Genomic DNA, 225644 nt, shown 5'->3' on the forward strand with positions numbered 1-225644 from the left:
GCTACGCGCTCTGCATCGTCGTCGGGCTAGAGTTCAAGCGTGACGCCGACCCACGAATCCACGCCCTGGGCAATGGGTTTGACCGTCGCCGGATTCGTCGCCGCGGCTACCTCGGTCGCGGTCGTGGTGCTGAGCCTGGGCTTGATCCGGGTGCACCCGCTGTTGGCAGTCGGGCTGAATGTCGTTGCGGCCGGCGGTCTTGCGCCGACGCTGTGGGGCTGGCGGCGAACAGCGGTGATTCGCTGGCTGGTACTCGGCGGCGGCGTCGGTGTGACGATCGCCTGGTTGGCCCTGGTCGCGATGGCCCTCTGAGGTAGCGGTCAGCGCTGCCCGCTGGAGCGAACCCCCAGCAGCACGTCTTCCCATGCCGGTACGGCGGGCTTGCCTTTGCCGCGGCGAGCACGAGGCTGCTCGACGACGGGCTCCGGCTCCGGGCTGTCGGTGACCACCACCGGCGCTGGCGCGGGAGTCGGCTCGGCGTCATCGAAGTCCAGCTGAGCCAGCGGAGCGACCGGACGCAGCAGCGGACGGTCGAAGTCGGGGTCGATCAGCTCACTGGCGGCGTCGTCCACCGCGGTGACGGTCCCACCGTGCGCACCCGGGCAGAACCGGAAATGCGCGAGGTTGTCCGAGCGGCCGGCCTTCCAGCCCAGCTGCACGGTCCAGCGACCGTCTTCGTTACGCCACGCGTCCCAGGAGGTGTGGTCGGGGTTCAGGCCGCGCGCGACCAAAGACGTGGTGACCGTCTCCAGCAGCGTCAACACTGCGGGGCCGTCGGCGAGTACAGGGTGGGCGGCGGTTGCCAGCTCGGCAGCGCGGGCCCGCTCCAACAGCACCGGGTGGGCGAACCGCTCGACCCGCGAGATCTCCACCCCGGCGGACTCGGCAAGTTGCTCGACCGACGCACCCGCGCGGATGCGGGCCTGAATGTCCTTGGGACGCAACATGCTGCTCGCCTCGATCTCGATATGGGTCTGGTTCACCCGGGCTCCGTCACCGCGGACCGCCGCGCGCAATCGGTCGTCGACGCGGACCCTGAACTTGTCGGCGGGGTCGTCGCCCTCGCAGATGAGGTGTTTGCCGTCGACGTCGAGTCCGACGATCTTGAGTTCCCGCATGGTGTCTCCTCGCAGGTTCCTCGCAGACCATCGCATGAGGTCCGCCCACGCGCACTGTAACTCAGCGAGCGATTCAAGCCAGGGTGGACACGCGGTGACACCTGGGCTTTTTCCATGTGAACGCTAGATGCGCTCGACCACCCAGTCGATGCACTCGGTGAGCGCACTGACGTCGTCCGGCTCGACCGCCGGGAACATCGCGACGCGCAACTGGTTGCGGCCGAGTTTGCGGTACGGCTCCACGTCGACGATGCCGTTGGCGCGTAGCACTTTGGCCACCGCGCCGGCGTCGACGTCGTCGTTGAAGTCGATGGTGCCGACCACCTGAGAGCGCAGCTTGGGGTCCGCAACGAACGGGGTGGTGAACGCGCGGTCCTGCGCCCAGCTGTACAGCCGTCCCGACGAGTCAGCCGTCCGCTTGACCGCCCAGTCCAGCCCGCCGTTGCCGTTCAGCCAGTCGACCTGCTCGGCCAGCAGCACCAGCGTCGCGATGGCCGGGGTGTTGTAGGTCTGGTTCTTGAGGCTGTTGTCCACCGCGATCGGCAGCGACAGGAAATCGGGCACCCACCGGTTGGACGCCGCGATCGACTCGATCCGGCTCAGTGCGGCCGGGCTCAGGATCGCCAGCCACAGCCCGCCGTCGGCGGCGAAGTTCTTCTGGGGTGCGAAGTAATAGGCGTCGGTGTCGGCGATGTCGACCGGTAGTCCGCCGGCACCCGAGGTGGCGTCGATGACGATCAGCGCGTCGCCGGCGTCACGCGGGCGGGCGATCGGCACCGCCACACCCGTCGAGGTCTCGTTGTGCGCCCAGGCGATCACGTCGACCGACGGGTCGCCCTGCGGGTCCGGGGCGCTACCGGCGTCGGCCTTGATGATGATCGGGTCGCCGACGAAGGGGTTCTTGGCGACCGAGGATGCGAACTTCGAGCTGAACTCGCCGTAGCTGAGATGCAGTGAACGCTTGTCGATCAGCCCGAATGCCGCGGCATCCCAGAAAGCAGTCGCGCCGCCGTTGCCGAGCGCCACCTCGTAGCCGTCGGGCACCGAGAAGAATTCGCGCAGCCCGGTGCGCACCCGGCCGACCAGATCCTTGACCGGGGCCTGCCGGTGCGACGTGCCGAAAATGGAGGCGGCGCTGGTGGATAGGGCCTGCAGCTGTTCGGGCCGCACCTTTGACGGGCCGGATCCGAAGCGTCCATCGCTGGGTTTGATGTTGTCGGGGATCGTGAGCTGGTCAGCCATGATCACCAGGTTAGTGACCCGGCAGCGACCGGCCTTCAGGCGGTCGGTTGTCGACTCGCGGTGTGACCAGGGTCACAGTGCACAAATGTTCACGGCTGCGGCACAAAGGGCATTTCGGGTCTAGTAAGTTCCCGATACCTTGAGTACTGTGCTGGACATAGCACGTCCAAATGTAAACCTCATTGAGGAGGCCTCAGGATGGCTCAGACAGCAACTGCGCAGAAGCAGCCGCGCACCAAGTTCATGCGGCGCTGGCGTCGCAACATGGACGTTCAGGACGACATCAAGTACGTGGAGATGCTGAACACCCTGTCCGAGGGCTCGGTGCGGCGCAACTTCAACCCGTACACCGACATCGACTGGGATTCGCCCGAGTTCGCGGTGATTCCTGACGACCCGCGCTGGATCCTCCCGAAGACCGATCCGCTCGGTAAGCACTCCTGGTACCAGTCCCAGTCGCAGGACCGTCAGATCGCGATCGGTATGTGGCGCCAGGCCAACGTGGCCAAGGTCGGCCTGCACTTCGAGTCGATCCTGATCCGCGGCCTCATGGAGTACGCGTTCTGGGTGCCTAACGGCTCACCGGAGTACCGCTACTGCCTGCACGAAGCGGTCGAAGAGTGCAACCACACCATGATGTTCCAAGAGATGGTGAACCACATCGGCGTGGACGTTCCCGGCATGCCGCGCCTGCTCAAGTGGATCCAGCCCTACATCCCGCTGGTCGCCGGCCCGCTGCCGATCCCGTTCTGGTTCGGCATCCTCGCCGGTGAGGAGCCGATTGACCACACTCAGAAGAACGTGCTGCGTGAGGGCAAGGAACTGCACCCGATCATGGAGCGGGTGATGGCGATCCACGTGGCCGAGGAGGCCCGCCACATCTCGTTCGCCCACGAGTACCTGCGCAAGCGGGTGCCGAACTTGCCACGTCGCAAGCGTTTCTGGCTCTCGTTGTTCGTGCCGCTGACCATGCGGATCCTGTGCTCGGCGATTGTGGTGCCGCCCAAGGCTTTCTGGCAGGAGTTCGACATCCCGCGTGAAGTCCGCAAGGACGTGTTCTTCAAATCGCCGGAGTCACGTCAGATGCTGCGCGACATGTTCGGTGACGTGCGGATGCTGTGCAAGGACACGGGTTTGATGAACCCGCTGGCCAAGCTGATCTGGCGAATCTGCAAGATCGATGGCAAGCCGTCGCGCTACCGCAGCGAGCCGCAGCGTCAGCACCTCACGGTCGCCGCCTAGGAACTCATGCCGCACGTAATCACCCAGTCGTGTTGCAGCGACGGGTCCTGTGTCTACGCCTGCCCGGTGAACTGTATCCACCCGTCGCCGGACGAGCCGGAATTCGCTTCTGCGGAGATGCTTTACATCGATCCCGTGGCGTGTGTCGACTGCGGCGCGTGTGTCAGTGCGTGCCCGGTGGGCGCCATCGCTCCCAACTCACGGTTGACCACGGAGCAGTTGCCGTTCATCGAACTCAACGCCAGCTTCTACGAAGAGTTCCACGCCTCCCGGCCCGCGGACGAGAAACTGCCGCCGACATCGAAACTGGCACCGGTCATTCCGGCGCCGGAGGTCCGCGGGAAGCACAGCGGCCCGTTGACGGTGGCGATCGTGGGATCCGGTCCGGCCGCGATGTACGCCGCAGACGAACTGCTCACCCAGCAGGGCGTCCGGGTCAATGTCTTCGAAAAGCTGCCCACCCCTTACGGATTGGTGCGGGCCGGGGTTGCGCCCGACCACCAGACCACCAAGCGGGTCACCCAGCTGTTCGACCGGATCGCCCGTCGCCGGGAATTCCGGTTCTTCCTCAACGTCGAGGTCGGCAACCAGCTGAGCCACGACGACCTGCTGGCCCACCACCACGCCGTCATCTATGCGTCGGGTGCGCCCAACGACCGCCGGCTGGACATCGACGGAATGGGCCTGCCCGGCACCGGCACCGCGACCGAGTTCGTGGCCTGGATCAACGGGCATCCTGATTTCGTCGATCTGCCCGTGGATCTCAGCCACGAGCGGGTGATCGTCGTCGGCAACGGCAACGTCGCACTGGACGTGGCTCGCGTGCTGACCGCCGACCCGGACGAGCTGGCCCACACCGACATCTCCGATCACGCGCTGGCGGCCCTGCGCGAATCGCGAGTGCGCGAGGTCGTGATCGCCGCCCGTCGCGGACCCGAGCACTCGGCATTCACGCTGCCGGAGCTGATCGGGTTGACCACGACCGCCGAAGTGGTTCTGGCCGACGATGACCGCGACGCGGTGTTGCGCGACCTGGCTAGCGTCACCGATACCGTGACCAAGCAGAAATTGAATATCCTCAGCGGGCTTGCGGCATCGTCGACACCGGCGACGCGGCCGCGAATCCGGTTCGCTTACAACCTCACTCCGAAGCGAGTGGTCGGGGACCAGCGCGCCACCGGCTTGCAGTTCGACGTCACCGGCACCGAGGAATCGGCCACCATCGACGCCGGGCTGGTGCTGACGTCGATCGGCTACCACGGCAAGGCGATCAAAGATCTGCCGTTCGATGACGAGAAGGGCGTGGTGCCGAACGATGGCGGCCGCGTCACGCACGCCGACGGCGCCTATGTCGCGGGCTGGATCAAACGTGGGCCGACCGGCTTCATCGGAACCAACAAATCGTGCGCGGCGCAAACCGTGCAACGACTGGTGGACGACTACAACGCCGGGCTGTTGCACGACCCGGTCGGCAAGCCGGCCGCACTGGACCGCCTGGTCCGCGAGCGCCAACCCGATGTCGTCGACGCCAACGGCTGGCGGGCGATCGACGCGGCCGAGCTGGCGCGAGGTGGACTCGCCGACCGGCCGCGCGCCAAGTTCACCGCGATCGCCGACATGCTGGCCGCCGCGGCGGCCGCGCCGGCACCGTCGCTGCGGCACCGGGTGGCCGACCGCCTGCGCGAACTCGCCGGCTAGCCGTTCATCGCCGCGGCCAGCTCCTCGTAGTTGACCTCCTTGACCGGCTGACCGAGCGACCAGTGGTGACCGAACGGATCGGCGACCACGCCGTAACGGTCGCCCCAGAACTGCTCCTCCAACGGAACGAGTTCGGTGGCGCCGGCATCCAGCGCCCGGCGGAACCAAGCGTCGACGTCGGGCACGGTGAGGTGAATCGTGACCGGGGTACCGCCCAGCGACGGAGGGGTCATCGACATGCCGCCGGACATCTCCGGGAAGTCGTCGTTGAGCATGACCATGAACCCGTTGATGCGTACCGACGCGTGCACCAGCTTGCCGTCGGGGCCGGGCAGCCGTACCAGCTCGACCGCGTCGAAAGCTTTGACGTAGAAGTCGATTGCCGCGGCGGCGTCGTGGACGGTCAGGTGCGGGGACAGTGCGGGTTCGACGGCGATCGCCATCGGGGCCTCCTAGGTGTCGGTACGTGGCCCGGTTGGGCCTACCGGTATGGACTCGGGCAACGAGTCGATCTCATCACCGGCCACCGACACCGCGACGGTCAATCCTGCTGAACCTCGTCCCAACCCTCGACGGACTCCGGGCTGCGCGGTCCCGGCCCGACGTAGATGGCAGCCGGGCGGACCAGCTTGCCCAGCCGCTTCTGCTCGAGGATGTGCGCGCACCAGCCGGCGGTCCGGCCGCAGGTGAACATCGCGGGCATCATCCTGGCCGGCACCTGGGCGAAGTCCAGGATCACCGCCGCCCAGAACTCGACGTTGGTCTCGATCGCCCGGTCCGGGCGCCGCTCCCGCAGCTCGGCGAGTGCGGCCTGCTCGACGGCGGCCGCCACCTCGTAGCGCGGTGCGCCCAGCCGCTTGGCGGTGGCGCGCAGCACGCGGGCCCGGGGGTCCTCCGCGCGGTACACCCGGTGGCCGAAGCCCATCAGCTTCTCGCGGCGATCCAGGATTCCCTTGACCAGGCCGCGGGCGTCACCGGTCCGCTCGACCTCTTCGAGCATCGGCAGCACGCGCGCGGGCGCGCCGCCGTGCAGCGGGCCACTCATCGCGCCCACCGCCCCTGACAACGAGGCCGCGACGTCCGCACCGGTCGACGCGATCACTCGCGCGGTGAACGTCGACGCGTTCATGCCGTGCTCGGCGGCCGACACCCAGTAGGCGTCGACGGCTTCGACGTGCTTGGGATCCGGCTCGCCTTGCCAACGAGTCATGAAACGTGCCGTCACCGTTGAGCATTCGTCGATGACGTGCTGCGGAACTGCGGGCTGGTAGATCCCGCGGGCCGACTGCGCGACGTACGAGAGTGCCATCACCGAGGCCCGGGCCAATTGGTCGCGGGCGGTGGCTTCGTCGATGTCGAGCAGCGGCTGGAAGCCCCAGATCGGCGCCAGCATCGCCAGCCCGGCCTGCACGTCCACGCGGACGTCGCCGCTGTGGATCGGCAGCGGGAACGGCTCGGCGGGCGGTAGCCCGTTGCCGAATTTCGCGTCCACCAGCAAAGCCCACACGTCGCCGAATGTGACGTGCTGCTTGACCAGATCTTCGATGTCGACACCGCGGTAACGCAGGGCGCCGCCGTCCTTGTCAGGCTCGGCGATTTCGGTGGTAAACGCCACCACGCCCTCGAGTCCGGCAACGAAATTCTCCGGGACCTTGTCCGAGATGACAGTCATGAAAAAATTCTCGCATGGGGCCGGGTGTGACTTGCTACCGGTCGGTAACTACCCGTGCCCGGAGGCTGGGGCTAGTTGTTTGTCGGTGGTGGTTGTGGTTGGAACGGGGTGTACCACCACCAGTTGGCGCGTTCGCCGGTGGGTCCTGGGCTGGGTGCGACGGTGGGTGGGGGTTGAGTGGGTGGGCGTGCCAGTGATCCTGGGCGCAGTGTTTGGCCGGTGTCATCGGTGACGGTGAGCGTGTCGGCGGGTCCGGTGATGGTGATGACGCCCCGGTGGTGCAGCCGGTGGTGGTAGGGGCACAGCAGGACGAGGTTGGCCAATTCTGTGGGGCCGCCGTCTTCCCAGTGCCGGAGGTGGTGGGCGTGCAGGCCTCTGGTCGCATCACAGCCGGGAACCCGGCACACGCGGTCGCGGTGCTCGAGCGCGCGGCGAAGCCGCCGGTTGATCAGCCGGGTGGCCCGGCCGGCGCCGATGACCTCGCCGTGGCGTTCGAACCACACTTCACAGGTGGCCTCACAGGTCAGGTATCGGCGTTCGGCGTCGGTCAGTAGCGGGCCCAGATGCAGTGCCGCGGCACGCTGCTCGACGTCGACATGGAGCACCACAGTGGTGTGCTGCCCATGGGGGCGACGCGCGGCCTCGGCATCCCAACCGGCCTCGATGAGGCGCATGAACGCATCACCGGTGCTCGGCAGCGGGGGTCGCTGATCCGGGTTGCCCGCACCGCGGCCGTGATCGAGCTTCCACGCAGCGAACAGGGCGTCGCGGTGCGAGGCCAGGGCGGCGTTGAACGTCGCGGCGTCATGAGGGTCGAGGGTGATCCGGTAGCAGCTGCCCTGCTCGTTGCTCGTCGAGGTGATCGAGCGCTGCGGCTGCGGCCGAGGCTCGGGTTCGGGTCGCGGTTCGAGCCTGACCGCGGTGCGCAGCTGGCTGACCGAAGCCACCCCCGCCAGCTGCGCGTAGTGCTCATCGGAACCGTCGCCGGCACCGGCGGCGATGACGCCGACCTGATCCAGCGACAGCCGACCCTCCCGCATGCCTGCCGCGCAGCGGGGAAACTCCTCGAGCCGGCGCGCAACACCGGCCACAGTGTGGGCATTTCCCGACGAGCAGCCCAGCTTCCAGGCCACCAACGCCGGCACCGACCGCGCCCCGGTGGCCCCCCAGAGTTCGTCGCGATCGATCTCGGCCACGATCTCCACCACACGCCCATCGATCGCGTTGCGCTGACCAGCTAACTCCGCCAACTCCTCGAACAACACCTCAAGACGCCCGGCGGGACTGACCCCCAGAGCGTCGGCGGATGCGATCGAAGACATGTCACCATCGTTGCAGCCCCCTCCGACAAAAAGCGGCGGCCGATTACTGCGGCTGGTCGCGGGTAGCGTGGGCGCGATGGCGGGACCCGACAACCAGCACCTGGCGGCAATGCGCAAGGAGTACGGCTCCAAAGAGCGCGACGGCAGCCCGGACCTCGACATCGACTGGCTTGCGGACGGCTGGCTTGCCTTGTTGCGCACCTGGATTGGTGACGCCGAGCGTGGCGGCGTGGCCGAACCCAACGCGATGGTGTTGGCCACCGTCGACGCGGGACGACCGGTCAGCCGGTCGGTGCTGTGCAAGGGCGTCGACGAGGACGGCATCGTGTTCTTCTCCAACTACGACTCGGCCAAGGGCGACCAGCTGGCCGCGACGCCCTACGCCTCGGCGACCTTCCCGTGGTACGGGCTGAACAGGCAATTCCATATCCGCGGTCCGGTCACCAAGGTCGATCCGCAGGCCACCGAGAACTACTGGAACAACCGGCCGCGCGGCTCGCAGCTCGGCGCGTGGGCCTCACAGCAATCCAGGCCGATCACCTCGCGTGACGCGCTGGTCGAGCAACTGGCCGAGGTGACGGAACGGTTTGCCGATCGCGAGCAGGTTCCGGTACCGCCGAACTGGGGCGGGTACCGCATCGCGCCGGCGGAGATCGAGTTTTGGCAGGGCCGAGAAGACCGTCTGCACAACCGAATTCGGGTCGTGGGTGGGCGCATCGAGCGCCTGCAACCCTGAGTATGCCAAGGCTGGTCGCCGATACCGCGCCGCTGCGCAATGCCGATTTCCGGCGGCTGTGGTCGTCCGGAATCGTCACCGTCATCGGCGGGAACCTGACGATCTTCGCCGTCCCGGTCCAGATCTACGCGCTCACCCAGAGCTCCGGCTACGTCGGGCTGGCCGGATTGTTCGCGCTGGTCCCGCTGATCGTCTTCGGTCTGCTCGGCGGCGCCTGGGCCGATGCGATGGACCGCAGGGTGCTGCTGATCATCGCCTCGTGCGGACTGGCTGTTGCATCGGCGCTGCTGTGGCTGCAATCCGCGTTGGCGCTGAACAACGTCTGGTTGGTGCTGGTCCTGCTGGGCGTTCAGCAGATCTTCTTCGCGGTGAACGCGCCGGCGCGCTCGGCCGCCATCCCGCGGATGCTGCCCGGCGACCAGCTGGCGGCCGCGAATTCGCTGAACATGACCGTGACCCAATTCGGCGCCATTATCGGTCCCTTGCTGGCCGGTCTGCTGTTGAACTGGGTTGATCTTTCCACGCTGTACCTCATCGACACCGTCACGACCGTGGTGCCGATCTGGGCGACCGTCCGGTTGGCCCCGATGCCGGTGCTGGGGTCGGGCGACGGTCCGGGCCAGTGGGGTGTCGCCGCGGTGCTGGACGGGTTCCGCTACCTAGCCGGGAACACCGTCGTGCTGATGTCGTTCGTCGTCGACCTCATCGCCATGATCCTGGGTATGCCGCGAGCGCTGTTTCCGCAGATGGCCCACCAGAGCTTCGGCGGGCCGGTCGCCGGCGGCACCACGATGGCGCTGCTGGCGGCGGCGATGTCGGCGGGTGCGGTCGCCGGCGGGGTGTTCTCCGGCTGGCTGCCACGGGTGCGCAGGCAGGGACTGGCAGTGGTGGTCGCGATCGTGGTGTGGGGTCTGGCGATGGTCGGCTTCGGGTTGGCCGCCGGGGCGGCCCACGGCCGGGCCGGGCCGCTGCTCTGGGCGGCGCTGGGATTCCTAGCGCTCGGCGGTGGCGCTGACCTGGTGTCGGCCGCGTTCCGGTCGACGATGCTGCAGGAGGCGGCCTCCGACGACGTGCGCGGCCGATTGCAGGGTGTCTTCGTGGTGGTGGTCGGCGGTGGACCACGGCTGGCCGACACCGCCCACGGCGCCGCCGCGGCTGTGGTGGGCACCACTGCGGCCACCGCCGGGGGAGGCGCGCTGGTCGTCGTCGGAGTGCTGTTGGCCGCGCTCGCCGCACCCGCCTTCATCCGTTATCGCGCAACGCAATCGGAGGCGGGCTGAGACGGCCGGCCAGGTGCCCGGGGCCCGACGTGATCTCCGTCGCACCCGGACCTCACCCCCGCGCAGGCACGCCATCGCAATAACGACTACCTTTGCGCTATAGGCAACCAGCCGGGCCAGCATTCACACGCAAGCGCAAAGGGGTTCCCGTGGCCGCAACCGACGACTCCGCCACCCTCCAGTACCCGGGTGGTGAGCTGGATCTCGACATCGTCCACGCCACCGAGGGGGCCGACGGCATCGCGCTGGGCCCGTTGTTGTCCAAGACCGGTTACACGACCTTCGACAACGGGTTCGTCAACACGGCGTCCACCAAGAGCGCCATCACCTATATCGACGGCGACGCCGGGATTCTGCGGTACCGGGGCTACCCGATCGAGCAGCTCGCCGAGAAGTCGACGTTCATCGAGGTCAGCTACCTGCTGATCAACGGCGAACTGCCGAACGCCGAGCAGCTGGCAGAGTTCACCGAGCAGATTCAGCGGCACACGATGTTGCACGAGGACCTGAAGCGGTTCTACGACGGCTTCCCGCGCAACGCCCACCCGATGCCGGTGTTGTCGAGTGTGGTCAACGCGCTGAGCGCCTACTACCCCGACTCGCTGGACCCGGCCGACACCGAAGAGATCGACCTGTCGACGATCCGGTTGCTGGCCAAGCTGCCGACGATTGCGGCCTACGCCTACAAGAAGTCGGTGGGCCAGCCGTTCCTCTACCCGGACAACAAGCTGAACCTGGTGGAGAACTTCCTCCGGATGACCTTCGGTCTGCCCGCCGAGCCCTACGAGCCCGACCCGGAGATCGTCCGGGCGCTCGACATGCTGTTCATCCTGCACGCCGACCACGAGCAGAACTGCTCGACGTCGACGGTGCGGCTGGTCGGCTCGTCGCAGGCCAACCTGTTCACGTCGATCTCCGGTGGCATCAACGCGCTGTGGGGCCCGCTGCACGGCGGCGCCAACCAGGCGGTGTTGGAGATGCTCGAGCAGATCCGCCAGAGCGACGACGACGTCAGCGAGTTCGTCCGCAAGGTGAAGAACAAAGAAGAAGGCGTCAAGCTGATGGGCTTCGGCCACCGGGTCTACAAGAACTACGACCCGCGGGCGCGCATCGTCAAGGAACAGGCCGACAAGATCCTGGGCAAGCTCGGCGGCGACGACGAATTGTTGAACATCGCCAAGGAACTCGAAGAGGCCGCGCTCACCGACGACTACTTCATCGAGCGCAAGCTCTATCCGAACGTCGACTTCTACACCGGCCTGATCTACCGGGCGCTGGGTTTCCCGACCCGGATGTTCACCGTGCTGTTCGCGCTCGGCCGGCTGCCGGGCTGGATCGCGCACTGGCGGGAGATGAACGGCGAGCCCAGCAAGATCGGCCGTCCGCGCCAGATCTACACCGGCTACACCGAGCGCAACTACGCCGCTATCGACGCTAGGTAGTCAACACCGCCATCGCGGCGTTGTGGCCGCCGATACCGGAAACCGCACCACCCCGGCGGGCGGCTGAACCGCACCGCAGTATCCGCTCGTGCTCGGTGGCCACACCCCATCGCTGCGCTGGAGTGTCCAGCACGGCGTCGTCCTCGGCGAACGGCCAGTCCAGGCCGCCGTGAAAGATGTTGCCGGCGGTCATGTTCAGTCGCTGTTCAAGGTCCAGGGTGGTCGTCGTCTCGACGCACGGCCGTCCATGGGCGTCGGTCAGCAGCACCTCCTGAATGGGTTCGGCCAGAACGGAATTCAGCGATGCCAGCACCGCTTCGGTCAGTGCCGCAGACTCGAATTCCCGGTGCGGCGTGTGCAGGCCGAACACGGTCAGCGTCGCCGCGCCCGATTCACGCAGTGCCGGCGACAGGATGCTGGGGTCGGTGAGCGAATGGCAGTAGATTTCGCACGGAAGTGGTTCTGGCAGAACATGTTCCGCAGCTCTGTCGTAGGCCGCGTCCAGCTGCGTCCACGTCTCGTTGACGTGGAACGTGCCGCCGAACGCCTGCTCGGGGGTGACACTCCGGTCGCGCAGTCGCGGCAGTCGGCGCAGCACCATGTTGACCTTCACCTGAGCACCCGGCGCCGACGGCGGCGCGGGGTCGCCCAGTAGCCCGGCCAGCGCGGTGGGCGTGATCCCGGACAGGACGAATCGGCCGCGTACGACGTGCTCGTCGTCGCGCCACCGGTAGCGTACTTCGCCACTCGGATCGACTGCGTAAACGTCTGCGCCGGTGATGATTTCGGCGCCGTGACGGGAGGCCGCATCGGCCAGTGCCGCGCTGACCGCACCCATCCCGCCGACCGGGACGTGCCAGCCTCCATCGCCGCCACCGAGCAGGTGGTACAGGAAACAGATGTTCTGCCGCAGCGACGGGTCGTCGAGCCGGGCGAAGGTGCCGATCAACGCATCGGTCGCGACGACGCCGCGGACCAGATCGTTGTCGAGGGCGCCGCAGATCGCGGCCCCGATCGGTCGCTCGATGAGGTCCCGCCAGATGCCGTCGTCGTCGACCGCGGCACGGGTCTGGTCGCGGGTGGCCAGCGGCTCGAGCAGCGTCGGCCACAGCCGGCCCGTCAGCAGCCGGCAACGCCGGTAGAACTCGTCGAAGGCCCGCTGATCGCTCCCGGCGCCGATCGCGTCGAACGTGGACTGCGGTCCCACCAGCAGGCCGGTTCGCCCGGCCGTCGCGGGATCGGGCGTGTACGACGACCACGGCCGCGGGGCCAGCCGGACAGCCGCCCCGAGGTCGTCGAGGATGCGCTGCGGCAGCAGGCTGACCAGATAGGAGTACCGCGACAACCGGGCATCGACGCCGTCGAAGACCTGCGTCGACACCGCTGCTCCGCCGACCCCGGGCAGCCGTTCCAGCAGCTGCACCCGCAGCCCAGCGCGGGCCAGGTACCCGGCGGCGACCAGACCGTTGTGCCCGCCGCCCACGATGACCGCGTCGACCTCACGCGTGGTCATCGGTCAGCCCAGGTAGCCCTCGACCTCGTTCTCCGGTCGCACTGCAGCGTCGTCCGGATCGCCTCCGGTTTCGCGCAACGCTCGGCGCTGCCGCAGCAGGTCCCAGCATTGGTCGAGCTGCACCTCGAGATGACGCAGCCGAGTGTGTTCGTCGGACTCGCTGATCTCGCCGTGCTGAAGCTGCTCCCGAAGGGCTTTCTCTTCGGCGACGAGTTCGTTGATCCGCGAGAGAGCGTCGTTGTCGGTTGTCACGGGTCAAGTGTGCCCGACCGGCCGCTGCCCGGCCGAGGCATCACCCAGCTAGGGTCTTCCCCGTGGCAAGCAAACCTGAGATCCAGTTTCCCGACGGCCCCGCGCCGGCCCAGCTCACCATCCAAGACCTGACGGTCGGCGACGGCCCGGAGGCCGTGCCCGGCGGCACCGTCGAGGTGCACTACGTCGGCGTCGACTTCGAATCCGGCGAGGAGTTCGACAGCTCCTGGGGTCGCGGCCAGTCCATCTCGTTCCCGCTGCAAGGGCTCATCCAGGGCTGGCAGGACGGGATTCCGGGGATGAAGGTCGGCGGCCGTCGTCAGCTGATCATCCCGCCGGAGCAGGCATACGGTCCGGCTGGTTCGGGCCACCAGCTGTCCGGCAAGACGCTGATCTTCGTCATCGACCTGCTCGGCGCTCGCTAGCGGCTCAGGTCGGCGGGGGCAGCTGCAACAGCAGACGCGCTCCGCCGAGCGGGCTCTCCTCCAGCGTGGCCACGCCGCCGTGCAGGTGCGCCTGCTGGGCGACCAGCGCCAGCCCGAGCCCGGAGCCCGAGTGCGACGCGGTCGACCCCCGGGAGAACCGCTCGAACACCACCTGGCGTTCGGCCTCCGGCAGCCCGCTGCCGTTGTCGTCGATGGCGATCTCCACACCGGCCCGCGAGCTGACCGCCGACAACTGCACGCTGGTGGCGCCACCGTGCTTGACGGCGTTGGCGATCGCGTTGTCCACGGCGAGCCGCAGCCCAGCCGGGAGTCCGACGATGATGCAGGTCGGCGACGGCGCCAGCGACACGTCGAGGTCGGGGTAGATCCGCATGGCGTCATGCGCGGCCCGGTCGAGCAGCTCGGTGATGTCGACCGGGACGTGGTCCTCCGACGTCGACAACTCGCCCTGGGCCAGCCGTTCGAGCGCGGAAAGCGTTGCCTCGATTCGTGATTGGGTCCGTATCACGTCGCTGAGCACTTCCTTGCGGCCTTCGTCGGGAAGGTCCAGGGTGGCCAGCACCTCGAGGTTGGTGCGCATCGCGGTCAGCGGCGTCCGCAGCTCGTGCGACGAGACCGCCGCGAAGTCGCGGGCGGACGCCAGGGCTTCCATCGTCCGGTTCTGCTCGTCCCAGATCCGTTGCAGCATGCCCCGAAGGGCTTCGGCAATCTCCACGGCCTCGCTGGCGCCACGCACTTTGATCTGCGGGCTTTCGTCGCCCGCATCGATCGCCCGGGTCTGCTGAGCCAGCCGCTTGAACGGGCGCACCGCGAAAGTAGCCAGCAGCCAAGCGAATACGGCTGCGGCCGCGATCGAGAACGCGGCGATCAAGATCACCCGGCGATGCAGGTTGTTGGTGTCGGCAATGGTCGCGTCGTAAGTGGCGCCCACTTCCACCAGCATCGGATGCGGCTCCGGGATCGTCACCGTCCGTACCCGATAGCGCACGCCGTTGACATAGGTGTCGGCGTAACCGGCCGGCAGCTGGGGCAACGTCACGGTGGTGTTCGACGTGACCTGGCCGCTGGCGTGGCGAACGGTGATTACGGCATCTTGATCGCTGGGAGACTTCGGAATCTGACCGAGCCCGCGGGGCAGGAACGGAATCGCGAAGCCGACCGCCTCATCGAGACGGCGGTCCAACCTTTCCTTGCGGTCGTTGGTGATACCGAACCAGACGACGGCACAGGTGATCAGCACCGGGATGGCCGCACCGATGATGGTTGCCACCACCACGCGGGCGCGCAGCGAAGGCGTACGCGTCAAAATTCTCGACAAGAAATTCATGTCCGCCTCTCGTCACTGCATGCGCAGGACGAATCCCACGCCGCGGACGGTGTGCAGCAGCCGCGGGCCGCCACCCGCTTCCAGTTTGCGGCGCAGGTATCCGATGAACACGTCGACGACGTTGGTGTCGGCGGCAAAGTCGTAGCCCCACACCAACTCCAGCAACTGGGCGCGCGACAACACCGCGGTCTTGTGTTCGGCCAGCACGGCCAGCAGGTCGAATTCACGCTTGGTCAGGTCGACGTCGACGCCGTTGACCCGGGCCCGGCGGCCGGGGATGTCGACCTCGAGCGGACCCACGGCGATGGTCTCCGACGACGATGCCGGCGTCGACCCTTTTCTGCGCAGCAGGGCGCGCACCCGCGCCACCAACTCGGCCAGCACGAACGGCTTGACCAGATAGTCGTCGGCGCCGGCCTCGAGGCCGGCCACCCGGTCGTCGACCGAGCTGCGCGCCGACAGCACACAGACCGGGACGTCGTTGTCCATCGCCCGCAGCGCGGTAACCACGCTGACGCCGTCCAGCACCGGCATGTTGATGTCGAGCACGATCGCGTCGGGCCGGGTCTCGGTGGCGCTGCGCAACGCCTCGGCACCGTCGACGGCGGTCGACACTTCGAAGCCGGACAACCGCAGTCCGCGCTCCAGTGAAGCGAGCACATCAGAGTCGTCGTCGACCACCAAAACCCGGGGCGAGGTCCCACCAGCGTCCATGCCGCCCATGATGCCTGATTATCGCCGGTAGCAGTGGGAACACCCGTCCGGGCGGCGTGGGGTCTAGCGCAGCCCGATGTCGCGGTAGCGACGCAGCCGGGCGGCCACCCGATCGTGGTCAGGCATGGCGCGCAGCCCGTCGAGTTCGACGGCGATCGCGGCCGACAGCCGGGTGGAGAACTCGACCGGCTCGTCGGCGGCGTCGGGGTGCTCGGGCACGACCGAGTCGACGATGCCGGACGCCAGCAGATCCGCCGACCGGACGCCTTGCGCGGCCGACAGTTCGGGGGCGTGATCGGTGTCGCGAAAGACGATCGCGCTGGCGCCTTCCGGCGGCAGCGGCGCCAGCCAGCCGTGCAGGGCGGCCAGCACCCGGTCGGCGGGCACCATCGCCAGCGCCGGCCCGCCGCTGCCCTGGCCGAGCAGCACCGACACCGTCGGGGTGTCCAGGGTGACCAGCTCGGCCAGACAGTGGGCGATCTCGCCGGCCAGGCCGCCCTCCTCCGCCTCGGCTGACAGCGCCGGGCCGGCGGTGTCGATGACCAGCACCAGCGGCAACCGCAGACCGGCGGCCAGCGCCATGCCGCGGCGCGCCTCGCGCAGCGCGGCGGGCCCGACCAGTCCGCCGACCACCCGCTGCTGGCCGAGCAGCACCGCGGGCTGGCCGTCGAATCGGGCCAGCGCGAGCAGCATCGTCGCGGCATCGCCCTGACCGGTACCGGAGAGCAGCACCTGGTCGGTGCAGCCATGCCGGAGCAGATGCGCGACGCCCGGCCGGTCCGGTCGTCGCGAGGCCAGCACCGAGTCCCACGCCGGGACGTCGGGCAGCGGTTCGGCGGGCACCGGATCGGGTGCGGGGGCCGGATCGTCGGCGACGACGGTCAGTGCCCGGTCGAGGATGTCGCGCAGCTCCTCCAGCGGAACGACGGCGTCGATCACCCCGTGCCGTTGCAGGTTCTCCGCGGTCTGGACGCCGGACGGGAACGGCTCGCCGTAGAGCTGCTCGTACACCCGCGGACCCAGGAAGCCGACCAGCGCGCCCGGCTGGGCGATCGTCACATGACCCAGCGACCCCCACGACGCGAACACCCCGCCGGTCGTCGGGTGCCGTAGGTAGACGAGGTAGGGCAGGTGGGCCTGTTTGTGCAGGGTGACGGCCGCGGCGATCTTGACCATCTGCAGGAACGCGACGGTGCCCTCCTGCATCCGCGTGCCGCCGGAGCTCGGCGAGGCCAGCAGCGGCAGCCGCTCGGTGGTGGCGCGCTGGATCGCGACGGTGATCCGCTCGGCAGCGGCAACCCCGATCGAGCCGGCCAGGAAGTCGAACTCGCAGACCACCACCGCAACCCGGCGTCCGAACACCCGGCCCTCACCGGTCAGCACCGACTCGTCACGGCCACTGACTTCGCGGGCCTCGGCCAGCTCGCGGGCGTAGGACTCGGTTGTCGCCACGGCCAGCGGCTCGGTGTCCCAGCTGACGAACGATCCCTCGTCGAGCACCGCGTCGCGCAGTTGGTCGGTCCCGATCCGGCTCACCCGGCCGAGATTACTGATCAGCCCGGCGCGGGAGCCAAGATGACGCCGGTGTCGGCGACGTAGCGTTCCCACAGCACCAGCAGCTCGGCCAGCTTGTCGGGATGCGCGGCCGCAAGGTCGTTCGTTTCCCCGGGGTCGGTAGACAGGTCGTAGAGCTGCCAGGCGTCCGGACCGTACGGTTCGGGCAGGTGCAGTGCCTTCCAGTCGCCTTGGCGAATGGCGTAGCGCCCGAACAACTCCCACCCGGTTCCGGTCTCGTCGTCATGCACCGATTCGGTGTCGCCGGAGAGGTACGGCAACAGCGACCGGCCGCGGATCGGAGCCACCTCGCGCCCGTCGTATTCGGTGCCGGGGTGCGCGACGCCGGCGAGTTCGAGCACGGTCGGGGCGATGTCCATGACGGTGCTGAACGCGGTGCCGATCTGCTGCTGCCGGTCGAAACCCGGCCAGGTGACGAAGCCGACGACGCGGATACCGCCCTCAGTGGTGAATGCCTTGTGCAGGCGCGACGGTGCGGTGGCGGCCTGCGCCCAGCGTGGGCCGTACCAGATGAACGAGTTGGCGGCCCCCGCGTTGTCGAGGCTGTTGTCCCAGTTCTTGTCGATCTCGGCGGCGATGGCTCCGCCGAGTATCGGCATGGCTTCGACGATCGCGCCCTCGGCGCCGTTGTCGGACAGGAAGATCACGACCGTGTTGTCGAGTTCGCCGGTCTCGGTGAGGTAGTCGACCACCTTGCCGATGTTGTAGTCCATCCGGTCGACCATTGCGGCGTAGACCTCCATGCTGCGCGCCGACCGGGCCCGCTCGTCGTCGCTCAACTCCGACCACTCCGGCTCCCCGTCGGGGACGACCGGGTGTGCGGTCACGTCGGAGGGCACCAGGCCGAGCTGCTTGAGCGCCGCGAGTCGCTGCTCGCGCAGGACGTCGGGGCCCTCGTCGTAACGACCCCGGTATTTCGCGATGGTCTCCTGCGGCGCCTGCAGCGGCCAGTGCGGCGCCTGGAATGGCAGGTAGGCGAAGAACGGCTGCTCGTCATCGGTGCGCTCGCGCAGGTAGCGGACCAGCGTGTCGGCGTAGAAGTCCGAGGAATAGAAGTCGTCGTCGACAGTGACCAACTGGTCGTCCTCGGTGTAGCGCGACAGCGCCGGCAGGAAATCGCCTGGGACGTTGCTGTAATGGCTTGCGCCACCGGGCAATAGCGCAAACGACCGGTCGAAACCGCGCGCCCACGGGCTCCGGTCGATGGTCATGCCGAGGTGCCACTTGCCGGCCATCAGCGTCAGGTAGCCGGCATCGCGCAGCAATTCGGGCAGGGCGACCACCCGGTCGTTCAGGTAACCCTCGTAACCGGGTTGCCCGCGCAGCTCCGGAACGACCTCGACCATGGTGCCGATGCCGGCGATGTGGTGGTCGGTTCCGGTCAGCAGCATCGACCGGGTCGGCGAACAAGCCGGGGCCGAGTGGAAATCGGTCAACCGGATCCCGGCCTGGGCCAGCCGATCCAGGTTGGGCGTCTCGATCTCGCTGCCGAAGGCGCCGATATCGGAGAATCCGAGGTCGTCCGCCACTATTACCAGGAAGTTGGGCCTTGTCACGGGGAAGCATCCTGTCAGGTGTCCGGTCGCATGGGAATGTTCCGCCTACCGCCGATTCGATGCCGCGCGAAACGTCACTAGGCTGTCCCGCATGATCCGCACCAACAGTGATGGCCAGGAGTGGCGCGCATGATCGGTGTCACCCGCGTCGGAGACGTGTTGACCATCGAGATGCAGCGTCCCGAGCGACGTAATGCGCTCAACTCTCAGCTCGTGGAGGAGATACGCGAGGCCATCGAGAAGGCGGCCGGCGAGGATGCCCACGCTGTCGTGCTGACCGGGCAGGGCACCGTGTTCTGCGCCGGCGCCGACCTCAGCGGCGACGCGTTCGCCGCCGACTACCCCGACCGGCTCATTGCGATGAACCTGGCGATCGACGCGGCGCCGATCCCGGTGATCGGTGCGATCAACGGCCCGGCGATCGGCGCGGGTCTACAACTGGCCATGATCTGCGACCTTCGGGTGGTGGCACCGGAAGCGTTCTTCCAGTTTCCGACGTCCAAATATGGTCTGGCGCTGGATAACTGGAGCATCCGCCGGTTGACGTCACTGGTCGGGCACGGACGCGCCCGGGCCATGCTGCTGACCGCCGAGAAGCTGACCGCCCAGGACGCCCTGGTCACCGGTATGGCCAACCGGATGGGCACGGTCGCCGATGCGCAGGCGTGGGCCGCCGAGATCGCCGGCCTCGCGCCGTTGGCACTGCAGCATGCCAAGCGGGTGCTCAACGACGACGGCGCCTACGAAGACCAGTGGCCCGCGCACAAGGAGCTCTTCGACAAGGCGTGGGCCAGTCAGGACGTCATCGAGGCACAGGTGGCACGGGTCGAGAAGCGGCCGCCGAAATTCCAGGGGGCCTGATCGGATGCTGCGCAGTGCGCTGCGGCTGGCAGTGGGCACAGTCTCGCTCGCGACGGGCGGGTGGGTACTGCGCGCGCTGCACGGTGCGCCGGCCGCGCTCGGCGCCCAACCGTCCGACATTCGCGGGGTGGCCGAACGCTCGCCGAACTACCGCGACGGCGTGTTCGTCAACCTCGAGCCCGCATCGTTCGCCATCGACGCCGAGGAGCAGCGCAACATCCTGAGGCAGCTGATCAGCAGCCGTGCGGTCGGCCGGCCCGGTGCCGACATCCCGCTGATCACCCCCGGACCGCGGACCTTCGACGCCCCAGCCGGCCGCATCGCGGTCAGCTGGTTCGGCCATTCGACGACGCTGTTGGAGATCGACGGCTACCGGGTGCTCACCGACCCGGTCTGGAGTGAACGCTGCTCGCCGTCAGACGTCATCGGCCCGGGCCGCATGCATCCGCCGCCGGTGCCGCTGGAGGCGCTGCCGGCGCTGGACGCGATCGTGATCAGCCACGATCACTACGACCATCTCGACATCGACACGATCATCGGGTTGGCCCGCAGTCAGTGGGCGCCGTTCGTCGTTCCGCTCGGCGTCGGATCGCATCTGCGCGAATGGGGCGTGCCGGACGAACGCATCATCGAACTCGACTGGAACGAGCGCACCAAGATCGACGAGCTGACGCTGGTCTGCACGCCGGCGCGGCACTTCTCCGGACGATTCCTGAATCGCAATGCCACCCTGTGGGCATCGTGGGCGATCATCGGACCCGCGCACCGCGCGTTCTTCGGCGGCGACACGGGCTACACCCAGAGTTTCGCCGATATCGGTTCGGAGCTCGGGCCTTTCGACGTGACGCTGATGCCGGTCGGTGCCTACAACAAGTCGTGGCCGGACATCCATATGAACCCCGAGGATGCGGTGCGCGCGCACCTCGACGTCAACGGCGGTCTGCTGGTGCCCATCCACTGGTGCACCTTCCGGTTGGCTCCGCATCCGTGGGCCGAGCCCATCGAGCGGCTACTGGCCGCCGCCGACGCCGCGAACATCCCGGTCGCGGTGCCGAAGCCGGGCGGGCGCGTAGACCCAACGGCGACAACAGATTTCGAGCCCTGGTGGCGGCTCGACGAAACGTCTTAGCAGTCAACAACACCGAACGAAAAGGGTGGCTCATGGGATTCCTGGACAAGGCCAAGGATCTGTTGTCGCAGAACGCCGACACCGTCGGCTCCGCGATCAACAAAGCCGGCGAGTTCGTCGACTCCAAGACCGACGGCAAGTTCAAAGACGTGGTGGACAAGGCGCAGGAGGCCGCCAAGAACGCGCTGGCCGACAAGGGCGAGCAGTAGAACCGCGCCATGGCAAAGCTTTCCGGATCCATCGACGTCCCGCTGACCCCGGACCAGGCGTGGGGGGCCGCTTCCGACCTGTCCCGCTTCAAGGAGTGGCTCACCATCCATAGGGTGTGGCGCAGCAAACTGCCCGAGATCCTGGAAAAGGGCACGGTGATCGAGTCGATCGTCGAAGTCAAGGGCATGCCCAACCGGATCACCTGGACGATCGTCAACTACAAGCCGCCGGAGTCGATGACGCTCAACGGCATTGGCGTCGGTGGTGTCAAGGTCAAGTTGATCGCCAAGGTCAAACCCAACGGGGACGAGTCGGTGGTCAGCTTCGACGTGCATCTCGGCGGCCCGGCACTGTTCGGGCCGATCGGCATGATCGTCGCCGCCGCATTGCGCAGCGACATCAACGAGTCGTTGCGCAAGTTCGTGACGGTGTTCGCGCCGGCGCGATGACTTTTCGCTGCGCCGGCGGTCGGTATCGGTGAACCCCGATCCGGGGCCTCGCGACATCAGGAGGTCATCGTGCCCATCCGTACCGACGCGCCGCTGGGCGCCCCATGCTGGCTGGACCTGCTGACCTCGGATCTCCAGGGCGCTCAAGACTTCTACGGCGCCGTGTTCGGGTGGACGTTCGAATCCGCGGGACCCGAATACGGCGGCTACGTCAACGCCTCCACGAACGGCCACCAGGTCGCCGGGTTGATGGCCAACTTCCCCGAGTCGCAGAACCCGGACCGGTGGTCGACCTACTTCCACACTGCCGACATCGACGCCACCACCGCGACGGTGGCCGAGTCCGGCGGCGCGACTTTCCTCGGGCCGCACGAGGTGCCGGCCAAGGGTTTCATGAGCCTGGCCACCGATCCGTCGGGCGCGGTATTCGGCGGATGGCAGCCACTGGAGCACCACGGCTTCCAGGTGATCGGCGCGGCCGGTGCGCCGGTCTGGCATCAGCTGACCACCCGCGACTTCCGCGCCGCAATCGACTTCTACCGTCGAGTGTTCGGCTGGCGGACCGAGGTGGAATCCGACACCGACGAATTCCGCTACACCACAGCCTGGTTCGGTGATCAGCAGCTGCTCGGCGTAATGGACGGCGCCAGCCTGCTCCCGGAAGGCGAGCCGCCGGCGTGGACCACGTTCTTCGGCGCCGAAGATGTCGACACGACGCTGCGGGTGATCGCGGACAACGGCGGATCTGTCATTCGGGAAGCCGAGGACACCCCCTACGGCCGACTCGCCGCCGCGGCCGACCCGACGGGCACGCCGTTCAATCTGTCGTCGCTGGAGGGCTAGCAGCTACTGTCGCAGTATGCCGCGCCTGCACCCCGGATGGATGGTCGCGTTGTTCGCCGTGGCGGTCGCGGTGAGTGCCTGGTTGCCGTGGCTGTCGACGGGCATCGGCAGCGACGGGTGGGCCGCTGCGATCGGCGGCCAGCACGTGCAGCACCGATTCGGGACGGCGCAGTTGATCGTCGTACTGTCGTCGGCGCTGTTGGTGGCGGGTGCGGTGGTCGGCCGAGGATTGTCCACCAGGGGAGCATCGGTTGCCGCGCTGGTGATTTCGCTGTCCGAGGTCGGGCTGCTGGTGCGGTACTACTCGGTCAACGTCAAGCCGACGGTACCGGCGGCCTACGGCCTGTACGTCGGTGCGGTGTCGGCGGTCGCGGCGCTGGTGTGCGCGTTGTGGGCGCTCGTGGTCTCGCTGCGCCGCTAGCCGTTGATGCCGATGTGCGCGCCCTTGAGGGGCCGCGCGCACTGGTCGCAGGCCAGCTGCCCGATGAACGGGTTACCGCAGCCGAGGTGTGTCAGCAGTACTGCTGGGCCCTCCGGTGCATGAAACCAGTGCTGGCCACATTGCAGCGCGGCGATGATGACGGGAAAGAACGCCCGGCCCTTCTCGGTGAGCTGGTAATTGGCTTCCCGTGAGGTCTGCAGCACGCCGTTGGCGCAGAACGTCTGCAGCCGTTCGGACAGCAGCGACGGGGGAGCGCCGAGTTGCGCCTGAAAGTCCGAGAAGCGGCGGGTACCCAGAAACGCGCATACCAGAAGAGCTGCGGCCCAACGGTTCCCGAATACGCTCATGGTCTCGGGGAACAGTCCCGCTTGACCGGCGCTCGACCTGCGGCGGTTGGATCCTTCCGGTACCGAGCGCGGCCACGATCCGCTGGGCCCCCAGCGCGCCGACACCTGCTTCTCGGTGACGGAGTCGCCACACGTCTGGCAGGTCAACACCGGAGCGAAGTCGCTGCCGCACTGCGTGTGCCGCATACCCGGAAGGCGATTCACATGGCCGGGCACCCAGCGCCGTTCCCACTCCCAGATCGACAGCAGCACCGGCCAGAACGCCCGGCCGCGCTGGGAGAGTAGATACTCGGCCCGCACGGGGCGGGTCTGGTACGTCGTACGATCCAACACTTCGTTGTCGGTCAGCACGCGTAACCGGTTGGCCAGCACGGTGTTCGAGATCGGTAGGCGCTGCATGAAATCGCCGTACCGGGTGGCGCCCAGAAGTGCCTGTTGGACGATCAACACCGTCCACTCGTCGCCGAGCAGACCCAGGATGCGACCGACCGCGTTGGTGCCGCCGGGGCTCAGTGCCGTCGGCTCAGACGTCATGCCACCGACGCAGCTGTGAACCGGCTGCCCAGGTGGCGTGTGTTCCGCTGGAAACCCGTTCGGGCAGAGCAAGTTTGCACACCGGGCCGTCACTGAACCGGGCGGCGTCGAAGATCACGCAGTACGAGGCGTCAGCCGCCATGTCGGTGGTGATCGTGATCAGGTAGCCGTCGTCTTCGGCAGTGGCGTTCGGCCGCGGGGCCATCGCGGCCTCGCTGCCGTAGACCCCGTCGGCGAACTGGTAGTGCTGCTCGCCGCCGGTCCGCAGGTCGTGCTTGACCAGACCGTCGAACAGGAACCAGCCCGGTTTGCCGCTGGCGGCGTAGGTGTAGCGGTAGTCGGTGGCGGCGTAGTCGGGGTTGATCGTGCCGAATTCGGTGATGGACTCCGACAGCTGCTCCTCCTTGACCTCACCGGTGACCAGGTTGAACCGCCAGCGGTGCAGCCGGGCCTGCAGACGATCGAGGGCGAGGAAGCGAAACAGCTTGTCCCACTTGCTACCGCCAGTGTCGATCGGTTGCGGTGCACCTTCGTAGAAGCCGTCGAGCACGATCTCGTCGCCCTCTTCGTAGGCGTTGGTGAAGTGCAGAACGAACGTCGGATCGGCTTCGAACCAGCGGATCTCGCCGCTGTTGCCGCGGCGCGGCACCACCGCGAAGCGCGACGGCATGTCGGGGTAGAACCGCGGCAGGTGCACGTCGTGCTGCAGTAACTCCGGATCCCAGAACAGCGGAAAATCGTTGAAGATCGCATAGTTTTCGGTGAACGCCATGTCGTGTGGCAGTCGCGGGCCGGGAAGCGGAATGTCGATGTAGTGCGCCAGGTTGTTGCTCTCGTCGACGACGCCGTAATGCATGAACGGCGCCTGCTTGCTGTAGTTGAAGAACAGCAGCTCACCGGTTTTCGGATCGACCTTCGGATGGGCCGACACACCCCATTCGGCCGGGAACTGCCCGTTCCAGCTCTCTTTGCCGAGCGTGTCGGCCGAGAACGGGTCCAGCCGATACAGATCGCCGCATTGGTAGAAGCTGGTCAGCGCGATGCCCCGGTGCACGATGACGTCAGTGCTCGAGGCGTCCTTCATCCGGGTGCGGGCGCCGCACCCCCCGTCGCGTTTGGCCAGTTGCACCGGCTCGGCCAGCCCGGGCCAGAGCGGCTCGCCGGCCTGGTTCTCGGCCAAGAATCCGTCAGTGCGAACGAATCGGTTGCGGTAGAACGCTTTTCCCTCGCGGAAGCTGACGATGTGCAGCATTCCGTCACCGTCGAACGGGTGGTAAGTCTTCAGCGCGGGGTGTAGCGGGTTTTCGGTGTTGCGAAGGTAGACGCCATCGAGGTCGCGGGGGAGCTCGCCCTCCACGGCGACCAAATTGTCGGCGTCCCATTCGTTGGTCTGCGGCCGCCACGGCCCGGTCCGGTACGGGTGGTCATCGTCCTCGGGCAGTGTGGACAGGAATTTGGCGACGACTTCGACGTCCATCAGCGCACTCCGTCAACGACAAAGCTGACCGTGGTGGCGGTGCTGCCGCCGAAGTTCAGCGTGCCGAAGGTGGTCGCTTTATCGACCTGGTAGTCGCCGGCCGTGCCGCTGACCTGTTTGGCGGCATCGACAAGCATCCGGACGCCCGACGCGCCGACCGGGTGTCCGCCACCGATCAGACCGCCGCTGGGATTGATCGGCAGCCGTCCGCCGATCTCGATCTCGCCGTTCTCGATGGCCTTCCACGATTCACCCGGCCCGGTGAGGCCGATGTGGTCGATCGCCAAATACTCACTGGGAGTGAAGCAGTCGTGCACTTCGATGCCGTGCAGATCGTCGAGACCGCGTTGCGCGCGGCGCAGCGCGTCGAGCACCGCGGCACGCACATGCGGCATCACGTAAGGGTCGTCGGCGGCGCGGGTGAGTTTCTGTTGCAGACCCAGCCCGACGGTGCGATGTCCCCAGCCGGCGATCCGGGCGATCGGCCGGGCGGTGGGATGGTCGCGAAGATACTTGTCGGTGACCAGGACGACTCCTGCTCCACCGTCGGTCATCTGGCTGCAGTCGAATCGCCGCAGCCTGCCCTCGATGAGCGGATTGGTTGCATCATCGTCATCGATGGGATCAGGCACTGTCCACGATCTGGTCTGCGCGTTGGGATTTCGCCGTGCATTGCCGAAGTTGACTCCCGCGATGGCCCGCAGGTGGGTCTCGTCGATCCCGTAACGGCGGTCGTACTCGTCGGCAACCGTCGCGAACATCGACGGCCAGAGGAACTTCGCGTCGGCGCCCTCGTGGCCGGTCCAGGCGGCCGCGCCGAGGTGGCGGGCCGCGGTGTCACCGGGCACCGTCTTCTCCAACTCGACGCCCAGGACGAGCGCGGTGTCATAGTTGCCGGCCCGCAGATCGGCCATCGCGGCAAGCGCGGCGATACTGCCCGACGCGCATGCGGCTTCGTGCCGGGAAGCGGGCGTATTCCATAGCCCGTCGCAAACGGTGGCGGGCATCGCGCCGAGGTGTCCCTGCTCGGCGAACATCTCGCCGAAGGCGTTGGCGACGTGGACGACGCCGATGTCCGTGGCGTCGATCTTGGCCGCGGTGAGAGTGGAGTCGACGATGTCGCGGGTCAGGTCCGCGAAGTCGAGTCCTTCTTTGGTGAGATTTCGGGCGAAGTCGCTTTGATAACCGCCGAGAATCCAGACGTCGGTGTCCATGACTCGAACGGTACTACAACTAAAAGAGTGACAGTTCGCCTCGTGAAATTATGCGGTCCCACCGGCTCTCGGCTGAACCGGAGAGACCTAAGTGCGCACATCGGTCGACCAATGCGCCCACCTCTCAGAGCGCATTGCCCGCGTTGCCGCATGACAAACGTTTTTCTGGGAAACCGGACTACCTGTCTCCATGCGCGACGGGGTTGCCGGGCTCAGAACTCCACTGCGACCACGAGCCTGGGAACAGCGCCGCGTCGTACCCCGCCGCCGCGAGCGCCGCGAGCGTGACGGCCGCGGTGACACCCGAGCCGCAGTAGGCACCAATGCGATCCGTGTCGACGTGGCGCTCGGCGAGCAGGCGAGTGATCGCGTCGCGCCCCCGGAATGTGCCGTCGTCGTCGAGGACGGCGCCGCTCGGGAGATTTTTGGCGCCGGGAATGTGTCCGGCGACCGGATCGACGGGTTCGACGTCACCGCGGAAACGTTCGGGTGCACGGGCATCCAGCAGGTCGAAGTCGTCCACCTGCTGTGCGGTCAACGTCGGGAGCGCGCCGTTGTAGAGGTCGTCGTGCGTGACGGTCACGTCGCCGGGTGCGGGAGTCACGGCGTCGGTGGCCAGCTCGCCTCGCCACCCGGCCAGGCCACCGTCGAGGATGCGAACGTCGGCGATCCCGGCGGCCGTCAACACCCACCACGCCCGGGCCGAGCCGGCTCGATTCCAGTCGTCGTAGACGACGGTCGGGACGCCCGCGCGCAGACCCCAGCGCCGCGCCGCGGCCTCGATGCTGCGACCGGACGGCAGCGGGTGCCGACCTCGTCCGACGATCGAATGGTCACTGAGCTCGTCTTCCAGCGAGACGTACACCGCGCCCGGCAGGTGGCCCTGCAGATAGGACGCCCGGCCGTCGGGCTGATCGAGTCGCCAGCGCACATCGAGGATGCTCACGGGACCGCCGCCGGCCACCAGGTCGCTCAATTGCGCGCCCGTGATCAGCACGCTTATGGCTTGAACCCCAGCTCGTGGAGTGCGTCGACGCAGCCGGCAAGCCAATCGGTGGGACTCGGTGGCGGCGTCCCTCCTTTGAGCTCCGCTTGGCACGCCGTCGCGGCGGTGTAGCCGTTCTTCATCTCGCTCGCGAGGTACGCGTGATTCTGCGGAATCGCGAAATAGTCGTGCTCGGACCGGTAGCCGTCCTTGTAGGACGGGCTGTTGACGTTGGCTGCCGGTGGGTTGTTGGCCGGACCGTGCGGGCAGCCGGCAGCGGGACATTGAGGGTCCGCGCCGACGGTGGGAGCGGCGCCGATCGCGGCAATCATGAGGGCGAGCGCAAAAACGGTGCGGCCGAACATGTCACGCATGATTTCACGCCCGCTCGAGCCGTAGGGCAAAGTCAAGGGAAATCCCTGTATCTGCCGGGCGGCAAAGCGCCTACAAAGAGCACATGAGACTGCTACTTCTGCCGGGCCTCGCCGCGGCAACCATCGTTGCCGGCGCGTCGATCGGCGTGGCCGGGCCGGCGTCAGCCGAGCCGCTCGACGGCCCCTACACCCACACGATCACCGACAAGAGCGGGGGACCGTTTCACATCGGCGGGCAGACGCCCTGGATCTTGAGCCCCTGCGGGTCGACCTGCCTCCGCATCCACCAAGCGGCGGACCCCGAGTGGGACGCGGATATGCACTTGGAGGGCAAGACGTGGGCCGGCCCTATCAACCAGCACCGGACGATCTCATTCGACAAGGACACGTTGGTCGGAAAAGAGGTCCTCACCAGAGACAACGGCGAGGTGTACAACGTCGGCTTCACCCTCACCAAGGCCTGACCTGCGGCGCCTGGTGCCCCCGGCAGGATTCGAACCTGCGACACCGGCTTTAGGAGAGCCGTGCTCTATCCCCTGAGCTACGGGGGCTGCGGGGCTTCACAACTCCGTTGAATCTAGTCCCTTCCGTCAGAGGCTGTGACGACGGTATCGGCGCAGGCGGTGGACGTCGGCCAGCGTTGCCGGCTCGCTCGAAGGACGCAGCGCCGCCTCGAGCCGGGCGCGCACCTCGTCGGTGTCGAGGTGCATCCCGATGGCGACCAGAAAATTGGCCGCAACCCCGGGTGGTGCATTCGCGATGTGGATCGTCGGGCCGACGAGATTGACCGCGAAGGTGGGTGTGCCCCGGCCGTACCGCATCGTCACCGCGCCTTTGAGCCGATACACCCCCGCGGGCGGAGCTTCGAGCAGATCGATCAGCGCACCCGGGTCCACCTCGCCGGCGGTGGTCACCGTGACCGAGTCGGCGTGCACGTGGTCGTGGTCGTCGTGGGCGACCTCGCCGGCCGTCTCGTCCACGAGCAGTTCACGCAACGACAGCTGACCGGGCTCGTCGTCAGACGTCCCGACGTCGTAGAGCAGCCGCGGGTCGATCTGTCCACCAACCGCCCCGACCACCGTCGCTCGTGAATTCTGTTCTCGCACGCGTTGTTCCACCCGTTCGACCATGCCGGCGCGGTCGCTGTCGGGGAGTTGGTCGAGCTTGTTGACGACGACGAGGGATGCCGCGCGGTAACGCGCAAGCAGCGCCTCTCCGGTGTCGACGACGTCGAAATGCGTTGCGGCGTCCACAACGTCGACGAGGCCGCCGTAGCGCAGGCCGGCGACCCGGCTGAAACCGATGATCCGGGCAACGCTCAGCGGGTCGGCCAGACCGCTGGCCTCGACGATTACGGCATCGAGGTTGAGCCGCGGGTCGGCGAGCTTGCTCAGCGCCTGGTCGATACCACCGTCGTCGGGCAGGCAGCAGATGCAGCCACCGGCGATCGACACCGGCTCGTCGACCTGACCGGCCACCAGCATGGCGTCGACGTTGAGCTCACCGAAGTCGTTGATGATCACGCCGATCCGCGCACCCGGGCTGCGAAGCACATGGTTGAGCAGCGTCGTCTTGCCGGCGCCGAGGTAACCGGTCAAGCAGATGACGGGGATGGCCGCCGGAAGCCGGCTCAGATCCAGACCAGCAGCTTCGGGCTGCCCGCCGTCTCCCGGGAGAACACGATCGGCGCGTCGATGCCGTCGAGAGTCAGACGCACCGCCGCCGCGTCGGCCGAGATGGCGACGATGGTGCCGATGGCGTACTGCTGCGCGTCGTCCCATTTGACGGTGGCGTACTGGCCGAGGTGTTGCACCGCGAGATCTTGCGGCGCGACTTCGGTGGGCTGCGGCGTCGGCAACGCGTCCAGGTCCTCGTGAGCGGGCGCCGGGCCCGAGTCGTCGGCCCAGGCGTTCTCGTCGCCGAAGTATTCGCCGTCGTCGCCGGCTTGCTTGAGCTGTCCCAGCGCTGCCTGCGAGTCCGAGTCGTCGTCCTCGACCCACAGCCGCCAACCCTGTGGTGGTGGCGGCCACGACGGGTCCGGCGACCAGTCGGCGTGCGGCGCCCAGCCCTGGGGCGGCTTTGGCCAGTTGGGAGGCGGGTTGTAACGCATCAACCCACCATACGGAATGCGGCGGTCACCGGAACTCGGCAATGACCTTCGCGATGGTCTCGGCGTGGTTCTCCTGGAACGAGAACGACGTGAGCCCGTACTTCTCGCGGTAGCCGCGCAGGGTGTCGGCCAGCTCGCGGGTCGATCCGCTCAGTACCGACGGCATCGCCAGCAGATCCTCGTCGGACACCCCGGGTACGTATCGTCGGGTCAGCTTCAGGTCGGCTTGGTCGGAGTCGCCGGATGGCACAGCCGTGATGGCCAGGTTCAGCTCGAGGTCGGCGAATCTGTCGCCGGCGGCATCGCGAATGAACTCGATCCGCTCGGCCAGCGGGTCGGAGGCGTCGGAGCTGGCACCCGTCAAGCCGATGATGTCGGCGTGCTGCGCGGCGACCGTGAGCAGCCGCTTTCCGTTGCCCGCGATCAGGATTGGCATCGTCGGCAGGTTCTTCTTGAGGTAAACCGTGACGTGCTCGAGGTGTTCGACACGTTGCCGCGCCGTAGGGTACGGCAACTCGGCCGCCTCGAACTCCTCGCGCACGTACCCGGCGCCGAGTCCGAGTTCGAGCCGCCCGTCGCTGAGCTTGTCGACTTCGGCTGCGTCACGGGCCAGCAACGCGGGCTTGTAGAACCCGGCGTTGAGCACGTAGGTGCCCAGCCGCACCCGCGACGTCACCGACGCGATTGCGGTCAGCGCCGGAAACGGTGCCGGTGCGCCCAGATGGTCGGGTAGATACAGCGCGTCGAAACCGCTGTCCTCCAACCACTTTGCCTTGTCCTGCAGAGCGGTTCGCGACTTGAAGCCGTGAATGCCCATCGAGAATCGAAAGGCGCGTTCGGCCATGGGCCACCTCCGGTTGTGTCGTTAACTGGACTGAGATCTCCACGTACGCGCCGCTGACGTCAGGCCGCGCACCAGTGCGGCCGTCACCGGCGACAAGCCGTCGGCGCCAGGGACGGGGCTGCGTGGGCTGATTCCTCTGACCCGGGTAGGCAATTCCAATTGTGTTCCGCCGTAACGGGTTCGGTTCACCGGATTCTGCGGGTGCTGCCCACGGAGTTCGGTCGGAATCTTGTCGAGATCGGTGACGACGTGATACCCGGGCAACTCGAGATGCGCGGCGACGTGGGCTGCCAGTGCCCGGTTGCGTCCACCGGCCAACAGTTGCGTGGCGCGGCCGATTCGCCCGTAGCCGTGCAGCGACACCGTGACATCGACGTGGTCGAGGAACTCCGCCAAGCGCTCAGACTCCTCAGCCAGGAAGTGGGCTGACGCCAGGTGGTGCGGATACCGGTCGGGATGCCGGATCAGATACACCGACGCCCCGGCCGCGTCGGCGGCCCGTTCGGCGATCACGTCAGTCATCTCCTCCAAGCCGCCACCGTGAATGGCCAGGAAGCCGAACCGGGACCGCAGCCGGCTGACCTCGGCGATGCCCGGCTCGGCGAGTAACTCCAAAAGCGTCTGCGGCGCAGGCGTTGTGGGCTTCGACCGCGGCTTGGGCCAGCGCGACGGATCCCACCGTCGTAAGAAATCGATCCAGCTCTGCGGCAATCCGTGATGGAGCGCGCCGTCGATGATCCGCTCGAGATAACCGGGCCGCGGCGGACCCGGATTCACCCGGTGATCGACGTAGACCCAGGCGTCCGCCGGTCCGCCTTCGGTCTCGATCGTCATCTGATTGCGGCTGTAGTGCGCCGGCACGCTCTCGGCGCTGTCCAGGGCGGCCAGGTCGTCGTCGGAGACATCCCAGACCACGCCGTGCACCCGCGTTCCGTCGAACGGCTCGACCGTCGCCACGCCGCGCTGGTTGATCAGCCAGTCGTGGTCGGCGAGCACCGCCCGGCGCGGGCTGGCCGCATCAGGGCACCGTCGCGCCATCTGCTGCACGCACAGGTTGGACCCGTACGCGAAATAGGAATGACGGCGCCGCTGCGTCACGGGTCGATGTTAGCCGAGCGAAGTATCGACCTCGACGGCCCGCGTGTTCGAACGACGTCTGAGCAAATAGTTAATTCCACGAGTCGTGCCATGGAAGCGCGGTCCGAGGTGAAAAGATTGGTGAATGCGCGGGGCGGAAGACCAAGGCACACGGGACCGGGAGACCATCGAGCGCGAGTTGCGGCTACTGGCCAGCGTTCGTGATGCCTACCGCGAGCGGGGCAAGGAGATGCCGTCACTCGCCCAGATGGACGCGTTGCTCGACGAGCTCAACGCGCTCGAAGGCACCGGAAAACACCGGTGGGAGAACGAGAACTCCGACGCGCGGCCTAGCCTGTGGCGCTGACCGTCAGATAGATCAGCACCACATTGAGCACGCTGATCAGCGTGCCGATCACCCAACCAGCGACCGTGGTGAGTCGGTGATTGGTGTCAGCCCCCATCAGCGCGCGATCGCCGGTGAGTCGAACCAGCGGAAGTAACGCGAACGGAATTCCGAATGACAACACGACCTGCGACAGCACTAATGTGCGGGTGGGATTGAAACCCAGGGCCAGGATCAGCAGCGCCGGCGCCAGCGTCGCGAGCCGCCGCCACACCATCGGTATCGACCGGTGCAGCAGACCCTGCATGATCATCGCGCCGGCGTAGGCGCCGACCGATGCCGAGGCCAGCCCCGAAGCCAGCAGCCCGACCGCGAAGAGCGCGGCAACCAGCGGGCTGACTGTATCGTGCACCGCGGCGTAGGCCACCTCGATGGAGCTGATGTCACCGCGATTGCGCATGTTCAGCGCGGCCACCAGGAGCATCGCGGCGTTCACCCCGCCCGCGACCACCATCGCCAGCCCGACGTCCAGTCGGGTGATCCGCAGCAGGCGGCGTCGTTGCGGACCCGGATCGGGGTGGCCGTGCCGGTCGCGGGCCAACCCGGAGTGCAGATACACCGCGTGCGGCATCACCGTCGCTCCCAGAATGGCCGCGGCGAGCAGCACGCTTTCCTTGCCCAGGAATCGCGGCACCAGACCGCCGACGACCTCGCCGGGCGGCGGCGTCGCGACGAAGAAGCTGGCGGTGAAGCCGATCGCGATCACCAGCAGCAGCCCGGTGATCACCCGCTCGAAGATCTGCTGACCGCGCTGGTCCTGAACGCGCAGCAGCAGTAGCGAGACCACGCCGGTGACGACGCCGCCGAGCAACAACGGCAGCCCGAACAGAATGTGCAGCGCGATAGCGCCGCCGATCACCTCGGCCACATCGGTGGCCATCGCGACGACTTCGGCCTGCAGCCAGAACGCCAGCCGGGCCGGGCGACTCAGCTTCTCGCCGATCGCTTCGGGCAAGGTGCGCCCGGTGACCAGGCCCAGCTTTGCCGAAAGGTATTGCACGAGACCGGCCATCACGTTCGCCAGGACGATCACCCAGAGCAGCGCGAAGCCGAATTGGGCGCCGGCGCTGATGTTCGCGGCCACATTGCCCGGGTCGACGTAGGCAATGGCGGCGACGAAGGCAGGGCCGAGCAGATACCACCCGGTCTTCAGCCGGGCACGGGTGTCCTGAGGCACCTAGCTCTCTTTCGATCGTCGAATAAGAAAGTTAGGTTAGCCGAACTGTCAGGACACCGAGTACAGCCCACGACCGGTGATCAGCGGGAGGTCCAGCGTGGTCCGGATTCCGGCCGGTGCGGCGACGACGGCGGGAATCGCGTTGACCACCCGCATCGCGGTGGCAACCAGGCCGGCGTGGTTGTGGTCGCCGTTGGGGCTGCTCAGGCAGACATCGATGGCGTACGACGGTTCGCCGGTGATCTCGACCCGGTAGCAACCGCCGGGCTGGGCCGGCTGCGGCCAGTCCGGGCACAGGTCCTCGCGCAACCGGGTGACGTGTTCGAGGACGACGACGGGATGACCGTCCACCATGCCCTGCACCTCGAACCGCAGTGCGGCGGCAGTGCCTTTAGAAATGTGCCCGGATGCGATGTCGAAGTCCTCGGGCGCCGGGACCCGCTCCTGGCGTTCGGTGACCGAGTCGAGTTCGACGCCCAGGCCCGCCGCGAGTTGGCGCACGACCGAACCCCAGGCCAGACTCAGCACGCCCGGCTGCAGCAGCATCGGGATGTCGTCGAGCGGCTTACCGAAGCCCATCACGTCGAACATCACCGCTGCGCTGTCATAGGTGGCGTAATCGACGATCTCCATGCAGCGGATCTGCTGGACGCTCTGGCACGTTCCGGCCAGCGCGAGCGGAATCAGATCGTTGGCGAAACCGGGATCGATGCCATTGACGAACAGGCTCGAATTGCCTTCGCGTGCAGCGTCTTCGATCGGCTTGAGCATGTTGTCCGGCAGCACCTGCCAAGGGTATTGCAGGAACACGGCGCTGCTGCCGACCACGTTGACACCGGCGGCCAGAATGCGCCGGTAATCCTCGAGTGCGTCGGGCAACCGATTGTCCGCCAGGGCGGTGTAGACCGCGCACTGCGGGCTGGTGGCCAGCACCGCGTCGAGGTCGGTGGTGGCCTTGACTCCTGTCGATACATCAAGGCCGGCAAGCTCTCCGGCATCCTTGCCGGCCTTGGCGTCGGAGGAGACCCAAACCCCGGTGAGTTCGTAATCCGGGTTGGTGATCAGCGCTTTGAGAGCGTGGATGCCGACGTTGCCAGTGCCGATTGCGGCGACTCTTATTGTCATGTCACAGATCCGGGATCGGTAGGTCGAGGTTGGGGAAGGTGATGCCGCCGTCGACTTCGATCACCTTGCCGGTCAGGTAGGCACCGGCGGGTGAGGCCAGATACACCGCGGCGGCGGCGATTTCGTCAGGTTGACCCAGCCTCCTGAGTGGCGTGGCCTTTTCCATCGGCTCCCTCAGCTCGTCGTTGGAGGCGACGACGTCCAGGGCGGACGTGGCGATCGAGCCGGGCGCGATCGCGTTGACCCGGACTCGCGGGCACAGGTCGAGCGCGGCGAGCCGGGTGTAGTGGGCGAGCGCGGCCTTGGCGGTCCCGTAGGCCGCGAAGCCGCGGCCCGCGACGCGTCCCATGGTCGAGGTGATGTTGATGATGCTGCCCGCGCCGGAGTGCTCGAGCATCAGCGGCACGGCGGCGGTGGTCAATGCGTGGGCGGTGGCGACGTTGAAGGTGAACGCGCTCTTGAGGTCTTTCGTCGAGGTGGTCAGCAGCCCGTTGGGCATGGTTCCGCCGACGTTGTTGACGACGATGTCCAGCCGCCCGAAGGCCTCGACCGCTTGGGCCGCCAGTTCGGCGGTGACCTCCGGCTGGGCCAGGTCTGCGGTGACGATGTGGGCTCGCCGGCCCGCGGCACGGATCTTGTCGGCAACGGCCTCTAGTTCGGATTGAGTGCGCGATGCGATCAGCACGTCGGCGCCGACATCGGCGAATGCCAGGGCGATGGCAGCGCCGAGACCGCGTCCGCCGCCGGTGACGATGGCAACTTGGTCGTCGAGTCGGAATTTGTCCAGGATCACGGGCGCCACCGTAACAAGCCGCCGACGGTCGGGGAACCCCATTTCTGAAACATGTTCTAGTTTCTTCACCCGGCTTCGGTAGGGCGTCATCGGGGATCCTGTCGGAGGGTGGCGCTACATTCGAATGTATGTTCGATTCGATGGATCTGACGACGACCGGCGAGTCGGTCGCGCTGATCGAACAGGCCCGCACCGCGGCGCGGGTGGAGGCCCAAGCCACGGCGAAGCGACTCAATGTGATCGCGGATCTCATGCAGCTGCGTTACCGCCAGCACGGGGACCGCTCGCAGTGGGTAGCCGATCTCTGGGATGAAATATCGGCGGAACTGGCTGCGGCCCTTCGGATCAGCCGAGCTCTGGCGTCGAGTTTCATGCGCGACGCCGAGACGATGCGCGAACGCCTACCCAAGGTCGGCGAGTGCCTGGCGGCCGGCGAGATCAACTACTCGATGTTCACCGTGATCGCCTGTCGCACCGCGTTGATCATCGACGAGGCGGCACTGGCCGCGGTCGACGAGCAGGTGGCACTGCGGGCGCCGCGCTGGCCGTCGCTGACCCGCGGCAAGATGGCGATGCGGGTGGACGCCATTGTGTCGCAGGTCGATCGGGACGCGATACGGCGGGCCGACAAAGAGATCAAGGACCGCTATCTGAATGTCTCGCGGTCGATGTCGGGTATCGCCGAGGTGTACGGAAACGTATTCGCCAGCACCGCGCAAGCCCTGGATCGCCGGCTGGACGAGCTGGCGGGCACAGTGTGCGAGGCTGATCCGCGAACCAAAGCGCAGCGGCGGGCGGACGCCCTGGCCGCCTTGGTGGCGGGTGCCGACCGGATGATGTGCACGTGCGGCGATTCTGGCTGCACCGCCATGCGGGGCCGACTGCGCAACCGCAATGTGGTCATCCACATCGTGGCCGAGCAGGCCAGCGCCGACGGCACCGGCAGCGCGCCCGGCTACATGGCCGGCGTCGACGAGTTGATTCCGCCGCAGGTGATTGCCGAGCTGGCGAAGTCGGCGACACTGCGGCCGTTGGCATTTCCGGCCGCGGTTGAGCCGGGTTACTCGCCGTCGGCGAAATTGGCCGACTTCGTCCGCTGCCGCGATCTGACCTGTCGCGCACCGGGTTGCGATCGGCCCGCAACGCGCTGCGACATCGACCACACGATTCCCTACGCCGACGGCGGCCGGACGCATCCGTCCAATTTGAAGTGCCTATGCCGGAAACATCATCTGCTCAAGACCTTTTGGGGCTGGCGCGATCAGCAACTCAGCGATGGCACGGTGATCTGGCGGCTGCCGGCGGGGCAGACCTATGTGACGAGCCCCGGGAGTGCGATCCTGTTCCCGGCGCTGACGGCACCGACCGGGGACGTGTCCGACGCCAAGCGGACGCGCGAGACGCCGTGCGGCGATCGTGCGGCGATGATGCCGACTCGTCGGCGTACCCGGGCCCAGCATCGGTCACAGCGAATTACCGCTGAGCGCAACCGCAATCGCGACGACCGGCTGGCGCGGCAACGCACCGTGCCGAATGCCGGCGGGTTATCCGGGGACGACCCGCCGCCGTTCTAGGCTGTGGCGTTGGAGCGCGACTTGTACTGCGGGCAGTAGGCCGACACGGCGACCCCGATGAAGAAGCTGGATTGGCTGACGTTGAGATCGGTGTCACCGACCAACTTCATGGCCAGCGCGCTTGCGTTGTAGTGCTTGTCCAACCCGTCGCACACCATGTGAGCCTCGGCGAGCATCGCATCGCGGTTGTCGTCGTTGATCACGATGTTGCGCTTGGCGAGGGCCACCACCACCGCGTCATCGGTGGCATCGGCTGACGCCGGCGACGCGCACGCCAGGGTGACGGCCACCGCGGACAACAGCGTCGCCCACCTGGTACATCGAACTTTCATGTGCTGACGTTAATCCAGATCACACCACTTCGCGCGGCGAATCGACCGCAGGTGACGCGATGCCCGACGCGCGTAGCAGGACCGCCAGCACCACCGCGGCCAGCAGCAGCGCCGGGACATCACCCCACAAGTCCCCATGTGGTGTTGTCCCTTGACCGACTCGACGGCCATCACCAGAGCGTGCACCACACTCGACCACACGGTGAACCAGATCAGGCTGACATGGGCCTCAGGCCGCCTAGCCGCGTTGAACAGGAACAGTCCCAGCGTCACGTACAGCCCGACGATCATCATGAAGTAATCGGAGTGGTGCGCCGGACCGTGATGCCATGCCCATCCCGATGGCCACACCACTGCCAGTGGTTAGACGAGCAACATCACCGTGCCGAAGAAGACGAGTGCGACCTGGAGCAGCCGGTAGCTGGTCGATTGCGTCACGGGATCTCCAAACGTACTGTGCTTCAGCTGGTTTCGTTAACCCCAGCTTCCGGGGGTGCCCTGCGGCACCTGCTGGCCCAGCCAGTTGCAGGGCATCATCGTCCGCCAAGCGGTGAAGGCGCACTGCTGTTCAGGGGTCAGCGGACTGCCACCGGCGCACTGAGGTGTGTCCCGAGTGCCGCAGATCGGGGGATCGGCGTGGCCGGGCGGAGCCGCTCCGATCACGCCGTACATCACAGCGGCTGCCACGATCGCGAGCCCCGCTATTGCCTTCCGTAGATGACCCATGTCGAGCTACTTCCCGAACGCGGCCCGGATCTGGCCGCACTGGACCGGACGATACCTCCGGCTCGCGCGGGCACGCTGTGGAAACAGCAAAATTCTCGTCTACCGAAAGCCGGACACAGCCGATCGTGCGTCGGTAATGCGTTCTAGCGCTTGGCGGCCGACTTCTTGGCGGGAGCCTTTTTCGCCGCCGACTTTTTCGCAGCGGTTTTGGCCGGGGCCTTCTTGGCGGGCGCTTTCTTGGCAGCGGTCTTTGCGGCCGGAGCCTTCTTGGCCGGTGCCTTGTCGCCGCCGGAGCGTGCTTTCACGCTGGCCTCGAGTTTGGCCAGCAGGTCGGAGACGTCTTCGGTCTCGTCGAGCTCCTTCGGCTGCTCCTCGGTGGTAAAGGCCTCGCCACCTTCGAGTTTGGCCTGCACCAACTCGTGCAGGTGTGCCTGGTAGTCGTCGTGGTAGCGGTCGGGATTGAACTCGTCAGCCATCGATTCGACCACCTGGCCCGCCATTTTGAGCTCGGCAGGCTTGACCTCGACCTTCTTGTCCAGCACCGGAAAATCGGGGTCTCGGATCTCGTCGGGCCACAGCAGCGTGTGGATGACCATGATCTCCCGCTTGCCGAAGTCCTTGACCCGCAACGCCGCAAGCCGTGTCTTGTTGCGCAGTGCGAAGTGGACGATGGCCACCCGGTCGGTATCGGCCAGCGTCTTGGCCAGCAGCACATAGGATTTCGTCGATTTGCCGTCGGGCTCGAGAAAATAGCTCCGGTCGTACATCATCGGGTCGAGCTCACTGGCCGGGACGAATTCCAGCACCTCGATCTCGCGGCTGCGCTCTTCGGGCAGCGTCGCGATGTCGTCGTCGGTGATGATCACCATCTGACCGTCGTCGGATTCGTAGGCCCGCGCGATGTCGCGGTACTCGACGACTTCACCGTCGACTTCGCACACTCGCTTGTACCGGATGCGGCCGTTGTCCTTGGCATGCACCTGGTGGAACTTGACGTCGTGGTCCTGGGTCGCGCTGTAAACCTTGACTGGGACGTTGACCAGCCCGAAAGAGATGGAGCCCTTCCAGATCGAACGCATGCTGCCAGTATGCCCACAGGAGGGGGCGGATACGCGTCTATCGCTGCTGCGCCGCGGCGGTCAACGCCTCACGGTCCGGCAGATCGGCGCCGGCGCGGCCAACGGTCACCGCCGCCACGGCACTCCCGGCCTCCAGCGCGGCGGTCAGGGCCTCGAGGTCGAGTGCGGCGAGTTCGGCCCTCCGCTCGGCGCCCAGCAGTCCCTGCGCCCACAGGGCGTCGAGCAGTCCGACCATGAACGAATCACCGGCGCCCACGGTGTCGACGACCCGAGACGACCGGGCCGGAACCCGCACCGCGCCGGCCGCGCACACGGCCTCGGCGCCCTGATCGGCCATGGTCACCGCGACGATCGCCGGACCGAGCGCCTGCCAGGTCCGGGCGACGTCCTCCGGCTCCCGATCAGGGTGCAGCCAGCGCAAGTCCTCGTCGCTGACCTTGACGATGTCGCTGCGTTCGACGAGATGCTCGATGCGGGTGCGGGCCAGTTCCCGGTCGGCGATCAATGACGGCCGCACGTTGGGATCGAAGCTGACGGTGGCCGACACCCGGTAGGCGTCGACCAACGCGGCGACCGCCAAACAGCCCGGATCGTGCACCGCGGCAATGGATCCGGTGTGCACGAACAGCGGCGGTGGGACCGGCGGCGTACCGGACAGTTGCCAGTCCAGGTCGAATTCATAGCTGGCGGAGCCGTCTTGGGCGACCGTGGCGCGTGCCGTGGTCGTTCGCGCCGCACTGTCGCTGCCCGAAACAAGTTGCGCCCCGGACGCTTTGACGTATTCGGTAATCCGGCGACCGTAGGCGTCGTCGCCGATGTGGGTGAGGAAGTCGACGTCGCGGCCCAGCCGGGCGAGTCCGACCGCGACGTTGAGCGGACTCCCGCCGACATGCTCGCCGATCACCTGGTGACCGTCCTGGACGATGTCGATGAGTGCTTCGCCGATCACCAGCCCACGGCTCATTGCACCAACGCCTCCAACGTCGCACGCGCCCCCTTGCTGTGCAGCGAATCCAGCGCCCACCGGTAGGACTCGACAAAGCGGTGCTGGTGCGCCAGGTCGGCGAACACCGCCGTGACCTCGATGAACGCGTTGGGATTCTCGTGCTGCGACCGGGCGATCGGGATCAGCGAATCGGCCAACTGGTCGAGCACCTCGTAGGGCTCACCCCACTCGTCGACACCCTCCGCGTAACGCGCCCAGCTGGCGACCGCCGCGGACGCCATTGCCACCGGCCCGTCGTTGGCAAGGTTGTCGCTGATGACGGGGAACAGCCACTTCGGGATGCGGTCCGACGAGTAGGCGCAGATCCGGGCGACAGTGTCGCGCACCGCCGGGTTGGCGAATCGTTCGATCAGCGTCTGACCGAACTGGTGCAGGTCGATGCCGGGCACCGGCGGCAGCGTCGGGATGGCCTCGGTCTCGAAGTAGGTCTGCAGGTATTTGGCGAACACCGGATCCTGCGCCGCGTCGTGGACGAACTCGAAGCCGCACAGGTGGGCGAAGTAGCACAGGCACTGGTGGCCTGCGTTCAGCATCCGCAGCTTCATCAACTCGTATGGCCGGACGTCGTCGACCACCAGCACGCCCGCCTTCTCCAGCGGCGGCCGGCCCTGGGCGAAGTCGTCCTCGATCACCCAGGCGCTGAACGGCTCGGCCACTACCGGCCACCGGTCGTCGACGGCGAAATCGCGGCGCACTTCCGCCGCCATCTCCAACGTCGTTGCGGGAGTGATGCGGTCGACCATCGAGCTGGGGAACCGGGCATGTTCGCCGATCCACTCGGCCAACTCGGGATCGACCCGCTCGGCGCTGGCCAGCACGGTGCGCTTGGCGACCTCGCCGTTGTTTTCGATGTTGTCGCACGAGACGATCGTCGGCGCCGGGATGCCCTTGCTGCGGCGCCGGGCGAGCGCCTCGGTGATCAACGCGAACGCCGGTCCGTCCGGATCCAGATAGCCACCCTCGGTGATGGTCAGCGAAATGATCCGAGTCGACTCCGCCGCCAGCACCTCCAACGCGGACTCCGGGTCGTCCGGGGCGTAGCGGTAGTCGATGATCGAGCCGATCACCTGGGCGCTGCGGGTCCCGTCCGGGTGCTCCAAGATCAGCGTGTAGAGCCCATCCTGATCGTTGAGCACGTCGCGCATGGTCCAATCGGCCGGCATCACACCAACGCCGCAGATGCCCCAGTCGTGAGCCAGCCCCTGCTGTAGCAGCAGGTTGATGTAGGCGGCTTGGTGAGCGCGGTGAAAGTGGCCGGCACCGATGTGCGCGATTCCGACGGTGACATCGGAGCGATCGTATTTCGGTGCATCAATCGGCAAATCCGGCAGTGCCGAATTGTTCAGGGCTATTGCGTCAGGCACGACTGCAGAACTCCTTCCGGGTCGCGATGCCTAGGTGAGCGCGGGACCTCCGGTCGATACGGCCGCCAGAATGAGGGCGTCGGCCAGCGCCCGCCACGAGTCGGTGACGGCAACCGCACCGGCATCGATCAAATCCGCGATGCGGCTCTGTCTTTCGTCGGCGGGCACAAACATCACGTTACCGACGGCGTAGTACCCGGCGGCAACAGCCGAGGTCACACCGGGTACCGAGTCTTCGACGGCCAACCCGTGCGGGCCTTCGACGCCCAGCACGCGGCCGGCCTCGAGGTACACCGCGGGATCGGGCTTGCTGATCGGCACTTCGAGCGAGTCTTCGGCACTGAAGCGCACCGCCTCGGGAACGAGCTGATCGAGGCCCGCAGCGGTGAACGATGCCTTCAATCTGCCCAGTGCGCTGGAGCTAACGGCGGCCAACGCAAAGCGCGGTGCCAGATCTTGTAGTGGCACAAGCACATTAGGGTCCGGCTGCAGCGTGACGGCCAGATGGGCGGTCACCTGTTCACGCTCACGGCGCACCCATTGTTCCAGCTCGTCAGCGGTCAACGCGTGACCATCGGCCAACTCGCGGTCGGACGCCACCCGCGCGTCCGGGCGGCTCTGGGCCAGGGCCTTCTCGAACGGAACTCCGCTCAGCACAGCCAGATCCGTTGCTGTACTCCGAAAGTTCTTGCCGACGGCCTTCTTCCGGAGTTCGTCACCGCTCAGCGGCGAGTCGACGCCGAACCGGGCCAGAAACTGGGTGGTCACCTCGGCTGAGGCGTCGAACGCGGGTGACTCGGAAGGGAACAGGTTGTCATCGGCGTCCAGCAGTAGCGTCGTGATCGACGCCGGGTCGAACGGGCGGACGAATTCCAGCGGCTGACTCATTGCAGCACCAGCTCCCGTTCGTTGTTGCCGAGCGCCTCGCGCAGTGTCGTGATCACCCCGCGCTGGTCGATGTCAGTGATCATCGCGCGCAGACGGTCGGTGAATCCAGGGACCGTCCGAAGTTCGGCGAAGATCTCGTGGCGCAGCACCGGCTCGGGATTGTTGCCGTCCATCGTCGCCAGCTTGGTCAGCAACTCCTTCTCGGGGTCGTCGACGCGCAGCGCGCAGCCCTTCAGGTCATAACCCCGCAGGTAACGGATCCAGCCGGCCAGCGCGAGCATCAGCAACGTGTGCGGACGGCCCTGGTCGATGGCCTCCTGCAACGACGGCAGCAGGAACGACGCGATCTTCTCCGATCCCCGGCGGGCCAGTCGGGTCAACTGGTCGCTCATCTGCGGATTGCTGAGGCGGGACAGCAACGAATCCCGGTACTCCGGCGTGTTCATCCCGGGCACCGCCGGCAGCAGCGGCTGGATCTCGTCGCGCAGCAGCTGCTCGACGAAGTCACGGATGGCCTCGTTGCCCATCGCCTCGTCCGTACGCCGGTATCCGGCCAGCATGGCCAAGGTCGACATCGCGATGTGAGTTCCGTTGAGCAGACGGGTTTTCACCAGCTTGTGGTCGCTGACGTTGGAGACGAACTGGGCGCCGACCTCGTCCAGCGGCGGGCGTCCGTCGCAGAAGTTGTCTTCGATGACCCACTGCGAGTACGGCTCGGTGAGCACCGGCCACTTGTCGGCGATCCCGAACCTCTGCCGGACGAATTCGACCTCGTCCTCCGAAGTCTGCGGGGTGATGCGGTCGACCATCGTCGACGGAAACGCCACATGCGCGTCGATCCAACGGGCCAGCCCCGGATCCTTCAGCGCGGCGAACGAGACGAGCGCGGTACGCGCGGCGGCGGTGTTGTCCGGAATGTTGTCGCAGCACATCACCGTGAACGGCGTGGTTCCGGCGCGACGACGCATCTCCAGCGCCTCGGCCAGGTATCCCCACGCGGTGACGTAGCTGCCGTTACTGAACAGGTCGGCCCGGACGTCGGGATGGCTGGCGTCGAACTCGCGGGTGACCGGATCGAGGAAGTAGCCGTTACCGGTGATGGTGAGGCTGACGACACGGGTGTGCGGATCGGCCAGGGCGGCCCGCACCGCCGTGCCGTCGTTGGGCGCGTAGTGGACGGAGCCGATCGAGCCGATCACCCGGGCGGTCTCGCCCTCATGGCCGCGCTCCACGACGGTGTAGAGCCCGTCCTGAGCCGACAGCACGTCTTTGACATCGCGGGACCGCAGGCTGATTCCGGTGACACCCCACTGGTTCGATACGCCGGAACTGGCCAGGTCGTCGAAGTAGACGGCCTGGTGAGCACGGTGGAAGTTGCCGGCGCCGATGTGGACGACGCCCCGTTGCAGGCTGGCTCGGTCGTAGTTCGGCACGTCGACGCGTTGGGCCCGCATCGGGATGGTGTCGAGAGTGTCGTTATTGAGCGGAACTCCGGCGCTTGGCCGCCAAGGAATTACTTTGCGCATGCCCCTCCGTGCCCTTTCACAGCTCGTGCTTAAACGTTTCAGTGGTTTATGTCACGACGTCTTTACACAGCGATCCGGTGGACGCGGGCATAAGAGGTGGTGAGGCGGGTTTTCGGCGGCGTAGCTTGAGACCATGGCGCAGCGGGTGCGGTTGACCAACGCCGACAAGGTCTTGTATCCGGCAACCGGCACCACGAAGTCCGAGATCTTCGATTACTACACCGGTATCGCGGAAGTGATGATTCCGCACATCGCCGGACGCGCTGCGACCCGCAAGCGATGGCCTAACGGCGTTAACCAATCTTCGTTTTTTGAAAAGCAATTGGCGTCCTCGGCTCCCGAGTGGCTGCCGCGCGGCAGCATCGCCCACAAATCGGGAACCACCACCTATCCGATCATCGACAGTGTCGACGGTCTGGCGTGGATCGCACAGCAGGCGGCACTGGAAGTCCATGTGCCGCAATGGCGTTTCGAGGCCGAGTGGACGCGCAAAGGTGAACAGCTCAGTCCCGGACCGGCCACCCGCCTGGTGTTCGATCTCGACCCGGGTGAGGGTGTGACGATGGCGCAGCTGGCCAAGGTGGCCCGCGCGGTACGTGACCTGATCGCCGACATCGGACTGACGACGTTCCCACTGACCAGCGGCAGCAAAGGCCTGCACCTCTATAGCCCGCTGGACACACCGGTGAGCAGCAGGGGGGCGTCTACTCTGGCGAAACGCGTTGCGCAGCAATTGGAAACGTCGATGCCCAAGCTGGTCACCTCGACCATGACCAAGAGCGTGCGAGCGGGCAAGGTGTTCGTGGACTGGAGCCAGAACAACGGCTCCAAAACGACCATAGCGCCGTATTCGCTGCGCGGCCGCGAGCAGCCGACCGTCGCCGCGCCGCGCACGTGGGACGAACTCGACGACACGAAGCTGCGTCAGTTGCGCTTCGACGAAGTGCTCGAGCGAGTTCGACGCGACGGCGACCTGCTCGCGGGGTTGGATGCCGACACGAGTTCCCCGGACCGGCTGACGAAGTACCGCAGCATGCGTGACGCCACCAAGACACCGGAGCCGGTGCCCAAAGCCAAACCTGCTGTCGGACAGGGCAATACTTTCGTCATTCAGGAGCATCACGCCCGCCGGCTGCACTACGACTTTCGCCTCGAGCGCGACGGCGTGCTGGTCTCCTGGGCGGTGCCGAAGAATCTGCCGGAGACCACCGCGGTCAACCATCTCGCTGTTCACACCGAAGACCACCCACTCGAATACGGAACTTTCGAGGGGACGATCCCGAAAGGGGAGTACGGCGGCGGCAAGGTGGTGATCTGGGATTCCGGCACCTACGACACCGAGAAGTTCAACGAAGACGAAGTCATCGTCACCCTGCACGGGCAACGTATTTCGGGCCGTTACGCGCTGATCCAGACCGGCGGCAGCCAATGGTTGGCGCACCGGATGAAGGATCAGCACGTCTTCGATTTCGACGAGCTGGCGCCGATGCTGGCCACCCACGGTTCGGTGGAGAAGCTCACCGCAACCCAATGGGCGTTCGAGGCCAAATGGGACGGCTACCGCTTGCTGGTCGATGCCGACCACGGCGTGGTGCGACTGCGATCGCGCAGCGGGCGTGATCTCACCGGCGAATTCCCCCAACTCCGTTCGCTGGCCGCCGATCTCGGCGACCACCACGCCGTGCTCGACGGTGAGGTCGTCGCGCTCGACGCGACCGGTGTGCCGAGTTTCTCCGAAATGCAGAACCGGGCGCGGGCCACCCGCGTCGAGTTCCGGGCCTTCGACCTGTTGTACCTCGACGGCCGGTCGCTGTTGCGGGCAAAGTACCGGGATCGGCGAAAGCTGTTGGAAACGCTGGCTTCTGCTGGCGGGCTGAACGTGCCAGATCTGCTGTCCGGTGACGGGGCCGAGGCGCTGGAGTATTCGCGCAAGCAGCGCTGGGAGGGCGTGATCGCCAAGAAGCGCGACAGCACCTATCAGCCGGGCCGCCGCTCGGCGTCTTGGATCAAGGACAAGTATTGGAGCACGCAGGAAGTCGTGATCGGCGGCTGGCGCGCGGGCGAGGGCGGGCGCAGCAGCGGCATCGGTTCGCTGTTGATCGGCATTCCCGGGGCTGATGGGCTGCAGTTCGCCGGACGGGTCGGCACCGGCTTCACCGAGCGCGACCTGGACAATCTCAAGAAGCAACTCAAGCCGCTGCACACCGATGAGTCACCTTTCAGCGCACGGCTTTCGACGCAGGATGCCAAAGGCGTGACCTTTGTGCGACCGACATTGGTGGGGGAGGTCCGCTACAGCGAGTGGACGTCGGACGGCCGGCTGCGTCAACCGAGTTGGCGCGGACTGCGGCCCGACAAGGAACCCGGTCAGGTGGTGCGTGAGTAGGCCGACGCGTCAGCTGCTGTACAGCGTCTTGATGCTGTCGTGCAGCTTCTTCGGCAGTGTCGGAGCCTCGTACTTGGCGGTGATGATCTCGATGTAGCAGCCGCGCTCGCCTCTGCCGGCGATCTCGAGCGCCTCGTCGAGTTCCCCCAGGGTGGTGACCCGCGGGGTGTACCAGTCGTTGCAGCCCAACGCATGTGGCAACTCCGAGTAGTTCCACTGTGCCAGGTCGTTGTACTCGATGTCGGGATCCTTGCAGAGCAGCCGCTCGATGAGATAGCCGTTGTTGTTCAGCACGAAGATGACCGGTTTGAGGCCATGCCTGCCGAACTGGCTGATCTCCTGTGCCGTCAATTGGTGCGAACCCTCGCCGGTGACCAAAACCAGGCGGCGGTCCTTGGCGGCGAGAGCGGCGCCGAAGGCTGCGGGGGTCGCCCACCCGATCGCACCCCACAGGGTGTGGTTGTGGAACCGTGCACCCCGGGGAAGTTTGCTGAACGCCAAACCCATTGAGCTGGTCCCGGTTTCGGCTATGAGTATGTCGTCCTCGCGGAGGAACTGGGCCCATCGCGGGTACAGGGTTTCGGCGGTGATCGGGTCGGACTCCGCGCCCGTCACCGGAACCAGAGACGACACTTCGATGGCGGGAAGTTCCCGGCTCGCGAATTTGCGCCCGGCCAATTCACTGAGCAGTTCGCCCATCTCGACGTTCGGGTAGACCTTTCCCCCGACCTGGGTCGAGTGCACGCCGACGTCGATGGTGCGTGCGGGGTCCAGGTTCGACGTGAACGCACCGGAGTTGAAGTCAGTCATCAGCGTCCCGATGGTCAGGACGACCTCAGCGTTCTCCACGTACTCGCGGACTGCCTCGTCCAGCAGCTTGCCGTCGTACATGCCGATGTAGTTCGGGTGGGTCTCGTCGAGCACGGACTTGTCGGAGAACATCGTGGCGAACGGCAGGCCGGCGGCTTCGATCAGCTCGGCCGCCGCATCGCGCAGGCCGAGTCGATCGATGACCAGTCCGGGGAGCACCGCGACCGTACCCGCTGCGTCCAGCGCCGAAGCGACCGCGTCGGCTGCTGCGGCGAGCGACTCGGGGTTGCTTTTCGGCAAGGTCTGCGCCGATACCGCCGTCAAGATGGGCTGATCGACGACATCAGAGGGGAACGCCAGATAGACCGGGCGCCGGTGGTAGAGCGCCTCGGCGATCAGGCGTTCGGTCTCGTAGACGGCATTGGCAGGCGTGATGATGGCACTGGCCGCCACGACGGTATCGGCCATCGACTTGAACAGGTCGAACGCGCCATTGCCCAGGGTGTGGTGCACCAGCGACCGGTTGGCCTGGGCGGACAGGCTGGGCATGCCGGTGAGGTGGAAGACCGGCAGGTTCTCGGCGTAGGAGCCGGCTACTGCGCTGATCGCCGAAAGCTCACCCACGCCATAGGTGGTGTTGACAGCGCCGACACCGCGAACCCGGGCGTATCCGTCGGCCGAGTAGGCGGCGTTCAGCTCGTTGCAGGAACCTATCCAGCTGATCGTCGGGTGATTGCAGATCGCATCGTTGAGCGGGAACGCGTAGTCACCGGGTACGCCGAAGATCTCCGTCACGCCGATCTCGTTCAATCGGCCCAGCACGTACTCGATGACGGTGGGACTTTCGGACATCAGTGTCCTTCCATCTGGCGACAACCGTTCAAGCGCAGGCTATCAATGCCGTCGAAGGAATTGGGCGGGTTACGACCATGCCGCGCACCACGTTCGGCGCGCGCGAGCAAAAACCGCCTGCTTCGATGACTGCGCGGATCCCGGTATCAGCTAACCGCGGGCGAGCGGCGCCGGACAGCCGGCTTCCAACAGCCCGCGGGTGGCCAACTGGTCGGCCAACTCGTTGTCGGCGATTCCGGAGTGTCCCTTCACCCAGAACCACTCGACCCGGTGTCGCGCGCAGGCTATCTGGAGCCGCTTCCACAGATCGACGTTCTTGACCGGCTGCTTGGCGGCGGTCATCCACCCGTTGCGTTCCCAGCCGAGCACCCACTTGGTGATGCCGTTGCGGACGTAGGTGCTGTCGGTGTGCAGGTGCACCGCCACCGGCCGGGTGAGCGCCTCCAGAGCCATGATCGGAGCGGTCAATTCCATTCGGTTGTTGCTGGTTTCGCCTGGCTCGCCACCGAACATCTCGCGGACATGGCTACCGTGACGGAGCACCGCACCCCAGCCGCCGGGGCCTGGGTTCGGTCGGCACCCACCGTCGGTGTGGATGACGACGATTCCCTGGCTTGCCGCAGTCATGCGCCGAGAATAGGTGCTGAGATCATCGCCGAGCGCACCGACATACCGAGCTCTCTGTGACGCAATGTGGTGATTCGCCGTCCGGGCTGTACGGCGTTCTTGACCGGTGCCGTGCGCTCGCCGAAGAAGGCGGCGGTGGCGTCGATGTCGGCGACTTCGTAGGTGATCCCCCACAGCGTCGACGGTCCCGCGTCCGTGACGCCCGGTGAGCCGACGACCTCGATGATGACGTCGCCGAACCGCACGAAGATCTGGCGGATCGGTGCCCCGCCGAGCTGGGCGTCACGCTCCCGGCGCGGCTCGACGCCGATCGCGGCCAACGCGTCGACCGTCCGGCCCAGGTCGGGCGAGAACACCACGATGTGGTCGATGTCGGTGACGCCATTGGGGTGCAGTGCCGGCATCGAGACGGCCGCATCGGACCGTGCTGTGGGAATGCCGTCGAGGTCGACGATCGAGCTGCCCGGCAGCCCGCGCAACGACCACCCGACGATGCCGGTGCCACGAACGTTTCCGGTCAGCCGGATGTCGACGCCGCCGACCCGACAGACGTCGTCGGAGTCCACGCTGAACCCGGCTCGCGCCCAGGCGTCGGGCCGGTCGGCGACCTCGATTTCGGCGACGGTGACGGTCATAGCCGACCACGGTATCGCGCTGCGGCGGCTGACATTCCGTCTACGACCTGGCCCGACCGCGAATCAGCCCAAAGTCTCAGTGTCACTCGCGCCTTCCCCTACGGTTGCCTCATGGCCGCTGTGACGTTGGAGACGCTGGAAGACAACATCGCCGGAGTGACGTTGAACCGGCCGGATCGGCTCAACGCGATCGACGGTTCACTGATCAATGAGATGGACCAGGCGCTCAACGCGCTGAGCAGCGGTGAGTTCCGGGCCGCGGTCCTGACCGGCGCGGGTCGCGGCTTCTGCGCGGGAGCCGACCTGAGCGGCACCGGAGAAGCCTGGACCAACAACGCGCCGAACACTCCGGCGTACAAGGTGAACTACGACGCCCAGGTCCGGCTGGCCGACCTGTACACCCGGCTCTACGAGTTGCCGATACCGGTGATCGCCGCGGTCAACGGTGTCGCCGTCGGCGGCGGGCTGGCGTTCGCGCTGCACTCCGACATCCGGATCGCTTCGGAGAACGCCCGATTCGGATCGGTGTTCATCAAGGCAGGCTTCTCGTCGATGGACATGGGTACCAGCTATCTGCTGCCGAAGATCGTCGGAGCCGGTGTGGCGCGAGAGCTGATGCTGACCGGCCGGATCATCGACGCCGACGAGGCATACCGGATCAAGCTGGTGCACGAGGTGGTGCCGGCCGACGAGTTGATGATGGTTGCGCTGGCCAAGGCCCGCTCGATCGTCGACAACAACGCGTTCGGGGTGTGGCAGACCAAGATCGGGCTCAACACCGCGCTGGACGCACCGAGCCTGCGGCATGCGATCGAGATCGAGAACCGCACCCAGATCCTGACTGGTTTCACCAACAACCCGACCGAAGCCGCCAGGGCCCACATGGAGAAGCGACCGCCGGTGTGGGATCCGATGTAGCCGTTGAACTTTAGTGGTCGACCGCTAGGCTCTGGCGATCACATTCTCGGCGAACATCTCCAAGTTGCGAATCTTGGTGTCCAGCGGTTCGGTGTCGGGTCCCTTGATGTAGGGGATGCGGAAGCCGACGATCACATCGGTGACGCCTTTGTCCTCGAGGCGTTTCACGCCGTCGAGAGTGAAGCCGTCCACCGAGATCACGTGGATCTCGAACGGTCCGGTCCTGCCTTCTTCTTCGCGAAGTTGGTTGAGCCGCTTGAGAAGCCGGTCCAGCTCGTCGGGGTCCCCGCCGCCGTGCATCCAGCCGTCGGCACGGGCGGCCCGTCGCAGCGCGGCATCGGCGTGGCCGCCGATCAGGATAGGGATCGGGTGCGTCGGGGCCGGAGTCATCTTCGTCTTGGGGATGTCGTAGAACTCGCCATGGAACTCGAAATAGTCGCCGGTGGTCAGACCCCGGATGATCTCGATACATTCATCGATTCGCTTGCCGCGCTTGGCAAACGGAACTCCCATCAACTCGTAGTCCTCGGGCCACGGGCTGGTGCCCACGCCCAGTCCGAGGCGGTTGCCGATCAGCGCGGTCAGTGAGCCGGCCTGTTTGGCCACCAGGGCAGGCGGGCGGATCGGAAGTTTGAGGACGAAGAAGTTGAATCGCAGCGTCGACGTCACCGCACCCAGCGCAGCGGTCAGCACGAAGGTTTCGATGAAGGCCTTGCCGTCGAGAAATTCCCGATCGCCGTCCGGGGTGTAGGGATACTTCGAATCAGACTCAAATGGGTACGCGACGCTGTCCGGGATGGTCATGCTGGCATAGCCGGCCGCCTCCGCGGCTTTGGCCAGCGGGATGTAGTAAGCCGGATCTGTCATGGCCTCCGCGTAGCTGAATCGCACACCGTCTCCTTCGCTGAGTTGGCTCCCACTACTCGGCAAATACTAGATTTGCGGCGTTCAGCGCGGCTAGAGGCGGTTTTCGGGACCGATGATCGCCCAGACCGTCTTACCGGACGGGGTGGGCGAGCAACCCCATGCACGGCAGACCGAGGCGACAATCGCCAGGCCGGAGATTCGGTCGGCGCCGCGGCGCGGATCCTCGTGGCGGGCCGCGGGCGTCGAGCTGTCGTCGCGAACCGACACCGTGAGCGCATCGCCGTCGGTCTCCAGCGCCAGCACCAGTCCACCGGAGGTGTGCTGCAGGACGTTCTCGACGAACACGTTTGCCGCCACGGTCGCAATCGGCGCGCGGTCCCTGAACGACCACGCGCTGAGTTGATGCGCAACGAACTCGCGGGCGGTGCGAAGGCTGGTGAGCGATGCCGGCAACTCGGTGCTCACCCGTGCGACGGCGCGGTGAGTGTCCGATCGACGTGCCGCCGCCAGCGCGATCTCCGCGGTGGGATGGACTCGAATGTGGCGGGTAATACCGTTGCGCGCCAGCACTTGTCGCCGGCCGGCATCGGCGCAGACGAGGTGAATGGGGACGGCGGGCCAGGTGTCGACCAACCAGTGCGCACTGGTGAATACCGCCCACGCCGACGGCGCGGGCACGTCGAGTCCGTTGACGTCGACGATGACGGCAGACGGCTCGTCCAGCGCAGCCTCGACAACCGCATCGCGCAGGCGCAGGTACGTGCTGCTGTCCGCGGTTCCCTGGACAGTGAGCAGGCAGGCGGTCCCGGCCATGCTCGCTGACACCGTCAACGGACTGACTGGTCTAGCCATGACCGATCCGGCCACTACGGCACGCGACCGTGAGCGTGCTGTTGCTGGTTGCCATTTTTCACCCCCGACGCACTGGCTACCCATTGCGTCAGGCAGGCAATCTGACCGTTTCGCCCGCTAGATCAACTGCGGGTGTGCCAGCGGGTACGGCGGCGCACCGACCCCGGCGATCGAGTGTGTGCCCTGCGGCGTCTGTTCGGTGATACGCGCCTCGGCGCTGTGCTCGCCCACCGTCACGGTGAGTGCGCGGGCCCGCACCAGCTCGGCCGGAATCGCATCGAAAACTGTTCCCTGCCAGTGGTATTGCCCGTCGACCGGTTCGATCCGCCCGGTCAGCGCGACCCGGACGTGTTCGACGGTGTCAGCGGCGGCCAGGGTCGCCGGCCCGTCGTAGCTGTCCGCGTCCGCGTCACGGGACGACAGCTCGAATGCAGAGGCATCGACGCGCCACGAAGGTGTGCGCAGGTGAACCCGCTCGTTGAACACGCCCTGGGCACTACGCCGCACCTCGATGCGAGTGTTGTCGCCCAGCAGGGTGAGGCAGCCGACGATATAGCGCATCGCGGCGGTGAAGTCCTGGCCGCTGACGGTGAAGTAGTTGGGAAACCCGTGTACCGCCACCCCGAGGTAGGGTTCGGCGCCGTCGACCCATGCCTGCTGGAGGGTGAGGCCCCGGGCGCCGACCACTGCGTCGGCCGGTAGTGCGGCGCGTACGGCGAACCCGGTCCCGTAGACGATCGCGTCGGCGTCGTGGTGGACGCCGTCGACGGTACGGACACCGGCCGCCGTCACCTCTTCGATCGGCGAGCGGGCTACGTCGACGCGACGCCGGCGCAGGGACCGTCGGGGCCGCGAGACATAGCGTCGGGGTGGCAGGGGGAATACCTCGACCTGTGCCGCCGACGCGGCCAGCCGTTCGATCAGCGCGCCAGATGTGGAGTCGGCACCGAGCACCGCGACTCGTTTGCCGGCCGGGTCGAAGTAAGCGTTGGGCATCGCGGCGTGCATCGCGGTGCCGCGAAAGTCCCTGCGCCCGAACACATCGGGGATCAGCGGAACGAACGGTGACTCGCAGGCGATGACGACCCGGCCGCGGCAGGTTTCGCCGTCCTCGGTGGTGAGCGTCCACGTATCGGTCTCGTCGTCGAAGACCGAGCCGACCGCGTCGCGGTCGAAGATCACGAAGTCGTGGATGCCGGCCGCCAACAGTTCGGTGGCGGCGTCGCCGTCGCCGATGAGGACGACAGCGTGGACACGCTCGGTCACAGGAACCGGGTGCGCGTCCATCCGCGGCGCGCCAGCGGGCCCATCAACCCGACCTCGGACAGGAATGTCGCCAGCGGCGCGAATCCGGCCACCTGTACTTCGCGGCGGTGCGCACTGCTCCGCGCGATCCGCCGAGCCTCGCGCGCGTCCAAGCCGGCCCGCGCGTACTGAACTTTGTTGGTGAACAGGTACCGGAAGAACCAACCGCCCAATCCGTTGACGTTGCCGACGAACCACCGCTCGGGGCGGCGCATCTGTGGCGAACGCTTGCGCAGCCCATCGCGGGCGAACTGGATGTGACGGGCCTCTTCCGTGACGTGAATTCGCATCAGCCGCTGGATGATTGGCTGCAAGTCGGGATCGTCCATCATCTGTCGCTGCAGCGAGTCGAAGATCTCCTCGCCGATCAGCGCAGCCACCCACAGCACCGAACCGCGGAAGAAGAAGGGCAACGTGTTGATGATCATCCGGTGATAGAGCCGGGGGCGTACCGGTTTTGCGCCGACCCGCTCGATGGCCTTACCGAACATCACCATGTGCCGGGTCTCGTCGCCCAGCTCGGTCAACGCGTAATGGGTGGCGCTGCTGGTGGGGTCCGTGTGCATGATCTTGCGCAACAACGCCTGGTTGAGGATGTTCTCGAACCAGATGCCGGCCGACAGGGTGTTCACCAGTTCCTGGCGCGACAATTCGATGCGCTGGGCGCGAGTCATGTTGTCCCACAGGGGCGTCCCGTACAACGACACCACCCTGGGCGGTAAGTAGAACTTGTCCGGGTCCAGAGGTGCGTCCCAATCGATGTCGACGACCGGCGCGTAGGACTTCTTGACCGAACCTTTGAGTAATCGGTCGGCGAAGTCTTCACGACCGCGGTCCGCCGGCTTCACTGCACTGGTCATGGTGCCGCTCCTGTCCACCGCTGCGCGCTGCATGGTCGCCCGCGCCGTCGTCATCGACGTTCTGTCAGACGGTAGGGAGCGGTTCTGAAGAAGTCAATACCCGCGGTACCGGATACTTTCGGTCCTGGCCTCGACGACGCTGGAGTTCCGTCGGTCGAATAAGTAGCTGGCTCATAGCAGGCGCAAATGATGCTCGAAAGGACATTGCCCCTGTGAATCCACTGTAGGTTGACTGCCAGGTTGCGGATGGCACTCACAGGGGGATTGCTGGTGCGGCACGGCGAATCCCATGCGGTGCGCGAGTTTTTTACGCGCGCGTCATCCGGACCTGCGGGGATAGTGGTCGAAGGCGAAGCCGGCATCGGCAAGACGACCTTCTTGCTCAACGTTGCCGAGACGGCCGTCGCCCGGGGCTTCCGCGTGCTGTCGACGGGCGGCGCGCTGACCGAGGCTCGGTACGCATATGCCGCAGTCGCCGACTTGCTGGAGACGGTCGACACCGACGCACTGGCGGACCTGCCGGCGGTGCAGCGGACCGCGTTGGAGCGGGTGCTGCTGCTGGCCGGCGACGGCCCCCCGACCAACGAGCGGACCGTCGCCGCGGCCTTCTTGTCCGTGCTGCAGCATCGCAGTTTCGATACTCCGGTCTTGGTGACCGTCGACGACGCGCAGTGGCTGGATGTGTCCAGTCAGGTGGTGTTCGCGTACGCGGCGCGCCGGCTCACCGGCCGGATCGGGGTCGCGACCAGCGTGCGAATCGGCCAGCCTCGGCACGGCGAAACACCGTCGTGGTTGAAGTTCGCCCGTCCCGACTCGACGTCGCGGATCAGGCTGCAGCCCCTCACGCTCGGTGGCTTGCACGCACTGATCTCGGAGCGGCTGGGCCACACCCTGCCGCGGCCGGTGATCACCCGCATCCACGAAGTATCCGGTGGTAACCCGTTTTTCGCGCTCGAGCTGGCTCGCTCGGTTGCCGAGGAGCCGTCCCGCGGCGTGGTCGACCTTCCGGATTCGCTGGCCGTGTTGGTGCGACAGCGGATCGGCCGGCCCGACGATGAGCTCAGCGCGGTGCTGTTGGCCGCTGCGTGCGCGGCGCTGCCGACGATCGAACGAGTGAGCCGCGCCGTCGGCCTCACCGTCGACCGCGTGGTCGAAGTCGTCGAGTCGATCGGGGCCTCCGGGGTCGTCGAGTTGGACGGCAACGAGGTTCGGTTCTGTCATCCGCTGTTCGCCAGCGGCGTCTACACCGGGGCGAGCCCGCCGCAGCGGCGAGCGATGCATCGCAAACTCGCGGACACCGTCGACGAACCCGAACTGCGGGCGCGCCACCTGGCGCTGGCGGCCACCACCGGCGACGCGGCCACACTGGAGGCGTTGGATCGGGCCGCCGAAGTCACTGTGGCGCAGGGCGCTCCGGCGGTGGCGGCGGAATTGATCGAGCTGGCAATCAAACTCGGCGGTGATACGCCCCTGCGGCGCATCCGCGCCGCGGAGCATCACTTCCGCTCCGGTGCGCTCGATCGCGCAGGCCTACGCCTGCGTTCGACGATCGATCGCTTGGAGCCGGGGAGCACGCTGCGTTGTGGCGGCCTGATGCTGCTCGCCGCGGTCACCGGGCACGACGAAAGCATGTCCGCAGCCGTGACGGCGCTGACCCAGGCGGTCGACGAAGCACGCGATCCCGTGCTGCAGGTGCAGGGCCGACTGCTACTGACGCCCGCAACGGGTCTCGCCGGGCAGATGGCGGCAGCCGTCGACCATGCGCGCGTCGCGGTCGCCGAGGCCGAACGGCTGGGCATCGACAGCCTGCTCAGCCCGGCGTTGGCGATGTGGGTGACGGTGCGGTTTCTCCACGGTCTCGGGTTCGACCGGCCGGCGATGCAGCGAGCACTGGAGTTGGAAACGCCGGGCGGATGGGCGGGCGCCACCTTCCAGGCCACCGCGGTGTCGGCGGTGGTCGCCGGCTGGGAGGGGGACCTGGTCACCGCCTGCGACCGGATGCACAAGGTGCAACGTCGATACCTGCAGGAGGGCAATGAGGTCGACATCCTGTGGGTAGCGCACCACGCGACGATGATCGACTTGTGGCTTGGCCGCTACCCCGAGGCCGCCGCAACGGCCGACGACGCCGTGCAGCGTGCCGAGCAGTTGGGCGGCAGACACATGCTCGCCAGTTCATGGACCTGTCAGGCCGCGGTGTCCTCGTACACCGGCCGCGAAAACGACACACGGACCGCCGCCTGGGCGGCGATCAACGCGGCGCGAGCCATCGGAACCGAGTTTCTGGTGGGTCCCGCCATCACGACGCTCGGTTTCATCGAGGTATCGCTGGGCAATTACGCCGAGGCGCTCACGGCTTTGGGACCGCTGCTGGCTTCGTTCGACCCGGAGCACGGCACCGAGATCATGGTGGGCGCTTACCTACCCGACGCGATCGAGGCATTGACCGCGCTCGGGCGCATCGATGAGGCCGAGCCGCTCGTCGCCGCCCTGGAAAGCAATGGGGCGAAACATGATCGCGCGTGGATGCTGGCGACGGGGGCCCGCGGGCGGAGTCATGTGCTGGCGGCCCGCGGCGATCTCGACGCCGCCGACGATGCCGCGCACGACGCGGTACGCCACCATCAGCGACTGCCGATGCCCTTCGAGCTGGCGCGCACCCAGTTACTGCTCGGCCAGTTACAACGACGCCGGCGCCGAAAGCAAGCGGCCGAAGCGACCTTGTGCTTAGCCCTCGAGACCTTCGAGCGGCTGGGCGCACCGCTGTGGTCCCGGCGCACCCGGATCGAATTGGAGCGGCTGAACGTCCCGGTCGCGGACGGCCACGGGCTGACCGCGGCCGAGCGGCGGGTTGCCGAACTCGCGGCGTCCGGCATATCGAACAAGCAGATTGCCGCGGAGCTGTTCATCGCACCCAAGACTGTGGAGATGAACCTCAGCAGCGTCTACCGGAAGCTCGGCATCCGGTCCCGGAGCGGCCTGGCCGGAGCCTTGAATACAGGGGATTCCCAGGGAAAGCCCTGATTCTTCACAGGGGTGGGCAGGGTACCGTCCAACACGTGTCCACTAACGGGTCGACCGAACCTTGCTTCTTGGTGGAGTGGTACCAGCCCGACTTGGCGACAATGCCTTTCGACCGGGCCGTTGAGCGGCTCAAGCAGGTCACCAGCGCACTGCGGGTGCGGCTGCTGGGAGCGTTGACAGCACCCACCGACGAGACCTTCTACGGGGTGCTTGCCGCGGATTCCGCCGAGGATGCGATCGAGGCGTGTCGTCAGGCCGGGTGGCACACCGATCGCGTCACCGCGGTGCGGCGAGCTCAGCTTCCTGCCTGACCAACGGCGGCGGCCGGATACAAGGGAAATCCCTGTATCGCGACGACGCCGCCGCCCCTAGCGTCGGTGTCATGTTCAAAAAATCTGCTGGTATGAACCTGTTTTTGCTGTTGGCCGCGGTCTCGGTGGGCTGGTCGCCGGTCGCCGGCGCCGACGAGCCCGACTGCGATCACGTGCCAGCCGAACAGGTGCAGCAGTGCCAGCAGGACAAAGCCGCGGCGGCCGCTAACCGCGCTACGGGTGAGACGAAGCAGGGCCTCGACCAGGCCAAGCAAGCCGCAGATCAGGCCAAGCAAGCCGCGGATCAGGCGAAACAGGCGCCGGAGCAGGGACAAAAGGCCATCGATATGTCGGACAAGAACTGCTGGCTGATCAACGGCGTCCCCACCATGTGGTCGCCGGCACTCTTCACCACCGTCGGCCAAACCGCCGAGCCGTGCTATTCGCACTTCGGGCTCACTCCGCACTGACGGTTCGGGGCAAAACGACAGGGAAATCCCTGTATCGCAACGGCCTTGTCGCGCCTAGCGTCGGCGTCATGTTGAAGAATTCTGTTGCTGTCACCGCGTTTTCGCTGTTGGCCACCGCTTCGATGGCGTGGCTGCCGATCGCGAGCGCCGACAACCCCAACGACTGCGACCAACTCCCCGCCGAGCAGGTGCAGCAGTGTAAAGAGAAGCAGGCCAAGGGGATCGCCGACGACGTCCTCAACAACGCGAACCGCGGGAATGGTCAACAGCCCAACAACGGGCAGGACCGCAACCGACCCCTCACCGGCGGAGCGTGGATGACGGTCAACGGTGTGCTGACCTGTGTTCCCAACGGCGCGGTGTTCCGCAACAACGAGCGCGTCGAATCGGTGCTGCCGCCGAACGGCGATCCGCGCTGCTGACCATGACGGGTGCGACCCCGCAGGGAACGCAAGGGATTTCCCTGTATCGGTCGGACCGTTTCGCCGCCTAGCCTCTCGTCCAGGCTTAGCTGAGATTTTCCAAAGAATTGGCGAAGGAAAACTCAGCCGAAAAGGAACCGAGAGGCGTGTTATGGCTGTTCGGCGGGGTAGCACGCGGATCTGGCAGTCGCGGGGGGCCGCTACGCGGCGCCGTCGGGCCGTCGCCCTAGGTGCGAGCGCCGGTGCCCTTCTCGCATTCGGCTTGAGTCCGTTGACTGCTGCGCCTGCCGCCCGCGCGGATGTGTTGACCGACTGGATAGACCTGATCGTTGACCCGGTGGTGAACACCGCATCGCCGGTCGAGGCGCTGGATGTGTCGGCCTGGCTGGACCCGTCGACATGGAACCTGGACTGGGCCGGTACCGGCTGGGCGGATCTGTTCGGGGCTTCGGCGGTCGCGTCGCCCGAGACCGTGGCTGTGGATGACTGGTTCGGCCAGTTCATCTACGAGCCGCTGCACACTGGCGTCGAGGACTGGATCAACAGCCCCGAAGGGCTGCAATTCGGCGACTTCGTCAACACCTGGTCGGGTCAATTCCTGATCGGTGACGGCGTCGATGGCACCGCGTTGAGTCCCGATGGCGGCGACGGCGGTCTGTGGTTGGGTGACGGCGGCGACGGCTGGTTCGGCGGCGACGGAGGGGACGCCGGGTGGTTTCTCGGCGACGGTGGCGATGCCGGAGGCCTTGCGCCGCAATCTGAGTTGAGTCTTCTGGCGTTGGACGATGCCGCGCCGATCAATGGCACACCGGGCGTGGCCGGTGACGCGGCGTTCCTGTTCGGCAACGGCGGCAACGGGGCCGACGGCACCGATGGGCTGTACGGCGGCGACGGCGGCGTGGGTGGCGCTGGTGGAGCAGGTGGTTACTTCTACGGCAGCGGCGGCAACGGTGGTGACGGCGGCTTCGGCGGCAACGGGACGGAGCTGAACCCCGACGGCGGTAACGGCGGGGCCGGTGGAGCGGGTGGAGTCGGAAGCGTGTTCTTCGGTCGCGGCGGCGACGGCGGTACCGGCGGCGGCGGTGGAGCCGGCTTCACCTCCTTCGAAACCCCAACCGGTGCAACTGGACTCGACGGCGGTATCGGCGGCAATGGTGGCGCCGGAGGCGCCGGCGGAGACGGGGGCTTCCTCTTCGGCGCCGGCGGTAATGGCGGCAACGCCGGCATGGGTGGCGATGGTGGTGACGGTGCCAGCGGCGGCGCGGGCGCCCTGGGCAGCTTCACCGACGGCGGCGACGGCAACGGCGGCGATGCCGGCGACGGCGGTTCGGGCGGGGCCGGTGGCCACGGTGGCCTCGGCGGTGACGCGGGCAAGGGTTCGTTCGCGAGCGACGGCGCGACCGGCAACGGCGGGTACGGCGGTGCGGGTGGCAACGCCGGCGCGGGCGGCACCGGTGGTCTCGGCGCGGCTGGGACCTCTGCTGACCCCGACGGCGGCGACGGCGGTGACGGCGGCGACCCGGGGACGTTCGGCCTTGGCGGTACCGGTGGTGCCGCTGGAACCGGCGGCCTCGGCGGAGGCACTGACGGTGGCAACGGTGGCGATGGTTACGGGTCGACAGTGCTCGCCAACGGAGGCAACGGCGGAGCCGGTTTCCAGTCGACAGTCGCCGGAACCTCAGGTGGCAACGGCGGCGATGGAGGCAATGGCGGGGCCTTCGGTAACGGCGGCGTCGGCGGCCGAGGAGCTAGCGGAGTTGCCGGCATCAATGGCGGGCCCGGTGGCAACGGCGGAAACGGTGGGGCCGGGGGACTCGGTGGTTCGACGTCAGGCAATGGCGGTGCCGGAGGTGCGGCCGGTAACGGCGCCAGCGGCGGCAACGGTGTATCGAGTCATATCGACGGCGGCGCCGGCGGGCGCGGCGGCGAGGTTGGCGCGGGTGGTACAGCGGCCAACGGCACAGCTGGGTCGACCCCGACCAGCGGTGGCAACGGCGGCAATGGCGGGACTGGCTTCACATCGACCACCGCCGGCTCCGACGGCGGCAATGGTGGCAACGGTGGCAACGGTGGATCAGTCGGTAACGGTGGCTTCGGTGGACGTGGAGGTAATGGCGTCGCCGGCGGGGCCGGTACGAATGGCGGTGCGGCGACAACACCGGGCGCGGTAGGTGGCAACGGAACCGTCGGCCAGGCCGGGGGATCTGGAGGTAACGGCGGGGCCGGCGGGTCTGGCGGGTCCACATCCGGCTACGCCGGAAGCGGCGGCTCGGGCGGAGACGGTGCGAACGGTGGTGCCGGTGGGTCCGGTGTCAACGGCGCGGCGGGTTCCGCAGGTTTCAACGGTGGCGCCGGCGGAAGCGGAGCCGACGGTGGCGCAGGCGGCAACGGCGGCAACGGCGGGGTTGGTGGCACCGCGGCGAATGGCAGTACGGGCTACACCGGATACGGCGGTAATGCCGGCAACGGCGGTGCCGGTGGGGGTGCGGGCAACGGCGCGGCGGGTGGTGCTGGTGACTCAGCAAGTCCTAACGGTGGCGCCGGCGGTAACGGCGGCAATGTCGGCAACGGTGGTGCGGCCGGCAACGGCGGTACCGGTCTGTTCAACGGTTCGAATGGGACGGCGGGTTCGACGCCGACCAGCGGCGGCAACGGTGGCAACGGTGGCGCTGGTTACAACGCGACGACCGCGGGTGCCAACGGGGGCAACGGCGGGGCCGGCGGTAACGGCGGCAACGTCGGCAACGGTGGCATCGGCGGTAAGGGCGGTAACGGTTTCGCGGGTACTGCCGGCAATAGCGGCACGACGTCGACCACGCCCGGGGCGGCCGGCGGCAGCGGCACGGTGGGTCAGGCGGGCGGATCCGGCGGCAACGGTGGCGCGGGCGGCTTGGGTGGCTCGACCTCCGGTAACGGCGGCAATGGCGGTGCCGGTGGCACCGGTGCCACTGGTGGCACTGGCGGCTCAGGTGTCAACGGAGTTGCGGGTGCCTCCGGTCAAGACGGCGGTGCCGGCGGTAGCGGTGCCAACGGTGGTGCTGGCGGTAACGGTGGTAACGGCGGGGCGGGCGGTACCGCTACGAACGGGACCGCAGGTCAGACCGGCGCTGGCGGCAACGGTGGCAGCGGCGGCAGAGGTGGCGGTGCCGGCAACGGCGCAAATGGGGGCAACGGAAACAGTGCACATCCTGACGGCGGAGCCGGCGGTCGTGGCGGCGACGTCGGAAATGGCGGTGTAGGCGGTAGCGGTGGGACCGGTTCCACCACCGGCGCCAATGGCTCCATTGGCACTGCGCCTACGTCCGGCGGCAACGGAGGCAAGGGCGGCGACGGCTACTCCTCGTTTGCAAACGGAGTCAACGCCGGCGACGGCGGTCGTGGTGGTGATAGCGGCTCGGTCGGCAACGGGGGTAACGGCGGCAACGGGGGCGGGTACAGCGACGGCATCAAGGAAGGTAATGGCGGCGACGGTGGCAACGGCGCTGTCAGAGGCGGCAACGGCGGTAACGGCGGCAACATAAGCGGCGGCCGGGGACAGGCCGGTGGAGACGGCGGTAACGGTGGTAACGGCGGTGTCACCGGCGGAACCGGTGGTTACGGCGGGTCGAGTGCTCAGTTTGACGCCACCGGTGGTGCCGGGGGTGACGGCGGTGCCGGCGGCGGGGTTTCTGGCGGCATCGGCGGCCAAGGTGGCGTCGCTTCGGGCGGCGGAAACGGCGGCGGGGGCGGCGGAGGCGGCGGCGGTAGTGCGCTGGGCGGAACCGGTGGCGACGGCGGTGATGGTGGCGACGGTGGCGCTAACGGCTTTGGCTATGTCGCAGGTAGGGGCGGATATGGAGGCCCTGGTGGTACCGGCAGCGTCGGCGACGGCGGCGCCGGCGGCGACGGGGGTAACGGCGGCAGCGGCACCCCCGCCGGCAGCGGTGGCAGTGGGGGTGATGGTGGGGCCGGCGGCAACGGGGGCACCGCTCCCTCGCCGGCCGGCGACGGCGGCGACGGTGGCAACGGTGTTAACGGCAGCAACGGGCCGTCCGGTCCCTACATACCTCCTGGCACGGCAGGCGCTGACGGCGCCCCCGGAACGCCAGGCACGCCAGGCCAGAACGGCTAGCGCGCGCCGCGACGGTCAACCGGCCCAGCCCGGTACGTTCACCCCATGACAGCTTTCGTCATCCGCGCCGGGGTCACCGGATTCGCAATGTGGGTGGTCACCAAGCTGGTCCACGGGCTGTACTTCGTCGGCGGTGACAACCGGCTGCAGCGAATCGGCATCATCCTGGTCGTCGCGATGATCTTCGGGCTGGTCAACGCGTTCATCAAGCCCGTCGTGCAGATCCTGTCGATCCCGCTCTACATTCTCACGCTGGGCCTGTTCCACATCGTGGTCAACGCACTGATGCTCTGGATCACCGCGCGTATCACCGCGAACACCACGCACTGGGGTCTGGCGATCGACGACTTCTGGTGGACCGCCATCAAGGCCGCCATCGTGCTGTCGGTGGTCAGCTGGGTGCTTTCGCTCGTAACACCCCGCGCCCGGCGCTGACCGGCACACTGGACTCATGCCCGAATTGCCCGAAGTCGAGGCGCTGGCCGACTATCTGCGGCAGCACGCCGTCGGCAAGACCGTCGGCCGCGTCGATGTTGCCGCGCTGTCGGTGCTCAAGACCTTCGCCCCGCCGATCAACGCGCTGCACGGCTTGACCGTCACCGGCGCCGACCGGTGGGGCAAATACCTCGGCGTCCACGCCGGCGAGCTGACCCTGATCACCCACCTATCCCGGGCCGGCTGGCTGCGCTGGTCGGAGAAGCTGTCGGCAACGCCGCTCAAACCCGGCAAGAACCCGATCGCCCTGCGCGTCCACTTGGGTCCGCCGGGCGAAGCGCCCGGGTTCGACCTCACCGAGGCCGGCACCCAGAAGCGCCTGGCGGTGTGGCTGGTCGACGATCCGCAGCAGGTCCCGGGCATCGCTTCGCTGGGTCCGGACGCCCTGCAGCTGTCCGCCGAGGACCTTGCCCGGGTGCTGGCGAAGAACACCGGCCGGATCAAGTCCGTCATCACCGACCAGAAAGTCATCGCCGGCATCGGGAATGCCTACAGCGACGAGATCCTGCACGTCGCCAAGCTCTCGCCGTTCGCCACGGCCGCCAAACTCAACGATGCTCAGCTCGCAGCCCTGTACGACGCGATGGTCTCCGTGCTCTCCGACGCCGTCTCGCGGTCGGTGGGCCAGCAGGCCGCAACGCTCAAAGGAGAGAAGCGTTCCGGCATGCGCGTGCACGCCCGCACCGGCCTGCCGTGCCCGGTTTGCGGCGACACCGTCCGCGAAGTCTCGTTTGCGGACAAGTCGTTTCAGTACTGCTCGACGTGTCAGACCGGGGGCAAAGTGCTGGCTGACCGCCGGATGTCGCGTTTGCTGAAGTAGCCGGCCCGGACGGGAAGACAAGGGAAATCCCTGTATCGCCGACGATGGTGAGTTGCCTAGATTTGGGATCTCACTAGACGCAGCAGAGGAGACGCCATGTTTTCACGTGACGAACATCGCCGACATGCCGGGCCGAGGGCCACCCTGATCGTCGCCGGCGCGGCTGGACTCTTTGCCGCGGGACTCGTCGGAGCCGGGCCCGCAGCAGCCGATCAGGCCCAGGATGATCAGTACTTCGCCGCCCTCCAGCAAATTTATCCGGGAAGAAATCTCAGCCCGGCCGCCAACATTGGTAATGCGCACAAAATTTGTGACCACCTGGGTGCCGGAGAGAGCTTCGACAAGGTAGTCAATGACGTCCGCGGGGCGGACGACAACATCGAGGCCGTGGACGCCGTGCAGCGAGAGGTCCACCTGGCGAAGTCCACCTACTGCCCGTAGCGGAGCCGGGTGCCGGCAGACGGTCGAGTGCGGCGTCTGCTGAAATGAGCGCATGACTCGGCAGAAAATCCTCATCACCGGAGCCAGCTCGGGCTTGGGCGCCGGGATGGCCCGCGCGTTCGCCGCCAAGGGTCGCGATCTGGCGCTGTGCGCCCGTCGCACCGACCGGCTCGAAGAACTGAAAGACGAACTCGCACAGCGCTATCCGGGGTCCAAAGTGGCCATTGCCGCGCTCGATGTCAATGACCACGACCAGGTGCCCAAGGTGTTCGCCGAATTGTCTGATGCGCTCGGTGGCATCGACCGGGTGATCGTCAACGCCGGTATCGGCAAGGGTGCCAGGTTGGGGTCCGGCAAGCTGTGGGCGAACAAGGCGACCCTCGAGACCAATTTGGTTGCCGCCCTGGTGCAAATCGAGACTGCGCTGGAGCTTTTCAAGGCACAGGGGTCGGGGCACCTGGTGCTGATCTCCTCGGTGCTCGGGTCGAAGGGCGTGCCGGGCGTCAAGGCGGCCTACGCCGCAAGCAAGGCCGGCCTGAGCTCACTGGGGCAGTCACTGCGCGCCGAATACGCCAAGGGCCCGATCAGGGTGTCGGTGATGGAGCCGGGCTACATCGAGTCGGAGATGACGGCGAAATCCCAAAGCACGCTGTTGATGGTCGACAACGAAACCGGCGTCAGGGCACTGGTTGCCGCGATCGAACGTGAACCCGGCCGAGCCGCGATCCCGTGGTGGCCGTGGGGTCCGCTGGTCGCGCTGCTCAAGGTGATGCCGCTGTCGATGGCCAAGCGGTTCGCCTAGTCGGCCTTCGTTAGTCGGCCCGGCCCGGTTGATGGGCCGGGCCCGCCTTTCGCGGCCGTCGGCCGCTCAGTCGGCCCGGCCGCGCTCCGCGCGATAACGGCGAACCAGGGCGTCGGTCGAGCTGTCGGATTGCGCTGGCGGAGCAGCATCGTCGGTGAGGACCGGCAGCAGCTCCTTGGCCTGTGTCTTACCCAGCTCGACGCCCCACTGGTCGAACGAATCGATGCCCCAGACGACGCCCTCGGTGAACACCTGATGTTCGTAGAGCGCGATCAGCTGGCCCAGCACCGACGGGGTCAGCCGGGTTGCCAGGATGGACGTCGTCGGTCGGTTCCCGGGCATCACCTTGTGCGGCACCACTTCTGGCGCCGTGCCCTCCTCGGCGATCTCGTCGGCGGTCTTGCCGAATGCCAGTACCTGCGTCTGGGCGAAGAAGTTGCTCATCAGCAAGTCGTGCATGCTGCCGGTGCCGTCGGACGTGGGCAGGTCGTCGGTGGGCTGGCTGAAGCCGATGAAGTCAGCCGGGATAAGCCGGGTGCCCTGATGCAGCAATTGGTAGAACGCGTGCTGACCGTTGGTTCCCGGTTCGCCCCAATAGATTTCGCCGGTGTCGGTGGTGACCGGAGTTCCGTCGGCCCGGGTCGACTTGCCGTTGGACTCCATCGTCAGCTGTTGCAGGTATGCGGCGAAGCGGGCCAAGTCGTTGGAGTACGGCAACACCGCACGCGACTGTGCGCCGAAGAAATCGGAGTACCACAGTCCGATCAGGCCGAGCAGCGCCGGCGCGTTGGCATCCAGGGGTGCGGTCCGAAAGTGTTCGTCGACAAGATGAAAGCCGGCCAGAAAATCCGCGAACGCCTCGCGCCCGATCGCGGCCATCACCGACAAACCGATCGCCGAGTCGACGGAGTATCTGCCCCCGACCCAGTCCCAGAAGCCGAACATGTTGTCGGTGTCGATGCCGAACTCGTCCACCTTCTCCTTGTTGGTCGACACGGCCACGAAGTGCTTCGCCACCGCATCGTCGCCGAGCGCGTCGGTCAGCCAGCGCCGCGCCGCGGTCGCATTCGTCAGCGTCTCCAGCGTGGTGAACGTCTTGGAGGCGACAACGAAAAGTGTTGTGGCCGGGTCCAAGTCGGTCAGCTTGGCGATCAGGTCGGCCGGGTCGACGTTCGAGACGAACCGCGCCGAGATGCCGGCGTCGGCATAATGCCGCAGCGCCTGATACACCATGACCGGGCCCAGGTCCGAGCCGCCGATGCCGATGTTGACGACGGTGCTGATCCGCTTCCCGGTGGCGCCGGTCCACTCGCCGTTGCGCAGTCGGTCGGTGAAATCGCCCATCCGGTCGAGTACTTCGTGCACGTCGCCGACGACGTCCTGCCCGTTCACCGTCAAGGTGGCATCCCGCGGCAGCCGCAACGCGGTGTGCAGCACGGCGCGGTCTTCCGAGACGTTGATGTGCTCGCCGTCGAACATCGCGTCGCGGTGTCGTTCGAGTTCGGCGGCACGCGCGAGATCGATCAGCAGGCGCAGGGTGTCGCGGTTGATCCGGTGCTTGCTGTAGTCGATATACAGATCACCGACGGTGACGTTGAACTCGCGGCCGCGGTCGGGGTCCTCATCGAAGAACTCCCGCAGCGACGTCTCGCCGATCTGCCGGTGATGCTGTTGCAGCGCCTTCCATGCCGGGGTCGCTGAGATGTCGGGAATCTGGTCAACCGCAGTCATCCCTCGACCCTAGTCAGGCCGACGGGTGCGCCGTCAAAGGCAGAGTGAACGGGCGGCGAAGCAAGCGGGCGCCGCGATCAACCGTTTCGTGTGATCGCGTAGTGAACGCTTCCGTTCGGGCCGCACGTCTCGGTCGCGGAAGTGACGTCTGCGTTGATCGTCCGCGTACAGCCGACGGGGTTGACGCCACCGACCCAGGACCCGGCCTGCAGATGCAGATCTTCCTGCCCCCTCGCATTCGGCGGATTGATCTCGAGGTGAGTGCAATCCGCCCCGCAGGGACTCAATGCCCAGACCATGGTCTCCCCGACACTCACGGGCACCATTCCACCGACCTCGGTCACCGTGGCAGTGAAATTGCCGCTCGGCGGCGCTGCGGCCGCCGGGCCGGCCAGTGCGAGCGCGGCACTGGACAACGCCACCGCGGCGACGACGATTCTGGAGCTGGGCATTCCTGACATCCCTCCCGCGGCAGACCGTGTGCTGTCGCTGTACCGCGCGACACTAAGAGGATCGGGCGGAATCGGATACAGGGAAATCCCTGGGGTTTACAGCGCCACGGGGTGAAGCCGGCGGCCCGTCAGTGACCGAGCCGGCCGCGCCCCAGCCGCAGCAGCAGCATGGCCAGGTCCTTGCCCTCGGGTCCGAGTTCGCTGTAGCGGGCGATGACCTGCATCTCGCGGCTGTGCACCAGTCGGGTGCCGCCGGACGCCATCCGCGCCTTGCCGATCTCTCGCGACACCTCGGCCCGACGCTTGACCGCGGCCAGGATCTCGGCGTCGAGCCGGTCGATCTCCAGGCGCAGCTCGTCGATGTTGATCGGTTGTTCGGTTTCGATTGCCATTGCAGACTCCGGATTCTCGTGTGGGTTCTGCGGTGTCATCCGGTTTCGGGCCTCACACAAGAAACGAGCCCCGGATCCGGAAGCGGACCGCGGGGCTCTGGGAAGCAGCTACACCACGGGCACCGCTGGCCGGTACCCGTAGAAAAATCGCCACTGCGCATTGAGCACAAAACGAGTGTGCCACTTGCGGCCGTTCCAGCGCAAAGGTGTCGTCCGCGAGCGGTAGGTTGGGGCAGTCATGACCAGTGCGCGTGTAACCGAATCCGAAACCGAACAGCTGCTCGACGGCCTCAATCCGCAGCAGCGCCAAGCGGTGCTGCATGAGGGCTCGCCGCTGTTGATCGTCGCCGGCGCGGGCTCGGGAAAGACGGCCGTGCTGACCCGGCGGATCGCCTACCTGCTGGCCGCCCGCGACGTCTCGCCCGGACAGGTGCTGGCGATCACGTTCACCAACAAGGCCGCAGCGGAGATGCGCGAGCGGGTGGCTACGCTCGTCGGCCCGCGGGCCCGCTCGATGTGGGTGTCGACATTCCACTCGACTTGCGTGCGGATCCTGCGCAACCAGGCCTCGCTGCTCCCCGGTCTGAATTCCAACTTCTCGATCTACGACGCCGACGACTCCCGCCGTCTGCTGCAGATGATCGGCAAGGACATGGGCCTCGACATCAAGCGGTACACGCCGCGGTTGATGGCCAACGCCATCTCCAACCTGAAGAACGAGCTGATCGACCCGCAGCAGGCACTGGCCAACCTGTCCGACGACGACCTCTCCGACGACCTCGCCCGCACGGTCGCCGCGGTGTTTGCCGAATACCAACAGCGGCTGCGGGTGGCCAACGCGCTCGACTTCGACGACCTGATCGGTGAGACGGTCGCCGTACTGCAGGCGTTCCCGCAGATCGCCGAGCACTATCGGCGGCGCTTCCGGCACATCCTGGTCGACGAGTACCAGGACACCAACCACGCCCAGTACATGCTGGTGCGCGAACTGGTCGGCCCCGAACTCGAACCGGACGACGACGGGGTGCCGCCCGGCGAGTTGTGCGTGGTCGGCGACGCAGACCAGTCGATCTACGCGTTCCGTGGCGCCACCATCCGCAACATCGAGGATTTCGAACGCGACTATCCGAACGCCACCACGATCCTGCTCGAGCAGAATTACCGGTCCACGCAGAACATCCTCTCGGCGGCGAACTCGGTGATCTCGCGCAACCCGGCCCGCCGGGACAAGCGGCTGTGGACCGACGAAGGCGCAGGCGAGCTGATCGTCGGCTATGTCGCCGACAACGAGCACGACGAGGCGCGTTTCATCGCCGAGGAAATCGACGCGCTGGCCTCGAGCAGCGATATCACCTACAACGACGTCGCCGTCTTCTACCGCACCAACAACTCGTCGCGGTCGTTGGAAGAGGTGTTCATCCGAGCCGGCATTCCGTACAAAGTCGTTGGGGGAGTGCGGTTCTACGAGCGCAGAGAGATCCGCGACATTGTCGCCTACCTGCGGGTGTTGGACAACCCCGGTGACGCGGTCAGCCTGCGGCGCATCCTGAACACGCCGCGGCGTGGCATCGGTGACCGTGCCGAGGCGTGTGTCGCGGTGTACGCGGAAAACACCGGATCGAGCTTTGCCGATGCGCTCGAGGTCGCCGCCGAGGGCAAGGTGCCGCTGCTGAACACGCGGTCCGCCAAGGCAATTGCGGGCTTCGTCGAGATGATGGACGAGTTGCGCACCCGGCTGGCCTCCTCGGAGGGCGACCTGGGCGAGCTGGTCGAGGCGGTGCTCGAGCGCACCGGCTACCGCACGGAGTTGGAGTCCTCGTCGGACCCGCAGGATCTGGCCCGGCTGGACAACCTCAACGAACTCGTCAGCGTCGCACACGAATTCGCCATCGACCTGGCCAACGTGGCCGCGCTCGACGACACCGTCGACGACGAAGACGTACCCGACACCGGGGTGCTCGCCCAGTTCCTGGAACGGGTGTCGCTCGTCGCCGACACTGACGAAATTCCCGAGCAGACAGCCGGTTTGGTGACACTGATGACGTTGCACACCGCCAAGGGGCTGGAGTTCCCGGTGGTGTTCGTCACCGGCTGGGAGGACGGGATGTTCCCGCACATGCGGGCGCTGGGCGATCCGGCGGAGCTCTCCGAGGAGCGCCGACTGGCGTACGTCGGCATCACCCGGGCACGTCAGCGGCTGTTCGTCAGCCGGGCCAAGGTCCGGTCATCCTGGGGTCAGCCAATGCTCAACCCGGAATCGCGGTTCCTGCGCGAGATTCCGCAGGAACTGATCGACTGGCGGCGCACCGACCCGACACCGTCATTCAGTGCGCCGGTCAGCGGAGCGGGTCGCTTCGGCACGCCCCGCCCGTCGCCGACCCGTAGCGGCGGAGGCAGCAAGCGTCCGCTGCTGGTGTTGGCGCCCGGCGATCGCGTCACGCACGACAAGTACGGTCTGGGCCGGGTCGAAGAGGTGTCGGGCATCGGCGAGTCGGCGATGTCACTGATCGACTTCGGCAGCTCGGGCCGGGTCAAGTTGATGCACAACCACGCCCCGGTGGCCAAGCTCTAGTCGTCGAGCAGCCAGTCGCGGGTGCGCGGCAGGAACGCCAGCACGGCGCTGCTGATCGGCAGAATCGGCAGCATGTGCACAATCCAGCCCACCCGGGCATCCGCGATGAACACACCCAGATACGTCAGAATCGCAACGCCGGCGCCGGCCGCGATCAGGTAGCGGCTCAGTGGTTGGCGCAGGAGCAGCAGGATCACCCCGGAGATGGTGGCCGAGGCGAAGACCAGGGCCAGGAACGCCACCGCGACGCAGAACAGCCGATCCGAGCCCCACCAGCCGGCGATCAGATCCGTCGCCACCACTGACGTGGCCCAGCCGCTGATGATGCTGACGGCTGCCGCGGCCACCGCCGTGGTCCGGCTGGGCGTTCCGTAAGGGGGCGGCGGGGGAGCGGGGGCGAACTGCGGCGGCGGAGGGGCCGACGGTCGCGGGATGTGAGTCGTGCGGGCGTCTTCCGCCTGTGGCATCGGACCGGTGGGTGCGCGCCGGATGATGCGTGTTTCGGGGTTACCGGGGCGCGGCGACGAGCTGGGGTTGAACGGGCCGGTCACCGGGTCAGCCGGCGAAGGTGCCGACGGACAGCCCGCGCTTCGCCAGCCACGGCACCGGGTCGACCCGCTGGCTGCCGCCCAGCAGCACCTCGAAGTGCAGGTGCGGGCCGGTCGAGTTGCCGCGGTTGCCGACGGTGGCGATCTGGTCGCCGGCCATCACCCGCTCGCCGACGCTGACCATGGCGGTGTTGATGTGTCCGTAGAGCGTGACGGTGCCGTCGGCGTGGCGCAGTTTCACCCACATGCCGTAGCCCGCGGTGGGGCCTGCGGCGATCACCACGCCGTCGGAGACCGCGTGGATCGGGGTGCCGATCGAGTTGGCGATGTCGATTCCGGCGTGCAGGACGCCCCACCGGTAGCCGAAGTTGGAGGTGAAGACGCCCTTGACCGGCATCACGAACAGCGGCTGTTGCAGGCGGGCCTCGCGTTGCGCCCGCTCCTGGGCGAACGCCACACCGTGGGCCAGTTCCGCGTTGTGCACGGCGACGTTGGCGGCCGGCTGCACGGTCACCATCTGCACACCGCTGTCGGAGGTGCTGATCGGCCCGGTTGCGGCCGTCTGGGCGGCCAGCACGGTCTGCGCTTTGGAGTGTTGGGGCGCTTCGGTGGCGGAGTGTGCGGCTGCTGCGGCGGCACCGGCGGCCATGGCGCCGATCAAAACCCGCCCGCGGGTGGCCCCGCTGAGCTGTTTGCGGTGCTGCCCGCGACCGGCGAGCGACTCGGCGTCTTCACGAGCCCGGTTCCGGCCCCGCTCGAGGGCGCCGAGCCGGCGCTCGGCGGCGCTGGGACCGATCAATTCAAGGACGGACAGGTTGTCCGTCTCGTCGAGGTCATCCAGTTCGGGCGCGCCCAGAACCTGCGCTTCTTTGCCGAAAGCGGTGTTGTCACTGAAGTCCGACTCGGCCAGCTTGCCGAATTCGTTGAACGGAATGATGTCGGTGACTTCGTTGCGATGAAGGGTCGACCGGCGGTCGCGCGACGCCGAGAGTTCTCCTTGCGCAGGAGACGGAGCCGGCATTTGCTGGGTCAACGTGATTTGTCCTTCGAGCCGTAACCATAACGTTATCTGGACTCTGAGACGGTAACCGCCGACCTCAAACCAAGGCAAGTTAAGCCCAAAATAGGGCGGGGAATGTGATTTGAATCACTTCCCGTGGCTCGTGACGTGTGCCACATCCGTCGATGCCGACGACAGGACCTGACATGCGTCTCGATACAGTTCCCACAAGCGGGCAACGGAAAACCTCGGCTCGCTTCCACACAGGCCGACACACAGAAGTGAGCCCATGGATCTTTTCGAGTACCAGGCAAAAGAACTGTTCGCCAAGCACAACGTCCCCACGACTCCCGGCCGCGTGACTGACACCGCCGAGGGCGCCAAGGCCATCGCCGAAGAGATCGGGCACCCGGTCATGGTGAAGGCGCAGGTCAAGGTCGGTGGGCGCGGCAAGGCCGGCGGTGTGAAATACGCCGCGACCGCGGACGACGCCTTCGAGCACGCGAAGAACATCCTCGGCTTGGACATCAAGGGCCACGTCGTGAAGAAGCTGCTCGTCGCCGAGGCCAGCGACATCGCCGAGGAGTACTACATCTCCTTCCTGCTGGACCGCGCCAACCGCACCTACCTGGCCATGTGCTCGGTCGAGGGCGGCATGGAGATCGAAGAGGTCGCGGCCACCAAGCCCGAGCGCTTGGCGAAGGTTCCGGTCGACGCCGTCAAGGGCGTCGACGAGGCATTCGCCCGCTCGATCGCCGAGCAGGGCCACCTGCCCGCCGAGGTGCTCGACGCCGCGGCGGTGACGATCGCCAAGCTGTGGGAGGTCTTCGTCGCCGAGGACGCCACCCTGGTCGAGGTCAACCCGTTGGTGCGCACGCCCGACGACCAGATCCTGGCGTTGGACGGAAAGGTCACCCTCGACGGCAACGCCGACTTCCGCCAGCCCGCCCACGTCGAGTTCGAGGACCGCGACGCCACCGACCCGCTGGAGCTCAAGGCCAAGGAGCACGACCTCAACTACGTCAAGCTCGACGGGCAGGTCGGCATCATCGGCAACGGCGCGGGCCTGGTGATGTCGACGCTCGACGTCGTCGCCTACGCCGGCGAGAAGCACGGTGGCGTGAAGCCGGCCAACTTCCTCGACATCGGAGGTGGCGCCTCGGCCGAGGTGATGGCCGCGGGCCTGGACGTCGTGCTGGGCGACGAGCAGGTCAAAAGCGTGTTCGTCAACGTGTTCGGCGGCATCACCTCCTGTGACGCCGTCGCGATCGGCATCGTCAAGGCGCTGGAGATCCTCGGCGACGACGCCAACAAGCCGCTCGTCGTGCGTCTCGACGGCAACAACGTCGACGAGGGCCGCCGGATCCTCACCGAAGCCAACCACCCGCTGGTGACGCTGGTGCCCACGATGGACGAGGCCGCCGACAAGGCCGCCCAACTGGCCAGCGCCTGAAAGGACTGAAGACCAAAATGGCTATCTTCCTGACCAAAGACAACAAGGTCGTCGTCCAGGGCATCACCGGATCCGAGGCCACCAAGCACACCGCCCGGATGCTCAAGGCCGGCACGCACATCGTCGGCGGGGTGAACGCCCGCAAGGCCGGAACGACGGTGGCGCACAAGAATGTCGACGACGAGCCGGTCGAGCTGCCGGTGTTCGGCAGCGTCGCCGAGGCCATCGAGAAGACCGGCGCGGACGTGTCGATCATCTTCGTTCCGCCGGTGTACGCCAAGGACGCGATCATCGAGGCGATCGATGCCGAGATTCCGCTGCTGGTGGTCATCACCGAAGGAATTCCGGTGCAGGACAGCGCCTATGCGTGGGCCTACAACGAGTCCAAGGGCAACAAGACCCGGATCATCGGCCCGAACTGCCCCGGCATCATCACCCCGGGCCAGGCGCTGGTCGGCATCACCCCGGCCAACATCTCGGGCTCCGGCCCGGTCGGCCTGGTGTCCAAGTCCGGCACGCTGACCTACCAGATGATGTACGAGCTGCGCGATTTCGGCTTCTCCACCTCGATCGGCATCGGCGGCGACCCGGTGATCGGCACCACGCACATCGACGCCATCGAAGCCTTCGAGAAAGACCCCGAGACCAAGTTGATCGTGATGATCGGTGAGATCGGCGGTGACGCCGAGGAGCGTGCGGCCGACTACATCAAGGCCAACGTCTCCAAGCCGGTGGTCGGTTACGTCGCGGGATTCACTGCGCCGGAAGGTAAGACGATGGGCCACGCCGGCGCCATCGTGTCCGGCTCGTCGGGAACTGCCGCGGCCAAGAAGGAAGCGCTCGAGGCCGCCGGGGTGAAGGTCGGCAAAACTCCGTCGGAGACCGCCGCGCTCGCTCGCGAAATCCTGAAGAGCCTGTAAGCACCAGTTCGCGGCCGCCGAGCAGGCCCAGAATTGGAACACGTTACAGATTCGGTTAGCCTGACGAATTAACAGTTCTCAGGAGGCCTGTCATGACGATCGTCGACCCGCGCACTCCCGTTGTGGTCGGGGTGGGCCAGTTCACCGAGCGTGTCGACGACGCCGGCTATCGCGGCATGTCCGCGGTCGACCTGGCCACCGCGGCGACCCGGGCCGCGCTCGCCGACACCGGAGTCGACGTCACGGCGGTGGCCGCGGCCATCGAGGTGTTCGCCGGCCTGCGCCAGTTCGAGATCTGCACCCCGTTCAACACGCCGCCCCTCGGCGCGTCAGACAACTACGTGCGATCGGTGGCCCAGCGCGTCGGCGCTGATCCCGCGCGAGCGGTGCTCGAGCCGATCGGCGGTAACGGTCCGCAGAAGCTGATGACGGAGCTCGCCGGCGCGATCGCCGCGGGTGAATTCGAGGTCGCGCTGATCCTCGGGTCCGAGCCGGGGTCCACGGCCAAATACTTCGCCGGACGCGACGACAAGCCGGACTTCGCCGAGCACGTCGGCGGCCAGCTCGAGGACCGGGGTTACGGCTTCGAGCAGTACATGAGCGAGTACACCGCTAAGCACGGCCTGACCGGTGCCCCCGTGCAGTACGGACTGCTCGACAACGCGCGCCGCGGCCGGCTCGGGCTCTCCGTCGCGGACTACCGGCGCGCGATGGCCGAGCTGTTCGCTCCGTTCTCCAAAGTCGCTGTCAAGAACCCTTTTTCGTCCTCACCGGTGGAACGATCGGTTGAAGAGATCGAAACCGTCACCGACGACAACCGGATGATCTGCGACCCGTATCCGCGGCTGCTGGTGGCCCGCGACACCGTCAACCAAGGGGCGGCGGCGCTGGTGATGTCGGTGTCGGCGGCGCAGCGGCTCGGCGTTCCCGAGGACAGGTGGGTGTATCTGCGCGGGCACGCCGACCAGACCGAGCAGGACCTGCTGGACCGTGTTGACGTCAGCGTCAGCTACTCCGCCAAACAGGCTGTCGCTGAAGCACTTCGGGGCGCCGGCGTCGGCATCGACGACGTGGCGACGCTGGACTTGTACAGCTGCTTTCCGTTCCCGGTCTTCGCGGTGTGCGACGACTTCGGCCTGTCTGCCGATGACCCGCGTGGTCTCACGCTCACCGGTGGCCTGCCGTATTTCGGGGGTCCCGGCAACAGCTATTCGCTGCACGGTATCGCCGAGACCGTGGCCGCCGCCCGCGACCAGCCCGGCTCGTACGGGCTGGTCGGCGCAAACGGCGGCGTGATGAGCAAGTATTCGGTCGGCGTGTACTCCACCGAGCCGGGCGAATGGGCGGCCGACCGCAGCCGGGCGCTGCAGCAGGACATCGCCGCGCTGCCGACGGTGCCGGTCACCCGAAACCCCAACGGCCCGGGCACAATCGAGACCTACTCCGTGCGGTACGACTGGCCCACCACGACCGGCGTCATCATCGGCCGACTCGACGACGACGGGTCCAGGTTCATGGCGCTCACCGAAGACGAGGGTCTGGTGGCGTTGATGACCGACGGTGACCCGTTGGGCGCCGGGATCACGGTGACGTCATCCGACGAGGGCATCAACCGGGCGTCGCTGCGCTAGCGCTCAGAACAGCGTCGTCTTGTTCGGCGCGAGGATGAAACCGTGTTCGCCGACATGACACGCCACGACGGAATCCTGGGTCACCAAGCACAAGGTGTCCGTCGAGTCGACCACGTAATGCCCTTCCGGCAGCAGCTTTTTGGCGCGGGCTCGCGGATTGGTCGCATGTTCGCGCCTCGACGACATTTTGATCTTGGTCTGGCCGAAGCGCTTCGCCGTGACGGTCCAGGTGCCAGGTCCCTGGTCGGGCCGCGAGCCCGTGCAATAGACACGCGCGGCCTCCCACTTCGGGAATGAGCCCATCCCGCAGACGAACCCGTTGGGCGTGGTGAAAGTGAAGCCGCGCCCGGTATTGCCGTGGCGCCGGGAGAACGAACTGGAACTGACCTCGGTGAATCCCACCGTGTCGGGAAACGCCGTGACCGGCAGGGCGAACCGCGCGGCGGCGGTGCCGCCCGTCACGTGGGTGCACCCGGAAAGCACCGCCGCCGCGAGTAAGACGCTCAGACGGCCTGCTCTCACGACGGGTTCCGTTTGGTCACGGTTCTGAGCCTACGGCCGGAGCCGGCCTATTCAGTGCAGCAACCAGACCCTCGCAGTCGTCGACTGTCACGTTGAGTGCCGAGTGGTCGCGGAGACCCACGACGCGGTGAATCCGCGGCTCGAAGTGAATGCACACGCCCCGGGCGGCGTTGGTGCCGAAGGTCAGCCCGTCGTCGGTCAGCGAGAGTCGCGCGCCGACCGCCGTCCACCATCGGTAGGGGCCGGTGATATGCGCATCCTGAATCTGAGCCAGCGGCGCCTCCACCCGGAAAGGTCCGTAGCGGGCGACCAGTCGTCCGTCGTCGGTCACCGTGACGCCCTGCGTGCTCGGCCACAGCCGGAACGCCAGCCACAGTGGAGCCAGCCGGGACTCGTAGCGGAATGGGAAGTGCCGGCCCTGTTCGTCGTGGGCTGTCACCATGCGCCTCCCGGAGTCCCAGCGGCTAGACCGCTGCAGCCAGTTTGCCCGCTAACCGCTCGACGTATGCCGCCACCTCGTCTTCGGATTTGTCGGGCAGGCCGAACAACACCTCGGTGACGCCGATGTCGGCCCAGTGCGCCAGCTTCTCCGGCACCGGCTTGAAGTCCAGCGCGACGATCTGCGGCGCGCCGTCGCGACCGGCGGCGGCCCAGGTGTCCTGCAGCAACTTCACCGGCTGGTCGATGTCGAAGTCACGCGGGGTGGTGATCCAGCCGTCGGCGCTGCGCGCGATCCACTTGAAGTTCTTCTCGTTGCCCGCCGCTCCGACCAGCACCGGGATGTGCGACTGCACCGGCTTGGGCCAGGCCCAGCTGGGCCCGAAGTTGACGAACTCGCCCTGGTAGGAGGCCTCCTCCTCAGTCCACAGCGCCCGCATCGCCTCGATGTACTCGCGCAGCATCGTGCGACGACGGCCCGGCGGCACCCCGTGGTCGGCGAGTTCGTCGGTGTTCCAGCCGAACCCGACGCCGAGGCTGACCCGACCGCCGGACAGGTGATCCAGTGTCGCGATCGACTTCGCCAGGGTGATCGGGTCATGTTCGACGGGCAACGCCACCGCGGTGGACAGTCGCACCCGCGAGGTGACCGCGCAGGCCGCGCCGAGGCTCACCCACGGGTCCAGCGTGCGCATGTAGCGGTCGTCGGGCAGCGACTCGTCGCCGGTTGTCGGGTGCGCCGCCTGGCGCTTGACCGGGATGTGCGTGTGCTCGGGTACGTAAAAGGTCTGAAATCCGTGGTTATCGGCGAGAGTGGCGGCCGCCGCCGGAGAGATTCCGCGATCGCTGGTGAACAGCACAAGCCCGTAGTCCATGGATGAATTAGAACGTGTTCCAATCTTGCGGGCAACCACCGGGGTGCGTGGGGCGGGCAAAGAGTGTGCCGACGTAGCGCCCGCGGTGCGCTAGCGTGGACCACCGGCTCGTCGCAAAGTCCGCGCAACTCGTCGCCACGGCGTTGATCCGGCGTTTACCGGTAGCCTCGCGGGGAGCGGCGCGCGGGAGTACGGAGCGCCGCATGACAATGGCGCCGCAAACGCATCGGAAGGCACAGGAGAAGCCATGACCTACCCGCCCGGCAACCCCGGATATCCGCCCGCGCAGTCGCCCGGTTCCTACGGGGCTCCCGCCGCTTCGTCGTTCGGGAAGTCCGAGGGCGCCGAGAACAACCTCAAGCACTACCTGACTATCGCGGTCGCGGTTCTCGGTGTGCTGGCATACCTGGCGAGCTACTTCCCGATGGTCTCGCGGGTGTTGCCCAACGGCGACGAGCTGGTCGAGAAGGGCAGCACGCTGCCCGTGGGTCTGGTGCTTCTGGCTGGTCTGCTTGCCGGCGTGAGCCTGCTGCCCAAGGCCAAGAGCTACCTCGCCACGGTGACGGCGGTGTCCCTGCTGGGCGCACTGTTGCTGCTGCAGGACACCATCAATGCCTCAGATCGCGGCGCGGGACTGTGGTTCGCCGTAACTGCCGGGCTCGTGCAGGCCGGGGTCGCCGTCAGTGCACTGTTGCTGGATGCCGGCGTGATCACCCCGCCCGCTCCGCGTCCCAAGTACGACCAGTACTACGGGCAGTACGGCGGCTACTACGGCCAGCAGCAGGCGCCTTACCAGCAGTCCGGTTACGGCACGCAGTACGGCGGTTACCCGTCCGGCCCGAACACCGGTGGCTTTCCCTCGCAGCAGGGCCCCCAGCCGAGCTCGGCGCAGTCCCAGCACGGATCGCCAACTCCGCCAACGGGTTTCCCCAGCTTCAGCCCGCCGCCGTCTTCCGGCTCCGGCTCGCAGCAGCAGGGTGGCTCGGGTGACCAGGGCGGTGCCGGACACGGACAGCATTCTTTCGGCTCCGGCCCGCAGCCGCAGTCGCCGTCCTCTCCGTCGGGTCCGTCCCAGTCCTGACGGCGCTGATCGCTTAACGAAGGACGCGCGACGGGGCGGCTGGGCGCGGCGGGTCGCCGATCATCACACACAGTAGGTAACGTCCTCAGACCGTGACGCCGGACAGTCGAGCCCCGGGCGCCCATCAGGCGCGCGACCTGTTGCGGGTGGCGTTCGGACCCGCGGCGGTGGCGCTGCTCGTCATCGCGGCGGTCACGTTGCTGCAGCTGGTGATCGCCAACAGCGACCTGACCGGCGCTCTGGGCGCGATCGCCAGCATGTGGCTCGGCGTTCATCAGGTGCCGATCTCGATCGGCGGCCGCGAGCTCGGTGTGATGCCGCTGCTGCCGGTGCTGCTGATGGTGTGGGGGACCGCCCGCACCACCGCACACGCCACTACCGCGACGGCGTCGTGGTTCGTCATCCGGTGGATCGTCGCGTCGGCACTGGGCGGGCCGCTGCTGGTGGCCGCCCTCGCGCTCGCCGTCATCCACGACGCGGCATCGGTGCTGACCGAGCTGCAGACTCCGAGCGCGTCGCGGGCGTTTCTGAGCGTGCTGCTCGTCCACTTGATCGGCGCGCTCATCGGGGTGGGATCGCGGGTCGGCCGTCGGGTGCTGCTGGCCTCGCCGGTGCCCGACTGGCTGGGCGACGCGCTGCGCGCAGCCGTGGCCGGCGTGCTGGCGTTGCTCGGATTGTCCGGGATGGTGGCGGCTTGCTCGCTGGTCGTGCACTGGTCAACAATGCAGGACCTCTACGGCATCACCGCCTCGGTCTTCGGCCAGTTCAGTCTGACCCTGTTGTCGGTGCTCTACGTGCCCAACGTGATCGTGGCGACGGCCGCGATGGCGGTGGGGTCCAGCGCCCACCTGGGCTTCGCGACCTTCAGCTCGTTCACCGTCTTCGGCGGCGACATCCCGGCGCTGCCGATACTGGCCGCGGCCCCGCACCCGCCGTTGGGCCCGATCTGGGTGGCGCTGCTCATCGTCGGGGCGTCCTCGGGCGTCGCGCTGGGTCAGCAGTGTGCTCGACGGCCCTTGCCGCTGTCCGATGCGATGGCGAAGGTGGGCACCGCGGCGCTGATCGCGGCGGTGATCGTGTCCCTGCTCGGGTACGCCGGCAGCGGTCAGCTCGGTAACTTTGGTGGCGTCGGAATCGACCAGAGCACTTTCGGTTTCGCGATCTTCCTGTGGTTCACCGCAATCGGCACACTCACGGTCGTGATGGCCGGTGGGATCAAGCGGCGCCCGCGCGCACCCAAGCCGGTCCGCGTCGCCGAGCCGGCGGCCGAGCCGCCCGTGTTCGCCGACCCGTTGGTCGGCTTCGAGGACGACGCGGACGACGAGCCCGACACGTCGCGCATCGATCTCCCGCCGGACGAGGGCCTCGCGGACCGGCCCGCATCGTTGCCTGACGATGACCGCTAGGCTCTGAACCTGTGCAGCAATCGTTCCGTGTGCCTCCCAGTGCACCGGCGCGATTGGTGGTGCTGGCATCGGGCACCGGTTCACTGTTGGCCTCATTACTGGACGCCGCCGTCGATGACTACCCGGCCCGCGTGGTCGCCGTCGGCGTGGATCGCGACTGCGCAGCCGTCGACATCGCCGCGGCGGCCGCACTGCCGTCTTTTCGGGTGCGACTGGCCGACCACCCGGACCGCGACACCTGGGACACCGCGCTCACCGACGCCACCGCCGAGCATTCGCCGGACCTCGTCGTCTCGGCGGGCTTCATGAAAATCCTTGGCCCGCACTTTCTTTCGAAGTTCGAAGGCCGCACGCTCAACACCCACCCGGCACTGTTGCCGGCCTTCCCCGGCGCGCACGGGGTGGCCGATGCATTGGCCCACGGCGTCAAGGTGACCGGTTGCACGGTGCATCTGGTCGACGCCGGTACCGACACCGGGCCGATACTTGCCCAGCAGGCCGTTCCGGTGCTCGACGACGACACCGAAGAGACCTTGCACGAACGCATCAAGGTCACCGAACGACGACTGTTGGTGGACGTGATAGCCGCGGTGGCGACCGGCGGCGTGAAGTGGACCGGACGAAAGGCGACCATCGGATGAGCAGCAGCACCAATGACGAGAAGCGGCCGATTCGCCGCGCGTTGATCAGCGTCTACGACAAGACCGGCCTGGTCGAGCTCGCCACCGGGCTCGCCGAGGCCGGCGTCGAGATCGTATCGACCGGATCGACCGCGAAAACGATTGCCGGCAAAGGCATTCCGGTTACCCCGGTGGAGGAGCTGACGGGATTCCCCGAGGTGCTCGACGGCCGGGTCAAGACCCTGCACCCGCGGGTGCATGCCGGCCTGCTGGCCGATCTGCGCAAGCCGGAACATGCTGCCGCCTTGAAGGAACTCGGCATCGCGGCGTTCGAGTTGGTGGTGGTCAACCTGTATCCCTTCAGCGCGACCGTCGAATCCGGTGCGGGCGTCGACGAATGCGTCGAGCAGATCGACATCGGCGGCCCGTCGATGGTCCGCGCGTCGGCCAAGAACCACCCCAGCGTCGCGGTGGTGACCGACCCGCTCGGCTATGACGGCGTGCTGGCCGCGGTGCGCAGCGGCGGCTTCACCCTCGCCGAGCGAAAGAAGCTGGCGTCGTTGGCGTTTCGGCACACCGCGGAGTACGACGTCGCGGTGGCCGGCTGGATGGAGTCGACGCTGGCGCCCGAGGAGCCGGCCGCGGCATTCCCCGAATGGATCGCCAGCACCTGGCGACGTTCCACCCAGCTGCGCTACGGCGAGAACCCGCATCAGCAGGCCGCGCTCTACGTCGACGACGGCGGCTGGCCGGGCTTGGCGCAAGCCGACCAGCTGCACGGAAAAGAGATGTCCTACAACAACTTCACCGACGCCGACGCTGCCTGGCGAGCGGCCTTCGACCACGAGCAGACCTGTGTGGCGATCATCAAGCACGCCAACCCGTGTGGCATCGCCGTCTCATCGAAGTCAGTCGCCGACGCGCACCGCAAAGCCCACGAGTGCGATCCGCTCAGCGCCTTCGGCGGCGTGATCGCGACCAACACCGAGGTCAGTGTCGAGATGGCCGAGTACGTCAGCACGATCTTCACCGAGGTGATCGTGGCGCCGGCGTACGCACCGGGTGCCGTCGAGGTGCTGACACGCAAGAAAAACGTCCGGGTGCTGGTCGCCGCTGGCCCTGTGGCACCGGTTGGTGCCTCCACCGAACGCCGCCAGATCAGCGGCGGGTTACTCGTGCAGCAGCGCGACAAGGTCGACGCCGACGGCGACGACCCGAACAACTGGACGCTGGCGACCGGCGAACCCGCAGACCCGGCCACCCTGGCGGATCTGGTCTTCGCGTGGCGCACCTGCCGCGCGGTGAAGTCCAACGCGATCGTCATCGCCGGTGGCGGTGCCACCATCGGCATCGGCATGGGTCAGGTAAACCGGGTCGACGCGGCGCGGTTGGCGGTCGAGCGGGGTGGCGAGCGGGTCAGCGGCGCCGTCGCGGCGTCCGACGCCTTCTTCCCGTTCCCCGACGGTCTCGAGACGCTGACCGCCGCGGGAGTGAAGGCGGTCGTGCATCCGGGCGGCTCGGTGCGCGACGACGAGGTGACGGCGGCGGCCGAAAAGGCCGGTGTCACCCTGTATCTGACCGGCGCGCGGCACTTCGCGCATTAGACGCCCGCTGCGGTTCAGGCGCTAATCTCGTCCTGCACGGTGGTCGCGTAACGGATGAACGCCGCGACTTCGTCGATGGCGCGACGGGCATCGGGGTTGACGTCGAAGCTGAGCTGGAACATGTGCATGGCCTTGTGCCACTGCTGAACCCAGACCTCGACGTTCTGCGCGCGCAGCCGTTCGCCGAACACGATGGTGTCGTTGAGCAGCATCTCGTGCGTGCCCACCTGCAGCAGAAACGGGCCGAGTCCGTGCAGGTCGGCCTCCGGCGGCATCAACGGCGGGGGCCGCGTCCCGTTCACGGTGGCGAACACGTCGTAGATGAATTTGACCGTCATGAACGGGAACATCACGTCGCGATGTTCCTTCAGCGCCCGGTATTTCAGGTGCATGTCCGCTGAGGTCAACGGCGACATCAGCGCCTGACCGGCCGGCACCGGCAGCCCGGCATCGCGGGCGGCCAGCGCGACGTCGGCGGCCATCAACCCGCCCGCCGAGTCGCCGGCCAGCACGATCCGTTCCGGCGCGAATCCCTGTGCCAACGCGAATCGATAGCCGTCCAGCCCGTCGGCGACGGCCTCTTCGATGCTGGCCTGCGGAGCCAACCGGTATCCAACGTTGAGCACTTTGGCGCCGGTGGCCGCCGACAGTCGGCTGACGAAGCGCCGGTGCGAGTTGAGCCCGAGAGTGACCAGGGCCGAGCCGTGGAAATACACGATCACCGACGTGGAGTCGAGCGCCGCCGGCGCGATCACCCATTCGGCGGGGCAGTGCGGCAGGTCGACTCGTGTCACCTCGGTCCCGGGCAGTGGCCGGATCATTCCCAGCGGCCCGTCGATGCCGTCGAGTCGTACCCGCTGCAAGGTGTCGGGGCTGACCCGGTTGACGACCATGCCGATCAAGGTCAGCGCGCCCAGAAAGGGCCGGACGAAGATGGCGGTCAGCAGAGCCAGCGCGCTGGATTGCCACGACGCCGGGCCGAAATGCGCGGTCGCGGGCCGGTCACGCCAATCGAGGGAATTCACGGTAAAGGAGACTATCGGCTGGCTGCGCATTGACCACTGTGAGCTTCGTGGTGAACCCGTCGCACAGTTGCCTGGGCCACTGAATGACGCGCAATTGAACGCCAGTCGACCGATTGAGCACAGCACGACGCCGATGCCCGTCAGCTCGCCGAAAGCCGCTCCGCACAAGATCAAATCGGCCTAGAGTCCGAAATCGGGCCTGTCTACCGGGACGGCCCGGTGCGAATTGATCAGTATTCGAGAGGAAATAATGCGCGCGATAACCCGAAGAACAGCGTCGTTCTCAGTCGCAATTGCAGCCTTCGCTCTACTCGGTGCGGGATGTCACCAGTCCGACAATTCGAAGAGTTCCACGAGCTCGGCATCGTCCGGAGTGTCGTCCGCAGCGTCGTCGGCATCCTCGGCGGTTTCCGAGCCGTCGTCGAGCGCATCGGCGGCAGCGCCGAGCCCGACCCAGATCGCCGGCAAGAACGGCACCCTCTACACCGTCGAGGGACCGATCCTGGCCAAGTGGGAGACCCTCAACGAGGAGCAGAAGAAGGACCTGGGCGCGCCCTACGACAACCAGAAGAACACCCTGGACAACAGCGGTGTCTACCAGCAGTACGACGGCGGCGTTCTGATCTACAAGAACGGCGGCCCGGTCTACTTCGTCTGGGGCAAGATCCGCGACGCGTGGAACGAGAACCAGGCCTCGCAGGGCAAGTTGGGTTACCCGACCGCCGATGAGGTCAAGGAGCCGGACGGCAGCTACAAGTCGACCTTCGAGCACGGCACGATCACGTGGAAAGAGGGCGAAGAGCACGCGACGGTGGCCGCCAGCTAGTCACCCGCGTTTTCACCTCGGAAGGCCGGGCAATCGCCGTGATTGCCCGGCCTTTCCATTTGTCAGTAGCTTGGAGTGGTGACCGCTGCGAATAACCTGCCCCGCACCGTCGGCGAACTGCGCGCCGCCGGGCATCGCGATCGGGGCGTCAAGCAAGAACTCCGGGAAAACCTGCTGGCCCGCCTGGCCGAAGGTGACGACATCTGGCCCGGCATCCTCGGCTTTGAGGACACCGTGCTGCCGCAACTCGAGCGGGCGTTGATCGCCGGCCACGACTTCGTCCTGCTGGGCGAGCGCGGCCAGGGCAAGACACGGCTTTTGCGCGCCCTGATCGGCTTGCTCGACGAGTGGACGCCGGTGATCGCCGGCGCCGAACTCGGCGAGCACCCCTTCAGCCCGATCACCCCGGAGTCGATCCGCAAGGCCGCCACCCTCGGCGACGACCTGCCGATCGAGTGGCGGCATCGCAGCCAGCGCTACACCGAGAAGCTGGCCACCCCGGACACCAGCGTCGCCGACCTGGTCGGCGACATCGACCCGATCAAGGTCGCCGAGGGCCGCAGTCTCGGGGACCCGGAGACCATCGCCTACGGCCTGATTCCGCGGGCGCACCGCGGCATCGTCGCGGTCAACGAGCTGCCCGACCTGGCCGAGCGCATCCAGGTGTCGATGCTCAACGTGATGGAGGAGCGCGACATCCAGGTGCGCGGTTACACCTTGCGGTTACCGCTCGACGTGCTCGTCGTCGCCAGCGCCAACCCCGAGGACTACACCAACCGTGGTCGCATCATCACGCCGCTGAAGGACCGGTTCGGTGCCGAGATCCGCACGCACTACCCGCTCGAACTCGACGCGGAAGTCGCCGTCATCACCCAGGAGGCGCATCTGAGCGCTCAGGTGCCTGAATACCTGACCCAGGTGATCGCCCGGTTCGCCCGTTACCTGCGGGACTCCAGCTCGGTCGATCAGCGATCGGGTGTGTCGGCGCGATTCGCCATCGCGGCCGCCGAGACTGTCGCGGCATCCGCGCGGCACCGTGGTGCCGTTCTCGGCGAGACCGACCCGGTGGCCCGGGTGGTCGATCTGGGCACGGTGATCGACGTGCTGCGCGGCAAGCTGGAATTCGAGTCCGGCGAAGAAGGTCGCGAGCAGGCGGTGCTCGAGCACCTGCTGCGTCGCGCCACCGCCGACACCGCGTCCCGTGCGCTCGGCGGCATCGACGTCGGTTCGCTGGTCGTCGCGGTCGAAGGAGGGTCGGCGGTCACGACTGGTGAGCGGGTGGCGGCCAAGGACGTGCTGGCGGCGCTGCCGGACCTGCCGGTCGTCGAAGCGATCGCTGATCGGCTCGGCGCCAAGTCCGAAGGCGAGCGTGCCGCGGCCCTCGAATTGGCTTTGGAAGCACTGTATTTGGCCAAGCGCATCGACAAGGCATCCGGAGAAGGCGAGACCGTCTATGGGTAGAGGCCACTCGTCGCGGTATTCGGCCTACAGCGGTGGGCCGGACCCGCTGGCGCCGCCGGTGGATCTGCGTGAGGCGCTGGAGCAGATCGGCCAGGACGTCATGGCGGGCACGTCGCCGCGCCGGGCGCTCTCGGAGTTGCTGCGCCGCGGCACCAAGAACGTGACCGGAGCCGACCGGCTGGCCGCCGAGGCCAACCGCCGACGTCGGGAGTTGTTGCGCGAGAACAACTTGGACGGCACCCTGCAGGAGATCAAGAAGCTGCTCGACGAGGCCGTGCTGGCCGAACGCAAAGAGCTGGCCCGCGCGCTCGACGACGACGCCCGCTTCGGCGAGCTGCAACTCGAGTCGCTGTCGCCGTCGCCCGCCAAAGCCGTGCAGGAGCTCGCCGAGTACGGCTGGCGCAGCGACGAGGCCCGGCAGAAATACGACCAGATCAAAGATCTGCTCGGCCGCGAAATGCTCGACCAGCGCTTCGCGGGCATGAAGGAGGCGCTGTCCGGCGCCACCGACGAGGACCGTCAACGCGTCACCGACATGGTCAACGACCTCAACGAGCTGCTGGACAAGCACGCCAAAGGCGAAGATTCGCAACAGGATTTCCAAGATTTCATGAACAAGCACGGCGAGTTCTTTCCGGAGAACCCGCAGAACGTCGAGGAGCTGCTGGACTCGCTGGCCAAGCGTGCCGCCGCCGCGCAGCGCTTCCGCAACAGCCTGAGCCCGGACCAGCGCGCGGAGCTGGATGCCTTGGCGCAGCAGGCATTCGGCTCGCCGGCGTTGATGCAGGCGCTGGACCAACTCGACGGTCATCTGCAGGCGGCCCGGCCCGGTGAAGACTGGGACGGCTCGTCGGAGTTCAGCGGCGAGAATCCACTGGGCATGGGTGAAGGCGCGCAGGCGCTTTCCGACATCGCCGAGTTGGAGCAGCTCGCCGAGCAGCTGTCGCAGAGCTACCCGGGTGCGACGATGGACGACGTCGACCTCGACGCGCTGGCACGCCAGCTCGGTGACCAAGCGGCCATCGACGCGAAGACGCTGTCCGACCTCGAGCGGGCGCTGGTCAATCAGGGTTTCCTCGACCGCAGCTCGGACGGTCAGTGGCGGCTGTCGCCCAAGGCCATGCGACGCCTCGGTGAGACCGCGTTACGTGATGTGGCGCAACAACTTTCCAGTCACCGCGGCGAGCGCGAACTGCGGCGGGCGGGCGCCGCGGGGGAGTTGACCGGCGCCACCCGACCCTGGCAGTTCGGCGACACGGAGCCGTGGAACGTCACCCGCACGCTGACCAACGCCGTGCTCCGGCAAGCCGGAACGCGCTCGGGATCCGCCGGCACCCTGTCGATCACGGTCGACGACGTCGAGGTGTCCGAGACCGAGACCCGCACCCAGGCGGCTGTCGCGCTGCTGGTGGACACCTCGTTCTCGATGGTGATGGAGAACCGCTGGTTGCCGATGAAGCAGACCGCGCTCGCGCTGGACCACTTGGTGCGCACCCGGTTTCGTACGGATGCGTTGCAGATCATCGCGTTCGGCCGCTACGCGCGGACGATGACCAGCGCGGAGCTGATGGGTCTGGAGGGTGTCTACGAGCAGGGCACCAATCTGCACCATGCGCTGGCGCTGGCCGGCCGGCACCTGCGCCGGCACCCCAACTCGCAGCCGGTGCTGCTGGTCGTCACCGACGGCGAACCGACCGCACACTTGGAGGACTACGGCGACGGGCAGGGATCGTCGGTGTTCTTCGACTACCCGCCGCATCCCCGGACCATCGCCAACACCGTGCGCGGCTTCGACGAGATGGCCCGGTTGGGTGCCCAGGTGACGATCTTCCGGCTGGGCAACGATCCTGGACTCGCCCGCTTCATCGATCAGGTGGCACGCCGCGTCGAGGGCCGGGTGGTCGATCCCGATCTCGACGGCCTGGGCGCCGCCGTGGTCGGCGACTACCTGCGGTCCCGCCGCCGCCGGTAAGCGGCTATCTCGGGCAGCGCAGAGCGCGGCTACTGCTGGGTCTTGCGGCTCTTGCGCCGCACACCGACGCCGCCCCACAGCGAGAATCCGTGGATCCGCACCGTCGGCGCACCCGGGGTGCCCTCACCGTCGACGTCGTGGTCGAAGCCGCCCATCACGCCGTGGCCCTTGATCTCGACGTTGACTTCGGGCGGCAGCAGAATCGTCTGCCCGCCCATGATCGAGGTGGCGTGGATCTCGACGTCGGTGGAGGTGAAGTCGGCGTAGCGCAGGTCGATCACACCGCCGCCCCACAGCGCGAACGTCGTCAGCTTCTTGGGCACGTTCCACCGGCCGCGACGCTCGAACGCGCTCATGATCGCCAGCAGCAGCATCGACGGCGCGGGCTTGGTGGCGCCCCCGCGCTTCGAGTTCACCGATGAGCCGAGCAGGTCCGACCGGAGCTGGTCGAGCTCCTCGTAGGTCTGTGCGGCGTAGGCCTTGGTGAGCCGGTCTTCGTAGTCGCTCATCTGGAGCCGGCCCTGCGCGGCGGCGTCGGTGAGCAGCTGGGCCACCTGAATACGGTCGGTCTCGGCAGCACGCGTCACTGCGTCCTGCCCGCGCGCCCCTCGTTGCGCTGACTTGCTCATTGATGACGAGCCTACGTCCAACGATTTTTGCTGCAAGGGGTCTTCGCCAAACTGTTGTGCCACGCTCAGACTTCGCTCAGGTGTGGCGGGCCTCGCTCTTGGCGGCAGCCTTCGCCGCGCGGTCCGACAGGCGTTCGTAAATGGGCTCGGATCTCAGAGCGACGGCCACCAGCATCGCGATCGCGCAGGCCCCGAGCATCGGCGGTAATTGGTTGGTGTTGCCCGTCATTTCGGTGGCCAGGATCATGCCGGTCACCGGAGCGTGCACCGACGCGGTGAAGAACGCGGCCATGCCGATCAGTGCGCACGCGGGCAGGCTCGGCATCGCATGCGGCGTCAGATACGCGGCAACCAGGCCCACGGCCAAGCCGGACTGCGAACCCAGCACCAGCATCGGCGCGAACAGCCCGCCCGGTGTGGCGGCGGCGTAGGACACCACGCCGAGGCCGAAGCGCAGGACGAACATGCCGACCACCACGAGCAGGGTGCCGTGTCCCGACAGCGCGTCCTGAGTGAGGTTGTCACCGCTGCCGGCCAGAGCCGGTGCCGTCCAGACGACCAGGCCGACGAGCACCCCCGTCGCGGCGGCCCGAACCTCGCGGGGTATCCGGCTGGCGTCGGCGCGGCGCAGCGTCCGCATCACGGCCTCGTTGTAGAGCACGGCGAGCACGGCGGTGACAATCCCGATCGCGACCACCCAGCCGGATTCGAGCAACCGTGGATCGCCCAGCGGCCGCATATGGAACTCGGTGTCCGGCGACTCCAGAAGGCGGGCGGCGGCGAAGCCGGAACCGGACGCCACCAGGGTGGCGATCGTCGTCCGCGGGTCGAACCGCTTGAGCAGTTCCTCGAGCACGAAGACCCCGCCGGCGATCGGCGCATTGAAGGCAGTCGCCAACCCCGCCGCCGCGCCCCCGGCGACCAGCAGGCGCAGATCGGCCATATTGCGGCGGGTCAAGGTGGCGACGATGACCGCCGCCGAACCGCCCATCTGGACCGAGGGTCCCTCGCGGCCCAATGCCATGCCGCTGCTGATGGCCAGCAGTCCGCCGACGTACTTCACCGGCAGGATGCGGAACCGGTCCGGCCGCACCCGGCCGTCGGCGACGGCTTCGACGCGCGGGATGCCGCTGCCCTCGGCATGCGGCTCGATCCGGTGCACCAGAGCTGCCGCCACCGCGGCGGCCGCCGCACACACGAATACGACGACGGCCAGGCCCCACGGGCCACCGTGCGCCCAGTGGGCGAGGTGCTCACGCAGCCGTGCGCCCTGCTTCAAGAGGAGCTTGAATGTCTCGGCGCTGAGGCCGGTGAGCACGCCGACCAGAGCGGCCGCGACCACGAAGCCGATCAGGCTCTCGGCGCCCTCGCCCTCGCTGTCGACCGGATGAGTGGTCGGGCGCTGCCAGCCGGTGAACATGCTGCGCAGCGTGTCGCGCCACCGCGGTCGTGTGTCGTCACGCACGCGTCCTGCTTAGCCGAGAAACCTGGGCGGCGCGGATGTGGGGTCGATGTGCGCGACCGGGTCGGGCCTTCCGGCTCGTCAGCCGGCCGTCTCCCGGCCCGTGCCGTCGTCGGGCGTCGCCCAGCGTGGCGGACGCTTCTGCAGGAATGCCAGCATGCCCTCGCGGGCCTCCTCGGAGACGAACAGCCGGGCCGACTCCGCGCCGAGCCGCTCGGCGTCGCGGTCGAAACCGTTCAGCACGCCGGCGGTGGTGAGTGCCTTGGACGCCGCCAGGCCTTGTGGTGACCCCCGGCCGATGTCGGCGACCAGCGCGGCCACCGCGGCGTCCACGTCGTCCGCGGCCTCGGTGATCAACCCGATTGTCGCGGCGGTGGCAGCGCTGAACTTTTCTCCGGTCAGGTAGTAACGCGCGGCGGCGCGGGCCGACAGCTTGGGCAGCAACGTCAGCGAGATGATCGCGGGCGCCACCCCGATCCGCGCCTCGGTAAGGGCGAACGTGCTACTCGGCCCCGCGACGGCGATGTCCGCCGCGGCCACCAGGCCCATGCCGCCGGCGCGCACATGGCCGTCGACCGCAACGATCACCGGCAGCGGTGCTTCGACGATGGCCCGCAACAGCGCGGCCATCTCCCTGGACCGCTGAGCGGTCGCCTCGGCGGGATCTGGGTTGTCGGAGGAACTCTGGGAGAGGTCGGCCCCCGCGCAGAAGGTGTTGCCGGTATGTCCGAGGACGACCACCCGCACCGCGGGATCGGCCGCCGCGTCGCGCAGACCCTGATGCAACTGGCTGACCAACGTCGTCGACAACGCGTTGCGGTTGTGCGGTGAATTCAGCGTCAGCCGCGCGACGTGCCCCTCGACGCTGTATTCGACAAGCCGGTCCATCAGTAGCTGCGCGGCAGGCCGAGCGATGTCTGCGCGACGAAGTTGAGCACCATTTCCCGGCTGACCGGCGCGATCCGGCCGAGCCGCGCCGATGCCATCATCGCTGCGACACCGTATTCCTTGGTCAGCCCGTTGCCCCCCATCGACTGGATGGCCTGATCGACCGAGCGGGTGGCAGCTTCGGCCGCGGCGTACTTGGCCATGTTGGCGGCCGTGGCCGCGCCACCGTCGTCGCCGTTGTCGTAGAGCGTCGCGGCTTTCTGCATCATCAGCTTGGCAAGCTCGACCTCGATGTGGCACTGCGCCAACGGATGTGACAGCCCCTGGTGCGACCCGATCGGCGCACCCCACACCTGTCGGGTCTTGACGTAGTCGGCGGCCCGGTCGAGCGCGAAGCGGCCCATGCCGACACTGCTGGCCGCACCCATGATGCGCTCGGGGTTCAGGCCCGCGAAAAGCTGTGCGATGGCGGCATCTTCGGCCCCGACGAGCGCATCGCTGGGCAGCCGAACGTCGTCGATGAAGACCTGGAACTGCCGCTCGGGGCTGATGATCTCCATGTCGATCGGGGTGTAGGTGAACCCGGGTGTGTCGGTGGGGACCACGAACAGCGCCGGACGGAGCTTGCCGGTCTTGGCCTCCTCGGAGCGGGAGACGACGAGCACCGCCTGTGCCTGGTCGACGCCGGAGATGTAGACCTTCTGCCCCTTGAGGATCCAGTCGCTGCCGTCGCGGCGGGCGGTGGTGGTGATTTTGTGCGAGTTGGATCCGGCGTCGGGTTCGGTGATCGCGAACGCCATGGTGATGCTTCCGTCGGCGATCCCGGGTATCCAGCGCTTCTTCTGCTCCTCGGTGCCGAACTTGGAGATGATCGTGCCGTTGATGGCCGGCGACACCACCATCAGCAGCAGCGCGCTGCCGGCGGCGGCCATCTCCTCCATGACCAGCGACAGCTCGTACATGCCGGCGCCGCCGCCGCCGTACTCCTCGGGCAGGTTGACGCCCAGGAATCCGAGTTTGCCTGCCTCGGCCCACAGTTCGTCGGTGTGCTCCTGAGCGCGGGCCTTCTTCAGGTAGTACTCGCTGCCGAACTTGGACGCCCACTCGGACACTGACTTGCGCAGCGCCTGGCGGTCCTCGTTTTCGATGAAACTGTCGTCGGTCATGCCTGTTCTCCTTTTGCTTCGGGATCGTGGGGCGCGTCTACCCGCGCCTCGTCTGGGTGGTCGTGACCCGCTATGCCCGGCTCCGCCGCGCTTGCGATCACTCCCAGGACGGCGCCGACCTCGACCTGCTGGCCGGTGTCGACGTTGAGTTCGGCCAGCACGCCGTCGCTCGGCGCAGTAATGGTGTGCTCCATCTTCATCGCTTCCAGCCAGATCAGGGGCTGGCCGGCGGTGACGGTGTCTCCGATAGCGGCGCCGAGCCGAATGACGTTGCCGGGCATCGGCGCAACGAGCGAGCCCTTCTCCACCGCCGAACCCGGCTCCGGGAACCGCGGCTGCGCGATCAGGTGCACCGAACCCTGCGCGGAATCGACGTAGACGTCCTGGCCGTAACGGGCGACAGCGAAGCGATGGGCCACCCCGTGATCGTCGGCCAGTACGACGAGGTCCGTCGACGCCGACACCAGGTGGACGGACTCGTCGCCGGACAGCGTCAATCCGGTCCGGCTGAACCGGTATTCGATGCGGTGCTCGTCGCCGGCGTCGTCGAGGAAGGTCTTGACCTGATAACCCGACGCCAGGTTGCGCCAGCCGCTGGGCAGCGCGCCGAGCACGGTGGCGGAGGCCCGGTTGCCGGCCGCCTCGGCCAGCGCCGCGGCGACCGCCGACAGCCGCACCACGGCGACATCGGCCAGCGGGGCCGACAACTCCGCCAGGCCGTGGCGGTCGAAGAACGCGGTGTCGGTGGCGCCGTCCAGGAATGCCTTGTGCCGCAACACGTTCACCAGCAGGTCGCGGTTGGTCCGCAACCCGTGCACCTGGGCCCGGGCCAGGGCGTCGGCCAGCACCAGCGCCGCCTGCCGACGGGTCGGGGCGTACGAGATGACCTTGGCCAGCATCGGGTCGTAGTGGATCGACACCACCGAGCCGTCGACGATCCCGGAGTCCAGCCGGATTCCGGTGCGCGCGCCGAGGGTACTGAATTCGGTGCGGGCCGACGGCACGTCGATTCGCTGCACCGGACCGGCCTGTGGCTGCCAGTTCTGGGCCGGGTCTTCGGCGTACAACCGGGCCTCGATCGACGAGCCATGCGCGGCAGGCGGTTCGGCGTCCAGGCGTTCGCCGTCGGCCACCGCGATCTGCAACTCGACCAGGTCGAGACCGGTGGTCTCCTCGGTGACCGGGTGTTCGACCTGCAGGCGGGTGTTCATCTCCAGGAAGAAGAACTCACCGTCGTCGTCGGCGAGGAATTCCACTGTGCCGGCCCCGGTGTAGCCGATGGCACCGGCGGCCAGCCGGGCGGCTTCGAATAGCCTGTCCCGCATCCCCGGAATACGTTCGACGAGCGGCGACGGCGCTTCTTCGATGATCTTCTGGTGGCGGCGCTGGATCGAGCATTCGCGCTCGCCGACAGCCCACACCGTGCCGTGCGAGTCGGCCATCACCTGGACTTCGACGTGGTGGCCGGTGGGCAGGTAGCGCTCGCAGAACACCGTGGGGTCGCCGAACGCGGACTGGGCCTCGCGCTGCGCGGCCGCGACTTCGCTTGGCAGCGCGTCCAGTTGGTCGACCACCCGCATGCCGCGTCCGCCGCCACCGGAGGACGCCTTCACCAGCACCGGCAGTTGCGAGGCGGTGACGGTGTCGGGGTCGAGCTCCTCGAGCACCGGAACGCCGGCGGCGGCCATCATCTTCTTGGACTCGATCTTGGATCCCATCGCGCGCACCGCGTCGACTGGCGGGCCGATCCAGGCCAATCCGGCGGCCTGTACCGCAGCGGCGAAATCGGCGTTCTCCGAGAGGAATCCGTATCCGGGGTGGATCGCGTCGGCACCGGCAGCCTTGGCGGCGGCGATGATCGCCTCGGCGTTGAGGTAGTCATTGGTCTGCGGTAGCAGGACCCGGGCGTCCGCCTCGATCACATGCGGGGCCGTGGCGTCCGGGTCGGTGTAGACCGCGACTGTGCCCAAGCCGAGGTTGCGGCAGGTGGCGAACACCCGCCGGGCGATCTCGCCACGGTTGGCCACCAGAACTCGAGTGATTCCCATGCTCGTCACATCCGGAAGACGCCGAAGCTCGACGTCCCCTTGATCGGGCCATTGGCGATGGCGGACAGACACATTCCCAACACATTGCGGGTGTCTCGGGGGTCGATGACCCCGTCGTCGTAGAGCATTCCGGACATCACCAGCGGCAGCGACTCGGCCTCGATCTGGCCTTCGACTGCGGCTCGCATCGCCGCGTCGGCATCTTCGTCGACCTGCTGCCCGCGAGCCTCGGCGGCGGCCCGGCTCACGATCGAGAGCACGCCGGCCAGTTGAGCACCGCCCATCACCGCGGATTTGGCGCTGGGCCAAGCGAAGAGGAACCGCGGGTCGTAGGCCCGGCCGCACATGCCGTAGTGGCCGGCGCCGTAGGACGCGCCGATCAGCAACGAGAGGTGCGGGACAGTCGAGTTGGAGACGGCGTTGATCATCATCGAGCCGTGCTTGATCATCCCGCCTTCCTCGTAGTCCTTGCCGACCATGTATCCGGTTGTGTTGTGCAGGAACAACAATGGAGTATTCGAGCGGTTGGCCAGCTGGATGAACTGGGTCGCCTTCTGTGATTCCTCGCTGAACAGCACGCCGCGGGCGTTGGCCAGGATGCCCAGCGGGTAGCCGTGCAGCCGGGCCCAGCCGGTGACCAGCGACGACCCGTACATGGCCTTGAACTCGTCGAATTCGGAGCCGTCCACGATGCGCGCGATCACCTCTCGCGGGTCGAACGGGATGCGCAGATCCGCCGGAACGATGCCGATCAGTTCCTCGGCGTCGAACAGCGGGTCGACCACCGGTGCGGGTGTCGGGCCCTGTTTGGCCCAGTTGAGCCGTGCGACCACCCGGCGTCCGATCCGGATCGCGTCCAGTTCGTCGGTGGCGAAATAGTCTGCCAAACCCGATGTCCGGGCGTGCATTTCGGCACCGCCGAGCGACTCGTCGTCGGATTCCTCGCCGGTGGCCATCTTCACCAGCGGTGGACCGGCCAGGAACACCTTTGACCGTTCTTTGATCATCACCACGTGATCGGACATGCCGGGCACGTAGGCGCCGCCCGCGGTCGAGTTGCCGAAAACCAGCGCGATGGTGGGGATGCCGGCCGCCGACAGCCGGGTCAGGTCGCGGAACATCTGGCCACCGGGGACGAAGATCAGCTTCTGCGTCGGCAGGTCCGCTCCGCCGGATTCCACCAGCGAGATCACCGGGAGCCGGTTCTCGAACGCGATCTGGTTGGCCCGCAGAATCTTTCGCAGGGTCCACGGATTGCTCGTGCCGCCTTTGACGGTCGGGTCGTTGGCGACGATCATGCACTCCACGCCGGAGACCACGCCGATGCCGGTCACGGTGCTGGCGCCGACCTTGAAGTCGGTGCCGTAGGCCGCCAGCGGACTCAGCTCCAGAAACGGCGCGTCGGCGTCGACCAGCAACTCGATGCGCTCCCGGGCGGTCAGCTTGCCGCGGTCGTGATGGCGCTCCACGTATTTCGCACCGCCACCGCCCAGCGCCTTGGCCAGTTCGGCGTCGATCTCCTCGAGTCGCGACTCCGCGGCCGACGCCGCTGCGGTGTAGGTGTCGGATTTGGGGTCGAGCACTGAACTGAGTGCGGTCATGACTGGAAGCCCAGCAGTTTTGCGGCCAGCGAGGTGAGGATTTCGGTGGTCCCGCCGCCGATTCCCAGGATGCGCATATCGCGGTACTGGCGTTCGATCTCCGACTCGGTCATGTAACCCATTCCGCCGAACAGCTGAACGCCCTGGTTCGCGACCCACTCGCCGGCCTCGACCGCGGTGTTCTTGGCGAAACACACCTCAGCGATCAGATTGGTCTCACCGGCCAGTTGGCGCTCGACCACGTGGTGCGAGTAGACCCGGGCGACGTCGATCCGACGGGCCATCTCGGCCAGCGTGTTCTGCACGGACTGCCGCGAGATCAGCGGCCGGCCGAAGGTCTCCCGGTCACGGCACCACTGCACGGTGATGTCCAGACATCGCTGAGCGCTCGAATACGCCTGCGCGGCAAGCCCGATGCGCTCGGACACGAAGGCCTCGGCGATCTGGGCGAATCCGGTGTTCTCGGCGCCGACCAGATTCGCGGCCGGCACGTGCGCGTCCACATAGGACAGTTCGGCGGTGTCAGAAGACCGCCAACCCATCTTGTCCAGCTTGCGGCTCACTTCGAAACCGGGTGTGCCCTTCTCGACCAGCAGTAGCGAAACCCCCGCTGCGCCAGGACCACCGGTGCGTACGGCGGTCACGACGAAGTCGGCCCGCACCGCGGAGGTGATGTAGGTCTTGGCGCCGTTGACGATGTACTCATCGCCCGAGCGGGTCGCGGTGGTGCGCAGATGGCCGACGTCGGAGCCGCCGCCGGGCTCGGTGATGGCCAGTGAGCCGATCTTGTCCCCGGCCAGCGTCGGCCGCACGAATTCCTCGATCAGCCGCTCGTCACCCGAGGCGATCATGTGCGGCACCGCGATGCCGCAGGTGAACAGCGAGGCGAACACACCGCCGGGCACGCCGGCCTGGTGCATTTCTTCGCAGACGATCACCGCGTCGGCGCCGTCGCCGCCACCGCCGCCGACCTCCTCGGGGAAGTTGGCACCCAGCAGGCCCGCTTCGCCTGCGGCGCGGTGCAATTCGCGGGGCAGTTCACCGCTGCGTTCCCAGTCGTCGACGTGCGGCAGGATCTCTCGTTCGGCGAACGAGCGCACGGTTTTGCGGAGCGCTTCGCGCTCCGGGGTGGTCCAGATGCTCACAACAACCTCTCCGGAATGTCGACGTGGCGGCTGCGCAGCCATTCGCCGAGCCCTTTTGCCTGCGGGTCGAAGCGCGCCTGATAGGCGACGCCCTGGCCGAGGATCTCCTCGATGACGAAGTTCACTGCCCGCAATCGGGGCAGCAGGTGCCGGGTCACCGGCAGGCCGGCGGTCTCGGGCAGTAGTTCGCGCAGCAGGTCCACGGTCAGGGTGTTGGCCAGCCAGCGCCACTGCTCGTCGGTGCGCACCCACAGCCCGACGTTCGCCGACCCACCCTTGTCGCCGCTGCGGGCGGCGGCGATGCGGCCCAGCGGCACTCGCCGGGTCGGGCCGTCGGACAGCGGCTCCGGCAGCGCCGGCGCTTCGACCGGCTCGAGCTCGAGAGTCTCGGCGGCGCAGGGGATCTCGACCCGGGTGCCGTCGCTGTGCACGGCGGTGTGCGGCACTTCGGCGGCGTCGACGTAGCCGGGGGTGTACACCCCGTAGACCTGGCCGTCGCCGGGCGGCGCGGTGACGGTGAAGCCCGGGTAGCTGGCCAATGCCAGTTCGACTGCGGCCGAAGAGAACTGACGCCCGACGTTGGCCGGGTCGGGATCGCGGACCACGCAGCGTAGCAGCGCGCTGGCCGCTTCCTCGGTGTCGGCGTCCGGGTGATCGGTGCGGGCCAGCGTCCACTCCAGCTCGGCCGGCTTGACCGACAGCGAGGATTCCAGTTGCCGCTGCACCAGATCCGCCTTGGCCTCGATGTCCAGGCCGGTCAGCACGAACGTCGTGGCGTTGCGGAATCCGCCGATGCTGTTCAGCGACACCTTGTAGGTGGGCGGTGGCGGTTCGCCGGTGACCCCGCTGATCCTCACCCGGTCGGGGCCATCGGCCGACAGCTCGATGCTGTCCATCCGGGCCGTCGCGTCCGGGTTGGCGTAGCGGGCGCCGGTGATCTCGTAGAGCAACTGCGCGGTGACGGTGTCGACGCTGACCAGCCCGCCGGTGCGCGGGTGCTTACTGATCACCGAGGACCCGTCGGCGTGGATTTCGGCCAGCGGGAACCCGGCGTAGGTCAGGTCCGGAATCTCGGTGAAGAACGAGTAGTTGCCGCCGGTCGCCTGGATCCCGCATTCGATGACGTGTCCGGCGACCACGGCGCCGGCCAGTCGGTCGTAGTCGTCGCGCTGCCAGCCGAAGTGCGCGGCCGCCGGCCCGACGGTCACCGAGGCGTCGGTCACCCGGCCGGTCACCACGATGTCGGCGCCGTCGTTCAGGCAGTCGACGATGCCCCACGCGCCCAGGTAGGCGTTGGCGGTCAGCGGCTTACCCAGCCCGAGCTCCTCGGTGCGCCCCGACAGGTCGTCTCCGTCGACGTGGGCCACCCGGACGGGCACGCCCAGGCGCTCGGCCAGCGCCCGCACTGCGTCGGCGAGGCCGGCCGGATTCAGGCCACCGGCGTTGGCGACGATGCGCACTCCGCGGTCCCGGGCCAGCCCGAGGCATTCCTCGAGCTGGGTCAGGAAGGTCTTGGCGTAGCCGCGCTCGGGGTGCTTCATCCGGTCCCGGCCGAGGATCAGCATGGTCAGCTCGGCCAGGTAGTCACCGGTCAGGTAGTCGAGCTCACCACCGGTCAGCATCTCGCGCATCGCGGAGTGCCGGTCGCCGTAAAAACCCGAGCAGTTACCGATCCGAACCGGGGCAGACGTCACCCGTGTCCTCCCTCCGTCGGGTCGTACCAACCAACCGGTAGGTTAGCCGGTACCGGCGGTGCCGCGTCAAGGCTGCCGACGAACTCGGCGTCCGATTTTTGCCCCTGGCAGGTCAGCCATTACTATTGACCTCAATCGTCGCTGCCGAGGCTCTTTCCGCGGCGACCCCCCTACCAGGAGTAAGGCCTGATCATGGCTGTGCCAAAGCGGCGGATGTCGCGCTCGAACACCCGTAGCCGACGCGCGCAGTGGAAGGCTGAGAAGCCCGAACTCGTCGGCGTGACCGTTGCCGGCAAGCAGCACAAGGTGCCGCGCCGGCTGCTCAAGGCGGCGCGCCTCGGTCTGATCGACCTCGACCGCCGCTAACTTATTTGCCGTGAGCATTGCCTCCGGCATTACCGTCAGCAATTTGCGGAACGGCATTTCTGGCGACCTCTCAGCGCGTTCTCAGGCGATTGGATAAAACTGGTGGCCGTGCGAATTCTTGTCGTCGACGACGATCGTGCGGTGCGCGAGTCGCTGCGCCGCTCCCTGTCCTTCAATGGCTACTCGGTAGCCCTGGCTGAAGACGGCGTGGAAGCGCTCGAGATGATCGCCGCCGACCGGCCCGACGGGGTCGTGCTCGACGTGATGATGCCCCGGCTGGACGGCCTCGAAGTGTGCCGGCAGCTGCGCAGCACCGGCGATGATCTGCCGATCCTGGTGCTGACCGCTCGCGACACCATCTCCGAGCGGGTCGCCGGACTCGACGCCGGCGCCGACGACTACCTGCCCAAGCCGTTCGCGTTGGAGGAGCTGCTGGCCCGCATGCGGGCCCTGCTGCGCCGGACGCGGATCGACGACTCGACCGAATCCGTGGCGATGACCTTCGCCGATCTCACGCTCGATTCGGTGACGCGCGAAGTCACCCGCGGGCTACGCCAGATCAGCTTGACCCGCACCGAATTCGCTTTGCTGGAGATGCTGATCGCCAATCCGCGACGGGTATTGACGCGTAGTCGCATTCTCGAGGAGGTGTGGGGTTTCGACTTCCCCACGTCGGGCAATGCGCTCGAGGTGTACGTCGGATACCTGCGCCGCAAGACCGAGGCCAACGGCGAACCACGATTGATCCACACCGTTCGCGGAGTGGGTTACGTGCTTCGCGAAACGCCTCCCTGATGCCCCTGAAAACCCTGTTCCGTCGGCGTAGCAGAGTTCCGCTGCGGGCCAGCACCTCCCTGTCACTGCGGTGGCGGGTCATGCTGCTGGCCATGTCGATGGTCGCCATGGTGGTCATCCTGATGGCCGTCGCGGTGTACGCGGTGATCTCCGCCGCGCTGTACAAGGACATCGACAACCAGCTGCAGAGTCGGGCCCAGCTGCTGATCGCCAGTGGATCGCTGGCCGCCGATCCGGCGAAAGCCATTGAGGGCACCGCCTATTCGGATGTCAACGCGATGCTGGTGACTCCCGGCCGGTCGATCTTCACCGCCAATCAAGAGGGCCAGACGCTGCCGGTCGGTCAGCAGGAGAAGGCCGTCATCCGCGGTGATCTCTTCATGTCGCGCCGCACTGCCGCCAACCAGCGGGTGCTCGCGGTACACCTGCCGAACGGCAGTTCGCTGCTGATCTCCAAGAGTCTGGCGCCCACCGACGCGGTGATGACCAAGCTGCGCTGGGTGTTGCTGATCGTCGGCGGGGTCGGGATGTCCGTCGCCGCGGTTGCCGGTGGCATGGTCACCCAGGCGGGTCTGCGACCGGTGGGCCGACTGACCCGTGCGGCCGAGCGCGTCGCCCGCACCGACGACCTGCATTCGATACCGGTCTACGGCAGCGACGAATTGGCAAGGCTCACAGAGGCTTTCAACATGATGCTGCGGGCACTGGCCGAGTCCCGGGATCGCCAGACGCGACTGGTCGCCGACGCCGGTCACGAGCTGCGGACCCCGCTGACGTCGTTGCGGACCAACATCGAGCTGCTGATGGCCTCCAGCGCGCCGGGCGCCCCGCCGATTCCGGAGCAGGAGATGGTCGATCTGCGGGCCGATGTGATCGCACAGATCGAGGAATTGTCCACGCTGGTAGGCGATTTGGTGGACCTCACCCGCGGCGACGCCGGCGAGGTGGTGCACGAGCCGGTCGACATGAGCGAGGTCATCGAGCGGTCACTCGAGCGGGTCCGGCGACGCCGCATCGATGTCGAGTTCGACGTCGAGGTGACGCCCTGGCAGGTCTACGGCGACTCCGCGGGGCTGTCGCGGGCGGTGCTGAACCTGATGGACAACGCGGCCAAGTGGAGCCCGTCCGGCGAGCGTGTGGGGGTGCGGCTGCGTCAGCTCAATGCGACCCATGCCGAGCTGGTGGTGTCCGACCGCGGCCCGGGCATTCCCGAACACGAGCGAGACCTGGTCTTCGAGCGGTTCTTCCGTTCCACGACGTCGCGGTCGATGCCCGGTTCGGGATTGGGGCTGGCGATCGTCAAGCAGGTCGTGCTCACCCACGGCGGCGCGCTGCGGGTCGAGGAGACCGTGCCGGGCGGCGAGCCCCCGGGCACGTCGATTTTCGTCCTGCTTCCCGGTCAGCCGATTGCGGATGCCGAATACCCGTCCGACGACACGGCGGCTTCGAATATCAGTGACCCGGCGACTTCGGGGAACTCTGCAGGACCGGCGAACGTTATCTCAGTCGAATCTCAGACCACACGGGCAAGGTAGTCATCCAGTTACTGTGTGGGTCTGAACGACCGCACTAGGACGAGAAAAGAGTGACCTAGCGACATGACGAATCACCCGAGGTATTCGCCACCGCCGCAGCAACACGGATACCGTCCGGCGTCCGATCAGCGTGGGGCCACAAGCCATTCCGGCTACGGACAGCCGCAGACCTATCCGCAGGGATACGAATGGCGGCAGGGCCAGCAGCCCCAGCAGCCTCAGTACCGCCAGCCGTACGGTCCGTTCGCGGGTCAGGGCGGTCATTCTGCGGGCGGTCCGCCGCCGCAGTTGCCCGCGCCGCGAAAGCGTTCTCGCGCAGGCGCTTTGACGGTCGGCGCGGTGGCTCTCGCAGTGGTCTCGGCCGGCATCGGTGGTGCCGCGGCCTCAGTGGTCGCTCACAACGGCACGCTGGCGTCGGTCGCGGACGGCGCGATGCCCGGCGGCGCCACGCCCGGTATGCCCGCGTCGAACGCGCCGGTCGGCAGCGTCGAGCAGGTGGCCGCCAAGGTGGTGCCCAGCGTGGTCATGCTCGAGACCAATCTCGGCCGGGCGTCGGAAGAGGGTTCCGGGATCATCCTGTCCGCGGATGGCTTGATCCTGACCAACAATCACGTCGTCGCGACCGCGGCCAACCCCGGCAAGCCACCGGGGGGCCCGCGCGGTCGCCCGAACCCCGAGCACCAGAACGGCCCCGACGACGACGGCGGCGGCGGCCCGGGTCTGGACCCCGACCAGCCGGCCCCTCCGGGCGGCCCCAACGGCGGCAAGCCGAAGACCACGGTCACGTTCTCCGATGGCCGCACCGCGGAGTTCACCGTCGTCGGCGCGGACCCCACGACGGACATCGCTGTCGTTCGGGTGCAAGGCATTTCGGGTCTGACTCCGATCAGTCTCGGATCGTCGGCCAACCTGCACGTGGGCCAGCCGGTGATGGCGGTCGGTTCGCCGCTGGGCCTGTCGGGCACGGTCACCACCGGCATCGTCAGCGCGCTGAACCGGCCGGTGTCGACCACCGGAGAGACCGGCAACCAGAACACCGTGCTGGACGCCATCCAGACCGACGCGGCGATCAACCCGGGTAACTCCGGCGGCGCGCTGGTCAACATGAGCGGGCAGCTGGTCGGCGTCAACTCGGCGATCGCCACCCTCGGTGGGGACTCGCCGGACGCGCAGAGCGGTTCCATCGGGCTGGGTTTCGCGATCCCCGTCGACCAGGCCAAGCGCATCGCCGACGAGCTGATCAGCTCCGGCACCGCCGCGCACGCCTCGCTGGGCGTGCAGGTCACCAACGACAAGGAGACCCCGGGCGCCAAGGTCGTCGAGGTCGTTCCCAACGGTGCGGCCGCAGCCGCCGGCATGCCGGGCGGAGTGGTCGTCACCAAGGTCGACGACCGCACGGTCAACAGCGCCGACGCGCTGGTCGCCGCCGTCCGATCGAAGGCGCCCGGCGACAAGGTGATGCTGACGATCAAGGATCCGTCCGGCGAAACCAAGAAAATACAGGTCACACTCGGCAAGGCTCAGCAGTGACCAGAGCCGCCGCGCCGAGGTCGGACGTCAGATATACGGTGGCAACCATGGAACAGGGCGCTGACTTGATCGGAAGGGCACTCGTCATCGTCGTCGACGATCACGGGGATGAGGACCACAGCGGTCCCTTGGTCACCGAGCTGCTCACCGAAGCGGGGTTCGTGGTGGACGGTGTGATCGCCGTCGCCGCCGACGAGGTGGAGATCCGCAACGCGCTCAACACCGCGGTGATCGGGGGAGTCGACCTGGTCGTCTCGGTCGGCGGCACCGGGGTCACGCCCCGGGACGTCACGCCGGAGTCGACCCTCGACATCCTCGACCGCCTGGTCGCCGGCATCGCCGAAGCCATCCGTGCATCGGGGCTGTCCGCGGGCATCGTCGACGCCGGCCTGTCACGCGGTTTGGCCGGCATCTCCGGCAGCACGCTGGTGGTCAACCTGGCCGGCTCACGCTCGGCGGTGCGCGACGGTATGGCGACGCTGAATCCGCTGGCGGCCCACATCATCGGTCAGCTGTCCAGCCTGGAGATCTGACCGCGGTATGAGCGAGCGGGCCGGGGACGACCGCGACGTCTTTCCTCAGACGTCGGCGGACGAACGCGACCCGGACGCGAGCCGAGACGAAGCGGCCCACGAGCAGTGGTTGCGGGACAACGCGCCCCCGCACCACCGCTGAGAACCGCGACGGCCGACTACCTGTCTTGGATGGTGGGGCTCTCCGGTGCGTTGGCCGAATGATGCCCGCCCGCTGAGCCGTTCCCGGATTCTTCGAGCAGATCACGGATCTGGGTGAGCAAGCTGAGCTCGGTGTCCTCGGCCTGCTTGACCTCACCGCGCTTGCGCAGCGTGTTGTAGGGCAAGACGACCAAGAAGTAGACCACCGCAGCGATGATGATGAAATTGATCGCGGCGGACAATGCGACGTTGAAGTCGATGAATTTGCCGTCGCCGATACCGACTTTCAGCAATCCGACATCGGCTTGTCCGCCGGCGCCGATCCGGTCGATCAACGGCTGAATGACACTTTCGGTGAATTTGGTGACCAGGCCGGTGAATGCGGTACCGATCACCACCGCAACAGACAGATCAATGATGTTGCCGCGTGCGAGAAACTCTTTGAAGCCCTTCAGCATCGGGATGTCCTTTCCACAGTGGGTAAGCCACGAACCAATTTTGAGCGCAATCAAAAGCTATCCGAGTCGAGCGGGCCAAGCGAGACTTTGCCGGTTATCCGCCGGTCAATGCAGGGTGAGTGTCACGGTCGCGACCAAGGCGGCCCCGGCCACCACGTTGGCTGACGCGGCCGGCAGCGCGACCAGCACCACCCGGTCGTTACTCGCGCTCTGCGCTTTCGGTTTCGCCGACACCGAGACCACGACCGCGTCCGTGGCCACCACGTGCGGCGTGGCGGCCTGGGCATTGCCCTCGGCCGCCGCGACCACATCGACGACGTCACCCGGACGCACCACGTCGATCAGGGCGCTGTCGGCCGGATGCACCGGCACGATGCGGGCGTCGGGTCCCGCTGTTGATTCGGCGAGGCGACGGCCCAGCACGCGCACGTCGGTCAGGACTTCGCCACGCCGGGCCGGGCCGGCCAGCGTGGAGCCGACGACCTCGCTCAGTTCGGATTTCGATCCGTCCGGAGTCGTTGCTGCTGAACGCATTTCGATCTGTACATCGTCGGCGGTCAATTCGGCGCCGGGTCCGAGGTCACGCGCAGTCACCACGACGGGCGCGCGTGCGTTGTCAGGATCGGGCCGCAGCGCCGCAACGGCGGCGAGCAGTACCAGCCCGCCGGCGGCAATGCGGCGCGCCAGCACGGTCCGCGACCAGTCAGGGCGCAACCATTGCGAAAGACGGCTCGGCAGTGTCGGATTCAGCGATTTCCGGGGGTCGCCCACGGGTTCACCGTAGGTAGCCTGGCGCGATCCGGGTGACGCGCGCGAGGCCGGCTGTGGATAACCGTCAGTTGGAGCTCGTCGCCGGTGACTTCGACGACGAAGACGACGAGGAGGAGTCAGACGAGGACTTCGACGAGTCGGACGAGGATTTCGAACTATCGCTCGATGAGCTAGAAGAGCTCGACGAGTCGCTCGAGCCGGACTTCTCGCTCGAACTCGAGGTCTCGGAGTTGGACGATGAACTCGAGTTCGACGAGCTACCACTGGAACTCTTGGACGCCTCGCGGCTGTCATTGCGGTAGAAACCGCTGCCCTTGAACACCACGCCCACGTTGCCGAACAGTTTGCGCAACCGGCCCGAGCACTTCTCGCACGTGGTCAGCGCGTCGTCGCTGAACGCCTGGACCACATCGAAGCGGTTATCGCACTCGGTACACGCGTAGCTGTAAGTCGGCACACAAACCTCCAAGACGGTCTAAACGCTTAGCACTCTACAGTCTCAAGTGCTAGAACCGCCACGTGGCCGACGTCATTCCCGCCCGGGTCGGGCTGGCCTTCGTCGGGGTCGCTCAACCGTCATCTCTTGCAAATCTACATCGGTGAAGTAATTTCCTACACGGTCGAATTGTCTCATGTTAGATTCGGTGACGTGCCTCACGCCGCCGCCACCACGACACCACGCCACCGGGCACGTCACCTCGGCCCCGAGCGCCGCCGGCCGGCAGTTCTGGATGCTGCGCTGGCGATCACCGTCGAAGACGGTGTGGCACAGGTGACGGTCGGTTCGATCGCCGAACGACTCCAGGTCACCCGTCCGGTGATCTATGCATGCTTCGCCGATCGGGTCGAGATCATCACCGCATTGCTCGAGCGGGAAACTGAAGCTTTGCAGGGCGCGCTGATCTCAGCGCTGCAAGCCGCTTCGGGGGAGAAGCGCGAGTCGGCATTCATCGTCGGGTTCCAGTCGCTGCTGCGCTCGGTCGCTGAGCGACCCGACTCCTGGCGGGTGGTGTTTTCGACCGGACCCGACCCCGCGGTCAAAGGTCGGTTTGTGCGGGTGCGCGCGCAGATGGCCGAGTCCACCGCCGCGATGCTGGCCCCGGCGCTGACGCGATGGTGGGGGATCGACGACGCCGACGCAAAACTGCCCGCGCTGATCGAGTTCTTCATCTCATCGTGTGAGGCGGCGGTCCGTTGCCTGCTGGATACGTCCAACCCCTGGGACGCAGACGATCTCGGGAAACTGTACGGGCGCATGATCTACACCGCCTTCGGTGCGGCATGAACGGCGTGCAACGACGTGCAACTCGCCGCGGTGAGTGCGGAGCGTCTCATGACTGGCTTGCCGGCGCCTTCGCCACCGGAGGACCGCATCGCCACCACCCGCTCGATGATGCGGCCGCCCGTGATGGCGCCATGGAAATGCCCACCGTCCGGCGGTGCCGTGTACCAGTGGTACCCACACGATTGCACGTACTCGGCGGCGTCATCGTCGTGGTCGGTCTGATAGCAGGCTGTTCCCGGCCGTCGCCCGCAGATCCATCCGCTTTGTCGAGTTCTCCCTCGACAACCCGGATCGGCACGGTCGCAGGATATTTCGTCCTTCAAGGCGCGATCAGAGATAAATACGACGAGACCGGTGGCCCCAGCGGATGGCTCGGAGAGCCGACCTCGAGTGAGCAGACCGGTCCACATAACGGTCGCCTCAACGAATTTCAGCACGGAAGCATCTACTGGTCAGAGCACACCGGAGCCCATTCCATCGCGGGCCAAATACTGTGGGCGTGGAACACCAACGGTGGCGCCGCAGGTCCGCTCGGCTATCCCACGAGTGACGGGCGCCACATCGCCGGCGGCACCGAGTCCAGATTCGAAGGCGGCACCATCACCGACATCGGCGGCCACACCCACATCCGACTCGACACGGCCGCAGATGAGGGCTGACAGGGCATGACAACACCGCAGAACCCGCACCGTCACACCGATGGTGACCGATTCCCCGATTCCTGCCCGCCCGGTGACGTAGCGGCCAGATCGACAGCATTTCGTGTGCCGCTGGTCGATGAAACACTGGGTACGGCTTTGGCTTTGAGCCGCGCGGTGTATCGGCTCACTACCACCCAGGCCTCCCGGCTATCCGCGGTAGTGCGGCTTCTCGACCGGGCAGACGCGGCCATCAACGACATCGCGGAACTTCGTCGATCGGCGCATTACATCGCCGATAACCTGGCTGCGTTGACCAAAAGTGCCTCCGGGCTCAACGACAGTGCCGCCGAGATCGCCAGAGAGATCAAGGGGTTGACGACGGCTGCGCGAGGCATCGACGAAAATGCCGAATTGCTCGGCGGCCAGATCGAGGCCGTGTCCAAGATCGTGCCGACGTTGCAACGCCTCACCGAGATCGTCGATCCCTTGGAGAACACCGCCGTTCGGATAGGACGCCTCGTTGATCGGCTGCCGGGCAGCGGCCGACGCGCGGAGAAACGCGGTGCCATCACGGACGAGTTGAGCGATGACGCTTGACGTGATGGTTGGGGCCTGACGGTTCTGGCGCCCGGTGGGTGTGGGACCGTCGAGCGTTCGCCCGCAGCCAGTCTTTGATCGCGTCGGCTTCGAACCCCAGGATCCACATACCGTCGGTGCAGGTTGCCAGGCTGGTCCTGGCGGCTCGTCGTATCAGTGTTTTGCCGTTGTGAATGTTGACGCCGGCGAGATCGGCGAGTTCGATCGCGCGCCGGCGGATCTCCGCCACCGCAGACCGTCGGGTGCTCATGGTGGCAGCTCCTTCCGCGTTCTGCCTGCCGGCGGGCTTGATACGTCGGCCGGGCGCTGTGAGCGGCCCCGACGCCTGCCTGGTGTGGGTGGCGTCGGGGCCGCGGCTTTTGATTCCGGCTACCGCGCTGTCTCCACGGCGGTGAAAGCCTGTGACAGTTGGCTATTGATCACTGGACATATCCGAGTCGCGTGGTTGATGCTCGTGCCTCAGTAGCGCCGTGAGCAAACCGGCGATGCCGAGCAATCCCAGTGGCACCGTCCATCCGCGGCGCCACCAGATCGCCGACTGGCAGTCACCGACGTAATCGGTGGCACGCCCGTGCGAAGGCTGTCGGGTTTCCTGATCAGCGGTCGTGGACTGCGCGTAATCGGCGACAGCGCCGTCGCCACACGAGATCTGAAACCCCGACTGATCCCAAGCATCGAGACGGACCGGCCAAAACACGGCGATCGCCGCGAAACACAACGTCGCAGCCGACAGCAGGCTGAGTCCGAAGCGGTCGCGAAGCAGATCGGCTGGTCTCATCAGTTCATCGCACCGAGGATCGGCTCCGACTCGATGAGCCCCTCGTCGCTGGCCTTGATGCCTTCACCGAATACGCGCGCTGCTTGACGCGCCCGCAGCTCCTTGTGAGCCTCAGCGGGACGGTCGAAGCCGTAGCGACGCTGAGCTTCTGCTGGAGTGAGGATCTCAGAGTTCTCCGGCGGGATGCCCAGTAGGACCGGGGCCACGACCGTGACGGTGGACGGCGAAAGCACCTTCAATAGCGTCAATTGGCCGCGGGGGCTCAGTGCGGCCACGTGGAAGGCGGTCCACAGGATCGGGCGAACGAGGATGTCGATGATCCGGGACTGACGGATGCCGCTCATCTCGCGCATCCAGCGAGGCATCGTGGCGATAGTGCCGGCGCGCAGCACCCGGGCGACCAGTCGGGCAATCGGCCGGAAAGCCTTCGGCATCGGCGGCAGCATCACCTTGGCGTCGAGCAAGTGGTGCATGGCTTGCACGGCGATGTCACTGGCAGCCAGCTGAGGGCGCATCCAGTCGAAGTAGCGCCGAACTCCGTCGCGGGTGCGGGGTACGTCGTGCGGGGAGCAGGTCTGCAGTTCGGCGGCCACCGCACATTCCTGCCAGTACCGCGCCTCTTCCTGAGCGGAAAGTTTTCCGGGGCCGTACTTTTCGTACGCGTAGAGAATCGAATGCCACGCGGTCAGGTGAATCCACAGCTGCGAGGCGGGGTCGTTGGCGTCGTAGGGTTTGCCGCCATACGGCTCGGTGCCGATCGCTTTGGAATGAATCTTGACCAAAATGTCCGCAGCGGTTGATGTTTCACGAGATCCACCGAAAGCCACCAGGGCGAAGTAGTGCACCGTGCGGTCATACCGGGTGCGTGGCCGCTTGTAGATGTCGTGAGTCTTGTCAACCGCGGCGATGAGATTGGGATCGAGTTCTTCGATGACTACCGCCCGCTGGAATCCGACAACCAGTGAGGTGGGGTAGCCCCACACCTTCCACGCCACCGATTCCGGCCCGAAAAATCCGTAGTCCTGGTGCGGGGTCACGGTGGACGGCGCACCGATCTTCGCCAATTTTGCTGCTGTGGAGAGCTTTTCGGTGCCGATCTGGCGGATCCGCTGCGGCCGCAGATTGTCGATCACGGTCATGGTTGTTCCCTTCGTGACGCTGCTCGAAGTCGGCATGGTCGAACCATAGTCCACAAAGCTTCATGTGTGAAGCTTTTTACTTCAACGTTGTATATTTTTTCTACGGACATGTAGTAAAGATTGCCCGCCGCCTGTATCTACCCCTGTGAACTGCACGAGGAGCTCCGCTCATGGCCACGACCAGCCCGCCCCCCACCCCCGACGTTCAGGGCCGACCAGACGCGCCCGAGACAAGCGCGGCGCCGCGGTATCTGATCACCGGAGGCACCGGCTTCATCGGCAGCCGCCTCATCTCCCGGCTGCTCTGGGCGCAACCCGAAGCGCGAATATGGGCATTGGTGCGGCCGCAGTCGCTGGCGCGTTTCGAACGATCCGCCTATGCCGCGGGATGGGGTGCCGGCGTGCTCCCACTCCTCGGCGACCTCACCGCACCCCAGCTAGGCCTGAGTCAAAAGGTGCTCTCCGAGATCGGCGACGTCGATCACGTCGCGCATTGCGCCGCGGTCTACGACATCACCGCCGACGACGCCGCGCAGCGCGCCGCCAACGTCGACGGCACCCGCGCCGTCATTGGTCTCGCCAAGAAAATCGACGCCACCCTGCACCACGTGTCCTCGATCGCGGTGGCCGGCAGCTACTCCGGTACCTTCACCGAAGCCGATTTCGATGTCAGTCAAAAACTCCCGACGCCGTACCACCAAACAAAGTTCGAAGCCGAGCAGCTGGTTCGTGGCGAACCAGAATTGCGCTACCGCATCTACCGCCCCGGCGTGGTCGTCGGCGACTCCCGGACTGGTGAAATCGACAAGATCGACGGCCCGTACTACTTCTTCGGCCTGTTCGCCCGACTCGCCCGGCTTCCGCGCCTCACGCCGATCAGACTGCCCGACACCGGCCGCAACAACATCGTCCCCGTCGACTACGTGGTCGACGCCATGGCTGAACTGATGCAACGAGATGGCCACGACGGCAATACCTTTCACCTGACCGCACCGGAAGCCATCGGCCTGTGCGGCATCTACCGCGGCATCGCCGCAACCGCCGGCCTGCCACCGCTGCGCGGAACACTGCCCCAATGGACCGCTGCACCAGTGCTCAACGCAACCGGACGGGTGAGAAAACTGCGAAACCGGATTGCCCGCAAACTCGGCGTCCCCGCCGAAATGCTCGACGTCGTCGACTCAGCGCCCGACTTCAGCAACCACACCACCCAAGCCGCGCTGCGCGGAACCGGCATCACCGCGCCCGAATTCGTGACATACGCGCCAAACCTGTGGAACTACTGGGCCGCTCGACATCTGACCGCACACCGGCTCTCATAGAAGAGCGCTGACTCGGAGCGGGTAAGAATTTTGTGAAAGCACCTCTCATCACCGATAATCGAGCCCGCCCGCCCCTACGACAGAAAAGGAGACATGATCGATGACTTTCGTGGAGCCCACCACTTCCTCAGCAACTTTCACCGTCGCCCGGTTCGTGTCGGCGACGACGTCTACCCGACAGCCGAGCACGCCTACCAAGCTCTAAAAGCTGTCGACCCCGAAGAGCGCGCCTGGGTCCTGGCATCTGACACACCGTTGATCGCGAAGCGTCGCGGCCGGAAAGTCAGAGTTGTCGCCTACTGGGAAGACATCCGCGTCGTGGTGATGGAACAAGTGCTGGAAGCCAAATTCAGCGACCGCGACCTCGCGCATCAACTCGTCGCCAGTCACCCGCACACGCTCGTCGAAGGCAACACCTGGCACGACCAGTATTGGGGCGATTGCCGTTGCGGACGCTGCCCCGGAGAGGGTGAGAACGTGCTCGGCGTCGCACTCATGAAACTGCGTGACACGCTGCGGTAGCCGGCCTTGCGGTCGCTAGCCGCTGAGCTCCTCGGCCAGCATCACGATGATGCCGCTGGGGCCGCGCACGTACGTCAGTTTGTAGGCGTCTTGATACGTCGCTACGCCCCGAAGTGGATGACACCCGTGCCGGGCGGCAATCGAGAGGGCTTCGTCGATGTCGTCCACCGAGAATGCGACGCGATGCATGCCAATCTCATTGGGAGCCGTGGGTTCCGACTCGATCGCCGCGGGGTGGATGTACTCGAAGAGTTCGATGCGGCCGTGGCCGTCCGGCGTCTGCAACATTGCGATGTCGGCGTGATTGCCGTCCAGTCCGACGGCCGTATCGGTCCATTCGCCGCTGACCGTGTCGCGGCCGACGAGCGTCAGACCGAGGTCGGTGAAGAAGGCGATGGTGGCCTCGAGGTCGACCACGGCGATCCCGACGTTCTCCAGTCTGATGGCCACCGACCGGATGCTACCCAGGGGTGCCTCAGGGGCACATGAACTGCCACGGCTGGCACACGAAGGTGCCGGGAGGCAGGGGTCCCTCGCGGTAGCCGCCGCCGTCGAGCACCGAGATCTGGTGGAACTCGTGGCAGACGTTGTTGTCCCACGTCTTCACCAGATCTGCGACCTGGTAGTTTACCGGGTCGCCCGGGCACCAGGTGCCGTGACAGACCGGGTCGCATCGGGAATCGGCCCGCGCCTCACCGGTTGCCAGGCCGAATATCCACAGCGCGGCGACGCCGCCGACGGCCGGCAGCAAAGCCACCGCCGCGGCGCGCCTCAGGCTTTCGAAAACGCTCATGGATGCCAGTGAAGACCCGGCGCGATACCCCCGATCAGGATTTCCGAAGCTCTTAGGAGTTTCATATTTTCGGTCAGAACGCGTACAGACCGAACCGTTCCCACGCGACGAATACCGCCGTGGCAAACAACACGAGGGGCGCGGCCAGTCCGGACCATTCGCGGCGCTGCACATGCACGCCGATCGCACCGATCATGACGACCGCGAGGCAAGCGGCAGAGACGGGAACGAGAATCGGCGCGATGTGCACCAACGCCGGGACGACAACTCCGATTGCGCCGGCCACTTCGGCCGCGCCCAGGGATTTGAGGAACGCCGGCGAGACCTCCGACGCGAAGCCCATGCCCTTGTCGGCCAAGGTCTTGCCGTCGAACGACAGCTTCATCAGACCTGCCCCGGCAAAAGCCAGCGCAAGCACGCCCTGACAGATCCACAACGCTACGTTCACGGCGTGCCTTTCGTTCAAATTGAGTTGATGCTTCAACTGAAGCTAACAGCCGTGACTTGAAGCGTCAAGTAAGTTAGCGTTGGGTGGTGCGCGACCAACCGCAGTGGTTAGACGACTCCGAAAGCCACACCTGGCTCGAGTTGGTGCGCGTGATGACGCGACTGCCGGCCGCGCTCGACGCTCAGTTGCGGCGGGATTCGAAACTGACGCAGTACGAGTACATCGTGATGGGCGTCCTCGCCGAGCAACCAGATCGCCGGCTGGGGATGAAAGCGCTTGCGGCAGTGACGAATGGCTCGCTATCGCGACTCTCGCACGTCGTGAAGCGGCTGGAGGCCGCCGGCTGTCTGCGACGGCAGACCGACCCGTGCGACGGGCGTCTCACCCGAGCGGAGTTGACGGCCAAGGGCTTACGAACCGTCCAGGCGGCCGCCCCGGGACACGTCGCCGCGGTGCGCCGGCACGTCTTCGGCAACCTGACGAAGCGGGAAGTGTCGCAGTTGGGCGACCTCCTCGGACGCATCGCTCAGGAGTGCAACGTCGACGCGGACGGATGATGCGGAGCCGCGCCTAGTAGAAGTCGGGGTCGAAGAGAGCCTGAAGTGTCCCCAGCAGCGCCGTGAAGACACCGCTGTCGGCGTTCCCGTTCATGAAGAGGCTCAGCAGTGCATCCGGATCGCTTTCAAGCGTGATCGTCGTGGTCAACCCGTCGACCGTCGCGATGCCGCCGGCGATGTCCTCGGGCGTCATCCCCAGGTACTGCACGTGGGTCGTGAAGAAATTGAAGAGGCCGTTGGCGAGGGCGCCGAGGTAGTTGCCCGGTTGGGCAACGAGGGTCTCGTCCCAGACGTCTTGCCAGGCGGCGACACCGTCGCCCTCGATCGTGTAGATGGTGGTCTCGTACAGATCGTTCGGGGTCAGTGCGGTGAGCTCGCCGCCGGGGAGGAACTGGGTCTGGCCGGTGGCTGTGAAAAGGGAGGTGGTGAATTCTTCGCCGGCCTCCCCGCCACCGAATAGCTGGACGAGGTCAGCGTAGATGTTTGGGGCGATACCCGCCGCAGTGCTCGGGTCGCCAATGAACACCAACTTCAACGCGTCGGTGGGAATGCCGGAGTCATAGAGCTCTTGCTCAGCCGCCGAAATAGCCATCGCGCTTTGCGAATACGCAAAGACCGTCAGTGGATTGTCTTCGTCGAACAGCCCCTGCTCGTACTGAAGCTGGACGGCGTCGACGAAGATCGCCTTGCCCAGCAGGGCGCTCGGGCCGAACTGGAGCAAGTTGGGCGTGGTCAGCACTTGAAGCGGGTCGTCGCACGGCATGATTCCCGCGATGTTGCACACGGTTGCGGAGTTTGCCGCGACACCCGCGAAATCGAGCGGCTCGAGGAAAAGCCTTTGCGCGTTTTCGACGAAGGTGAGCGACGGTGTCGGTTGGAACGTGCCACCGAGGAACATCGCGGTGGTGCTTTCCGACAACGCACCGCCCGGGGACACCAAGGTGGCTTCGACGCCGGTCGCATCGGCGTGAGCGGCTGCGGGGAACAGAACGGCCGTGGAAAGCATGAATCCGGCAACCACTCCGGAACCGGTGACTAGACGTGGCCTCATCTCGAACCTCACCCCCGCATCGATTTATGTTGCGCTCAGGTTTACCTCAGCTGGCGTTAATACGGCAAGGTCATAGACGCGTAACAACCAACTGAGTAAAACGGCCACGACCCAGGACGGCGGGATCGCCCAGCGTTGACCGGCCCCGCATGCTGCGCCCGCGTCGGCCGGTGAAAAACCGCGCGGGGTATGGCGTAAGATCGAGAAGTCGAAATTCTAAGTGTTCGTGTCTCAAACACGCTCGCGCAGAAACTTGGTGCGGGCGTCTCTTTCTCCTTGCAATGCAAGCCAGAAGCAGCCGTCTGATCAGTTCGGCCGCTGGTCCGCGTGGTGCGGATCGGTAACTTCTGACGTAGGAGAAACAAAATGACACAGGGAACTGTGAAGTGGTTCAACGCTGAAAAAGGCTTCGGCTTCATCGCGCAGACGGAGGGTCCGGACGTCTTCGTCCACTACTCCGAGATCGACGGTGGCGGATTCCGCAGCCTCGACGAGAACCAGCAAGTGGAGTTCGAGATCACCCAGGGCGCCAAGGGCCCGCAGGCCAGCAAGGTTCGGGCTGTCTGACCGATCCGCAAGCCGGAAGGCCGTGTTCGCTCCTCAGGGCGGGCACGGCTTTTTCGTGTGACGAGCACAGCGAAGACCTCATCAGCAGGCGATCACCGCAGCTCAACCAGTCCCTGCCCGGGGGTAAGGGCATGTGTCATCGGCACGTCGTGCGGCTCGTGGGGGACCTCGTCGAGCAACTCCTCGTCGCGGACCACCGCGATCAGCCGCGCCTGCGGATCGCGCAACACCAGCGTCCGGTCGTAGAAGCCTCGACCGCGGCCCAGCCGAGCCCCGCCGCGGTCGACGGCCAGGGCGGGAACGATCACCACCCCCGCCTCGGCGACTGCGGAGGCGGGCAGCCAGGGCTCAGCCGGTTCGAGCAGCCCGAACCGCGCCGACACCAACTGACCGGGCCGGTACGCACCCCACTGCAGCGCCACCGCGTCGTCGTCACCGGTCGTGCGTGCGACCGGCAGCAGCACCCGGTCCGCGTGGCGCAACAGCACATTCAGCAGCTCGAGGGACCCCGGCTCGGCCCCGACGGGCACGTAGGCGCAGACGCTGCCGCCGTCGATTCCCAGTCCGACGACGTGGTCGAGCAATGCGGAGGCCGCCCGCGCGCGGTCGTCCTTGGACACCGATCGACGGGCAGCAAGTAGCCGCTCGCGCAACGCGGCCTTGCCCACGGTCGCCACGAGGTCAACGATATGGTTTCAACGATGGCAACCTCACCCATTTCGGTACCGCGCACGGCGATCGTGCCCGCGGCCGGTCTGGGCACTCGCTTCCTGCCCGCGACCAAAACCGTGCCCAAGGAGTTGCTGCCGGTCGTCGACACCCCGGGCATCGAGCTGGTGGCGGCCGAGGCGGCCGGGGCCGGCGCCGAACGGCTGGTGATCATCACCTCCGAGGGCAAGGACGGCGTCGTCGCGCACTTCGTCCAGGACCTCGTGCTGGAGAGCACCCTGGAGGCGCGCGGCAAGAAAGCCATGCTGGCCAAGGTCCGCCGGGCGCCAGGCCTGATCAAGGTCGAATCCGTCGTGCAATCCGAGCCGCTGGGGTTGGGGCACGCCATCAGCTGCGTGGAGCCGGTGCTCTGGGAGGACGAGGACGCCGTCGCGATCCTGCTCCCCGACGATTTGGTGTTGCCGACCGGTGTACTGGAAACGATGTCGAAGGTGCGGGCCGACTACGGCGGCTCGGTGCTGTGCGCCATCGAGGTAACACCGGAGGAGATCAGCTCCTACGGCGTTTTCGACGTCGAGCCGGTGCCGGGTGCCGACAAGAACGTGCTGAAGGTCAAGGGCATGGTCGAAAAGCCGAGGACCCAGGACGCGCCGTCGCTGTATGCCGCGGCCGGCCGCTATGTCCTCGACCGCGCCATCTTCCCAGCGTTGCAACGGATTCAGCGTGGCGTCGGCGGCGAAATGCAGCTGACCGACGCGATCGCGTTGCTGATCGCCGAGGGGCACCCGGTGCACGTGGTCGTGCACCGCGGCTCCCGACACGACTTGGGAAATCCCGGCGGCTACCTCAAGGCTGCTGTTGACTTTGCCTTGGACCGTGACGACTACGGGCCAGATCTAAGGCGTTGGCTGGTGACTCGATTGGGTCTGGCCGAGACCTAGCCGGCGCCCGGTCGACAATGCAGGCCGCTGGCGGCCTGAGGAGGAGCCGGGCCGGAAGGCGTCGCGCCCGGTCGAGTACCGAGAAAGGCGCGCTGTGCGTTCGGTGGAAGAGCAACAAGCCCGGGTGACGGCCGCCGCGGTGGCGCCCAGGCCGATGCGGGTCGCCATCGCCGAGGCGCAGGGACTGTTGTGCGCCGAGGAAGTCGTCACCGAACGCCCGTTGCCGGGCTTCGACCAGGCCGCGATCGACGGCTACGCAGTGCGCAGCGTCGACGTGCTCAGTGTCGCGGAACCCGATTCCGTCGACGACGGCGAGGAGCCCGGATCCGCAGCATCACGCGAGGGTGTGACGCTGCCGGTGATGGGCAACGTGCAGGCGGGCGCACGGACGCCCAGCAGGTTGCAGCCCGGGCAAGCCGCCCGCGTGCAGACCGGTGCGCCGCTGCCGACGCTGGCCGACGCGGTGTTGCCGCTGCGGTGGACCGACGGCGGTCAGTCGCGGGTACGGGTGCTGCGCGGGGTCCGGTCGGGTGCCTACGTGCGACGGACCGGTGACGATGTGCAACCCGGTGACGTCGCCGTGCGGGCGGGCACAATCATCGGCGCCGCTCAGGTCGGCCTGCTGGCTGCGGTGGGACGGGACCGGGTGTTGGTGCACCCCCGTCCCCGGGTGTCGATCCTGGCGGTCGGCGGCGAGCTGGTCGACATCTCCCGCACGCCCGGCAACGGCCAGGTCTACGACGTGAACTCTTATGCGTTGGCCGCCGCCGCCCGGGATGCCGGCGCCGAGGTCAACCGGGTCGGGATCGTCGGCAACGATGCCCGCGAACTCGGGGAAGTCGTTGAGGGACAAGTGAATCGCGCCGAGATCGTGGTGATCGCCGGGGCGGTCGGTGGTGCGGCGGCCGAGGCGGTGCGTGCGGTGCTTTCGCAGCTGGGCGAGATGGAGGTGACCCGCGTCGCCATGCATCCCGGGTCAGTGCAGGGCTTCGGGCAGCTGGGCCGCGACGGGGTGCCGACCTTTCTGCTGCCCGCCAACCCGGTGAGCGCGCTGGTGGTGTTCGAGGTGATGGTCCGGCCGCTGATTCGGTTGTCGCTGGGCAAGCGGCAGCCGATGCGCCGGGTCGTGCAGGCGCGCACGCTGTCGCCGATCACCTCGATCGCCGGCCGTAAGGGTTTCCTGCGCGGTCAGCTCATGCGCGACCAGGACACCGGCGAATATCTGGTCCAGGCGCTGGGTGGCGCCCCGGGTGCCTCGTCGCACTTGCTGGCGACGCTGGCGGAGGCGAACTGTCTGGTCGTCGTGCCTCGTGAAGCGGAGCAGATCCGGACCGGCGAGGTCGTCGAGGTCGCATTTTTGGCCCAGCGTGGCTGAGCGACCCGGCCTGTGAGTATGTGGGGCCCGAGCGCTCAGCACCCCGGGTGGCCGGCCGCGGTGGGACCGCTGCGAGTGGCGGCCGGCGTGATCCGGCTGCGTCCGGTGCGCCTGCGCGATGCCGCGCAGTGGAGTCGCGCCAGGCTGGCCGACCGGGCGTATCTGGAGCCTTACGAACCCAGCACCGAGGCGGATTGGATTGCACGACACTCGATGTCGGCGTGGCCGGCGGTGTGCTCGAGTCTGCGTGGCGAGGCTCGCCGGGGTCGGATGCTGCCCTATGTCATCGAATTGGACGGCCGCTTCTGTGGGCAGTTGACCATCGGCAATGTCACCCACGGGGCGCTGCGGTCAGCCTGGATCGGCTACTGGGTGTGCAGCTCGATGACCGGCCGCGGCGTCGCGACCGGCGCGCTGGCGCTCGGTCTCGACCACTGCTTCGGCCCGGTCCGGCTGCATCGGGTGGAGGCCACCGTGCGGCCGGAGAATGCCGCGAGTCGCGCGGTGTTGGCGAAGGTCGGGTTCCGCGAGGAAGGCCTGCTGAAGCGTTACCTCCTGGTCGACGGCGGCTGGCGCGATCACCTTCTGGTGGGCCTGACGATCGAAGAGGTGTACGGGTCGGTGGTCTCGGCGCTGGTGCGATCGGGTCACGCCGGCTGGGCCTAGCTGGGCTCAGCTGTTTTATCCCGCCCACCGCGCGCGGCGTGTCGTGTTACAAACGTGACTTTTGTGACTAATGATGCTTGCCAGAGAGCGTCACATTCGGCGGGGAAAGGAGCGGGACCATGCCAAGCATCCCGCAATCATTGCTTTGGATCTCACTCGTGGTGCTCTGGCTGTTTGTGCTGGTTCCCATGTTGGTCAGTAAGCGCGACGCCGTGCGGCGCACCAGCGACGTCGCCCTGGCGACCCGGGTGCTCAACAACAGCACGGCCGCGCGGCTGATCAAGCGTGGCAAGCCGGCCGCCGGGCATCGCAGCGACCCCGACTGGCAACCCGAAGAAGACGAATACGACGACGAGCTCGACGAGGCCGACGATGCCGACGAGGCTGAGCTGGACGACGCGCCCCCGTCGCGCGTGATGGCCACCGTTGCCGCGCCGCTGACCGTCGAGCAGACCGGGCCGGATTACCTCGACGTCGACGTGATCGACCCCAACTCAGCCGCGCTCCCGGTCGGTCAGACGAGCGTCGAGGACGCCGACGACACCGACACCGATGTCAATCTCGCGGTGGAGTACGACGACCAGGGCGAAGCATTCGACGACGAAAACCAGTACGAGTACATCGACGACACGTCGGGCATCCCGGTCGCCGACGCGTCGCCGTCGGCGCCGTCGGCGGGATTCGACCGACGCCATCGCTTCGACGCCGACAAGGCGGCCGCGGTGTCGGCCCGCAAGTACGCCGCCCGCAAACGGGTGCTGATGGTCATGGCGCTGACGCTGGTCCTGTCGGCGATGACGGCCTTCCTGCTGACCCCCTCGGCGTGGTGGTTCTTCGGAATCGCCTCCACGGTGACAGTGATCTACCTGGGTTATCTGCGCAAGCAGACCCGGATCGAGGAGCGGGTGCGACGTCGCCGGACGCAGCGGATGGCACGCTCGCAACTCGGTGTCGAGAACACCTACGACCGCGAGTACGACGTGGTGCCGTCCCGGCTGCGGCGTCCCGGCGCGGTGGTCCTGGAGATCGACGACGAAGACCCGATCTTCGAGCACCTCGACTACGCCCCGTACGCGCGGGAGTACCACTGGGACCTGCCACGGGCGGTAGGTCAGTAGCGGTTCGGCCGCCTCGACCGCGACTGGTAGCCTGCTTAACGATCAGGGGCTATAGCGCAGTTGGTAGCGCGTCTCGTTCGCATCGAGAAGGTCAGGGGTTCGATTCCCCTTAGCTCCACAAAGTTTCAGCAGTTCAGGGCGCGCGCAGCCCGCTAGCCGTCCGCAGTGACTCGGATGGCATCTCGCAGGCGGTCAGCGGTGCGCGTCGATCATCGCGGCGATCGCCTTCTGTGCGTCCTTGGCGGCTAGCGGAGGCGCGGCGAACATCTCGGCGATCATCATCGCCACCGGTGTGGTCCACAGCAGCATGCCCAGTGCGAGGGCATGGTCACCGCTCGTCTCGGTGTTCAAGCGGGTCATCAAGTTCGCCAGCGCCGCGCCCAGGCGTTCCGTGTGTCCTTTTCCGAGTCCACTCCGAAGATGCTTGGTCGAGATGAGAATCTCCAACCCCGCCATAGCCTTTGGATTCGCAAGCGCCTCCCACGTCGCCCGCACCAAGTCTTCTGTGTCCGTGGCTGTCGCCGGATCGGACAACACTTCAAGCGATGCGATCAGCCGGTCCATGGCATCTTCGATCACTGCCGTCAGCAGACCGTCGCGGTCTCCGAAGTGATGCTGAATGACACCCCAACTCACGCCGGCTCTGTCGATGATGTGTCGTGCGCTGGCGGCTGAGAAGCCTTCCTCGCGAATGCACGCGACTGTCTCGTCGATGAGTAAGTCGCGGGTCCGGTCCCCCCGCTCCTGCCGCCCGGTGATCGGACGACGCGGGACGGCGCGCTTGCGGCCAGTCATCTCCGCAATCCGCCCTGCTCATCGTGCCGCCTCACCCACGTCACCCTAAGGCAACCCTCTTGCGTTGAAAAAATGGCGCGTGCCATGCTTCGGGGCATGCTGCGCGTCGTTCGAGGAGAGAATCATGACTGAGACGGTTGGTGCAGACGACAAGAAGCTCTCATCGGAGAGTCCGGGACTGTCGTCACTCCAGAAGTCACTCTTCGGCGTCCTGGCGTTCTTCTTCCTCATTCACCCCGTGTTCTGGTATCTCGAATTTCATGCCGGGGTGTCCCACTTCGTCGCGTCCACGACGTTGGTCATCCTCGTCGTCGGATGCTTTGTGACAGCACTGGCGATGCCGTGGCTGCCGCTACCGGGGCAACGTGACCGATCCACATCGGAACGGCTTGGCGCGATGGTCATCGTCTGGGTCTTCATCGCCCTGATACCGCGATTCATCTGGGAATTGCCGTGGCTCTTGCTATTCGACCAGATCAAAGCCGGCGTACAGCACGGCGCGTTGTGGACCTATATGTGGTCGCCCATCCTGCTCGGAGGCGACGCGCGTTACCTTAATGGTGACCCTCTCATCGTCGTCCTGGAGTGGATCGCCTTCTTCATCGGACTCTTCGAGGCATATGCGATGGTGCAGTTCTTCCGAAACGGCAAGCGATTCACCAGCACTCAACTCTCGTTCATCATGGGCGGGATGATCGTGGAGGTCACGCTGCCGGCGGTCTACTTCGGCGTCGAGATCGCCAACAAACTGCACAGCATGAGCAGTCCCGCCGAGATGTGGATCAAGTTCGTCGCACTGAACCTGTTGTGGTGCACCATGCCATTCGTCACCTACTTCTGGGGCGTACGCAGGCTGACTCGCCAGGACCTCTCGGTGCGGTTCTGACGGGGGGTGTGCACTGACTTCGAGCACCGCCGGTCGAGTCAACGAAACATGTTGCAGCACAACGCTTTAAAGGCTGGGCCTTGGCCCTCCTGTTGAGTCAGAACCAAGGGCCGGGGTAGTCACCGTTGGGGGCATGCACGAGTGTGAATCCGCTGGCGCACAGGTCGATACCCTGCCCGGGAGTATCCAAAGTGCCGCAGGGTGAACTACGTGCGAGTTCGCTGAGATCACTCTTTTTCACCACACCCACCCAGTCCCGGCCCACCATCTGTACCGGTCTAACTTTCCACCCTGACGACACTTTCTGCGACGTGGTGATATCGATGACCGGGCTGTCGGAGTCATTACTGATGTACAGATATTTGCCGGCGAAAAAGATCTGGTGAATGTGCAAGCCGGCAAGGTCCGCGCCTTCTCGCAGGAAGACCTGTTTGTCGTCGTTCAAGTCCTTGACCTGAATCTTCGTTATGTTGTCACCGCCGGAAACCCAGTCTGCAATCAAGTGGTTCCATACGTTCATGGAAACATTTCCGCCGTGCGCCTCGGCAAATTCGATGAATTTGTTGGACCGAAGATCGAGATACCGGAAGTTCCCTGACTTTTCTACGACAAACCCGTCGGAAAACGTCACCGGGACAGTCGAGCCTGGTGGGAGATCGGCAAGCTGCGAGCCGTCTTTCAAGCTGAGGAAGGAAAATCCCCCGTTGGGCCGCGTGGTGCAGAAGCCGAAGAAGTTGATCCCACACAACGAAAGAATGGGTGAATCGAATTTCGACTGCAATGTGTTCTGGTCGAAGCCGGCGATATTGTTGTTCGACTGCAGTACAAATCCGTATGCGGTTGGAGTTATCGAGTAAAAATTGTTGTTCTCCGGCAAGTTGGCGGTGCGCGGCGCCGAGGACCCGAAGGGCTCGAATGAGAATATCGTCGAGGACTTCGATTCCGGGTTGAGGCCGCTCGATGGAGTCAGCGTCCGGACGACATAGTAGACGCGCAAATTGTCTTGATCTCCGCCGACTGTGCAGCCATAGCCGGTGAGCTCTTGCCCCGCGGGAATCTTAGGGACGGGGATCGGACTGATCTGTCCGGTCTTGGGATTGAACACTTCCCCGGGGGCGTCGAATTTGTCGGTATTGCGGATCGTGCCGTAGCACTGCGTGAAGACGGTGCCTGGCCCTACGGTGCGCGCTCCTCGAGGTAGTCGCACTGTCTGAGGCACCGCCGCGGTAGGGCTTTGCGGCGCGGCGGACGCCGCTGTCGAGGTGCTGCTGCCAACTGGCGATCGATTGGCCTTTCCGGGCGACGAACACCCTGGAGTGGTAGCACTCAACGCGATCGCCGCGATGAGCGCGAGAACCATTCTGGTTCGTAGACCGCCACGGGTTCCGGCCAATTGCTGACCCCTTCTCGATTCGACGTGACGCCGTCGACGCTCCGGCACAGCGGTGCGCTCCGTCTGCGCTTGCGATGTGAATAGCAATGGTCGCCTTTCAACCCAACGTCAACGTCGTCCGCTGAACCGCCGAGATCATATCTAGCAACCTTTGCTGGGCGACGCAGGGGTTCGGGCCAAGCCGCGACGCCGAGGGGAGTCGGTATGGGCAAAGGATCCGACGGCACGCGGTCACCCGAGGTGTCGGCGTTGGCGCGCGTGGTCATCGCGTTCGCACAGCGATGGCGGTTGACGTCGGGGCCGATGAACGTCTTCTACATCCTCTGGAAAGGCTCATGGCCACAACCGCATCCGGCACCTGCCGAACGATGGCCGCCCTCACGCCGCAGCGAAGTGGTTGCGCTCCGTGCGGCGACAAATGACGGCGTGGCGGACACGCTCGTCAGCGATCCCACCAGCCGTTCGCGAATCCGGATGGGCGGGTTGCCCACGCCGGCAACGAGCGACCGTCAGTGAATATCGTCGGCGGCGTCCGGCATGCGGCATTCGGGGCGCGTCGACATCATCAATTTGGTATCCGCTGGACACTGTTCGTGATTTGTCTGCGCGCCGTCGTCGCATCTGTAGAACGAGTTGGGATCCTCGGGGTCCGTTACGAACTGTGTCCCGCCATTCGCCGGGCACGTGAAGTCCGCGGGTGCCGGGGGATGTGCAAGCGCCACCGGCGATCCCACGATGCCGAGCCAGCCGGCTCCGGTAACGAGGGCCGCACTGATAAGGACAACTGCCTTGGCGTCGCGAACCATAACCGTCCCCTGTCCTTGTGAATAGCCGTTCGAGGAGCGTACCCGCGCGTCGCCCGCCGCGCTCTCTGAAAAGGCCAATTGCTTCGCACAGTGTTGGCACAAGCGCTATTGAGGTGCGAAGTCCGACAGTGCACTACTCGACATCGATAAGCCGGTCGAGGCTATTCGATTCCTCTTGGCTGCAGTGGTTTTGAATAGTTCAGGGCGTGCGTCATTCGTCGGCACTTGCGTACGGCGGTCCCAGGAATCGGCGCACCATCTCTGCTTCGGCGTCGGCGTCTTTCAATGGCCAGTGCCAGAGTGCCAGGAACGCGCGGATAAGCCATTCTGCGGCAAGAGGATCGGGCGTCGTCAACCCGACCATCTCGGTGGCGAAGCGGCTGATGACGGGTGAGGCGGTAAGCCAATCATTACCGCGCAGCGCGTTGGTCGGGTGCAGCTGTGCCAGCGGATCGGCGCGTAGGCGCTGCAAGGCGACCATGGTGGCGGTGACGATCCGTTCTTGGCCGGTGAGCCCCGCAATGGCTTCGCGGACCGACTCGAGGATGCGTTCGGCGTGCGTGACCATTACCGCGTCGCGGATCGCGGTCTTGCCCCCGGCGTGGCGATAGATCGTCGCCGGTGAACAGTGAACGGCCTTGGCCAGATCGTCGATGCCGAACTCCTCGTAGCCGACACGGGCCATCAGTTCGGCGGCCGCGGCAAGGATTCGGTCAGTCGCTTCGCTGTGACGAGTCCGCCCGACCAGCCAGTCGGACGTGGTCATCGGTGGGCACTGCCGCCCTGCGAACTCATATCGCTTTTTATCATAGTGAGAAATCCAGCGGTCAAATTCTCAACGGAGCCGCTGGCCGGGTGGCCGGCCTGAGAAAGTGTCCGGCCCGCCCGGATCGAGCGGGTTTTCAGCTTCGCCGCCACCCGTTGACGCAGGTGCGGGCTGCGTACAGCCTGAGGACATGACCGTGCTGGCCGATGCCGCTGATTTCTTCGGATCGGACGCCCTGCAGAACCCCTATCCGCTCTACGACCGGATGCGCGACCGGGGGCCGGTGCACCGCATCGATGACTCCGTGTTCCACGTGGTGTGCGGCTGGGATGCCGTCGTCGAGGCCGTCGGCAGGGTCGAGGACTTCTCTTCTAACCTCACCGCGACGATGGTGTACCGCGACGATGCGACCGTCGTCCCGTTCGACATGGGGCCGCTGGGTAGTCCGCAGCACGCGCTGGCCACCGCCGATGACCCGGTGCATGCCGCGCATCGAAAGTTGCTGCTTCCACATCTGTCCGCCAAGCGAATACGGGTCATCGAAGCGTTCGCCGAAGCCACCGCGACGCAACTCTGGTCCGAGGGTTTGGTCGACGGTCAGATCGAGTGGATGAGTGCGGTGGCCAACCGACTTCCGATGATGGTGGTCGCCCACCTGCTCGGGCTGCCGGACGGGGACGTCGGCACGCTGATCCGACTGGGCTATGCCACCACGACCCTGCTGGACGGCGTCGTCAGTCCAGCTCAGCTCGAAGCCGCCGGAATGGCTGCGATGGAGCTGTCCGAATACGTCATGCAGCATTTCGCGATGGCCGGAGAACGCCCCGCGCCCGGACTGATCGGTGACCTCGCGGCCCGCTACGCGTCCGGCGAACTAGAGCAGATGCCGGCGCTCGCGATCATGCTGACGTTGTTCAGCGCGGCAGGCGAATCGACCGCTTCGCTTCTAGGCAGTGCTGCCTGGATCTTGGTCAGCCACAGCCATATTCAAGAACAGGTCCGCGCCGATCCCGAACTGCTGGGCACGTTCATCGAAGAGACGCTGCGCTACGAATCACCCTTTCGCGGCCACTACCGTCATGTCCTGAAGGACACCACACTGGCCGGCGTCGACGTGCCTGCCGATTCACGCCTGCTGCTGATGTGGGGAGCCGCCAATCGTGATCCACAGCAGTTCGACGCTCCGAACGAGTTCCGGCTCGACCGCAGCGGCGCCAAGGGGCACATCACGTTTGGCAAAGGTGCCCACTTCTGCGTCGGGGCCGCACTGGCACGCTTGGAGGCCCAGATCGTCCTGCGAATGCTGCTGGACCAGACGCAGTGGATACACGCCGCCGACGTCGGCCAGTGGCTTCCCAGCATCCTGGTCCGTCGGCTCGACCACCTGACACTGGCAGTCACGTAACGGACCCAGCACAGGAACGGCTCCGGCCACTCTGGCACCTAGACACTCGCGGAGCGGGTCGCGGTAAGTTCCACGAATGAGCGAAGACAGAGTTCGGGTCGAGATCGGCGAGACCGGCGTGGCGACGGTGACGATGGTGCGCGGCGACAAGCACAACGCGTTGGACCAGGCCATGTTCGAGAGCCTGGCGAAGGCCGCGGAGCAGCTGGCAGGTGATGTGTCGGTGCGTGCGGTCGTGCTGCACGGCGAGGGGAAGAGCTTTTGCTCGGGTCTGGACATCGCCAGCTTCATGTCCGGTCAGGGCGGCACCGGGGTGCTGCTGGAGCGCGACGGCGACCGGCTGGCCAACTTCGCCCAGCGAGTCGCCTACGACTGGTCGTTGGTCCCGGCGCCGGTGATCGCCGCGATTCACGGGAACTGCTTCGGCGGCGGCATGCAGATCGCGCTGGGCGCCGACATCAGGATCGCCGCGCCGGACGCGAAACTGTCGATCATGGAGGTCAAGTGGGGCCTGGTGCCCGACATGGCCATCACGCAGACGCTGCCCCGGCTGGTTCGCATCGACGTCGCCAAAGAGCTGACCTTCAGCGGGCGCATCGTGTCCGGCAGCGACGCTCTCTCACTCGGATTGGTCACGCGAAACAGCGACGACCCGTTGGCAGCGGCGCTGGCACTTGCCGAGGAGATCGCCCAGAAGTCCCCGGATGCCGTCCGCGCCGCCAAACGTCTCTACGACGAGACGTGGGTCAGCGACGACACGGCGGCGGCTCTGAAACGCGAATCCGAACTACAGGTCGGGCTGATCGGCAAACCCAATCAGCTGGCCGCGGTGATGGCCGGAATGTCGAAAGAGCAGCCAGTTTTCGTCGACGCCGCGGAGTGAGCCGGATACGCATGGATCAGCGCGGTGGTGAGCCGCGGTAGGGCATGCGTCAGGGCATGTTCGCTGTCGTGTGCAATGCGGTGTGCCGCAGCCAAACTCAGCGTCGGGTCGATGTCGAGTTCGGCGTCGGCGTGTAATCGGTGACCGATCCAACGCAGGCGAACGCTGTGGACCGAATGCACGCCCTCGCGGTCGGCCAGCACGGCCTCGGCGGTGTCGACCAATTCCGGTTCCACGCCGTCGATCAGGCGACGGAACACGTCACGCACGGCTGTTCGCAGCACCGCCAGGATCGCCACCGTGATGACGAGGCCGACGATCGGGTCCGCGAGCGGGAAGCCCAGTGCCACGCCGCCGGCTCCGACGAGCACCGCCAGCGAGGTGAAGCCGTCGGTGCGGGCGTGCAACCCGTCGGCCACCAAAGCGGCTGACCCGATTCGTCTTCCGACCCTGATGCGGTAGAGCGCCACCCATTCGTTGCCGATGAATCCGGCCGCGCCGGCCAGGGCGACCCAGCCGAGGCCGGCAATGGGCTGCGGGTGGATGAGTCGCTCGATTGCCTCGTAGCCGGCCACCACCGCCGACATCGTGATCATCGCGACGACGAACAGTCCGGCGAGGTCTTCGACCCGGCCGAACCCGTAGGTGTAGCGGCGGGTTGCTGCTTTCCTGCTGAGCGCGAACGCAATCCAGAGTGGCACGGCGGTCAGCGCATCGGAGAAGTTGTGGATGGTGTCCGCGGCGAGCGCGATCGACCCCGAGATGACCACGACGGCGATCTGGGCGATCGCCGTGACACCCAACACCAGCAGGCTGATCTTGACCGCCCGGATACCCGCCGCGCTCGATTCCAGCGCGCCGTCGATGTGGTCGGCGGAGTCGTGCGAGTGCGGCGCGAAAATCTCGTTCACCGCACCGCGCAGCCCGCGTGAATGCTCGTGGTGGTGGCTCTCGTCGGGCGTGGGTGCTTCTTGTTCCTTGCAGGTCATCTTCGAGTTACCTTGCGCTGGTGACGGTCTCGGGACATGGGGGCGACGGTGTCGTCGCCGCGATGGTGTGCCGGCACTCCGGGTCCGGCGTGTTCGGCGTTGTACACCGCGTCGGCGACGAGTTGGCCGACGTGTTCGTTTTCCAGGCTGTAGAAGATCGTGGTGCCCTCTCGTCGCGTGTGCACCAGTCGGGCCATCCGGAGTTTGGCCAGGTGCTGTGAGACGGAGGGAGCCGGTTTGCCCACCTGGTCGGCGAGTTCGGTCACCGACATCTCGCCGCCGGTCAGTGCCCACAGCACGCGAATGCGGGTCTGATCGGCCAGCATCCGGAAGACTTCGACGATCAGATTGACTTCGTCGTCGGGTATGACCGCGGGAATGTCGCTACTTGCGTTCATACGCAGATACTAGACTAGGTGAATTCCTAGCGGCAGCAGTTCGGGTCCAGCACCGCGCACAGCGCTGTCAGCGACTCGCGGCGGGGCCGGTGGTACACGTTCATCCCCCGACGCTCGGACTCGACTATCCCGGCGCGCCGAAGCTGGGAGAGGTGGTGACTCACCGTGGACTCGCTCAGGCCGACGTTTGTTGCGAGGTCACAGCTGCAGACTTCGCCGGCTTCGGCGCTGAACAGCAGGGAGACCAGCTGTACCCGGACCGGGTCGGCGAGTGCTTTGAGGCGCAACGCGATGTCGAGCGCCGCGTCGTCATCGAGCGGCCCGGCCGCCACGGGTGAGCAGCGCACGGGAGACGACATGTCAATGAGGGGCAGTGCCTTGGGCATACCGCCATCGTGCCACAGCTTCTTGACATATATCGAAAAGGTCGGCAGCATCGACCGTAGTCAATAGTTCGATATACGTCGCAGAGGTAGAAGGCCATGTCGCGAACCCAACTCGCCCTCAACGTCGACGACCTCGACGAGGCAATCACGTGCTACTCCAAGCTCTTCGGTGCTGTACCCCAGGACAAGGGCGGCTGCGGCTGCGAATGTTGCGCCGACGCCGACTGCTGCGCCGACGCCGGAGCCGACGAGTGACAGCGCCGGAACATCCGGGTGTGGTCGATCGGCTGCCGCTGCTCGACCGGCTTTTACCCGTTTGGATCGGCGTCGCAATGGCGTCCGGTCTGCTGTTGGGGCGGTACATCCCGAGTCTGAACGCGACCCTCGATCACGTTGCGATAGGCGGTATTTCGTTGCCGATCGCGGTGGGCCTGCTGATCATGATGTATCCGGTGCTGGCCAAGGTGCGTTACGACCGCCTCAAGACCGTGACCGCCGATCGCACGCTATTGGTGAGTTCGCTGGTGCTGAACTGGGTACTGGGCCCGGCGTTGATGTTCGCTCTGGCCTGGCTGTTGTTGCCCGACCTTCCCGCCTACCGCACCGGGTTGATCATCGTCGGCCTGGCCCGGTGCATTGCGATGGTGATCATCTGGAACGACCTGGCCGGCGGCGACCGCGAGGCCGCCGCGGTCCTGGTCGCGCTGAACTCGATTTTCCAGGTCGTCATGTTCGGTGCGCTCGGCTGGTTCTATCTGTCGGTTCTGCCGGGGTGGCTCGGGTTGGCGCAGAGCAGCTTCGAGGCATCGCCGTGGCGCATCGCCCGGTCGGTGCTGATCTTCCTGGGCATTCCGCTTGTCGCGGGCTACCTTTCGCGCCGCATCGGGGAAAAAGTCAATGGGCGCAGCTGGTATGAGAATGTGCTCCTGCCGAGAATCGGGCCGTGGGCGCTGTACGGGCTGCTGTTCACCATTGTCCTACTGTTCGCGCTTCAGGGCCACCAGATCACCAGCAGACCAACCGATGTCGCCCGGATAGCGATACCGCTGCTGGCGTACTTCGCCGTCATGTGGTGCGGCGGCTGCGCGCTGGGCGCGGTACTCGGCCTCGGCTACCAGCGCGCGACCACGCTGGCGTTCACGGCCGCCGGCAACAACTTCGAGCTCGCCATCGCCGTCGCCATCGCGACCTTCGGCGCCGCTTCGGGCCAAGCTCTCGCCGGCGTCGTCGGTCCGCTCATCGAAGTGCCGGTGCTGGTCGCGCTGGTCTACGTCTCGTTGGCGCTGCGCCCGCGTTTCAGGTAGCGCGCCATTCTGACGCAGTCCCACCGGTGGCCTCGAAAACGACGCGACGGCCGATTTCGACGGCGTGATCGGCGAAGCGTTCGTAAAACCGGCCCAGCAGGGTGATGTCGACCGCCGTCGAGACGCCGTGATTCCACTCGGTATCCATCAAAACGTCGAACAGTTGTTTGTGCAGCTGGTCCATCGCGTCGTCCTCGCGGCTGATGTCCGCGGCTTGCTTCGAATCACGGGAAATGACAACATCTTTGGCACTGTTACCCAACTCGACCGCCACCCGGCCCATCTCGGCGAAGTGGCCCCGTACCTCGTCGGGCAGAACGGGGTTGGGGTGGCGCCGGCGCGCGATCTTCGCGACGTGGAGTGCCAGCCCGCCCATCCGCTCGGCGTCGGCGACGTTCTGCAGCGAGCCGACGACCAGCCGCAGGTCGCCGGCGACGGGGGACTGCAGCGCCAGCAGGATGAACGCGGTTTCCTCCGCTTTGGCCTGCAGCTCGACGAGGCGGTCGTGCTCGCCGATCACCTGCTCGGCCACTGCGAGATCGGCTTCCAACAGGGCGTGGGTGGCGTGGTCCATCGCCACACCGGCGAGACCGCACATGGTGCTGAGCGCGTTCGTCAGCGACTCGAGCTGCTCCTGAAAGGCCGTCCGCATTGCCTCGTCCTTACCGGGATGCCGCCAACCGCATCCGCGTCGATGAACACATCATGAACCCTAACTTTCCTGATGAAAACAGGTGTTGCCTTGGGCAGCTGGTGAGGCCAGTCTTGAGCGCAGGACGATGGACGTCAGGGGATAGCAGTGCTGCCCACCAGAAGAGACCCGCAAGGCTGCGCGGGTGAGTTCCGATGACCACGTTCGGCGCAGACGGTGAACCGTTGCCGACCAACGTCATTCCGCTACCTCGACGCTCGGAACTGGTCCAGGCTCAGCTTTTCGCCACGCTGCTGCGTCGCGACATCGAGACGATGAAGCGCAAGGTGGCCAAGGCGGAGTCGGCCTGGGAACAGCGCTGCGAGTCCGACGGCTATGTCGAGCCGCCTAAACGCCTGGTCGTCGTGCGGGAACGGCTGCGCGAGGCGCGCCGGATGCTCAGCGCGCTGAATTCCAGATTTCCGCGGACCTAGACGCACTAGGTATCGACGCCCGTGGGCGGCCGGTACGGCAAAATTCGTCACAGAAAATTCATAGCGTTCCCACATTGAAATCAAGTGCACACAGTAGTCGCCAGATGAACCATAATTAGCGCGTGGAGCGACGACGCAAGAGCCAGGCGGGACTATCGCCGACGGCTACTCTCGAACAGCTGCCCGCCCTTGTCGTGCTGGAACGCATTCCCATTCCGGTGCTGGCGATCGCGAATGACGGCGCGCTGGTTTTCGCCAATTCGGCATTCTCGGAGATGGTCGGCCGGACCCGCGAAGACATCGCCGCGATGAAATTCGATGAGATCTTCTATCTGCCGCTCATCGCCGATTCGCCGGTTGCGGTGGTGCAGTCGCTGGCCAACGAGGTGGTCGAACTCGCGCATCAGGACGGTTCGAGCGTGCGCGCGCTGATGAGCAGGTCGGCGCTGATCCGCGCTGACGACGACATCGCGCTCGCCACGTTCCAGGATCTGACCGAGCGGCTCTGGGTCGACGAGCTCTAGTACGCCTCTGCGGGCGGCGAGACGGCCTTGACCGCGAGGGCGGTGCGGCGCTTGAGGAACTGCGCGAAGTATCCGATCTTGTCCGGCTGCACGATTCCCCGGAGCACGGTCGAGAGGGCCTTCTCGTAGTCGCCGAGGAGTACCACCGGGTCGTCGAGATGACTGGCCTGTCGCATCCCCATGTAGATCGAGACGAGCAGCCGTCCGATGTCTTCGGGATCGCCGCGGTCGATGATGTCGCCCTCACGGACACCGCGCGCCGCGATGTCGCCGAGCAGCTCGATCCATCCGCCCAACAGGCGTTCTTGCAGCTTTTCGGTCCGGCCCACCGACTCGAGCAGGTTGAACGCCGCGCGGGTGACGTTGTCGGTGATGTCAGCCATCGCGAACAGGAAGGTGACGTCGATCAAGGTCTCCAGGCCGGACAGCTTGCGGGTGAGTAATTCCTGGACCGCCGCGCCGGACTTCACGGTCTGCTCGTCCACGATCGCGAGCGCCAACGCGTGCTTCGAGCGAAAGTGAAAATACATCGCGCCCTTTGTGAGCTGCGCTTCGGCCAAAATATCGTCCAGGCCGACCGCGTAATACGGACGCTGGGCAAATTGGTGCGCCGCGGCTCGCAGAATCTGCTCGCGCGTCGTATCGGATCGCTTATCGGTTACATCGCTCATATTCGTCAGATCGTGTTTTTTCAGATCGTTGTCGAGGATAGTGCCTGGCTGTCAGCGAGGAATGGCATTGGCATCCAACGAGATGAGAGTAGCGATTCCATCGCGTGACCGGGGAGAGGACGCGATAATAAATATCCCTGAGCTTGGTGGCACCCGTGTCGCATCAGGGTCAGTGCGGCGGCCGGGGTCTCCACGCCCTCGGCGACTAATTGCAGGTCAAACGCCTCGGCGAGGCCGATGATGGCTCGAACAATGGCCAAATCGCGGCTACTTGTACCTAGATCGCGGACAAAAGATGTGTCGATCTTGAGAATGTCGACCGGCAGCGATTTCAGGTGTGACAGCACCGCGTATCCGGTGCCGAAGTCGTCGATCGCTATCTGAACCCCAACCTCCTTGAGCGCCTCGAGCGTCCTGCGGGTGGTTTCGATGTCGCGGACGACCGCGCGCTCGGTGATCTCCAGGCAGACCGAACCGGCGTCGATGCCGAACTCGTTGATGGCTTCGGCGACGCTGCCGACGAAGTCGCGGTTGACCAGCTGAGCGGGCGACACGTTGAGGCGCAGCGTGGTGTTCTGCCCCACCCCGCGGGAACGCCAGCGGCTGAACTCGGCGAGCGCGGTCCGCATCACCCAGCGGCCCAGGTCGTTGCCCATATTCGCGGATTCGGCGACCCCGATGAACGACTCCGGGAGCAGCAACCCCCATGACGGGTGTCGCCACCGAACCAGCGCTTCGACGGCCACGATCGCGCCCGTCCACAGGTCCACCTCGGGGAGGTAATGCAGCAACAACGCGTCGTTGTCGATCTCGCCCCGCAGGTGGAGCTCGATGTCGTTGCGGAACAGGCGCTGCATCGACATGTCGTCGTTGGACACCGCCACGTTGTTACCACCGGCCCGTTTTGCGCTCAGGACGGCCTCGTCGGCGCGGTGCAGGAGGTCGCTGGTGTTGTCGCGCCCAGGAGTGCCGACGGCCACCCCTACGCTGACCGTGCGGGTGATCATGTGGCCGCCGAGCGACATCCGATCGCGCAGCGCCGCACAGAGTTCCTCGCCGGTCTTCTCCACCGTCTCGATCGACATCGCCCGATCCGGCACGATGACGAACTCGTCGCCACCGAGGCGGGCGGTCATGCTTTTGGGGCCGGCCTTGAGTCGAAGCTGCTCGGCGAAAGTCCGGATGTACCAGTCGCCGGCGGTGTGGCCGAGGTAGTCGTTGATCGACTTGAGCCGGTCGAGGTCGAGGTAGAGCACCGGGACGGGTCCGGGCTGCCCCGCGGCCAGCCGCCTGGACAGGTGAGCCATCAGAGCGCGGCGGTTGTGCAGGCCGGTCAAGTCGTCGTGCTCGGCCAGATTGCGGAGCTTTTCCTCGGCGGTGATACGGGCCTGGAGTTGGGCCAGCAGAGACGCGACCGTCTGGATGTCGTCGAGTTCTTCGGTACGCCACTTCTTCCGCTTGAATCTCGCGCAGACCAGCAGACCAGTGGTGAGGTCGCCGGTGATCAGCGGCGCCGCAACCGCCGAGGGCGCGGTGAATCTGCGGGCATCGCCACCCCAGCGCTCGCGGGCGGCGGCGATCCAGCGTGCCGACGTGGGATCGGACGGTTCCGGCCGGACCACCGTCAGGGTCTTGCCGTGCTCACTTAACGACAGAACCGGGTCGGCGCTGCTGAAATGGGCCACCGCCGAGGGGTCGGGAATAGCGGGGTCGAGCGGGGGTGGCCACACCGCGACGAGTTTCGATACCCGGATCTTGTGATCGTTATGCCGGAGGAACGCGCAGTCGAGGTCGAGGTGCTGGACGAGTTCGGCAAGCACCTGCTCGTTGACCTCGGCAACCGTCGACGCCGTCGTCTCCATCAGCCGGGTGGCGACGCGGGTGACCAGATTGCGCGGCAACGTCTCCTCCGATGTGAAAACGAGCTCGGGGCGCCGGCTGAGTTATCCGCGGTAAGTTATTGAGCGTCTTGGCGATTCGGTTTCGAAGTCGGAGCGCGGCAGGTTGTTTGACTATATACGCCCACCGTGCGGGCCGCCGGACAAGGAGTTTAGTCAAGCTTATTGATAGTCAAATAAACTGCTTGATTTAACTCAGGTGCGAGTGTTCACTGAGTCGGTGACCGCGGCCAGAGTCCTGCGCAACGACCGATCGACGGGCACCCGGGAAGCGATCCTGTCGGCCGCCGAGCGCTTGTTCGCCGAGCGCGGCATGCACGCGGTGTCCAATCGGCAGATCAGCGAAGCGGCGGAGCAGGGCAACAACGCGGCCGCCTGCTACCACTTCGGCACCAGAACCGACCTGTTGCGGGCGATCGAGAGCAAACACCGCGTGCCGATCGAGCAGCTGCGTGCGCAGATGCTGGCCGACGTCGCCGATTCGACCGAGCTACGGGACTGGGTGAGCACGTTGGTGCGTCCGCTCACCGACCACCTGACCGAACTGGGCGCCGCCAGCTGGTATGCCCGCTTCGCCGCGCAGGCGATGGCTGACCCCTCCTACCGGCAGGTGGTCACCAAAGACGCGCTCGGCTCGACCCTGCTGGTGCAGGCCATCAACGGCATCAACCGATGCCTGCCTGATCTGCCCAGCCGGGTCCGCTTCGAGCGGATGGTGATGGCGCGAAATCTGTTGATGCACACCTGCGCCGAGCACGAGGGCGAGCTCGCCGAACACGGACCGCGGTCACGATCGAGCTGGCCCATCGCGGCCGAGGGCCTGATCGACGCGATCGTCGGGCTGTGGCGAGCGCCGGTCCACCGAGCGCAGGCCGCACTGCCGCGCTGACCCGCCGAGACCGAGGAGCACTGTGTCTGCGCCGCATCCCGACCATGACGCTGGCGGTTCCGGTTGACCAGCTGCCGTTCAAGCACGACGCCTTGGCCTACGGAATCTACGAGCTGCCCGTCACGTGGTGAGCCCCGACGGGCTCACTTGACCGCGAAGACGGGAAATCCCGACTACCGGTGCCGAGGTGGTCCCAGGAGTTAACCTGCAAACATCCGACAGATCTGAAATTGATTGGTGCAGTGGAAAAATGACCCGAGCCAACACCCTCTATCCCCCCGGGGGCTTCGGTGCGCCGAAGAACCGCCACGGCCAGGCTCAGCGGAACGTCGGCCTGCCCGCCGGCACCGAGGTGTTCTCCGCGGACACCCACATCTCGTTGGCTGCCGACATCTTCTACGAGCGCCTGCCCGATGATCTCAAGGACGCCGCGCCGCGCATCTGGTACGAGGACGGCGCCTACCAGATCGGCCATCAGGGGCAGTCGTTTCTGCCCGAGGTGTTCAGCGCGGTGCTGATGCAGTACGACGACCTGGCCGGGGCCGCTACCAACGACATCGACGCGCGAATCCGTGAACTGCGCGATGACGGCGTCGACCGCGAACTCGCCTTCCCCAACGCGCTACTGGCAATGTTCGGCTTTCCCGACAAACCGCTGCGCGAGCGCGTTTTCCGGATCTACAACTCCTACATCGCCGAACTGCAGGACCGTTCGGGCGGCCACTTCCTGGGAGTCGGCCTGATCAATTGGTGGGACGGTGACGGGGCCCGGCGCACCCTGGCCGAGCTGAAATCGCTTGGGCTGAAGACATTTCTGCTGCCGCTGAATCCGGGCAACGGTGACGACGGCGTCATGATGGACTACGCGTGCGGCGCGATGCGCCCGGTGTGGGATGCGATCGAGGAGTCGGGGCTGCCGATCACCCACCACATCGGCGAGACCCCGCCGAAGGCGCCGTGCGAGGTGAACAACGTCGCGGTCGCGATGATGGTCAACATCGACGGCTTTCGAGAAATGTTCTCCAAGTACATCTTCGGTGGCATCCTCGACCGTCACCCGAGCCTTCGGATCGGCTGGTTCGAAGGGGGCATCGCCTGGGTTCCCCCCGCCCTGCAGGACGCCGAGCACGTGCTGGCGTCTTATGAGCACATGCTGGATCACAAGCTCGAGCACGACATCCGCTACTACTGGAACACGCACATGAGCGCGTCGTTCATCGTGGATCCCCTCGGGCTGAAACTGATCGAGGAGATCGGCGTGGACAAGGTGATGTGGTCGAGCGACTACCCGCACAACGAGAGCAGCTATGGCTACTCGGAGAAGTCGCTGGCCGCCGTCGTCGATGCCGTCGGCCCGGACAACGCCGCCAAGATTGTCAGCGGCAACATCAAGACGTTCCTGGGCATCTGATGACGACGTCGGTCCAGGGCTTCGTCATTCCCGACCGGCCCGACTTCGCCCGGATGCACCGCGACATCAGCGCCCGGCTGCACGACGCGATGTCCGACCACGGCGTCGACGCGCTGATCCTGCTGATGAATGACAACGTGGTCTACTCCACCGGCGCCAGCTGGCCGGTGCTGGACGCCGGGCTGTCGCACGTCGAGCGCCCGGTCGCGATCGTGCTGGCCGACGATCCACACCCGCACCTGTTTCTTCCGTTCCGCGGCGGAGCGGCATCGGAAACCCAAGTGCCGCAAGATCATCTGCACGAGGCGCTCTACCTCGAATTGGACGAGGGCGTCGACCAATTCGCGCGGGTACTCGCCGGTCTGATACCGCCGGGCGCCAGCATCGCGGTCGACGAGATGACCGGAGCGATGCGCCGCGCCGCCGACCGGATCTTCCCCGGCGGGCCGCCGTCGGAGGCCGCCATCGTGATCGGGGCGGCCAATCTGGTCAAGACACCCGACCAGGTGGCCTGCCTGCGTGAGTCCATGCGCATCACCGAGAGCGCGATGGTCGACGTGCAGCAGCAGCTCGCCCCCGGTGTGCGACAGACTGATCTGTCGGCCAAGCTGGTCCGCCGGGTCTTCGAACTCGGCGCGACGGCCAACATGCTCGAGGCGATCTGGCAGGTGATGCCGCGCTCGCGCGCCGAGGGGGTGTGGACCACCCACGGCGACCTCGCGCTGCCGCTGCTGACCAACGAGCGCGAACTCGTCAGGGGCGACGTGCTGTGGACCGACATCAGCATCAGCTACGCCGGGTACTGCTCGGACTTCGGCCGCACCTGGATCGTCGGCGACCAGCCGACGGCCCGGCAGCAGGCCCAGTATGAGCAATGGCGGCACATCCTCGATGCGGTGCTCGATGTCACCAAAGCCGGTGCCACGTCCGGAGATCTGGCGCGGGCGGCGATCGCGGCCAACGGTGGGAAGAAGCCATGGCTCCCGCACTTCTACCTCGGACACGGTATCGGCATCTATCCCGCCGAGGCGCCGATGATCGGCACCGATCTCGGTGAGGAGTTCGACGACAACTTCGTTTTCCCGGTCGGCATGACGTTGGTGCTGGAGCCCGTGGTGTGGGAAGACGGGACCGGTGGATACCGCAGCGAGGAGATCGTGGTGATCACCGAAGAAGGTTCCATCCGCATCACCGACTATCCCTATACGCCGTACGGTCCGCGCTGATGGCAGTCGAGGTCGTGCCCGACGCCCGCGACCTTCGGGTCGGTCGCCGGCAACGCGCACTGGAGCAGATGGAAGCTCACGACATCGATGTGCTGGTGCTTGGCCGGCAGGCCAACGTCCGTTACGTCACCGGGGCGCCGCAGTTGTGGATCGGTGGCACCAGGCCGTTCGGCCCGGTCTGCGTGATGCTGCGCGGCACCGGTGAGATCTTCATGATGAGCACTGACGACGAGGGTGTTCCCGAGGAGATCGGCCGCGAACGGCTCTACGGGCTGGCCTGGAATCCGATGACGTTCATCGACGTGCTGAAGAACATCGACGGATCCTCGACCGCCAAGCGGGTCGGAACCGATGCGCTCACACCGACTTTCGCCACGCTGCTGCCGCTGGCATTCCCGGCCGCGGAATTCGTCGACGGTGAACAACCGATGCTCGCCGCCCGGCGGACCAAGACCGGCGACGAGATCGAGGCGATGGGTGCCGCGGTTCGGGTCGCCGAAGCCGGGCTCGCCGCCGCGGTCGGGGAATTGCGGCCCGGCCTCACCGAGCAGGCACTGGCGGGTGCGGTGCTCGAGGCGATGGCCGCCGGCGGGGTGAGCACCCCCGCAACGCAGGACGCGGCGTGGGTGACCTCGCGTGAGCACCCCTGGCGCCAGGCATCCGGGGACGGGCAGGTGCACCCGGGTGACCTGATCGTGTTGAGCGCCGGAGCGCTTGCCGACGGCTACGTCGCCGAGGTGGCCCGCACCTGGCCGGCGGGGGAGACGACGAGCGCGATGCGGGAGCTTTATCAACGCTCGAACAACCTGTGGGACAAGCTGATTGCGGCATGCCGGCCGGGGTCCCGGGCAGCGGACCTGCTGGCCGCCTACCAGGCTGCCGGCGAACCGGCGCCCCCGATGGCGGTCGCCCACGGGCTGGGCCTCGGTTTCGACCCGCCGGTGATCTGCCGGCAGCTGCCGGCCACCGCCGAGGCTGAGCGGCTGGATCCCGGGATGGTGCTCTCGCTCACCGGGTACGTCTGGCAGCAGGGCGTGGGTGGCGTGCTGCGCCGCGACAGTGTGGTGATCACCGAAGACGGTCCTACGGTGTTGACCGCCAGCCCGTCATGGCAGTAGCTCGCCGAATCGCTGTGTCTCCCAGAGGTTCAGCGCATTGGCCAGCATCTGCAGCGGCGCTCGCACGCTCTCGTCGCCTTTGATCCCCGGGTCGTGGCGGGTCATGGTCGTCGCGGCATCGCCGAAACGCTTGCTGATCAGTGCGGGAACGTCGAGCAGCCACGCCACGGTCATGACCGCGACGTAGAGCATGACCTGACGCCGCAGGTCGTCGGCACTGAGCTGCGGACCGCCGCACCGCTGTACCTCTGCGACGAACAGGTCCAGCAACTCGTCGAGGTGGTGGTCCCACAGGCCCGTTTCGGCCGCGGACAGCGCACCCCACAGCGCCATCGCCACGTTCATCTGGCCGACGCAGCCCCAATCCATCAGCCCGCAGTGCAGCGCGCCGTCGGCGTCACGCCAGAACCAGACGTTGTCGACGTTGGCGTTCCAGTGGCACAGGGCAACGTAGTCGGGCTGTTCGGCCAGCCGAGACCAGACCGCGGCCTCCTGTCGAAGGAACCGCGGAGCATCGTTGCGCAGGCGTGAATGGAATTGCGGCGTACCGACATTGGGTGGCAACAGGCCGGGGCATCCGACGGTGAACTCGGCGAGCCGGTCCAGTCGTCGGTTCAGCTTTTCCGCAGTGATCACCGGGCGATCCCCGACCTGGGCGGCCTGCATGTCGACCGGAAACCGGTCGCCGACCGCAATGCGTCCCGACCGGTGACTGCCGACCAGCCGCCCGAGCGCCGCGATCAGCACCCGGTAGTGTTCGAGCGGATCGGGCATCTCGTAGTCGAGGCATTTGTGATACTGACGTTCGATACCGTTGCAGCCGAACGGTATTCGCTCCGAGATCAGTAGACCTGTTCCGCTCTCGCGATGGTAGTCGGCGAAAAGGGTGGCCGGCACCGTGACCGGGAATCCGGGGTCGCGTGCCAGTGCTGCGAACGCGACCTCGGATTCCATCTGAGTCCTGCCGCGGTCGCGGATCGGGTCGTCGAAGTCGCGGGAGAACTTCACGAACAGGTCGGTCTGCGCAGTGCCGGGCTGGTCGTACTCGACTCTCAGCAGGGCCTTCCGTCCGGTGCTCCCGCCGGCAACCTCCTCGCAACGGGTGATCCGGGTGACGGTGCCGGCAGATCCGTACCGGCGAAAGGCCCGGGTGAGAAAGCTTGTGCCACCGGATCGCAACGCCGCGGGGTCCGCCGGCATCGACACGCCGAGGTGGTCTCCGGTGACCCACCGCCCGGCCGGCATCACCAGGTCTGTTCGGCGGCGCGCACCAGCATGTGGTTGACCGCCACCCTGCGGTTGCGGGTGATGACGTAGCGCACCGCGTCGGCGATGTCCTCGGATGCCAGCTTGACCATGTCGGCGGTCTGACGGTCGAACGCTGCGCGCGCCTCCGCGGGCAGGTGGTCGCTGATCTCCGTGTCGACCGTGCCGGGGCCCACCACCCCGACCCGGACGCGCTTGCCGATCAGTTCCTGACGGATGCCCTCGCTGAATGCGTTGACGCCGAACTTGGTCAGCGAGTACACGGCGGTGTTCGGCCGGGCCACCCAGCCGGCCGTCGAGCTGATGGTGACCACGTCGGCCACGCCACGGGGAGAATCGGCGGCCGCGTCGATCAGATGCGGGATCGCGGCCCGCGTGACGTACAGGACGCCCTGGATGTTGACCCGGACCAGATCATCCCAATCCTGCAGGCGCGCTTCGGAAGCTGGTGCCATGCGCATCAGACCCGCGTTGTTCACCACCGTGTCCAGTCGGCCCAGCTCCTCGACTGTGCGCTGGACCGCCGCGGCGACCTGGTCGGCGTCGGTGACGTCGGCGGGCACCACCAGGGCTGTGCCGCCGGCCGACTCGATGTCGTGCCGCAATTGCTCCAGGCGATCGGCGCGACGGGCGAGCAACGCGACGGCCGCGCCCTCCGACGCCAGTGCGCGCGCGGTCGCGGCGCCGATGCCGCTGCTGGCGCCGGTGACCAGTGCGGTGGTGCCGGCCAGGATCGTCGTGGTCGCGGTCATCTGCCCTCCATCAGGATCTCGTTGAGAACATAGTCGTCGTGCTCACCGAGATTCGGCGCACCGCGTGCGATCTCGGCCTCCGCGGCCGACATTCGCCACGGCGCCGCCAGCACCGGTCGCTGTCCCTCGCGGTGATCGCTGACGAAGCGGTACAGCCCACGGTCCCACAGCCGTTGATCACCGATGACGTCCAGTGTGGTGGCACTTTTGGTGGCCGGCACCCCGGCCGCCCGCAGTTGTTCGCCCAGCCGGGCGGCGTCGTGGTGGCGGGTGAAGTCGGCCAGGTCGGGGTCGAGCGAGTTGGTGTGATCGAGCCGGCGCCGCAGCGTGGTGTACCGCTCGTCGTCGACCAGGGCGCCGGCGGCCAGCACCTCGCACAGCTGGCGCCACTGCGCATCGTCGGCGACGGCGATGCTGATCCAATCGCCACCGGTGCAGGGGTAGCAGCCGTGCGGAGCCATGTCGGCATGGCGGTTGCCGTCGGGCGGAAGCTCTTGGCCGGTGAGCTCCCGGGCCAGTAGGCAGTCGCCGATCATCGAGGTCAGTGTCTCGACCGCCGACACATCGACGAACTGGCCCTCGCCGGTCAGCTCGCGGTGCAGCAGCGCCGCGACCGCCGAAAACGCGGCGGCCGCACCCACGGTGGAATCGCCGTACCGCATGCTGGCGCCCAGCGGCGGCCCGCCGGGATATCCGACCAGGGCTGCGACCCCGGCCAGGGCGGCGAAGCAGGGTGCATAGCCGGTCTGATAACCAAGCGGCCCGTCGTTGCCCCACATCTTGATCGACACTGAAATGATGTCCTGCTTGACGTCTTTCAGCTCTCGATAGCCCAGCCCCATCCGTTCCATCGCGCCGGGCCGAAGATTGTTGACCACGATGTCGCTGCGAGCGATCAGCGCGCGGAGCCGGCCCAGATCGGTCGCCGACTTCAAGTCCAGTTCCACGCTGAGTACCTCGGGGTTGATGCTGAGGAAGAACGGGGCGTGGTCGACGTCCGTGCCGCCGTAGGCGCGCATCTCGTCGGGGTGGCCGGAGCTCTCCACCTTGATCACCTCAGCACCGAGGAAGGCCAGCAGTTTGCCCGCGTAGGGGCCGGCCCACACCTTGGTGAGTTCGACCACGCGCACACCCTCGAGTGGGCCGCCGCGGGCGAACTTCGGTGCTTTGAGTTGCGGCCGAACCACTGTGAGCGCCGGTCGCTTCGTCGCGACGTCGTCGAGGACATCGGCGGTGTGCCCGCCGAGGACGGGCGCCGGGCCGGCGATCCGGGCTGGCGACGCACTCAGCAGGTAGGGCACACCGGGATAGGTCGCGGTGCCCAGCACCGGATGCGTGATGTCGGAGAAGAAGCCGCGATGCCGGTACTGCGGTGAGCCCTCGAGGTCCGCGGCGCCGACCACGGGCACCAGCGGAACACCCAGCCGCTGAGCATCTTCGGATGCCGCGTCCTTGTTCAGGCCGCGCACCCAGTCGGCGAAACCGCGCCGGAACCGCGCGACCTTGTCCCGCGTGACCGAGAACTCCAGCCAGTCGTCTTCGAACTCGTCGAGCCAGTCCGGTTGTCCCATCAGCGCTTTGACCGCGGCCCAATGGCTCCGGCTGGTCATGTACAGGTAGACGAAACCGTCCGCGCAGGCGAAGAAGGACGCCGGTCCCTGCTGGTCGTAGTCGTCGCGGGTGTTCTCCGGAGAGATCTCACCGGTGATGTAGCGACCCAGGACGCAGTCCGCGCGCGACGTCAACACCGCGTGCGCCGAGACATCGATGGTCTCGCCCGCACCGGTGTGCAGACGTCGGAACAACGCCGACGCGACGCACAACGCCGCATCCAGCCCGGCCTCGTAGTCGGCGAGAAATCGACCGGGGCCCTTCAGCGGGGGCTTGGCCGGGTCGGCGTGGCTCGGAGTGTGAAAGCCCCAGCCACTGCTGTGAAAGACGTTGAGGCTCTGCGCAATGTGTAACTCCGGTGGTGCGTCGACGCCGAACGGGGTGACCGAGCAGAACACCACGTCCGGGTGCCGGTGTGGATCGAACCGGGGTGGCGCATGGTCGTCGATGACGGCGTCGGCCGACGCGACGATCGCATCCAGTCGTCCGCCCTGGCCGGCGCCGAGCACGATCGACCGTTTGTTGGTGTTCAGGTAGGCGAACACCACGCTGCGCTCCGGCCCGTCGTCGCCGATCATCGGGGCCATCGCCCGGGTGGGGCTGCCACCCGGGCGCTCGACCTTGATCACGTCGGCGCCGAAGTCCGCGAGCAGCTTTCCGCAGTACTCTCCGGCAACTGATTCGGCCAACTCGACGATCCGCATTCCCGTCAGTGCCGACATCGGAGCCTCAGGGTTTGGCGCGTCCCGAGCGGCTCAGCCGCCACTCGGGCGGGAAGTTCAGGTCGTTGTCCTTGACGACGTTGTTGAGGCCCTTTTCGAAGGTGCCGCCGGTGAGGTCGACCTCTTCGGCGTCGTTCTTGATCATCGGCAGCATGCCTTCGACCATGCCGGTGAGCAGGCTGCCGAAGTACTCGCCCTTGTGCTGCTTGTACAGCTCCAGGAAGGTCTTCTGCACCGCGACGGTGTCGGTCGGCCGGGACCGTGAACAGGCCAGCGCGTACTTCTCTGTCTCGGCTTCCAGCTTGTCGCGCGGCACCACGCTGTTGATGAAGCCGCACTCGTACATCTCTTTCGCGCTGAACGGTCTTCCGGTGAACAGCATTTCAGAGAACTTGCGCAGTCCCATCGTCTCGGCCCACCACCACAACCGCGGGCCCCAGCCGACGTACCGGAATGCCGGGTGCCCGAACAGGGCGTCGTCGGAGGAGATCACCAGATCGGCGTCTCCGGCCTGGTAGAAGTGCCAACCGTAGCAGTAGCCCTTGGCCTCGATGATGCTGATCTTCCGAAGTTCTTGCAGCGGACGGTTTCCAGCCCTCGCCTTGGCATAGAAATCGGTGACGGTGGACAGGTAGCGGTAGGAGCCGCCGGGCGGGTACTTGACGTCGTCGTCGTTGATCGCGAGCTCATGGTGCAGCGGCAGACCGGGATTCTCCAGCATCGGCCGCTGCTCGGGCAGGTCGCCCCCGCTGCCGAAATCGTCACCCTCGCCACGGATCACGACGACCTTGACATCGTCGTCGACGTTGCACTTGTGGATCAGGTCCGCGTAGTTCTGCCGCATGCCCAGGCTGGTGGCGTTCTGGGCTTCGGGTCGGTCGAAGGTGATGTAGGCGATCCGGTTCTTCTTGTCCTTCTCGAACCTGATGAACTGCTCGGCTTCTTTCTTCAGCTTTTCGTAGTCGAACTCAACCATGAGCGATCTCCAATGTGTGTTGTTGAATATCCGAGCGAGCCGCCCGCGTCGACGGGAAGCGAAACGCCTGCGATGACACGAGATTCATCGGAGGCGAGGAACAGCGACCACTCATGTCGTTGAGGCCGGCATGGTCTCCCAACCCCGCACCGTCGACGTCGGGCTGAGGGTGGCCTTGGTCAGGTCGACCTCCCAGTCCGGGAAGCGCTTGAGGATCTCCTCCAGCGCGATGCGTCCCTCCAGCCGGGCCAGCGCCGACCCCAGGCAGAAATGGGTCCCGACGCCGAAGGCAAGGTGCTGCCGGGGTCGCCGATGGATGTCGAATTCTTCGCTGTCGGAGCCGAATTGGCGGGGGTCGCGGTTGGCGGCGCCGATCAGCATCATCATCACCGCACCCTCGGGGACGGTCTGGCCGTAGTACGTGACGTCGCGCGTCACATAGCGCGCCGCATGGGGCGCCGGCGGCTCGAAACGCAACAGCTCCTCGATCGCCTGCGGGATCAGGGTGGGGTCGTCGGCAAGCTGACGGCGCTGGTCCGGGTGTTCGGCGAGAACCTTTCCGGCCCAACCGATCAGCCGGGTGGTGGTCTCATTGCCGGCGCCGGCGACCACGTTGAGGTAGATCAGCAACTCGTCGCGGGACAGCCGGCGGGTGGTGCCGTTCTCGTCGACGAACTCGACATTGAGCAGCTCGGTCATGATGTCGTCGGAGGGATGTTCTGCGCGCCAGTCGATGTAGGCGGCGAAGATTTCGCCGGTGACCAATCCGTGGTCGGCGTTCATCGGCTTGCCGGCCTCGGTGCGCATCTGCGCGTTGGTGTGGTCGCGGATGAATTCCTGGTCGTCCTCGGGAATGCCGAGCAGCATGCTGATGACTCTCATCGGCATCTGGGCGCCGAGGTCGCCGACGAAGTCGATGTGTCCAGTCCCGATCAACGGATCCAGCGACTGGGCGCAGAATTCGCGGATCTGCTGTTCGAGTGCCGCGATCTTGCGCGGGGTGAACATCCGGGAGAGCAGCTTGCGGTGGATGTCGTGGACCGGTGGGTCTTCCATGATGAGCAGGCCTGGCGGGATGTCGAGGTTGGCCTTGATCAACTCGACGATGATGCCGCGCGCCGAGCTGAAGGTGGCGTGATCCACCAGTGCCTTGTCGACGTCCTCGAATCGGCTCAACGCATAGAAGTCGTGCTCGGTGTTGTAGTACAGCGGCGCCTGTTCGCGTAGTCGCGCGAAGGTCGGGTAGGGGTTCGCGTTGACGACGACGTCGTATGGGTCGTAATTGACGTCTTGAACATTCGCGTCGGTGCTGATCGTCACGAAATCTTGCCTTTCGCCACAACTTCGGTGATCCGGATGGGGCCGCATGCCGAGTCGATGCCGCCAGTGTGTCAGCGTCTCGGACGGTTGGGGCGATTTGTACTTTTCGCTTAACCAGACCGGGCGTGCGTATACCCGCTACCGGCAACTCTATTGCCGTAGAGAATCAAACGGGGCGGATTGGCGGCCTAATGTGCCGGAGGTTGCAGGGCGGCGCCGTCATGCGTGAGTTGACCTTGATGCTCGCTGCCCAGCACTCCGGCCACGATGGCCGACAGCACCCCGTCGAGTTGCTCCGGTGTGTCGATGATCCGGTCGCCGTGGACGAACCGCAGCATCAGACCGTTGATGAAAGTCAGGGTGACGTTGCTGAGGTCGTCGACCACGTCGGGGGGCAGTTCGGCGCCGTGCGGCAGCAACTGGACCAGGATGTCGTGGTGCAGCTTGGTGAAGGCGTCGACGGCGCGCTGCAGGGTGGCGCCGATCGCCGGGTCGCGGGTGGCATGGATGGTCAGCTCATACCGTGCTCGGGTGCGGCTGAGCTGCGGTTCTTCGCCGCTCTGGATGACGACCTTGGCCAGCGTCGACGCCGATGACCCGTCTTCGACGGCGGCGCCGTCGGCCACCGTCTGCAACGTCGCCAGGTCGAGTTCGACCATCCGCTCGGCGACCGCATGCAGCAACGCCGACCGGGTGCGGAAGTAGAACGACGTCGTGCCGTCCGGCACGCCCGCCCGGCCGTCGACCTTCAGATGGCTCAGGCCCTTGGCGCCGTCGTCGGCGAGCAGCTGTATCGCCGCGTCGCACAGTTCGCGCCGGCGCTGATCGGGGTTGGGCTTGCGTCGTCTAGGTATCCCGGCAGTCTAGCGGCCATTCTCGGCGTCCCGGACGAGTCAGGTTTAGCCGCGATCGGCGCTACTCTATATTCGTAGTGTTAGTGCCGAATTGATTCACCCGTCGAACGGACAACACGTGGCCGCTTCCACCAGCACGCTCCGGCAACCGCACCGCTCGCCGTCGCGACCGCAGGCGTCGCCGCGCGCGGCTCCCGAGGCGATCGGGACGTATCGATTCCAGGTGCTGGCCGCCGGCATCGCCGACGCGGTGATGTCGGTCGGCGGGCTGATCTTCGACCGCGCGATGGCGGGTTGGGACGTCAGCGTCGTGGTCGACGGTCAGCCGGATCGCGGCGTGGATCACCGCCCGATCAGGATCTTGGGCGCGCGCGTCGTCACCCGATCGCCGGACCCGAACGACGACCGTCCGAACCTGCTGGCCGTGGCGACCGACCTGCTGGTCCGCAGCGACGCCGTGCGCCGGCGCGTACTCGAGGCCGGCGACGGCGGCGAGACCGCCGTGCTGCTGTGGGGCCGGCACCATCCGACGAACCTCGGCCGCACCTTCGTCGCGGCCCGGCATCAGCCGAGTGCGGCCGCCCACGTCTTCAAGTCCCAGGCTCTGATGGCCGGTGGGGTGCCGGCGGTCCAGCTCGCCGACGAAGGCTTCTATTCGATGGTGTGATCGTCAGGCCGGCTTGCTCGCGGAGACGAACTGCAGGTTGCGCTGGATCTGCTGCTCGACGCCGGCCAAGCCGGCATCGGAGAACAGGTCGACGAAGTCGTCACGGTCAAACAGCCGCAGCCCGATTACTTTTGCGCTCGCCTGGGTCGCCTGCCGGATGCCGGGCAGACGATTGGCGTAGCTGGTCAAAATCGCCACCCGGCCGCCGGGGCGCAGCACGCGGACCATCTCGCGGGCGACCTTGAAGGGCTCGGGCATCAGGTAGAGCGCACCGAAACAGCAAACAGCGTCGAAGGTTTCGTCGTCGAACGGCAGCGTTCCCGCATCACCGCGGACGTAACAGGTACGTGGCCCACTGTTGTCCTGCACGGCCCGGCTGAGCATCGGCACCGAGATGTCCAGCCCGACAGCCAGTCCGTCCGGCGGCAGTTGTTCCGCCAGTTTGCTGGTGAAATTGCCTGGACCACAAGCGATGTCGAGTAGTCGAGATGCGCCGGACAGTTCCAGGGTATTCGCCGCGCGGCGTTGCTCGGCGCCGGTGGTGACCCCGCTGGCGACGTAAAACGCCACCGGCCGCCACAGCCGTTCGTACACTCCCGCAACCAGCGGACTGTTCATCGCGGCCTGGGCCAGGGTGGGGGTTTCACTGGCCACTGACTCGCCGAGCACATCGAGAAAGCCGTGCCGCAGGCTCGCCTCGCGGTCGAGCAGCGCGCGGGTGGTCTGCAGCGGATCGCCGGTACGGGTCATGGTGTTGAGTCTGCCGGGACGCGCGTTCTTGCTGCAACACGCGCACAGCCCCTAGCCTGGCAACATCTTCGACGGCGACAGGGGCGGCATGGTGAGCGAGTTGACCACGCTGCGCGCCGACGAGCTCGCCGCGCTGGAGATCTTCAAGGGGCGCGCTGCCGAGGACCTGATGCCACTGGCGGCCAGCCTGCAACCGCTGCAGGCCGCGGCCGGCCGGGTCCTGATGCGCCAGGGCGAGCGGGCGGTGTCGTTCCTGCTCATCGCGTCGGGCTCGGCCGAGATCCAGCACGTCGCGGACGACGACGTGGTCACCGTCGAGCACGTGGCGGCCGGCGCGATCGTCGGCGAGATCGCGCTGCTGCGCAACATCCCGCGGACCGCGACGGTGACCACCTCCAACTTGCTGACCGGCTGGATCGGCGACAGCGACGCGTTCGCGCGGCTGGTGCACATCCCCGGGATCATGACCCGGCTGGTGCGCACGGTTCGCCAGCGGCTCGCGGCATTTCTGACGCCGATCCCGGTCCGCACCCGAGACGGCACGGAGTTGCTGCTGCGCCCGGTGTTGCCCGGAGACAGCGCCCGCACCCTGCAGGGACACGTCCGCTTCTCCGCCGACACGCTGTACCGGCGGTTCATGTCGGCACGGGTGCCGAGCCCGGCGCTGATGGATTATCTGGCCGAGGTCGACTACGTCGATCACTTCGTCTGGGTGATGACCGACCGCGACGGCAATCCGGTCGCCGACGCCCGGTTCGTGCGCGAGGACCACGATCCCGTCGTCGCCGAGATCGCGTTCACGGTCGCCGACGCCTACCAGGGTCGCGGCATCGGCTCGTTTCTGATCGACGCCCTCGCCGTCGCCGCGCGAGTGGCCGGGGTGGAGAAGTTCTCGGGCCGGATGCTCGCCGACAACGTCGCGATGCGCACCCTGATGGACCACTACGGCGCGTTCTGGCAGCGCGATGACGTCGGGGTGGTCACCACTGTCGTCGACGTTCCCGACTCCGCGCATCTGTCACTGGACAGCGACATGGTTGCCGCTGTCAAACATGTTGCCCGCCAAGTCATTCAAGCCGTCAGCTGATATGCGGCGGTCTGCGGCGGCGGCGATACTGCTACTGCTCGCCGGTTGTGCCCACCCGGCGGAACGCCCGGCGGCGCCGTCGGCCGGCACGTCGGCGCGGCAGATCGACCCCGGCAACATCCGACGGGTTCGGCGTGATCTGCCGCCCGGTTACGAGGTGGCTCCGATGACGGATCAGGTTACACCACAACGGCTTTGGGGACTTGCGGGTGTCGGTGTGGCCAGTCCGGACCGCTGTGGGCAGCTGGCCGACCCAGCCGGTGGGCGTGGGCAGCGGGCGCAAGGCATTTCCGGGTCTGGTGCCGGGGGCACGGTGTACGCGGTGGTCGTCCCGGCGCCGGCCGGCCCGGTGTCGCTGGATCACGCCCTGCTGGACCAGTGTGGGCAGTGGAGCATGACCGACGGCCGGGCCCGTGCCCGTGTCCGCATCGTCGACGCACCCCACATCGACTCCGCCGAGACGCTGGGAATGGCGGTGAAGATAGCGACGTCGGTCGAGGGCGGCAATGAAATCGCCTCGCAGGCAAGCACCTTCACGGCGTACCTTGGTGATTACTACGCCTTCACCACGCTGATCAGCGATCCCGGCTCACCGCACCCGGCATTGTCGCCGCAATTCGCGGCCGACCTGCTGGTGAAAACGGTATCAGCGGTACGTGGGTGAGGGCGGTGCGTTAGATTGGCGCGAATGATGCGGATTGCGGTTGCGATCGGGACGGTCTGCACGTTGGCGGCGTGCTCCCACGGATCATCGGAGGCGCCACCGTCTGCGGATATCTCGAAGATCACGCAGGTCAAGTCGGACTTCGGGCCGGGCTACAAAGTCAAGGAAACAGCCAAAACCGCAATCGATCCCAAGGTGCTGGCCACCCACAAGCTGCCACCTGGACTGACCTTCGATCCGCCCGACTGCGCGGAGTTCGTCATTGGTGACGACATGCCGGCGGGACTGCAGGGGAACATGGCCGCGGTGGCCGCCGAAGGTGAAGGCGGACGCTTCATTGCGATGGCAGTCCAGACGTCGGCCCCGGTGCCGTTCAAAGAGCCCGCGCGAAACTGCAGCAAAGTGGCGTTCCAGGGTGGCCGGGTGCGCGGGCTGATCGAGATCGTCGAGACGCCGCACATCGACGGCACCCAGACACTCGGTGTGCACCGGCTGCTGCAAACCGTGGTGCAGGGCAAGCCGCGCAGCGGCGAGTTGTACAACTACACGGCGCATTTCGGCGAGTACCAGGTGATCGTCACCGCCAACCCGATGCCGATTCCTGGTCAGCCGCCGAAACCGGTCGACACCAAACAGGCGCGCGACCTACTGGTGAAGTCGGTGGCCGCGATCAAGAACTGATCGCTAGCGGACGTCCCGGGGCCGGAACTGGAGGCTGACCCGCGGACCGGTGCTGGCCGACGTCTTCGGCACCGAATGTTCCCAGGTGCGCTGACATGAGCCGCCCATCACGAGCAGGTCGCCGTGGGCCTGTGGCAGTCGCAGCGATGCACCGCCCCCGCGGGGCCGCAGCGCGAAGGTGCGGGTGGCGCCGAGGCTGACAATGGCCACCATGGTGTCCTGCGTGCTGCTGCGTCCGATGGTGTCGCCGTGCCACGCGACACTGTCGGATCCGTCGCGGTACCAGCACAGGCCGACACTGGTGAACGGTTCGCCGAGCTCGCCGGCGTAGATGTCGTTGAGCCGTCGACGGATTCGGGCCAGCTGCGGATGCGGCGCTTCGTCGACGGTCAGATCGTGGAAGCTCACCAGGCGGGGCACGTCCAGCACCCGGTCGTACATCTGTCGGCGCTCAGCGCGCCAGGGGATGGTCTCCATGAGCTCGCCCAGCGTCTCGTCGGCCCCGGTCAACCACCCGGAGCGCACGTCGATCCAGGCACCGTGCTCCAGCAAGCGGCGTTCGTTGCACTCGAACAACGACTGCTGTACCTCCATCGCCACGCCCGCGATTCTATCGCACGTCTGTTCGATTTTCGCCTGCGGCGCCGCCGTCCGGAGCCGGCCGGCACGAGGTGTCGCGTGGTGCGGTTACAGGAGCGCGGCGCCGGGGCCACGCTCGCCGAGCGCGTCGCCGGGATTGAACAGCGCGCATGCCTTCAGGCTCAGGCAACCGCAGCCGATGCAGTCGGCGAGGTTGTCGCGCAGACGCTGCAGATGCAGGATGCGATCGTCGAGATCGGAGCGCCAGCCGGCGGACAGCTTCGCCCAGTCCCGGCTGGTGGGCGCGCGATCGGCGGGCAGGCCGGTCAGCGCATCGCGGACCCGGGCGAGTGGGATGCCCAGGCGCTGCGACATCTTGATGAAGGCAACCCGTCGCAGGGTGTCACGGCTGTAGCGGCGCTGGTTGCCTGACGTCCGGCTACTGGTGATCAAGCCCTGCCGCTCGTAGAAGTGCAGGGCCGAGACGGCGACCCCGGCACGCGCCGCGAGCTCACCGGGATGCAGTTCCGGGCCGGACACAACCTGAACAATACTTGGGGTTCGGTAGGTCACCGACACGCTCCGGGCCGGACACCGAACGATCACGATCCGGCCGCCGACCTGCCGCCGCCGGGCCGGACCTGTCACTGTCGTAGACGTGACTATGGATGTTGACGACGAGCTGGCGCTGTACACGGACAAACGGCCCTATCGCTGCGCGAACGGACACTGGCTGCTGCCCGGGCACATGCTCGTCGCCACCAGGGCGTGCACCTGCAGTCGAGCCCGGCACACCACCTGGGAATGCGAGTGCGGCGACGTCACCTATTCGCCGAAGTTGCGCGAAGCCTGCGCCTTGGGTTGACCCGGAGGCGCTGAACAGCAGGCCGGGCAGGCAATGACGCGGCTTCGCGACCCCAGGGTTCGGTGCGCAATGTCAGCGCCAGCTGGGTAGCCAGATCTCCATGTTCCAGGTGTTCTGCGAAATCGGCTGACCGGTCAGGATCGGGAACAGCCAGGCGAAGTTCGTCAAAACCAGTGCGACGTAACAGGACACCGCGATGAGCCCGAGGCTGCGCCGCTCCGCACCCTGATTGGGTTTGTAGAGGATGTCGCCGAGGACGAGGGCGATCGCCATCGCCAGGAACGGCGCCATGGTCGCCGCGTAGAAGAAGTACATCTGTCGATCGATGTCACCGAACCACGGCAACCAGCCCGCACAGTATCCGACCAGCACCGCGGCATAGCGCCAGTCGCGGCGCACCAGCATCCGCCAGCCCGCGTACAGCAGCACGGGTACCGAGATCCACCACATCGCCGGTGTGCCGACCAACATCACCGCTTTGACGCACGACTGCGCGCCGCAACCTGGAACGTTCTGCTGGTCGATCGCGTAGAGCACCGGTCGTAACGACATCGGCCATGCCCATGGCTTGGACTCCCACGGGTGGTAGTTGCCGGCGGCGTTCGTCAACCCGGCATGGAAGTGGTACGCGTTCGCGGTGTAATGCCACAGCGAGCGGATCGCATCGGGCAGCGGTACATTCGAGTGTCGGCCGATCGACTGACCTACTTCGTGGCGGTCGATCCCCGTCTCGGACGCGAACCACGGCGCGTAGCTGGCCAGGTAGACCCCGAACGGAATCAGCAACAGCGCGTAAGCCGTTGGGAACAGGTCACGGCGTACCGTGCCCAGCCACGGCCGCAGCACCCGGTACTGCCTGCGGGCCGCCACATCGAACGCCAATGACATCAACCCGAAGAACACGACGAAGTACAGCCCGGACCACTTTGTCCCGCAGGCCAATCCGAGCAGCACGCCCGCGCCGAACCGCCACCACCGCACCCCCAGCCGCGGTCCCCAGACCGTCTCGGCGATGCGGCCCTCGGTGAACGCCACATGCATGCGTTCGCGCATCTGATCGCGGTCGACGATCAGCGCGCCGAACGCGGCGAGCACCAGAAACGCCAGGAAGCCGTCGAGCAGCGCGGTGCGAGCCACCACAAAGCTGACCCCGTCGGCGATCACCAGCAGTCCCGCGATCGCCCCGACGAGCGTCGAACGACTGATCCGCCGCACGATCCGGACGACCAGCGCCACCAGGATCGTGCCCAGGACCGCGCCGGTGAAGCGCCACCCCAGGCCGGTGTAGCCGAACAGCGCCTCGCCGGTCGCGATCAACTGCTTGCCCACCGGCGGGTGCACGACCAGTCCGTAACCGGGGTTGTCCTCCACGCCGTGGTTGTGCAGCATCTGCCAGGCCTGTGGCGCGTAGTGCTTCTCGTCGAAGACCGGTGTGCCGGCGTCGGTGGGCGATCCCAGGTTCACCGTTCTGGTCAGCGCGGCCAGCGCCGTGATGACGCCGGTGACCACCCATCCCTCGAGCCGGTCCACCGGACCGAAATCGGGTGCGGGCGCCAACGGTCCGGGGCTGATCACCGGTGCTTCGTCGTCGGCGACGAGCTCGTCGGTCAAGGCGGTCATCAGAACTGATCGTAGGCTGTCGCCCATGAGCTCGGGCCGACTGCTGCTGGGCGCCACGCCGCTGGGCCAGCCGTCCGACGCGTCGCCCCGGCTGATCGCCGCGCTGGCGACGTCCGACATCGTGGCTGCCGAAGACACCCGCCGGTTGCGAATGCTGGCCAAGGCGCTCGACGTCGAGGTCGCCGGAAAGGTGGTCAGCCTCTTCGACCACAACGAAGCGGCCCGGGTGCCCGCTCTGGTCGAGCAGATCGCCGCCGGGGCCACCGCTCTGGTGGTCAGCGACGCCGGGATGCCGTTGATCAGCGATCCGGGCCACCGGCTGGTGGCGGCCTGCGTGCAAGCCGGCATCGTGGTGCAGTGTCTGCCCGGTCCGTCGGCGGTGACGACCGCGCTGGCCGTCTCGGGCCTGCCCTCGGAGCGGTTCTGTTTCGAGGGATTCGCGCCGCGCAAACAGGGGGCGCGCCGCACCTGGCTGGCGTCGCTGGCGACCGAGCAGCGCACAGCGGTGTTCTTCGAGTCGCCGCGCCGCCTGCATGCCTGCCTGCTCGACGCGGTCCAGCAGCTGGGCGGCGACCGGCGGGCCGCCGTCTGCCGCGAGCTGACCAAGGTGCACGAAGAAGTGCTGCGCGGATCGCTGGACGAGCTGGCCGACTGGGCCGCCGACGGCGTGCTCGGTGAGATCACCGTGGTGCTGGCGGGCGCGGTGCTGCAGACGGATCTGCCCACGCTGGTGACTCAGGTGATCGCGCTGGCCGACGACGGGATGGGTGTCAAAGATGCCTGCGCGCAGGTGATTTCGGCTACGCCGGGGGCGACGTCACGGCGTGAGCTCTACGACGCGGTGCTGCGGGCCCGCGGCTGAGACCGCGCTCGCTCCGATGATCGGGGCGGCCTTGTGCAGGCACTCCTCCCATTCGGCATCGGGGTCGGAATCGGCGGTGATTCCGCCGCCGGATCCCAGCACCGCATTGCCGACCGCGTCGAACTCCACCGTGCGGATCGCGACGTTCAACTCGCAGCCGGCCACCGGTGACGCCAAACCGACTGTGCCGCAATAGACTCCGCGACTTTCCTGCTCCCACTGTGAAATCAGCTCGCGGGCACGCAGTTTGGGTGTTCCGGTGATGGACGCCGGCGGAAAGGTGGCTTCCAGCAGCGCCGCGGTGGGCAGCTGCACCGGAACCTGCGCCGACACCGTCGACACCAGATGCCACACGCCCGGCGCGGGCCGCACGACGAGTAGCTCGGGCACCGTGACCGAACCGGTGACTGCGACCCGCCCCAGGTCGTTGCGGACCAGGTCGACGATCATCACGTTCTCGGCGACGTCCTTGCTCGACGCCCGCAACGCCGACGGGGGAGCGTACAGCGGCAACGTGCCTTTGATCGGGCTCGACGTCACCAGATCACCACGGCGGCAGAGGAACAACTCCGGTGACAACGAAGCAACCGCACCCCAGGAACCGGCGACGTAGGCCGCCCGGGCCGGATCCGTGCGTGCGACACCGTCGAGGAAGAAGTCCAGCGGATCGCCGGTGATCGTGCCGGTGAACTGGGTGCACACGCAGGCCTGGTACACCTCGCCTGCCCGGATGGCCTCCAGGCAGGCCAACACGCCGGCCCGGTGCGCCTGCTGGTCGGCGGCGCTCCAGTCGATCCGGTACGCCCGCGTGGCGGTCGGAGAGGTCAGCGCCTCGGCCAGCCACCCGGGCATCGGGGCGCCGGACAAGCTCTCGTACCACCACTGCCGATCGCGGTCGCAGCGCAGCACGCAGTCCGTCCAGCCGCCGGCGGCCTCGGGAACCCGGCCGGAGCGTCCCGCAGAACCGTGATCCGGGTAGGACAGGTAGCCGATCCAGCCCCCGCCGACCGTGGTGCTGTGCGAGCCGGGCCGGACGTCGAAGGCATCGGCCGGGTCGACGGGACGGACTGCCAGGCTGGGCGCGATGACGGCCAGTGCGCCGAACCACTGCCCGGTCAGGGCGGCGGGCGGCGGCAGGTCGAATCGGCGGGTGGCGTCGCCGACGGCGCGAAGCACCTCGTGGGCGCTGCCCAGATCGCCGAGCCGGTCGATTCGCACGCCCCTAGCTTGGCAGAAATCTCAGCCGCGGCTGATTTTGCGTGCAGTGGTGACCGCGGCGAGCTTGTCCGGATTACGCATCGCGTAGAAATTGCTGATCTTGCCGTCGACGATCTCGACGGTGAAGACGCCCTCCAAGGTCTCTCCGGCGTAGAGCAGGACGGCGGGGGCGGAGTTGCAGACCACCATTTCCGCGCGGACATCCGGCAGCTGCATGCCGCGGCTGATCAGCCCCACCATCGCCCGGGCGACCTTGTCGGCGCCGACCACCGGACGGCGGGCCGCGCTGGCCTTGCCGTTGCTGTCGGCGGTCCACACCACGTCGGGGGCCAGCATCGACATCACCGCCTGCACGTCGCCACCGGCCGCCGCGGCCATGAACTCGGCGGCGATCCGGGTGTTCTGGGCGGGGTCGGCCGGTGCGAAGCGTTTGCGCCGCGCCTGCACGTGCTCGCGGGCGCGGTGCGCGACCTGACGTACCGCCGGCACCGATTTGCCTACCGCCGAGGCGATTTCGTCGTAGTCGAAGCCGAACGTCTCGCGCAGCACGAACACCGCCCGCTCGTCGGGACTCAATGTTTCGAGCAGCACCAGCATGGCCATCGAAACCGATTCGGCCAGAACGACATCGGCCGAGGGATCCTGCTCGTCGAGCAGCAGCGGCTCGGGCAGCCACGGGCCGACGTAGTCCTCCCGGCGCCGGGCACCCGCCCGCAGCGCGTTGAGCGCCTGGCGGGTGACCAGCCGGGCCAGATAGGCCTTGGTGTCCTGCACGCCGCTGAGGTCGACCTCGGCCCACCGCAGGTAGCTGTCCTGCAGCACGTCATCGGATTCGGTTGTCGAGCCCAGGATTTCGTAGGCGATGGTGAACAGCAGCGGCCGCAGCAGGATGAACCGCTCGGCGTGATCGGCGGGGGCGGTCATGGCACCGCGACCGTCTCGTCCGCGCGACGCTGCGCCCGCCCGCCACCCTTGAGCCACCGATACCAGCCGGGCTTGGCGGCCTCTTTGCGAATGCCCCACACCGTGCCCTTGCAGACCAGTTCCTTGATGGACGCGGCGATCCGGCCGCCGACGAACAGGTTCATCGGAGTGTCGTCGAGGTGGGCGAACTGGACCGTGGCGTATCGACGCCCGATGCTGATGCACTGTCCCGTGAAAGCCTGGTCGACCGCGGCCGGCCGGGTGCCGGCGATGCGGCTGAGCACCGTGTCGGCGGCTTGCGCGCCCAACGGGATCGCGGCCTGGCAGCTCATCCTCAGCGGCTGGCCGGACGGCGCCGCGGCGTCACCGGCCGCCACAATGCGGGGATCGTCCACGCTGGTCAGTGTCTCATCGGTGAGCAACCGGCCCAGGGTGTCGGTGTGCAACCCGCTGCGGGCGGCCAGTTCCGGAACCCCGAAGCCCGCCGTCCACACCGTCAGGGCGCTCGGCAGCAGGGAGCCGTCGGCGAGCACCACGGCGTCGGCGCGGACCTCGGCGACAGTTGCGGTTTCGCGCACGTCCACACCGAGGCGGCGCAACCACTTGGCCACCGAGCGGCGACCGGGCCGGCTCAGTGATGGGCCCAGCGTTCCGCCGCAGACCAGGTGCACCCGACGCCCCTGCTCGGCCAGCTCGGATGCCGCTTCGATGCCCGTCAGCCCCGCGCCGACGACGGTGATCGGCGCGGCGGGATGCAGCTCGCCGAGCGCATCGCGGAGTCGTTCGGCCTGCTCGAATTCGGCTACTGGATAGGCGAATTCGGCGGCGCCGGGCACCGCTGCCGGGACCACGCCGGTGCTGCCGACCGCATAGATCAGGTAGTCGTAGTTCAGCGTCGCGCCGGAGGACAGCTCGACGGTGCCCTCGGCGGTGTCGATCCGCTCGGCCTGGTCGACGACCAGGCGGATGCCCTCGCCGAGCAGCGTTCCGTAGTCGACGGCCGCGCTGCCGCTGCCGGCGGCCATTTGATGCAGGCGGATCCGCTCGACGAACACCGGTCGCGGGTTGACCACGGTGATGGTGTCGATGGCGGGGTTCAGCCGCAGGCGGTTGGCGGCCAGTGTGCCGGCGTATCCGCCGCCGATCACGACGATGTGAGTGCGCTGGGCGGTCATGGTGTTCTCCTGTCTCGGGGGATGTGCTGCCCTCAAGACACCGCTGCGCTCATCGTTGTGACAGCTGCCCGGCCGCTGTGACCAGGCTCACGCCGCCGCGCACACCTCGGCGACCAGGATGTCGACCCGGGCGTCGTGGAACTCGGGGCGCAGGCGGCCGCTCCGGTCCAGCGTGATCAGCCCGTGCAGAGCGGCCCACACCACCTCGGTCAGGGTGTCGGGATCACGGGCGCCGGCCACCGCTTCGACCGCGGCCCGCAGCTCCTCGAAGGCCGCGTTCAGTTCGTCCGGGGTGTCCTCGGCGGCGAACACCAGCGTGCTCGCCCGGATGAACATGGCGTCGAACAGCGCCGGATTGTCGCGGGCGAACCCGGTGAAGGCGTGGGCGACTCGGGCCAACGCGGCGTGGCTGTCGGTAGCTTGCGCACGCGCGGCGGAAAGGGCGTCGCGCAGTTCACCGAAGCCCTGGACGGCGACCGACGCCACGATGCCCTCCATGCCGGCGAAATGCTTGTAGAGCACCGGCTGGCTGTATTCGATTTCGGCCGACAGCCGGCGGGTGGTGACCGCCTCCCAACCCTCGGCCTCGGCCAGCCTGCGCGCCGTGGCGGTGATCAATTGCCGGCGCGCGGCGCGCTCGCGCTCCCTGCGGTCCTCGATGGCCATGGCTGCATGCTAGCTCTGCTATCAACGCTAGCGACGCTATTGACACGATCGGAGTATGGAGTTAGCGTCGCTAGCACCCGAGCGAGGAGGATTCATGGCCGCCGAACTGGTCGCACTGATCGCGGTGCTGGGCGCCGCGGTGGTCTACGGCACCGACGTGTTCTGCGCTGTCGTGCAACGACCCGCGCTCGCCGAGGTCGACGACGCGGTCCTGCTCGCGGTGATGGGCAACATCCACCGGTACGGGGACAGGCGGATGCCGGTGCCGGGGGTGCTCGGTCTGGTGGCGGCGGCCGTCAGTGCGGCGCTTTTCGCGCTGTCGGATCGCTGGGCGCAGGCCGGGGTGGCCGCCGGTGCGGTCGTCCTTCTCGTGGTGTGGCTGGTGGTCTACCTGCGGGTGAGCGCCCCGATCAATCGTGAACTGACCGCTGCGGTCGACCGCTCTGAATCGATCACCAATGTTCGTGTACTGCAACACAAGTGGGACGCTGTCATCAATGCGAGGGCGGCGCTGCAAGGACTGACGGTGGCGTCACTGTGTGCGACGCTGCTGATCTGAAAGGTTGAGACGATGGTCAATGTCGCGAGAATCATCATGCGGGCGGCCCCGCTGTTCAACGCGCCCGTCGCGGCGATCGCCGGATCGCCGCGGCTCGGAAAACTGTTGCGTCGCAATGTCACGATGCTCAGCTACACCGGACGACGGTCGGGACGGACGTTCAGCATCCCGGTGGCGTACCGCCGTCACGGCGACGAGGTCGAGGTCGCCGCGAATCTTCCCGACGCCAAGACCTGGTGGCGCAACTTCGTCGGCGAGGGCGCTGCGGTGACGCTGACCCTGGGCGGGACAGAGCGGGCGGGGCACGCCGTTGCCCACCGCGACGCCGAGGGCCGGGTGACGGTTCGTATTCGCCTGTCCGATAAGCGAACTCAGTCGACCTGATAGCGCGGGAAGACCCCGCTCGGCGCCGGCAGCGCGGTGCCGGGCTGCAACCGTGCGCCGATAGCGGCGAAACTGCGCTCCTCGGGCGATTGGCCGAGCAGGTCGAGCAGCCTGGCTGCCGAATCCGGCATCACCGGTTGAACCAGCAGCGCCGCGATGCGCACCGCCTCGACTGTCACGTAGAGGACGGTCGCGAAACGCGCGTGGTCGGCCTCGGCTTCGCTCTTGCGCAGCACCCACGGCTCCTGCGCCGAGAAGTACCTGTTCGCCGCGCCGAGCATCAGCCAGATCGCCTCGAGCGCGAGATGCATGGCCTGGTTGTCGAATTCGGCCCGCACCTTGACCAGCAGGCCGTCGGCGAGGGCGAGCAACTCGGTGTCGTCAGCGCTCAACTCACCGGGCGTGGGCACCACGCCGTCGAGGTTCTTGGCGATCATCGACAGCGATCGCTGGGCCAGGTTGCCCAGCTCGTTGGCCAGGTCGGCGTTGATCCGGGCGATGATCGCGTCCTCGTTGTAGCTGCCGTCCTGGCCGAAGGGGACCTCGCGTAGTAGGAAGTAGCGCACCTGGTCCACGCCGAACGTGTCGACCAGGGTGTTCGGGTCGACGATGTTGCCGACCGACTTGCTCATCTTCTCGCCCTTGTTGAGCAGGAATCCATGCGCGAAAACTCGGCGCGGCAACGGGATTCCCGCCGACATCAGAAATGCCGGCCAGTAGACGGTGTGGAACCGGATGATGTCCTTGCCGATCATGTGCAGGTCGGCCGGCCAATAGCGTTGGAAAAGTTCCGATTCGGTGTCGGGAAAGCCGACGCCGGTCAGATAGTTGGTCAGCGCGTCGACCCAGACGTACATGACGTGGTCGGGATGGTCGGGCACCTTGACACCCCAGTCGAACGAGGTGCGCGAGATGGACAGGTCGCGCAGTCCGCCCGAGACGAAGCTGACCACCTCGTTGCGTCGCACCTCCGGAGCGATGAACTCCGGGTGGGCGTCGTAGTGCGCCAACAATTTATCGGCGTAGGCCGACAGTCGGAAGAAGTACGTCTGCTCCTCGGTCCAGGTCACCGGGGTGCCGGTCTCGACGGCGATCCGGACGCCGTCGACGAGCGCGGTCTCCGACTCGACGAAGAACCGCTCGTCGCGCACCGAGTACCAACCCGAGTAGCTGTCGAGATAGATGTCGCCGGCCGCGTCCATGCGCCGCCAGATGTCTTTGGATGCCTCGTGGTGGTCGGCATCGGTGGTGCGGATGAACCGGTCGAAGGAGATGTTCAGTTTCTGCTGCAGGCGCTGGAACACATCAGAGTTGCGCCGGGCCAGGTCGGCGGTCGGAATTCCTTCCGCCGCCGCGGTCTCGACCATCTTGAGGCCGTGCTCGTCGGTTCCGGTGAGGAAGCGGACGTCGAAGCCGTCGAGGCGTTTGAACCGGGCGATCGCGTCGGTGGCGATGTACTCGTAGGCGTGCCCGACGTGCGGGTCGCCATTGGGGTACGTGATCGCGGTGGTGACGTAGTACGGCTTCATCGCCTCATACCTTATTTGCCGGGCGACTTAGGGTGTGCGCGTGAGCTCCAAACGTCCGCCGCCGCCCGCCCCGCCGCGGCTGAGCCCGTTGATCGACGCGCACACCCACCTGGATGCCTGCGGCGCGACGGACGCCCGGGACGTGCGCGCGATCGTGGACCGCGCGGCGGCGGTCGGGGTGACGGCGGTGGTCACCATCGCCGACGACCTGGCGGCGGCGCGCTGGGCGACCCGGGCCGCCGACTGGGATCCCCGGGTGTATGCGGCGGTGGCGCTGCACCCCACCCGCGCGGACGCGCTCACCGAGGACGCCCGCGACGAGATCGAGCGGCTGGCCGCCCACCCCCGCGTGGTGGCGGTCGGGGAGACCGGCATGGACCTGTTCTGGCCCGGCAAACTCGACGGTTGCGCCGACCCGGCCGTGCAGCTGGAAGCGTTCGCCTGGCATATCGACCTGGCCAAGCGAACCGGCAAACCGCTGATGATCCACAACCGCGACGCCGACGCCGACGTGCTCGATGTGCTGCGGGCCGAGGGCGCCCCGGAAACCGTGATCTTCCACTGCTTTTCGTCGGGCCCGGAGTTGGCACGGGCCTGCGCCGACGCCGGCTGGATGGTCAGCCTGTCCGGCACGGTGAGCTTCAAGAACGCCCACGCGCTGCGCGAAGCGGTCCCGCTGGTGCCGACCGGGCAGCTCCTGGTCGAGACCGACGCGCCGTTTCTGACCCCCCATCCGTACCGGGGCGCACCCAACGAGCCGTACTGCCTGCCCTACACCGCGCGGGCGCTGGCCGAGTTGATCGGCCGGTCCGCCGAGGACGTGGCCGAGATCACTACGGAGAACGCGCGGCGCGCCTATCGGCTGGGGCGCGAGGGTTAAAACTCGGTTAATCTGGCCGGGGCCGAGTTGCTGTCCCCTCGGCTTTTCGTTACCGTCCTGTTATCGAAACGGTGGGGGCCCTAGAGGCCCCCTTTTATCTGTCACTCATGTGGTCGAGGTCGGGATACACGCGCGTTGAACATAATTACGAAACTTCATCAGGCACCCTCCCCGGCTCTGCGCTATCTCGTCGCGGGCCTTCTGCTGGTCTTGGCCTTCGCCGGCGCGTTCGCCGTCGCCGACTACAAGACCGTGACGTTGAGCGTCGACGGCACCGCGATGACCGTGACCACGATGAAGTCGCGGGTGATCGACATCATCAAGGAGAACGGCTTCACGGTCACCGACCGCGACGACCTGTACCCCGCCCCCGCTGAGAAAGTCCCGAACGCAGCCAACATCGTGTTGCGGCGCAGCCGGCCACTGCAGATCTCGCTGGATGGCCAGAACACCAAGCAGGTGTGGACCACGGCCTCCACCGTCGACGAAGCGCTGGCCCAGCTGGCCATGACCGACACCGCGCCGGCCGCCGCCTCCCGCGGCAGCCGCGTCCCGCTGGCCGGCATGTCCCTACCCGTCGTCAGTGCCAAGACCGTCGAGCTCGACGACGGCGGCGCGGTGCGCAACGTCCATCTGGCCGCGGCCCGGGTGGGCGAGCTGCTGGCCAACCTCGGCGTGCCGCTGGAACAGAGCGACCACGTGACGCCCGTCGCGGCGGCGCCGGTGATCGACGGCATGCACATCCAGGTGATCCGCAACCGGATCGAGAAGATCACCGAGCGGGTGCCGCTGGACCCGCCGCGGCGGCGGATCGAAGACCCGCAGATGAACATGAGCAAGGAGATCGTCGAAGACAAGGGCGCCGCGGGCAGTCAGGACATGACCTACGCCGTGTCCAAGGTCAACGGCGTCGAGACCGGTCGTCTCCCGGTGGCCAGCCACGTCATCTCGCCCGCCCGCGATGCGGTGGTCCGGGTCGGCACCAAGCCGGGCACCGAGGTGCCCAACGTCGGCAACGGCCAGATCTGGGATGCCATTTCCCGCTGTGAGGCCGGTGGCAACTGGGCGATCAACACCGGAAACGGCTACTACGGCGGGGTGCAGTTCGACCAGAGCACCTGGGAGCGCAACGGCGGCCTGCGGTTCGCCCCGCGTGCCGACATGGCTTCCCGCGAAGAGCAGATCGCCGTCGCCGAGGTAACCCGCGCCCGTCAGGGCTGGGGCGCCTGGCCGGTGTGCAGCGGAAGAGCCGGTGCGCGCTGACCATCCAGTTGCTGGGGCGCACCGAGATCCGGCGACTGGCCAAGGAACTCGAGTTCCGGCCACGTAAGTCGTTGGGGCAGAACTTCGTTCACGATGCCAACACCGTGCGCCGGATTGTGACCGCATCTGGGGTCAACCGCAACGATCACGTCCTGGAAGTCGGCCCCGGGCTCGGCTCGCTCACCCTGGCGCTGCTGGACCGTGGCTGCACGGTCAGCGCCGTCGAGATCGATCCGGTGCTGGCCGAGCGACTGCCGCAGACGGTGTCCGAGCACGCGAACAGTGAGATCGAGCGGCTGACGGTGATCAACCGCGACGTCCTGACCATCGGCCCCGACGATCTGGACGCCCCGCCGACAGCGGTCGTCGCGAACCTCCCGTACAACGTGGCGGTACCCGCGATCCTGCATCTGCTCGGCGAATTCCCAACGCTGCGAACGGTCATGGTGATGGTGCAGGCCGAAGTCGCTGAACGGCTGGCCGCCGATCCGGGCGGCAAGGAGTACGGCGTCCCGAGCGTCAAGGTCCGCTTTCACGGTGAGGTCCGCCGGCACGGCACGGTGTCGCCGACGGTGTTCTGGCCGATCCCGCGGGTTTACTCCGGGCTGGTCCGCATCGACCGCCACACCAACCCGTCCTGGCCGACGGACGCGAAGTTCCGGCAGAACATTTTCAGGCTCATCGACACCGCATTCGCGCAGCGGCGCAAGACATCTCGAAATGCCTTCATCGAGTGGGCCGGTTCGGGCAATGAATCGGCCAGCCGGCTGCTGGCCGCCAGCATCGACCCGTCGCGACGGGGCGAGACCCTGACCGTCGAGGAATTCGTCCGGCTCTACCAACGTTCGGGCGAGGTCGGCGACGCGGGCCCGCGCGGTCACGTCCAGCGGCACGCGTCGGCCAGCTGACCCGCGGGCGATAGTCTCGTTCGGTGCCGACGGATCCGAGCACCGCAGCTCAGTGGGAGCCCACTGGATCGGTGACGGTCCGTACGCCCGGCAAGATCAACCTGTATCTGGCCGTCGGAGACTTACTGGAGACCGGCTATCACGAGCTGACGACGGTGTTCCACGCTGTATCGCTGCTCGACGAGGTGACGGTGCGCAACGCCGACGTGCTGTCGCTGGAGATCACCGGCGAGGGTGCCGAGCAACTTCCCCTCGACCAGCGCAATCTGGCCTGGCAGGCGGCCGAGCTGATGGCCGAACACGTCGGCCGCGCGCCCGACGTGTCGATCCTGATCAACAAGAGCATCCCGGTCGCCGGCGGCATGGGCGGCGGCAGCGCGGACGCGGCGGGCGTGCTGGTGGCGCTGAACTCGCTGTGGGAACTCGGCCTGCCCCGCCGCGATCTGCACACGCTGGCCGCGGAGCTGGGCAGCGACGTGCCGTTCGCCTTGCACGGCGGTACCGCGCTGGGCACCGGCCGTGGCGAGGAGCTTGCTACGGTGTTGGCCCGCAACACTTTTCATTGGGTGCTCGCGTTCGCCAATGGTGGGCTGTCCACCCCGAAGGTATTTCGCGAACTCGACAATCTGCGCAGCAGAGAGTCGGTCGGCGAGCCGCCCCGCCTGGGCGACGCGGGCCCGGTGCTGGCTGCTCTGGCGTCCGGGGACGCGCAGGAACTGGCTCCGCTGCTGGGCAACGAACTCCAGGTGGCGGCGCTGAGCCTGAAGTCGCAACTGCGCCGGGTGCTGCGCGCCGGTGTCGAGGCCGGCGCGTTGGCCGGCCTGGTCTCTGGATCCGGGCCGACCTGCGCGTTCCTGTGCGCATCGGCATCGTCGGCGGTGGACGTGGGCACCGAACTCACCGGCGCCGGGGTGTGCCGCACGGTGCGCGTCGCCAGTGGCCCGGTGCACGGGGCGCGAGTGGTGCCCACGCCGGCCGCCGGCGGGTAGATCTCCCAGAAAATCCGCGCCACGGTTTGGCACATCTTTAAGAGGAGTTTAAGATATTCGACGGTGACGATTTCCGGTCGAGTAACGAGCTCGGTATTCCTGCCCGCCATCTCCGACGGCGGGCGTTCCGGCAACGACGGCACTTGGTTGCGGGCGGTTACCGCATCACCACCGATTCGAGATGAAATCGCTGCCCAATTGTGGGCGCGCGGCTATCCCAAAGTGTGCTTGAGCAGGAGCAACATTAAGGGCCGGGCGATGGCGCCGGAACCGAGGAGGCAATCGTGAGCAGGTTTACCGAGAACATGTTCCGCAATGCTCATGAGAGTTCGCGGGGCATGGTCACCGGCGAGCCGCACGAGCCGGTCCGGCATACCTGGCTCGAAGTCCACGAGCGCGCGCGTCGCATCGCCGGCGGGCTGGCCGCCGCGGGAATCGGTCCCGGTGCCGCCGTGGGCGTGCTGGCCGGGTTCCCGGTGGAGATCGCGCCGACGGCGCAGGCCCTGTGGATGCGCGGCGCCAGCCTGACGATGCTGCACCAGCCCACCCCGCGCACCGACCTCGCCGTCTGGGCCGAGGACACCATGAATGTCATCGCGATGATCGAGGCGAGCGCCGTGATCGTCTCCGAGCCCTTCCTGGTCGCCATTCCGGTGCTCGAAGAGAAGGGCATCAAGGTACTCACGATCGGCGACCTGCTCGACAACGAGCCGATCGACCCGGTCGACACCGAGGAAGACGACCTGGCGCTGATGCAGTTGACGTCGGGTTCGACCGGGTCGCCCAAGGCCGTCCAGATCACCCACCGCAACATCTACTCGAACGCCGAGGCCATGTTCATCGGCGCCGAGTACGACGTCGACTCCGACGTCATGGTCAGCTGGCTGCCCTGCTTCCACGACATGGGCATGGTCGGGTTCCTCACCATCCCGATGTACTTCGGCGCCGAGCTGGTCAAGGTCACGCCGATGGACTTCCTGCGCGACACCCTGCTGTGGGCCAAGCTGATCGACAAGTACAAGGGCACCATGACCGCGGCGCCCAACTTCGCCTACGCGCTGTTCGCCAAGCGCCTGCGCAAGCAGGCCGAGCCGGGTCAGTACGACCTGTCCACGCTGCGGTTCGCGCTGTCCGGCGCCGAGCCGGTCGACCCGGCCGACGTCGAGGACCTGCTCGACGCCGGCAAGCCGTTCGGCCTGAAGCCGTCGGCCATTCTGCCCGCCTACGGCATGGCGGAGACGACGCTGGCGGTGTCGTTCTCCGAGTGCAACGCCGGCCTGGTGGTCGACGAGGTCGACGCGGATCTGCTGGCCGCGCTGCGGCGCGCGGTGCCCTCCGCCAAGGGGAACACCCGGCGGTTGGCTTCACTCGGCCCGCTGCTCAAGGATCTCGAGGCCCGGGTGGTCGACGAGAACGGCAACGTGATGCCCCCGCGCGGTGTCGGCGTCATCGAGTTGCGCGGCGAGTGCGTGACGCCCGGCTACATCACCATGGGTGGCTTCCTGCCGGCGCAGGACGAGCACGGCTGGTACGACACCGGTGACCTCGGCTACCTGATGGAGAACGGCCACGTCGTGGTCTGCGGCCGGGTCAAGGACGTCATCATCATGGCCGGGCGCAACATCTACCCGACCGACATCGAGCGTGCCGCGGGCCGCGTCGAGGGTGTTCGCATCGGCTGCGCCGTCGCGGTCCGGCTGGACGCCGGCCACTCGCGCGAAACCTTTGCCGTCGCAGTGGAATCCAACGCCTACGACGACCCGGCCGAAGTGCGGCGCATCGAGCACCAGGTGGCGCACGAGGTGGTCACCGAGGTCGACGTGCGACCACGCAACGTGGTGGTGCTCGGTCCCGGGACCATCCCCAAGACCTCGTCGGGCAAGCTGCGCCGGGCGAACTCGGTCACCCTGGTCACCTAACCCGGTCAGTGCAATCCGGCTAGCTGCTTCTGCTCGTAGAGCCGGGCCCATTCCTTGCGCGGGCGGATCGACACATCGACGTCGGCGCCCTTGGCGCGCAAGGCTTTTACCGTTGCCTGCTCACGCGGAGTGCGGGCGAACGGATCCCAGCCGAAGAAGTTGCACGCGTTGCGCCAGGTGATCTTGTTGATGTCGTCCTCGTCGGCGCCGGCCGCGCGTAGTTCGGCCATCACCTGCTCGGGGGCGTCCGGCCAGAAACAGTCCGAGTGCGGGTAGTCGCACTCCCAGGCGATGATGTCGATGCCGATCTCGTGCCGCAGTTTCAGCGAGGTCTTGTCGGTGACGTAGCACGCCAGCGAGTGCTCGCGGAACACGTCGCTGGGCAGCTTGTCCCCGAAGTCGCGGCGCAGCCACTTCTGGTTGGTGTAGTGCCGGTCGCTGCGGTCCAGATAGAAAGGGATCCAACCGATTCCGCCTTCGGAGAAGGCGAATTTCAGGTCCGGGTATTTGCGCATCGCCGGGCCCCACAACAGGTCCTGCGCGCACATCGCCGAGACCTGGGTGGCCAGGATGATCAGGTTGTCGATCGGAGCGTCGGACGCCATGCTGATCGCGCCGAAGCCGGTGCCGATGTGCAGGCACATGACCACGTTCTCCTCGGTCAGGGTGCGAAACACCGGGCCCCAGTAGTCGTCGTCGTGGTAACTCGGCAGCCCTTCCAGGTGCGGCAGTTCCGGCATGGTGACCGCGCGGCAGCCCTTGGCGGCGACACGGCGGATCTCGGCGCACATCCCGTCCGGGGTCCACGTCGGAAGGATGGCGATGGGGATGAAGCGGTCGGGATAGGAGCCGGCCCATTCGTCGATGTGCCAGTCGTTGTAGGCCGACACCATCACCAACGTGATGTCTTCGCGGGTCATGTTGAGGTGGCGCGCGGAGAAACCGGTGAAGGTCGGAAAACACATCGAGGCCAGGATCCCGTTGCGGTTCATGTCGCGCACCCGCTCGTGCACGTCGTAGACGCCAGGCCGCATCTCGGCGAAGCCGGCCGGGTCGCGGCCCCACTCCTCGGCCGGCCAGGACACAACGGCGTTGAGGCCGCTGACGCCCTGCGGCCTGCCCTGGTACATCCACTGGTCGACGCCGCGAGAGTCGGTCACCACGATCGGGGCGTCGTCTTTGTACTTCTGCGGGACGTGGCGCAGGAACATGTCCGGTGGCTCCACGACGTGGTCGTCGATGCTGACCAGAACGAGGTCGTCCGTACCCATTGCGTCCATGGCTCTACTTATTACCCTGGAGACCGATGACCGTCTCCGCATCTTCGGCCAACCTTTTGCCCGAACCGGCCAGCCTGGTCGAGTTGCGCCGCGGCGGGCGGGCCCGGGCCGGCAGTTACCTCTACCAGGGCAGCCAACTGGTGACCGGCTGGCACTCCCACGACCTGCACCAGATCCAGTACGCGATCGGCGGTGTGGTGGAAGTCGAGACGGCCAGCGCGCACTATCTGCTACCGCCGCAGCAGGCCGCCTGGATACCGGTCGGCCTGGAACACCAGGCCACGATGACCCCCGACGTCCGCAGCGTGGCGGTGATGTTCGACCCGGAGCTGCTGCCCGCCGTCGAGAACCGGGCCCGCATCGTGATGGTGTCGCCGCTGATCCGCCAGATGATGATCTACGCGCTGCGCTGGCCGATCGGCCGCCCGGACAGCGACCCGGTATCGGACGGCTTCTTCCAGACCCTCGGGCACCTGGTGTTCGAGGCGCTCGATCACGAGGCTGCGCTGAGCCTGCCGACCGCCGACAACCCGACCGTGGCCGCGGCCATGGAGTACACCAAGGCGCACCTGTCCTCGGTCACCGCGGGCGAGGTGAGTCGCGCCGTCGCGGTGTCCGAGCGGACGCTGCGACGCCAGTTCGACGACGCGGTCGGCATGTCGTGGCGGACATACGTGCTACACGCGCGCATGCTGCGCGCGATGGCGTTGCTGGTCAGCCCGGGTGAGTCAGTCCAAAAAGTAGCCAGCACAGTGGGTTTCGACAGTCTGAGCGCCTTCACCCGCGCGTTCACCAGGTTCTGCGGCGAAACTCCGTCGAGCTATCGGCAGCGGACCGCGCTCGAGTGACGACCTGTCAATGCTAGGAAAGATGATGTGAGCGAAGGTATTTCACCGGAGTCATGGCGACGTCCGGCACGGTCAGAGGCCCGACTTCACGTGATCGGGAACCACTTCTCGGCGACGTGGGCGATCTCGATGTAGAGCGGGAGGCCAATGGTGACGTTGTAGGAGAACGTCAGCCCGAGCGACGCGGCCAGTGGCAGTGTCGGGCTCGCCTCGGGAATCGCCAGTCGCTGCACCGCGGGCACCGCGATATACGACGCCGCCGCGCACAGCACGGCGAACAAGACATACGTTCCCGGCTCGAACTCCTGATGGATCAGGTACGCGTAACCGTGCGCAACGACAATGCCCAGTGGCGCAAATATATTCGGCACCAGCAAAGCGAAGACGATGAATCCCTTACCCGCGGACCTCAGGTCGCGCAGTTTGCGGGCAGCCGTCATGCCCATCTCGAGCAGAAACAGGCAGAGCGCTCCCTGGAAGGCCGAGATGAAGAAGACGTCGTCGTCGTGAGTGACCTTGTGCCCCTGCAGTCCGCTGATGAAGCCGATGACGATGCCGCCGAAAAGCAGCAACAGCCCCGGATTCAGGAAGACCTCCCGCAGCAATTGCAGGGACAACACGGGCTTCTTCTTGCCGTTGTCCGCGGCGTCCCCGGCTGCAGGCTCTGTCGGGGCCGAGAAGTCGTGTCGCTGACCAATTTTGACGTCGTGTTCGGGATGGAGCTGCTGCCCGGGGGGTGGTTGCGTGGCGGCGGCGAGCGTCGACTCCGCCAGGGCCACGTAGCCACGCTCACCGGGCATGTTGCCGTCGGCGTCCATCCCCCGCTGTCGCAGCCGCGCCACCAGGAAGAGCGCCACCAGGCAGCCCGGCACCTCCATCACCGCGAGCATCACCGGCATGTAGGCGTCGAACGCCACGCCCGCGCTGACCAGAATCCCGACCGCGGTGGCGAACGTGCCGGCCGAGTCGGAGCCGTAATAGCCTGCGACCGTGGCCTTGTCGATTTTGCGTATCGACGTGAACCGGGTCAACAGCAGATAGGCGATCATGCCGATGGCGAAGTTCACAACGAAGCCGACGATCATGAAACCGACGATCTGACCGATGCTCGAGGCGTGGATCTCGGCGAGCTCTTCGCCGCCGTGCCACCCGATCGCCAGCAGCAGGTACATCGTCAGGCCCTGGTAGATCACGTCGGGGAATTCGAAATCCACTTTCAGCAACGGAAGTAGGAAGCCGAAGTAGAAGAACAACAACAGCGGTTTGAACAGGTTGTGCCCGACGTTGCTGAGAAACTCATGAAGCAACACAGTCAGCTCCCTCACCGAAGTCGCCGGCGGAGTTCACCACGCGTGCACCCGATTCTGGGCCGGCTCCAGACCGAGTTCGATCAGCAACTCGGTGGCGTCGGCCGCCTGCTCACAGACCGTCGGCACCTCGGGGCGCTCGGCGGCACTGAAGGCCTCCAGCACGAAGGCGGCTGGATCTTTGCGCCCGGGCGGGCGCCCGATCCCGATCCGGACTCGCTGAAAGTCTTTGGTGCCGAGCGCGTTTGCCACCGACCGCAATCCGTTGTGGCCTCCCTCGCCGCCGCCGAGCTTCAGCCTGATCTGGCCGAACTCGATGTCGAGTTCGTCGTGGATGATCACGACGTCAGCTGCCGGCACCGAGTAGAACTTCGCCAGCGGACCCACCTGCCGGCCGGACTCGTTCATGAAGCAGCGCGGTTTGGCCAGCACCACCGAACGGCCGCCGAGTCGACCGGTGGCGATCTCCGCGCCGGATCGCTTGTGCACCTTGAAGTTCGAACCCAGCCGGGCGGCGAGCCGGTCGGCAACCATGAACCCCAGGTTGTGCCTCGTCTGGGCATAATTCGGTCCGGGGTTGCCCAGACCCACCACCAGTTGTGGGCCGGACACGGGTTATTCGGATTCGGACTCGGCTTCGGAGGCCTCGCCCTCGGCTTCGCCGTCGGCATCCTCTTCGGCCGGCTCTTCGCCCTCGACGGCTTCGCCGGCGCCTTCGGCTTCCAGGTCCTCTTCGGTCGGCGCCACCACCACGTTGACGACCAGGCTCTCCGGGTCGGCGATCAGGCTCACGCCGGACGGCAGTTCGATCTGACCGGCGGTGAACTGGGTGCCGGGCTCGGCACCCTCGATCGACACCGTCAACGACTGCGGGATCGACAGCGCGTCGGCTTCGATCAGGATGGTGCTGGTCTCCTGGGTGACCAGGGTGCCGGGAACCGGGTCGCCGACGACCTCGACGTTGACGTCGACGGTCACCTTCTCGCCGCGGCGGACCACCAGCAGGTCAGCGTGGGTGATGGAGCGACGGATCGGGTGGATGTCGAGCGCCTTGGTCAGCGCCAGCTGCTCCTTGCCCTCGATGTCCAGCGTCAGCACCGCGTTGGTGCCGGCGTGGCGGAGCACTGCGGCGAAGTCGCGGCCGGGCAGCGCCAGGTGCTGCGGGTCGGCGCCGTGACCGTAGAGGACGGCGGGAACCCAGCCGTCGCGCCGGGCCCGGCGGGACGCGCCCTTGCCGGTCTCGGTCCGTACCTGGACGGCAAGCTTGTTCTGAGTGTTGGCCATTGATGTCGCTCCTGTGTGAGATACCGGGGCACGGCCAGGAGTCGCGACTGAATGTCGGTCCCCGTCGATAACGGTGGCTCCGGTGAGCCGCCCTCGCCGTGACGCCTGGCCAGGCTAGCGCACCAGCGGCTCAGAGCGGAAATTTGGTGTCCGTCAGCCGCTCGGACAGCTCCCACAGCGCGGCGGCGGTGGCGTCGCGTTTGGCCAGCGGGCTGCGGCCGACCGGCTTGGTCCGGCCGAACATGGCGAACGCCGGACCGACGAAGCTGTTGCCCGCGACATCTTGGGAGATGGCGAACAGCGTCTGCCGGGCGCCGAAGTCGGCGTCGGTGGCCAGCTTGTTGCCGACCGACATCAGCGCGTCGCCGACCGGACTGCCGGAGTGACCTTGCAGGTTGGTGTGTGAATAGCCGGGGTGAGCGGCTACCGCCCGCAGCTTCGAGCCGGTGGTCTGCAGGCGGCGTTGCAACTCGCTGGTGAACAGCAGATTGGCCAGCTTGGACTGACCGTAGGCCAGCCAGGCCGAGTAGGGCCGCGAGGTCCAGTTCAGGTCACGCAGGCTGATGTAACCGATGTAATGCATCATCGACGACACCGTGACCACCCGGTCGGTGACCTTCGGCAGCAGCAGGTTGGTCAGCGCGAAATGGCCCAGGTGGTTGGTACCGATCTGGCTCTCGAAACCGTCGGTGGTGTTCGCGTGCGGGACCGCCATGATGCCGGCGTTGTTGACCAGCACGTCGACGTGGGAGATGCCGTCGGCGAACGTCCGCACCGACGCCAGGTCCTGGAGGTCGAGCTGGCGCACTTCGACGTCGCCGGTCATCTCCTTCGCCGCGGCTTCGCCCCGGCCGGGATTGCGGACGGCCAGGATCACCTGCGCGCCGACCCGGGCCAGCTCGCGGGCCGTCACGGCTCCCAGGCCGCTGTTGGCGCCGGTCACGATGACCGTGCGTCCGGTGAATGAGGGCAGGTCTGCAGCGGTCCACGACGTCATGCAAAACACAGTAGTGCGGTGCCGGAGGTGTCGGTGAACTACTTCGCGGCGACGGTGAAGCCGTGCAGGATCGCCTCGACGCTGACCGCGTCGGCGACGGCCTTGTCGGCCAGGCTGGTGACCGCCAGCTGAATCAGGTAACGCTCCGGATCCTCACCCGGTCCGTGCCCGATCACGATCCGGTTGATGGTGTGCAGCCGCTGGTCGCCGAGGTTGTAGCTGCCCTCGACCATCGAGGACGGGAAACCCTGGTAGTCGGCGTCGGACGACTCGAGTTGTCGGAAGTTCTGCGCCAGCCGGGCGTCGTCGTTGCCGTGCTTGACCAGCTCCTTGGCGTCGAAATTGCCGCCCAGTCTGAACACGATCAGCATGGCGTTCGGGAACGCGTCGGCTCCGGCGATCAACTCGGTGGTGGCCGGGATGTTCGGCCGGTTGATCCGCTGCCAGCCCTGCGGTGTGGGAATCGACACCGTCAGGTCGGTCAGCGTGGTGGGTTCGACGGGCTCGCCGGAGATGCCGTTGCTCTCCAGGTACTGCGAAAACGGGACCGGCGCCCCGGTCGGCGCGGCGCTCGTGGTGGTGGGTGTGGTCGACCAGATCGACTGGTAGTCAGGCGTTTTCGGCCCGCACCCGGCTGTCGCAACAGTCAGGGCCGCCAGCCCGGCGGCAACTCGCAGCGCTGGCCTCACAGGATCTCGCGAACCGTGTCGACCGGACGAGCCGGCCGCGTGCCTTTCGCTGTGATGACAACCGGCGGTGCCTGGAGGTACCGGGGATTGTGGTAGACGAGCACCTGGCCCGAATCCGAAACCATCTAGGCGTCTCCGTCGAAAAGCCCTGTGACGGAACCGTTTTCGAAGACCGCGCGGATGGTGCTGGCCAGTAGCGGCGCGATGGACAGCACGGTGAGTTGCGGGAACCGCTTCTCCTCGCCGATCGGCAGCGTGTTGGTGACGATGACTTCGCGGGCGCCGCAGGCCGCCAGTCGCTCGGCGGCCGGGTCGGACAGCACGCCGTGGGTGGCCGCGATGATCACGTCCTTGGCGCCGTCGTCGTGCAGCAGCTTCACCGCACCCGCGATGGTCCCACCGGTGTCGATCATGTCGTCGATCAGCACGCAGGTCTTTCCGGCGACCTCACCGACCACCCGGTTGGACACCACCTGGTTGGGCACCCGCGGGTCGCGGGTCTTGTGGATGAACGCCAGCGGCACGCCGCCCAGCGCGTCGGCCCATTTCTCGGCGATGCGCACCCGTCCGGAGTCGGGGGAGACCACGACCATGTTGCCCTCGGGGTAGTTGTCCCCGATGTAGCCGGTGAGCAGGTTCTGCCCCCGCATGTGGTCGACCGGCCCGTCGAAGAATCCCTGGATCTGGTCGGTGTGCAGATCGACGGTCACGATCCGGTCGGCGCCGGCGGTCTTCAGCAGATCGGCGACTAGGCGGGCCGAGATCGGTTCGCGCCCACGGTGTTTCTTGTCTTGGCGGGCGTAGGGGTAGAACGGCAGGACCGCCGTGATCCGCTTCGCGCTGCCGCGCTTGAGCGCGTCGATCATGATCAGCGATTCCATCAGCCAGTCGTTGACCGGTGCCGGGGCGGACTGCAGGACGAAGGCGTCGCAGCCACGCACCGACTCGTTGAAGCGGACGAAGATCTCGCCGTTGGCGAACTCGCGGGCGGTCTGCGCGGTGACGTGGGTGTCGAGTTCCTTGGCGACTTGCTCGGCCAGCTCGGGATGGGCGCGGCCGGAGAAGAGCATCAGATTCTTGCGGTTATCGGTCCAGTCGTAGCTCACGCGCCGCCCTTACTGATTCGAATCGGATGACTGCCATTGGAATACTAGGGGGTCTCGGTGGGTGCGAACGCCGAGTCGTCACCGTCGGGCCGGTCGGGGGCGCCGGCCGATCGGGCTTGCGCGGCGGCCTGGGCGGCGGCAGTGCCGGGGCGTTTGCGCTCGACCCAGCCCTCGATGTTGCGCTGTTGTCCGCCGGAGACGGCCAGTGCGCCGGGCGGGACGTCCTCGCGCAGCACCGTGCCGGCGCCGGTGTAGGCGCCGTCGCCGACGGTGACCGGGGCGACGAACATGGTGTCCGAGCCGGTGCGGACGTGCGAGCCGACCGTGGTGCGCTGTTTGGTGGTGCCGTCGTAGTTGACGAACACGCTGGACGCCCCGATGTTGCTGTGTTCGCCGATGTCGGCGTCGCCGACGTAGGTCAGGTGCGGCACCTTGGTACCGGCGCCGATCACGGAGTTCTTGGTCTCGACGAACGCGCCCAGCTTTCCGTCGGCTCCCAGCACCGAGCCGGGCCGCAGGTAGGTGAACGGGCCGACCACCGCGCCGTCGCCGATGACGGCGTCGCTGCCGTGGGTGCGGACCACCGAGGCGCCGTCGCCGACCGAGACGTCGGACAGCGTGGTGTCCGGCCCGACCGCGCAGCGGCCGCCGACGCGGGTGCGACCGAGCAGCTGGGTTCCCGGCTGGATGACGGTGTCGCGGCCGATGCTCACGTCGACGTCGATCCAGGTCGTGGCCGGGTCGACAACGGTGACCCCGGCCAGTTGGTGGGCCGCCACGATGCGGCGGTTCAGCTCGGCGGCCAGCTCGGACAGCTGCACCCGGTTGTTGACGCCGGCCACCAGCGAGCTGTCATCGACGTGGCGGGCCTGCACCACCTGCCCGTCCTGCCGGACGATCGCGATGACGTCGGTCAGATACAGCTCCTGCTGGGCATTGTCGGCCGACAACCGGCTCAGTGCTGAGCGCAGCGCCGCGATGTCGAAGGCGTAGACGCCGGCGTTGACCTCGCGGATCTCCTGTTGGGACGGCGTCGCGTCGGCTTGCTCGACGATCGCGATGACCTCGTGGTCCTGGGTGCGCAGGGTGCGGCCGTAACCGGTCGGGTCGCTCAGCGTGGTGGTCAGCACGGTGACCGCGGCGCCCCGGGAATTGTGCGCGGCGACCAGGTCGGCCAGGGTGTCGGCGTCGAGCAGCGGGATATCGCCGGAGGTGACGACGACGACACCGTGGAAGTCGTCGGGAAGCGCGGACAACCCGCACAGCACCGCGTGCCCGGTGCCGAGTTGCTGGTCCTGCGTCGCTGTGTCGATGGGCCGGCCCAGCGTTTCGGCCAGTTCCCCGATGGACTCCTCGATCTGCTGGTGGTCGCGGCCCAGGACCACGACCAGGTGCTGGGGCGCCATCTTGGCGATCGCATGCAGCGAGTGGGCCAGCATGCTGCGCCCGGCCAGGGTGTGCAGCACTTTCGGAATGTCGGACCGCATTCGGGTTCCGGCCCCGGCCGCCAGGACGAGGACCGCTGATTCGCCGTGTGTCGTCATCCACCCTCCTCGCTCTGCCGCCGCTACTCGCTCAGCGTGTCATTATCCGCACACCTCCGGCAAAACAAACCGTCCGCGCCGCATTCGGTAACGAATGACGCGGTGCACAATAATCACGTGGTGGACCGACGACGAACCGTACCGGCCAGCCCATCGCCGATCGAGGCGCTCAAGCAGCTGCCGGCGCTGGTTCTGCTGGAGCGGATTCCGGTCCCCATGCTCGCGGTGCTGCAAGACGGCACGATCGTCTTCGCCAACACGGCCTTCGCCGACATCCTGGGCCGGGACGCCGACGAGTTGGTCCGGCTGCGGTTCTACGACATCTTCTACGGCGCACTCGAAACGGAATCGGTGCTCTCGGTCGTCGACGGCCTGGCGAACATGGTCGTCGAGCTGGCGCATAAGGACGGCACGACCGTGCGGGCGCTGATGAGCAGGTCCGCGCTGCGTCGGGCGGACGACGAGATCGCCCTGGCCACCTTCCAGGACCTCACCGAAGAACTGTGGGCTAACGAGCCGTAGATCTAGGCCGGCTTGTCGGGCTCGACGTGGCGCAGCGCCTCGCGGGCCAGGAACTCGCGGTAGTAGCCCAGCGAGGTCTCGGTGACGATCGCGGGAAACAGTAGCTCCCACATGTGGGTCAGGCGGCGGACCAGGTCATTGCCGTCGCCAGTGCTCTGGCCCATCATCCGGGCACCGAAGGTCGCGCCGATGATCGATTCGCTGACCATCCGAGGGTCGAGATCTTCGCGGATGTCGCCTTCGGCGATCGCCCGCCGGGCTTCCGCCGTCATCGCCTCGATCCAGGCGGCGTACGCCTTGCCGGCGCTGTCGTTGAACTTTCCGAACGCCAGGGTCAGCTGCTCGGCGGTCCGTACGACCTTGTCGGTGGCGAACAGGTCCGCGGTGACGAAGGTGCCGTGCAGGATGTTCTCCAGCGCCGGCGAGAACGAGTCCGACATCGCGCCCAGTTCGGATACCACCAGGTTGGCGCCGTCTTCGATGATGGCCGACGCCAGCGCCTCCATCGAGTCGAAGTGGTGGTAGAAGGCGCCCTTGGTCATGCCGGTTCGTTCGATGATCGCGCCGCGATCGGCAGACGCGAACCCGACCTCCGTGAATACGTCAACCGCGGCGTCGAGGATTTTTCGCCGCGTCGCTTCCGATCGAACCTGGCGGGCCATCGATTAATCCCTCCGGATTTTCGGTCTCTTAGTCCGGACCATCGGTTGTGAGTCTGGTGTGGCGGCACAGCCTAACAGGCGGGCCGGCCGGCCTCGGCCGGTCGATGCCCCGGGGCGCGACGAGGCGGTCACGTCAGCCTGCCAGCGCCGATGTGCTTCCGATCGCGATTCTGGTCCGCCGTTTGATGAATTGGCGGAAGTAGTCGACCCGCTCGGGACGGGCAAAGCCGGGCAGCATCAGCGCCCACATCTTCTCGAGTTCGCTGAGGAAGTGTCCCGGCTCATCCAGGTCGGCGGTCTGACGCAGACCCATGTAGGAGGAGGCCAGCAGACGACCCACATCTCGTGGGTCGGTGTTCTCCACGACATCGCCCTCACCGATGCCCCGTTGCACGGCGACCGCGAGGTTGTCGATCCAACTCCGGTGCAGTTTGGTCTGCAGTCCCTCGAGCCGGCCGATGGATTCGACCAGATGCAGAGCCGCCCGGGACATGTCCTCACGGATGTCACGCACTGCCAGTTGGTAGGAGAAGTCGATCAATGTCTCGAGGCCCGACAGCTTGCGGGCCAGCAGTTCGTGGATCGCTTCCTCGGATCGGGAGATCTGGGTGTCGATGATCGCCAGCGCCAGCGCGTGCTTGGAGCGGAAGTGGAAATACATTGCGCCCTTGGTCAATTCGGCTTCGGCAAGCACATCGTCGAGGCCGACTTGATGAAACGGGAGCTGGGCGAATTTTCGGGCGGCGGCACGCAGGATCTGCTGGCGTGTGGAATCGGCGCGAGTATCGGTCGACTCGTTCATCAAGGGCCACCTAGTGCTGCTTCCGCCGCGAGCGTCCGGCAGCAGGCCCTCGGTCTCGAGGTGATGTCGGTCGAGCGCGACGAGCGCCCCACGGGCTTGAGGCGCGGTCGGACGAGCGTTTGACGGCCCCTGGTTTCGAGGCGCAGTAGTTCGAGCTTAATGCAATGACGGTCTGAAAATAGCGATCGACGCGGCGCGCAGGCTGTAAGGGCCGCATCGACACTCAGTCGGTATGAGGTCAAAGGAAGCTAACAGCTTCTGACCGAGTTTATCAAGTGTTAACGACGTTTAGTTTGCCCTAGGCTTCACACCATACGAAAAGTATGTAATAGTGCTCTCAACAAGAAGGTGGGTTTGTTGAGCGCGTGGCCGCAATGCCGCAGCCGGCGCACCCGTCACGCGTGTACGAGATCGATGAGTGTTTGTGAGGAGAGCACATGTCGTACGTAACCACACAGCCGGAATCGCTGGCCGAGGCCGCCGACAGCCTGGCGGGGATCGGTGCCGGAGTGAAGGCCGAGAACGCCGCGGCCGCCGCGCCGACCGTCGGAATTCAGCCGCCCGCTGCCGATCAGGTCTCGATCCTGACCGCCGCGCAGTTCGTCGTGCACGCCAATCTCTACCAATCGGTGAGCGCGCAGGCTGCCGCGGTGCACGAGATGCTGGTCAATACCCTGCAGGCCAGCTCCGGCTCCTACGCCGCCACCGAAGCCGCCAACGCGGCGTCGGCTCGCTAGGACCACAGCATGGATTTCGGCGCTTTTCCGCCTGAGATCAACTCGGGGCTCATGTACGCCGGGCCGGGGTCGAGCACGATTCTGGGCGCCGCCTCGGCGTGGGACAGCCTGGCCTCGGAGTTGCACTCGGCAGCCGCGTCGTCGGAGTCGCTGATCAGCGCCCTCACCGGCGGCCCCTGGCAGGGCCCGTCCTCGACAGCGATGGCCGCCGCGGCCGCGCCGTACGTCGACTGGATGACTGCCACCGCGACCCAGGCCGAGCAGGCGGCCGGGCAGGCCCGCTCGGCGGCCGGCGCCTATCACGTGGCGTTCGCCATGACGGTTCCTCCGCCGGTCATCGCGGCCAACCGGGCGCAACTCATGTCCCTGATCGCCACCAACTTCTTCGGGCAGAACACCCCGGCGATTGCGGCCACCGAAGCCCAGTACATGGAGATGTGGGCGCAAGACGCGACCGCGATGTACGGCTATGCCGACAATGCCGCTGCGGCTTCGGTTTTCACGCCGTTCAGCGCGCCCCCGACGGTGGCCAATGCCGAAGGTCTGGCCAATCAGGCCGCGGCGGTGAACCAGGCCGCCGGTAACTCGACGGGATCGGTGACCCAGACCATCACCAATGCGCTGCAGAGCATGACGTCACCGGCCGCGTCGACGTCGTCCGACTCGTTGCTGACCGACATTCTCAACGCGCTCGGGTTGACCGGGACGGCCTCGACGGGCTCCACCGGCACGGTGAACCCCATCACCGGGGCCATCGACAGCGGCTCGCTCATCCAGCAGATCATCAGCCAGACCGCAATCCTGCCAGGCTTTTTCGCGATGCAGATGGGCGTGACCGCGCTCGCGCCGATGATCTACACCGCCGAGAACCAGTCGATGCAGCCGGTGGCGGCGGCCGCGGGTGGCGGCGAAGGAGCGGTCGCTGCTGCGGGTGGGGCCGAAGGTGCTGCGGCGGCGGCCGGCGGAGCGGCGATGGAGCCGGCATTCGGCGCGCAGGCGTGGGCCGGTGTGGGCGAGGGTGCGCAGTTGGGACAGCTGTCGGTGCCGCAGAACTGGTTGTGGTCGGCCGCTCAGCCGATGGACGCCGTCGTTCCGATGGGTACGCCGATCCTGATGCCCGCCAGCGGAATCGGCACGGCCGAAGGTGGCGCTCCGATGGTGCTCGGTGGGCTGCCGAGGGCGGCGGCCGCCGGTGCCGCGGCTGGGGCCGGCGCTGCAGCGGTGAAGTACGGGACCCGCTCCAAGGTGATGGCGCGCCCACCGGCCGCCGGTTACCCGGCCGAAGAGTCGGCTCGAGTGGAGCCCGCCGCGTCCAACGGACATATCCCGAACGGTCATGCGCCGCAGGGGTACCGGCCGGCGATCGTCTATGTGCCGGCCAACGGCACCGCACCGGCGACGAATTAGCCGCGGCCTCCATCCATCAACTGAACCAAGGAGAACATCATGCCCACACGTTTTATGACCGACCCGCACGAGATGCGGTCCATGGCAGGCCGTTTCGACGTCCACGCCCAAACCGTCGAGGACGAGGCCCGCAAGATGTGGGCCTCGAGCCAGAACATCGCCGGGGCGAGCTGGAGCGGTATGGCTCAGGCCACCTCCTACGACACCATGGGTCAGATGAACACGGCCTTCCGCAACATCGTCAACATGCTGCACAGCGTGCGTGACGGGTTGATCCGCGACGCCAACAACTACGAGAGCCAAGAGCAGGCTTCTCAGCAGATCCTGTCCAGCTAGCCGGTCATCACTCGAAAAGGTTTGGGAGAACAATTATGTCGATCAATTACCAGTTCGGCGATGTCGACGCCCACGGCGCGCTGATCCGCGCTCAGGCCGCCTCGTTGGAGGCCGAGCACCAGGCCATCGTTCGCGATGTGCTGGCTGCCGGTGACTTCTGGGGCGGCTCGGGTTCTTCTGCCTGCCAGGAGTTCATCACCTCGTTGGGTCGCAACTTCCAGGTGATCTACGAGCAGGCCAACAGCCACGGCCAGAAGGTCCAGACCGCCGGCAACAACATGTCGAGCACCGACGCCGCCGTCGGTTCCAGCTGGGCCTGACAGCACTCAAACGCACAGTTTGTCGGAGCGAGTTGTTCATCCAAAAAGTATGAATAGTTGGGCGATCTACCGGCCGTCGGGAAGCCGGCGGCGGTCGCTCACCGCCGACGTTGAACCCCTGGCAAGCCGATCGGCACCCGCCTCCGCGGTCCACGACGGGTCGGGAATGGACGCGCCGGCGGCCGAGCCAGCACATCTTTGCTGTTTGCTGTTGGGGTCGACAATCAAGCCGGGAGCTTGCGCGTGACGGGGTCGTTCGTCCGGGCGAGTCACGGCCGCTTCCAGTCCACTGCCCGGTTCGACGCGCTGGACGGTCTGCGTGCGCTCAGCGTCATCGCGGTCGTGTGGCATCACACCTCGGGCTCGACGGGCACGTCGCTGTTCACCAAGGGCTATCTGGGGGTGGACTTCTTCTTCGCCATCAGCGGTTTCCTGATCACCACGCTGCTGATTCGCGAGCATCGATCGACGCAGCGGATCTCGCTGCGGAAGTTCTACGCGCGCCGCGCACTGCGGATCTTTCCGCTCTACTATGCGACCCTGCTGCTGTACGTCCTGTTGGTCGCGGCCACCCGTCGAGGCCAACCTGACGGCAGGCAATTCTTCGAGCACCTGCCGGCGTTCCTGAGCTTTACGTCGAACTGGTTCGTCGACCTCGGTCACGCCAATTCGGTGACGTTCTACTTCGCCTGGTCGCTGGCGACCGAAGAGCAGTTCTATCTGCTGTGGCCGCCGCTGCTCGTCGGGGCGCTCGCGCTCGGACGTCAGAGGGTCTGGGTGCCGGTGCTGGTTCTTGCTGTGCTGGTGGGTATTTCGCAGGGCGCCGGCCAATTCACCGATGCGACGGCGCTGCCGGGCCGCATTCCGGCCAGCTTGTCGCTGCCCATCCTGCTGGCGTCGGCGGCGGCGCTGACAGCGAGTACCGCTCGCGGTTTCGCGGCGCTCGCGACGGTCTTCGGCCGGGCGTGGTCGGCCCCGGTCGCGGCGCTGGCGCTGCTCGCCGCCATGGCGCTGGACGCGCCGCAGCAAGCCACCCAGTGCCTGATGGTCGCTGTCGTGGTCAGCTCGTGTCTTGTCGAGCGGACATCGCTGCACCCGCTCCTGCGTTGGCGACCACTGGCTTTCGTCGGAGTGATCAGTTACGGCGTCTACCTGCTGCACATGCTGTGCGCGAATGTGGTGCGCCGGGCTGTGCATCTCGACCATGGACCGCTGCTCTTCGCCGGCACGCTGTGCGCGGTGATTCTGGCTGCCTACCTGAGCTTCCGGTTTTTCGAGACCCCGCTACTGAGGCTCAAACGCCGCTTCGAGAGTGGCGCTCAGCGATCGGGCGATGACGTGGCGCGCCTCGCGGTCGCCGTCCAACCTCGCTGAGCTACCGAGAGTTTGCTCCGCTAACTGGAGCGGACGTGGTTGCGGTCGCTGGCTGGGTGTTTGCGTCCCCCGTTCGGCCGGTCGAGGTGGCCAGAACTGTGATGAAAAGCAAAGAGTTTGGTATGAGCTTCACAACATCCTAAAAGTATGTATACTGCCTTGAATAGTGAAGGTCGGTTTGTGGGAGCCGGCTCGGGGAAAGGGTCGACAAAGATGAAGGTTGTCCTGTTCTGCGGCGGTTACGGCATGCGCATGCGCACCGCCGAAGACGACGTCGTGCCCAAGCCACTCCAGATGGTGGGGCCGCGGCCGCTGGTCTGGCATGTCATGCGGTACTTCGCCCACTACGGCCACAGGGAGTTCATCCTCTGCCTCGGCTACGGCGGGGCGAAGATCAAAGACTTCTTCCTCAACTACCGCGAGGTCGAATCCAACGATTTCGTCATGAAGTCGGGAAATGTCGAGCTCTTCGACTCCGACATCGACGACTGGACCATCACGTTCGTCGACACCGGGCTGGAGTCGCCGATCGGTGAGCGCCTGCGGCGAGTCCGCAAGTACCTCGGCGATGACGAGTACTTCCTGGCCAACTACGCCGACGTGCTGACCGACGCGCCGCTCGACCACATCGTCGAGCGCACCACCGCCGCCGGTGCCACCGCGTCGATGTTGGTCGTCCCGCCGAAGTCGTCGTTCCACTGTGTCGACATCACCAAGCAGGGCGACATCAAGGACATCGCGCCGATCGAGCGGTTCCCGATCTGGATCAACGGTGGCTACTTCGTGCTCAAGCAGGACGTCATCGATCTGATCCCGGAGAACGGTGACCTGGTCGCCGATGCCTGCATGGCGCTGACCGGCACCGGCAAGTTGATCGGTTACCAGCACGACGGATTCTGGCGGCCGGCCGACACCTTCAAGGAGCGTGCCGAGCTGGACGCCAACTACTACAAGGGGATTCATCCCTGGATGGTGTGGAACAACGACGCCCCGGTGGAGAAGTCCGCATGATGTCGCTGACGCCGGTCAACCTGAACTCGGTGGCCGTCATCGGCGCCCACTGTGACGACATCGTCATCGGAGCCGGCGCCACGCTCATCGAAATCGCTCGCGACAAGCCGAATCTGGTGATTCACGCGCTGGTGCTGACCGGTGGCGGCACCGTCCGTGAGGTCGAGGAGAAGGACGCGTTCGCCGCGTTGTGCCCGACCGCGGATGTCCGGTTGACGGTCGCCGACCTTCCCGATGGGCGGCTTCCCGACAACTGGGGAACGGTGAAGGAGACGCTCGCCGACTTCCGCCGCACCTGCGAACCGGACATGGTCCTGGGCCCGCAGCGCGCCGACTATCACCAGGACCATCGGTTGCTCGCCGAGCTCATCCCGACCGAGTTCCGCGACCACCTGGTGTTGGGTTACGAGATTTTGAAGTGGGAGTCGGATCTGCCGAATCCCACGCTCTACCTTCCGATCTCCGAGGACGCCGCGCACCACAAGACGCGGCTGCTTGCCGAGTGCTACCCGTCCCAGGCCGGCCGCGGCTGGTTCGACGACGAGGCCTTCCTCGGCCTGATGCGGGTGCGCGGGGTGCAGTGCCGCTCCCGCTACGCCGAGGGTTTCACGATCGAAAAAGCGGTCCTGGATCCCGATTCCGACTTTTCGGTCAACTAGCGCCGACCACAGACGACGGAGGACGAGAACAGTGCGAGTGCTGGTTACCGGCATCGAAGGTTACCTGGGTTGTCTGCTCGCCCCGGTGTTGATCGAGGACGGCCACGACGTGGTCGGTCTCGACACCGGCTACTACAAGAGTGGGTGGCTGTGCCGCGGTCAGTTGGCCGGTGCGCCGGACCGTGTCGCCCCGGCCACGCTGGTCCGCGACATCCGCGACGTCACGCCCGACGACCTGCGCGGCTTCGATGCGATCGTGCACATGGCCGAGCTCAGCAACGACCCGATCGGCGATCTGATCGGCGACGTGACTTATCAGGTAAACCACCACGGCAGTGTGCATTTGGCGGACTGCGCCAAGCGCGCCGGCGTCAGCCGCTTCATCTACATGTCGTCGTGCAGCGTCTACGGCATCGCCGATGGCACCGTCGACGAGACCAGCCCGATGAACCCGCTCACCCCGTACGCCAAATGCAAAGCCCTGGTCGAGCAGGATGTCAGTGCGATGGCCGACGACGACTTCTCGCCGGCATTCCTGCGCAACGCGACCGCCTTCGGGGCCTCGCCGCGGATGCGGTTCGACATCGTGCTGAACAACCTGGCCGGACTGGCGTGGACCGAACACGAGATCAAGATGACCAGCGACGGCACGCCGTGGCGCCCGCTGGTGCACGCGCTGGACATCGCCCAGGCCATCCGGTGCGCGTTGCGGGCCGACCGCCAGTCGGTGCACCGGCTCGTCGTCAACGTCGGCAGCGACGAGAACAATCGCACGGTCCGTGAAATCGCCGAGACGGTGAGCGCCGAATTCCCGGGCTGTGAACTGTCTTTCGGCCCGCCTAGCGCCGACAACCGCAGCTACCGGGTGGCCTTCGGAAAGATCCGCGACGTGTTCCCCGACTTCCGTGCCGAGTGGGACGTCGCCGCGGGGGCAACTCAGCTGCACCGGGTGTTCGACAGCATCGCGATGGACCCGGAGACCTTCAACGGACGTGGGCACACCCGGCTCAAGCAGATTCAGTACCTGCTGAAGTCCGGTCAGGTGGACGAGCGGCTGTTCTGGAACGGAGAGCTGCGGTGAAGTACACCCCGACCGACGTCGACGGCGTGATGATCGTCGACATCGAGCCGCACCGCGACGACCGCGGCTTCTTCTCCCGGGCGTTCTGCGCCGAGGAGTTCGAGGAGTTCGGACTGCTCACCGGTGTCGTGCAGACCAACATCTCCTACAACTACACCCGCGGCACGCTGCGCGGACTACACCGTCAGGTGCCGCCGCACGCAGAGGCCAAGTTGGTCAGGTGCACTCGCGGTGCCATCGCCGACGTCGCCGTCGACGTCCGCCCGGAATCGCCGACCTACGGCAGGCACGTCATGGTGCAGCTGAGCGCCGACAACCGCCGGGCTCTGTTTCTGCCGCCCTACGTGGCCCACGGCTTCCAGACCCTGGCCGACAACACCGAGGTCTTCTACCAGATGAGCGGTCCGTATCAGGCCGGCGCCGGGCAGGGATTCCGTTGGGATGAACCGGAATTCGGGATCGACTGGCCACTGCCGGTCACGGTCGTCTCCGGCAAGGATGCCAACTGGCCCTTGCTGCGCTCGGTCGACCAGCTGACCGGAACGCTGCGCGTTCCGCCGGCCCGGGCGGCATCATGACCGCGTCGGCGGTGGCGGTGCGGATGGTGGTCAGCGGCAGCATCGTCGAGCGTCGCGACACCGACGAGGTGCTGTCGATCATCGACTCGCGGTTACGCTCGGACTCAACGACCGGCCTGGCCGTCGGCTCGGTGAACCTCGATCACCTGCACCACTTCCGGACCGTCAGTGCGGCGCCCGTCGGGCAGCTGGAATGGCTGCTGCTCGCCGACGGCATGCCGATCGCGTGGCGGGGCCGAATCCTGACGGCCCGCAGCTGGCCCCGCATCACCGGTGCCGACCTGCTGCCCGAGGTGCTCGCGCTGGCCGATGCGACGGGCAGCCGGGTCGGCTTCTTCGGCGGCAGCCCCGAGACACACCAGCGTCTTGCACAGCGGCTGGCCGAAAGCCACCCGGGCTTGGCGATCTCGGGAATGTGGTCACCGGACGCGGCCGAGATCGATTCGCGCTCCGAGGCTTTGGAAGCCGACATCCTCGCGGCCCGCACCGACATACTCGTCGTCAGTCTCGGTAAACCGCGTCAGGAGCAGTGGATCGACCGGCACGGGGCAGCGACCGGCGCGCGGATCTTCCTGCCCAGCGGCGGCGCCATCGACTTCCTGGCCGGCGGGCAGCTGCGGGCACCCGCGTGGATGCAGCGGTCCGGCCTGGAATGGCTGTACCGGTTGAGCCGTGAACCCCGCCGGCTGGCGCGGCGCTACCTCTTGCAGGGCCCCGGGGCGCTGTTGCGGGCTGTGCGCGCGCAGCTGATCTGCTACCCGGGCGTGGCCTACGGGGGTTTCGAGCAATGATGACGTCCTCAGTGTCGAGCCCGGTCTCGAGGTCGATCACCGCGCGTGTCGGTCAACCGCCGGTCGTTCCGGCGCCACCGACGCCCAACACCGAGCCGGCGCGGCGCTGGCTGCACTGGTATTCAACCCGGCTGCGGATCAGCGACACCGTGATCGTCTGTGCCGCTGTCGCACTCGCTCAGCTGGTCCGATTCGGGGACTCGCCGAAAGTGTCCGGCTACCCGGGTCCGGTGATGACTTTGTTCTCGATCGGCTTCGCCGTCCTCTGGCTGACGTCGATCGCCATGTTCAACGCCCGCTCGATCCGGATCATCGGCGGTGGACTCGAGGAGTACCGGCGGATCATCAGTGCGTCGTTCTGGACGTTCGGAATCATCGCGATGGCCACGCTGCTCGCAAAGATCTTCCTGGCCCGCGGCTATCTGGCGGTGGCTCTGCCGGTGGGCACGTTCGCTCTGCTGGTGAGTCGGGTCTGGTGGCGCCGCCACATCGCCCGCCGGCGAGCGCTGGGCAAGTACCAGACCAGGGTGCTGGCGATCGGCGACCGCAAAGCCGTCACCCATCTGGCCGAGGAACTGACCCGCAACGCCGGAGACGGGTATGTCGTTGTCGGGTGCGGTATCCCGGGATATGGGCCGTCGCGTGGCAAGAAGCTGGTGATCAACGGCCGGGACGTACCGATTCTCGGCGACGACGCGCACGCGGTCGCGGCGATCGGTCATTGCGCCGCGGACACGGTGGCGCTCACCGGGACCGAACGATTCGGGGTCCAGGGTGTCCGGCAGCTGATGTGGCGGCTGGAGACGATGGATGTCGACCTGGTGATGGCGCCGGGCGTGATGGACGTTGCCGAGGGCCGGCTCGCCCTACGGCCCGTCGCGGGTTTCCCGCTGCTGCACGTGGAGAAGCCACAATACAAGGAAGCCAAACGATTCCAGAAACGCGCGTTCGACTTCTGCTTCGCGCTGGCCGCGCTGATCGGCACCTCGCCGCTGCTGATCACCGCGGCGATCGCCATCAAGCTCACCAGCAAGGGCCCGGTCTTCTATCCGTCCGAGCGCATCGGTCTCGATGGCAAGCCGTTCAAGATGTTCAAGTTCCGCACCATGGTGGACGGCGCGGACCAGCAGATCGACAAGCTGCTCACGCTCAACGAGAGCACCGGCGGAATGCTGTTCAAGATCCGCGAAGACCCGCGAGTCACGACCGTGGGGAAGATGTTGCGGCGCTTCAGCATCGACGAGCTGCCGCAGTTCCTGAACGTGCTCACCCAGGACATGAGCGTGGTCGGACCGCGGCCGCCGCTGCAACGCGAGGTCGCCAAGTACGACGGTGACGTCAAACGGCGGATGTTGGTCAAGCCGGGGGTGACCGGGCTGTGGCAGGTGAGTGGTCGCTCGGATCTGTCGTGGGACGAGTCGGTCCGCCTGGACCTGTCATATGTCGACAACTGGTCGATGACCAGTGATGCCCTGATCATCGCGAAGACGATCAAGGCCGTCCTGGCTCGTGACGGGGCGTATTGATGACTGACACCACAGCAGCGGATGTGCAGGCATCCGTGGAAGATTCAGCGATCCCGCACACCCGTATCGCGCACGCGGTGTCGATCCAACTGGTCTGCCGGGTACTGGGCATGCTCGCGTCGGTGTTCTCGGTCGCGATGACGGCGCGCTACCTGGGCCCGGGCCGCTACGGGCAGCTCACCATCGCGGTCGCCTTCATCGGGATGTGGACCAGCCTCGCGGACCTGGGCACCGGCACCGTCGTCGTACGACGGGTGACGTCCGGCCGCGGCGAGCTGGAGCGACTGGTGCGGGTCAACAGTGCGCTGTCGCTGGTCTACTGTGTCCCGCTGGCCGCCTTGGCCGCCGTCACCGGAATACTCGTCTACCGCGACGCCGACGTGCGCATCATGCTCGTCGTGCTGTCCGGGCAGCTGCTGATGCTCACGCTGACAACACGTTTCGAGCCGATCTTCCAAACCACCGTGCGGTTCGCGGCGGTGGCGCTGTCCGACGTTGCCAGCCGGTCGGCCACGCTCGGCGCGGTCGCCTGGCTGGTCACCACCCGGCAGGGCGTGGTCTGGTTCGCCGTCGCCCAACTGATCCCGCCCGCGCTGCAACTGCTCATCCAGGGCATCGCGGCCGCGCGTCACGTCACACTACGGCCGGCGTTCGCGCCACGAGAAGCCGCCGACCTGCTCCGCGAAAGCCTGCCGCTGCTCGGGGTGATGGTGATCGGGGTGCTCTACTGGCGCGCCGACGGGGTGATCGTCTCGTTGGTCAGCACCCACGCCGAAGTGGGCGTGTACGGCCTGGCCTACACCGTGGCATTCAACACCGAGGCCCTGTCGGTGTTCTTCCTCAAGTCGACCCTGTCGACCGCCACCTCGCTGTTCTCCCGCGACGTCGCCGCCTTCGCCGGCTTCCTACGCCGCAGCGTCGAATTGATGAGCTCTCTGGCGGTCCCGGTTGCCGCCGTCGGCGCACTGCTGGCAGGCCCGTTGATCAAGTTGTTCGGCGATCAGGACTATGTGAGTCGCGGAGCCCCGACCCTGGCGTTGCTGTTCGTCGCGGTCGCCCTCCGGTTCGTCACCGGGACCCTCGGTCAAGGGTTGTTCGCCTGCCATCAGCAGCGGTTCTTCTTCCAGTCATTCGTCGTCTCGCTGGCCTTCAACATCACCTTGAATCTGTTGTTGGACAGCCGGTTCGGTGCGGTTGGCGCGGCGTTCTCGCTGGTCTGCACCGAACTGTTCGGGTTCCTGTTGGCCAGCTGGTGGCTGCGCCGCACGTGCGGCTACCGGACGCCGACATCGTTCATGCTTCGGCTGCTGTTGCCTGTCGCGGTCAGCGTCGTTGTGGCGCTGACACTTTCGGGCCAGCATGTCATCGTGGTGCTCGGCGCCGCGGCCATCGTGTACCTGGCGGTCAACCTGGCCATCGGCCCGGTGGACTGGTCGAACCTGTCCACACTTCGTCGTAAGCAGGTGATCGCATGACGCGCGTGGCCGACCGGGCCTACCTGAAGCTCCCGGACCGCGGTGTGCCCCCGCCGCGGTCCGGGTCCCACCTGGTGGTGGTGATCGTGACCTACAAGAGTCATGAATTGCTCGAGCAGTGCTTCGCCAGCCTGCACCAGCACATGCCCGGGTTGCCGGTCTATGTGTACGAGAACAGCGGTGCCGATTACCCGGGCCGCGACGAGTTGGCCGCGCGTCACCCCGACGTGCACTGGGTGTTCGGGCCGGTCAACATCGGATACGCCGCCGCCCTCAACGCACTGGTCGAGCACACCCCGGCGGGCTCGGATCTGTTGCTGCTCAACCCCGATGCCCGTTTGCTGGGGCCGCTGACCCGGACCGTGGAGTTGCTCCGCAGGCCCGACGTCGCCGCGGTGGCGCCCATGCTGCTCGACGAGGCGATCGGCGGCCCCCAGCCATGGGACCACGTGAGTCGTCAGGCAACGCTGACCCGGGCGCTGGTCGCGGCTACCGGCTACAGCCCTGCGCTGCGGGGAACCGCACTGTCGCACCTGTACGCCCGCAAACCCGCCGAGTCGTCGGACATCGACGGTTACATGGCCGGGGCCTGCATCGCCCTCAAACGGGCGGCCTGGGACCAGATCGGCGGCTTCGACGAGGAGTTCTTCCTCTTCGGCGAAGAGGCCGACTGGCAGCACCGCGCCCGAGCGGCCGGGTGGCGGCTGGTGATGGCCGACGAACTTCCGGTCGAGCACGGTAATCCCGCGCTCGACCCCACCGCGGGCGGGCCGGGCGCCACGCACGGCGCCGAAGTGGCGCCCATCGAGCGCCTGCGTAACAACGACATGTTGCGGGCGAATGCGGCGCTGCTGCTCGAGCACCAGCACGGCGTCTACAAGGCCGATGTATACCTGGCCGGCACAACCCTTTTGGACCGGGTCCAGCGGTCCAGACGAAAGATCCGGCGCGGCGCGATCGCCGCGCAGCGCCGCACGGACCGGCTCACCGTGGTGATCACCACCAACCGTTTGGTGTACGGCGGCGCGGAGCGTCAGAAGGCGCTGCTGGCCGGCGAACTGCACCGTCGCGGCTACCCGGTGACCGTCGTGTGCATGCAGCGGCTCGGACCCCTGATCAAGGAGATCCCGCACGGTGTGCGAGTGGTGCGCCAACCGTGGTGGGCGCCGGCCCTGGACATTCCCGCTGGTCCCGCCGTGCTCATCAGCGGCGACACCAACACCGAGACGGGATTCGCGACGCTGTGGCGGGCGGGCGGTGCCGGTCGTCACTGGCTGGTTGCACCCCACGTACCGCCCGAGCCGGACCGGCGGATCTACTCGCGACCGCTGGCCGCGGCGATGTCCCGTTCGGACGGATTCGTCGTTCTGGCGCAGCGGCATTGGGAGATGATGCTGGCCCGGCACACCCTGCGTGGACGCCATTTCGTCGCTCCCAACGGCGTTCCGTCACCCGATCTGCCGGTGCGGCCAGTTCGTGCTGAAGGCGACCCGCCGCACCTGGTGATGCTCTCGCGGATCCTCGAGCACAAGAATCCGCACGTCCTGATCGAGGCGCTGAGCAGCCTGACCGACCTGCCCTGGCGGCTTTCGATCTTCGGCGACGGCCCCGACCGGGAACGGTTGCAGGCCGCCACGCCGACGGAGTTGGCCGACCGGGTGCAGTGGCGCGGCTGGTCGGCGGGCCCCGGCCCGGCGCTGGCCGACGCCGACTTGCTCTGTGTGCCAAGCCGTTCCGAAGCCTTTCCGATGGCGATCGTCGAGGCGATGGGCCGGGGTGTTCCGGTGGCCGCGTCGGCGGTGTGCGCGATCCCGGACATGCTGGACTTCGGCGCAGCGGGATTCGTCGTCGAACCGATCACGGTGTCGGCGTGGCGGGACCAGTTGGCCGCCGTGCTGGCCGACCCCGCTGTGCTGCCGGCGGTGGGGCGGCGCGGTTACGAACGTATGCGCGCGCACTACACCGTCGGCGCCATGACCGACGCCTACGTCGACGCCATCGAGGCGGTGCTGTGAACCAGAGTCGCCGACCAGCCCACACTCATCGGCCTGAAAGGGGGGAACTGTGATGCTCCGTTCACTGTTGAAAAAGCTTGTCCCATCACAACTACGCGGAAACAGAGCGGTTGTCGCCGAAGGCCGGCCCGCGTTCGAGACGGTGATCTTGGGCGGCGGCCCGGCGGGCACCGGGCCGCTGGTCTGGGCGGCGCAGAACGGCCGGCTCGGTCCCTGGCTGGATCGCGGTGTCGCGGTCGTGGAACGAAGCACCGGTGGAAGCTCGCTGGGCCACTACGCACTGAACGCCGATTCGCCCGGCCGCTCGTTCCTGGAGTGCCTGGACGGTCCGGACTGCGAGCCGGCGCTGCTGGAAGTCCGGCGCGATCCGGTGACGCAGGAGATGGAGGCGTGGCGTACCGGCCACCCGCCACTGGAGCTGGTCGACCGGTTCGAACGACGCGTGCACACCGCGATCGGTGCGGAAATCGGCCGCCACCCCACCAGCCGGGTCTACGCCGACACGACGGCACGGGCGCTGCACCTGCAGCCTGACGGCTCGATCGTCGCCGTCATCAGCACGGACGACGGTCAGCGCGAGAGCATCCATGCCGCCAGCGCCGTGATGGCCCTGGGCGGTCGGCCGAACACCTCGTGGGAGGGGGTCGAGCGGGCCACCGGCACCGACTTCGCGCGTTGGCGGCACAAGCTCATCTCGAGTCACCGGCTGCTCACCCACGGCGCGGCAGAACAGGTCGGGCAGCTGCTGGCGAGCAAAGACCGGCCGCTGCGGGCGGTGATCGTCGGCGGTTCGCACAGCGCGTTCTCGTCGGCATGGATTCTGTTGGAGCGCATGCCCGAAGCGTGTTTCGACGACCACGGCGTTCAGATCCTGTACCGCACCGAGCCCCGGGTCACCTATTACTCGCGTGCCGAGGCCGAGGCCGATGCCTACCGCTTCGCCGAGACTGACGTCTGTCAGGCCACCGGCCGGGTGCACCGACTGGGCGGGCTGCAGGGCGACGGCCGGCAGATGTGGCGACGCATGCACGGCAAGGATGGCATGGCGCCCGACCACCGCGCCGTTCTGCGGTCGCTGGGCGACATGTCGCGGCCGGAGCTGGTCGCGCTCTTCGAGGACGCCGACCTGATCGTGTCGGCGTTCGGCTACCGGTTGGCCACCGTTCCGGTGTTCGACAAGGACGGTTATCCGGTCCCGTTGGCGCGCACCGGCCCCGCGGTGGGTTCGGACGCCCGGCTGCTCGACGCCGAAGGCCGGCCCATACCGGGCCTGTTCGGAATCGGGTTGGGCAGCGGGTTCACCCCGTGGGGCGGTATGTCGGGCGAGGCGTCGTTCACCGGTCAGCAGAACAGCCTCTGGCTCTACCAGCACGGGTTGGGGGAGCTGATCCACGACGGCGTACGCAGCCATGCCACGGACCGGGCCACCGCCACCGAGCACACCGTAAAAGGCTCCGCCGCAGACGTTTCCGCGGACGGCGATGCCGTACCCATGGACGAAGTGAGGATTCGATGAAGTGCCGTTTGTGTGACTCGGACCGACTGGTCAGCATCTTGGACCTCGGCGCGACGCCGCCCTGCGAAAAGTTTCTGAACCCGGACGAGCTCGACCTGCCCGAGCCGACCTTCCCGTTGCATCTGCGGCTGTGCGAGGACTGCCTGCTGTTGCAGATCCCGGCGCTCATCACGCCGGAGGACACCTTCACCGAATACGCTTACTTCTCTTCGTTTTCCGACAGCTGGGTCGACCACGCGAAGAAGTTCGTCAAGGATTCCGTCAAACGACTCGGATTGTCCTCCGAGTCGCTGGTGGTCGAGGTGGCCAGCAATGACGGATACCTGCTGCAGCATGTGGTCGCCGCGGGCATTCCGTGCCTGGGCATCGAACCGTCGGTGAACGTGGGCGCCACCGCTCGCGAGCGCGGCGTCCCCACGGTCACCGAGTTTCTCGACGAGACGCTGGCGCGGCGGGTCCGGGCCGAACACGGGCCGGCGTCGCTGGTGGTGGCCAACAACGTCTACGCCCACATTCCGGACCTGCGCGGGTTCACCCGATCGTTGCGCACGCTGCTGGCCGACGACGGCTGGTTGAGTATCGAGGTGCACCACGCCCTTCCGCTGGTGCGTAACGCGCAGTTCGACACGATCTACCACGAGCATTTCCAGTACTACACACTCCTGTCGGCCAGCCGCGCCCTGGCCACCGCCGGCCTGACGGCAGTCGACGTCGAGGTGTTACCGACACACGGTGGTTCCCTGCGGATCTGGGCCCAGCCGACCCGGATCGCCCCACCACCCAGTGAGCGGGTCGTCGAGGTGCTGCGCTCGGAGAAGGCGGCGGGACTGCACCGCGTCCAGGGATACCTCGAACTACGTCACCGCACCGAGACGCTGCGCCAGAATCTGCTCCGATTCCTGCTGCAGTGCCGCAGCGAGGGCAAGCGTGTGGTCGGCTACGGCGCCCCGGGCAAAGCCAACACCCTGCTCAACTACTGCGGAATCCGTAGCGATCTGCTGGAGTACATCGTCGACCGCAATCCCTACAAGCATGGTCGTTACACCCCGGGAACCCGGATCCCGATCCGCGATCCGAAGGCCATCGCCAGGGACCAGCCGGATGTCGTGCTCGGTCTGCCGTGGAATCTGGAAACCGAACTGCGGCAACAACTCAGCTATGTCCAGGACTGGGGTGGCGAACTCGTCTTCCCGCCCAGCCTGCAGGGCCGGGGCATGCTGGTGGGCAACGTGCCGGGGGCAGTGCCGGCATGAGCGTGTGTCGGGGGTGCGGGGGCACTGACCTGAGTCGAGTTCTCGACGTCGGGAAAGTGCCTGCTGCAGATCACTTTCCATTGGTATCCGATCCGGTGAGCTCGGACGAGTCGTCGCACGAGCTGGCGATGGATTTGTGCGCCGGGTGCGGCCTCGCTCAGCTCGGCGACGACGACACGGTGACCTCCGAACCGCGGGGCATCGAGCCGGAGGCCTTGCGGGATCAGGCCGCGCGGGCGGTGAAGCGGGCCGCCGAGGCCGGTCTGTTGCGCGGGGGCACCGTCCGGGAATTCGGCAGCCCGCACGGTGGCACGTGGCTGCCGCTGCTGGCCCAGCGCGGGTTCGCCGAAGTCAGCGGATCCAACATCGCCGACGTCGTGCTCGACTCGTTCGGCATCATGCACGATGCGGATCAGCGCGCGGCATTCCGGTTGCGGGCGCAGGCGACCGCACCGGGCGGTGTGCTGCTGCTGCAATTTCATTCGCTGCTGGCCATCGTCGACAAGGGGCAGTGGAATGCGTTGCGGCACGGCCACTTCGCCTACTACTCATTGCTGGCGCTCACCGAACTACTGGACGCGGTCGGGATGAGCATCGCGACAGCCTGGGAGTTCGACCTGTACGGCGGGACCGTTCTGGTCGCTGCGGTGCACGGATCGGTCGAACCCGACCGGCGGGTCCAAGACATCCTGCGGCGTGAGCGGGAGTTCGGGATCACCGAAGCGGCCGTGGTGGGGCGCCTGCAGCGGGTGGCAGAGAGTCACGCCGCGCGGCTGCGTTACTGGCTCGAAGCTCAGGCGCGCAGCGGGCGAAGGGTGTACGGATACGGCGCATCGTCCCGGGTGCCGGCCTTGTTCAGCATCGCCGGCGTCGACCGGCGCCTGGTGCGAGCGATCGCCGACGCCTCCCCGGGAAAGCAGGGCCGCCGCATCTCGGGAACCAACGTCGCGATCATCTCGCCGGAGGAGCTCGTCGACGCCGACCCGGACTGCGTCTTCCTGACCATTCCGGAACTGTACGAGGAGGTAAGACGACGGTACTCACAGCTCAACGGACGCTGGTCCCTCGACCCGATAGCGGCGTTGTGAATGCTACTCGCGTGCTGTGGCTTTCACCGCAGATGCGCCCCTTGGCGCGCGTACACGCCGAGGCGCTGCGTCGTCGCGGCGTCGAGGTTCTGCTGATGACATCCGACGAACACCCGGAGTCGGGGAACCCTCGCGACTACGAATTCGTGCTGGACCCCCGCGAGCGTGCCGCATCCAGCTGGCCGCACACGATGGCCGCCTGGAATGAGGTGCGCGACTACCGGCCCGACGTGGTGATCGCCGAATCGGTGTGCAACGCCCGCTGGATGGCGCTGGCCTCAGGGGCTCCACGCATCCAGCTGGTGCACGACCACCGCGGCAACGACCCCGTCCAGCATCGGCCGTTCCTCAAGCGTGCGATGTTCGACCGCTGGGGCGCCCGCTCGGCGGCCACGATCACCTACAGCAGCTATGTGGCCGCGGCCGTCGCAACCCGGCGGGACGTGATCGGCACACCGGTGCACGTGTTGCCGTTGGCCAGCGATCTCGACCCGACTCTGGTTCCGCCGCTGGCAGATCCGGAGGCGCGACGCGACTTCGTCATGGTCGGCCGCCTGCACCCCTACAAGAACATCGACGTGGTCCTGCAGGCCTGGCAGCAGCATGTCGACGGGGGCAGCTGGCGCGGTGACGAGCTGGTGCTGATCGGCGACGGTCCGCTGGTGCTTCAGTCGCTGCCCGAATATGTGCGCTGGCGGCCCGGACGGTACCGCTACTCGGAGGTCCTGACGACCTTGGCGTCCGCCAAGGGATCCGTGGCGCACTACCGACGTGCTTCGCAGAGCGGAGTCCAGGTGCTCTCGATGCAACTGGGCGTCATGCCGATCGTTTCCACCGTCGGCGGACTTCCGGAATACCAGCCGCCGGGCTGCCCGCCGCTGGGTGTCGACGACGTCGACGGGCTGGCCGCCGCGTTCGACGATCTGGCCGACCCGTTCACCGCAACGCTGCGGGGCGCCTCGGCCGCGCGTCATTACGCCGACAAGTTCACCGTCGACATGGTCGCCGACGGATTGATGAACGTGATCAACGAAGTTCTCGGCAACCGTCTCAATTGACGACCACAACGACCCAACCACCGCAGGAGAACGTCATGAGCCCAACCGCTGTTCCGCCGACCGCCGACACCCGTAGCCTCGTTCAGCGCGTGGTCGGCCGGCTGTCCGACCTCACGACGGCGCACCTGCTGCCGTCGAAGGCGGCGAACCTGCGGCAGTGCGCGCGAGATGACATGTGGGACACCTATTTCCGCGAGGCGGAGGGCCAGTTCCACGAACAGTGGATCGGGACCATCCGCCCGCTGATCGAAGACTTCGACTTCAGCACGGTGCTCGAGCTCTCACCGGGTGCGGGCCGCAACACCGAGAAGCTCAGCGAGCTGACCTCGCGGCTGATCGCGGTCGACTACAACCAGCAGGCGCTGGAGCAGACGCGGGAACGCCTGCGCGCGTTGGGCAACCGCTGCGAAGTCACCTACCATCAGAACAACGGATGCGATCTGCGGATGGTGGACGACGCGTCGGTGACCGCCATCTACTGCTGGGACTCCGCCGTGCATTTCGACAAGAGCGTGCTGGCGGCCTACATCGGCGAGTTCGCCCGCGTCCTCGCGCCCGGGGGCTCGGGCTTTCTGCACCACTCCGACCTCGGTGACCGCGCGCACAAAAGCATCAAGCGCAATCCGCATTGGCGCAGCAACGCGAGCAAGGAACTCGTCGCCGAGCAGTGCCGGCTCCACGGTCTCACGGTCGTCCGTCAGCAGGCGGTGCCGTGGCCGCCGATTGTCGACTGCGCGACCATCTTTCGCAAAGACATCTAGGCCGGTCCGCCGGCCGGTAACGGAGACAGTGCAGCGCCGCACACCATCCGGGAACATGAGAGACAAGGGGGGTGAATGTGGTGCGGCCTTTCCGCTTCATCGCACCGATGCCGCGGTTCGACTCGCCTGCGACATGGCGCGACCAGATCCGGCGGATCGAAGAGCTCGGCTTCAGCACCGTCGCGGTGGCCGAACACATCGCCGGTTGGCAGATGGAGCCGGTCGTCGCGCTGACCGCGGCGGCGGAGGCGACGTCGTCGTTGCGCCTGCTGAGTTTGGTGATGTGCAACGACTTCCGGCACCCGGTGATGGTGCACAAGTCCATGGCGATGCTCGACGTGTTGTCCAGCGGACGGGTCGAAATCGGCCTCGGGGCCGGTTGGCTCGCCGACGACTTCCGCAGCATGGGTCTGCCACCGGACTCACCGGGTGAGCGGATCGAGCGGGTCGGCGAGTCGGTGCGATTGCTCAAGCTCCTGTTCGCCGACGGCCCGGCCGATTTCGAGGGACGGCACTACACGGTGCGGGGTCTCGACGGCACACCCGAATCCGTGCAACGCCCACACCCGCCGCTGTTGCTCGGCGGCGGTGGGCCCCGCATGCTTCGGCTGGCCGCGCAGCAAGCCGACATCATCGCCGTCCACCCCAGAATGACCGCGGGGACGCTCGGCCCCGACGCCGCGGCCGATTTGTCAGCTACCGAGGTGGGCAACAAGATTCGGCTCGTCGAAAAGGAACTGTGTGCGGCGGGCCGGGCGGTCGACGACGTCGAGATCCAGTTCAACGTCTACCTGACCGAAGTCGAGGGGCGCCCGGCGTCCCGATCGTCGTTCAACGAGCATCTGCGCGCCGATCCGGAGCTCCACGCCCATTCGCCTGCCGTCTTGTCCGGCAGTGTCGATCGCTGTTGCGACCTGTTGGTCGAGCGACGGGAACGGTTCGGCATCTCATACATCCAACTCAAATCCGATCTGGATTCGGCGGCGCCGATCGTGGCGCGACTCGCCGGAACCTGAGCGACCAAGGAGAAACCTGTCATGGGAGATCTCGAAGAATTCGCCGAAGAGCGTCGCCGCAACATCGCGAAGCTGGGTAGTGACGACGTGCTCGGCAAGGAGGCCGTGCGTATGACGGAGTCGCTGATTTCGCACCGCTATGTGTTCAACTTCGACTGGCTCGGGCTGCCGATCATCCAGTTTCCCCCGGACATCATTGCGCTGCAGGAGATCTGCTGGACGGTGAAACCCGCGGTCGTGATCGAAACGGGGGTGGCGCGCGGTGGCTCGTTGGCCCTCTACGCGTCGATGATGCAACTGCTCGGATCGGACGGTTTCGTCATCGGAGTCGATGTCGACATCCGCAGTCACAACCGCGAAGCGATCGAGGCCCACCCGCTGGCCGATCGGATCAAGCTCGTCGAGGGATCGTCGATCGATCCGGGCACGGTGGCTCAGGTTTCGTCGATGGTCGGCGACCGCGGGCCGGTGCTGGTGGTGCTCGACTCGCTGCACACCAAAGATCACGTTCTCGCCGAACTCGAGGCCTACTCGCCGCTGGTCGGCACGGGATCGTTTGTCGTCGTGCAGGACACCGCGATCGAGGCGCTGTCCGAGGATGTCTACCCGAACCGCCCGTGGCACCACGGCAACTCCCCGGCCAATGCCGTGGACGAGTTCCTGGCCCGGCCGGACTGCCGTTTCGCGGTCGACGACGACTACGCGTCCAAGCTGGTGTTCACCTCGACCCCACGGGGCTTTCTGCGCTGCATCGCCTGACCGGCGAGCGGGTCAGGGTTTGACGGTCTGCAGGTACACGCTGAACATGTGCCGGTAGAGCCAGCCGAGTGCCGGCAGCGCGGCTCTGGGTGCGCTGGGAAGGCGCTCACCGATCTTCTCGCGCGAGGAAAGCTTGGCGTCGCAACGCAGTCCGTGCTGCTGCATGGTCTTGATGCTGGCCCGCACGGACCGGTAGAACGTCTCGTCCTCGCTGAACCGGCCGAATATCTCGGCGCGCTCGTGCAGCGCGAAATCGGTGAAGTAGGGGGCCGCCAATCCGAAGCGGAGAGCGGCCGTGACACCGGCGCGGCGCAGCGGTCCTTTCGGCAGCCAATGCACCATCGGCGCCCGCAGGTGGCTTTCGACGGGACGCCACTTGGCATCCCAGATGTGCAGTCCGCCGGCACCGCGCGCGGAAACCCGGGCCACTTCGGCGGCGAAAGCCCCCAGATCGGCGACGTGCTCCAGGACCTGGTCGGACAGCACCACGTCGAACATGCCGTCGGCGAAGGGATAGCTGAAATCGGGATTCATCGGCTGCAGGCGGGCCGGATCGGCACCGGTGCGGTCGAGGTATTCCCGGCCCCGGTCGATGTAGTCGGTGCGGACGTCGGTGCCGTGCGCGTCGAAACCCGCGGCGCACAGCCACGCGACCGTGTCGCCTCGCCCGCACCCGACGTCGAGTACTCGTAACGCCGTCCGGTCGGTCCCCCGGCGGGCCGACTCGCGGTTCAGGTATCGCTGAACGTATCCGGTTGGCACAATGGGTGATTCGATGAGGTGGTTTTTGCTGTCCTCGTCGTGTTCGGCAAAGTTCGGCAGCCGGTCACCGGTGATGGTCATCGCGAGCCGACCGGGAGGCCGGCCAGCAACCCCGGCGTCCGCACCGCGCAGAAGTCGTGGACGTAATCGTCGGGCATGGCGAACGGGTGGAACTCACCGGAGCGGACCATCGACATCTGATCGCGTTCGACGTCGAACTGCGCGATCGGCCGCAGCGCGTTCGCGGCGACGGAGAAGACGTGATACCCGAGCGCCTCGAGTTCGGCGAAGACATCCCCGATCGGAGTGCCGAGGTGACGCTGCTCTATCTCGATGAGGATCGTCGGATGCGATCGGCGGAAAAGCGAAGCGCCGCCGCGTAATACCGACAGCTCGTGCCCTTCGACATCGATCTTGACGAAGTCGACGCGGGCGACCGGTCCGAGCGCGTCGTCGAGCCGAACGGTGGGGACGTCGATCGTCTCGACATCGACACCCTGGCCGTCGAATCCGTGGGCCAGGCTGGCCTGCGCGGTCACCAGCCGGGTCTGCTGTCGCGGGACCTGAAGTCGTGCCTGGCCGGCGACGTCGGACACGGCCGATGGGCTGAAGCGGACATGCGGCCGGGCCGCGGCCAGCTTGCCCAGCATCGGCGCATTGGCCGGATGCGGCTCAAAGCTGTACACCTGCCCGGACTTTCCGACCCGGCGCGCGAGGTGATAGGTGAACAAGCCCCAACTCGCGCCCACGTCGACAACGGTCGCGCCGGGCCGGGCGAAGTGGTCGGCGACAGTCAGTGCAAGGTCCTGTCCCCGGCGCCGGTGCCACAGCACCTCCGTCGTGGTGGCCATCGCATGGCGGCCCAGGTACCGTCCGATGTTTCGCACCGTCGCGTATTTCGCAGCCCAGTTGACCACGTCACCGCGGTTTGCCACCGACACCATTCAAGCGCCTTCCTGCCACGCGAGAGCCCGTTCGGGCAAGGATACCAGAAGTAGTTCAAAATCTTGTTAATCATCCTAAAAGTATGTACAGTGCGGTTCAGTTGGTGATCGGGTTGGTGCGGCGTGCCGACCACAATGAGGGGACAGCAATCCAGATGACCGCTGGACGCGGCAAGGTCGTGCGACCCGCAGCGCATTCGTTGCGGGTGCTGTGGCTGTCGCCGGGGATGCGGCAGCTGGCGCGGGTGCGTGCAGAAGCGTTGCGCGCGCGCGGCGTTGACGTTCTGCTGGTGACGTCGGATCAGTACTTCCCCAAATCCGACACCCGCGATTACGAGCTGGTGCTCGATCCGCAGTTCCGCAAGGCCGCGACCTGGTCGCCGCACTTCGCCGCGTGGCGCCGCGCCCGCCGATACCGGCCCGACGTCGTGATCGCGGAGCTGGTCACCGACCCGCGTTGGATCGCTTTGGCCGGGACGGCGCCCCGCATCCAACTGGTGCACGACGACCGCCCACACGATCCGGACGAACAACTGCCCGCGTACAAGACGGCGGTGTTCGACCGTTGGGGTGCGGCGTCGGCGGCCACCGTGGCCTGCAGCGACTACGTTGCGACACAGATCGCCCGGCGGCGTGACGTGGCCGGCACCGACGTGCGGATGGTTCCGCTGTGCAGCGACCTCGAAGCGACGGCTGTCCCACCGTTCGTCGGCGCCGAGGAACGGCGCGACTTCGTGATGCTCGGCCGGCTCAACCCGTACAAGAACGTCGACGTGGTGCTCGACGCCTGGGAGCGCCATGTTGCCGGGAAGCACTGGCGTGGTGACGATCTGGTGTTCATCGGCGATGGCCCGGCGATGGGCCGGACCCTGCCCGCGCACACCCGCTGGTTGTCGGGCAAGTACCGCTACGACGATGTCGTCGCCACGCTCGCCGCCGCCAAGGCCTCCCTCGCTCCGCATCGGCGTGCGTCGCAGAGCGGCGTACAACTGTTGTCGATGCAGTTGGGTGTGATGCCCATCGTGTCCACCGCCGGCGCACTCCCGGAGTTCCAGCCGCCCGGGTGTCCGCCCGTCGGTATCGACGATGTCGACGGATTGGCCTCTGCCTTCGACAGATTGGCGAGTGCGCGCACCGCCGCACGGTGCGGTGCCGCGGCCGCGCGGCATTACGACGAGAACTTCAGCATCCAGCACAGCACCGAGGGCTTGCTGGATGTGCTGACCGACGTCATGACGTCATCGGTCGCCAACGTGAAGCCGGAATCCGTTCGCGCAACGGCCTGATCAGAGGGATGTCACATGTCTGTCGCCGTCTCGGCCAAGCGCTCACTCGCGCCGTTGGTCAAAGCCGTTGCGCCGCGGTCGTTCTACCGGCGTAAGTACCGCATCCTGGGCCGACTCGCGGCGTCCAACGCCGAGATACGCCTGGTCCAGTCGCTGTGCGACCCGAACCGGATCTCGCTGGACATCGGCGCCGATGTCGGCGAATTCAGCATCGCCATGCTGGCGTCGTCGCGATCGGTCGTCGCGTTCGAGCCGCGACCGGCCCAGGCCCGGGCGCTTGCGGACATGTTCAACGCCGTCGGCGCGGCGGTGCGCATCGAGGCGATCGCGCTGTCCGACCAGCCCGGCACCACGGCGATGCGGGTATTGGAGTTCGACCCGGGCCGCAGCACCATCGACGCGGCCAACTCATTGGCCGACGACGACGGCAGCCCGGTCCAGACCATCGACGTCGAGGTCACCCGACTCGACGATATGGAATTAAGCGATATCGGGCTGATCAAGATCGACGTCGAGGGCCACGAGCTCGCGGTGCTGCGCGGCGCGGCCGACACGTTGCGGCGCGAACGGCCGACCCTGGTGGTCGAAGCCGAAGAGCGCCACCACGTCGGCGCGGTCGCCGCGATCACCGAGTTTCTGACCGGACTCGGCTACAGCGGATTCTTCACCGTCGGTGAAAACCGGCTTCCGATCGACGAATTCGATCCGGTCCGGCATCAGGATCCGGCGAACATCGCCGGTTGGAAAGACGGCTGGACGACGCGCGGAACCTACGTCAACAACTTCGTCTTCCTGCCGTCCTGAGTCACGCCGTCTCGAGGCGTGCTGAGGGCCGGCCGGTGTCGGCCAACTCGAGCCACAGTCGCGACAGGCGCTGATACCAGCGGTCGATGCCGAAGTCGTGTGCGCGGCGGCGCGCCGCGGCACCCAGTGCGGCACGCCGCGATTCGTCGCCGATCAGACCGGCCAGCGCACCGGCGAGCTCTTTCGGCGAACCGGGTTGCACCAGAACCCCATTGACACCATCGCTGACCGCCTCCCCGATGCTGCCTACCATCGTGGTCACCGGCACCAGCCCCTGTGCCATCGCCTCCAGCAACGCCATCGGCAGGCCCTCGTCGTGGCTCGGCAGGACGAAAATGTGGGCGCTGCGCAACAACTGGTCCCGTTCTGACGGGCCCAGCCAGCCCGCGACGTCGATCGTCTCGTCGAGGCCGGCGTCGGTGATCGCCGCTCGCACGGCGTCGATCTCGCCGTCGCCGGCGAGCGTCAGCCGCAATCGGCTCCGCACGTCGGCATCGAGTTGACCGACCGCGGCGATCAGATCGTAGCTGCCTTTGCGCGTACCCAGTCGGCCGAGCGCCACCGCGTGTACTTCGTGGACCCCGGAGTGGCTCACCGGGTCCTCCGGGATCTGGACAGCGTTGTGCAGCACACTGATTCGATCGTCACGCAGCCGCAAGCGGTCCGCGTACTCCTGGACGTGACGATCGCCCAGCACCAGCCAGTGGTCGGCGGTCAGCAGGCGCCGGACGACGGCCCGGCCCCGTGGCCGGAGACGGTCGAACCAGCCGCCGAAGTCGTAGCTGTGCCCGTGAATCACCGACGGCACCCCCACCAGCCTGGCGGCTGCCAGGGGCAGCGCTTTGCGGAGCACGCTGCCGCCGTGGGCCAGGTGGATGTGCAACACATCGGTCCTGCCGGCCAGCACCAGCCAGGTGGCGCGCAGCATGCCCGACAGGCTCACCGCCAGCCGATGCCACGGGGTGCCCTCCACGTACGTCGGCACCGTCGTGATCGCGAAGTTGCGGTCCGGGTGGGCGACCATCAGTGCGATCACCGTTGCCATGCCGCCCCGGCTGAGTGCCCCGGCCGGGGCCGGCCCGACGACCAGCACCCGCAGCGTCATTGCGCGGCACCGGTTTTGAACTCGCCGCGCGGGATGTCGAGCGTGGCGATCGGATACCAGCCGGAACCGTCCCGGCCGTCGCGGGCGAGCTGCATGGGCGGATAGTCCACCGCGTGCGAGGCTCCCGGTTTGTGTTGTCGCCATTCGGCGGCGGCCTGCAGGGTGTAGTGACCGGGGGGCAGTCCGGCCAGTTCGACGCGCACCGTTTCGGCCCTGGATTCCGGGATCGGCTGCGAGCTGTCGCCGGCGTCGCTGTGGACGAGGTCTTTGAGCACGACGTGTGAGGGGATGGTCCGGACCACCGTGCCGGCGAAGTCGATCAAACGGTAACCGGGCGACCACTTCTCGATGGCGGCCGCGGACCCGTAGTTGGTCCAATTCGCCGTGATCGTCGCCACCCGGTCGTGCACCGATTCCGAACCTCCCCGGGCCGTCACCGAATAGCGGTAGCCGGCAATGACATTGGCCTGTGCCCACTGCAGGTACAGCGTGGAGTCCATCGCGGTGTCGGATCTGCTGTCGGGGAAGTTGACGCTGGAGGTCATCGCCACGTGGTACTTGACGATGTCGCGCAGGGCCTGCTGGTAGTAGCTCGGCAGGTCGCGTGCCCGGCCATCGGTGAGATCCGCCCATTCGGTGATCACCGGCGCGGTCGCGAACCGTTTGCGGACCACGTCGATGAAGGGATTCTTCTGAAGCACGTACTGTGAGTAGGGGTTCGTGGCCCAGGCCGGCATCGGCGAATACATCCCCAGTGCGTTGGTCCGGATGCCGACCGGGGCGTCCAGCCGTCCGGTGATGTTGGGATCCTCGAACAGTTCCCGCATGATCTCGGGGTTGTTGGACGTCACGTCCATCTGGGTGTGCGGGAACGACCGGGCGTGCGCGGCGACCAGGCGGCGGATGGAGTCGAGGGTGATCGTCTGGTCGTGGAATACGGCGTAGTACCCCAGCTCCTTCATGCTGTCTTCCTGCGACGGTCCGGGAGCCTTCAAGGTGTCGCGGATGTAGGAGATGTGGTTCTCGCTGAAATCGCCGTAGCCGGAGAACTCGAAGACCGACAGCCGCTCGTCGGTGTCATACCGGCGGCCCAGTGCTTCGAGTAGCTTCTCGAAGCCATCCAGATAGTGCGGGTCGTTCCAGTTCGGAACCACCTGGGTGATCCTGGGTGAGCTGGTGGCCGGTCCGGGGTAGCTGGCACTCGAGCCGGGAAAGGCCCGAATCCAGTCGGGAATCTCGATGTTCGTGTTGTCCGGGTACTGCGCGTTACAGCAGGAGTTGTAGGAGTACACCTGAAGCATCAGTCGTGCACCACGTTTGGCCGCATCCGCGAGAGCCTCGTCGATCACGTGGAAGTCGTACTTCTGGTCGTCGGGCGTACCCGGTGCCAGGCTGCCGGGATCGGTGGGCTGTATTTGCCGCCACGACAACCGAAGGCTGGCGTCATGGGTCCTGGGCCATGCGGGGTATCGCCGGTCGGCGGCGTTGCCCTGCGGGAACAGTGGCTGCAGGAGATCTTCGTACTGCCCGCGCAGCGGATTGGTGACTTCCTGGGTATCGACCGGGATCGCCGGACTGGCCACGGCCACCAGCGATTCCCGCGGTGCGGCGTCGTGGTCGGCGCACCCGCCGACGGCCAGCACCACGGCGGCCAGCACCGCCGTGAGTTTGCGGAGATCAGGCCGCACCGCACACCCCGATCGGCGTCGGAAGCGGCTGCGGGTCAGCCTCTTTCGGCACAGCGGCGGCGCGATCACGCCGCTGCGCGCGGTCCAGATTGGCAAACGCCAGCGCCGAACCCAGCGCCATGCCGAGGACCAACGCGCTGGCCGGCTCTTCGGGGAGCGGGGCGACGTTGCAGATCACCAACAGCCCGATGCTGACGGCCGCGCCGGCCTTGGCGAGCGCGGAGGCGCTGCGCAGTCCGCGGATCAGCGGGGTGAGCGCGAGCCAGGCGAATGCGGCCATCCCGACGATGCCCGATTTGCACAGCCACCACAGATAGAAGTTGTGCGCGTAGGTGGTGCCCAACTTCGCGGTGAACCAGTTGGGGTCGTTGCCGAACGGCATCTGATACGCGTAACCCAGCCCGTGTCCGAACAGCGGTGCCTCGCCGATGGCGCGGTTGAGTTTCGCGTTCTCGCGCAATCGGTCCAGCGTCGACTCGTCCACGGCGAGCGCATCCGTCGAGACGCCGCCGAGCACCCGATTGTTGTAGCCGGCGATCTGGTTGCCCAGCCAGGTGCCGGCCTCCGAATGCTGCAGCAGAAACAGGGCGGCGGGCAGCGTGATCGCCAATAACGCTGCGCCCCAGAGCAGAATCTGCCCGGTCCGGCGCAGTGTCGGCCAACTCATGCTCGTCAGGATCGCGATCACGGCGGCCACACCGATGGCGAGCAAGGTGCTGCGCGCGAACGTCAGCGCGGTGACGATCATTGCGGGCGGGAAGAATACGAGCCACGCGGCGGCCCGCCCACGGCCCAGGATCTGCAGCGCGACCAGCGTGGTCAGCACGGCGATGGCCGGGGTTTCGGCGGTGGTGATGATCCGGTTGGTGTCGACGGCTCCGGCCATCTCCGCCATGCTCTCCGACCGGCCGGCGAGCTGGATGCTGTGGAAGGAGCCGGCGATGACCATGCCCGCCGAGAACCACATCGTGGCGCCGACCGCGTACAGGGTGCCCTTGATGTAGTCGGCGTAGACGATCAGCAACGCCAGCACCACGCCGACGACCAGTTCCAGCATGTACATCGCCTCGTGCACGACGCGGTCGACGGCGTTGTCAGCCGCGAGGCCGACCTGGGTGAACAACAGGATAGTCAGCACGAACATCGCCGGCAGCCGGAACATCGAGAGTTGCGGGCGCACAATCGGAATCAGGTAGCAGAGCGCGAGTATCAGCGCAACGTGATAGGCGTACACCGGTATCGGGCCGAAGACCTTCCCGATGTGCAAGCCCTCGGGCAGAGCGGCGAATGACAGGAAAAGCGCAACGCTGACCATCATCTGCGGTTTGACCCAGTACAGCACCAGGCAGAACAACGCCCCGATCAGCAGCAGACCGTAGACGGTGGTACGGACCGCCAGGATGCCGAAGACGAAGCACCCGAACAGAAATGCCGCCACCGTGACGGTATCGATCACCCTGCGTTCACGACTGTCGCGGACGTACAGGATCATGAAGACCCGCTGATGACCAAGGCTCGAGAGGGCTTGCGGTGGTAGGCCCGAACGGCCGCCCGGGTGTAGCGCGGCATGCGCGCGTCGGTCAGCACGGTTCCGACCACGTCGATGCCAGCCGAACGCATCACGTGCAGCGCATCGGTGACTTCGTCGAAAGTGGTCCGCCCGGCGCGGACCACCAGGACGGTGGCCTGCGCGGCGTCGGCCAGCAGACCGGCGTCGGCGGTGGCCAGCACTGGTGAGCTGTCGATGATGGTGCGGTCGAACCGGTTGGCCAAATCCTGTACCACACCGGCGAGTTCGGTGCTGCGGGCCAGAATGTCGTCGTCGCGGGCGTTGCGCGAAGCGACCATGAACACTTTGTCGATGGACGTAGCCGACACCGCGTCCATCGCGGCGACGTCGCGGTCCGCGAGGATGTCGGCCAGTCCGATCCCGGATTTGACGCCCATCACGCGGGCGAGCGCCGGTTTGCGGATGTCGCCCTCGACGATCAGCGTCCGTTGGCCGAGTTCGGCGAAGGCGCCGGCCAGGTTCAGCGCCGTCGTCGTGGTTCCCTCGCCGCCGAACGGCGCGGCCAGCAGCACCCGACGGGTCTGCGGTTCCAGCACCTTGATCAACCGGGTGCGGAAGGCGCGCACCGCATCGTCGAAGGAGCCGTCGGCGCCGAACCTCGATGCGACCTTCGGCCGGGCAGGCAACTCCGCCAGCGTCGGAACCCCAGACAGCTCTTCGAGTTTCGCGCGATCCCGCACACTGCGGTCGGTGGCCTTACGCGTCAGGGCCACCCCGACGCCAAGCAGCAGGCCGGCCACCAATCCCATCGCCATGTTGCGCGACGGGACCGGCTTGACCGGGGTCTGCGGAACTCCGGGCCGCTCGACGACGGTTGCTGTCGCCAGCGGCAACGTGGTTCGCGGCGGATCCGGTGCAAGCGTGGGTGACGCGGGTGCGGGGGGCGGCGCCGCGGCGTCGAGTTGGGTGTCCGGCGTGACCCGTTGACTGTCCGAGGGATCCGGGCGCGGCGGCCGTGGGCGTTCGATCGGTCGCGGCCCCTCGCCCAGCGTGGGAACCAAGGCCGCGAACTGGTCGGCCATCGCGCCGGCCAGCGCGGCGACCCGGGCCGGGTCGGTGTCCATCACGGTCAGGTTCAGCAACATGGACTTCGGCGTCGACGCCACGTGGGTCTGGCTCACCAGGGTGTCGGGGTCGACCGAGACGTGCAGCTGCCGGACCGCGCGCTCGGCCACCGCGTGCCCACCCGCAACCTGGCCGTAGGACGCCAGCCGGTCCTGGGCGGCCTGGGTGGCGTAGTACACGTCGGTGAGATTCTGCGCGCCGGAGAACGAGATCAGAATGGTCGCCGACGACTGGTAGCTCTTCGTCTGCATCGCGGTCAGGAACCCGGCGCCGACCAGGCACGCGAGTAGTGCACCCACGACGAGCTTCCAGCTCCCGACGATCGTGCCAATGAAGGTACGGAAATCCATGCATTGCCCCTAGACCAGTATGCTGCGAACTGATTTGCATACATCATGTCCGCTTATAGGGCAGAAAGCAAACCTTTAGAATCATTTGACCCGGCGGAGCTAACTTACGGTTTGTGGGCCCGGCGTTCCCGGTGGGGTCGATGGCACTCCCACCGCCGCTACCGGCGTGATCGCACCCTGGCGCGAATGGGGCCGTCGGCAATCATGGTGAAGTGCAGGGTCAGCGGGAAATCGGCGTCCAGCGACTGGATTTCGGCCGTGCGAATGATGGTGGCCAAGGCCAGCGTGACCTGGAGCATCGCGAAGTGATTGCCGATACAGGCCCGCGGGCCACCCCCGAACGGCAGATACTGCCACCGATCGATCGCCTTGGCGTTCTCCGGGCTGAACCGGTCGGGATCGAATCGAAGCGGGTCCTCCCAGAGCAGGGGGTCTCGCTGAACGGCCATCCGCCCGACGATGATCATCGTGCCCTTGGGCACCAGGTACCCGTCGATCTCGACGTCCTGGTCGGCCATCCGGGTGCCGGTGGGTGTGGGCGGGCACAGCCGCAGCGACTCCCGCACCACCTGCATGGTGTAGCCGAGGTGGGGAATGTCGTCGGGCGTCAGCGGCCGATCGGGTAGTGCCGCGACTTCGGCCGCGACTCGGTCCTGGAACTCGGGGTGCTGGCCCAGCGACCACAGGGAGTAGCCCAGCGTGGTCGCGGTGGTGTCATGGCCGGCGAACACGAAGATGATCAGCTCGTCACAGATCTCCCGATCGGACAGCCGAGCTCCGGTCTCGGGATCCTCGGCCGCCAACAGTGCCCGCACCAGGGGTGCGACGCGGGTCGGATCGGCGCGGCAGTCGTCCAGAATCTCCTGGGTCAGCGTGTGTAGTTGCTCGCTGGCCCGCCGGGCGCGCCGACGGGCCGGCGTCGGCAGCCAGGCCGGTGCCCGTACCGGACGGGTCGAGCGTCCGATCGCGTAGGCCAGCGCCACCCGCAGCGGCCCGGAGACCACGTCGGCTCGTCGATCGAGGTCGAGTCCGAGCACCGACCGGCCGAGGGATCGCAGGGTTAGGGCACGGCACTCGGCGTCGATGTCGATCTCGGTGTCGTCGCCCCACTTCTCGCAGACGGCTTGGGCGGCCTCGGCCATGTGACCACCGAATTCGTTGACCCGCTGCTTGGTGAAGACCGGCTGCAGAATGCGCCGTCGCGGTTTCCAGGGCTCGAAGGGCAGGACGGTGAGGTTCGAGCCGAGAATCGACCGCATCTCGGTGAAGACCGGGGTGGTCTTGTCCACCGAGGAGTCTTTGGTGCTCAACACGTCACGGATCGCGGCCGGCGAGGTCACCAGCACCATCGGGGGCATCATCCAGCGCGGTCCCAACGCGAACGCGGTCACCCGGCCACCGGCGTCGCGCAGCCGCTCGGTGCCGGTGCTGAATTGTTTGACCGCGGCCAGGCGCTGCCGGAACGGCATCGGATTGACCGGTGGCCGCGGCAACGACGCGTGCCCGGCGCGGGCGCGAACTGGACTGTGGACCACTACTGCCTCCCGGGACTGCTTCGCGCACGAACGTCCAAAGCCTATCGGCAGCTAGGGGTATTGCGTGCCGATCGGTGTGATCGCGGACCGCCGCCGCGCGGTCAGGCAGACCACGCCTCGCCACTACTGCGCCGGGTTCTCTTCGCCGAGCCGTTCTGAGCGCGCCGTCGGTTGTTCAGTCAATCACGTTGCGTTGCATATGAACTCGGTCTGCGCTACGCCGGCTGACCACCGACGCGGGGGCGGCCACACTGAACCGGAGCGCCAGAACGAGGGCGTCGTCTGGGCCGGTTTCGGTCAGCCGCATGAAATCGCCGTTCAGCCGGATCAATTCGTCGGCGAACCTGGGAGACAGCTTGGCGAGCTCCGCCGGCGTGCGTGCGTGGATGAACACCGGTGACAGGGGCTGGACACTGAGGCCCTCGCGCTGAGCCAGAATCCACACCGCTTCGGTCGCCGCGCCACCCCGGACGTAGTCGGCAAGACTGTCGCCGGTCACGGTGATCACCGCCAGCGCGGAACTGGCGCGGATCCGGTCGCGGGTGTCGTCTCCGAGCGCCGCACCGGCGTCCCATTCGGCGAGGCGGGCCATCACGTCGGGTCGGCGCAGGATCTCGAGCATCGCCTGGTCGCTGTCATCCAGTTCAAGGGTGCGAACGTCGAGTCCGGTGTCCGGATCGGGGTCACCGGGCAGCCGGAGTTCGGCGAACATCTCGCCGTGAAGGTGCGGGGTCAGATACCGGATGCGGTCGGCCGAAGCGAAAATTGCTGCAGCACGGTCGAGTTCGCTCTCACCGGTGAGCAGACGCAGGCGTGCTCCTTCGTCGCGGGCGGCGGCGACGAGCAATTCGGTGGTTCTGTCGTCGATCGGCTGGGCGGTCCCGTGGCGCCGGTTCGTCTCGCGCGCCAGCATCGGTTGGTACAGCTCGGCCAGCGCTGGGTCACCACCTGCCCCCAGCGCCAGTTCGGCCCGTAGCGGGATTCCATCGACGCCCTCGGCAACGGTGACCGGGCCGAGGGTTCCGTGCGCCGCGGCGGCGACGCGGACGTTGAACAGTGCCGCACCCACCGCGAGCGCGCTGCCGCGCAAGCCCACATCCATCGCCGAGGTGTGTTCCGGGGCCACGGTGATGGTGATGTCGTTCGGGTTCGCCTCGATGCGCCACGGCTGGCTGTTCCCGCCGGACGGCGCGCGCATCGCGGCGGCAATGATGGGGTCGTCGATCATCGGCGGACCGGCGTCGTCGAAGGCGGGCGTCGGTTCCGCTGCGGGCTTGTCGAGTTGGTCGAGCGCCCATCCGACGTCGACCCGGCACCGGCCGGAGTTCAACGTTTCGCCGAGACCGATGCGGCGCACGGCTTCGGCCACCGCCGAGGCGCCGATCACGACATCCGACGCCATCTGCGGCCAGGTGGACAGCGTCCGGTCGACCTCGATCAGCGACGCCGTCGCACGCGGCGACAGCCGTTCGGCTTCCAGGTGGCGCAGCATGTGCGGGATCTTGTCCCGGCTGCTCATTCCCGGCAGCAGGTCCACGTCGAGCTGCCCCAGCATTCCGTGCAGAATCGGACGCTCCGGTTCCTTGTCGAAGCGTTCGACGTCCACCATTCCGCGGTCACTGGTCGCCATCACCACCGGAATGCGCCGCGCGCGGGCGGCGAGCCGCGCGACGGCCTTCATGTCGAGCGAATCACATTCCTCGACAACGATATCGAGCCCGTCGACGAAGGCGTCGACCGTCTCGACGGTCAGCCCGGCCTCGATCACCTCGACCCGCAGATAGGGGTCGAGTTCGGCGATCCGGCGCGATGCCACATATGCCTTGTGGACTCCGAGGTCGAACACGGTGGCGGGTACTCGATTCAGATTCGACAACTCGAGGTGATCGAAGTCCGCCAACCGGATGACACCGCACAGGCCCTGCAGCGCCAGCGTGTGGGCGATGACGTGGCCGACGCTGAGGCCCGCGACGCCGATCGTCAACGAGCCGAGTTTGAGCTGCTCGTCGGCGGTGATGTTGTTGCGGTTGCGGTCGAGGCGCAGGGTCCGGAAACCCCGCGGACCAAGCACCGCGACGACGCTGCGCCGCCAGGGGTAGTAGGCCCAGCGGATGCCCTCGGCCAGGATCTCCCGGCTGGGTTCGGGCCGCAGCTTCTGCAGACCCGCGATCTGTTGGTCGCCGTGATCGAGAAACTCGATCGCGGGGTCGGCGCGCAGGCGGTTCAACGTCTCGTTGTCGGAGGGATCGGCGGGGTCGAGTACCTGTGCCGCGTGAGCGGTGGCGACGGGATCGGTCACGCTGCTCCGTCCTGTGTCAGTGCGGGTTTCGAGGTCTACGACCCGATTCCCACGTCGCTCGTAGGGTCAGCTTAACCACGCGGCGCACCGTCTTACGCAGCTCAGGAAGTTCTTTCGGCGTGCCCGGGCCGGCCGCTGACAGGGACGCAACCTGGGTGGCAACTATTTGCGGCGACGTAAATGACGGCTACCGTATTCGACATGTCCGGCGGGCTGGATGACCTGGTCACCGCGGCGGCTGCGCAGCTGATGGCGGCCAACGCGGCGGACTACGCTGCGGTCAGCCAGCAGGTGGTGGCCATGCTGGTGGAGCGCCTGGGTGTCGATATCGGCTTCCTGCGCCGCACCGACCACAGCATCCGCGCGACGATTCTGATCGCCGACTGGCCACCCCGGCAGAACGTCCCGGACCCCGACCCGATCGGGGTGGTGTACTTCGCCGACGCCGACTCGGTGTTCGGATTGATCGAAACCTATACCGAGCCTTACGTTTTGCGGCCCGACCCCGACAACGTGGACTATCAGCGCAGTATCGAGGAAGGCACCGGCGCGCCCCAGACGTCCATGGCGGCTGTTCCGCTGCTGTCCGGGGAGCTCACCACGGGAACACTCGGCTTCGTCAACCTTGGAGACCGCGAATGGCTGCCGGATGAACTGAGCGCACTGCAGGCCATCGCCGCCCTGTTCGCCCAGCTGCTGGCCCGCGTTGACGCAGAGGAGCACCTGCAGTTTCTCGCCCACCACGATGAGCCGACCGGGCTGCTGAATCGTCGCGCGCTACTCGCGCACCTCGACGAGCGACTGGAGGACGGGCAGCCGGGTCCGGTTGCGGCGCTGCAGATCGACGTCGACCGGCTCAAGGTGATCAACGATCACCTCGGCCAGAATGCCGGCGACCGTTACATCAGGGCCTTCGCCGGCCTGCTGCGTGATGCCGTCGAAAGCTCTTCTACGATCGCCCGATTCGGCGGCGACGAGTTCGTGGTTGTGCCGAAGGACCCGATGGACGTGAGCGAGGCCGAGTTCTTCGCGCGACGGCTGCAGGCCGGGGTCGGCCAACAGGTCGAGATCGACGGTGAGAAAGTCAGCCGCAACGTGAGCATCGGGATTGCCATCGGGGAACCGGGCGTCGACAACACCTCGACAGTTCTGCGGCGCGCGAATCAAGCGCTCTCGTCGGTCAAGAGCGCCGGCGGGCGTGAGGTCGCGCGGTTCAGCCCGGACCTGTCGGACAAGTACGCGATCCGCAACGACATCGAGCTGCAACTGGAAGGCACGATCGACAGCGGCAGCGGCGCGCTGGTGCTGCACTACCTTCCCGAGTTCGACATGCGTACCGGCGAGGTGCTCGGCACCGAGGCGCTGGTCCGTTGGCAACATCCGACGCGGGGCCTGATGATGCCGGAGTCCTTCATCAGCGTCGTCGAATCGATCAACCTGGCCGGCCGGCTCGGCCGGCTCGTGATGCGCACCGCCTTCGAGCAATTCAGCGAGTGGCGGTCGCGCGGTGTGGGCACCGAAGCCGTGCTGCGGGTGAACGTGTCGCCGGTTCAGCTGGTCGCGGAGGGAACGGTGGAGATGGTGGCCGCGTCGCTCGACGCGTTCGGCCTGGACGCGAGCACGGTATGCCTGGAGATCACCGAAAGCGTTGTAGTCCAAGACATCGACGCAACCCACAAAACGCTGGCCGGGCTCAAAGACATCGGGGTGCGGATCGCGATCGACGACTTCGGCACCGGTTACAGCGCGCTGGCCTACCTGAAATCCCTGCCCGTCGACACGCTCAAGATCGATCGCGGGTTCGTCCGCGAACTCGGCTCCGACCTGGGCGACCAGGCCATCGTCCGCTCGATCATGTCGCTGGCCGACGCCTTCGATCTGGAAGTCGTCGCCGAGGGGGTCGAGACCGCCGATGCGGCTCGGACGCTGTTGGACTTCAATTGCTATCGCGCACAAGGCTTTCTGCTGTCGCGTCCGTTGGAGGCCGAGGCGATGGAGGCGCTGCTGGCTCAGCGGTTCGTGCCGCTGGATTTCACCTGAGCCGAGCCGTGGTCAGGTAGCGGTCGACGCACAGGCGCTGCTCGCCGACTGCGCGAAGCACCGCCGAATCAGGTACTGGGTCTCGGTCAAGATCTTGGACACCTGTTCGGGTTTCGCATGATTGACGAAGTCGTGACTGTCCCACCACATCATCTTGGTCTGGTATCGCTCACTCGGGTACGGCGTCGCGGGAATCGGGGACACCACCCCGCCGGAGGAGCGCCACCGGTTCAGCGCATAAGCCGCCGCAGTGGCCATGCAGAACTGGTTGTCCAGCAGCGCCATCATGTGAAACGCGCTCCGTGCCATCGCCTCGGTGATGCGGTGGCTGCGTTCCGGATCGTCGGTTGCCCAGGCCGACTTCATCTCGAGGACTCCGAACGGCACCCGGTCGTTGATGATGTTGCGCACCAGGTGCTGGCCGGGCTGACCCGCCCATTCGACGAGCGCGTGCGAGTCCTCGGCCGAGCGCAACGGACCGATCGCCCGCAAGCCCGCCACGGTTCGGCCGGCGTCGTCGACGACGGCGAAGAACATCGCCGTGTCGGCCCCGCTCCACAGGGCCGCAGTGTCGAGCGCGCACTCGACACCGTGCTTGCGATAGTTGCGCAGCGCGCCGGCCACGTACTCCGACCACAGCCACCGGTCGGCACCTGGGGTGGAGACGACCAGGGTGCAGTCGATGTCGGCGTCGTACCACTCCAGGCTTTCCCGGAGCGTGAACGGGTCAGCGCGTGGGTGACCGATGGATGCGGTGGTCATCGCGACCACCGGTTCCGGCCGTCGTAGCGCTGCGTACCGGCCGTCGGCCGGCAGTGGAGGAGGTGGGACCGGTCGCAGGCCGGCATGGGGTTGATGGTGAAGACACACCAGTCGAAGCTCGTCAGAAAGAACTTCTCGGTCGTGGTGTTGTCCATCGAAACAGTGGTCATTTGGGACCCTTCCCTCGCGAGGGGCCAACTTCCAGTTTGTTTCGTGGCACATTGTGTGCTCTTTGAATGAGCTCAGGCTGCTTTGTCAACCCTGCACTCGACAAACTCAAGCAAACCGATATTCAGTTTTAGAACGGAACCAAATGTCCGAGTATGTGAATCTGATGTTAGTTCCGGTCGGTTGGACGATACTACATTTCAGCCTGTTGACCTGCAACGCCGTCGTTTGGCGCGGCTGAGTGACGGCCAGGCCGGAGTCGAAAACGAACTGCAATAGTTATTCGAACAAAGGCTGTTAAACCGACGTCGTCGCCCTGCGAAACGATCTGCAAATAGCGCCAATCGGCCGCAGCCTGATCCACCGGTGAACAAAAATCATCAAAAGCGGGCCGGAATTACGCACTGGGTCTCAGGAAAGGCTAAGGAATGCGCTGCTCGGAAACATGCTCCGTGCGCCCGCACAGGCAGGGGCCCGTCTCAGGTAATGATCGATCGGTCGAGCGAAGCTCCGTCGCCAGGACTCGAACCTGAACTGTCTGAACCAAAATCAGAAGTGCTGCCGATTACACCACGACGGATCGCTGCGACCAGCGGTGAAGACCGCGTCCACTCTAGACGACCGTGCGGGCCGATCGCGGACCGCAGCCGGGGGATAACCTGTAAGGCGTGGCTGCGCCGGACAAGGAAACGAAGGCGCCCCGCACCAGGATGACCGGGAGCGAGCGCCGCCACCAACTCATCGACATCGCGCGCTCACTGTTCGCCGAACGAGGGTACGAGGGAACCTCGATCGAGGAGATCGCCCTCCGGGCCAACGTCTCCAAGCCCGTCGTCTACGAGCACTTCGGCGGCAAGGAGGGCCTGTACGCGGTGGTCGTCGACCGGGAGATGTCGGCCCTGCTCGATCGCATCACCTCATCGCTGACCAACAACCGGTCCCGGGTGCGGGTCGAGACGGTGGCGCTGGCGCTGCTGACCTACGTCGAGGAACACACCGACGGCTTCCGCATCATGATCCGCGACTCGCCCGCCTCGATCAGCTCGGGAACGTACTCCAGCCTGCTGAACGACGCCGTCAGCCAGGTCAGCTCGATCCTGGCCGGCGATTTCGCCCGTCGCGGCCTGGACTCCGACCTGGCACCGCTGTACGCGCAGGCCCTGGTCGGATCGGTGTCGATGACCGCCCAGTGGTGGCTCGACACCCGGGAGCCCAAAAAGGAAGTGGTCGCCGCACACCTGGTCAACCTGGTGTGGAACGGACTGACCCATCTGGAAGCCGACCCGCACCTGGCGGACGAGTAGGAACAGACGCCCACGACTGGTCGTTGTTCGCCAAATGTCATGCCGTGACCGGCAGTTGACGGTGCTGGATCAAAATTGACGAGGTGGTAAGTAATAGGATGGCGGCATCATGACCGCATCGGGGCCCGAGTCTGTCGCTACCCCGATCGCGGGGCTGGTGGAGGCGGCGCTACGCGTCCCGACACTGCAGCGACTCATCGATCTGACGGCCGATCGCCCGGCTGAACTGGCGTTGGTCGGGCCCGCCAGTGCGCGGTTGTTCGTCGCCACCGCTCTCGCGCGCCAGGGCCCGCTGCTGGTGGTGGCCGCGACCGGGCGCGAGGCCGACGACCTCGCGGCCGAGCTACGCGGCGTGCTCGGCGACGCGGTGGCGATGTTCCCGTCCTGGGAGACGCTGCCGCACGAACGGCTCTCGCCCGGTGTCGACACCGTCGGTGCCCGGATGATGCTGCTGCGCCGGCTGGCTCACCCGCAGGACACCCGGCTCGGCCCGCCGCTGCAGGTGGTGGTCACCGCCGTCCGGTCGATGCTGCAGCCGATGGCCTCGCGGCTCGGCATGGCCGAGCCCCTGACCCTGTCGCTCGGCAGCGAGGTGGCGTTCGAACACGTCATCACCCGGCTGGTCGAGCTGGCCTACACCCGGGTCGACATGGTCGGCAAGCGGGGCGAATTCGCGGTCCGCGGTGGCATTCTCGACGTTTTCCCGCCGACCGCCGAGCACCCGGTGCGTGTCGAGTTCTGGGGCGACGAGGTCAGTGAGATGCGGATGTTCGCGGTGGCCGACCAGCGGTCGATCCCGGAGATCGATGTCGACTCCGTGGTCGCGGTCGCCTGCCGCGAGCTGTTGCTGACCGACGATGTGCGGGCCCGGGCGGCCGAGCTGGCCGCCCAGCAGCCGGCACCCGAGCACGGCATCACCGGCGGCCCCGGCGACATGCTGGCCAAGCTCGCCGAGGGCATCCCGGTCGACGGGATGGAGGCGCTGCTTCCGGTGTTACGGCCTGAGGACATGACGCTGCTGACCGATCAGCTGGCCGACGGCACCCCGGTGCTGGTCTGCGATCCGGAGAAGGTCCGCACCCGCGCCGCCGACCTGATCAAGACCGGCCGTGAGTTCCTCGACGCGTCGTGGTCGGTGGCCGCCGTCGGTGGCGATTCACCGATCGATGTCGAACAGCTCGGCGGTTCGGGCTTTCGTGGGCTCGACGTGGTGCGCGACGCCGCGCGCCAGACCGGCCATCCGTGGTGGACGCTGTCGCAGCTGTCCGACGAGTCGTCGATCGAACTCGAGATCCGGGCGGCGCCGTCGGTGCGGGACCGGCAGAGCGCCGTCGCCGGCGTCGAGGCGATCTTCGCGATGCTGCGCGCGCACGTCGCCATCGGCGGGTCCGCCGTCGTGGTGGCGCCGGGCACTGGGACCGCGCATCGCGTCGTCGAGCAGCTGGCCGAATCCGAAACGCCCGCAATGATGTTGGAGTCGGGCGCGGAGCCGAAACCGGGCGTCGTCGGCGTGCTCAAGGGCCCGCTGCACGACGGTGTCGTCTTCCCGGACGGCGGCCTGGTGATCGTCACCGAGACCGACCTGACCGGTAACCGGATGACCGCCACCGACGGCAAACGCCTTGCCGCCAAACGCCGTAACACCGTCGATCCGCTGGCGCTGACCGCCGGCGACCTGGTGGTGCATGACCAGCACGGCATCGGCCGGTTCGTCGAGATGACCGAACGCACGGTCGGTGGCGCGCGTCGCGAATACCTGGTGCTGGAGTACTCCTCCAGCAAGCGGGGGCGCAACGAGACCGACAAGCTCTACGTGCCGATGGATTCGCTGGATCAGCTCTCGCGCTATGTCGGTGGCCAGGCGCCGACCCTGAGCCGGCTCGGTGGCAGCGACTGGACCAACACCAAAACGAAAGCGCGCAAAGCGGTCCGGGAGATCGCGGGCGAGCTCGTCGCGCTGTACGCCAAGCGGCAGGCCACCGCGGGGCACGCGTTCGGACCGGACACTCCGTGGCAGGCCGAGATGGAGGACGCGTTCGGTTTCACCGAGACCGTCGACCAGCTCACGGCGATCACCGAGGTCAAGTCCGACATGGAAAAGCCGGTCCCGATGGACCGGGTGATCTGTGGTGACGTCGGCTACGGCAAGACCGAGATCGCGGTCCGGGCCGCGTTCAAGGCGGTCCAAGACGGTAAGCAGGTCGCGGTGCTGGTGCCGACCACCCTGCTGGCCGATCAGCATCTGCAGACGTTCGCCGCGCGGATGGCCGGTTTCCCGGTCCGGATCAAGGGACTGTCCCGGTTCACCGAGCCGGCCGAATCCCGCTCTGTCATCGACGGATTGGCCGACGGCACGGTCGACATCGTGATCGGCACCCACCGGCTGCTGCAGACCGGGGTGCGGTGGAAGGACCTCGGGCTGGTGGTCGTCGATGAGGAGCAGCGCTTCGGTGTCGAGCACAAGGAACACATCAAGTCGCTGCGCACCCACGTCGACGTCCTGACGATGAGCGCCACCCCGATCCCGCGCACCCTGGAGATGAGCCTGGCCGGCATCCGGGAGATGTCGACGATCCTGACGCCACCCGAGGAGCGCTACCCGGTGCTGACCTATGTCGGAGCGCAGGACGACAAGCAGATCGGCGCGGCCCTGCGCCGGGAGTTGCTGCGTGACGGTCAGGCGTTCTACGTGCACAACCGGGTCAGCTCCATCGACGCGGCCGCCGCGCGGGTCCGGGATCTGGTGCCGGAAGCCAAAGTCGCGGTGGCGCACGGGCAGATGCCCGAAGAACTGCTGGAGACCACCGTCGAGGGATTCTGGAACCGCGAGTTCGACATCCTGGTCTGCACCACGATCGTCGAGACCGGCCTGGACATCTCGAACGCCAACACGCTGATCGTCGAGCGGGCCGACACCTTCGGCCTGTCCCAGCTGCATCAGCTGCGCGGCCGGGTCGGCCGCAGTCGCGAGCGTGGCTACGCATATTTCCTGTATCCGCAACACAATCCGCTGACCGAGACGGCCTACGACCGGTTGGCGACGATCGCCCAGAACAACGACCTGGGCGCCGGCATGGCGGTGGCGATGAAGGACCTGGAGATCCGGGGGGCCGGCAACGTGCTGGGCGCCGAACAGTCCGGCCACGTCGCCGGCGTGGGTTTCGACCTCTATGTCCGACTGGTCGGCGAGGCGGTCGAGGCGTACCGGGCCGCGGCCGACGGCCAGACCGTGGTCAGCCCCGAGGAGCCCAAGGACGTTCGGATCGACCTGCCGGTCGACGCCCATCTGCCCCCGGACTACATCCCGAGCGACCGGTTGCGGCTGGAGGGGTATCGGCGGTTGGCCGCCGCAGCCGACGATGCCGGGATCGACGCGGTCGTCGAGGAGCTGATCGACCGGTACGGCACGTTGCCCGAAACCGCCGAGCTGTTGGTCGCCGTGGCGCGGCTTCGGCTGATCTGCCGCGCGGCGGGAATCACCGAGGTCTCCGCGGCATCCGCTGCCACACTGCGACTCTCGCCGCTCACGTTGCCCGATTCGGCCCAGGTGCGGCTGGCCCGCCGCTATCCGGGTGCGCGCTACCGTGCCACCACCTCGACCATCCAGGTGCCGATTCCGCGGGTCGGCGGGGTGGGTGCACCACGGATCCGCGATCTGGAATTGGTTCAGATGGTCGGCCAATTGGTGGCCGCGCTGGTCGGGAAACCGGAAGAATCGACCCAGACACCGGCACCCAGACAGGAGAGGCAAGCGCGATGACCCCCTCCGACGACGCAGTCCCCGGCCGCGCCGGGGCCGGGCAGTGGTGGCCATGACGGTCATCCTGGTCGACCCGCGACGGCCGTCGCTGGTGCCGGTGGAAGCCATCGAGCTGCTCTCCGGGGAGGTGCAGTACACCGAGGAGATGCCGATCGCGGTGCCCTGGTCGCTGCCGGCGGCGCGTCCGGCCTACACCGGGGAGGACGCCCCGGTGCTGCTGTCCTCCGATCCCGACCACCCCTCGGTGACCGCCCGGCTGTCGGCCGGCGAGCGGCTGATCTCGGCGCCCGGCCGCCAGCCGGGGGAGCGGTTGCTGGACGCCGTCGCGATGATGGACAAGTTGCGTACCGCCGGGCCGTGGGAGAGTGAGCAGACCCACGATTCGCTGCGCCGCTTCCTGGTCGAGGAGACGTACGAGCTGTTCGACGCCGTCCGTAGCGGTGACGCGGATGCTCTGCGTGACGAGCTCGGTGACGTGTTGCTGCAGGTGCTGTTCCACGCACGCATCGCCGAGGATGCCCCCGCACATCCGTTTTCCATCGACGATGTCGCCGACGCATTGCTTCGCAAGCTCGGCAACCGGGCTCCGGGAGTGCTTGGTGGAGAGACGATTTCGTTGGACGAGCAGTTGGCCCAGTGGGAAGAGCGCAAAGCTCAGGAGAGGCCCCGTAACTCGGTGGTCGACAACGTGCCCACCGGCCAGCCGGCTTTGGCGTTGGCGCACAAAGTGATTCAGCGTGTCACCAAGGCCGGTTTTCCGGCAGACCTGATCCCGGCGAACATCACCTCGATCAGCGTGTCGGTCGATACCGACGCCGAGGACACGTTGCGCACAGCGGTACTGGAGTTCATGGACACCGTGCGCGCGGTCGAGAAGGCGGTCGCCGCCGAACGTCGCTCGGGGGACATCCCGACCGAGCTGGACACCGCCCCGGTCGGATCGATCACCGAAGCCGAGTGGCGTGCCTGTTGGCTGGCGGGCGGGGCGGTACCGCAATCCGACCCCCTGCCCGATCCGCTGACGGACGAGGCCGACGAGGAGCCCGAGGCCTGAAAGCCATATTGACGCCCGCGTAGACGGGTGACGTTCGACACGCCCGGAGGTGCGGGTGCAGATCGGTTCGATTCGGCTCGGGCGCAGGTCATCGTCGCTGGACAACGGTGATCAGCGCGGCACCCGCCGTCGGTGGACCGATGAGGCACTCCAGGGCCGTGGGAACATGGGTGGGAAGTCGTGTTTAGGGAGTCTTGTGTCGCGGGTCCGCTGGCTGCGCGCGTTGGCCGTCGTAGGCGCAACGACGCTGCTTTTGGCATCCAGTTGCAGCTGGCAGCTCGGTCCCTACATACCCAAGGGCGTGCCGCCGCCACCCGGTGCGATCGTGCCGCCGGTCGACACCCATGCCAAAGGGCGGCCCGCTGACCAGCTGCACGCCTGGGCCGCGCAACGCGCCCCGGCGCTGCACATCCCGGTGACCGCGCTGGAGGCCTATGGCTACGCAGCGCGGGTTGCCGAGGTGGAGAACCCGAACTGCCACATCGCCTGGACGACGCTGGCCGGCATCGGGCAGGTGGAAAGCCATCACGGGACCTATCACCACGCGACCTTGTTCCCCAACGGCGATGTCCGCCCGCCGATTCGGGGGGTGGTGCTCGACGGGACCAACGGCACCATGCGCATCATCGACAACGAGCCGCGCATCCTCGGCAACCAGCCGGGTGGGATGGACGGCGAGCCGGACACCGTCCGCGCGATGGGTCCCATGCAGTTCATTCCCGAGACCTGGCGCGAGTACGGCGTGGACGCCAACAACGACGGCAAAATCGACGTCGACAACATCGACGACGCCGCTTTGTCCGCGGCAGGCTATTTGTGCTGGCGTGGGAAGGATCTGGCGACCGCCCGCGGGTGGACTACGGCGCTGTGGGCCTACAACGACTCCGACGTCTACGCTCGCGCCGTTCGCGACGCGGCTACCGCCTATGCCGCAGGGCACTCCCTCTGAACAGGCTTTAGGCTCTCTAGGCTAGGCGAGGCCGTAACCCTCACGACTCAAGGAGAACCAGTGCCGATTATCGAGCAGGTCGGGGCCCGCGAGATCCTCGATTCCCGCGGCAACCCGACCGTCGAGGTCGAGGTGGCCCTGATCGACGGGACGTTCGCGCGGGCCGCGGTGCCCTCCGGCGCGTCGACCGGCGAGCACGAGGCGGTCGAGCTGCGCGATGGCGGCGAACGGTACGGCGGCAAGGGTGTCAGGAAGGCCGTGCAGGCTGTGCTCGACGAGATCGCTCCGGCGGTGATCGGGCTCAACGCCGACGACCAGCGACTGGTCGACCAGGCGCTGCTCGACCTGGACGGCACTCCGGACAAGTCCCGACTCGGCGCCAACGCCATCCTCGGCGTCTCCCTCGCCGTGGCCAAGGCCGCCGCCGACTCGGCGGAGCTGCCGCTGTTCCGCTATCTAGGCGGACCCAATGCGCACATCCTGCCCGTGCCGATGATGAACATTCTCAACGGCGGCGCGCACGCCGACACCGCCGTCGACGTCCAGGAGTTCATGGTGGCGCCGATCGGCGCGCCGAGCTTCTACGAGTCGTTGCGCTGGGGTGCCGAGGTCTACCACGCACTGAAGTCCGCGCTGAAGAAGCAGGGGCTGTCCACCGGGCTGGGCGACGAAGGCGGCTTCGCGCCCGACATGGCCGGAACCAAGGCCGCACTCGACGTGATCAGCGCGGCCATCGAGTCCACCGGCCTGAAGCTGGGCGCCGACGTGGCGTTGGCGCTCGACGTCGCGGCGACCGAGTTCTACACCGACGGAACCGGATACCAGTTCGAGAAGAAGACCCGCAGCGCCGACGAGATGGCGCAGTTCTACGCCGAACTGCTCGACGCCTACCCGCTGGTGTCCATCGAAGATCCGCTGTCCGAGGATGATTGGGACGGCTGGGTGGGCCTGACCAACGCCATCGGCGACCGGGTCCAGATCGTTGGCGATGACCTGTTCGTCACCAATCCCGAACGGTTGGAAGAGGGGATCGACAAGGGTGCCGCGAATGCCTTGTTGGTCAAGGTCAATCAGATCGGCACGCTCACCGAGACGCTCGATGCGGTCGCGCTGGCGCACCATAGCGGCTACCGGACGATGATGAGCCACCGCAGCGGCGAGACCGAAGACACCACGATCGCCGACCTCGCGGTCGCGGTCGGCAGCGGTCAGATCAAGACCGGTGCCCCGGCTCGTAGCGAGCGGGTGGCGAAGTACAACCAGCTGCTGCGCATCGAAGAGGCTCTCGGTGACGCGGCCCGTTACGCCGGCGACCTGGCGTTCCCCCGGTATACGCCGTAGGGCCGAAGGTCACTGCTGATGCCCGAATCGAAACGGCCGGAACCGAAGCGGCGCGCACCGGCGTCGCGTCCCGGTCGGGCCGGCGATTCGGTGGGCGGTCGTCCGCGCAAGTCCTCGGCGGCGCGACGCGGTCCGGCCACGTCGACCCGGGCGATGCCCGAGGTCGTCGAACCGATCAAACAGGCGATCGCGGAGTCGGCGGAGCAGCGCTCGGATCAGCGACTCGGACTGACCGCTCGGCGGGCGGCGATCCTCGCGGCGGTGATCTGTGTGCTCACCTTGACCATCGCCGGTCCGGTCCGCACCTACTTCGCGCAACGCACCGAGATGAAGCAGCTTGCAGCATCGGAATCGGCTCTGCGCCAACAGATCTCCGAGCTGGAGCAACAGAAGGGCAAACTCGGCGACCCCGCGTTCATCGCCGCACAGGCGCGCGAGCGGCTCGGGTTCGTCATGCCCGGCGAGATCCCCTACCAGGTTCAACTGCCCCCCGGCGCGGCGCTGCCGACCGACCCGGGCTCGCAGCCGAAGACGGCGCCCAGCAACGACCCGTGGTACACCTCGCTGTGGCACACCATCGCCGACAGTCCGCACGGCGCACCGGCGCCCGCGCCGCCCCCTTCACCACCCCCGGCTCCGAACAGCCCGCCGCCCGGTGGTTGATCCTGCCGACCTGGAGGCGGTCGCCCGTCAGCTCGGCCGCGAGCCGCGCGGAGTGATCGAGATCGCCTACCGGTGCCCCAACGGTGAACCCGCCGTGGTCACGACATCTCCGAAACTGCCTGACGGAACTCCCTTTCCGACGTTGTATTACCTGACGCATCCGGCGCTGACCGCGGCCGCGAGCCGGTTGGAGACCACCGGGATGATGCGGGAGATGACGCAGCGTCTGCATTCCGACGCCGACCTGGCTGCCGCCTACCGGCGCGCCCACGAGTCCTTCCTGGCCGAGCGCGACGCCATCGAACCGTTGGGCACCACGTTTTCCGGCGGTGGCATGCCGGACCGGGTCAAGTGCCTGCACGTGGTGATCGCGCATTCGCTGGCCAAGGGTCGGGGCGTCAACCCGTTCGGCGACGAGGCGCTGGCGGTGCTGGCCACCGAGCCGTCGATGGCAGGCATCCTGGACCCGGGGGAGTGGCTACCGTGACCCGCCTGGCCGCCGTCGACTGCGGCACCAACTCGATTCGACTGCTGATCGCCGACGCGTCCGACGGGCAGCTGACCGACGTGCATCGTGAGATGCGTATCGTGCGACTCGGCCAGGGTGTCGACGCCACCGGACAGTTCGCACCGGAAGCATTGCAGCGCACCCGGTCCGCGCTCGCGGACTACGCGCAGTTGTGCATCGCGAACGGCGTCGACCGGATCCGGATGGTTGCCACGTCGGCCACCCGCGACGCCGGCAACCGTGACGTCTTCTTCGCGATGACGGCCGAGGTGCTCGGCGAGGTGGCGGACGGCGCCGTCGCCGAGGTGATCAGCGGCGCGGAGGAGGCCGAGCTGTCGTTCCGCGGGGCGGTCAGCGAATTGGATTCCGCCGCAGGTCCATTCGTCATCGTCGACCTGGGCGGCGGATCGACCGAGGTGGTGGTGGGAACCGACACCGTCGCGGCGAGCTTCTCGGCCGACATCGGCTGCGTGCGACTGACCGAGCGCTGTCTGCACTCCGACCCGCCGACCACCGCCGAGGTGGCCGCGGCGCGCGCGGTGGTGCGGGAACGACTCGGCGAGGCGTTGCGCGTCGTGCCGGTGGAACGCGCACGCACCTGGGTCGGATTGGCCGGCACGATGACGACGGTCGCGGCGCTCGCGCACGAGATGACGACGTATGACTCGGCGGCCATTCACCTTTCGCGTGTCGGCGTGGACCGGTTGCTCACCGTCTGCGATGGCCTGATCGGCATGACGCGCGCCCAGCGGGCCGCCCTGGGGCCCATGCACGAGGGGCGGGTCGACGTGATCGCCGGCGGCGCAATCGTGATCGAGGAACTGGCGACCGCACTGCGCGAGCGGGCCGGTATCCAGGAGTTGACCGTCAGCGAGCACGACATCTTGGACGGCATCGCGCTGTCGATCTGCGAATGATCTACTGCCCGAACGAGATTCTCAGCAGCTGCTTTTTCTGCTCGGTGTAGTCCTGCTCGCTCAATCGACCCGCGGCACGCTGCTCGGCGATGTCACGGATCGCGGCGGCCACGCCGGTCATGACGGACCGCGGCGCCGGCGTCACCTCGGTGTCGTCGTCGTCGGCGTCGTCGGCACCCGTCAGCCGAGCCGGTCTGCTGTCCTCATGGACGGCGCCGGCTGCGGGCGAGCCCGCCATGGCTTGTCCGGCTATCCCACTGATCCCCATCTGGTTGACCGTGTTCGCCGCTCCGGCTTCGGCGGCCGGGGCGGCTGCGGCGTTGGCGGCGCTGAGCGGAGTGCTGAACGCGGTCGGCTTGACTTCACCGGCTGCCACCGTCCAACTACGCGGCACCGACAGGGTGCCAATGGATTCCGCGTCCTGCATGCCCGCCACGAAGGCACCCTGCGCGCTCGGGGTGGGGTTGAGGATGGTCGCGGGAAAGTCGTTGGACGGCAGACCACTTGGCCTGATGTACGCGTCTTCGCCGTTCCAGCTACTGATGATCCCGTCGGTGTGCTGGCCGGTCTCCGAATCCACGATGGCGAAGGGAAGATCCACCAGGGTTCCCATCACGCTCTGCGGTATGACAGCGGTGAAGAGTGCGACATCAGCGGGCGCGGACAGGAAGATGGAGATGAGATCACTCAAAGTGCCCAGGGGATCGCCCGCTGCCGCGGTGCCGGTGGCCGAGTCGGATGTCGCCAGACTTTGCAGCGCATTGGGTACCGCGGAAAAGCTCTGCTGCACAGACGAAACGGCGCTTTGCGCCTGCCCGGCCGCGGTATTGGTGGCCTGGCCGACCGCGGCGGCCTGACTCGCTGAGGAGCCGGGATCGGTGCTCTGCTGCGGTTCGGTGAAAGGTGTCAGGGACGTCGCGGACGCCGAGGACGCCGCGTAGCCGTACATCGCCGCGGCGTCTTGCGCCCACATCTCGGCGTACTGGATCTCGGTGGCCGCGATCGCCGGCGTGTTCTGACCCAGGAAGTTGGTCGCAATTAGCGTTGCCAGCAGGCTGCGGTTGGCCGCAATCACCGGAGGCGGCACGGTCATCGCGAACGCCGTCTCGTAGCCGGCCGCCGCCGCGTTCGCCTGGGTCGCGGATTGTTCAGCCTGCGCGGCGGTGGCGCTGAGCCATTCGACGAAAGTGGCTGCCGCGGCACTCATCGTCGCCGACGACGGCCCCGACCATTCCCCGGACGTCAGCTCCGACACCACCGACTGGTAGCCGCCGGCCGCGGTGTACAGCTCGTCGGCCAGCGCCATCCAGGCCTGCGCAGCGGCCAGCATCGGCCCCGATCCCGGACCGGAATACATCCGGCCGGAGTTTACCTCCGGCGGATAGAACCCGAAATCCATTGCTGCGCATTCCCTTTGTCTCTATGACGCGGCCTGACAACTGACAATGCCGCCAGATGGCGGTGGGCGTCTCAGCGGCCAAGCAGGCGGTTCTTCTGCTCGGTGTATTCCTCGTCGGTGAGGATTCCTTCGTCGCGAAGCTTGGTGAACTCACGCAGTTCGGCCGCGACACCGGTGACCACGCTCCGCGGTTTGGCGGGCGCCGTCTCGT

General features: G+C 66.9%; 222 protein-coding genes, 3 tRNA genes and 5 pseudogenes (1 of these 230 only partly in view). 115 read left to right on the top strand and 115 right to left on the bottom strand.

Going from position 1 to position 225644, the window contains the following annotated elements; translation table 11 throughout:
- Positions 1–72 precede the first annotated feature (72 nt).
- Positions 73–312, top strand: coding sequence for a DUF2537 domain-containing protein (locus ACZYW1_RS15595; protein ID WP_463787847.1), 240 nt, complete (start codon positions 73–75; stop codon positions 310–312).
- 8 nt (positions 313–320) lie between these two features.
- Here the strand turns inward: ACZYW1_RS15595 and sepH are convergent, their stop codons facing one another.
- Together sepH and serC are read right to left on the bottom strand one after the other, a co-directional pair.
- Positions 321–1118, bottom strand: a complete 798-nt coding sequence (gene sepH / locus ACZYW1_RS15600) for a septation protein SepH (RefSeq protein ID WP_463787084.1) — start codon at positions 1116–1118, stop codon at positions 321–323.
- A 123-nt stretch (positions 1119–1241) separates the two neighbouring features.
- Positions 1242–2360, bottom strand: coding sequence for a phosphoserine transaminase (gene serC, locus ACZYW1_RS15605; protein ID WP_463787085.1), 1119 nt, complete (start codon positions 2358–2360; stop codon positions 1242–1244).
- Between the two features lie 198 nt (positions 2361–2558).
- Here serC and ACZYW1_RS15610 point away from each other — a divergent pair, with 198 nt between their 5' ends.
- Both ACZYW1_RS15610 and ACZYW1_RS15615 read left to right on the top strand, forming a co-directional pair.
- Positions 2559–3602, top strand: coding sequence for an AurF N-oxygenase family protein (locus tag ACZYW1_RS15610; RefSeq protein WP_463787086.1), 1044 nt, complete (start codon positions 2559–2561; stop codon positions 3600–3602).
- Positions 3603–3608: 6 nt separating this feature from the next.
- The gene (locus ACZYW1_RS15615) at positions 3609–5300 is read left to right on the top strand and encodes an FAD-dependent oxidoreductase (RefSeq protein ID WP_463787087.1); all 1692 of its coding nucleotides are present in this window, start codon (positions 3609–3611) and stop codon (positions 5298–5300) included.
- On the opposite strand, the gene ACZYW1_RS15620 is transcribed toward ACZYW1_RS15615, so the two are convergent.
- The 3 genes from ACZYW1_RS15620 to ACZYW1_RS15630 all read right to left on the bottom strand — a co-directional run bounded on the left by ACZYW1_RS15620 (position 5297) and on the right by ACZYW1_RS15630 (position 8294).
- The gene (locus tag ACZYW1_RS15620; protein WP_463787088.1) at positions 5297–5743 is read right to left on the bottom strand and encodes a VOC family protein; all 447 of its coding nucleotides are present in this window, start codon (positions 5741–5743) and stop codon (positions 5297–5299) included. The two genes, ACZYW1_RS15615 and ACZYW1_RS15620, sit on opposite strands and share 4 nt — an antisense overlap.
- Before the next feature lie 98 nt (positions 5744–5841).
- Complete coding sequence (locus tag ACZYW1_RS15625; protein WP_463787089.1) at positions 5842–6972, bottom strand: citrate synthase 2; 1131 nt, start codon at positions 6970–6972, stop codon at positions 5842–5844.
- A 71-nt stretch (positions 6973–7043) separates the two neighbouring features.
- Entirely contained in the window at positions 7044–8294 is a 1251-nt protein-coding gene (locus ACZYW1_RS15630; RefSeq protein WP_463787090.1) for an HNH endonuclease signature motif containing protein, read from the bottom strand.
- Between the two features lie 76 nt (positions 8295–8370).
- Between ACZYW1_RS15630 and pdxH the strand changes: the two genes are divergently transcribed.
- The 3 genes from pdxH (at position 8371) to ACZYW1_RS15645 (ending at position 11752) form a co-directional block, all read left to right on the top strand.
- A complete protein-coding gene (gene pdxH, locus ACZYW1_RS15635; protein ID WP_463787091.1) occupies positions 8371–9030 on the top strand; it encodes a pyridoxamine 5'-phosphate oxidase in 660 nt (219 codons plus the stop codon).
- A 2-nt stretch (positions 9031–9032) separates the two neighbouring features.
- A complete protein-coding gene (locus tag ACZYW1_RS15640; protein WP_463787092.1) occupies positions 9033–10310 on the top strand; it encodes an MFS transporter in 1278 nt (425 codons plus the stop codon).
- A gap of 149 nt (positions 10311–10459) precedes the next feature.
- Positions 10460–11752, top strand: coding sequence for a citrate synthase (locus ACZYW1_RS15645; protein ID WP_463787093.1), 1293 nt, complete (start codon positions 10460–10462; stop codon positions 11750–11752).
- On the opposite strand, the gene ACZYW1_RS15650 is transcribed toward ACZYW1_RS15645, so the two are convergent.
- Positions 11745–13265 carry a phytoene desaturase family protein gene (locus ACZYW1_RS15650; protein WP_463787094.1) on the bottom strand — a complete coding sequence of 507 codons (1521 nt, stop codon included), beginning with the start codon at positions 13263–13265 and terminating at the stop codon, positions 11745–11747. The two genes, ACZYW1_RS15645 and ACZYW1_RS15650, sit on opposite strands and share 8 nt — an antisense overlap.
- Positions 13266–13268: 3 nt before the next feature.
- Positions 13269–13517, bottom strand: a complete 249-nt coding sequence (locus ACZYW1_RS15655) for a DUF2630 family protein (protein WP_463787095.1) — start codon at positions 13515–13517, stop codon at positions 13269–13271.
- 62 nt (positions 13518–13579) lie between these two features.
- Between ACZYW1_RS15655 and ACZYW1_RS15660 the strand changes: the two genes are divergently transcribed.
- Entirely contained in the window at positions 13580–13942 is a 363-nt protein-coding gene (locus ACZYW1_RS15660) for an FKBP-type peptidyl-prolyl cis-trans isomerase (protein ID WP_463787096.1), read from the top strand.
- A gap of 4 nt (positions 13943–13946) precedes the next feature.
- Here the strand turns inward: ACZYW1_RS15660 and ACZYW1_RS15665 are convergent, their stop codons facing one another.
- Genes ACZYW1_RS15665 through ACZYW1_RS15680 form a run of 4 tightly spaced genes read right to left on the bottom strand, consistent with a single transcriptional unit; the run spans position 13947 to position 19135 of the window.
- Complete coding sequence (locus ACZYW1_RS15665; RefSeq protein ID WP_463787097.1) at positions 13947–15290, bottom strand: HAMP domain-containing sensor histidine kinase; 1344 nt, start codon at positions 15288–15290, stop codon at positions 13947–13949.
- Between the two features lie 12 nt (positions 15291–15302).
- Entirely contained in the window at positions 15303–16013 is a 711-nt protein-coding gene (gene prrA / locus ACZYW1_RS15670; protein WP_293002499.1) for a two-component system response regulator PrrA, read from the bottom strand.
- A 54-nt stretch (positions 16014–16067) separates the two neighbouring features.
- Positions 16068–17540, bottom strand: coding sequence for a carboxyl transferase domain-containing protein (locus ACZYW1_RS15675; protein WP_463787098.1), 1473 nt, complete (start codon positions 17538–17540; stop codon positions 16068–16070).
- Positions 17541–17557: 17 nt separating this feature from the next.
- Positions 17558–19135 carry an arylsulfatase gene (locus ACZYW1_RS15680; protein WP_463787099.1) on the bottom strand — a complete coding sequence of 526 codons (1578 nt, stop codon included), beginning with the start codon at positions 19133–19135 and terminating at the stop codon, positions 17558–17560.
- Positions 19136–19264: 129 nt separating this feature from the next.
- Here ACZYW1_RS15680 and ACZYW1_RS15685 point away from each other — a divergent pair, with 129 nt between their 5' ends.
- From ACZYW1_RS15685 to ACZYW1_RS15710, 6 genes are all read left to right on the top strand, one after another.
- Positions 19265–19996 carry an enoyl-CoA hydratase gene (locus ACZYW1_RS15685; protein WP_463787100.1) on the top strand — a complete coding sequence of 244 codons (732 nt, stop codon included), beginning with the start codon at positions 19265–19267 and terminating at the stop codon, positions 19994–19996.
- Positions 19997–20000: 4 nt separating this feature from the next.
- Entirely contained in the window at positions 20001–21125 is a 1125-nt protein-coding gene (locus ACZYW1_RS15690; protein WP_463787101.1) for an MBL fold metallo-hydrolase, read from the top strand.
- Between the two features lie 32 nt (positions 21126–21157).
- A complete protein-coding gene (locus tag ACZYW1_RS15695) occupies positions 21158–21334 on the top strand; it encodes an antitoxin (protein WP_463787102.1) in 177 nt (58 codons plus the stop codon).
- A 9-nt stretch (positions 21335–21343) separates the two neighbouring features.
- Entirely contained in the window at positions 21344–21784 is a 441-nt protein-coding gene (locus tag ACZYW1_RS15700) for a type II toxin-antitoxin system Rv0910 family toxin (protein ID WP_463787103.1), read from the top strand.
- A 69-nt stretch (positions 21785–21853) separates the two neighbouring features.
- Positions 21854–22627 (top strand): VOC family protein, encoded by a 774-nt coding sequence (locus tag ACZYW1_RS15705; protein WP_463787104.1) that lies wholly within the window; start codon positions 21854–21856, stop codon positions 22625–22627.
- A 16-nt stretch (positions 22628–22643) separates the two neighbouring features.
- Positions 22644–23048 (top strand): hypothetical protein, encoded by a 405-nt coding sequence (locus ACZYW1_RS15710; protein WP_463787105.1) that lies wholly within the window; start codon positions 22644–22646, stop codon positions 23046–23048.
- Here ACZYW1_RS15710 and ACZYW1_RS15715 read toward each other — a convergent pair.
- From ACZYW1_RS15715 to ACZYW1_RS15735, 5 genes are all read right to left on the bottom strand, one after another.
- The gene (locus tag ACZYW1_RS15715; protein WP_463787106.1) at positions 23045–23950 is read right to left on the bottom strand and encodes a winged helix-turn-helix transcriptional regulator; all 906 of its coding nucleotides are present in this window, start codon (positions 23948–23950) and stop codon (positions 23045–23047) included. The two genes, ACZYW1_RS15710 and ACZYW1_RS15715, sit on opposite strands and share 4 nt — an antisense overlap.
- Positions 23940–25427 (bottom strand): carotenoid oxygenase family protein, encoded by a 1488-nt coding sequence (locus ACZYW1_RS15720; RefSeq protein WP_463787107.1) that lies wholly within the window; start codon positions 25425–25427, stop codon positions 23940–23942. Before ACZYW1_RS15720 ends, ACZYW1_RS15715 begins: the two co-directional genes overlap by 11 nt.
- Complete coding sequence (locus ACZYW1_RS15725; protein ID WP_463787108.1) at positions 25427–26641, bottom strand: acetyl-CoA acetyltransferase; 1215 nt, start codon at positions 26639–26641, stop codon at positions 25427–25429. Before ACZYW1_RS15725 ends, ACZYW1_RS15720 begins: the two co-directional genes overlap by 1 nt.
- A gap of 178 nt (positions 26642–26819) precedes the next feature.
- Positions 26820–27644 (bottom strand): sulfurtransferase, encoded by an 825-nt coding sequence (locus tag ACZYW1_RS15730; protein WP_463787848.1) that lies wholly within the window; start codon positions 27642–27644, stop codon positions 26820–26822.
- Complete coding sequence (locus ACZYW1_RS15735) at positions 27641–28036, bottom strand: hypothetical protein (protein WP_463787109.1); 396 nt, start codon at positions 28034–28036, stop codon at positions 27641–27643. Before ACZYW1_RS15735 ends, ACZYW1_RS15730 begins: the two co-directional genes overlap by 4 nt.
- 47 nt (positions 28037–28083) lie before the next feature.
- On the opposite strand from ACZYW1_RS15735, the gene ACZYW1_RS15740 reads away from it, so the two are divergent.
- Positions 28084–28464 (top strand): hypothetical protein, encoded by a 381-nt coding sequence (locus ACZYW1_RS15740; protein WP_463787110.1) that lies wholly within the window; start codon positions 28084–28086, stop codon positions 28462–28464.
- Between the two features lie 11 nt (positions 28465–28475).
- Here ACZYW1_RS15740 and ACZYW1_RS15745 read toward each other — a convergent pair.
- The 5 genes from ACZYW1_RS15745 to ACZYW1_RS15765 all read right to left on the bottom strand — a co-directional run bounded on the left by ACZYW1_RS15745 (position 28476) and on the right by ACZYW1_RS15765 (position 31992).
- A tRNA-Arg gene (locus ACZYW1_RS15745) sits at positions 28476–28551 on the bottom strand.
- Positions 28552–28590: 39 nt separating this feature from the next.
- Positions 28591–29598 (bottom strand): CobW family GTP-binding protein, encoded by a 1008-nt coding sequence (locus ACZYW1_RS15750; protein WP_463787111.1) that lies wholly within the window; start codon positions 29596–29598, stop codon positions 28591–28593.
- 32 nt (positions 29599–29630) lie between these two features.
- Positions 29631–30110, bottom strand: a complete 480-nt coding sequence (locus tag ACZYW1_RS15755) for a hypothetical protein (protein ID WP_463787113.1) — start codon at positions 30108–30110, stop codon at positions 29631–29633.
- 25 nt (positions 30111–30135) lie between these two features.
- On the bottom strand, positions 30136–30954 hold the full coding sequence (locus ACZYW1_RS15760) for an LLM class F420-dependent oxidoreductase (RefSeq protein ID WP_463787114.1): 819 nt from the start codon (positions 30952–30954) through the stop codon (positions 30136–30138).
- 21 nt (positions 30955–30975) lie between these two features.
- Positions 30976–31992 (bottom strand): poly-gamma-glutamate hydrolase family protein, encoded by a 1017-nt coding sequence (locus ACZYW1_RS15765; RefSeq protein ID WP_463787850.1) that lies wholly within the window; start codon positions 31990–31992, stop codon positions 30976–30978.
- Between the two features lie 184 nt (positions 31993–32176).
- Between ACZYW1_RS15765 and ACZYW1_RS15770 the strand changes: the two genes are divergently transcribed.
- Positions 32177–32398 carry a hypothetical protein gene (locus ACZYW1_RS15770; protein WP_463787115.1) on the top strand — a complete coding sequence of 74 codons (222 nt, stop codon included), beginning with the start codon at positions 32177–32179 and terminating at the stop codon, positions 32396–32398.
- Here the strand turns inward: ACZYW1_RS15770 and ACZYW1_RS15775 are convergent.
- Genes ACZYW1_RS15775 through ACZYW1_RS15785 form a run of 3 tightly spaced genes read right to left on the bottom strand, consistent with a single transcriptional unit; the run spans position 32382 to position 35532 of the window.
- Positions 32382–33614, bottom strand: a complete 1233-nt coding sequence (locus tag ACZYW1_RS15775) for an Nramp family divalent metal transporter (RefSeq protein ID WP_463787116.1) — start codon at positions 33612–33614, stop codon at positions 32382–32384. The genes ACZYW1_RS15770 and ACZYW1_RS15775 overlap by 17 nt on opposite strands.
- 48 nt (positions 33615–33662) lie before the next feature.
- Complete coding sequence (locus ACZYW1_RS15780) at positions 33663–34739, bottom strand: NAD(P)H-dependent amine dehydrogenase family protein (protein WP_463787118.1); 1077 nt, start codon at positions 34737–34739, stop codon at positions 33663–33665.
- Position 34740: 1 nt separating this feature from the next.
- Positions 34741–35532, bottom strand: coding sequence for an SDR family oxidoreductase (locus ACZYW1_RS15785; RefSeq protein ID WP_463787119.1), 792 nt, complete (start codon positions 35530–35532; stop codon positions 34741–34743).
- 140 nt (positions 35533–35672) lie between these two features.
- On the opposite strand from ACZYW1_RS15785, the gene ACZYW1_RS15790 reads away from it, so the two are divergent.
- Positions 35673–37106 (top strand): HNH endonuclease signature motif containing protein, encoded by a 1434-nt coding sequence (locus ACZYW1_RS15790; protein WP_463787120.1) that lies wholly within the window; start codon positions 35673–35675, stop codon positions 37104–37106.
- Here ACZYW1_RS15790 and ACZYW1_RS15795 read toward each other — a convergent pair.
- The 8 genes and pseudogenes from ACZYW1_RS15795 to ACZYW1_RS15830 form a co-directional block, all read right to left on the bottom strand.
- A complete protein-coding gene (locus tag ACZYW1_RS15795) occupies positions 37103–37438 on the bottom strand; it encodes a DUF732 domain-containing protein (protein WP_463787121.1) in 336 nt (111 codons plus the stop codon). The two genes, ACZYW1_RS15790 and ACZYW1_RS15795, sit on opposite strands and share 4 nt — an antisense overlap.
- Before the next feature lie 19 nt (positions 37439–37457).
- Positions 37458–37798: pseudogene (locus tag ACZYW1_RS15800) on the bottom strand (DUF6632 domain-containing protein).
- A 114-nt stretch (positions 37799–37912) separates the two neighbouring features.
- Positions 37913–38164 (bottom strand): hypothetical protein, encoded by a 252-nt coding sequence (locus tag ACZYW1_RS15805; protein WP_463787122.1) that lies wholly within the window; start codon positions 38162–38164, stop codon positions 37913–37915.
- A gap of 143 nt (positions 38165–38307) precedes the next feature.
- Positions 38308–39243 carry a non-homologous end joining protein Ku gene (gene ku, locus ACZYW1_RS15810; RefSeq protein ID WP_463787123.1) on the bottom strand — a complete coding sequence of 312 codons (936 nt, stop codon included), beginning with the start codon at positions 39241–39243 and terminating at the stop codon, positions 38308–38310.
- A gap of 37 nt (positions 39244–39280) precedes the next feature.
- On the bottom strand, positions 39281–40207 hold the full coding sequence (locus tag ACZYW1_RS15815) for a carbohydrate kinase family protein (RefSeq protein ID WP_463787125.1): 927 nt from the start codon (positions 40205–40207) through the stop codon (positions 39281–39283).
- Positions 40204–41613 carry a mannitol dehydrogenase family protein gene (locus ACZYW1_RS15820; RefSeq protein WP_463787126.1) on the bottom strand — a complete coding sequence of 470 codons (1410 nt, stop codon included), beginning with the start codon at positions 41611–41613 and terminating at the stop codon, positions 40204–40206. Before ACZYW1_RS15820 ends, ACZYW1_RS15815 begins: the two co-directional genes overlap by 4 nt.
- A 30-nt stretch (positions 41614–41643) precedes the next feature.
- Positions 41644–42501, bottom strand: a complete 858-nt coding sequence (locus ACZYW1_RS15825) for an HAD family hydrolase (protein WP_463787127.1) — start codon at positions 42499–42501, stop codon at positions 41644–41646.
- A complete protein-coding gene (locus tag ACZYW1_RS15830) occupies positions 42498–44027 on the bottom strand; it encodes a mannitol dehydrogenase family protein (protein WP_463787128.1) in 1530 nt (509 codons plus the stop codon). Before ACZYW1_RS15830 ends, ACZYW1_RS15825 begins: the two co-directional genes overlap by 4 nt.
- A 133-nt stretch (positions 44028–44160) precedes the next feature.
- On the opposite strand from ACZYW1_RS15830, the gene ACZYW1_RS15835 reads away from it, so the two are divergent.
- Positions 44161–46413 carry an ATP-dependent DNA ligase gene (locus tag ACZYW1_RS15835; RefSeq protein WP_463787129.1) on the top strand — a complete coding sequence of 751 codons (2253 nt, stop codon included), beginning with the start codon at positions 44161–44163 and terminating at the stop codon, positions 46411–46413.
- A 9-nt stretch (positions 46414–46422) separates the two neighbouring features.
- Here the strand turns inward: ACZYW1_RS15835 and ACZYW1_RS15840 are convergent, their stop codons facing one another.
- The 3 genes from ACZYW1_RS15840 to ACZYW1_RS15850 all read right to left on the bottom strand — a co-directional run bounded on the left by ACZYW1_RS15840 (position 46423) and on the right by ACZYW1_RS15850 (position 49337).
- A complete protein-coding gene (locus ACZYW1_RS15840; protein ID WP_463787130.1) occupies positions 46423–48075 on the bottom strand; it encodes an alpha-keto acid decarboxylase family protein in 1653 nt (550 codons plus the stop codon).
- Between the two features lie 150 nt (positions 48076–48225).
- Positions 48226–48702, bottom strand: coding sequence for a ribonuclease HI (gene rnhA / locus ACZYW1_RS15845; RefSeq protein ID WP_463787132.1), 477 nt, complete (start codon positions 48700–48702; stop codon positions 48226–48228).
- Positions 48699–49337 (bottom strand): VOC family protein, encoded by a 639-nt coding sequence (locus ACZYW1_RS15850; protein WP_463787133.1) that lies wholly within the window; start codon positions 49335–49337, stop codon positions 48699–48701. Before ACZYW1_RS15850 ends, rnhA begins: the two co-directional genes overlap by 4 nt.
- 111 nt (positions 49338–49448) lie before the next feature.
- Here ACZYW1_RS15850 and ACZYW1_RS15855 point away from each other — a divergent pair, with 111 nt between their 5' ends.
- A complete protein-coding gene (locus ACZYW1_RS15855) occupies positions 49449–50255 on the top strand; it encodes an enoyl-CoA hydratase/isomerase family protein (RefSeq protein ID WP_463787134.1) in 807 nt (268 codons plus the stop codon).
- A 24-nt stretch (positions 50256–50279) separates the two neighbouring features.
- Here ACZYW1_RS15855 and ACZYW1_RS15860 read toward each other — a convergent pair whose 3' ends face one another.
- The 4 genes from ACZYW1_RS15860 to ACZYW1_RS15875 all read right to left on the bottom strand — a co-directional run bounded on the left by ACZYW1_RS15860 (position 50280) and on the right by ACZYW1_RS15875 (position 54139).
- Positions 50280–51146 (bottom strand): TIGR03619 family F420-dependent LLM class oxidoreductase, encoded by an 867-nt coding sequence (locus ACZYW1_RS15860; protein ID WP_463787135.1) that lies wholly within the window; start codon positions 51144–51146, stop codon positions 50280–50282.
- Positions 51147–51212: 66 nt separating this feature from the next.
- The gene (locus ACZYW1_RS15865) at positions 51213–51974 is read right to left on the bottom strand and encodes a sulfate transporter (protein WP_463787136.1); all 762 of its coding nucleotides are present in this window, start codon (positions 51972–51974) and stop codon (positions 51213–51215) included.
- Positions 51975–52091: 117 nt separating this feature from the next.
- Positions 52092–53261 (bottom strand): DUF4873 domain-containing protein, encoded by a 1170-nt coding sequence (locus ACZYW1_RS15870; RefSeq protein ID WP_463787137.1) that lies wholly within the window; start codon positions 53259–53261, stop codon positions 52092–52094.
- A complete protein-coding gene (locus ACZYW1_RS15875) occupies positions 53237–54139 on the bottom strand; it encodes an AurF N-oxygenase family protein (RefSeq protein ID WP_463787138.1) in 903 nt (300 codons plus the stop codon). Before ACZYW1_RS15875 ends, ACZYW1_RS15870 begins: the two co-directional genes overlap by 25 nt.
- A gap of 246 nt (positions 54140–54385) precedes the next feature.
- Here ACZYW1_RS15875 and ACZYW1_RS15880 point away from each other — a divergent pair, with 246 nt between their 5' ends.
- The 10 genes and pseudogenes from ACZYW1_RS15880 to ACZYW1_RS15925 all read left to right on the top strand — a co-directional run bounded on the left by ACZYW1_RS15880 (position 54386) and on the right by ACZYW1_RS15925 (position 65035).
- Positions 54386–57163, top strand: a complete 2778-nt coding sequence (locus tag ACZYW1_RS15880) for a helix-turn-helix transcriptional regulator (protein WP_463787139.1) — start codon at positions 54386–54388, stop codon at positions 57161–57163.
- Positions 57164–57198: 35 nt separating this feature from the next.
- Positions 57199–57474: a hypothetical protein gene (locus ACZYW1_RS15885; RefSeq protein ID WP_463787140.1), complete on the top strand. Its 276-nt coding sequence runs from the start codon at positions 57199–57201 to the stop codon at positions 57472–57474.
- A 92-nt stretch (positions 57475–57566) separates the two neighbouring features.
- Entirely contained in the window at positions 57567–57944 is a 378-nt protein-coding gene (locus ACZYW1_RS15890; protein ID WP_463787141.1) for a hypothetical protein, read from the top strand.
- A 68-nt stretch (positions 57945–58012) separates the two neighbouring features.
- Positions 58013–58366: a hypothetical protein gene (locus ACZYW1_RS15895; protein ID WP_463787142.1), complete on the top strand. Its 354-nt coding sequence runs from the start codon at positions 58013–58015 to the stop codon at positions 58364–58366.
- Positions 58367–58637: 271 nt separating this feature from the next.
- Complete coding sequence (locus ACZYW1_RS15900) at positions 58638–62477, top strand: PE family protein (RefSeq protein WP_463787143.1); 3840 nt, start codon at positions 58638–58640, stop codon at positions 62475–62477.
- A 45-nt stretch (positions 62478–62522) separates the two neighbouring features.
- Entirely contained in the window at positions 62523–62912 is a 390-nt protein-coding gene (locus tag ACZYW1_RS15905; protein ID WP_463787144.1) for a phage holin family protein, read from the top strand.
- Between the two features lie 16 nt (positions 62913–62928).
- Positions 62929–63171 (top strand): annotated as a pseudogene (locus tag ACZYW1_RS15910) (DNA-formamidopyrimidine glycosylase family protein); the annotation flags it as partial.
- Positions 63172–63303: 132 nt separating this feature from the next.
- A complete protein-coding gene (locus ACZYW1_RS15915; protein WP_463787851.1) occupies positions 63304–63792 on the top strand; it encodes a zinc finger domain-containing protein in 489 nt (162 codons plus the stop codon).
- 96 nt (positions 63793–63888) lie between these two features.
- A complete protein-coding gene (locus ACZYW1_RS15920; protein ID WP_463787145.1) occupies positions 63889–64233 on the top strand; it encodes a DUF732 domain-containing protein in 345 nt (114 codons plus the stop codon).
- Positions 64234–64285: 52 nt separating this feature from the next.
- Complete coding sequence (locus tag ACZYW1_RS15925) at positions 64286–65035, top strand: SDR family oxidoreductase (protein ID WP_463787147.1); 750 nt, start codon at positions 64286–64288, stop codon at positions 65033–65035.
- A 66-nt stretch (positions 65036–65101) separates the two neighbouring features.
- Here the strand turns inward: ACZYW1_RS15925 and pgi are convergent, their stop codons facing one another.
- The 3 genes from pgi to ACZYW1_RS15940 form a co-directional block, all read right to left on the bottom strand.
- Complete coding sequence (gene pgi, locus ACZYW1_RS15930; protein WP_463787148.1) at positions 65102–66766, bottom strand: glucose-6-phosphate isomerase; 1665 nt, start codon at positions 66764–66766, stop codon at positions 65102–65104.
- 77 nt (positions 66767–66843) lie between these two features.
- A complete protein-coding gene (locus ACZYW1_RS15935) occupies positions 66844–67218 on the bottom strand; it encodes a hypothetical protein (RefSeq protein ID WP_463787149.1) in 375 nt (124 codons plus the stop codon).
- Positions 67219–67346: 128 nt separating this feature from the next.
- A complete protein-coding gene (locus ACZYW1_RS15940) occupies positions 67347–67649 on the bottom strand; it encodes a chorismate mutase (RefSeq protein ID WP_463787150.1) in 303 nt (100 codons plus the stop codon).
- A 199-nt stretch (positions 67650–67848) separates the two neighbouring features.
- Between ACZYW1_RS15940 and pcrA the strand changes: the two genes are divergently transcribed.
- Positions 67849–70182: a DNA helicase PcrA gene (gene pcrA, locus ACZYW1_RS15945; RefSeq protein WP_463787151.1), complete on the top strand. Its 2334-nt coding sequence runs from the start codon at positions 67849–67851 to the stop codon at positions 70180–70182.
- On the opposite strand, the gene ACZYW1_RS15950 is transcribed toward pcrA, so the two are convergent.
- Positions 70179–70649: a hypothetical protein gene (locus tag ACZYW1_RS15950; RefSeq protein ID WP_463787152.1), complete on the bottom strand. Its 471-nt coding sequence runs from the start codon at positions 70647–70649 to the stop codon at positions 70179–70181. The genes pcrA and ACZYW1_RS15950 overlap by 4 nt on opposite strands.
- An 88-nt stretch (positions 70650–70737) precedes the next feature.
- Complete coding sequence (locus ACZYW1_RS15955) at positions 70738–71751, bottom strand: M23 family metallopeptidase (RefSeq protein ID WP_463787852.1); 1014 nt, start codon at positions 71749–71751, stop codon at positions 70738–70740.
- Between the two features lie 268 nt (positions 71752–72019).
- On the opposite strand from ACZYW1_RS15955, the gene sucC reads away from it, so the two are divergent.
- From sucC to ACZYW1_RS15970, 3 genes are all read left to right on the top strand, one after another.
- Positions 72020–73183 carry an ADP-forming succinate--CoA ligase subunit beta gene (gene sucC, locus ACZYW1_RS15960; RefSeq protein ID WP_463787153.1) on the top strand — a complete coding sequence of 388 codons (1164 nt, stop codon included), beginning with the start codon at positions 72020–72022 and terminating at the stop codon, positions 73181–73183.
- Positions 73184–73200: 17 nt separating this feature from the next.
- Entirely contained in the window at positions 73201–74103 is a 903-nt protein-coding gene (gene sucD / locus ACZYW1_RS15965) for a succinate--CoA ligase subunit alpha (RefSeq protein ID WP_463787154.1), read from the top strand.
- Positions 74104–74195: 92 nt separating this feature from the next.
- Positions 74196–75734, top strand: coding sequence for an acetyl-CoA acetyltransferase (locus ACZYW1_RS15970; RefSeq protein ID WP_463787155.1), 1539 nt, complete (start codon positions 74196–74198; stop codon positions 75732–75734).
- A 3-nt stretch (positions 75735–75737) separates the two neighbouring features.
- Here ACZYW1_RS15970 and ACZYW1_RS15975 read toward each other — a convergent pair whose 3' ends face one another.
- Genes ACZYW1_RS15975 through ACZYW1_RS15985 form a run of 3 tightly spaced genes read right to left on the bottom strand, consistent with a single transcriptional unit; the run spans position 75738 to position 77569 of the window.
- The gene (locus tag ACZYW1_RS15975) at positions 75738–76256 is read right to left on the bottom strand and encodes a hypothetical protein (protein ID WP_463787156.1); all 519 of its coding nucleotides are present in this window, start codon (positions 76254–76256) and stop codon (positions 75738–75740) included.
- A 16-nt stretch (positions 76257–76272) separates the two neighbouring features.
- Positions 76273–76698 (bottom strand): hypothetical protein, encoded by a 426-nt coding sequence (locus ACZYW1_RS15980; RefSeq protein WP_463787157.1) that lies wholly within the window; start codon positions 76696–76698, stop codon positions 76273–76275.
- A 22-nt stretch (positions 76699–76720) separates the two neighbouring features.
- Positions 76721–77569 carry an LLM class F420-dependent oxidoreductase gene (locus ACZYW1_RS15985; protein ID WP_463787159.1) on the bottom strand — a complete coding sequence of 283 codons (849 nt, stop codon included), beginning with the start codon at positions 77567–77569 and terminating at the stop codon, positions 76721–76723.
- Between the two features lie 247 nt (positions 77570–77816).
- On the opposite strand from ACZYW1_RS15985, the gene ACZYW1_RS15990 reads away from it, so the two are divergent.
- The 4 genes from ACZYW1_RS15990 to purH all read left to right on the top strand — a co-directional run bounded on the left by ACZYW1_RS15990 (position 77817) and on the right by purH (position 82280).
- Positions 77817–78650, top strand: a complete 834-nt coding sequence (locus ACZYW1_RS15990) for a DUF5336 domain-containing protein (RefSeq protein WP_463787160.1) — start codon at positions 77817–77819, stop codon at positions 78648–78650.
- A gap of 92 nt (positions 78651–78742) precedes the next feature.
- On the top strand, positions 78743–80056 hold the full coding sequence (locus ACZYW1_RS15995) for a cell division protein PerM (protein WP_463787161.1): 1314 nt from the start codon (positions 78743–78745) through the stop codon (positions 80054–80056).
- Positions 80057–80067: 11 nt separating this feature from the next.
- A complete protein-coding gene (purN, locus tag ACZYW1_RS16000; RefSeq protein WP_463787162.1) occupies positions 80068–80697 on the top strand; it encodes a phosphoribosylglycinamide formyltransferase in 630 nt (209 codons plus the stop codon).
- Positions 80694–82280, top strand: coding sequence for a bifunctional phosphoribosylaminoimidazolecarboxamide formyltransferase/IMP cyclohydrolase (gene purH, locus ACZYW1_RS16005; protein ID WP_463787163.1), 1587 nt, complete (start codon positions 80694–80696; stop codon positions 82278–82280). Before purN ends, purH begins: the two co-directional genes overlap by 4 nt.
- Before the next feature lie 14 nt (positions 82281–82294).
- Here purH and ACZYW1_RS16010 read toward each other — a convergent pair whose 3' ends face one another.
- Positions 82295–83305, bottom strand: a complete 1011-nt coding sequence (locus ACZYW1_RS16010; RefSeq protein WP_463787164.1) for an alpha/beta hydrolase — start codon at positions 83303–83305, stop codon at positions 82295–82297.
- Between the two features lie 373 nt (positions 83306–83678).
- On the opposite strand from ACZYW1_RS16010, the gene ACZYW1_RS16015 reads away from it, so the two are divergent.
- The 3 genes from ACZYW1_RS16015 to ACZYW1_RS16025 all read left to right on the top strand — a co-directional run bounded on the left by ACZYW1_RS16015 (position 83679) and on the right by ACZYW1_RS16025 (position 87564).
- Entirely contained in the window at positions 83679–84131 is a 453-nt protein-coding gene (locus tag ACZYW1_RS16015; protein ID WP_463787165.1) for an LGFP repeat-containing protein, read from the top strand.
- A 75-nt stretch (positions 84132–84206) separates the two neighbouring features.
- Positions 84207–85592 (top strand): sigma 54-interacting transcriptional regulator, encoded by a 1386-nt coding sequence (locus tag ACZYW1_RS16020; RefSeq protein ID WP_463787166.1) that lies wholly within the window; start codon positions 84207–84209, stop codon positions 85590–85592.
- Positions 85585–87564, top strand: coding sequence for a vWA domain-containing protein (locus ACZYW1_RS16025; protein ID WP_463787167.1), 1980 nt, complete (start codon positions 85585–85587; stop codon positions 87562–87564). The genes ACZYW1_RS16020 and ACZYW1_RS16025 overlap by 8 nt, the downstream gene beginning before the upstream one ends.
- A gap of 29 nt (positions 87565–87593) precedes the next feature.
- Here ACZYW1_RS16025 and ACZYW1_RS16030 read toward each other — a convergent pair whose 3' ends face one another.
- The 8 genes from ACZYW1_RS16030 to ACZYW1_RS16065 form a co-directional block, all read right to left on the bottom strand.
- A complete protein-coding gene (locus tag ACZYW1_RS16030; RefSeq protein WP_463787168.1) occupies positions 87594–88193 on the bottom strand; it encodes a DUF1707 SHOCT-like domain-containing protein in 600 nt (199 codons plus the stop codon).
- A 76-nt stretch (positions 88194–88269) separates the two neighbouring features.
- The gene (locus tag ACZYW1_RS16035; protein WP_463787169.1) at positions 88270–89658 is read right to left on the bottom strand and encodes a ClC family H(+)/Cl(-) exchange transporter; all 1389 of its coding nucleotides are present in this window, start codon (positions 89656–89658) and stop codon (positions 88270–88272) included.
- A 78-nt stretch (positions 89659–89736) separates the two neighbouring features.
- Entirely contained in the window at positions 89737–90543 is an 807-nt protein-coding gene (locus ACZYW1_RS16040; RefSeq protein WP_463787170.1) for an enoyl-CoA hydratase family protein, read from the bottom strand.
- Entirely contained in the window at positions 90543–91709 is a 1167-nt protein-coding gene (locus ACZYW1_RS16045; protein WP_463787171.1) for an acyl-CoA dehydrogenase family protein, read from the bottom strand. The genes ACZYW1_RS16040 and ACZYW1_RS16045 overlap by 1 nt, the downstream gene beginning before the upstream one ends.
- A complete protein-coding gene (locus ACZYW1_RS16050; protein ID WP_463787172.1) occupies positions 91706–93757 on the bottom strand; it encodes an acetyl/propionyl/methylcrotonyl-CoA carboxylase subunit alpha in 2052 nt (683 codons plus the stop codon). Before ACZYW1_RS16050 ends, ACZYW1_RS16045 begins: the two co-directional genes overlap by 4 nt.
- Before the next feature lie 5 nt (positions 93758–93762).
- Positions 93763–95358: an acyl-CoA carboxylase subunit beta gene (locus ACZYW1_RS16055; RefSeq protein ID WP_463787173.1), complete on the bottom strand. Its 1596-nt coding sequence runs from the start codon at positions 95356–95358 to the stop codon at positions 93763–93765.
- Entirely contained in the window at positions 95355–96503 is a 1149-nt protein-coding gene (locus ACZYW1_RS16060) for an acyl-CoA dehydrogenase family protein (RefSeq protein WP_463787174.1), read from the bottom strand. The genes ACZYW1_RS16055 and ACZYW1_RS16060 overlap by 4 nt, the downstream gene beginning before the upstream one ends.
- The gene (locus tag ACZYW1_RS16065; protein ID WP_463787175.1) at positions 96500–98197 is read right to left on the bottom strand and encodes an acyclic terpene utilization AtuA family protein; all 1698 of its coding nucleotides are present in this window, start codon (positions 98195–98197) and stop codon (positions 96500–96502) included. The genes ACZYW1_RS16060 and ACZYW1_RS16065 overlap by 4 nt, the downstream gene beginning before the upstream one ends.
- A gap of 192 nt (positions 98198–98389) precedes the next feature.
- On the opposite strand from ACZYW1_RS16065, the gene rpmF reads away from it, so the two are divergent.
- From rpmF to ACZYW1_RS16095, 6 genes are all read left to right on the top strand, one after another.
- The gene (gene rpmF / locus ACZYW1_RS16070; RefSeq protein WP_285184875.1) at positions 98390–98563 is read left to right on the top strand and encodes a 50S ribosomal protein L32; all 174 of its coding nucleotides are present in this window, start codon (positions 98390–98392) and stop codon (positions 98561–98563) included.
- A 108-nt stretch (positions 98564–98671) separates the two neighbouring features.
- The gene (locus ACZYW1_RS16075) at positions 98672–99358 is read left to right on the top strand and encodes a response regulator transcription factor (RefSeq protein ID WP_463787176.1); all 687 of its coding nucleotides are present in this window, start codon (positions 98672–98674) and stop codon (positions 99356–99358) included.
- Positions 99358–100893 (top strand): HAMP domain-containing sensor histidine kinase, encoded by a 1536-nt coding sequence (locus ACZYW1_RS16080; RefSeq protein ID WP_463787177.1) that lies wholly within the window; start codon positions 99358–99360, stop codon positions 100891–100893. The genes ACZYW1_RS16075 and ACZYW1_RS16080 overlap by 1 nt, the downstream gene beginning before the upstream one ends.
- Before the next feature lie 63 nt (positions 100894–100956).
- Positions 100957–102423, top strand: a complete 1467-nt coding sequence (locus tag ACZYW1_RS16085; RefSeq protein WP_463787179.1) for a S1C family serine protease — start codon at positions 100957–100959, stop codon at positions 102421–102423.
- A gap of 47 nt (positions 102424–102470) precedes the next feature.
- Positions 102471–102956 (top strand): MogA/MoaB family molybdenum cofactor biosynthesis protein, encoded by a 486-nt coding sequence (locus ACZYW1_RS16090; RefSeq protein WP_463787181.1) that lies wholly within the window; start codon positions 102471–102473, stop codon positions 102954–102956.
- Positions 102957–102963: 7 nt separating this feature from the next.
- A complete protein-coding gene (locus tag ACZYW1_RS16095; protein ID WP_463787182.1) occupies positions 102964–103098 on the top strand; it encodes a hypothetical protein in 135 nt (44 codons plus the stop codon).
- 16 nt (positions 103099–103114) lie between these two features.
- Here the strand turns inward: ACZYW1_RS16095 and mscL are convergent, their stop codons facing one another.
- The 3 genes from mscL to ACZYW1_RS16110 form a co-directional block, all read right to left on the bottom strand.
- Complete coding sequence (gene mscL, locus ACZYW1_RS16100; RefSeq protein ID WP_463787183.1) at positions 103115–103555, bottom strand: large-conductance mechanosensitive channel protein MscL; 441 nt, start codon at positions 103553–103555, stop codon at positions 103115–103117.
- A gap of 105 nt (positions 103556–103660) precedes the next feature.
- On the bottom strand, positions 103661–104326 hold the full coding sequence (locus ACZYW1_RS16105) for an SAF domain-containing protein (protein ID WP_463787184.1): 666 nt from the start codon (positions 104324–104326) through the stop codon (positions 103661–103663).
- A 64-nt stretch (positions 104327–104390) separates the two neighbouring features.
- Positions 104391–104783: an FmdB family zinc ribbon protein gene (locus ACZYW1_RS16110; protein ID WP_463787185.1), complete on the bottom strand. Its 393-nt coding sequence runs from the start codon at positions 104781–104783 to the stop codon at positions 104391–104393.
- Positions 104784–104975: 192 nt separating this feature from the next.
- On the opposite strand from ACZYW1_RS16110, the gene ACZYW1_RS16115 reads away from it, so the two are divergent.
- From ACZYW1_RS16115 to ACZYW1_RS16125, 3 genes are all read left to right on the top strand, one after another.
- Positions 104976–105611: a TetR/AcrR family transcriptional regulator gene (locus ACZYW1_RS16115; RefSeq protein WP_463787186.1), complete on the top strand. Its 636-nt coding sequence runs from the start codon at positions 104976–104978 to the stop codon at positions 105609–105611.
- A gap of 167 nt (positions 105612–105778) precedes the next feature.
- A complete protein-coding gene (locus tag ACZYW1_RS16120) occupies positions 105779–106270 on the top strand; it encodes an LGFP repeat-containing protein (protein WP_463787188.1) in 492 nt (163 codons plus the stop codon).
- Between the two features lie 6 nt (positions 106271–106276).
- The gene (locus ACZYW1_RS16125) at positions 106277–106849 is read left to right on the top strand and encodes a hypothetical protein (protein ID WP_463787189.1); all 573 of its coding nucleotides are present in this window, start codon (positions 106277–106279) and stop codon (positions 106847–106849) included.
- On the opposite strand, the gene ACZYW1_RS16130 is transcribed toward ACZYW1_RS16125, so the two are convergent.
- From ACZYW1_RS16130 to ACZYW1_RS16140, 3 genes are all read right to left on the bottom strand, one after another.
- Positions 106821–107099, bottom strand: a complete 279-nt coding sequence (locus ACZYW1_RS16130) for a hypothetical protein (RefSeq protein ID WP_463787190.1) — start codon at positions 107097–107099, stop codon at positions 106821–106823. The genes ACZYW1_RS16125 and ACZYW1_RS16130 overlap by 29 nt on opposite strands.
- Positions 107100–107261: 162 nt before the next feature.
- The gene (locus tag ACZYW1_RS16135) at positions 107262–107627 is read right to left on the bottom strand and encodes a hypothetical protein (protein ID WP_463787191.1); all 366 of its coding nucleotides are present in this window, start codon (positions 107625–107627) and stop codon (positions 107262–107264) included.
- Positions 107627–108766: an oxygenase MpaB family protein gene (locus ACZYW1_RS16140; protein ID WP_463787192.1), complete on the bottom strand. Its 1140-nt coding sequence runs from the start codon at positions 108764–108766 to the stop codon at positions 107627–107629. Before ACZYW1_RS16140 ends, ACZYW1_RS16135 begins: the two co-directional genes overlap by 1 nt.
- Before the next feature lie 251 nt (positions 108767–109017).
- Here ACZYW1_RS16140 and ACZYW1_RS16145 point away from each other — a divergent pair.
- Together ACZYW1_RS16145 and ACZYW1_RS16150 are read left to right on the top strand one after the other, a co-directional pair.
- A pseudogene (locus ACZYW1_RS16145) lies at positions 109018–110079 on the top strand (SDR family oxidoreductase); the annotation flags it as partial.
- A gap of 102 nt (positions 110080–110181) precedes the next feature.
- Positions 110182–110610: an NADAR family protein gene (locus ACZYW1_RS16150; RefSeq protein WP_463787193.1), complete on the top strand. Its 429-nt coding sequence runs from the start codon at positions 110182–110184 to the stop codon at positions 110608–110610.
- 15 nt (positions 110611–110625) lie between these two features.
- Here the strand turns inward: ACZYW1_RS16150 and ACZYW1_RS16155 are convergent, their stop codons facing one another.
- The 3 genes from ACZYW1_RS16155 to ACZYW1_RS16165 all read right to left on the bottom strand — a co-directional run bounded on the left by ACZYW1_RS16155 (position 110626) and on the right by ACZYW1_RS16165 (position 111887).
- Positions 110626–111060 (bottom strand): VOC family protein, encoded by a 435-nt coding sequence (locus tag ACZYW1_RS16155; protein WP_463787194.1) that lies wholly within the window; start codon positions 111058–111060, stop codon positions 110626–110628.
- Between the two features lie 25 nt (positions 111061–111085).
- Positions 111086–111403: a hypothetical protein gene (locus ACZYW1_RS16160; protein WP_463787195.1), complete on the bottom strand. Its 318-nt coding sequence runs from the start codon at positions 111401–111403 to the stop codon at positions 111086–111088.
- Between the two features lie 73 nt (positions 111404–111476).
- Positions 111477–111887 (bottom strand): DoxX family protein, encoded by a 411-nt coding sequence (locus ACZYW1_RS16165; protein WP_463787196.1) that lies wholly within the window; start codon positions 111885–111887, stop codon positions 111477–111479.
- 50 nt (positions 111888–111937) lie between these two features.
- Here ACZYW1_RS16165 and ACZYW1_RS16170 point away from each other — a divergent pair, with 50 nt between their 5' ends.
- Positions 111938–112408 carry a MarR family winged helix-turn-helix transcriptional regulator gene (locus ACZYW1_RS16170; protein WP_463787197.1) on the top strand — a complete coding sequence of 157 codons (471 nt, stop codon included), beginning with the start codon at positions 111938–111940 and terminating at the stop codon, positions 112406–112408.
- A 13-nt stretch (positions 112409–112421) separates the two neighbouring features.
- Here ACZYW1_RS16170 and ACZYW1_RS16175 read toward each other — a convergent pair whose 3' ends face one another.
- Complete coding sequence (locus tag ACZYW1_RS16175; RefSeq protein WP_463787198.1) at positions 112422–113306, bottom strand: PE-PPE domain-containing protein; 885 nt, start codon at positions 113304–113306, stop codon at positions 112422–112424.
- Between the two features lie 519 nt (positions 113307–113825).
- Here ACZYW1_RS16175 and ACZYW1_RS16180 point away from each other — a divergent pair.
- Positions 113826–114026 (top strand): cold-shock protein, encoded by a 201-nt coding sequence (locus tag ACZYW1_RS16180; protein WP_463787199.1) that lies wholly within the window; start codon positions 113826–113828, stop codon positions 114024–114026.
- Between the two features lie 92 nt (positions 114027–114118).
- Here the strand turns inward: ACZYW1_RS16180 and ACZYW1_RS16185 are convergent, their stop codons facing one another.
- The gene (locus tag ACZYW1_RS16185; RefSeq protein ID WP_463787200.1) at positions 114119–114703 is read right to left on the bottom strand and encodes a 5-formyltetrahydrofolate cyclo-ligase; all 585 of its coding nucleotides are present in this window, start codon (positions 114701–114703) and stop codon (positions 114119–114121) included.
- Positions 114704–114727: 24 nt separating this feature from the next.
- Between ACZYW1_RS16185 and ACZYW1_RS16190 the strand changes: the two genes are divergently transcribed.
- The 5 genes from ACZYW1_RS16190 (at position 114728) to ACZYW1_RS16210 (ending at position 118913) form a co-directional block, all read left to right on the top strand.
- Positions 114728–115636 carry a UTP--glucose-1-phosphate uridylyltransferase gene (locus ACZYW1_RS16190; RefSeq protein ID WP_463787201.1) on the top strand — a complete coding sequence of 303 codons (909 nt, stop codon included), beginning with the start codon at positions 114728–114730 and terminating at the stop codon, positions 115634–115636.
- A 94-nt stretch (positions 115637–115730) separates the two neighbouring features.
- A complete protein-coding gene (gene glp / locus ACZYW1_RS16195) occupies positions 115731–117011 on the top strand; it encodes a molybdotransferase-like divisome protein Glp (protein WP_463787202.1) in 1281 nt (426 codons plus the stop codon).
- Positions 117012–117029: 18 nt separating this feature from the next.
- Positions 117030–117677, top strand: a complete 648-nt coding sequence (locus tag ACZYW1_RS16200) for a GNAT family N-acetyltransferase (RefSeq protein WP_463787203.1) — start codon at positions 117030–117032, stop codon at positions 117675–117677.
- 119 nt (positions 117678–117796) lie between these two features.
- Entirely contained in the window at positions 117797–118795 is a 999-nt protein-coding gene (gene sepX / locus ACZYW1_RS16205; RefSeq protein ID WP_463787204.1) for a divisome protein SepX/GlpR, read from the top strand.
- A gap of 45 nt (positions 118796–118840) precedes the next feature.
- Positions 118841–118913, top strand: a tRNA-Ala gene (locus ACZYW1_RS16210).
- 74 nt (positions 118914–118987) lie between these two features.
- Here ACZYW1_RS16210 and ACZYW1_RS16215 read toward each other — a convergent pair.
- Positions 118988–119590, bottom strand: a complete 603-nt coding sequence (locus tag ACZYW1_RS16215) for a TetR/AcrR family transcriptional regulator (RefSeq protein ID WP_463787205.1) — start codon at positions 119588–119590, stop codon at positions 118988–118990.
- 124 nt (positions 119591–119714) lie between these two features.
- On the opposite strand from ACZYW1_RS16215, the gene ACZYW1_RS16220 reads away from it, so the two are divergent.
- On the top strand, positions 119715–120476 hold the full coding sequence (locus tag ACZYW1_RS16220; protein WP_463787206.1) for a hypothetical protein: 762 nt from the start codon (positions 119715–119717) through the stop codon (positions 120474–120476).
- Positions 120477–120573: 97 nt separating this feature from the next.
- On the opposite strand, the gene ACZYW1_RS16225 is transcribed toward ACZYW1_RS16220, so the two are convergent.
- Positions 120574–121836, bottom strand: a complete 1263-nt coding sequence (locus ACZYW1_RS16225; RefSeq protein WP_463787207.1) for a hypothetical protein — start codon at positions 121834–121836, stop codon at positions 120574–120576.
- A gap of 237 nt (positions 121837–122073) precedes the next feature.
- Here ACZYW1_RS16225 and ACZYW1_RS16230 point away from each other — a divergent pair, with 237 nt between their 5' ends.
- Positions 122074–122385 carry a hypothetical protein gene (locus ACZYW1_RS16230; RefSeq protein WP_463787208.1) on the top strand — a complete coding sequence of 104 codons (312 nt, stop codon included), beginning with the start codon at positions 122074–122076 and terminating at the stop codon, positions 122383–122385.
- Between the two features lie 501 nt (positions 122386–122886).
- Here ACZYW1_RS16230 and ACZYW1_RS16235 read toward each other — a convergent pair.
- Positions 122887–123441, bottom strand: coding sequence for a TetR/AcrR family transcriptional regulator (locus tag ACZYW1_RS16235; RefSeq protein ID WP_463787209.1), 555 nt, complete (start codon positions 123439–123441; stop codon positions 122887–122889).
- Positions 123442–123631: 190 nt separating this feature from the next.
- Here ACZYW1_RS16235 and ACZYW1_RS16240 point away from each other — a divergent pair, with 190 nt between their 5' ends.
- Both ACZYW1_RS16240 and ACZYW1_RS16245 read left to right on the top strand, forming a co-directional pair.
- Positions 123632–124846: a cytochrome P450 gene (locus tag ACZYW1_RS16240; RefSeq protein WP_463787211.1), complete on the top strand. Its 1215-nt coding sequence runs from the start codon at positions 123632–123634 to the stop codon at positions 124844–124846.
- A 76-nt stretch (positions 124847–124922) separates the two neighbouring features.
- Positions 124923–125729, top strand: a complete 807-nt coding sequence (locus tag ACZYW1_RS16245; protein WP_463787212.1) for a crotonase/enoyl-CoA hydratase family protein — start codon at positions 124923–124925, stop codon at positions 125727–125729.
- Here ACZYW1_RS16245 and ACZYW1_RS16250 read toward each other — a convergent pair.
- From ACZYW1_RS16250 to ACZYW1_RS16260, 3 genes are read right to left on the bottom strand one after another with little or no spacing between them, the layout of a single operon-like run.
- The gene (locus ACZYW1_RS16250) at positions 125663–126718 is read right to left on the bottom strand and encodes a cation diffusion facilitator family transporter (RefSeq protein WP_463787213.1); all 1056 of its coding nucleotides are present in this window, start codon (positions 126716–126718) and stop codon (positions 125663–125665) included. The two genes, ACZYW1_RS16245 and ACZYW1_RS16250, sit on opposite strands and share 67 nt — an antisense overlap.
- Positions 126715–127116, bottom strand: coding sequence for an ArsR/SmtB family transcription factor (locus ACZYW1_RS16255; RefSeq protein WP_463787214.1), 402 nt, complete (start codon positions 127114–127116; stop codon positions 126715–126717). Before ACZYW1_RS16255 ends, ACZYW1_RS16250 begins: the two co-directional genes overlap by 4 nt.
- A gap of 26 nt (positions 127117–127142) precedes the next feature.
- Positions 127143–127502 (bottom strand): Rv2640c family ArsR-like transcriptional regulator, encoded by a 360-nt coding sequence (locus tag ACZYW1_RS16260; protein WP_463787215.1) that lies wholly within the window; start codon positions 127500–127502, stop codon positions 127143–127145.
- A gap of 96 nt (positions 127503–127598) precedes the next feature.
- On the opposite strand from ACZYW1_RS16260, the pseudogene ACZYW1_RS16265 reads away from it, so the two are divergent.
- Together ACZYW1_RS16265 and arsB are read left to right on the top strand one after the other, a co-directional pair.
- A pseudogene (locus tag ACZYW1_RS16265) lies at positions 127599–127682 on the top strand (ArsI/CadI family heavy metal resistance metalloenzyme); the annotation flags it as partial.
- A 71-nt stretch (positions 127683–127753) separates the two neighbouring features.
- Positions 127754–128797 (top strand): annotated as a pseudogene (gene arsB / locus ACZYW1_RS16270) (ACR3 family arsenite efflux transporter); the annotation flags it as partial.
- Between the two features lies 1 nt (position 128798).
- On the opposite strand, the gene phoU reads toward arsB, so the two are convergent.
- On the bottom strand, positions 128799–129458 hold the full coding sequence (gene phoU / locus ACZYW1_RS16275) for a phosphate signaling complex protein PhoU (protein ID WP_463787216.1): 660 nt from the start codon (positions 129456–129458) through the stop codon (positions 128799–128801).
- A gap of 194 nt (positions 129459–129652) precedes the next feature.
- Here phoU and ACZYW1_RS16280 point away from each other — a divergent pair, with 194 nt between their 5' ends.
- Complete coding sequence (locus ACZYW1_RS16280) at positions 129653–129931, top strand: hypothetical protein (protein WP_463787217.1); 279 nt, start codon at positions 129653–129655, stop codon at positions 129929–129931.
- 122 nt (positions 129932–130053) lie between these two features.
- Positions 130054–130455 carry a PAS domain-containing protein gene (locus ACZYW1_RS16285; RefSeq protein ID WP_463787218.1) on the top strand — a complete coding sequence of 134 codons (402 nt, stop codon included), beginning with the start codon at positions 130054–130056 and terminating at the stop codon, positions 130453–130455.
- Here the strand turns inward: ACZYW1_RS16285 and ACZYW1_RS16290 are convergent.
- The gene (locus tag ACZYW1_RS16290) at positions 130452–131126 is read right to left on the bottom strand and encodes a TetR family transcriptional regulator (RefSeq protein WP_463787219.1); all 675 of its coding nucleotides are present in this window, start codon (positions 131124–131126) and stop codon (positions 130452–130454) included. The genes ACZYW1_RS16285 and ACZYW1_RS16290 overlap by 4 nt on opposite strands.
- 20 nt (positions 131127–131146) lie before the next feature.
- Positions 131147–133027: a putative bifunctional diguanylate cyclase/phosphodiesterase gene (locus tag ACZYW1_RS16295; protein ID WP_463787220.1), complete on the bottom strand. Its 1881-nt coding sequence runs from the start codon at positions 133025–133027 to the stop codon at positions 131147–131149.
- A 202-nt stretch (positions 133028–133229) separates the two neighbouring features.
- Here ACZYW1_RS16295 and ACZYW1_RS16300 point away from each other — a divergent pair, with 202 nt between their 5' ends.
- The 4 genes from ACZYW1_RS16300 to ACZYW1_RS16315 all read left to right on the top strand — a co-directional run bounded on the left by ACZYW1_RS16300 (position 133230) and on the right by ACZYW1_RS16315 (position 137668).
- Positions 133230–133913 carry a TetR/AcrR family transcriptional regulator gene (locus ACZYW1_RS16300; protein WP_463787853.1) on the top strand — a complete coding sequence of 228 codons (684 nt, stop codon included), beginning with the start codon at positions 133230–133232 and terminating at the stop codon, positions 133911–133913.
- Between the two features lie 250 nt (positions 133914–134163).
- Positions 134164–135324: an amidohydrolase family protein gene (locus ACZYW1_RS16305; protein WP_463787221.1), complete on the top strand. Its 1161-nt coding sequence runs from the start codon at positions 134164–134166 to the stop codon at positions 135322–135324.
- Positions 135324–136550 (top strand): M24 family metallopeptidase, encoded by a 1227-nt coding sequence (locus ACZYW1_RS16310; RefSeq protein ID WP_463787222.1) that lies wholly within the window; start codon positions 135324–135326, stop codon positions 136548–136550. Before ACZYW1_RS16305 ends, ACZYW1_RS16310 begins: the two co-directional genes overlap by 1 nt.
- Positions 136550–137668, top strand: coding sequence for a M24 family metallopeptidase (locus tag ACZYW1_RS16315; protein ID WP_463787223.1), 1119 nt, complete (start codon positions 136550–136552; stop codon positions 137666–137668). Before ACZYW1_RS16310 ends, ACZYW1_RS16315 begins: the two co-directional genes overlap by 1 nt.
- On the opposite strand, the gene ACZYW1_RS16320 is transcribed toward ACZYW1_RS16315, so the two are convergent.
- The 6 genes from ACZYW1_RS16320 to ACZYW1_RS16345 all read right to left on the bottom strand — a co-directional run bounded on the left by ACZYW1_RS16320 (position 137657) and on the right by ACZYW1_RS16345 (position 145169).
- Positions 137657–138913 carry a hypothetical protein gene (locus ACZYW1_RS16320; RefSeq protein ID WP_463787224.1) on the bottom strand — a complete coding sequence of 419 codons (1257 nt, stop codon included), beginning with the start codon at positions 138911–138913 and terminating at the stop codon, positions 137657–137659. The two genes, ACZYW1_RS16315 and ACZYW1_RS16320, sit on opposite strands and share 12 nt — an antisense overlap.
- A complete protein-coding gene (locus ACZYW1_RS16325) occupies positions 138913–139686 on the bottom strand; it encodes an SDR family NAD(P)-dependent oxidoreductase (RefSeq protein WP_463787225.1) in 774 nt (257 codons plus the stop codon). Before ACZYW1_RS16325 ends, ACZYW1_RS16320 begins: the two co-directional genes overlap by 1 nt.
- Complete coding sequence (locus tag ACZYW1_RS16330; RefSeq protein WP_463787226.1) at positions 139683–142019, bottom strand: CaiB/BaiF CoA-transferase family protein; 2337 nt, start codon at positions 142017–142019, stop codon at positions 139683–139685. The genes ACZYW1_RS16325 and ACZYW1_RS16330 overlap by 4 nt, the downstream gene beginning before the upstream one ends.
- A gap of 7 nt (positions 142020–142026) precedes the next feature.
- On the bottom strand, positions 142027–142995 hold the full coding sequence (locus ACZYW1_RS16335; RefSeq protein WP_463787227.1) for an enoyl-CoA hydratase/isomerase family protein: 969 nt from the start codon (positions 142993–142995) through the stop codon (positions 142027–142029).
- A 111-nt stretch (positions 142996–143106) separates the two neighbouring features.
- Entirely contained in the window at positions 143107–144315 is a 1209-nt protein-coding gene (locus ACZYW1_RS16340; RefSeq protein WP_463787228.1) for a cytochrome P450, read from the bottom strand.
- A 188-nt stretch (positions 144316–144503) separates the two neighbouring features.
- Entirely contained in the window at positions 144504–145169 is a 666-nt protein-coding gene (locus tag ACZYW1_RS16345; RefSeq protein WP_463787854.1) for a TetR/AcrR family transcriptional regulator, read from the bottom strand.
- A gap of 118 nt (positions 145170–145287) precedes the next feature.
- On the opposite strand from ACZYW1_RS16345, the gene ACZYW1_RS16350 reads away from it, so the two are divergent.
- Positions 145288–145836, top strand: a complete 549-nt coding sequence (locus tag ACZYW1_RS16350; RefSeq protein ID WP_463787229.1) for a hypothetical protein — start codon at positions 145288–145290, stop codon at positions 145834–145836.
- Between the two features lie 3 nt (positions 145837–145839).
- On the opposite strand, the gene ACZYW1_RS16355 is transcribed toward ACZYW1_RS16350, so the two are convergent.
- On the bottom strand, positions 145840–146586 hold the full coding sequence (locus tag ACZYW1_RS16355; RefSeq protein WP_463787230.1) for a class I SAM-dependent methyltransferase: 747 nt from the start codon (positions 146584–146586) through the stop codon (positions 145840–145842).
- 88 nt (positions 146587–146674) lie between these two features.
- Here ACZYW1_RS16355 and ACZYW1_RS16360 point away from each other — a divergent pair, with 88 nt between their 5' ends.
- The 3 genes from ACZYW1_RS16360 to ACZYW1_RS16370 are packed head-to-tail and all read left to right on the top strand — an operon-like array spanning position 146675 to position 149018.
- Entirely contained in the window at positions 146675–147673 is a 999-nt protein-coding gene (locus tag ACZYW1_RS16360; RefSeq protein WP_463787231.1) for a GNAT family N-acetyltransferase, read from the top strand.
- Position 147674: 1 nt separating this feature from the next.
- Positions 147675–148337, top strand: a complete 663-nt coding sequence (locus ACZYW1_RS16365) for a DUF5642 family protein (protein ID WP_463787232.1) — start codon at positions 147675–147677, stop codon at positions 148335–148337.
- Positions 148338–148361: 24 nt separating this feature from the next.
- Positions 148362–149018 (top strand): DUF5642 family protein, encoded by a 657-nt coding sequence (locus tag ACZYW1_RS16370; RefSeq protein ID WP_463787233.1) that lies wholly within the window; start codon positions 148362–148364, stop codon positions 149016–149018.
- Positions 149019–149021: 3 nt separating this feature from the next.
- Here the strand turns inward: ACZYW1_RS16370 and ACZYW1_RS16375 are convergent, their stop codons facing one another.
- Both ACZYW1_RS16375 and soxR read right to left on the bottom strand, forming a co-directional pair.
- A complete protein-coding gene (locus ACZYW1_RS16375; protein WP_463787855.1) occupies positions 149022–149612 on the bottom strand; it encodes an alpha-ketoglutarate-dependent dioxygenase AlkB in 591 nt (196 codons plus the stop codon).
- 93 nt (positions 149613–149705) lie between these two features.
- Complete coding sequence (gene soxR / locus ACZYW1_RS16380; protein ID WP_463787234.1) at positions 149706–150137, bottom strand: redox-sensitive transcriptional activator SoxR; 432 nt, start codon at positions 150135–150137, stop codon at positions 149706–149708.
- Positions 150138–150255: 118 nt separating this feature from the next.
- On the opposite strand from soxR, the gene ACZYW1_RS16385 reads away from it, so the two are divergent.
- Positions 150256–150462 (top strand): hypothetical protein, encoded by a 207-nt coding sequence (locus tag ACZYW1_RS16385; protein WP_463787235.1) that lies wholly within the window; start codon positions 150256–150258, stop codon positions 150460–150462.
- 72 nt (positions 150463–150534) lie between these two features.
- Here the strand turns inward: ACZYW1_RS16385 and ACZYW1_RS16390 are convergent, their stop codons facing one another.
- The gene (locus tag ACZYW1_RS16390) at positions 150535–152082 is read right to left on the bottom strand and encodes a dolichyl-phosphate-mannose--protein mannosyltransferase (protein ID WP_463787236.1); all 1548 of its coding nucleotides are present in this window, start codon (positions 152080–152082) and stop codon (positions 150535–150537) included.
- Between the two features lie 25 nt (positions 152083–152107).
- Between ACZYW1_RS16390 and rsmI the strand changes: the two genes are divergently transcribed.
- The gene (gene rsmI / locus ACZYW1_RS16395) at positions 152108–152944 is read left to right on the top strand and encodes a 16S rRNA (cytidine(1402)-2'-O)-methyltransferase (protein ID WP_463787237.1); all 837 of its coding nucleotides are present in this window, start codon (positions 152108–152110) and stop codon (positions 152942–152944) included.
- On the opposite strand, the gene ACZYW1_RS16400 is transcribed toward rsmI, so the two are convergent.
- From ACZYW1_RS16400 to ACZYW1_RS16415, 4 genes are all read right to left on the bottom strand, one after another.
- Positions 152900–154162 carry an aminodeoxychorismate synthase component I gene (locus ACZYW1_RS16400; protein WP_463787239.1) on the bottom strand — a complete coding sequence of 421 codons (1263 nt, stop codon included), beginning with the start codon at positions 154160–154162 and terminating at the stop codon, positions 152900–152902. The two genes, rsmI and ACZYW1_RS16400, sit on opposite strands and share 45 nt — an antisense overlap.
- 21 nt (positions 154163–154183) lie before the next feature.
- Complete coding sequence (locus ACZYW1_RS16405; RefSeq protein WP_463787241.1) at positions 154184–155086, bottom strand: RNA polymerase sigma-70 factor; 903 nt, start codon at positions 155084–155086, stop codon at positions 154184–154186.
- The gene (locus ACZYW1_RS16410; RefSeq protein WP_463787242.1) at positions 155083–156261 is read right to left on the bottom strand and encodes an NAD(P)/FAD-dependent oxidoreductase; all 1179 of its coding nucleotides are present in this window, start codon (positions 156259–156261) and stop codon (positions 155083–155085) included. Before ACZYW1_RS16410 ends, ACZYW1_RS16405 begins: the two co-directional genes overlap by 4 nt.
- 87 nt (positions 156262–156348) lie before the next feature.
- Complete coding sequence (locus ACZYW1_RS16415) at positions 156349–156927, bottom strand: TetR/AcrR family transcriptional regulator (RefSeq protein WP_463787243.1); 579 nt, start codon at positions 156925–156927, stop codon at positions 156349–156351.
- Between the two features lie 94 nt (positions 156928–157021).
- Here ACZYW1_RS16415 and ACZYW1_RS16420 point away from each other — a divergent pair, with 94 nt between their 5' ends.
- Positions 157022–157486, top strand: a complete 465-nt coding sequence (locus tag ACZYW1_RS16420; protein WP_463787244.1) for a DUF1772 domain-containing protein — start codon at positions 157022–157024, stop codon at positions 157484–157486.
- A 12-nt stretch (positions 157487–157498) separates the two neighbouring features.
- On the top strand, positions 157499–157870 hold the full coding sequence (locus ACZYW1_RS16425; RefSeq protein WP_463787245.1) for a nitroreductase/quinone reductase family protein: 372 nt from the start codon (positions 157499–157501) through the stop codon (positions 157868–157870).
- Here ACZYW1_RS16425 and metG read toward each other — a convergent pair.
- On the bottom strand, positions 157858–159399 hold the full coding sequence (gene metG, locus ACZYW1_RS16430) for a methionine--tRNA ligase (RefSeq protein ID WP_463787246.1): 1542 nt from the start codon (positions 159397–159399) through the stop codon (positions 157858–157860). The genes ACZYW1_RS16425 and metG overlap by 13 nt on opposite strands.
- 34 nt (positions 159400–159433) lie before the next feature.
- Between metG and ACZYW1_RS16435 the strand changes: the two genes are divergently transcribed.
- The 5 genes from ACZYW1_RS16435 (at position 159434) to ACZYW1_RS16455 (ending at position 165358) form a co-directional block, all read left to right on the top strand.
- Positions 159434–160279 carry a TatD family hydrolase gene (locus ACZYW1_RS16435; RefSeq protein WP_463787247.1) on the top strand — a complete coding sequence of 282 codons (846 nt, stop codon included), beginning with the start codon at positions 159434–159436 and terminating at the stop codon, positions 160277–160279.
- A gap of 135 nt (positions 160280–160414) precedes the next feature.
- Positions 160415–161542 carry a transglycosylase family protein gene (locus tag ACZYW1_RS16440; protein WP_463787248.1) on the top strand — a complete coding sequence of 376 codons (1128 nt, stop codon included), beginning with the start codon at positions 160415–160417 and terminating at the stop codon, positions 161540–161542.
- Positions 161506–162450, top strand: a complete 945-nt coding sequence (gene rsmA / locus ACZYW1_RS16445; protein WP_463787856.1) for a 16S rRNA (adenine(1518)-N(6)/adenine(1519)-N(6))-dimethyltransferase RsmA — start codon at positions 161506–161508, stop codon at positions 162448–162450. Before ACZYW1_RS16440 ends, rsmA begins: the two co-directional genes overlap by 37 nt.
- Positions 162451–162473: 23 nt before the next feature.
- Positions 162474–163439: a 4-(cytidine 5'-diphospho)-2-C-methyl-D-erythritol kinase gene (locus tag ACZYW1_RS16450; RefSeq protein ID WP_463787249.1), complete on the top strand. Its 966-nt coding sequence runs from the start codon at positions 162474–162476 to the stop codon at positions 163437–163439.
- Between the two features lie 284 nt (positions 163440–163723).
- Positions 163724–165358 (top strand): fatty acyl-AMP ligase, encoded by a 1635-nt coding sequence (locus tag ACZYW1_RS16455; RefSeq protein ID WP_463787250.1) that lies wholly within the window; start codon positions 163724–163726, stop codon positions 165356–165358.
- Between the two features lie 5 nt (positions 165359–165363).
- Here the strand turns inward: ACZYW1_RS16455 and ACZYW1_RS16460 are convergent, their stop codons facing one another.
- Positions 165364–166629 carry an amidohydrolase family protein gene (locus ACZYW1_RS16460; protein ID WP_463787251.1) on the bottom strand — a complete coding sequence of 422 codons (1266 nt, stop codon included), beginning with the start codon at positions 166627–166629 and terminating at the stop codon, positions 165364–165366.
- Positions 166630–166664: 35 nt separating this feature from the next.
- Here ACZYW1_RS16460 and ACZYW1_RS16465 point away from each other — a divergent pair, with 35 nt between their 5' ends.
- A complete protein-coding gene (locus ACZYW1_RS16465; RefSeq protein ID WP_463787252.1) occupies positions 166665–167486 on the top strand; it encodes an AraC family transcriptional regulator in 822 nt (273 codons plus the stop codon).
- Between the two features lie 86 nt (positions 167487–167572).
- Here the strand turns inward: ACZYW1_RS16465 and ACZYW1_RS16470 are convergent, their stop codons facing one another.
- From ACZYW1_RS16470 to glmU, 8 genes are all read right to left on the bottom strand, one after another.
- Positions 167573–168793 carry a sodium-dependent bicarbonate transport family permease gene (locus ACZYW1_RS16470; RefSeq protein WP_463787857.1) on the bottom strand — a complete coding sequence of 407 codons (1221 nt, stop codon included), beginning with the start codon at positions 168791–168793 and terminating at the stop codon, positions 167573–167575.
- Positions 168794–168829: 36 nt separating this feature from the next.
- On the bottom strand, positions 168830–169405 hold the full coding sequence (pth, locus tag ACZYW1_RS16475) for an aminoacyl-tRNA hydrolase (protein WP_463787253.1): 576 nt from the start codon (positions 169403–169405) through the stop codon (positions 168830–168832).
- Positions 169406–169408: 3 nt separating this feature from the next.
- Positions 169409–170077 carry a 50S ribosomal protein L25/general stress protein Ctc gene (locus tag ACZYW1_RS16480; protein ID WP_463787254.1) on the bottom strand — a complete coding sequence of 223 codons (669 nt, stop codon included), beginning with the start codon at positions 170075–170077 and terminating at the stop codon, positions 169409–169411.
- A 130-nt stretch (positions 170078–170207) separates the two neighbouring features.
- Positions 170208–171074, bottom strand: coding sequence for an oxidoreductase (locus tag ACZYW1_RS16485; protein WP_463787255.1), 867 nt, complete (start codon positions 171072–171074; stop codon positions 170208–170210).
- A 38-nt stretch (positions 171075–171112) separates the two neighbouring features.
- On the bottom strand, positions 171113–171763 hold the full coding sequence (locus ACZYW1_RS16490) for an LpqN/LpqT family lipoprotein (protein WP_463787256.1): 651 nt from the start codon (positions 171761–171763) through the stop codon (positions 171113–171115).
- The gene (locus ACZYW1_RS16495; protein WP_463787257.1) at positions 171760–171888 is read right to left on the bottom strand and encodes a hypothetical protein; all 129 of its coding nucleotides are present in this window, start codon (positions 171886–171888) and stop codon (positions 171760–171762) included. The genes ACZYW1_RS16490 and ACZYW1_RS16495 overlap by 4 nt, the downstream gene beginning before the upstream one ends.
- Entirely contained in the window at positions 171889–172869 is a 981-nt protein-coding gene (locus ACZYW1_RS16500; RefSeq protein WP_463787258.1) for a ribose-phosphate diphosphokinase, read from the bottom strand.
- Between the two features lie 44 nt (positions 172870–172913).
- Complete coding sequence (gene glmU / locus ACZYW1_RS16505) at positions 172914–174413, bottom strand: bifunctional UDP-N-acetylglucosamine diphosphorylase/glucosamine-1-phosphate N-acetyltransferase GlmU (protein WP_463787259.1); 1500 nt, start codon at positions 174411–174413, stop codon at positions 172914–172916.
- 120 nt (positions 174414–174533) lie between these two features.
- Here glmU and ACZYW1_RS16510 point away from each other — a divergent pair, with 120 nt between their 5' ends.
- Positions 174534–174935: a PAS domain-containing protein gene (locus tag ACZYW1_RS16510; RefSeq protein WP_463787260.1), complete on the top strand. Its 402-nt coding sequence runs from the start codon at positions 174534–174536 to the stop codon at positions 174933–174935.
- A 2-nt stretch (positions 174936–174937) separates the two neighbouring features.
- Here the strand turns inward: ACZYW1_RS16510 and ACZYW1_RS16515 are convergent, their stop codons facing one another.
- Together ACZYW1_RS16515 and ACZYW1_RS16520 are read right to left on the bottom strand one after the other, a co-directional pair.
- Positions 174938–175597: a TetR family transcriptional regulator gene (locus ACZYW1_RS16515; protein ID WP_463787261.1), complete on the bottom strand. Its 660-nt coding sequence runs from the start codon at positions 175595–175597 to the stop codon at positions 174938–174940.
- Positions 175598–175730: 133 nt separating this feature from the next.
- Entirely contained in the window at positions 175731–176402 is a 672-nt protein-coding gene (locus ACZYW1_RS16520) for a TetR family transcriptional regulator (protein WP_463787262.1), read from the bottom strand.
- A 434-nt stretch (positions 176403–176836) separates the two neighbouring features.
- On the opposite strand from ACZYW1_RS16520, the gene ACZYW1_RS16525 reads away from it, so the two are divergent.
- From ACZYW1_RS16525 to ACZYW1_RS16620, 20 genes are all read left to right on the top strand, one after another.
- Complete coding sequence (locus ACZYW1_RS16525) at positions 176837–177136, top strand: PE family protein (protein WP_463787263.1); 300 nt, start codon at positions 176837–176839, stop codon at positions 177134–177136.
- A 9-nt stretch (positions 177137–177145) separates the two neighbouring features.
- Positions 177146–178543, top strand: a complete 1398-nt coding sequence (locus ACZYW1_RS16530) for a PPE family protein (protein ID WP_463787264.1) — start codon at positions 177146–177148, stop codon at positions 178541–178543.
- 39 nt (positions 178544–178582) lie between these two features.
- On the top strand, positions 178583–178879 hold the full coding sequence (locus ACZYW1_RS16535) for a WXG100 family type VII secretion target (RefSeq protein ID WP_463787265.1): 297 nt from the start codon (positions 178583–178585) through the stop codon (positions 178877–178879).
- A gap of 35 nt (positions 178880–178914) precedes the next feature.
- Entirely contained in the window at positions 178915–179199 is a 285-nt protein-coding gene (locus ACZYW1_RS16540) for a WXG100 family type VII secretion target (RefSeq protein WP_463787266.1), read from the top strand.
- A gap of 243 nt (positions 179200–179442) precedes the next feature.
- Positions 179443–180573, top strand: a complete 1131-nt coding sequence (locus ACZYW1_RS16545; RefSeq protein ID WP_463787267.1) for an acyltransferase family protein — start codon at positions 179443–179445, stop codon at positions 180571–180573.
- A gap of 213 nt (positions 180574–180786) precedes the next feature.
- Positions 180787–181584, top strand: coding sequence for a glycosyltransferase family protein (locus ACZYW1_RS16550; protein WP_463787268.1), 798 nt, complete (start codon positions 180787–180789; stop codon positions 181582–181584).
- On the top strand, positions 181581–182243 hold the full coding sequence (locus ACZYW1_RS16555) for a PIG-L deacetylase family protein (protein ID WP_463787269.1): 663 nt from the start codon (positions 181581–181583) through the stop codon (positions 182241–182243). Before ACZYW1_RS16550 ends, ACZYW1_RS16555 begins: the two co-directional genes overlap by 4 nt.
- Before the next feature lie 31 nt (positions 182244–182274).
- Positions 182275–183324: an NAD-dependent epimerase/dehydratase family protein gene (locus tag ACZYW1_RS16560; protein ID WP_463787270.1), complete on the top strand. Its 1050-nt coding sequence runs from the start codon at positions 182275–182277 to the stop codon at positions 183322–183324.
- Positions 183321–183902, top strand: a complete 582-nt coding sequence (rfbC, locus tag ACZYW1_RS16565) for a dTDP-4-dehydrorhamnose 3,5-epimerase (RefSeq protein ID WP_463787271.1) — start codon at positions 183321–183323, stop codon at positions 183900–183902. Before ACZYW1_RS16560 ends, rfbC begins: the two co-directional genes overlap by 4 nt.
- A complete protein-coding gene (locus ACZYW1_RS16570) occupies positions 183899–184693 on the top strand; it encodes a WecB/TagA/CpsF family glycosyltransferase (RefSeq protein ID WP_463787272.1) in 795 nt (264 codons plus the stop codon). The genes rfbC and ACZYW1_RS16570 overlap by 4 nt, the downstream gene beginning before the upstream one ends.
- A complete protein-coding gene (locus ACZYW1_RS16575) occupies positions 184693–186219 on the top strand; it encodes a sugar transferase (RefSeq protein WP_463787273.1) in 1527 nt (508 codons plus the stop codon). Before ACZYW1_RS16570 ends, ACZYW1_RS16575 begins: the two co-directional genes overlap by 1 nt.
- Positions 186219–187694, top strand: coding sequence for a flippase (locus ACZYW1_RS16580; protein WP_463787274.1), 1476 nt, complete (start codon positions 186219–186221; stop codon positions 187692–187694). The genes ACZYW1_RS16575 and ACZYW1_RS16580 overlap by 1 nt, the downstream gene beginning before the upstream one ends.
- On the top strand, positions 187691–189709 hold the full coding sequence (locus ACZYW1_RS16585; protein WP_463787276.1) for a glycosyltransferase: 2019 nt from the start codon (positions 187691–187693) through the stop codon (positions 189707–189709). The genes ACZYW1_RS16580 and ACZYW1_RS16585 overlap by 4 nt, the downstream gene beginning before the upstream one ends.
- A gap of 52 nt (positions 189710–189761) precedes the next feature.
- Positions 189762–191225 (top strand): hypothetical protein, encoded by a 1464-nt coding sequence (locus ACZYW1_RS16590; protein ID WP_463787277.1) that lies wholly within the window; start codon positions 189762–189764, stop codon positions 191223–191225.
- Positions 191222–192478, top strand: coding sequence for a methyltransferase domain-containing protein (locus tag ACZYW1_RS16595; RefSeq protein WP_463787278.1), 1257 nt, complete (start codon positions 191222–191224; stop codon positions 192476–192478). The genes ACZYW1_RS16590 and ACZYW1_RS16595 overlap by 4 nt, the downstream gene beginning before the upstream one ends.
- Positions 192475–193566 (top strand): transferase, encoded by a 1092-nt coding sequence (locus ACZYW1_RS16600; RefSeq protein ID WP_463787279.1) that lies wholly within the window; start codon positions 192475–192477, stop codon positions 193564–193566. Before ACZYW1_RS16595 ends, ACZYW1_RS16600 begins: the two co-directional genes overlap by 4 nt.
- Before the next feature lie 11 nt (positions 193567–193577).
- The gene (locus ACZYW1_RS16605) at positions 193578–194624 is read left to right on the top strand and encodes a glycosyltransferase family 4 protein (RefSeq protein WP_463787280.1); all 1047 of its coding nucleotides are present in this window, start codon (positions 193578–193580) and stop codon (positions 194622–194624) included.
- Positions 194625–194659: 35 nt separating this feature from the next.
- A complete protein-coding gene (locus ACZYW1_RS16610; RefSeq protein WP_463787281.1) occupies positions 194660–195385 on the top strand; it encodes a class I SAM-dependent methyltransferase in 726 nt (241 codons plus the stop codon).
- 77 nt (positions 195386–195462) lie between these two features.
- Positions 195463–196401 (top strand): TIGR03621 family F420-dependent LLM class oxidoreductase, encoded by a 939-nt coding sequence (locus ACZYW1_RS16615; RefSeq protein ID WP_463787282.1) that lies wholly within the window; start codon positions 195463–195465, stop codon positions 196399–196401.
- A 21-nt stretch (positions 196402–196422) separates the two neighbouring features.
- On the top strand, positions 196423–197160 hold the full coding sequence (locus ACZYW1_RS16620) for a cephalosporin hydroxylase family protein (RefSeq protein ID WP_463787283.1): 738 nt from the start codon (positions 196423–196425) through the stop codon (positions 197158–197160).
- Positions 197161–197172: 12 nt separating this feature from the next.
- On the opposite strand, the gene ACZYW1_RS16625 is transcribed toward ACZYW1_RS16620, so the two are convergent.
- Positions 197173–198003: a class I SAM-dependent methyltransferase gene (locus ACZYW1_RS16625; RefSeq protein WP_463787284.1), complete on the bottom strand. Its 831-nt coding sequence runs from the start codon at positions 198001–198003 to the stop codon at positions 197173–197175.
- On the bottom strand, positions 198000–198866 hold the full coding sequence (locus ACZYW1_RS16630) for an FkbM family methyltransferase (RefSeq protein WP_463787285.1): 867 nt from the start codon (positions 198864–198866) through the stop codon (positions 198000–198002). Before ACZYW1_RS16630 ends, ACZYW1_RS16625 begins: the two co-directional genes overlap by 4 nt.
- Before the next feature lie 206 nt (positions 198867–199072).
- Here ACZYW1_RS16630 and ACZYW1_RS16635 point away from each other — a divergent pair, with 206 nt between their 5' ends.
- Positions 199073–200152: a glycosyltransferase family 4 protein gene (locus ACZYW1_RS16635; protein WP_463787858.1), complete on the top strand. Its 1080-nt coding sequence runs from the start codon at positions 199073–199075 to the stop codon at positions 200150–200152.
- A 15-nt stretch (positions 200153–200167) separates the two neighbouring features.
- The gene (locus ACZYW1_RS16640) at positions 200168–200956 is read left to right on the top strand and encodes an FkbM family methyltransferase (protein WP_463787286.1); all 789 of its coding nucleotides are present in this window, start codon (positions 200168–200170) and stop codon (positions 200954–200956) included.
- Between the two features lies 1 nt (position 200957).
- Here ACZYW1_RS16640 and ACZYW1_RS16645 read toward each other — a convergent pair whose 3' ends face one another.
- The 6 genes from ACZYW1_RS16645 to ACZYW1_RS16670 all read right to left on the bottom strand — a co-directional run bounded on the left by ACZYW1_RS16645 (position 200958) and on the right by ACZYW1_RS16670 (position 210568).
- Positions 200958–202061, bottom strand: a complete 1104-nt coding sequence (locus tag ACZYW1_RS16645; protein ID WP_463787287.1) for a glycosyltransferase family 4 protein — start codon at positions 202059–202061, stop codon at positions 200958–200960.
- Positions 202058–203749 (bottom strand): hypothetical protein, encoded by a 1692-nt coding sequence (locus tag ACZYW1_RS16650; RefSeq protein WP_463787288.1) that lies wholly within the window; start codon positions 203747–203749, stop codon positions 202058–202060. The genes ACZYW1_RS16645 and ACZYW1_RS16650 overlap by 4 nt, the downstream gene beginning before the upstream one ends.
- A complete protein-coding gene (locus ACZYW1_RS16655; RefSeq protein ID WP_463787289.1) occupies positions 203739–205241 on the bottom strand; it encodes an O-antigen ligase family protein in 1503 nt (500 codons plus the stop codon). The genes ACZYW1_RS16650 and ACZYW1_RS16655 overlap by 11 nt, the downstream gene beginning before the upstream one ends.
- Positions 205238–206734, bottom strand: a complete 1497-nt coding sequence (locus tag ACZYW1_RS16660) for a tyrosine-protein kinase domain-containing protein (protein WP_463787290.1) — start codon at positions 206732–206734, stop codon at positions 205238–205240. Before ACZYW1_RS16660 ends, ACZYW1_RS16655 begins: the two co-directional genes overlap by 4 nt.
- A 158-nt stretch (positions 206735–206892) precedes the next feature.
- Complete coding sequence (locus ACZYW1_RS16665) at positions 206893–208203, bottom strand: cytochrome P450 (RefSeq protein ID WP_463787859.1); 1311 nt, start codon at positions 208201–208203, stop codon at positions 206893–206895.
- A gap of 241 nt (positions 208204–208444) precedes the next feature.
- Complete coding sequence (locus ACZYW1_RS16670) at positions 208445–210568, bottom strand: Rv1355c family protein (protein WP_463787291.1); 2124 nt, start codon at positions 210566–210568, stop codon at positions 208445–208447.
- Positions 210569–210769: 201 nt separating this feature from the next.
- On the opposite strand from ACZYW1_RS16670, the gene ACZYW1_RS16675 reads away from it, so the two are divergent.
- A complete protein-coding gene (locus ACZYW1_RS16675) occupies positions 210770–212608 on the top strand; it encodes a putative bifunctional diguanylate cyclase/phosphodiesterase (RefSeq protein WP_463787860.1) in 1839 nt (612 codons plus the stop codon).
- A gap of 12 nt (positions 212609–212620) precedes the next feature.
- On the opposite strand, the gene ACZYW1_RS16680 is transcribed toward ACZYW1_RS16675, so the two are convergent.
- From ACZYW1_RS16680 to ACZYW1_RS16690, 3 genes are all read right to left on the bottom strand, one after another.
- On the bottom strand, positions 212621–213370 hold the full coding sequence (locus tag ACZYW1_RS16680) for a hypothetical protein (RefSeq protein WP_463787293.1): 750 nt from the start codon (positions 213368–213370) through the stop codon (positions 212621–212623).
- The gene (locus tag ACZYW1_RS16685) at positions 213367–213540 is read right to left on the bottom strand and encodes a hypothetical protein (protein WP_463787294.1); all 174 of its coding nucleotides are present in this window, start codon (positions 213538–213540) and stop codon (positions 213367–213369) included. The genes ACZYW1_RS16680 and ACZYW1_RS16685 overlap by 4 nt, the downstream gene beginning before the upstream one ends.
- Before the next feature lie 506 nt (positions 213541–214046).
- Positions 214047–214118: transfer RNA gene (locus ACZYW1_RS16690), tRNA-Gln, on the bottom strand.
- Positions 214119–214248: 130 nt separating this feature from the next.
- Between ACZYW1_RS16690 and ACZYW1_RS16695 the strand changes: the two genes are divergently transcribed.
- The 8 genes from ACZYW1_RS16695 to ACZYW1_RS16730 all read left to right on the top strand — a co-directional run bounded on the left by ACZYW1_RS16695 (position 214249) and on the right by ACZYW1_RS16730 (position 224034).
- Complete coding sequence (locus ACZYW1_RS16695) at positions 214249–214842, top strand: TetR/AcrR family transcriptional regulator (protein WP_463787861.1); 594 nt, start codon at positions 214249–214251, stop codon at positions 214840–214842.
- A 109-nt stretch (positions 214843–214951) separates the two neighbouring features.
- A complete protein-coding gene (gene mfd / locus ACZYW1_RS16700; protein WP_463787295.1) occupies positions 214952–218602 on the top strand; it encodes a transcription-repair coupling factor in 3651 nt (1216 codons plus the stop codon).
- 52 nt (positions 218603–218654) lie between these two features.
- A complete protein-coding gene (locus tag ACZYW1_RS16705) occupies positions 218655–219656 on the top strand; it encodes a nucleoside triphosphate pyrophosphohydrolase (RefSeq protein ID WP_463787296.1) in 1002 nt (333 codons plus the stop codon).
- A 196-nt stretch (positions 219657–219852) separates the two neighbouring features.
- Positions 219853–220605, top strand: a complete 753-nt coding sequence (locus tag ACZYW1_RS16710) for a lytic transglycosylase domain-containing protein (protein WP_463787297.1) — start codon at positions 219853–219855, stop codon at positions 220603–220605.
- A gap of 60 nt (positions 220606–220665) precedes the next feature.
- A complete protein-coding gene (gene eno / locus ACZYW1_RS16715; protein ID WP_463787298.1) occupies positions 220666–221946 on the top strand; it encodes a phosphopyruvate hydratase in 1281 nt (426 codons plus the stop codon).
- 18 nt (positions 221947–221964) lie between these two features.
- Positions 221965–222609 (top strand): FtsB family cell division protein, encoded by a 645-nt coding sequence (locus ACZYW1_RS16720; RefSeq protein WP_463787299.1) that lies wholly within the window; start codon positions 221965–221967, stop codon positions 222607–222609.
- Positions 222602–223096 carry a DUF501 domain-containing protein gene (locus ACZYW1_RS16725; RefSeq protein WP_463787300.1) on the top strand — a complete coding sequence of 165 codons (495 nt, stop codon included), beginning with the start codon at positions 222602–222604 and terminating at the stop codon, positions 223094–223096. The genes ACZYW1_RS16720 and ACZYW1_RS16725 overlap by 8 nt, the downstream gene beginning before the upstream one ends.
- Positions 223093–224034, top strand: a complete 942-nt coding sequence (locus ACZYW1_RS16730; protein ID WP_463787301.1) for a Ppx/GppA phosphatase family protein — start codon at positions 223093–223095, stop codon at positions 224032–224034. Before ACZYW1_RS16725 ends, ACZYW1_RS16730 begins: the two co-directional genes overlap by 4 nt.
- Before the next feature lies 1 nt (position 224035).
- Here ACZYW1_RS16730 and ACZYW1_RS16735 read toward each other — a convergent pair whose 3' ends face one another.
- Positions 224036–225433, bottom strand: a complete 1398-nt coding sequence (locus tag ACZYW1_RS16735) for a PPE family protein (protein WP_463787302.1) — start codon at positions 225431–225433, stop codon at positions 224036–224038.
- A gap of 71 nt (positions 225434–225504) precedes the next feature.
- Positions 225505–225644 carry the end of a PPE family protein, SVP subgroup gene (locus ACZYW1_RS16740; protein WP_463787303.1) on the bottom strand. 1243 nt of this gene lie beyond the right edge of the window, so 140 of the gene's 1383 nt are visible here — the last part of the coding sequence; its start codon lies off the right edge, out of view; its stop codon occupies positions 225505–225507.

The sequence above is a fragment of the Mycobacterium sp. IDUB_36 genome (genome assembly GCF_055419225.1).

Bases quoted from the DNA above. Each gene is read 5' to 3' on its own strand.
- ACZYW1_RS16255 (WP_463787214.1), bottom strand. From the start codon at position 127,116: ATGAACGCAAGTAGCGACATTCCCGCGGTCATACCCGACGACGAAGTC.
- ACZYW1_RS15755 (WP_463787113.1), bottom strand. From the start codon at position 30,110: ATGCGTTACAACCCGCCTCCCAACTGGCCAAAGCCGCCCCAGGGCTGG.
- ACZYW1_RS15840 (WP_463787130.1), bottom strand. From the start codon at position 48,075: ATGTCCGAAAGTCCCACCGTCATCGAGTACGTGCTGGGCCGATTGAAC.
- ACZYW1_RS16665 (WP_463787859.1), bottom strand. From the start codon at position 208,203: ATGCCGTTCCGGCAGCGCCTGGCCGCGGTCAAACAATTCAGCACCGGC.
- ACZYW1_RS16515 (WP_463787261.1), bottom strand. From the start codon at position 175,597: ATGGCCCGCCAGGTTCGATCGGAAGCGACGCGGCGAAAAATCCTCGAC.
- ACZYW1_RS15770 (WP_463787115.1), top strand. From the start codon at position 32,177: ATGCGCGGGGCGGAAGACCAAGGCACACGGGACCGGGAGACCATCGAG.
- ACZYW1_RS16200 (WP_463787203.1), top strand. From the start codon at position 117,030: ATGTGGGGCCCGAGCGCTCAGCACCCCGGGTGGCCGGCCGCGGTGGGA.
- ACZYW1_RS16695 (WP_463787861.1), top strand. From the start codon at position 214,249: ATGACCGGGAGCGAGCGCCGCCACCAACTCATCGACATCGCGCGCTCA.
- ACZYW1_RS15620 (WP_463787088.1), bottom strand. From the start codon at position 5,743: ATGGCGATCGCCGTCGAACCCGCACTGTCCCCGCACCTGACCGTCCAC.
- ACZYW1_RS15985 (WP_463787159.1), bottom strand. From the start codon at position 77,569: ATGGACTACGGGCTTGTGCTGTTCACCAGCGATCGCGGAATCTCTCCG.
- ACZYW1_RS16485 (WP_463787255.1), bottom strand. From the start codon at position 171,074: ATGACGTCGTGGACCGCTGCAGACCTGCCCTCATTCACCGGACGCACG.
- pcrA (WP_463787151.1), top strand. From the start codon at position 67,849: ATGACCAGTGCGCGTGTAACCGAATCCGAAACCGAACAGCTGCTCGAC.
- ACZYW1_RS16590 (WP_463787277.1), top strand. From the start codon at position 189,762: ATGCTCCGTTCACTGTTGAAAAAGCTTGTCCCATCACAACTACGCGGA.
- ACZYW1_RS15685 (WP_463787100.1), top strand. From the start codon at position 19,265: ATGATCGGTGTCACCCGCGTCGGAGACGTGTTGACCATCGAGATGCAG.
- ACZYW1_RS16315 (WP_463787223.1), top strand. From the start codon at position 136,550: ATGGCAGTCGAGGTCGTGCCCGACGCCCGCGACCTTCGGGTCGGTCGC.
- ACZYW1_RS15765 (WP_463787850.1), bottom strand. From the start codon at position 31,992: ATGGCGCGACGGTGCCCTGATGCGGCCAGCCCGCGCCGGGCGGTGCTC.
- ACZYW1_RS15595 (WP_463787847.1), top strand. From the start codon at position 73: ATGGGTTTGACCGTCGCCGGATTCGTCGCCGCGGCTACCTCGGTCGCG.
- ACZYW1_RS16160 (WP_463787195.1), bottom strand. From the start codon at position 111,403: ATGAGCGTTTTCGAAAGCCTGAGGCGCGCCGCGGCGGTGGCTTTGCTG.
- ACZYW1_RS16310 (WP_463787222.1), top strand. From the start codon at position 135,324: ATGACGACGTCGGTCCAGGGCTTCGTCATTCCCGACCGGCCCGACTTC.
- ACZYW1_RS15640 (WP_463787092.1), top strand. From the start codon at position 9,033: ATGCCAAGGCTGGTCGCCGATACCGCGCCGCTGCGCAATGCCGATTTC.
- ACZYW1_RS16230 (WP_463787208.1), top strand. From the start codon at position 122,074: ATGGGCAAAGGATCCGACGGCACGCGGTCACCCGAGGTGTCGGCGTTG.
- phoU (WP_463787216.1), bottom strand. From the start codon at position 129,458: ATGCGGACGGCCTTTCAGGAGCAGCTCGAGTCGCTGACGAACGCGCTC.
- ACZYW1_RS15650 (WP_463787094.1), bottom strand. From the start codon at position 13,265: ATGACCACGCGTGAGGTCGACGCGGTCATCGTGGGCGGCGGGCACAAC.
- ACZYW1_RS15990 (WP_463787160.1), top strand. From the start codon at position 77,817: ATGACCTACCCGCCCGGCAACCCCGGATATCCGCCCGCGCAGTCGCCC.
- ACZYW1_RS15865 (WP_463787136.1), bottom strand. From the start codon at position 51,974: ATGGCTAGACCAGTCAGTCCGTTGACGGTGTCAGCGAGCATGGCCGGG.
- ACZYW1_RS16660 (WP_463787290.1), bottom strand. From the start codon at position 206,734: ATGGATTTCCGTACCTTCATTGGCACGATCGTCGGGAGCTGGAAGCTC.
- ku (WP_463787123.1), bottom strand. From the start codon at position 39,243: ATGCGTTCGATCTGGAAGGGCTCCATCTCTTTCGGGCTGGTCAACGTC.
- ACZYW1_RS16330 (WP_463787226.1), bottom strand. From the start codon at position 142,019: ATGTCGGCACTGACGGGAATGCGGATCGTCGAGTTGGCCGAATCAGTT.
- ACZYW1_RS16415 (WP_463787243.1), bottom strand. From the start codon at position 156,927: ATGGCCATCGAGGACCGCAGGGAGCGCGAGCGCGCCGCGCGCCGGCAA.
- ACZYW1_RS16720 (WP_463787299.1), top strand. From the start codon at position 221,965: ATGCCCGAATCGAAACGGCCGGAACCGAAGCGGCGCGCACCGGCGTCG.
- prrA (WP_293002499.1), bottom strand. From the start codon at position 16,013: ATGGGCGGCATGGACGCTGGTGGGACCTCGCCCCGGGTTTTGGTGGTC.
- ACZYW1_RS16135 (WP_463787191.1), bottom strand. From the start codon at position 107,627: ATGAGACCAGCCGATCTGCTTCGCGACCGCTTCGGACTCAGCCTGCTG.
- ACZYW1_RS16375 (WP_463787855.1), bottom strand. From the start codon at position 149,612: ATGGAGGTACAGCAGTCGTTGTTCGAGTGCAACGAACGCCGCTTGCTG.
- ACZYW1_RS16645 (WP_463787287.1), bottom strand. From the start codon at position 202,061: ATGACGCTGCGGGTGCTGGTCGTCGGGCCGGCCCCGGCCGGGGCACTC.
- ACZYW1_RS15850 (WP_463787133.1), bottom strand. From the start codon at position 49,337: ATGACCGTCACCGTCGCCGAAATCGAGGTCGCCGACCGGCCCGACGCC.
- ACZYW1_RS15815 (WP_463787125.1), bottom strand. From the start codon at position 40,207: ATGAGCCGTGGGCTGGTGATCGGCGAAGCACTCATCGACATCGTCCAG.
- ACZYW1_RS16025 (WP_463787167.1), top strand. From the start codon at position 85,585: ATGGGTAGAGGCCACTCGTCGCGGTATTCGGCCTACAGCGGTGGGCCG.
- ACZYW1_RS16250 (WP_463787213.1), bottom strand. From the start codon at position 126,718: ATGACCTGCAAGGAACAAGAAGCACCCACGCCCGACGAGAGCCACCAC.
- ACZYW1_RS15625 (WP_463787089.1), bottom strand. From the start codon at position 6,972: ATGACTGTCATCTCGGACAAGGTCCCGGAGAATTTCGTTGCCGGACTC.
- ACZYW1_RS15805 (WP_463787122.1), bottom strand. From the start codon at position 38,164: ATGGGTCATCTACGGAAGGCAATAGCGGGGCTCGCGATCGTGGCAGCC.
- ACZYW1_RS15920 (WP_463787145.1), top strand. From the start codon at position 63,889: ATGTTTTCACGTGACGAACATCGCCGACATGCCGGGCCGAGGGCCACC.
- ACZYW1_RS15760 (WP_463787114.1), bottom strand. From the start codon at position 30,954: ATGGCCGAACGCGCCTTTCGATTCTCGATGGGCATTCACGGCTTCAAG.
- ACZYW1_RS15790 (WP_463787120.1), top strand. From the start codon at position 35,673: ATGGATCTGACGACGACCGGCGAGTCGGTCGCGCTGATCGAACAGGCC.
- pgi (WP_463787148.1), bottom strand. From the start codon at position 66,766: ATGACTGCGGTTGACCAGATTCCCGACATCTCAGCGACCCCGGCATGG.
- ACZYW1_RS16680 (WP_463787293.1), bottom strand. From the start codon at position 213,370: ATGACCACCGCATCCATCGGTCACCCACGCGCTGACCCGTTCACGCTC.
- pdxH (WP_463787091.1), top strand. From the start codon at position 8,371: ATGGCGGGACCCGACAACCAGCACCTGGCGGCAATGCGCAAGGAGTAC.
- ACZYW1_RS16465 (WP_463787252.1), top strand. From the start codon at position 166,665: ATGACCGTCTCCGCATCTTCGGCCAACCTTTTGCCCGAACCGGCCAGC.
- ACZYW1_RS16325 (WP_463787225.1), bottom strand. From the start codon at position 139,686: ATGACCGCGACCACGACGATCCTGGCCGGCACCACCGCACTGGTCACC.
- ACZYW1_RS16175 (WP_463787198.1), bottom strand. From the start codon at position 113,306: ATGTTCCTCGGTGGCACGTTCCAACCGACACCGTCGCTCACCTTCGTC.
- ACZYW1_RS16320 (WP_463787224.1), bottom strand. From the start codon at position 138,913: ATGCCGGCCGGGCGGTGGGTCACCGGAGACCACCTCGGCGTGTCGATG.
- ACZYW1_RS15855 (WP_463787134.1), top strand. From the start codon at position 49,449: ATGGCCGCTGTGACGTTGGAGACGCTGGAAGACAACATCGCCGGAGTG.
- ACZYW1_RS16640 (WP_463787286.1), top strand. From the start codon at position 200,168: ATGTCTGTCGCCGTCTCGGCCAAGCGCTCACTCGCGCCGTTGGTCAAA.
- ACZYW1_RS15690 (WP_463787101.1), top strand. From the start codon at position 20,001: ATGCTGCGCAGTGCGCTGCGGCTGGCAGTGGGCACAGTCTCGCTCGCG.
- ACZYW1_RS15970 (WP_463787155.1), top strand. From the start codon at position 74,196: ATGACGATCGTCGACCCGCGCACTCCCGTTGTGGTCGGGGTGGGCCAG.
- ACZYW1_RS16460 (WP_463787251.1), bottom strand. From the start codon at position 166,629: ATGGGTACGGACGACCTCGTTCTGGTCAGCATCGACGACCACGTCGTG.
- ACZYW1_RS15870 (WP_463787137.1), bottom strand. From the start codon at position 53,261: ATGGACGCGCACCCGGTTCCTGTGACCGAGCGTGTCCACGCTGTCGTC.
- ACZYW1_RS16410 (WP_463787242.1), bottom strand. From the start codon at position 156,261: ATGACCGCCCAGCGCACTCACATCGTCGTGATCGGCGGCGGATACGCC.
- ACZYW1_RS16705 (WP_463787296.1), top strand. From the start codon at position 218,655: ATGACGGTCATCCTGGTCGACCCGCGACGGCCGTCGCTGGTGCCGGTG.
- ACZYW1_RS16625 (WP_463787284.1), bottom strand. From the start codon at position 198,003: ATGACCATCACCGGTGACCGGCTGCCGAACTTTGCCGAACACGACGAG.
- mfd (WP_463787295.1), top strand. From the start codon at position 214,952: ATGACCGCATCGGGGCCCGAGTCTGTCGCTACCCCGATCGCGGGGCTG.
- ACZYW1_RS16280 (WP_463787217.1), top strand. From the start codon at position 129,653: ATGACCACGTTCGGCGCAGACGGTGAACCGTTGCCGACCAACGTCATT.
- ACZYW1_RS15795 (WP_463787121.1), bottom strand. From the start codon at position 37,438: ATGAAAGTTCGATGTACCAGGTGGGCGACGCTGTTGTCCGCGGTGGCC.
- ACZYW1_RS16180 (WP_463787199.1), top strand. From the start codon at position 113,826: ATGACACAGGGAACTGTGAAGTGGTTCAACGCTGAAAAAGGCTTCGGC.
- ACZYW1_RS16525 (WP_463787263.1), top strand. From the start codon at position 176,837: ATGTCGTACGTAACCACACAGCCGGAATCGCTGGCCGAGGCCGCCGAC.
- ACZYW1_RS16425 (WP_463787245.1), top strand. From the start codon at position 157,499: ATGGTCAATGTCGCGAGAATCATCATGCGGGCGGCCCCGCTGTTCAAC.
- ACZYW1_RS16240 (WP_463787211.1), top strand. From the start codon at position 123,632: ATGACCGTGCTGGCCGATGCCGCTGATTTCTTCGGATCGGACGCCCTG.
- ACZYW1_RS15700 (WP_463787103.1), top strand. From the start codon at position 21,344: ATGGCAAAGCTTTCCGGATCCATCGACGTCCCGCTGACCCCGGACCAG.
- ACZYW1_RS16600 (WP_463787279.1), top strand. From the start codon at position 192,475: ATGAGCGTGTGTCGGGGGTGCGGGGGCACTGACCTGAGTCGAGTTCTC.
- ACZYW1_RS16675 (WP_463787860.1), top strand. From the start codon at position 210,770: ATGTCCGGCGGGCTGGATGACCTGGTCACCGCGGCGGCTGCGCAGCTG.
- ACZYW1_RS16555 (WP_463787269.1), top strand. From the start codon at position 181,581: ATGATGTCGCTGACGCCGGTCAACCTGAACTCGGTGGCCGTCATCGGC.
- ACZYW1_RS15825 (WP_463787127.1), bottom strand. From the start codon at position 42,501: ATGAGTCAGCCGCTGGAATTCGTCCGCCCGTTCGACCCGGCGTCGATC.
- ACZYW1_RS16335 (WP_463787227.1), bottom strand. From the start codon at position 142,995: ATGGTTGAGTTCGACTACGAAAAGCTGAAGAAAGAAGCCGAGCAGTTC.
- ACZYW1_RS16090 (WP_463787181.1), top strand. From the start codon at position 102,471: ATGGAACAGGGCGCTGACTTGATCGGAAGGGCACTCGTCATCGTCGTC.
- metG (WP_463787246.1), bottom strand. From the start codon at position 159,399: ATGAAGCCGTACTACGTCACCACCGCGATCACGTACCCCAATGGCGAC.
- ACZYW1_RS16150 (WP_463787193.1), top strand. From the start codon at position 110,182: ATGATCGATGACTTTCGTGGAGCCCACCACTTCCTCAGCAACTTTCAC.
- ACZYW1_RS16540 (WP_463787266.1), top strand. From the start codon at position 178,915: ATGTCGATCAATTACCAGTTCGGCGATGTCGACGCCCACGGCGCGCTG.
- sucC (WP_463787153.1), top strand. From the start codon at position 72,020: ATGGATCTTTTCGAGTACCAGGCAAAAGAACTGTTCGCCAAGCACAAC.
- mscL (WP_463787183.1), bottom strand. From the start codon at position 103,555: ATGCTGAAGGGCTTCAAAGAGTTTCTCGCACGCGGCAACATCATTGAT.
- sucD (WP_463787154.1), top strand. From the start codon at position 73,201: ATGGCTATCTTCCTGACCAAAGACAACAAGGTCGTCGTCCAGGGCATC.
- ACZYW1_RS16585 (WP_463787276.1), top strand. From the start codon at position 187,691: ATGACGCGCGTGGCCGACCGGGCCTACCTGAAGCTCCCGGACCGCGGT.
- ACZYW1_RS16405 (WP_463787241.1), bottom strand. From the start codon at position 155,086: ATGACCGCCCCCGCCGATCACGCCGAGCGGTTCATCCTGCTGCGGCCG.
- sepH (WP_463787084.1), bottom strand. From the start codon at position 1,118: ATGCGGGAACTCAAGATCGTCGGACTCGACGTCGACGGCAAACACCTC.
- ACZYW1_RS16095 (WP_463787182.1), top strand. From the start codon at position 102,964: ATGAGCGAGCGGGCCGGGGACGACCGCGACGTCTTTCCTCAGACGTCG.
- ACZYW1_RS16535 (WP_463787265.1), top strand. From the start codon at position 178,583: ATGCCCACACGTTTTATGACCGACCCGCACGAGATGCGGTCCATGGCA.
- ACZYW1_RS16355 (WP_463787230.1), bottom strand. From the start codon at position 146,586: ATGACCCGTACCGGCGATCCGCTGCAGACCACCCGCGCGCTGCTCGAC.
- ACZYW1_RS16595 (WP_463787278.1), top strand. From the start codon at position 191,222: ATGAAGTGCCGTTTGTGTGACTCGGACCGACTGGTCAGCATCTTGGAC.
- ACZYW1_RS16530 (WP_463787264.1), top strand. From the start codon at position 177,146: ATGGATTTCGGCGCTTTTCCGCCTGAGATCAACTCGGGGCTCATGTAC.
- ACZYW1_RS15830 (WP_463787128.1), bottom strand. From the start codon at position 44,027: ATGCGCAAAGTAATTCCTTGGCGGCCAAGCGCCGGAGTTCCGCTCAAT.
- ACZYW1_RS16580 (WP_463787274.1), top strand. From the start codon at position 186,219: ATGACTGACACCACAGCAGCGGATGTGCAGGCATCCGTGGAAGATTCA.
- ACZYW1_RS15895 (WP_463787142.1), top strand. From the start codon at position 58,013: ATGTTGAAGAATTCTGTTGCTGTCACCGCGTTTTCGCTGTTGGCCACC.
- ACZYW1_RS15875 (WP_463787138.1), bottom strand. From the start codon at position 54,139: ATGACCAGTGCAGTGAAGCCGGCGGACCGCGGTCGTGAAGACTTCGCC.
- ACZYW1_RS16085 (WP_463787179.1), top strand. From the start codon at position 100,957: ATGACGAATCACCCGAGGTATTCGCCACCGCCGCAGCAACACGGATAC.
- ACZYW1_RS15615 (WP_463787087.1), top strand. From the start codon at position 3,609: ATGCCGCACGTAATCACCCAGTCGTGTTGCAGCGACGGGTCCTGTGTC.
- ACZYW1_RS16305 (WP_463787221.1), top strand. From the start codon at position 134,164: ATGACCCGAGCCAACACCCTCTATCCCCCCGGGGGCTTCGGTGCGCCG.
- ACZYW1_RS15630 (WP_463787090.1), bottom strand. From the start codon at position 8,294: ATGTCTTCGATCGCATCCGCCGACGCTCTGGGGGTCAGTCCCGCCGGG.
- ACZYW1_RS16360 (WP_463787231.1), top strand. From the start codon at position 146,675: ATGGTGAGCGAGTTGACCACGCTGCGCGCCGACGAGCTCGCCGCGCTG.
- ACZYW1_RS15695 (WP_463787102.1), top strand. From the start codon at position 21,158: ATGGGATTCCTGGACAAGGCCAAGGATCTGTTGTCGCAGAACGCCGAC.
- ACZYW1_RS16140 (WP_463787192.1), bottom strand. From the start codon at position 108,766: ATGACCGTGATCGACAATCTGCGGCCGCAGCGGATCCGCCAGATCGGC.
- ACZYW1_RS16290 (WP_463787219.1), bottom strand. From the start codon at position 131,126: ATGAGCGATGTAACCGATAAGCGATCCGATACGACGCGCGAGCAGATT.
- ACZYW1_RS16610 (WP_463787281.1), top strand. From the start codon at position 194,660: ATGAGCCCAACCGCTGTTCCGCCGACCGCCGACACCCGTAGCCTCGTT.
- ACZYW1_RS15835 (WP_463787129.1), top strand. From the start codon at position 44,161: ATGGCGCAGCGGGTGCGGTTGACCAACGCCGACAAGGTCTTGTATCCG.
- ACZYW1_RS16685 (WP_463787294.1), bottom strand. From the start codon at position 213,540: ATGACCACTGTTTCGATGGACAACACCACGACCGAGAAGTTCTTTCTG.
- ACZYW1_RS16130 (WP_463787190.1), bottom strand. From the start codon at position 107,099: ATGAGCACCCGACGGTCTGCGGTGGCGGAGATCCGCCGGCGCGCGATC.
- ACZYW1_RS16390 (WP_463787236.1), bottom strand. From the start codon at position 152,082: ATGACCGCCTTGACCGACGAGCTCGTCGCCGACGACGAAGCACCGGTG.
- rnhA (WP_463787132.1), bottom strand. From the start codon at position 48,702: ATGACTGCGGCAAGCCAGGGAATCGTCGTCATCCACACCGACGGTGGG.
- ACZYW1_RS16495 (WP_463787257.1), bottom strand. From the start codon at position 171,888: ATGGTTTCGGATTCGGGCCAGGTGCTCGTCTACCACAATCCCCGGTAC.
- ACZYW1_RS16040 (WP_463787170.1), bottom strand. From the start codon at position 90,543: ATGGACCGGCTTGTCGAATACAGCGTCGAGGGGCACGTCGCGCGGCTG.
- ACZYW1_RS15925 (WP_463787147.1), top strand. From the start codon at position 64,286: ATGACTCGGCAGAAAATCCTCATCACCGGAGCCAGCTCGGGCTTGGGC.
- purH (WP_463787163.1), top strand. From the start codon at position 80,694: ATGAGCAGCAGCACCAATGACGAGAAGCGGCCGATTCGCCGCGCGTTG.
- ACZYW1_RS16550 (WP_463787268.1), top strand. From the start codon at position 180,787: ATGAAGGTTGTCCTGTTCTGCGGCGGTTACGGCATGCGCATGCGCACC.
- ACZYW1_RS15940 (WP_463787150.1), bottom strand. From the start codon at position 67,649: ATGACACCGCAGAACCCACACGAGAATCCGGAGTCTGCAATGGCAATC.
- ACZYW1_RS15880 (WP_463787139.1), top strand. From the start codon at position 54,386: ATGGCACTCACAGGGGGATTGCTGGTGCGGCACGGCGAATCCCATGCG.
- glmU (WP_463787259.1), bottom strand. From the start codon at position 174,413: ATGACGACACACGGCGAATCAGCGGTCCTCGTCCTGGCGGCCGGGGCC.
- ACZYW1_RS16620 (WP_463787283.1), top strand. From the start codon at position 196,423: ATGGGAGATCTCGAAGAATTCGCCGAAGAGCGTCGCCGCAACATCGCG.
- ACZYW1_RS15955 (WP_463787852.1), bottom strand. From the start codon at position 71,751: ATGCCGGCTCCGTCTCCTGCGCAAGGAGAACTCTCGGCGTCGCGCGAC.
- ACZYW1_RS16245 (WP_463787212.1), top strand. From the start codon at position 124,923: ATGAGCGAAGACAGAGTTCGGGTCGAGATCGGCGAGACCGGCGTGGCG.
- rpmF (WP_285184875.1), top strand. From the start codon at position 98,390: ATGGCTGTGCCAAAGCGGCGGATGTCGCGCTCGAACACCCGTAGCCGA.
- ACZYW1_RS16735 (WP_463787302.1), bottom strand. From the start codon at position 225,433: ATGGATTTCGGGTTCTATCCGCCGGAGGTAAACTCCGGCCGGATGTAT.
- ACZYW1_RS15935 (WP_463787149.1), bottom strand. From the start codon at position 67,218: ATGCCCAGCTCCAGAATCGTCGTCGCCGCGGTGGCGTTGTCCAGTGCC.
- rsmI (WP_463787237.1), top strand. From the start codon at position 152,108: ATGAGCTCGGGCCGACTGCTGCTGGGCGCCACGCCGCTGGGCCAGCCG.
- ACZYW1_RS16235 (WP_463787209.1), bottom strand. From the start codon at position 123,441: ATGACCACGTCCGACTGGCTGGTCGGGCGGACTCGTCACAGCGAAGCG.
- ACZYW1_RS16420 (WP_463787244.1), top strand. From the start codon at position 157,022: ATGGCCGCCGAACTGGTCGCACTGATCGCGGTGCTGGGCGCCGCGGTG.
- ACZYW1_RS16630 (WP_463787285.1), bottom strand. From the start codon at position 198,866: ATGGTGTCGGTGGCAAACCGCGGTGACGTGGTCAACTGGGCTGCGAAA.
- ACZYW1_RS16570 (WP_463787272.1), top strand. From the start codon at position 183,899: ATGACCGCGTCGGCGGTGGCGGTGCGGATGGTGGTCAGCGGCAGCATC.
- ACZYW1_RS16055 (WP_463787173.1), bottom strand. From the start codon at position 95,358: ATGACCGCACTCAGTTCAGTGCTCGACCCCAAATCCGACACCTACACC.
- ACZYW1_RS16220 (WP_463787206.1), top strand. From the start codon at position 119,715: ATGACTGAGACGGTTGGTGCAGACGACAAGAAGCTCTCATCGGAGAGT.
- ACZYW1_RS16655 (WP_463787289.1), bottom strand. From the start codon at position 205,241: ATGATCCTGTACGTCCGCGACAGTCGTGAACGCAGGGTGATCGATACC.
- ACZYW1_RS15610 (WP_463787086.1), top strand. From the start codon at position 2,559: ATGGCTCAGACAGCAACTGCGCAGAAGCAGCCGCGCACCAAGTTCATG.
- ACZYW1_RS16370 (WP_463787233.1), top strand. From the start codon at position 148,362: ATGATGCGGATTGCGGTTGCGATCGGGACGGTCTGCACGTTGGCGGCG.
- ACZYW1_RS16225 (WP_463787207.1), bottom strand. From the start codon at position 121,836: ATGGTTCTCGCGCTCATCGCGGCGATCGCGTTGAGTGCTACCACTCCA.
- ACZYW1_RS16125 (WP_463787189.1), top strand. From the start codon at position 106,277: ATGACAACACCGCAGAACCCGCACCGTCACACCGATGGTGACCGATTC.
- ACZYW1_RS16080 (WP_463787177.1), top strand. From the start codon at position 99,358: ATGCCCCTGAAAACCCTGTTCCGTCGGCGTAGCAGAGTTCCGCTGCGG.
- ACZYW1_RS15665 (WP_463787097.1), bottom strand. From the start codon at position 15,290: ATGAATTTCTTGTCGAGAATTTTGACGCGTACGCCTTCGCTGCGCGCC.
- ACZYW1_RS15905 (WP_463787144.1), top strand. From the start codon at position 62,523: ATGACAGCTTTCGTCATCCGCGCCGGGGTCACCGGATTCGCAATGTGG.
- ACZYW1_RS16260 (WP_463787215.1), bottom strand. From the start codon at position 127,502: ATGCCCAAGGCACTGCCCCTCATTGACATGTCGTCTCCCGTGCGCTGC.
- sepX (WP_463787204.1), top strand. From the start codon at position 117,797: ATGCCAAGCATCCCGCAATCATTGCTTTGGATCTCACTCGTGGTGCTC.
- ACZYW1_RS16575 (WP_463787273.1), top strand. From the start codon at position 184,693: ATGACGTCCTCAGTGTCGAGCCCGGTCTCGAGGTCGATCACCGCGCGT.
- ACZYW1_RS15980 (WP_463787157.1), bottom strand. From the start codon at position 76,698: ATGGTGACAGCCCACGACGAACAGGGCCGGCACTTCCCATTCCGCTAC.
- ACZYW1_RS16190 (WP_463787201.1), top strand. From the start codon at position 114,728: ATGGCAACCTCACCCATTTCGGTACCGCGCACGGCGATCGTGCCCGCG.
- ACZYW1_RS15740 (WP_463787110.1), top strand. From the start codon at position 28,084: ATGAGACTGCTACTTCTGCCGGGCCTCGCCGCGGCAACCATCGTTGCC.
- ACZYW1_RS16480 (WP_463787254.1), bottom strand. From the start codon at position 170,077: ATGGCCAACACTCAGAACAAGCTTGCCGTCCAGGTACGGACCGAGACC.
- ACZYW1_RS16030 (WP_463787168.1), bottom strand. From the start codon at position 88,193: ATGAGCAAGTCAGCGCAACGAGGGGCGCGCGGGCAGGACGCAGTGACG.
- ACZYW1_RS15950 (WP_463787152.1), bottom strand. From the start codon at position 70,649: ATGCCACAGGCGGAAGACGCCCGCACGACTCACATCCCGCGACCGTCG.
- ACZYW1_RS15720 (WP_463787107.1), bottom strand. From the start codon at position 25,427: ATGGACGTCGAAGTCGTCGCCAAATTCCTGTCCACACTGCCCGAGGAC.
- serC (WP_463787085.1), bottom strand. From the start codon at position 2,360: ATGGCTGACCAGCTCACGATCCCCGACAACATCAAACCCAGCGATGGA.
- ACZYW1_RS15780 (WP_463787118.1), bottom strand. From the start codon at position 34,739: ATGACAATAAGAGTCGCCGCAATCGGCACTGGCAACGTCGGCATCCAC.
- ACZYW1_RS15715 (WP_463787106.1), bottom strand. From the start codon at position 23,950: ATGACGTCTGAGCCGACGGCACTGAGCCCCGGCGGCACCAACGCGGTC.
- ACZYW1_RS16050 (WP_463787172.1), bottom strand. From the start codon at position 93,757: ATGGGAATCACTCGAGTTCTGGTGGCCAACCGTGGCGAGATCGCCCGG.
- ACZYW1_RS15890 (WP_463787141.1), top strand. From the start codon at position 57,567: ATGAACCTGTTTTTGCTGTTGGCCGCGGTCTCGGTGGGCTGGTCGCCG.
- ACZYW1_RS15725 (WP_463787108.1), bottom strand. From the start codon at position 26,641: ATGGACACCGACGTCTGGATTCTCGGCGGTTATCAAAGCGACTTCGCC.
- ACZYW1_RS16045 (WP_463787171.1), bottom strand. From the start codon at position 91,709: ATGACCGACGACAGTTTCATCGAAAACGAGGACCGCCAGGCGCTGCGC.
- ACZYW1_RS16365 (WP_463787232.1), top strand. From the start codon at position 147,675: ATGCGGCGGTCTGCGGCGGCGGCGATACTGCTACTGCTCGCCGGTTGT.
- ACZYW1_RS16215 (WP_463787205.1), bottom strand. From the start codon at position 119,590: ATGACTGGCCGCAAGCGCGCCGTCCCGCGTCGTCCGATCACCGGGCGG.
- ACZYW1_RS15710 (WP_463787105.1), top strand. From the start codon at position 22,644: ATGCCGCGCCTGCACCCCGGATGGATGGTCGCGTTGTTCGCCGTGGCG.